This is a genomic window from Listeria sp. MAN/IMW/UF464, assembly GCF_058683955.1.
Map to the genome: position 1 here is coordinate 1,094,716 of NZ_JBZWZP010000001.1, position 230,686 is coordinate 1,325,401.

The 230,686-nt window shown below is 37.3% G+C and carries 235 protein-coding genes, 4 pseudogenes and 1 CRISPR repeat array (2 of these 240 running past the window's edge); of the genes and pseudogenes, 59 read left to right on the forward strand and 180 right to left on the reverse strand.

Annotation, left to right across the window (positions count from 1 at the left end; genetic code table 11):
- From AC4PG0_RS05570 to AC4PG0_RS05600, 7 genes are all read right to left on the reverse strand, one after another.
- Positions 1-905 carry the start of a LapB repeat-containing protein gene (locus AC4PG0_RS05570; RefSeq protein WP_492167360.1) on the reverse strand. It extends 1,090 nt beyond the left edge of the window, so the window shows 905 of its 1,995 coding nt (coding positions 1-905); its start codon is at positions 903-905; its stop codon lies off the left edge, out of view.
- A 28-nt stretch (positions 906-933) separates the two neighbouring features.
- Complete coding sequence (locus tag AC4PG0_RS05575; protein WP_003770684.1) at positions 934-1,581, reverse strand: Crp/Fnr family transcriptional regulator; 648 nt, start codon at positions 1,579-1,581, stop codon at positions 934-936.
- A 345-nt stretch (positions 1,582-1,926) separates the two neighbouring features.
- A complete protein-coding gene (locus AC4PG0_RS05580) occupies positions 1,927-2,958 on the reverse strand; it encodes a WxLIP family cell surface protein (RefSeq protein WP_033533354.1) in 1,032 nt (343 codons plus the stop codon).
- A 79-nt stretch (positions 2,959-3,037) separates the two neighbouring features.
- A complete protein-coding gene (locus AC4PG0_RS05585) occupies positions 3,038-3,880 on the reverse strand; it encodes a WxL domain-containing protein (RefSeq protein ID WP_010990483.1) in 843 nt (280 codons plus the stop codon).
- A gap of 45 nt (positions 3,881-3,925) precedes the next feature.
- Entirely contained in the window at positions 3,926-4,219 is a 294-nt protein-coding gene (locus AC4PG0_RS05590) for an LPXTG cell wall anchor domain-containing protein (protein WP_003760665.1), read from the reverse strand.
- A 19-nt stretch (positions 4,220-4,238) separates the two neighbouring features.
- Positions 4,239-6,332, reverse strand: a complete 2,094-nt coding sequence (locus AC4PG0_RS05595) for a LapB repeat-containing protein (protein ID WP_492167359.1) — start codon at positions 6,330-6,332, stop codon at positions 4,239-4,241.
- Positions 6,333-6,352: 20 nt separating this feature from the next.
- Positions 6,353-7,018 (reverse strand): cyclic nucleotide-binding domain-containing protein, encoded by a 666-nt coding sequence (locus tag AC4PG0_RS05600; protein ID WP_033533356.1) that lies wholly within the window; start codon positions 7,016-7,018, stop codon positions 6,353-6,355.
- 376 nt (positions 7,019-7,394) lie between these two features.
- Between AC4PG0_RS05600 and AC4PG0_RS05605 the strand changes: the two genes are divergently transcribed.
- The 7 genes from AC4PG0_RS05605 to AC4PG0_RS05635 all read left to right on the forward strand — a co-directional run bounded on the left by AC4PG0_RS05605 (position 7,395) and on the right by AC4PG0_RS05635 (position 13,242).
- The gene (locus tag AC4PG0_RS05605; protein WP_003760660.1) at positions 7,395-8,342 is read left to right on the forward strand and encodes a sugar-binding transcriptional regulator; all 948 of its coding nucleotides are present in this window, start codon (positions 7,395-7,397) and stop codon (positions 8,340-8,342) included.
- A gap of 258 nt (positions 8,343-8,600) precedes the next feature.
- A complete protein-coding gene (locus AC4PG0_RS05610) occupies positions 8,601-9,851 on the forward strand; it encodes an NAD(P)H-dependent oxidoreductase (RefSeq protein ID WP_010990480.1) in 1,251 nt (416 codons plus the stop codon).
- 54 nt (positions 9,852-9,905) lie between these two features.
- Positions 9,906-10,286 carry a transcriptional regulator GutM gene (locus tag AC4PG0_RS05615; RefSeq protein WP_010990479.1) on the forward strand — a complete coding sequence of 127 codons (381 nt, stop codon included), beginning with the start codon at positions 9,906-9,908 and terminating at the stop codon, positions 10,284-10,286.
- 24 nt (positions 10,287-10,310) lie between these two features.
- On the forward strand, positions 10,311-10,832 hold the full coding sequence (gene srlA / locus AC4PG0_RS05620) for a PTS glucitol/sorbitol transporter subunit IIC (RefSeq protein WP_003760655.1): 522 nt from the start codon (positions 10,311-10,313) through the stop codon (positions 10,830-10,832).
- A gap of 21 nt (positions 10,833-10,853) precedes the next feature.
- Positions 10,854-11,840 (forward strand): PTS glucitol/sorbitol transporter subunit IIB, encoded by a 987-nt coding sequence (gene srlE / locus AC4PG0_RS05625; RefSeq protein WP_003765622.1) that lies wholly within the window; start codon positions 10,854-10,856, stop codon positions 11,838-11,840.
- A 19-nt stretch (positions 11,841-11,859) separates the two neighbouring features.
- The gene (locus AC4PG0_RS05630; RefSeq protein WP_033533358.1) at positions 11,860-12,210 is read left to right on the forward strand and encodes a PTS glucitol/sorbitol transporter subunit IIA; all 351 of its coding nucleotides are present in this window, start codon (positions 11,860-11,862) and stop codon (positions 12,208-12,210) included.
- 111 nt (positions 12,211-12,321) lie between these two features.
- A complete protein-coding gene (locus AC4PG0_RS05635) occupies positions 12,322-13,242 on the forward strand; it encodes an ABC transporter substrate-binding protein (protein ID WP_003760649.1) in 921 nt (306 codons plus the stop codon).
- Positions 13,243-13,278: 36 nt separating this feature from the next.
- Here AC4PG0_RS05635 and AC4PG0_RS05640 read toward each other — a convergent pair whose 3' ends face one another.
- The gene (locus AC4PG0_RS05640) at positions 13,279-14,475 is read right to left on the reverse strand and encodes a serine hydrolase domain-containing protein (protein ID WP_003770665.1); all 1,197 of its coding nucleotides are present in this window, start codon (positions 14,473-14,475) and stop codon (positions 13,279-13,281) included.
- A 237-nt stretch (positions 14,476-14,712) separates the two neighbouring features.
- On the opposite strand from AC4PG0_RS05640, the gene AC4PG0_RS05645 reads away from it, so the two are divergent.
- Positions 14,713-15,729 (forward strand): tagatose-bisphosphate aldolase, encoded by a 1,017-nt coding sequence (locus tag AC4PG0_RS05645; protein ID WP_003765614.1) that lies wholly within the window; start codon positions 14,713-14,715, stop codon positions 15,727-15,729.
- A 53-nt stretch (positions 15,730-15,782) separates the two neighbouring features.
- Here AC4PG0_RS05645 and AC4PG0_RS05650 read toward each other — a convergent pair whose 3' ends face one another.
- The 3 genes from AC4PG0_RS05650 to AC4PG0_RS05660 form a co-directional block, all read right to left on the reverse strand.
- On the reverse strand, positions 15,783-16,964 hold the full coding sequence (locus tag AC4PG0_RS05650) for a M20 family metallopeptidase (RefSeq protein ID WP_147732720.1): 1,182 nt from the start codon (positions 16,962-16,964) through the stop codon (positions 15,783-15,785).
- On the reverse strand, positions 16,957-18,201 hold the full coding sequence (locus AC4PG0_RS05655; RefSeq protein WP_492167358.1) for a Zn-dependent hydrolase: 1,245 nt from the start codon (positions 18,199-18,201) through the stop codon (positions 16,957-16,959). Before AC4PG0_RS05655 ends, AC4PG0_RS05650 begins: the two co-directional genes overlap by 8 nt.
- Before the next feature lie 103 nt (positions 18,202-18,304).
- On the reverse strand, positions 18,305-19,627 hold the full coding sequence (locus AC4PG0_RS05660) for a 6-phospho-beta-glucosidase (RefSeq protein ID WP_003721330.1): 1,323 nt from the start codon (positions 19,625-19,627) through the stop codon (positions 18,305-18,307).
- A 171-nt stretch (positions 19,628-19,798) separates the two neighbouring features.
- Between AC4PG0_RS05660 and AC4PG0_RS05665 the strand changes: the two genes are divergently transcribed.
- Positions 19,799-20,767, forward strand: coding sequence for a LacI family DNA-binding transcriptional regulator (locus AC4PG0_RS05665; protein WP_070753580.1), 969 nt, complete (start codon positions 19,799-19,801; stop codon positions 20,765-20,767).
- 38 nt (positions 20,768-20,805) lie between these two features.
- Here AC4PG0_RS05665 and AC4PG0_RS05670 read toward each other — a convergent pair whose 3' ends face one another.
- From AC4PG0_RS05670 to wsfD, 8 genes are all read right to left on the reverse strand, one after another.
- On the reverse strand, positions 20,806-22,161 hold the full coding sequence (locus AC4PG0_RS05670) for a PFL family protein (protein WP_010990473.1): 1,356 nt from the start codon (positions 22,159-22,161) through the stop codon (positions 20,806-20,808).
- A gap of 18 nt (positions 22,162-22,179) precedes the next feature.
- Positions 22,180-22,449, reverse strand: a complete 270-nt coding sequence (locus AC4PG0_RS05675; RefSeq protein ID WP_003760632.1) for an ACT domain-containing protein — start codon at positions 22,447-22,449, stop codon at positions 22,180-22,182.
- Positions 22,450-22,526: 77 nt separating this feature from the next.
- Positions 22,527-23,357, reverse strand: a complete 831-nt coding sequence (locus tag AC4PG0_RS05680) for a class I SAM-dependent methyltransferase (protein ID WP_492167357.1) — start codon at positions 23,355-23,357, stop codon at positions 22,527-22,529.
- Positions 23,358-23,416: 59 nt separating this feature from the next.
- On the reverse strand, positions 23,417-24,271 hold the full coding sequence (locus AC4PG0_RS05685) for a diguanylate cyclase domain-containing protein (RefSeq protein WP_003770648.1): 855 nt from the start codon (positions 24,269-24,271) through the stop codon (positions 23,417-23,419).
- Positions 24,272-24,284: 13 nt separating this feature from the next.
- A complete protein-coding gene (locus AC4PG0_RS05690; protein ID WP_492167356.1) occupies positions 24,285-26,336 on the reverse strand; it encodes a cellulose biosynthesis cyclic di-GMP-binding regulatory protein BcsB in 2,052 nt (683 codons plus the stop codon).
- Positions 26,337-26,351: 15 nt separating this feature from the next.
- Positions 26,352-27,602 (reverse strand): glycosyltransferase family 2 protein, encoded by a 1,251-nt coding sequence (locus AC4PG0_RS05695; RefSeq protein ID WP_003765592.1) that lies wholly within the window; start codon positions 27,600-27,602, stop codon positions 26,352-26,354.
- A gap of 10 nt (positions 27,603-27,612) precedes the next feature.
- Complete coding sequence (locus tag AC4PG0_RS05700; protein WP_492167355.1) at positions 27,613-29,112, reverse strand: DUF2334 domain-containing protein; 1,500 nt, start codon at positions 29,110-29,112, stop codon at positions 27,613-27,615.
- Entirely contained in the window at positions 29,105-30,580 is a 1,476-nt protein-coding gene (gene wsfD, locus AC4PG0_RS05705; protein ID WP_409353698.1) for a glycan biosynthesis hexose transferase WsfD, read from the reverse strand. The genes AC4PG0_RS05700 and wsfD overlap by 8 nt, the downstream gene beginning before the upstream one ends.
- Positions 30,581-30,818: 238 nt before the next feature.
- Here wsfD and AC4PG0_RS05710 point away from each other — a divergent pair, with 238 nt between their 5' ends.
- Together AC4PG0_RS05710 and AC4PG0_RS05715 are read left to right on the forward strand one after the other, a co-directional pair.
- Complete coding sequence (locus tag AC4PG0_RS05710; protein WP_492167354.1) at positions 30,819-31,559, forward strand: MerR family transcriptional regulator; 741 nt, start codon at positions 30,819-30,821, stop codon at positions 31,557-31,559.
- 152 nt (positions 31,560-31,711) lie between these two features.
- A complete protein-coding gene (locus tag AC4PG0_RS05715; protein WP_003760615.1) occupies positions 31,712-33,373 on the forward strand; it encodes a SulP family inorganic anion transporter in 1,662 nt (553 codons plus the stop codon).
- Positions 33,374-33,418: 45 nt separating this feature from the next.
- Here AC4PG0_RS05715 and AC4PG0_RS05720 read toward each other — a convergent pair whose 3' ends face one another.
- Together AC4PG0_RS05720 and AC4PG0_RS05725 are read right to left on the reverse strand one after the other, a co-directional pair.
- Complete coding sequence (locus AC4PG0_RS05720; protein WP_033837896.1) at positions 33,419-33,862, reverse strand: DUF2798 domain-containing protein; 444 nt, start codon at positions 33,860-33,862, stop codon at positions 33,419-33,421.
- 106 nt (positions 33,863-33,968) lie between these two features.
- On the reverse strand, positions 33,969-34,721 hold the full coding sequence (locus tag AC4PG0_RS05725; protein ID WP_003760613.1) for a MurR/RpiR family transcriptional regulator: 753 nt from the start codon (positions 34,719-34,721) through the stop codon (positions 33,969-33,971).
- A 202-nt stretch (positions 34,722-34,923) separates the two neighbouring features.
- On the opposite strand from AC4PG0_RS05725, the gene AC4PG0_RS05730 reads away from it, so the two are divergent.
- On the forward strand, positions 34,924-36,240 hold the full coding sequence (locus AC4PG0_RS05730; RefSeq protein WP_003726689.1) for a 6-phospho-beta-glucosidase: 1,317 nt from the start codon (positions 34,924-34,926) through the stop codon (positions 36,238-36,240).
- A 31-nt stretch (positions 36,241-36,271) separates the two neighbouring features.
- Here the strand turns inward: AC4PG0_RS05730 and AC4PG0_RS05735 are convergent, their stop codons facing one another.
- A complete protein-coding gene (locus tag AC4PG0_RS05735; RefSeq protein ID WP_492167353.1) occupies positions 36,272-37,276 on the reverse strand; it encodes an ROK family protein in 1,005 nt (334 codons plus the stop codon).
- A gap of 130 nt (positions 37,277-37,406) precedes the next feature.
- Positions 37,407-38,822, reverse strand: coding sequence for a DHA2 family efflux MFS transporter permease subunit (locus AC4PG0_RS05740; protein WP_492167352.1), 1,416 nt, complete (start codon positions 38,820-38,822; stop codon positions 37,407-37,409).
- 145 nt (positions 38,823-38,967) lie between these two features.
- On the opposite strand from AC4PG0_RS05740, the gene AC4PG0_RS05745 reads away from it, so the two are divergent.
- The 3 genes from AC4PG0_RS05745 (at position 38,968) to AC4PG0_RS05755 (ending at position 42,088) form a co-directional block, all read left to right on the forward strand.
- Entirely contained in the window at positions 38,968-39,336 is a 369-nt protein-coding gene (locus AC4PG0_RS05745) for a DUF1304 domain-containing protein (RefSeq protein ID WP_010990458.1), read from the forward strand.
- A 422-nt stretch (positions 39,337-39,758) separates the two neighbouring features.
- Positions 39,759-40,571: a histidine phosphatase family protein gene (locus AC4PG0_RS05750; protein WP_003760599.1), complete on the forward strand. Its 813-nt coding sequence runs from the start codon at positions 39,759-39,761 to the stop codon at positions 40,569-40,571.
- Between the two features lie 89 nt (positions 40,572-40,660).
- Positions 40,661-42,088, forward strand: a complete 1,428-nt coding sequence (locus tag AC4PG0_RS05755) for a CapA family protein (RefSeq protein WP_492167351.1) — start codon at positions 40,661-40,663, stop codon at positions 42,086-42,088.
- Between the two features lie 49 nt (positions 42,089-42,137).
- On the opposite strand, the gene AC4PG0_RS05760 is transcribed toward AC4PG0_RS05755, so the two are convergent.
- Both AC4PG0_RS05760 and AC4PG0_RS05765 read right to left on the reverse strand, forming a co-directional pair.
- The gene (locus AC4PG0_RS05760; RefSeq protein WP_003760597.1) at positions 42,138-42,569 is read right to left on the reverse strand and encodes a universal stress protein; all 432 of its coding nucleotides are present in this window, start codon (positions 42,567-42,569) and stop codon (positions 42,138-42,140) included.
- A gap of 75 nt (positions 42,570-42,644) precedes the next feature.
- Positions 42,645-44,480, reverse strand: coding sequence for a LapB repeat-containing protein (locus AC4PG0_RS05765; protein WP_492167350.1), 1,836 nt, complete (start codon positions 44,478-44,480; stop codon positions 42,645-42,647).
- 391 nt (positions 44,481-44,871) lie between these two features.
- Here AC4PG0_RS05765 and AC4PG0_RS05770 point away from each other — a divergent pair, with 391 nt between their 5' ends.
- On the forward strand, positions 44,872-45,330 hold the full coding sequence (locus AC4PG0_RS05770; RefSeq protein ID WP_003760595.1) for a MarR family transcriptional regulator: 459 nt from the start codon (positions 44,872-44,874) through the stop codon (positions 45,328-45,330).
- Between the two features lie 5 nt (positions 45,331-45,335).
- Positions 45,336-45,695 (forward strand): Lin0512 family protein, encoded by a 360-nt coding sequence (locus tag AC4PG0_RS05775; protein ID WP_033533369.1) that lies wholly within the window; start codon positions 45,336-45,338, stop codon positions 45,693-45,695.
- 18 nt (positions 45,696-45,713) lie between these two features.
- Here AC4PG0_RS05775 and AC4PG0_RS05780 read toward each other — a convergent pair whose 3' ends face one another.
- The 20 genes from AC4PG0_RS05780 to AC4PG0_RS05875 all read right to left on the reverse strand — a co-directional run bounded on the left by AC4PG0_RS05780 (position 45,714) and on the right by AC4PG0_RS05875 (position 63,890).
- Complete coding sequence (locus AC4PG0_RS05780; protein WP_033533370.1) at positions 45,714-46,397, reverse strand: type 1 glutamine amidotransferase; 684 nt, start codon at positions 46,395-46,397, stop codon at positions 45,714-45,716.
- 78 nt (positions 46,398-46,475) lie between these two features.
- Positions 46,476-47,063: a hypothetical protein gene (locus AC4PG0_RS05785; RefSeq protein WP_185324978.1), complete on the reverse strand. Its 588-nt coding sequence runs from the start codon at positions 47,061-47,063 to the stop codon at positions 46,476-46,478.
- 188 nt (positions 47,064-47,251) lie between these two features.
- Positions 47,252-47,732: a CRISPR direct-repeat array (repeat unit 29 nt; unit sequence ATTTACATTTCACAATAAGTAACTAAAAC).
- 236 nt (positions 47,733-47,968) lie between these two features.
- Positions 47,969-48,904 (reverse strand): ribose-phosphate diphosphokinase, encoded by a 936-nt coding sequence (locus AC4PG0_RS05790; protein ID WP_003760587.1) that lies wholly within the window; start codon positions 48,902-48,904, stop codon positions 47,969-47,971.
- A 139-nt stretch (positions 48,905-49,043) separates the two neighbouring features.
- The gene (locus tag AC4PG0_RS05795) at positions 49,044-50,315 is read right to left on the reverse strand and encodes a PTS galactitol transporter subunit IIC (RefSeq protein ID WP_003765524.1); all 1,272 of its coding nucleotides are present in this window, start codon (positions 50,313-50,315) and stop codon (positions 49,044-49,046) included.
- Positions 50,316-50,329: 14 nt separating this feature from the next.
- A complete protein-coding gene (locus tag AC4PG0_RS05800; protein WP_003721293.1) occupies positions 50,330-50,623 on the reverse strand; it encodes a PTS sugar transporter subunit IIB in 294 nt (97 codons plus the stop codon).
- Between the two features lie 12 nt (positions 50,624-50,635).
- Positions 50,636-51,685, reverse strand: coding sequence for a galactitol-1-phosphate 5-dehydrogenase (locus AC4PG0_RS05805; RefSeq protein WP_153648353.1), 1,050 nt, complete (start codon positions 51,683-51,685; stop codon positions 50,636-50,638).
- The gene (gene rpe / locus AC4PG0_RS05810; RefSeq protein ID WP_185330596.1) at positions 51,682-52,332 is read right to left on the reverse strand and encodes a ribulose-phosphate 3-epimerase; all 651 of its coding nucleotides are present in this window, start codon (positions 52,330-52,332) and stop codon (positions 51,682-51,684) included. Before rpe ends, AC4PG0_RS05805 begins: the two co-directional genes overlap by 4 nt.
- A 10-nt stretch (positions 52,333-52,342) precedes the next feature.
- Entirely contained in the window at positions 52,343-52,741 is a 399-nt protein-coding gene (locus tag AC4PG0_RS05815) for a hypothetical protein (RefSeq protein WP_003725715.1), read from the reverse strand.
- Between the two features lie 16 nt (positions 52,742-52,757).
- Positions 52,758-53,225, reverse strand: coding sequence for a PTS sugar transporter subunit IIA (locus AC4PG0_RS05820; protein WP_010990452.1), 468 nt, complete (start codon positions 53,223-53,225; stop codon positions 52,758-52,760).
- A gap of 27 nt (positions 53,226-53,252) precedes the next feature.
- Complete coding sequence (locus AC4PG0_RS05825) at positions 53,253-53,855, reverse strand: KpsF/GutQ family sugar-phosphate isomerase (protein ID WP_003760572.1); 603 nt, start codon at positions 53,853-53,855, stop codon at positions 53,253-53,255.
- A gap of 3 nt (positions 53,856-53,858) precedes the next feature.
- A complete protein-coding gene (locus tag AC4PG0_RS05830) occupies positions 53,859-55,919 on the reverse strand; it encodes a BglG family transcription antiterminator (protein ID WP_149050704.1) in 2,061 nt (686 codons plus the stop codon).
- Between the two features lie 108 nt (positions 55,920-56,027).
- Positions 56,028-56,678: a transaldolase family protein gene (locus AC4PG0_RS05835; protein ID WP_492167349.1), complete on the reverse strand. Its 651-nt coding sequence runs from the start codon at positions 56,676-56,678 to the stop codon at positions 56,028-56,030.
- 6 nt (positions 56,679-56,684) lie between these two features.
- A complete protein-coding gene (locus AC4PG0_RS05840; protein ID WP_492167348.1) occupies positions 56,685-57,353 on the reverse strand; it encodes a ribulose-phosphate 3-epimerase in 669 nt (222 codons plus the stop codon).
- Positions 57,350-57,799 (reverse strand): ribose 5-phosphate isomerase B, encoded by a 450-nt coding sequence (rpiB, locus tag AC4PG0_RS05845; RefSeq protein WP_492167347.1) that lies wholly within the window; start codon positions 57,797-57,799, stop codon positions 57,350-57,352. The genes AC4PG0_RS05840 and rpiB (AC4PG0_RS05845) overlap by 4 nt, the downstream gene beginning before the upstream one ends.
- Positions 57,800-57,962: 163 nt before the next feature.
- Complete coding sequence (locus AC4PG0_RS05850) at positions 57,963-58,187, reverse strand: DUF896 domain-containing protein (RefSeq protein WP_003721282.1); 225 nt, start codon at positions 58,185-58,187, stop codon at positions 57,963-57,965.
- 74 nt (positions 58,188-58,261) lie between these two features.
- A complete protein-coding gene (locus AC4PG0_RS05855; RefSeq protein ID WP_187984000.1) occupies positions 58,262-59,221 on the reverse strand; it encodes a DMT family transporter in 960 nt (319 codons plus the stop codon).
- Positions 59,222-59,406: 185 nt separating this feature from the next.
- Complete coding sequence (locus AC4PG0_RS05860; RefSeq protein ID WP_008946924.1) at positions 59,407-60,000, reverse strand: SGNH/GDSL hydrolase family protein; 594 nt, start codon at positions 59,998-60,000, stop codon at positions 59,407-59,409.
- A 96-nt stretch (positions 60,001-60,096) separates the two neighbouring features.
- Positions 60,097-60,855 (reverse strand): type I 3-dehydroquinate dehydratase, encoded by a 759-nt coding sequence (aroD, locus tag AC4PG0_RS05865; protein ID WP_185539319.1) that lies wholly within the window; start codon positions 60,853-60,855, stop codon positions 60,097-60,099.
- A 65-nt stretch (positions 60,856-60,920) separates the two neighbouring features.
- Entirely contained in the window at positions 60,921-61,796 is an 876-nt protein-coding gene (locus AC4PG0_RS05870; protein WP_003770572.1) for a shikimate dehydrogenase, read from the reverse strand.
- Positions 61,797-61,895: 99 nt separating this feature from the next.
- Complete coding sequence (locus AC4PG0_RS05875) at positions 61,896-63,890, reverse strand: NAD(P)/FAD-dependent oxidoreductase (protein WP_270908020.1); 1,995 nt, start codon at positions 63,888-63,890, stop codon at positions 61,896-61,898.
- A 197-nt stretch (positions 63,891-64,087) separates the two neighbouring features.
- Between AC4PG0_RS05875 and AC4PG0_RS05880 the strand changes: the two genes are divergently transcribed.
- Positions 64,088-64,981, forward strand: a complete 894-nt coding sequence (locus tag AC4PG0_RS05880) for a LysR family transcriptional regulator (protein ID WP_492167346.1) — start codon at positions 64,088-64,090, stop codon at positions 64,979-64,981.
- A gap of 37 nt (positions 64,982-65,018) precedes the next feature.
- Here AC4PG0_RS05880 and AC4PG0_RS05885 read toward each other — a convergent pair whose 3' ends face one another.
- From AC4PG0_RS05885 to AC4PG0_RS05925, 9 genes are all read right to left on the reverse strand, one after another.
- On the reverse strand, positions 65,019-65,747 hold the full coding sequence (locus AC4PG0_RS05885; protein WP_492167345.1) for an NUDIX domain-containing protein: 729 nt from the start codon (positions 65,745-65,747) through the stop codon (positions 65,019-65,021).
- Between the two features lie 91 nt (positions 65,748-65,838).
- Complete coding sequence (gene rpmF / locus AC4PG0_RS05890) at positions 65,839-66,009, reverse strand: 50S ribosomal protein L32 (protein ID WP_003718584.1); 171 nt, start codon at positions 66,007-66,009, stop codon at positions 65,839-65,841.
- Between the two features lie 64 nt (positions 66,010-66,073).
- Positions 66,074-66,649 carry a nitroreductase family protein gene (locus AC4PG0_RS05895; RefSeq protein WP_003770564.1) on the reverse strand — a complete coding sequence of 192 codons (576 nt, stop codon included), beginning with the start codon at positions 66,647-66,649 and terminating at the stop codon, positions 66,074-66,076.
- A gap of 168 nt (positions 66,650-66,817) precedes the next feature.
- Positions 66,818-67,183 carry a heme oxygenase IsdG gene (gene isdG, locus AC4PG0_RS05900; RefSeq protein ID WP_003721271.1) on the reverse strand — a complete coding sequence of 122 codons (366 nt, stop codon included), beginning with the start codon at positions 67,181-67,183 and terminating at the stop codon, positions 66,818-66,820.
- A gap of 85 nt (positions 67,184-67,268) precedes the next feature.
- Positions 67,269-67,814 carry a VanZ family protein gene (locus AC4PG0_RS05905; protein WP_010990443.1) on the reverse strand — a complete coding sequence of 182 codons (546 nt, stop codon included), beginning with the start codon at positions 67,812-67,814 and terminating at the stop codon, positions 67,269-67,271.
- 80 nt (positions 67,815-67,894) lie between these two features.
- Entirely contained in the window at positions 67,895-68,374 is a 480-nt protein-coding gene (locus AC4PG0_RS05910; RefSeq protein ID WP_492167344.1) for a GyrI-like domain-containing protein, read from the reverse strand.
- Between the two features lie 89 nt (positions 68,375-68,463).
- The gene (rlmN, locus tag AC4PG0_RS05915) at positions 68,464-69,567 is read right to left on the reverse strand and encodes a dual-specificity RNA methyltransferase RlmN (protein ID WP_003725208.1); all 1,104 of its coding nucleotides are present in this window, start codon (positions 69,565-69,567) and stop codon (positions 68,464-68,466) included.
- Between the two features lie 150 nt (positions 69,568-69,717).
- Positions 69,718-71,418 carry an oleate hydratase gene (locus AC4PG0_RS05920; RefSeq protein WP_492167343.1) on the reverse strand — a complete coding sequence of 567 codons (1,701 nt, stop codon included), beginning with the start codon at positions 71,416-71,418 and terminating at the stop codon, positions 69,718-69,720.
- Positions 71,419-71,527: 109 nt separating this feature from the next.
- On the reverse strand, positions 71,528-72,088 hold the full coding sequence (locus AC4PG0_RS05925) for a TetR/AcrR family transcriptional regulator (protein ID WP_003735640.1): 561 nt from the start codon (positions 72,086-72,088) through the stop codon (positions 71,528-71,530).
- A gap of 120 nt (positions 72,089-72,208) precedes the next feature.
- Between AC4PG0_RS05925 and AC4PG0_RS05930 the strand changes: the two genes are divergently transcribed.
- On the forward strand, positions 72,209-73,186 hold the full coding sequence (locus tag AC4PG0_RS05930) for an HD domain-containing protein (RefSeq protein ID WP_492167505.1): 978 nt from the start codon (positions 72,209-72,211) through the stop codon (positions 73,184-73,186).
- Positions 73,187-73,221: 35 nt separating this feature from the next.
- Here the strand turns inward: AC4PG0_RS05930 and AC4PG0_RS05935 are convergent, their stop codons facing one another.
- From AC4PG0_RS05935 to AC4PG0_RS05955, 5 genes are all read right to left on the reverse strand, one after another.
- Entirely contained in the window at positions 73,222-73,557 is a 336-nt protein-coding gene (locus AC4PG0_RS05935; RefSeq protein ID WP_492167504.1) for a DUF3139 domain-containing protein, read from the reverse strand.
- A gap of 532 nt (positions 73,558-74,089) precedes the next feature.
- Positions 74,090-75,640, reverse strand: coding sequence for a hydantoinase/oxoprolinase N-terminal domain-containing protein (locus AC4PG0_RS05940; RefSeq protein ID WP_185590266.1), 1,551 nt, complete (start codon positions 75,638-75,640; stop codon positions 74,090-74,092).
- Positions 75,633-76,733 (reverse strand): S-methyl thiohydantoin desulfurase family protein, encoded by a 1,101-nt coding sequence (locus AC4PG0_RS05945; RefSeq protein WP_003728991.1) that lies wholly within the window; start codon positions 76,731-76,733, stop codon positions 75,633-75,635. The genes AC4PG0_RS05940 and AC4PG0_RS05945 overlap by 8 nt, the downstream gene beginning before the upstream one ends.
- Positions 76,734-78,017 (reverse strand): cytosine permease, encoded by a 1,284-nt coding sequence (locus AC4PG0_RS05950; protein ID WP_003770537.1) that lies wholly within the window; start codon positions 78,015-78,017, stop codon positions 76,734-76,736. It lies immediately after the preceding gene.
- 132 nt (positions 78,018-78,149) lie between these two features.
- Entirely contained in the window at positions 78,150-79,745 is a 1,596-nt protein-coding gene (locus tag AC4PG0_RS05955; protein WP_033837874.1) for a PucR family transcriptional regulator, read from the reverse strand.
- A gap of 155 nt (positions 79,746-79,900) precedes the next feature.
- Between AC4PG0_RS05955 and AC4PG0_RS05960 the strand changes: the two genes are divergently transcribed.
- The 5 genes from AC4PG0_RS05960 (at position 79,901) to AC4PG0_RS05980 (ending at position 85,751) form a co-directional block, all read left to right on the forward strand.
- Entirely contained in the window at positions 79,901-80,848 is a 948-nt protein-coding gene (locus AC4PG0_RS05960) for an AAA family ATPase (protein WP_003760516.1), read from the forward strand.
- A 4-nt stretch (positions 80,849-80,852) separates the two neighbouring features.
- Positions 80,853-82,001 (forward strand): DUF58 domain-containing protein, encoded by a 1,149-nt coding sequence (locus AC4PG0_RS05965; RefSeq protein WP_194316637.1) that lies wholly within the window; start codon positions 80,853-80,855, stop codon positions 81,999-82,001.
- Positions 81,998-84,163 (forward strand): transglutaminase TgpA family protein, encoded by a 2,166-nt coding sequence (locus AC4PG0_RS05970; protein WP_492167342.1) that lies wholly within the window; start codon positions 81,998-82,000, stop codon positions 84,161-84,163. The genes AC4PG0_RS05965 and AC4PG0_RS05970 overlap by 4 nt, the downstream gene beginning before the upstream one ends.
- Positions 84,164-84,301: 138 nt before the next feature.
- Positions 84,302-85,066, forward strand: coding sequence for a DUF4866 family protein (locus tag AC4PG0_RS05975; protein WP_070753632.1), 765 nt, complete (start codon positions 84,302-84,304; stop codon positions 85,064-85,066).
- Between the two features lie 19 nt (positions 85,067-85,085).
- Entirely contained in the window at positions 85,086-85,751 is a 666-nt protein-coding gene (locus AC4PG0_RS05980; RefSeq protein WP_492167341.1) for a YoaK family protein, read from the forward strand.
- A 43-nt stretch (positions 85,752-85,794) separates the two neighbouring features.
- On the opposite strand, the gene AC4PG0_RS05985 is transcribed toward AC4PG0_RS05980, so the two are convergent.
- Both AC4PG0_RS05985 and AC4PG0_RS05990 read right to left on the reverse strand, forming a co-directional pair.
- Positions 85,795-86,520: a DUF2238 domain-containing protein gene (locus AC4PG0_RS05985; protein ID WP_003760505.1), complete on the reverse strand. Its 726-nt coding sequence runs from the start codon at positions 86,518-86,520 to the stop codon at positions 85,795-85,797.
- A 179-nt stretch (positions 86,521-86,699) separates the two neighbouring features.
- Positions 86,700-87,338, reverse strand: a complete 639-nt coding sequence (locus tag AC4PG0_RS05990; RefSeq protein ID WP_492167340.1) for a type 1 glutamine amidotransferase family protein — start codon at positions 87,336-87,338, stop codon at positions 86,700-86,702.
- Positions 87,339-87,476: 138 nt separating this feature from the next.
- Here AC4PG0_RS05990 and AC4PG0_RS05995 point away from each other — a divergent pair, with 138 nt between their 5' ends.
- Positions 87,477-88,409 (forward strand): helix-turn-helix transcriptional regulator, encoded by a 933-nt coding sequence (locus AC4PG0_RS05995; RefSeq protein ID WP_492167339.1) that lies wholly within the window; start codon positions 87,477-87,479, stop codon positions 88,407-88,409.
- A gap of 59 nt (positions 88,410-88,468) precedes the next feature.
- On the opposite strand, the gene AC4PG0_RS06000 is transcribed toward AC4PG0_RS05995, so the two are convergent.
- On the reverse strand, positions 88,469-89,398 hold the full coding sequence (locus tag AC4PG0_RS06000) for an LCP family protein (protein ID WP_003770521.1): 930 nt from the start codon (positions 89,396-89,398) through the stop codon (positions 88,469-88,471).
- A gap of 138 nt (positions 89,399-89,536) precedes the next feature.
- Positions 89,537-89,839, reverse strand: a complete 303-nt coding sequence (locus AC4PG0_RS06005) for a hypothetical protein (RefSeq protein WP_003760499.1) — start codon at positions 89,837-89,839, stop codon at positions 89,537-89,539.
- Between the two features lie 170 nt (positions 89,840-90,009).
- Between AC4PG0_RS06005 and pbp4 the strand changes: the two genes are divergently transcribed.
- Both pbp4 and AC4PG0_RS06015 read left to right on the forward strand, forming a co-directional pair.
- The gene (gene pbp4, locus AC4PG0_RS06010) at positions 90,010-92,046 is read left to right on the forward strand and encodes a penicillin-binding protein PBP4(5) (protein ID WP_070752571.1); all 2,037 of its coding nucleotides are present in this window, start codon (positions 90,010-90,012) and stop codon (positions 92,044-92,046) included.
- Between the two features lie 126 nt (positions 92,047-92,172).
- Positions 92,173-93,456 (forward strand): condensation domain-containing protein, encoded by a 1,284-nt coding sequence (locus AC4PG0_RS06015; RefSeq protein ID WP_492167338.1) that lies wholly within the window; start codon positions 92,173-92,175, stop codon positions 93,454-93,456.
- 34 nt (positions 93,457-93,490) lie between these two features.
- On the opposite strand, the gene AC4PG0_RS06020 is transcribed toward AC4PG0_RS06015, so the two are convergent.
- Positions 93,491-94,336, reverse strand: a complete 846-nt coding sequence (locus AC4PG0_RS06020) for an SDR family oxidoreductase (protein WP_003770512.1) — start codon at positions 94,334-94,336, stop codon at positions 93,491-93,493.
- A gap of 115 nt (positions 94,337-94,451) precedes the next feature.
- Between AC4PG0_RS06020 and AC4PG0_RS06025 the strand changes: the two genes are divergently transcribed.
- Positions 94,452-94,919 (forward strand): Rrf2 family transcriptional regulator, encoded by a 468-nt coding sequence (locus AC4PG0_RS06025; RefSeq protein ID WP_045553153.1) that lies wholly within the window; start codon positions 94,452-94,454, stop codon positions 94,917-94,919.
- Positions 94,920-95,093: 174 nt separating this feature from the next.
- On the opposite strand, the pseudogene AC4PG0_RS06030 reads toward AC4PG0_RS06025, so the two are convergent.
- The 37 genes and pseudogenes from AC4PG0_RS06030 to AC4PG0_RS06210 form a co-directional block, all read right to left on the reverse strand.
- A pseudogene (locus tag AC4PG0_RS06030) lies at positions 95,094-96,527 on the reverse strand (LapB repeat-containing protein); the annotation flags it as partial.
- Positions 96,528-96,740: 213 nt separating this feature from the next.
- Positions 96,741-97,478, reverse strand: a complete 738-nt coding sequence (locus AC4PG0_RS06035; protein ID WP_492167337.1) for a HEAT repeat domain-containing protein — start codon at positions 97,476-97,478, stop codon at positions 96,741-96,743.
- Entirely contained in the window at positions 97,463-98,050 is a 588-nt protein-coding gene (locus AC4PG0_RS06040) for a hypothetical protein (RefSeq protein WP_492167336.1), read from the reverse strand. The genes AC4PG0_RS06035 and AC4PG0_RS06040 overlap by 16 nt, the downstream gene beginning before the upstream one ends.
- Positions 98,051-98,547: 497 nt before the next feature.
- Positions 98,548-99,213, reverse strand: a complete 666-nt coding sequence (locus AC4PG0_RS06045; RefSeq protein ID WP_492167335.1) for a hypothetical protein — start codon at positions 99,211-99,213, stop codon at positions 98,548-98,550.
- 154 nt (positions 99,214-99,367) lie between these two features.
- Complete coding sequence (locus AC4PG0_RS06050) at positions 99,368-100,159, reverse strand: hypothetical protein (protein ID WP_492167334.1); 792 nt, start codon at positions 100,157-100,159, stop codon at positions 99,368-99,370.
- Between the two features lie 118 nt (positions 100,160-100,277).
- Complete coding sequence (locus AC4PG0_RS06055) at positions 100,278-100,577, reverse strand: hypothetical protein (protein ID WP_232357690.1); 300 nt, start codon at positions 100,575-100,577, stop codon at positions 100,278-100,280.
- A gap of 126 nt (positions 100,578-100,703) precedes the next feature.
- The gene (locus tag AC4PG0_RS06060) at positions 100,704-101,198 is read right to left on the reverse strand and encodes a hypothetical protein (RefSeq protein WP_194316613.1); all 495 of its coding nucleotides are present in this window, start codon (positions 101,196-101,198) and stop codon (positions 100,704-100,706) included.
- Between the two features lie 812 nt (positions 101,199-102,010).
- The gene (locus AC4PG0_RS06065; RefSeq protein WP_045553157.1) at positions 102,011-102,799 is read right to left on the reverse strand and encodes a hypothetical protein; all 789 of its coding nucleotides are present in this window, start codon (positions 102,797-102,799) and stop codon (positions 102,011-102,013) included.
- Between the two features lie 156 nt (positions 102,800-102,955).
- Positions 102,956-103,534: a hypothetical protein gene (locus tag AC4PG0_RS06070; RefSeq protein WP_492167333.1), complete on the reverse strand. Its 579-nt coding sequence runs from the start codon at positions 103,532-103,534 to the stop codon at positions 102,956-102,958.
- Between the two features lie 84 nt (positions 103,535-103,618).
- Positions 103,619-104,737, reverse strand: coding sequence for a hypothetical protein (locus AC4PG0_RS06075; protein ID WP_492167332.1), 1,119 nt, complete (start codon positions 104,735-104,737; stop codon positions 103,619-103,621).
- A 547-nt stretch (positions 104,738-105,284) separates the two neighbouring features.
- Entirely contained in the window at positions 105,285-105,830 is a 546-nt protein-coding gene (locus AC4PG0_RS06080; protein ID WP_045553160.1) for a hypothetical protein, read from the reverse strand.
- A 282-nt stretch (positions 105,831-106,112) separates the two neighbouring features.
- On the reverse strand, positions 106,113-106,382 hold the full coding sequence (locus AC4PG0_RS06085) for a hypothetical protein (protein WP_045553162.1): 270 nt from the start codon (positions 106,380-106,382) through the stop codon (positions 106,113-106,115).
- Between the two features lie 184 nt (positions 106,383-106,566).
- Positions 106,567-107,265: a hypothetical protein gene (locus tag AC4PG0_RS06090; RefSeq protein ID WP_492167331.1), complete on the reverse strand. Its 699-nt coding sequence runs from the start codon at positions 107,263-107,265 to the stop codon at positions 106,567-106,569.
- Positions 107,266-107,423: 158 nt separating this feature from the next.
- Positions 107,424-108,038 carry a hypothetical protein gene (locus AC4PG0_RS06095; RefSeq protein ID WP_492167330.1) on the reverse strand — a complete coding sequence of 205 codons (615 nt, stop codon included), beginning with the start codon at positions 108,036-108,038 and terminating at the stop codon, positions 107,424-107,426.
- A gap of 71 nt (positions 108,039-108,109) precedes the next feature.
- The gene (locus AC4PG0_RS06100) at positions 108,110-108,523 is read right to left on the reverse strand and encodes a hypothetical protein (RefSeq protein WP_492167329.1); all 414 of its coding nucleotides are present in this window, start codon (positions 108,521-108,523) and stop codon (positions 108,110-108,112) included.
- A 108-nt stretch (positions 108,524-108,631) separates the two neighbouring features.
- Positions 108,632-109,336, reverse strand: a complete 705-nt coding sequence (locus AC4PG0_RS06105; RefSeq protein ID WP_492167328.1) for a HEAT repeat domain-containing protein — start codon at positions 109,334-109,336, stop codon at positions 108,632-108,634.
- Positions 109,337-109,354: 18 nt separating this feature from the next.
- Entirely contained in the window at positions 109,355-109,762 is a 408-nt protein-coding gene (locus AC4PG0_RS06110) for a YxiG family protein (RefSeq protein WP_235022186.1), read from the reverse strand.
- A 66-nt stretch (positions 109,763-109,828) separates the two neighbouring features.
- Complete coding sequence (locus tag AC4PG0_RS06115) at positions 109,829-110,185, reverse strand: hypothetical protein (RefSeq protein WP_492167327.1); 357 nt, start codon at positions 110,183-110,185, stop codon at positions 109,829-109,831.
- A 39-nt stretch (positions 110,186-110,224) separates the two neighbouring features.
- Entirely contained in the window at positions 110,225-110,581 is a 357-nt protein-coding gene (locus AC4PG0_RS06120) for a hypothetical protein (RefSeq protein WP_203574323.1), read from the reverse strand.
- 53 nt (positions 110,582-110,634) lie between these two features.
- Entirely contained in the window at positions 110,635-111,243 is a 609-nt protein-coding gene (locus AC4PG0_RS06125; RefSeq protein ID WP_203574322.1) for a hypothetical protein, read from the reverse strand.
- Positions 111,244-111,259: 16 nt separating this feature from the next.
- Positions 111,260-111,706, reverse strand: coding sequence for a hypothetical protein (locus tag AC4PG0_RS06130; RefSeq protein WP_492167980.1), 447 nt, complete (start codon positions 111,704-111,706; stop codon positions 111,260-111,262).
- 26 nt (positions 111,707-111,732) lie between these two features.
- Positions 111,733-112,323 (reverse strand): Imm64 family immunity protein, encoded by a 591-nt coding sequence (locus AC4PG0_RS06135; RefSeq protein ID WP_492167840.1) that lies wholly within the window; start codon positions 112,321-112,323, stop codon positions 111,733-111,735.
- Between the two features lie 162 nt (positions 112,324-112,485).
- Entirely contained in the window at positions 112,486-112,920 is a 435-nt protein-coding gene (locus tag AC4PG0_RS06140) for a hypothetical protein (RefSeq protein ID WP_492167839.1), read from the reverse strand.
- Positions 112,921-113,595: 675 nt separating this feature from the next.
- Positions 113,596-114,312 carry a hypothetical protein gene (locus AC4PG0_RS06145; protein WP_492167838.1) on the reverse strand — a complete coding sequence of 239 codons (717 nt, stop codon included), beginning with the start codon at positions 114,310-114,312 and terminating at the stop codon, positions 113,596-113,598.
- Positions 114,313-114,386: 74 nt separating this feature from the next.
- Entirely contained in the window at positions 114,387-114,941 is a 555-nt protein-coding gene (locus tag AC4PG0_RS06150; RefSeq protein WP_492167837.1) for a hypothetical protein, read from the reverse strand.
- A 96-nt stretch (positions 114,942-115,037) separates the two neighbouring features.
- Positions 115,038-115,724: a hypothetical protein gene (locus AC4PG0_RS06155; RefSeq protein ID WP_492167836.1), complete on the reverse strand. Its 687-nt coding sequence runs from the start codon at positions 115,722-115,724 to the stop codon at positions 115,038-115,040.
- A gap of 97 nt (positions 115,725-115,821) precedes the next feature.
- Positions 115,822-116,274 (reverse strand): hypothetical protein, encoded by a 453-nt coding sequence (locus tag AC4PG0_RS06160; RefSeq protein WP_233465120.1) that lies wholly within the window; start codon positions 116,272-116,274, stop codon positions 115,822-115,824.
- 58 nt (positions 116,275-116,332) lie between these two features.
- Positions 116,333-116,441, reverse strand: a pseudogene (locus AC4PG0_RS06165) (RHS repeat domain-containing protein); the annotation flags it as partial.
- Between the two features lie 39 nt (positions 116,442-116,480).
- Complete coding sequence (locus tag AC4PG0_RS06170; RefSeq protein WP_233422184.1) at positions 116,481-117,059, reverse strand: hypothetical protein; 579 nt, start codon at positions 117,057-117,059, stop codon at positions 116,481-116,483.
- A gap of 129 nt (positions 117,060-117,188) precedes the next feature.
- Positions 117,189-117,878 (reverse strand): HEAT repeat domain-containing protein, encoded by a 690-nt coding sequence (locus AC4PG0_RS06175; protein WP_003770435.1) that lies wholly within the window; start codon positions 117,876-117,878, stop codon positions 117,189-117,191.
- 624 nt (positions 117,879-118,502) lie between these two features.
- Complete coding sequence (locus AC4PG0_RS06180; protein WP_159105969.1) at positions 118,503-118,640, reverse strand: hypothetical protein; 138 nt, start codon at positions 118,638-118,640, stop codon at positions 118,503-118,505.
- Between the two features lie 240 nt (positions 118,641-118,880).
- The gene (locus AC4PG0_RS06185) at positions 118,881-119,237 is read right to left on the reverse strand and encodes a hypothetical protein (RefSeq protein WP_033533423.1); all 357 of its coding nucleotides are present in this window, start codon (positions 119,235-119,237) and stop codon (positions 118,881-118,883) included.
- Positions 119,238-119,335: 98 nt separating this feature from the next.
- Complete coding sequence (locus tag AC4PG0_RS06190) at positions 119,336-119,776, reverse strand: hypothetical protein (protein ID WP_033533424.1); 441 nt, start codon at positions 119,774-119,776, stop codon at positions 119,336-119,338.
- An 18-nt stretch (positions 119,777-119,794) separates the two neighbouring features.
- The gene (locus tag AC4PG0_RS06195; RefSeq protein WP_492167835.1) at positions 119,795-126,412 is read right to left on the reverse strand and encodes a DNRLRE domain-containing protein; all 6,618 of its coding nucleotides are present in this window, start codon (positions 126,410-126,412) and stop codon (positions 119,795-119,797) included.
- Positions 126,413-126,649: 237 nt separating this feature from the next.
- Entirely contained in the window at positions 126,650-126,790 is a 141-nt protein-coding gene (locus tag AC4PG0_RS06200; RefSeq protein WP_492167834.1) for a hypothetical protein, read from the reverse strand.
- 187 nt (positions 126,791-126,977) lie between these two features.
- Positions 126,978-127,724 (reverse strand): SDR family oxidoreductase, encoded by a 747-nt coding sequence (locus AC4PG0_RS06205; protein WP_492167833.1) that lies wholly within the window; start codon positions 127,722-127,724, stop codon positions 126,978-126,980.
- A 13-nt stretch (positions 127,725-127,737) separates the two neighbouring features.
- Entirely contained in the window at positions 127,738-128,307 is a 570-nt protein-coding gene (locus AC4PG0_RS06210) for a DapH/DapD/GlmU-related protein (RefSeq protein ID WP_003770421.1), read from the reverse strand.
- A gap of 117 nt (positions 128,308-128,424) precedes the next feature.
- Between AC4PG0_RS06210 and AC4PG0_RS06215 the strand changes: the two genes are divergently transcribed.
- On the forward strand, positions 128,425-129,300 hold the full coding sequence (locus AC4PG0_RS06215; protein WP_492167832.1) for a LysR family transcriptional regulator: 876 nt from the start codon (positions 128,425-128,427) through the stop codon (positions 129,298-129,300).
- A 169-nt stretch (positions 129,301-129,469) separates the two neighbouring features.
- Positions 129,470-129,574: a type I toxin-antitoxin system Fst family toxin gene (locus AC4PG0_RS06220; RefSeq protein WP_109909189.1), complete on the forward strand. Its 105-nt coding sequence runs from the start codon at positions 129,470-129,472 to the stop codon at positions 129,572-129,574.
- Positions 129,575-129,713: 139 nt separating this feature from the next.
- On the opposite strand, the gene AC4PG0_RS06225 is transcribed toward AC4PG0_RS06220, so the two are convergent.
- From AC4PG0_RS06225 to AC4PG0_RS06250, 6 genes are all read right to left on the reverse strand, one after another.
- Positions 129,714-130,229 (reverse strand): hypothetical protein, encoded by a 516-nt coding sequence (locus AC4PG0_RS06225; protein WP_077916473.1) that lies wholly within the window; start codon positions 130,227-130,229, stop codon positions 129,714-129,716.
- Positions 130,230-130,365: 136 nt separating this feature from the next.
- Positions 130,366-132,948 (reverse strand): alpha-mannosidase, encoded by a 2,583-nt coding sequence (locus AC4PG0_RS06230; protein WP_492167831.1) that lies wholly within the window; start codon positions 132,946-132,948, stop codon positions 130,366-130,368.
- A gap of 15 nt (positions 132,949-132,963) precedes the next feature.
- Positions 132,964-134,070: a PTS fructose transporter subunit IIC gene (locus AC4PG0_RS06235; RefSeq protein WP_070752622.1), complete on the reverse strand. Its 1,107-nt coding sequence runs from the start codon at positions 134,068-134,070 to the stop codon at positions 132,964-132,966.
- A 12-nt stretch (positions 134,071-134,082) separates the two neighbouring features.
- On the reverse strand, positions 134,083-134,403 hold the full coding sequence (locus AC4PG0_RS06240; protein ID WP_003722977.1) for a PTS fructose transporter subunit IIB: 321 nt from the start codon (positions 134,401-134,403) through the stop codon (positions 134,083-134,085).
- Positions 134,400-134,864 carry a PTS sugar transporter subunit IIA gene (locus tag AC4PG0_RS06245; protein ID WP_012581954.1) on the reverse strand — a complete coding sequence of 155 codons (465 nt, stop codon included), beginning with the start codon at positions 134,862-134,864 and terminating at the stop codon, positions 134,400-134,402. Before AC4PG0_RS06245 ends, AC4PG0_RS06240 begins: the two co-directional genes overlap by 4 nt.
- Positions 134,864-136,825 carry a BglG family transcription antiterminator gene (locus AC4PG0_RS06250; RefSeq protein ID WP_492167830.1) on the reverse strand — a complete coding sequence of 654 codons (1,962 nt, stop codon included), beginning with the start codon at positions 136,823-136,825 and terminating at the stop codon, positions 134,864-134,866. Before AC4PG0_RS06250 ends, AC4PG0_RS06245 begins: the two co-directional genes overlap by 1 nt.
- Positions 136,826-136,985: 160 nt before the next feature.
- Between AC4PG0_RS06250 and AC4PG0_RS06255 the strand changes: the two genes are divergently transcribed.
- The 4 genes from AC4PG0_RS06255 (at position 136,986) to AC4PG0_RS06270 (ending at position 140,252) form a co-directional block, all read left to right on the forward strand.
- On the forward strand, positions 136,986-137,843 hold the full coding sequence (locus AC4PG0_RS06255; protein WP_207578582.1) for a GRP family sugar transporter: 858 nt from the start codon (positions 136,986-136,988) through the stop codon (positions 137,841-137,843).
- A gap of 179 nt (positions 137,844-138,022) precedes the next feature.
- Complete coding sequence (locus AC4PG0_RS06260; protein WP_185325005.1) at positions 138,023-138,571, forward strand: sigma-70 family RNA polymerase sigma factor; 549 nt, start codon at positions 138,023-138,025, stop codon at positions 138,569-138,571.
- Positions 138,572-138,573: 2 nt separating this feature from the next.
- Positions 138,574-139,005, forward strand: coding sequence for a PadR family transcriptional regulator (locus tag AC4PG0_RS06265; RefSeq protein WP_033533432.1), 432 nt, complete (start codon positions 138,574-138,576; stop codon positions 139,003-139,005).
- Complete coding sequence (locus AC4PG0_RS06270) at positions 139,002-140,252, forward strand: FtsW/RodA/SpoVE family cell cycle protein (protein ID WP_492167829.1); 1,251 nt, start codon at positions 139,002-139,004, stop codon at positions 140,250-140,252. Before AC4PG0_RS06265 ends, AC4PG0_RS06270 begins: the two co-directional genes overlap by 4 nt.
- A 65-nt stretch (positions 140,253-140,317) precedes the next feature.
- On the opposite strand, the gene AC4PG0_RS06275 is transcribed toward AC4PG0_RS06270, so the two are convergent.
- Entirely contained in the window at positions 140,318-141,130 is an 813-nt protein-coding gene (locus AC4PG0_RS06275; protein WP_492167828.1) for a Cof-type HAD-IIB family hydrolase, read from the reverse strand.
- Between the two features lie 225 nt (positions 141,131-141,355).
- Here AC4PG0_RS06275 and AC4PG0_RS06280 point away from each other — a divergent pair, with 225 nt between their 5' ends.
- Entirely contained in the window at positions 141,356-141,655 is a 300-nt protein-coding gene (locus tag AC4PG0_RS06280; protein ID WP_003729029.1) for a hypothetical protein, read from the forward strand.
- A gap of 52 nt (positions 141,656-141,707) precedes the next feature.
- Here the strand turns inward: AC4PG0_RS06280 and AC4PG0_RS06285 are convergent, their stop codons facing one another.
- The 5 genes from AC4PG0_RS06285 to AC4PG0_RS06305 all read right to left on the reverse strand — a co-directional run bounded on the left by AC4PG0_RS06285 (position 141,708) and on the right by AC4PG0_RS06305 (position 145,171).
- Positions 141,708-142,118, reverse strand: coding sequence for a 2'-O-methyl transferase (locus tag AC4PG0_RS06285; protein ID WP_185322323.1), 411 nt, complete (start codon positions 142,116-142,118; stop codon positions 141,708-141,710).
- A 1-nt stretch (position 142,119) separates the two neighbouring features.
- Positions 142,120-142,323 (reverse strand): helix-turn-helix transcriptional regulator, encoded by a 204-nt coding sequence (locus tag AC4PG0_RS06290; RefSeq protein WP_003760414.1) that lies wholly within the window; start codon positions 142,321-142,323, stop codon positions 142,120-142,122.
- A gap of 126 nt (positions 142,324-142,449) precedes the next feature.
- Positions 142,450-143,850, reverse strand: coding sequence for a polysaccharide deacetylase family protein (locus AC4PG0_RS06295; protein WP_010990409.1), 1,401 nt, complete (start codon positions 143,848-143,850; stop codon positions 142,450-142,452).
- Positions 143,851-144,143: 293 nt separating this feature from the next.
- Entirely contained in the window at positions 144,144-144,953 is an 810-nt protein-coding gene (locus tag AC4PG0_RS06300; protein ID WP_003765320.1) for a ZIP family metal transporter, read from the reverse strand.
- A gap of 26 nt (positions 144,954-144,979) precedes the next feature.
- Positions 144,980-145,171, reverse strand: coding sequence for a hypothetical protein (locus AC4PG0_RS06305; protein WP_003770394.1), 192 nt, complete (start codon positions 145,169-145,171; stop codon positions 144,980-144,982).
- Positions 145,172-145,603: 432 nt separating this feature from the next.
- Between AC4PG0_RS06305 and AC4PG0_RS06310 the strand changes: the two genes are divergently transcribed.
- Complete coding sequence (locus AC4PG0_RS06310) at positions 145,604-146,479, forward strand: hypothetical protein (RefSeq protein WP_492167827.1); 876 nt, start codon at positions 145,604-145,606, stop codon at positions 146,477-146,479.
- Between the two features lie 200 nt (positions 146,480-146,679).
- On the forward strand, positions 146,680-149,280 hold the full coding sequence (gene ppsA, locus AC4PG0_RS06315; protein ID WP_003770388.1) for a phosphoenolpyruvate synthase: 2,601 nt from the start codon (positions 146,680-146,682) through the stop codon (positions 149,278-149,280).
- 40 nt (positions 149,281-149,320) lie between these two features.
- Here the strand turns inward: ppsA and AC4PG0_RS06320 are convergent, their stop codons facing one another.
- The 18 genes from AC4PG0_RS06320 to AC4PG0_RS06405 all read right to left on the reverse strand — a co-directional run bounded on the left by AC4PG0_RS06320 (position 149,321) and on the right by AC4PG0_RS06405 (position 164,573).
- Positions 149,321-149,743, reverse strand: a complete 423-nt coding sequence (locus AC4PG0_RS06320) for a NusG domain II-containing protein (RefSeq protein ID WP_003760402.1) — start codon at positions 149,741-149,743, stop codon at positions 149,321-149,323.
- Between the two features lie 12 nt (positions 149,744-149,755).
- Entirely contained in the window at positions 149,756-150,148 is a 393-nt protein-coding gene (locus AC4PG0_RS06325) for a DUF1149 family protein (RefSeq protein WP_003770385.1), read from the reverse strand.
- A 68-nt stretch (positions 150,149-150,216) separates the two neighbouring features.
- Positions 150,217-150,597, reverse strand: coding sequence for a VOC family protein (locus tag AC4PG0_RS06330; protein WP_033533438.1), 381 nt, complete (start codon positions 150,595-150,597; stop codon positions 150,217-150,219).
- 15 nt (positions 150,598-150,612) lie between these two features.
- On the reverse strand, positions 150,613-151,620 hold the full coding sequence (locus AC4PG0_RS06335) for an inorganic phosphate transporter (RefSeq protein WP_003770381.1): 1,008 nt from the start codon (positions 151,618-151,620) through the stop codon (positions 150,613-150,615).
- A 107-nt stretch (positions 151,621-151,727) separates the two neighbouring features.
- On the reverse strand, positions 151,728-152,126 hold the full coding sequence (locus tag AC4PG0_RS06340) for a hypothetical protein (protein WP_003770379.1): 399 nt from the start codon (positions 152,124-152,126) through the stop codon (positions 151,728-151,730).
- A complete protein-coding gene (locus AC4PG0_RS06345) occupies positions 152,117-152,533 on the reverse strand; it encodes a DUF4064 domain-containing protein (RefSeq protein ID WP_033838212.1) in 417 nt (138 codons plus the stop codon). Before AC4PG0_RS06345 ends, AC4PG0_RS06340 begins: the two co-directional genes overlap by 10 nt.
- Positions 152,534-152,665: 132 nt before the next feature.
- Positions 152,666-154,600, reverse strand: a complete 1,935-nt coding sequence (locus AC4PG0_RS06350) for a BglG family transcription antiterminator (RefSeq protein WP_194321478.1) — start codon at positions 154,598-154,600, stop codon at positions 152,666-152,668.
- Between the two features lie 32 nt (positions 154,601-154,632).
- Positions 154,633-157,260, reverse strand: coding sequence for a mannosylglycerate hydrolase (mngB, locus tag AC4PG0_RS06355; RefSeq protein WP_492167826.1), 2,628 nt, complete (start codon positions 157,258-157,260; stop codon positions 154,633-154,635).
- A 21-nt stretch (positions 157,261-157,281) separates the two neighbouring features.
- Positions 157,282-158,394: a PTS fructose transporter subunit IIC gene (locus AC4PG0_RS06360; protein WP_003723113.1), complete on the reverse strand. Its 1,113-nt coding sequence runs from the start codon at positions 158,392-158,394 to the stop codon at positions 157,282-157,284.
- A gap of 3 nt (positions 158,395-158,397) precedes the next feature.
- Positions 158,398-158,730, reverse strand: a complete 333-nt coding sequence (locus tag AC4PG0_RS06365; RefSeq protein WP_003729043.1) for a PTS fructose transporter subunit IIB — start codon at positions 158,728-158,730, stop codon at positions 158,398-158,400.
- Positions 158,727-159,185: a PTS sugar transporter subunit IIA gene (locus AC4PG0_RS06370; RefSeq protein WP_045553202.1), complete on the reverse strand. Its 459-nt coding sequence runs from the start codon at positions 159,183-159,185 to the stop codon at positions 158,727-158,729. Before AC4PG0_RS06370 ends, AC4PG0_RS06365 begins: the two co-directional genes overlap by 4 nt.
- 169 nt (positions 159,186-159,354) lie before the next feature.
- A complete protein-coding gene (locus tag AC4PG0_RS06375) occupies positions 159,355-159,837 on the reverse strand; it encodes an SRPBCC family protein (protein ID WP_492167825.1) in 483 nt (160 codons plus the stop codon).
- 71 nt (positions 159,838-159,908) lie between these two features.
- The gene (locus AC4PG0_RS06380) at positions 159,909-160,052 is read right to left on the reverse strand and encodes a BH0509 family protein (protein WP_003760374.1); all 144 of its coding nucleotides are present in this window, start codon (positions 160,050-160,052) and stop codon (positions 159,909-159,911) included.
- Between the two features lie 17 nt (positions 160,053-160,069).
- Positions 160,070-161,236, reverse strand: a complete 1,167-nt coding sequence (locus AC4PG0_RS06385; RefSeq protein ID WP_492167845.1) for an ABC transporter permease — start codon at positions 161,234-161,236, stop codon at positions 160,070-160,072.
- On the reverse strand, positions 161,233-161,907 hold the full coding sequence (locus AC4PG0_RS06390; protein ID WP_033533442.1) for an ABC transporter ATP-binding protein: 675 nt from the start codon (positions 161,905-161,907) through the stop codon (positions 161,233-161,235). The genes AC4PG0_RS06385 and AC4PG0_RS06390 overlap by 4 nt, the downstream gene beginning before the upstream one ends.
- 17 nt (positions 161,908-161,924) lie before the next feature.
- The gene (locus AC4PG0_RS06395) at positions 161,925-162,524 is read right to left on the reverse strand and encodes an efflux RND transporter periplasmic adaptor subunit (protein WP_033837854.1); all 600 of its coding nucleotides are present in this window, start codon (positions 162,522-162,524) and stop codon (positions 161,925-161,927) included.
- Positions 162,525-162,568: 44 nt separating this feature from the next.
- Positions 162,569-163,219, reverse strand: coding sequence for a GntR family transcriptional regulator (locus tag AC4PG0_RS06400; RefSeq protein ID WP_003760365.1), 651 nt, complete (start codon positions 163,217-163,219; stop codon positions 162,569-162,571).
- A gap of 121 nt (positions 163,220-163,340) precedes the next feature.
- Positions 163,341-164,573 carry an LPXTG cell wall anchor domain-containing protein gene (locus tag AC4PG0_RS06405; RefSeq protein WP_492167824.1) on the reverse strand — a complete coding sequence of 411 codons (1,233 nt, stop codon included), beginning with the start codon at positions 164,571-164,573 and terminating at the stop codon, positions 163,341-163,343.
- A 944-nt stretch (positions 164,574-165,517) separates the two neighbouring features.
- Here AC4PG0_RS06405 and proC point away from each other — a divergent pair.
- Positions 165,518-166,318 (forward strand): pyrroline-5-carboxylate reductase, encoded by an 801-nt coding sequence (gene proC / locus AC4PG0_RS06410; protein WP_492167823.1) that lies wholly within the window; start codon positions 165,518-165,520, stop codon positions 166,316-166,318.
- Between the two features lie 3 nt (positions 166,319-166,321).
- Here proC and AC4PG0_RS06415 read toward each other — a convergent pair whose 3' ends face one another.
- From AC4PG0_RS06415 to AC4PG0_RS06440, 6 genes are all read right to left on the reverse strand, one after another.
- Positions 166,322-166,747 carry a GNAT family N-acetyltransferase gene (locus tag AC4PG0_RS06415; RefSeq protein WP_003770355.1) on the reverse strand — a complete coding sequence of 142 codons (426 nt, stop codon included), beginning with the start codon at positions 166,745-166,747 and terminating at the stop codon, positions 166,322-166,324.
- Between the two features lie 61 nt (positions 166,748-166,808).
- Complete coding sequence (locus tag AC4PG0_RS06420; protein ID WP_010990392.1) at positions 166,809-167,492, reverse strand: NlpC/P60 family protein; 684 nt, start codon at positions 167,490-167,492, stop codon at positions 166,809-166,811.
- Between the two features lie 145 nt (positions 167,493-167,637).
- Positions 167,638-168,090: a hypothetical protein gene (locus tag AC4PG0_RS06425; protein ID WP_045554322.1), complete on the reverse strand. Its 453-nt coding sequence runs from the start codon at positions 168,088-168,090 to the stop codon at positions 167,638-167,640.
- Positions 168,091-168,124: 34 nt separating this feature from the next.
- Complete coding sequence (gene floA / locus AC4PG0_RS06430) at positions 168,125-169,069, reverse strand: flotillin-like protein FloA (RefSeq protein WP_003723104.1); 945 nt, start codon at positions 169,067-169,069, stop codon at positions 168,125-168,127.
- Complete coding sequence (locus AC4PG0_RS06435; RefSeq protein ID WP_003738085.1) at positions 169,066-169,365, reverse strand: NfeD family protein; 300 nt, start codon at positions 169,363-169,365, stop codon at positions 169,066-169,068. Before AC4PG0_RS06435 ends, floA begins: the two co-directional genes overlap by 4 nt.
- Positions 169,366-169,529: 164 nt before the next feature.
- Positions 169,530-170,195 (reverse strand): uracil-DNA glycosylase, encoded by a 666-nt coding sequence (locus tag AC4PG0_RS06440; RefSeq protein WP_010990390.1) that lies wholly within the window; start codon positions 170,193-170,195, stop codon positions 169,530-169,532.
- Between the two features lie 129 nt (positions 170,196-170,324).
- Between AC4PG0_RS06440 and AC4PG0_RS06445 the strand changes: the two genes are divergently transcribed.
- Positions 170,325-171,440, forward strand: coding sequence for a low temperature requirement protein A (locus AC4PG0_RS06445; RefSeq protein WP_194320079.1), 1,116 nt, complete (start codon positions 170,325-170,327; stop codon positions 171,438-171,440).
- A gap of 24 nt (positions 171,441-171,464) precedes the next feature.
- Here the strand turns inward: AC4PG0_RS06445 and AC4PG0_RS06450 are convergent, their stop codons facing one another.
- The 6 genes from AC4PG0_RS06450 to iolA all read right to left on the reverse strand — a co-directional run bounded on the left by AC4PG0_RS06450 (position 171,465) and on the right by iolA (position 177,650).
- Positions 171,465-171,833: a hypothetical protein gene (locus tag AC4PG0_RS06450; protein WP_270907976.1), complete on the reverse strand. Its 369-nt coding sequence runs from the start codon at positions 171,831-171,833 to the stop codon at positions 171,465-171,467.
- A gap of 91 nt (positions 171,834-171,924) precedes the next feature.
- Positions 171,925-172,296: an iron chaperone gene (locus AC4PG0_RS06455; protein WP_112120182.1), complete on the reverse strand. Its 372-nt coding sequence runs from the start codon at positions 172,294-172,296 to the stop codon at positions 171,925-171,927.
- Positions 172,297-172,427: 131 nt separating this feature from the next.
- On the reverse strand, positions 172,428-174,344 hold the full coding sequence (iolD, locus tag AC4PG0_RS06460) for a 3D-(3,5/4)-trihydroxycyclohexane-1,2-dione acylhydrolase (decyclizing) (RefSeq protein ID WP_492167822.1): 1,917 nt from the start codon (positions 174,342-174,344) through the stop codon (positions 172,428-172,430).
- An 11-nt stretch (positions 174,345-174,355) separates the two neighbouring features.
- Positions 174,356-175,333, reverse strand: coding sequence for a 5-dehydro-2-deoxygluconokinase (iolC, locus tag AC4PG0_RS06465; protein WP_194320081.1), 978 nt, complete (start codon positions 175,331-175,333; stop codon positions 174,356-174,358).
- 16 nt (positions 175,334-175,349) lie between these two features.
- Positions 175,350-176,171 (reverse strand): 5-deoxy-glucuronate isomerase, encoded by an 822-nt coding sequence (gene iolB, locus AC4PG0_RS06470; RefSeq protein WP_203575726.1) that lies wholly within the window; start codon positions 176,169-176,171, stop codon positions 175,350-175,352.
- 12 nt (positions 176,172-176,183) lie between these two features.
- On the reverse strand, positions 176,184-177,650 hold the full coding sequence (gene iolA / locus AC4PG0_RS06475; protein WP_280377613.1) for a methylmalonate-semialdehyde dehydrogenase: 1,467 nt from the start codon (positions 177,648-177,650) through the stop codon (positions 176,184-176,186).
- 196 nt (positions 177,651-177,846) lie between these two features.
- Between iolA and AC4PG0_RS06480 the strand changes: the two genes are divergently transcribed.
- Positions 177,847-178,608 (forward strand): DeoR/GlpR family DNA-binding transcription regulator, encoded by a 762-nt coding sequence (locus AC4PG0_RS06480; protein WP_033533453.1) that lies wholly within the window; start codon positions 177,847-177,849, stop codon positions 178,606-178,608.
- Positions 178,609-178,680: 72 nt separating this feature from the next.
- Here AC4PG0_RS06480 and AC4PG0_RS06485 read toward each other — a convergent pair whose 3' ends face one another.
- From AC4PG0_RS06485 to AC4PG0_RS06510, 6 genes and pseudogenes are all read right to left on the reverse strand, one after another.
- Positions 178,681-179,067 carry a hypothetical protein gene (locus AC4PG0_RS06485; RefSeq protein WP_033533454.1) on the reverse strand — a complete coding sequence of 129 codons (387 nt, stop codon included), beginning with the start codon at positions 179,065-179,067 and terminating at the stop codon, positions 178,681-178,683.
- Between the two features lie 226 nt (positions 179,068-179,293).
- Complete coding sequence (locus AC4PG0_RS06490; protein WP_492167821.1) at positions 179,294-179,929, reverse strand: hypothetical protein; 636 nt, start codon at positions 179,927-179,929, stop codon at positions 179,294-179,296.
- 438 nt (positions 179,930-180,367) lie between these two features.
- Positions 180,368-181,456: pseudogene (locus AC4PG0_RS06495) on the reverse strand (T7SS effector LXG polymorphic toxin); the annotation flags it as partial.
- Positions 181,453-181,821: a ribonuclease P gene (locus AC4PG0_RS06500; RefSeq protein ID WP_492167820.1), complete on the reverse strand. Its 369-nt coding sequence runs from the start codon at positions 181,819-181,821 to the stop codon at positions 181,453-181,455. The pseudogene AC4PG0_RS06495 and the gene AC4PG0_RS06500, both read right to left, overlap by 4 nt.
- Positions 181,822-182,106, reverse strand: a complete 285-nt coding sequence (locus AC4PG0_RS06505) for a DUF3130 domain-containing protein (protein WP_033533457.1) — start codon at positions 182,104-182,106, stop codon at positions 181,822-181,824.
- 191 nt (positions 182,107-182,297) lie between these two features.
- Complete coding sequence (locus AC4PG0_RS06510; RefSeq protein WP_003760332.1) at positions 182,298-182,717, reverse strand: effector binding domain-containing protein; 420 nt, start codon at positions 182,715-182,717, stop codon at positions 182,298-182,300.
- 100 nt (positions 182,718-182,817) lie between these two features.
- Between AC4PG0_RS06510 and AC4PG0_RS06515 the strand changes: the two genes are divergently transcribed.
- The gene (locus AC4PG0_RS06515; RefSeq protein ID WP_492167819.1) at positions 182,818-183,738 is read left to right on the forward strand and encodes a helix-turn-helix transcriptional regulator; all 921 of its coding nucleotides are present in this window, start codon (positions 182,818-182,820) and stop codon (positions 183,736-183,738) included.
- Positions 183,739-183,776: 38 nt separating this feature from the next.
- Here AC4PG0_RS06515 and AC4PG0_RS06520 read toward each other — a convergent pair whose 3' ends face one another.
- From AC4PG0_RS06520 to AC4PG0_RS06535, 4 genes are all read right to left on the reverse strand, one after another.
- Complete coding sequence (locus tag AC4PG0_RS06520) at positions 183,777-183,971, reverse strand: hypothetical protein (RefSeq protein ID WP_070250160.1); 195 nt, start codon at positions 183,969-183,971, stop codon at positions 183,777-183,779.
- Positions 183,972-184,057: 86 nt separating this feature from the next.
- Positions 184,058-184,360, reverse strand: coding sequence for a PTS sugar transporter subunit IIB (locus AC4PG0_RS06525; protein WP_003760328.1), 303 nt, complete (start codon positions 184,358-184,360; stop codon positions 184,058-184,060).
- Positions 184,361-184,377: 17 nt separating this feature from the next.
- Entirely contained in the window at positions 184,378-185,712 is a 1,335-nt protein-coding gene (locus AC4PG0_RS06530) for a PTS sugar transporter subunit IIC (RefSeq protein ID WP_003760326.1), read from the reverse strand.
- Positions 185,705-187,147 (reverse strand): glycoside hydrolase family 1 protein, encoded by a 1,443-nt coding sequence (locus AC4PG0_RS06535; RefSeq protein ID WP_003770325.1) that lies wholly within the window; start codon positions 187,145-187,147, stop codon positions 185,705-185,707. Before AC4PG0_RS06535 ends, AC4PG0_RS06530 begins: the two co-directional genes overlap by 8 nt.
- 156 nt (positions 187,148-187,303) lie before the next feature.
- Here AC4PG0_RS06535 and AC4PG0_RS06540 point away from each other — a divergent pair, with 156 nt between their 5' ends.
- Positions 187,304-188,017, forward strand: a complete 714-nt coding sequence (locus AC4PG0_RS06540; RefSeq protein ID WP_010990376.1) for a GntR family transcriptional regulator — start codon at positions 187,304-187,306, stop codon at positions 188,015-188,017.
- A 40-nt stretch (positions 188,018-188,057) separates the two neighbouring features.
- On the opposite strand, the gene AC4PG0_RS06545 is transcribed toward AC4PG0_RS06540, so the two are convergent.
- From AC4PG0_RS06545 to AC4PG0_RS06575, 7 genes are all read right to left on the reverse strand, one after another.
- Entirely contained in the window at positions 188,058-188,393 is a 336-nt protein-coding gene (locus AC4PG0_RS06545) for a zinc ribbon domain-containing protein YjdM (protein ID WP_003760313.1), read from the reverse strand.
- A gap of 36 nt (positions 188,394-188,429) precedes the next feature.
- Positions 188,430-189,149: a YebC/PmpR family DNA-binding transcriptional regulator gene (locus AC4PG0_RS06550; RefSeq protein ID WP_270907971.1), complete on the reverse strand. Its 720-nt coding sequence runs from the start codon at positions 189,147-189,149 to the stop codon at positions 188,430-188,432.
- 96 nt (positions 189,150-189,245) lie between these two features.
- Complete coding sequence (locus AC4PG0_RS06555; protein WP_267650582.1) at positions 189,246-189,755, reverse strand: NUDIX hydrolase; 510 nt, start codon at positions 189,753-189,755, stop codon at positions 189,246-189,248.
- Between the two features lie 72 nt (positions 189,756-189,827).
- On the reverse strand, positions 189,828-191,093 hold the full coding sequence (gene efeB / locus AC4PG0_RS06560) for an iron uptake transporter deferrochelatase/peroxidase subunit (RefSeq protein WP_492167818.1): 1,266 nt from the start codon (positions 191,091-191,093) through the stop codon (positions 189,828-189,830).
- Between the two features lie 17 nt (positions 191,094-191,110).
- Positions 191,111-192,271 carry an iron uptake system protein EfeO gene (gene efeO / locus AC4PG0_RS06565; protein WP_194317756.1) on the reverse strand — a complete coding sequence of 387 codons (1,161 nt, stop codon included), beginning with the start codon at positions 192,269-192,271 and terminating at the stop codon, positions 191,111-191,113.
- The gene (locus AC4PG0_RS06570) at positions 192,268-193,752 is read right to left on the reverse strand and encodes an FTR1 family iron permease (RefSeq protein ID WP_492167817.1); all 1,485 of its coding nucleotides are present in this window, start codon (positions 193,750-193,752) and stop codon (positions 192,268-192,270) included. Before AC4PG0_RS06570 ends, efeO begins: the two co-directional genes overlap by 4 nt.
- Positions 193,753-193,880: 128 nt before the next feature.
- Positions 193,881-194,828: a helix-turn-helix transcriptional regulator gene (locus tag AC4PG0_RS06575; protein WP_280377700.1), complete on the reverse strand. Its 948-nt coding sequence runs from the start codon at positions 194,826-194,828 to the stop codon at positions 193,881-193,883.
- Positions 194,829-194,926: 98 nt separating this feature from the next.
- Between AC4PG0_RS06575 and AC4PG0_RS06580 the strand changes: the two genes are divergently transcribed.
- The 3 genes from AC4PG0_RS06580 (at position 194,927) to tatC (ending at position 196,549) form a co-directional block, all read left to right on the forward strand.
- Positions 194,927-195,556, forward strand: coding sequence for a peptidase E (locus tag AC4PG0_RS06580; RefSeq protein WP_492167816.1), 630 nt, complete (start codon positions 194,927-194,929; stop codon positions 195,554-195,556).
- A 73-nt stretch (positions 195,557-195,629) separates the two neighbouring features.
- Positions 195,630-195,809, forward strand: a complete 180-nt coding sequence (gene tatA / locus AC4PG0_RS06585; protein WP_003760298.1) for a Sec-independent protein translocase subunit TatA — start codon at positions 195,630-195,632, stop codon at positions 195,807-195,809.
- The gene (gene tatC, locus AC4PG0_RS06590) at positions 195,806-196,549 is read left to right on the forward strand and encodes a twin-arginine translocase subunit TatC (protein WP_492167815.1); all 744 of its coding nucleotides are present in this window, start codon (positions 195,806-195,808) and stop codon (positions 196,547-196,549) included. Before tatA ends, tatC begins: the two co-directional genes overlap by 4 nt.
- Positions 196,550-196,580: 31 nt before the next feature.
- Here tatC and AC4PG0_RS06595 read toward each other — a convergent pair whose 3' ends face one another.
- The 6 genes from AC4PG0_RS06595 to AC4PG0_RS06620 form a co-directional block, all read right to left on the reverse strand.
- A complete protein-coding gene (locus AC4PG0_RS06595; RefSeq protein WP_003724291.1) occupies positions 196,581-197,351 on the reverse strand; it encodes a DeoR/GlpR family DNA-binding transcription regulator in 771 nt (256 codons plus the stop codon).
- A 56-nt stretch (positions 197,352-197,407) separates the two neighbouring features.
- Entirely contained in the window at positions 197,408-198,268 is an 861-nt protein-coding gene (locus AC4PG0_RS06600) for a ketose-bisphosphate aldolase (protein WP_003770309.1), read from the reverse strand.
- Positions 198,268-199,662, reverse strand: coding sequence for a PTS fructose transporter subunit IIC (locus AC4PG0_RS06605; protein WP_492167814.1), 1,395 nt, complete (start codon positions 199,660-199,662; stop codon positions 198,268-198,270). Before AC4PG0_RS06605 ends, AC4PG0_RS06600 begins: the two co-directional genes overlap by 1 nt.
- 13 nt (positions 199,663-199,675) lie before the next feature.
- A complete protein-coding gene (locus AC4PG0_RS06610; RefSeq protein WP_185330510.1) occupies positions 199,676-200,122 on the reverse strand; it encodes a PTS sugar transporter subunit IIA in 447 nt (148 codons plus the stop codon).
- 194 nt (positions 200,123-200,316) lie between these two features.
- Positions 200,317-201,333, reverse strand: a complete 1,017-nt coding sequence (locus AC4PG0_RS06615) for an oxidoreductase (protein WP_010990364.1) — start codon at positions 201,331-201,333, stop codon at positions 200,317-200,319.
- A gap of 172 nt (positions 201,334-201,505) precedes the next feature.
- Positions 201,506-203,026 carry a flavocytochrome c gene (locus tag AC4PG0_RS06620; protein ID WP_010990363.1) on the reverse strand — a complete coding sequence of 507 codons (1,521 nt, stop codon included), beginning with the start codon at positions 203,024-203,026 and terminating at the stop codon, positions 201,506-201,508.
- A 238-nt stretch (positions 203,027-203,264) separates the two neighbouring features.
- On the opposite strand from AC4PG0_RS06620, the gene AC4PG0_RS06625 reads away from it, so the two are divergent.
- A complete protein-coding gene (locus AC4PG0_RS06625) occupies positions 203,265-204,791 on the forward strand; it encodes a class I adenylate-forming enzyme family protein (RefSeq protein WP_267667319.1) in 1,527 nt (508 codons plus the stop codon).
- 41 nt (positions 204,792-204,832) lie between these two features.
- On the opposite strand, the gene AC4PG0_RS06630 is transcribed toward AC4PG0_RS06625, so the two are convergent.
- From AC4PG0_RS06630 to AC4PG0_RS06640, 3 genes are all read right to left on the reverse strand, one after another.
- Positions 204,833-206,803 carry an InlB B-repeat-containing protein gene (locus tag AC4PG0_RS06630; protein WP_492167813.1) on the reverse strand — a complete coding sequence of 657 codons (1,971 nt, stop codon included), beginning with the start codon at positions 206,801-206,803 and terminating at the stop codon, positions 204,833-204,835.
- Positions 206,804-206,900: 97 nt separating this feature from the next.
- Positions 206,901-207,311 (reverse strand): GNAT family N-acetyltransferase, encoded by a 411-nt coding sequence (locus tag AC4PG0_RS06635; protein ID WP_492167812.1) that lies wholly within the window; start codon positions 207,309-207,311, stop codon positions 206,901-206,903.
- A gap of 66 nt (positions 207,312-207,377) precedes the next feature.
- Positions 207,378-208,142 (reverse strand): DeoR/GlpR family DNA-binding transcription regulator, encoded by a 765-nt coding sequence (locus AC4PG0_RS06640; RefSeq protein ID WP_160466790.1) that lies wholly within the window; start codon positions 208,140-208,142, stop codon positions 207,378-207,380.
- A 182-nt stretch (positions 208,143-208,324) separates the two neighbouring features.
- Between AC4PG0_RS06640 and dhaM2 the strand changes: the two genes are divergently transcribed.
- The 11 genes from dhaM2 (at position 208,325) to AC4PG0_RS06695 (ending at position 216,374) form a co-directional block, all read left to right on the forward strand.
- Positions 208,325-208,702: a dihydroxyacetone kinase phosphoryl donor subunit DhaM2 gene (dhaM2, locus tag AC4PG0_RS06645; protein WP_003770298.1), complete on the forward strand. Its 378-nt coding sequence runs from the start codon at positions 208,325-208,327 to the stop codon at positions 208,700-208,702.
- 84 nt (positions 208,703-208,786) lie between these two features.
- Complete coding sequence (locus tag AC4PG0_RS06650) at positions 208,787-209,218, forward strand: Lin0368 family putative glycerol transporter subunit (protein ID WP_003760281.1); 432 nt, start codon at positions 208,787-208,789, stop codon at positions 209,216-209,218.
- A 15-nt stretch (positions 209,219-209,233) separates the two neighbouring features.
- Positions 209,234-209,575, forward strand: a complete 342-nt coding sequence (locus AC4PG0_RS06655) for a Lin0368 family putative glycerol transporter subunit (RefSeq protein ID WP_003729093.1) — start codon at positions 209,234-209,236, stop codon at positions 209,573-209,575.
- Between the two features lie 21 nt (positions 209,576-209,596).
- Entirely contained in the window at positions 209,597-210,592 is a 996-nt protein-coding gene (gene dhaK2, locus AC4PG0_RS06660) for a dihydroxyacetone kinase subunit DhaK2 (RefSeq protein WP_003770294.1), read from the forward strand.
- Between the two features lie 21 nt (positions 210,593-210,613).
- Positions 210,614-211,264 (forward strand): dihydroxyacetone kinase ADP-binding subunit DhaL2, encoded by a 651-nt coding sequence (gene dhaL2, locus AC4PG0_RS06665; RefSeq protein ID WP_003770292.1) that lies wholly within the window; start codon positions 210,614-210,616, stop codon positions 211,262-211,264.
- A gap of 3 nt (positions 211,265-211,267) precedes the next feature.
- Positions 211,268-212,032, forward strand: a complete 765-nt coding sequence (locus AC4PG0_RS06670; protein ID WP_003770290.1) for a triose-phosphate isomerase — start codon at positions 211,268-211,270, stop codon at positions 212,030-212,032.
- Positions 212,033-212,038: 6 nt separating this feature from the next.
- Positions 212,039-212,485: a ribose 5-phosphate isomerase B gene (gene rpiB, locus AC4PG0_RS06675; RefSeq protein ID WP_003723196.1), complete on the forward strand. Its 447-nt coding sequence runs from the start codon at positions 212,039-212,041 to the stop codon at positions 212,483-212,485.
- A 24-nt stretch (positions 212,486-212,509) separates the two neighbouring features.
- Positions 212,510-213,274 carry an SDR family oxidoreductase gene (locus tag AC4PG0_RS06680; protein WP_203573543.1) on the forward strand — a complete coding sequence of 255 codons (765 nt, stop codon included), beginning with the start codon at positions 212,510-212,512 and terminating at the stop codon, positions 213,272-213,274.
- Positions 213,275-213,320: 46 nt separating this feature from the next.
- The gene (gene fsa, locus AC4PG0_RS06685) at positions 213,321-213,977 is read left to right on the forward strand and encodes a fructose-6-phosphate aldolase (RefSeq protein WP_003723193.1); all 657 of its coding nucleotides are present in this window, start codon (positions 213,321-213,323) and stop codon (positions 213,975-213,977) included.
- A 1-nt stretch (position 213,978) separates the two neighbouring features.
- A complete protein-coding gene (gene tkt, locus AC4PG0_RS06690) occupies positions 213,979-215,976 on the forward strand; it encodes a transketolase (RefSeq protein WP_003770288.1) in 1,998 nt (665 codons plus the stop codon).
- Positions 215,977-216,041: 65 nt separating this feature from the next.
- Positions 216,042-216,374, forward strand: coding sequence for a bacteriocin immunity protein (locus AC4PG0_RS06695; protein ID WP_003770286.1), 333 nt, complete (start codon positions 216,042-216,044; stop codon positions 216,372-216,374).
- A gap of 79 nt (positions 216,375-216,453) precedes the next feature.
- Here AC4PG0_RS06695 and AC4PG0_RS06700 read toward each other — a convergent pair whose 3' ends face one another.
- The 4 genes and pseudogenes from AC4PG0_RS06700 to AC4PG0_RS06715 form a co-directional block, all read right to left on the reverse strand.
- A complete protein-coding gene (locus tag AC4PG0_RS06700) occupies positions 216,454-216,825 on the reverse strand; it encodes an inorganic diphosphatase (RefSeq protein ID WP_492167811.1) in 372 nt (123 codons plus the stop codon).
- A 121-nt stretch (positions 216,826-216,946) separates the two neighbouring features.
- Positions 216,947-217,483, reverse strand: a pseudogene (locus AC4PG0_RS06705) (T7SS effector LXG polymorphic toxin); the annotation flags it as partial.
- Positions 217,480-217,848, reverse strand: coding sequence for a hypothetical protein (locus tag AC4PG0_RS06710; RefSeq protein ID WP_033533471.1), 369 nt, complete (start codon positions 217,846-217,848; stop codon positions 217,480-217,482). The gene AC4PG0_RS06710 and the pseudogene AC4PG0_RS06705, both read right to left, overlap by 4 nt.
- Positions 217,849-218,133 (reverse strand): DUF3130 domain-containing protein, encoded by a 285-nt coding sequence (locus AC4PG0_RS06715; protein WP_033533472.1) that lies wholly within the window; start codon positions 218,131-218,133, stop codon positions 217,849-217,851.
- Positions 218,134-218,816: 683 nt separating this feature from the next.
- On the opposite strand from AC4PG0_RS06715, the gene AC4PG0_RS06720 reads away from it, so the two are divergent.
- A complete protein-coding gene (locus AC4PG0_RS06720; RefSeq protein ID WP_492167810.1) occupies positions 218,817-220,634 on the forward strand; it encodes a LapB repeat-containing protein in 1,818 nt (605 codons plus the stop codon).
- Positions 220,635-220,817: 183 nt separating this feature from the next.
- Here AC4PG0_RS06720 and AC4PG0_RS06725 read toward each other — a convergent pair whose 3' ends face one another.
- From AC4PG0_RS06725 to AC4PG0_RS06745, 5 genes are all read right to left on the reverse strand, one after another.
- Positions 220,818-221,498 (reverse strand): hypothetical protein, encoded by a 681-nt coding sequence (locus AC4PG0_RS06725; protein ID WP_003760263.1) that lies wholly within the window; start codon positions 221,496-221,498, stop codon positions 220,818-220,820.
- Between the two features lie 137 nt (positions 221,499-221,635).
- Entirely contained in the window at positions 221,636-225,682 is a 4,047-nt protein-coding gene (locus AC4PG0_RS06730; RefSeq protein ID WP_492167844.1) for a MucBP domain-containing protein, read from the reverse strand.
- 215 nt (positions 225,683-225,897) lie between these two features.
- On the reverse strand, positions 225,898-226,737 hold the full coding sequence (locus AC4PG0_RS06735; protein WP_492167809.1) for a helix-turn-helix domain-containing protein: 840 nt from the start codon (positions 226,735-226,737) through the stop codon (positions 225,898-225,900).
- A gap of 163 nt (positions 226,738-226,900) precedes the next feature.
- On the reverse strand, positions 226,901-227,803 hold the full coding sequence (locus AC4PG0_RS06740) for an XRE/MutR family transcriptional regulator (protein ID WP_492167808.1): 903 nt from the start codon (positions 227,801-227,803) through the stop codon (positions 226,901-226,903).
- A 266-nt stretch (positions 227,804-228,069) separates the two neighbouring features.
- Positions 228,070-228,528: a superoxide dismutase gene (locus tag AC4PG0_RS06745; RefSeq protein ID WP_072218764.1), complete on the reverse strand. Its 459-nt coding sequence runs from the start codon at positions 228,526-228,528 to the stop codon at positions 228,070-228,072.
- Positions 228,529-228,685: 157 nt separating this feature from the next.
- On the opposite strand from AC4PG0_RS06745, the gene AC4PG0_RS06750 reads away from it, so the two are divergent.
- The gene (locus AC4PG0_RS06750; RefSeq protein ID WP_270907958.1) at positions 228,686-229,459 is read left to right on the forward strand and encodes an endonuclease/exonuclease/phosphatase family protein; all 774 of its coding nucleotides are present in this window, start codon (positions 228,686-228,688) and stop codon (positions 229,457-229,459) included.
- A gap of 33 nt (positions 229,460-229,492) precedes the next feature.
- On the opposite strand, the gene AC4PG0_RS06755 is transcribed toward AC4PG0_RS06750, so the two are convergent.
- The gene (locus AC4PG0_RS06755) at positions 229,493-229,885 is read right to left on the reverse strand and encodes a PH domain-containing protein (protein WP_010990350.1); all 393 of its coding nucleotides are present in this window, start codon (positions 229,883-229,885) and stop codon (positions 229,493-229,495) included.
- Positions 229,886-230,051: 166 nt separating this feature from the next.
- Positions 230,052-230,686, reverse strand: the 3' portion of a protein-coding gene (locus AC4PG0_RS06760) for a GAP family protein (protein WP_010990349.1). Its footprint extends 25 nt past the window's final position; 635 of the gene's 660 nt are visible here — the last part of the coding sequence; its start codon lies beyond the right edge, outside the window — the gene reads right to left on this strand; its stop codon occupies positions 230,052-230,054.

Consider the following 230,686-nt stretch of genomic DNA (forward strand, 5'->3'; position numbering starts at 1 on the left):
TCTTTCGACCAAGTAATAGTTGAAGTTGAAGTGTCAAATGTTGCAGCTGGAGAATATGAACGGCTCCTATAAATAGGATCTCCTATAATATTCATACTAATTAATGAAAAAGGCTTTTTGCTAGAAACGGTTAATTTAGGAAGCACAATCTCTTGTGAGTGTAAACCTACACTTCTAAGTTTTGGTTTTGAATCATCAGCAATGTTTTTTAAGCTAGACAGGTCGATAATTTGGTTGCCCGTGAGAGCGATGTGCTCTATTAAAGGCATTTTTATTTTTGGTAATACAGATGGATCTGTTATTTTACTATGCTCCAACACAAGATTAACCAAGCGTGGAAATCCATTAGGTGATTTCAAAAACGGAGACAAATCTGTTATTTCATTCTTTTGAAAAAGGATAGTTTCCAGCTCAGTAAGATATTGGATTCCTTCAATTGATTTAATTAAGGGCTTATCGTAAACACCCCAGTTTACGGACCACAAACTTGTAATTGATTTCAACTCTGCTTCTGTTACAATAGAATCCACACTCCTTTTATTATTGTATGTTGATAAATTTTCAGCTATTGCATTAGCCATCCCCGGGTCTTTAAAAATATCCGAAATTTTGCTATTAGGCGGAATCGGGGGAAGGGTATTTTTTAGGTTTTTAAGTGGGGTCTGCGCTTTTTTATTTGTTTGACTTTCTTTGGTTTTATTTTCGGTTTCTGAATTATTGTTTGCTTGTTTTTTTTCAGGGGTTAAGATTGTTTTATTTAAGTTGTCGTTCGTTTTTGTTAATTCTGGCGTTTCAGTAGTTTTCGGTGCTAGTGCTTCTCTTGTTTCTTCCGCGAATGAATACACAGGAGAACAAAGCGCTAATAATAATATAAAAAGCAACAGTGGCTTCCAGTTCAGTTTCATCTTCTGTCTCCTTCTCGTTAGTTAGATTTCATAATAATTCGGCCATAATTCCATCTTGCACGATGAATGTCTTCCGGTTCCTTTTCAAAATATTCTTCTCTAGTAAAGACACTCTTTGCCGGTAAAATGCGGCTTTCGATAAAGTACTATATTCAATTAAGGCTTTTAAGGTTATTTCGGACGGTAAGGTAATATTTCCTTGTGCATCCTTGCTTCCGATAAGTTCACCCAAGTATTTTATTGCATAGTAAAGCTTATCCTTGTGCGCCTTATTGTTTAGTAAAGATCTATAAAATAAGTGGCGTTCAAATCTTTTTAAAAAGAAATACTGAAAACCAAAATTTTCCGGAAATAACGTGAGCGCATATTCAACATCTTGCTTCTTATATTCATAAATCTCACAAGTTTCTGATAATACAATGTGCTCTGTAGTTGGGGGAGATTCTTCCAAAATACAATATCTAAGAAAAATTCCAGGTTCAAAAATAGATAGTAATTTCTGAGGTGATTCCCGAGTATAGCTACTGATATATCCCTCAATTAGTAAAATAACACTATCTAGTTTAGAAGACTCGCTTGTAATCTTTTCGCCGTGTTTGAATTTACGTTTTCTGTGTTTTATCCCATGCTTTTGCATCATGTTGATAAATTCTTTGTATGTAAATAATTCCTCCACTAAAAAAATTCACTCCTCTGTATTTATATAATTTATTTAGCGACACATGTTAGTCTTGGCGAGAACTAAACTTATATTACCATGCACAAACTGAATTATTTTCTCTATAGAGAAGGAATTTAGCACTTTTTTTGTTTTTTCTTTTTAAAAATTTTTTTAATCCTCCTGAAATTCATACAAAAGACGTTCGTTAATTTGTCACAACTAGTTAAAAGTCCCCTTGATTCATTCTCACATTAGACACTTGATTTTTTCATAAAAACACAGCGATATTTCAATCCAAATTACAAGCACAAAAAAAGCTTGAAAACAAGTGAGTTCCTCGTTTTCAAGCTTTTTATACATTTATTCTTCATCATCTTTTTTCTTTGCAGTACGTCTTCCAATTAAATAAGTGACAGTAATCAGAATTAGTAAGAGTAGAATTCCACCTGTGATGTACAACCAAGTGTAATCTTTCTCCAGTCCTAAAGCTTTGTCATTTGCTTTTTTAGCTTCATCTGATGAGATTGTAAAATCCTTCGTCCATTCCCATTTATCGTCTTTATTTTTGGCGACTAAATGAAGTTTATACTTTCCTGGTTTTAACTCTTGGTTTTCCCAGTCCACACTGTAATTAAAATTGGAATTTGGTGCCATTGATAAGTCCGTTCGTTTTGCTTCATGTAGCACTTTTTCGCTGCCTTGTTTATATATTTTGGCATCCACGGCCAGTCCACCAACTAAGGTCGCTTTTGTATTTTGCAAGTTTATTTCGACTACATTTCGGTAGTTCCTACTTCCTGCTTTAATTTGATTTAATGCTAGTTCCGGCTTAACTATAGTGGTTTTTTCGGTTAACTTTACACCAATTACATAAGCATATTCATTTTTAATTTGAACTTCTTTTTCTTGCTTTGTTTCTTTCTCTGTTTTTTCTTTAGTCTTTTCTTTAAAATGTAACCCGCCTAAAATAATTCCATCATAGCTTTCTTCAGGCATTTGGATATTTACCGACCAGATTTTAGTTTCATTAGGTTCAAGTGTAATCTCGGAGTCACTTACTTCTGTTATATCAGCAAATGGATATTTGAGCGTTTCATCCGGTTTTGTTTTTGGTATCGAGTAATCGACGTACCCCATCTCATTGGTAATAGCTGTGTTGGCGACGCAATTAATAGTCATTTGTTCTTTACTTTGATTGGTAATTTCGACATCTAATTTTTGCTTCTGCTTAGGTTCCATTTGTAAATCAAAATATGTCACGCTAGATGCCTGATTAGCTGGAAGAATTGCTTTTACGGAAAAACTATTACCTTCTGCTGCCTCGGCGTGTTGATTTGGCAAACAAATAATAGCAAATGTACAGGCAAAGATGATAGCGAATATTTTTTTCAAGTCTCTCTTTCCTCCTAATTACTCAATTTAAAAAGAGAAAACAACATCGAAAAATGCAGTTTTCTCTTTTTGAAAAATGTTAGACTGCTGGTGTATCGCTTAAAGTCCAAGTTAATGTACTTTGATAAGTGCCTTCTGCTACAGCCACGTTTTTAGGAATAGATAATTTCGGCTTAGATGTTTCTGTTGCAGATACTTCTGCTGAACCAAAGCTATCTGTCCAAGTTCCCATACCTTCATCATCACTGAAGTCTGTTGGTGTAGTAGCTTGCAAATCTTTAGCTGCCATTACAGGAACTGCTGCTCCGCCAGTCATAGAAATTGCTACGTTATCATATCCAGTTGGTGCTTTTGCGGTAGAATCTTTTGATTTAACTGTAGATTTTGGAATAGTTAACTCAGCACCAGCGATTTTTTTTGCAGGTGTAGAAGAATCTTTGAACTCACTACCTGTTACAGAAAGAGTCCAACCATTATTCGAACCACGTAAATCACTAACCTGAGCGAAAGGAGTTACATCTTTAGTTACAGAAACTTCTCCTGGTAAATCTTGCTTACCATTTCCGTTAGTATCTTCATACGTAGTAATTTTTCCATCTTTAGCATGGGCATTTATTGCACCTTTAGATAATTCGGATGAGTCAAGTGTACCAAAGTCCCAATTAGATACTGCTAAAATCCATAGACCATCACTACCTACTGGTGGATCAGTTGGATTTGGAACAACTGGATCTGGGTCAGTTGGATCTGGATCTACTGGAACTGGATCTGGAGTTGCGCTTTTATCAAATTTTACAATCCCTTTTGAATCTTGTGTTACGGAAGTTGCTGCTGAAGCAAAATCCCCAGAAAGTACTGGTGCTACAATAAGTCCTAGTGCTAATAAACTTGCTGTTGTTACTTTTACTGTTCTACTTGTCATTATTATTCTCCTCTTTCTGTTATCCTTTTTTGTCGTGCTAAGCAATTAAATCTCTTCCCTCACCCCCTTAAAGTGTTTTTTACTTACAAATAAAATGAGGCTAATTCCGGCAATAATAAGTGGTAAATCGCCCGACTCCCCAGTTTTCGGAAGCTTTCTGGGGAACTTTGTAGGATACGTGCCTGTTCTATCATCTGTCCCACTTTTGGCCTTACGAGGGTCTTTCTTAATTACAACGCTTGCTTTACTAGTCGCTGTATCCGCCGTCTTTGCTTCTACATAAAATGGTGCTGCGAATAAGAATAAACAACAAAATATAATGAATCCTATTTTTTTCAAATCGAATAGCTCCTTTTAGTTAAGGCCTAGGCGCATCTTCTAGAGTCCACGTTACCTTAGATTCATAAGCATCCCCCACTAAAGCATCGTTAGGCTGGATTTCTATTGATAAACTATCCTCTAAGTCGAAAATAGTAGAGACAAAGCCTGTTTCTGTAGGAGTTGCTTGTTTTTGTTCAATAGGCTGATTTGCATTATTTAAGTAAACTGGGCTGCTACCTGATGATTTACTTTGATACTTTAGCGAACTTTGAATGATGTCACCGCTGCTATTTGTAAATGTTGTCATTGCTCCAGTTAGCGTCCAGCCTTGCTTTGATCTCCTTCTATCTGTCACCTTTAAATCTACTTTTCCGTCAGCCCCATAACATTTCAGGGTTTGTTTTCTATTTAATATCGGCACCGATTCTGAATTTTCATCTATACCCATCCGAAAATCATTAGGAATTTGGAGCTCCATACTTTCTCTGACGTGAACAACTACGGTTACAGGAATAGCTGTTTGAGAAGCTGGTGGATTTCCGGGAGACGACAGCGTTACAACATAATCACCAGCTTTCGTTAGGTCTACTACTGACTCAAAATCATCCACTAGCGAACCAACACCAGTCAAAGTCGCATTCACGTCTAATCTAAATTGATTAGCATCAATAGCTTCACCAACTAAATAGGTATATTCTTCATCCGCAGTTATGATAGGTGGCTTTGGTTGAAATATAACATCCACATTTACCGACTCACCTCCATCTATATTAGAAGCTTCGATTGTCACTACATATTTAGTGGGATCTGGCGAACTCGGTATTTTGTCTTTAAAATTAGTTGTGATTTTTGATGGTTGGTCTGTTACGATTTTTGCATCTTTTAACAATTGTTCCTCTGTGAGTGGCGTGTCAATATCATAAATAAGTTGTTTTTCATATGATGTAATTTTTGGAGCCACTATATATACTAATGGTTGAAAAAATGTACCATCAAAGATTACCTTGCCAATATCATCCTTAACCGGAGTAGTTTCATCCCATCCATATTTAACGCCTTCTTGAAATCCACCTTCTTTTAAAAATATTTCTGGTTTCTTTTCTATGACATTTTGCTTCCAAGTAATCATGGAAGTTGTATTATCAATTGTCGCAATTGGATCGAACACAGTTATAGGAATTGATTTGTTCACACCTTTAGCCTCTGCTGCCTTTAAAGTAAAATCATATTTTGCTGAAAGATCCATTGGTTCTAAATAAACTTGTTGATAAGTACACACAATTTCGACTAGTTTTGGCATAGAATTATTTTTAAAACTCGATAAATCAGAAATACTATTGCTATTAAGAAGAAGAAACCTCATACTAGCACTAGCATATTTAGCTAAGGGCTCGACATTTGAAATATTGTTAGACGCAAGTATTATTTCCTCCAGCACAGGAAAATTGTTCGGCAGATTAGCAAATGGAGATAAATCACTAATCTTATTCTGAGATAAGTTTAGGAATGCTAACTTTGGTGCATTTATTTTTAAGATCGGTGAAATATCCGTAATTCCTCCTCTTAAAATAGTTATCTCCTGCAAATTAGGATATCCATTTGGTGCTTTTAATAAAGCTGATAGACCTTGCAAATCATCATCTGACCTTAAACTTATTCTATTTAGATTAGTCATATACTGTATACCTTCCAGATTTTTTATAATTACTGTGGATAAATCAGTAAAAGAAGATAGATTATCTAAATCCTTTTGTGTAATAACATCAGTCACAACCCAATCATTTTTATAGCGGATTTGATTATTTAAGTTTGTAACTACCGATTCTGCCATTACCGGATCCGGAAATAAATCTGCTATCGTACTATTCTCGGGTATTGATGAAGGGTTAGCTTTCAGTTTGCTAGGTTCGGTCGACGGTTTTTTTGTTTCAATCTCTTCTGTTTTCGAGGGTTCAGGTTCGGTTTCCGTTTCTTTTTTTTCTGGAGTTTCCTTTATAGCTTCCTCTACTACCGGCTCCACTGGTTGTTCTAGCGATGTGCTTTGTTCCGTCTCTATAGCTTTCGAGTAAACAGGACCGAGAAGCGCCAAAATCAAAACAAAGACCAGAACTATCTTCCAATTTATTTTCATTGTTTTTTAAGCTCTCCTTTTTAAATACTAGTTAGCTGTTTTTCATAGTGTTTTACTACTTTCTTCGGGACTAAGAAAGTTTTTTTATGTGGCTTTAAAATTTCTTCTTCTATTAGACGGATACGCTGTCTATAAAAAGCCGCTTTTGATAAGGTGCTGTATTCAATTAAGATTTTGATTGTAATTTCTGGTGGTAAGACAATATTGCCTTTTTCATCCTTTTCACCAATAAGTTTTCCTAAATACTTAATCGTATAATATAATTTTTCTTGGTGATCTTTGGCATTAAGTAAAGCCTTATAGTATAAATGACGTCCAATCTTTTTTAAAAAGAAATATTGAAAGCCAAAATTTTCTGGAAAGAGCGATAAAGCATATTCGATGTCTTCTTTTTCATACTCATACACGATGCACTCTTCTGAAAGTGCAATATTCGTTACAAGCGGTGGCAAATCTTCCAAAATCGAATAACTTAGAAATACGCCTGGCTCAAAAACAGATAATAATTTTTCAGGCGATTCGCATGTGTAACTGCTTATATAGCCTTTTATTAATAAAATGACACTATTCGGACTTGAAGAATTGGTCATTACATTTTCATTTCGTTTTAATTTACGTTTTTTGTGTTTAATACCGTATTTTTGCATCATTTTGGTAAATTCTTTGTATGTAAATAATTCTTCCACTCAAATCCACTCCTCTTCTAAGATGAACTGTTTAATTAGCATATTGTTGGGCTTCTTAAGAACTAAATTTATACTACCACGCATCAGATATTGCTGTTTCTCTATGGAGAATAAATTATTTGCTTTCCTTTCAAAAATTATTAAAAACGCTTGCAAAATTCCTCGTAAAACTCAAATGAAAATTGTTTGTTATTTTGTCACAAATTAGCAAAAAGCATTTTAAACCATTAAAAAAATTCATTTTCCCTTTACTAAAGTACCATATTTCCCAACGATATCTTTCCAGACGGACAATTCTATGATACTATTAGCATAAAAACATTTGTGACTACAGATAACTTTTGTTCCATTATTATGTAGAATGGAGGTAACAAAGATGAAATGGGAAGAAAAAAGAGATATGGTGAAAATCGCTACATGGTACTATCATTATGGTTGGACTCAAGCGCAGATCGCCAAAAAAATCGGGATTTCAAGATCAATTATTTCTAAAACTTTGCAACGCGCAAAAGACTTAGGTATTGTAGAAATTTTCATTAAAGACGAAACATATTATACGGTAGATTTAGAACAAAAATTAGAAGAAAAGTTTGGTTTAGAAGAAGCGATTGTCGTTGCCACACACGATATGTCCGAAGAAGAAGCCCTTAATTTTCTAGCCAAAGAAGCAGCATATACGCTTAGTAAAAGAATTGCCAAAGTAAATACGCTTGGGATTTCATGGGGGAAAACAATTCGTAAATTTGCCAATGAATTCCCGTATATCCCTCATAAAGACTTAACTATTATTCCGTTAATCGGCGGTATGGGATCAAGCGATATTGACCTCCATTCCAACCAAATTTGCTACGATTTAAAGAAAAAAATGCAGTGTCATAGTAAATATTTGTATGCACCTGCCCTTGTAGAAGATACGGAAATGAAAGCCGACCTCTCTAAAAACAAATACATTAATGAAGTCCTTGAAGAAGGTAAAACTGTTGATATGGCTATTGTTGGAGTATCAAGCCCTTACAATCAAAGTACAATGGAAGAAATTGGTTATATTACCCCCGAAGATATTGAAGAACTTCGATACAAAGATGTTGTCGGCGATATTAATTCACGGTTTTTCACGGCAAATGGCGAAGAAGCAAATACACAGATAAATACACATGTCATCGGGCTCAGTTTAGAAGAACTCAAAAAAATCCCAACAGTCGTAGCTTTAGCAAATGGACTACAAAAAAAAGACGCACTTGTTTCAGCACTTAATGCCGGATTGATAGATGTGATTGTGATTACTGATAGAATGGCTGAATACATCCTACAAAAAAACGATTAACAAATATTCCACCACAAAAAAACATAAAACCCCAAAAGCACTCTCCACCAATGGATTGGGCTTTTTTTATTTCTTTAGAATAAAAAACATTTAATATTTCATTGACGAAAAAAAGTTAAAATGTTATATTTGATTTGTGAAATATGACATTTGTCACTAGTGGTGACAAATGTTACACGATTCGTTTATTAAGATAAAATAGCTTTATCCGGAGTTTTATTTTTAATAAATGAAAACGATTACTAGGAGGAACTTGAAATGACTTTATATAGACAGTTACTTGCCCGTGAGAAAGAAAATAACCCTATTCGCGTCGGCGTTATTGGCGCAGGTCAAATGGGATTCGGTATGATTTCGCAAATTGCCGCTATTCCTGGAATGAGTGTAGTTGGTATAAGTGACATTCATGTGGACGCCGCAAAAAAAGCCGCAGATGCATACAACGCCACAGCAACAAAAAAAGAAAAAATTCTATTATCAAATGACTTTAAAGAAATTATTCATTCTGATCTTGTAGAGGTGATTGTCGATGCCACTGGCGTTCCAGAAGTCGGTGCAAAAATTTCCCTAGAAACTTTACTTGCAAAAAAACAACTTGTTTTACTAAATGTAGAAATTGACATTACTATCGGACCATTAATGAAAAAATTATATGATAGCGCTGGCCTCGTTTATACCGGATCTGATGGAGACGAACCCGCTGCGATAACTGAACTTTACGAATTTTCCAAATCAATGGGTATGGAAGTACTTGTTGCCGGTAAAGGAAAAAACAACAAACTAAAAATTAGCGCTAATCCAGATAGTTGCCAAGTGGAAGCAGACGGAAAAAATATGGCTTCTCACATGCTAGCAGCTTTCCAAGATGGAACGAAAACAATGGCAGAAATGAACTTACTTTCAAACGCTATTGGATATGTTCCCGATGTCGTTGGAATGCATGGTATCTCGGGTGACGTAGATTCCGTCATTAAAGACCTCGATTTAAAAGAGCAAGGCGGTATTTTAAACCAATTTGGTGTCGTAGAATATGTAGATGGCTTGGCGCCAGGTGTTTTCGTAATTGTTAAAGGCCAAAATGAAGGTGTTAGTCATGAACTTAGCTACTTAATGAAAAAAGGTGAACGCGATCATCACATTCTTTATCGCCCTTATCATTTAGCGAGCCTAGAAACTCCACTAACTATTGCGAAAGCTGTTCTGAATCACGATCACGCTATTGTTCCTATGGGAGCTCCCGTTTCCGAAACAGTTGCAGTTGCTAAAAAAGATATAGCTGCTGGAGAAAGATTAGATGGGATTGGCGGTTTCTGTGTCCGCGGTGTGCTCGAAACTCACGTAGATATGGCGGCAGAAGGTCATATTCCAATCGGGCTAATTAGCGGTGAAGTAGTTGCACGCAGAAACATTAAAGCTGGCACATTTATTACCGACGAAGATGTTTCACTCGACGAATCAACTACTGTTTGGAAACTTAGAAAACTACAAGACGAAACATTTAGCAATTAAAGGTAACATGGTGGGAAGCTAGCCCTTCCCACCTATTATAAGGAGGAAAAGTGAATGAAAATTGTCCTTATTGCTTCCGTTATTTTCATCGCTCAGACATTTCTTGCTTTTTTTCAAGTGAGGTATTACCAACATCACATGAATAAAGTTGCGAGTAAATACGCCGGGAAAATCGGTTACCATCTTTATTCTGAAATGGAGCGATTAAAGTTTCGAACAAGTGCTGTAGCCATCTTAGTTGTAAATGAAGAGCATATTGTTCATGAATGCCAAATTTTAACAGGAAAAACGATTTTTGCGAAGTTTAAAACATTTACTGACTATCACCAGAAAGAATTATCCGAAATACTACAAGAATTACATGAAAAGAAAAAGCATTCCATACAAGAAAAAGCCATTATCAAAACTGCCAACAGTTGTATGAAAGCGCTTTAATTAATTAAAAAGGAGTGTTTCCTAGTGAATTATATTGAATGGTTTGGAACCAACTTTATCGGTCTTTTTGAGGCTGGTGGAAAACAGTTCGTGAGCTTTATGACGGGAATTGTCCCGCTTTTAATTGTCCTTTTAACCTTTACGTACTCGATTATTGCATTTATCGGGGAAGAACGAGTCAATCGTGCAATTCAATTTTCAGCTAAAAACATGATTTTACGTTATTCACTTATGCCGATTTTATCTGTCTTAATGCTAACAAATCCAATGGCGTACACATTTGGACGATTCGTTAAAGAACATCAAAAACCTGCTTTTTATGATTCGGTTGTTTCATTTTTACATCCAGTCACAGGGTTGTTCCCTTATGCGAATGCTGGAGAATTATTTGTTTATTTAGGAATTGCTAATGGGGTTGTCGAAGCTGGTTATAGTATGTCTAGTCTTGCAGTTCGTTACTTCTTAGCAGGTATTGTTATCATTTTAATGCGCGGTGTGATTACGGAAACCATTACAAAATTCTTAATGCGAAAAGAAAAAGTCTGAAATAGATAGGAGGCAAATAAAATGTATCAATCAATTCATGTGAATAAAGGCCAAGGCGGTTGGGGAACTGGGCTAGACCTTACTCCAAGCGAACCAAGAACAAAAGTTGTTTCTATTACTGGCGGCGGTATCCACCCCGTAGCTTTGAAAATTGCTGAATTATCCGGTGCAGAAGCCGTCGATGGTTTTAAAAACTCCATTCCCGAAGAAGAAATGATGTGTGTTGTCATTGACTGCGGTGGTACGGCTCGAATTGGCGTCTATCCAATGAAACGTATTCCAACTGTTGATATTCTCCCTTCTTCTCCATCAGGTCCACTAGCAAAACATATTACAGAAGATATTTTTGTTTCGGGAGTGAAGCCAGAAGATATTATGGTTACTTCATCAGAAGCAGATCCCGGAAAACCTTTTGACAGAGAAAAATTTAAAGAAGATTATGCCAAGATTAAAGAAGATCAACAAGAAGCGAGTGATTTAAAAGAAGGCTATCTTGTGAAATTTTCTCGCGGTATTGGTAAGGCAATGGGCGTGTTCTATCAAGCTGGTCGTGATTCCGTTGATATGCTCATTAAAAATATTATTCCTTTTATGGCTTTTATTAGTATGATTATCGGTATTATTAACTACACTGGGATTGGAAAATTAATTGCTAATACACTCTCCCCGCTCGCTGGTTCCATTTGGGGAATGCTTTTAATTGCTTTTATTTGTAGTCTACCTTTCCTATCACCGATTCTTGGTCCTGGCGCAGTTATCGCTCAAGTTATCGGTGTCTTAATTGGCTCACAAATTGCGATTGGCGCCATCCCGGTAACTTACGCCTTACCTGCTTTATTCGCTATTAACGCACAAGCCGGATGTGACTTTATTCCAGTCGGGCTATCTCTTGCAGAAGCTAAACCAAAAACGGTTCAATTCGGTGTTCCGGCCATTTTGTATAGCCGTATGATTACAGGTGTCCTTGCTGTTGTTATCGCTTGGGTATTCAGTATCGGCATGTATTAATTTTTAGGAGGAAATTGCTATGACTAAAAGTAAAATCATTGAAATCGGGCCACTTGTCCCAGCTTTTGAAGAAGAAAAGATCGTCATTTTATTTGGACCAACAGCCACCAATGAATTACGAGAAATCTCCGTTATTCATGAGTTCGAAGCAGCACCCACAAATGCCCTCGCTAAAGGGAATACACTACAAATTGGAGATCAAGTCTATATAATAGAAGAAGTCGGCACAGAAGCAAATAAAAATCTAGAAGAACTTGGACACATTTCTGTTTATTTCCGCTCTGGTCAAAATGAAGTATTACCTGGCGCAATCGTTGTCTCCCCAGAAGTATTTCCTACCCTGGCAATAGGCGACACGATCCAATTTTAAAAAATAAAAATAATTTGTGTTATGTTTCACCTTGTCAATCCTCCCTCTTTTCGATATAATTACTTTTGTAACGATAATGAAAATCATTTTCAATTAGGGAGGAAATGCACAATGTACCAAAAGCATAAATGGGCTGCTATTTTAATGACTGTACTTTTAGCAGTAGTACTAACCGCTTGTGGCAACTCTTCGGATAAAGATTCAAGCAAAGAAAAAGAAGCTGCGACAAAAACAGTAACTGATACAATGGATCGTAAAGTGGAAGTACCAACAACACCAAAAAGAATTGTAGCACTTCAAAACGTAAGTGAAATGGAAATTCTAGGCGTAAAACCTGTTGGTACAACTGATTATTACATCACTACATATCCCAAAGCAACTAAAGGGACAGAAAGTGTTGGTAATGATAAACCAAGTATTGAGAAAATCGCTAATTTAAAACCAGATTTAATTATTATTAGTGATTATCAAAAAGACCTTTTAGAGAATTTAGAAAAAGTTGCGCCAGTTTACATCTCACATTTCGGTGATACTCCTGACAAACAACTTTCTAATATCGCAAATCTCTTAAATAAAAAATCAGAAAAAGAAAAATGGGACAAAGATTACGCTCAAAGTTCTAAAGAAGCTAAGGCAACGTTAAAAGATGCTGGCGTGGAGAACGAAAAAGCTGCTGTGATTCAATTCTACGGCAAAGAAATTTATGTTCATGATGCGAAAGTATTTGACGGCTTATTCTCTGGAGCTGGTTTTACTCCAACTGATGGTGCTAAAGCAAACAAAGAAACAAAAGCAATTTCAAGTGAAGCTATTCCTGAATATGCAGCCGGAGCGGATCGTTTATTTATCTTAATGCCTACTGATGGTAATGAAGATTCTGTTAACGAAATGCTTAACGGGGTCTGGAAAGATATTCCCGCTGTGAAGAAAAACCAAGTATATAAAGTAGATAACACCAAATGGAGTGACTACAGTGCCGCTGCTCAACTTTATCAAATGGAAGATGCGGTAAAACAAATTACTGGTAAATAAATAAAAACTCGATTCTGTTAACAGAATCGAGTTTCTTTATTTGTTTAATAAACTATAAATATGATTGTTCACTTTTCCAAAAGAAGCAATCTTGTTTTGGACATTAGAGAATAAAATCACATAGGTTCTGCCAGTGTGGCTCATGCTATTAGAAACATCCCAACCAGTTACAACCCCGTGGCTATTATAACTCCCAGGATCTACATAAAAGCCCATTCCATAATTAGATTTACTACCCGGTGTGAACATTTTTTTTAAGCTTGCTTCCGAGATTAATTTTTTATCCATTAATGCTTTATCAAATAAATACATATCCGTAGTAGACATACTAATATCCCCTGATCCATATAATTTGGTTAAGTCTACTAATTTCGGATTTTGATAGACTCCATCGTCGTCTATTCTATAACCTGTTGATACATTTTTTCCCCCATCAACATCTTTTTGAAAGTATCCAGTATGTTTCATTCCTGCTGGTTCAAATATATTTTCTTGCAAATATACTGCGAGTGGTTTGCCGCTAACTTTTTCTACGATATATGCCGCTACACTGTAATTTGCATCCATATAATCCCATTTCCCAGGTTGTGATTTAATTCCCCGCTTCTCAATAGCTGCAATCAATTGTTCCGGTGTGACATTCCCAGATACTTGCGGACGTCCGACAATCCCAGAAGTATGATTCAAAAAGTTTTTAATTAAGATTTTATTACCATTAGGAAAATTAGGTAAATACTTCGATACGGGATCGTTTGTATTTATTTTACCTTTTTCTTCTAATTGTAATAAAGCTGCTGCTATTATCGCCTTTTGAGAAGAACCGATATAATATAATGTATCCGGTGTATTTACTTCTTTTGTATCTCGATTAGCATACAAATACCCTTTTTGTAGGACGATTTGGCCGTCCCGTATAACTAGGGCTGAGCCGCTAAATCCGATTTCTTGTAAATAAGCATCAATTTCTTTGTTATTTACTATCGTTTCTTTTGGCTTTTCTTCAACTTTTTCCGGCTCTTTTGGCTTTTCAGCTTTTTTGGTAGTCGGTTTTTCCTTTGGCTTAGTGGCTGTAGTTGCTTTTTTCTTTGTTGGTGCGGATACTGTTTGCTGTTCTTTACTTTTAAATTCATAGATCATCCAGCTAGTGGCCATAAAAAAAAGTATAAGTACAGTACTCAACACGATAAATACGTTCTTGCGTCTTTTATGTTTTAGTCTTTCGCGTCGATTCATTTCATCACTCCTGGTCTAGTCTAATCGCTAACTGACTTTCCCAAAAGAGAATGTATTAAAAGAAATTATCCCAAATTTCTAATAATACCTAACACTCCACATATATCGTAATTTATTATCCAGGATAAATCAATACGGAAATATACCTATGTTTTAAAAAAAGTTATAAGTGGTATACTAATGATGGACAAATTGATAAAAGCAACGACAAATTGCTATAAAGGAGACTAGATAAAAATGGTACAAATAACAAAAGGTAAATTTGATGGTTTACAAAGACTCTCCAACGATAAAGGCGTCATTGCAGCACTTGCCATTGACCAACGTGGTTCACTGAAAAAAATGATTCAACAAGCAAAAGGAACAGAAAACAAAAAAGATGTGGAAGACTTCAAACAACTTGTTTCTGAAGAACTTACACCTTATGCTTCTGCAATTTTGCTTGATTTAGAATATGGTACTCCAGCAATCAAAGCTCGTCACGAAGGTAGCGGACTTTTAACTTCTTATGAAAAAACAGGTTATGACGCAACTACTCCTGGTAAACTTCCTGATTTAATTGAAGATTTATCGGCACTTCGTATTAAAGAAAACGGCGGAGATGCTGTTAAAATTCTTGTTTATTATGATCCAGATGAACCTGCTGAAATCAATGAAATTAAATATGCCTTTTTAGAAAGAATTGGTGCAGAATGTCGCGCAGTTGATATTCCATTTTTCTTAGAACCAATTACTTACGATGCAAAAGTTACTGATTCTGGTTCTTTAGAGTATGCGAAATTAAAACCAGCGAAAGTAAAAGCATCTATTAAAGAATTCTCTAAACCTCGTTACGGTGTAGATGTACTTAAACTAGAGGTTCCAGTAAACTTCAAATATGTGGAAGGTTTTGCTGAAGGTGAAGTAGCTTATACGCAAGATGAAGCAGCTCGTCATTTTGAAGAATGCTCTGACTTAAGCCCACTTCCATTTATTTATCTAAGTGCTGGTGTAACTTCTGATATGTTCCATAAAACAATCCAATTTGCTAATCAACATAACGTACAATATAGTGGTGTACTTTGTGGTCGTGCAACTTGGGCTGATGGTATCGAAGTTTATGGTAAACAAGGCGATGATGCTTTACGCGAATGGCTTCGTACTCAAGGGAAAGAAAATATTACTTCTCTTGATAAATTACTTGATGAAGGTGCCGTTCCTTGGTGGACAAAATACGGTTCTTTTGAAGACGTACATGTTGTAGAAAAACAATAGTCGATATATAAACAGCCTCAAGCGAGTGAAGTCGCTTGAGGCTGTTTTTTTGTTTAAATCTCATCTTGGTTTAAATAATTATAGGCGAACTGGGCGTATAGCTCTGCGCCGTTTTTCATGACACTTTCATCAATATTAAAACGTCCATGATGGTGGGCCCATTCGGTATCTTTTTCGGGATTTCCGGAGCCAACCAACGCAAAACTCCCGGGAGCTTCGTCTTGAAAATAGCTGAAGTCTTCGCCGCCGGTTGTTGGGCGTTCAAAGTAAAGCATTTCTTCACCGAATGATTCAATGATTGTTTTTTGGACGAGTAATGCGCTTTTTTCATCATTAATAACTGGTTGTGTGCCTTGTTTATAAATCATTTCAGCTGTGCCGCCGTAGATAGCGGCTGTTTGCTTCGCGTAGTGTTCAATTGTTTTTGCCACTTTGGCGCGGGTTGTGTTGTTAAAGCAACGTAGCGTCCCTTCTAATCGGGCATTTTCAGCGATAACGTTATAGCGTGTGCCGACTTCCATTTTTCCAATTGTTACGACGACCGGATCAAGCGGGTCTGTTTCACGGGCTACAATTGCTTGAAGGTTCATGACAAACGAAGAAGCAATCACCGCAGCATCGATTGTATCATGTGGCATTGCTCCGTGACCGCCTTGACCTTTGAAATCAATTTGGATGATGTCCGCAGAAGCAAATGTCGAGCCAACTACGCAAGATATTTTATTGCTTGGGGTTTGGGACCAGATATGGATACCAAAGACGTGATCCACGCCCTCCATCGCTCCTTGGGCAATCATTTCTTTCGCGCCTTCAGCAATTTCTTCTGATGGTTGAAAAATGAAGCGGACTGTTCCGCGTAGCTCACTTTTAATTTCCACGAGTGCTTTTGCTGCGGTTAATAGCATGGCTGTGTGGGCATCGTGACCGCATGCGTGCATTTTGCCGTCTTCTGTAGATTTATAAGAAAGATCTTGGTTTAATTCTTGGACTGGTAGTGCATCCATATCCGCTCGTAAAGCAATCGTTTTGCCTACTTTATCGCCTTTTAAATCTGCAATTAGTCCGGTGGGATTGGTACGTCGGTAAGGGATTCCGAGCTGATCTAGTTGTTTTGCAACTTGATCGGTTGTTCGAAATTCCTGCCATTGCAGTTCTGGATGCATGTGCAAATCGCGGCGGAAGGCTATCATATTTTCTTCATTATTTAAGACTATTTGTTTTATTTTATTATTCATGTTCGCTTTCCCCCGTCCATTTTTTAACTGTTTCAAGTACGACTTCGATGCCTTTTTGGAGCTTGTCGTAATCGGTCCATTCTTCTGGTGCATGGCTTATACCTTTGTGGCTTGGTACAAAAATAAGTCCTACTTCGGTTAAACTTGCGAAAATCATTGCATCGTGTCCTGCGCCGCTAACCATTGTTCGATATTTAAGACCAAGTTTATCGGCGCTTTCGGTCAATGCTTGATGAATTTCTGTTGATAAATATGTTGGTTTTTCATAGAGCATATCTTCTATTTCACACGTAATACCGTTTTTTTCGAAAGCTTGAATAACTTTTTTTGTTTTTTCTAATGTATTTTGGACGTGGATTTCGTCTTTTGCTCGAATATCTACTGTGAAAACGACTTTGTTTGGTATTACATTGGCGCCGTTCGGGTAGACATTAAGTTTGCCAATTGTTAAGACAGTTCCGCCGCCTTCTTGGATAGCTAGTTCAGGAAGCTTATTAAGAATTTGGACAGCTGCACTTAGAGCATCTTTTCGTTCTAGCATTGGGGTTGTTCCGGCGTGACCTGCTTGACCATTTACGGTAACTTTTATTTCTGTTAAACCAACGACCGTGTCAACGAGCGCAACATCTTCATTCGTATTTTCTAAGACTGGGCCTTGTTCGATGTGTAGTTCAATGAAAGCTTTGACGGAATCTTTGGACCGAATGGCTGTATGTACTTGATTTGCGTCAAATCCTAGGTTTGCCATAGCTTCTGCGGCAGTAACACCATTTATATCTTTCATTTCATGTAGCATTTCTTTTGTAACTTTTCCTGTAATTGTTCGGGAGGCAAGTAGTCCCGCTCCGAAACGAGATCCCTCTTCTTCCACCATTGCGATGATTTCAAGTGGAAAATGGGGTTTTATTTGCTGTTCATGAAAAACGCTAGCTACTTCAAGCCCAGTTATAACACCTGCTGGACCGTCAAAAGCACCACCATTTGGCACAGAGTCAAAATGAGAACCGACGATTACTGCTGGTAAGTCTGGATTGTCGCCTTCTAGTCGTCCGTAGATATTTCCAATCGCATCTTCTGAGACAGTAAGGCCTACTTTAGCCATTTCTTCTTTTAAATAATTACGCGCGCCGTGGTCTTCTTTGCTATATGTAAGCCGAGTTGTCCCCTGACCCGGAGTTGCTGTAAATCTATCTAAATTTTCTATGTGTTTTTTGATTCTTTCAAGATTTGTTTGCATGAAGCATACCTCCTTTTTTCTATTTTACAGGAAACTTGAAAAAATGCTCGCTAAAACAACTCACAAAAAAAGTGATCCCTAGAAAATAGGGATCACTTGCAAATTATTTAGCGAATTGTGGTAAGAACTCTTTGTGCGCTTCTAGCATTTCATCTAGAATTGTTTTTGCTAAGTCGCCGCTAGGAACAAGTGGGTTAGAAGTAAAAGCTTGAAGTGCAGTTGCGTAATCGCCTGTTACTGCTGCTTCAATTGTTAATTCTTCCATTGATTTCATTACTTGTAGCAAGCCGCGTTGTGCTGGTGGGAATTTACCGAAGTTGATTGGTTCCGCACCGTGCGCGCGAATAACACTTGTGATTTCTACTGCGCTATCATAAGGAACATCATCAATTGCGCCATTATTACGAGTAGATACTACCATTACAGTACCTTTGTTGTTGTAAATGGAGTTGATGATTTCACATGCTGCATCACTGTAGTGTGCGCCTCCGCGTTTGGATAATTCTTCTGGTTTGTAATCAAGATTTGGATCTTTATATAATTCGAATAAGCTGTCTTCTAATTTTTTCACGACTTCTCCGCGAGTACCTTCGTTTTTGAAAGATGCCAGTTCTTCTTCAAGCATTGCATCAGTCATGTAGTAGTAACGGTGGTACGGACAAGGAAGCATTTTTAGATGTTTAACTTGCTCATATAAGAAGCGCATGTTTTTAATGTTTTCAACAACTTTTCCAGGATTCGCATCTGGCGCGTAAAGACCATCAATCACTTTTTCTGTTAATTCTGTACCGTCTTTGTCAAATACGCGGTGCCAGTGCAAGTGGTTGATTCCTGCAAATTTGAAGAATAAATCTTCTTCTGGTTTTTCTAAAACGTCTGAAGCGCTTTTCACTGCTCCGATTGGCACGTTACAAAGACCGATAACTTTATCCCAGTTTCCGTAACGAAGAACTGCTTCTGTTACCATTCCTGCTGGGTTAGTGAAGTTGATTAACCAAGCATCTGGGCATAGTTCGCGCATATCTTCGACGATACCAAGAATAACAGGAATCGTACGGAATGCTTTGAACATCCCACCTGCTCCGTTTGTTTCTTGACCAATGATCCCGTGGCTAAGTGGAATTCTTTCATCTTTAATACGAGCGTCTAATAAACCAACGCGGAATTGTGTTGTAACAAAATCAGCATCTTTTAAAGCCTCACGACGGTCGAGTGTTAAATGTACTTCGCAGTCAATGTTTGCTGCTTTGACCATACGTTTTGCCATATTACCAACGATTTCTAATTTTTCACGACCAGCTTCAATATCTACTAGCCAAAGTTCTCTGATTGGAAGTTCATGATAGCGTTTAATAAATCCTTCAACAAGTTCTGGTGTGTAACTGGAACCCCCACCAATTGTAACGATTTTTACACCTTTTTTCATAATATACTTACCTCCTAGAATTTTAAAGCGTTTTCTTTTCTTCTCATTCATCATAATTCATGTAATGCATTACAGGTCAAGCACTTATTTTAAATTTATCTAAACTGGCTATTTGGCGGGCTTTTTTGGTATACTAAATACAGAGCTACGAGAAATCGAGGTGTTTTGCAATTGGCAAATATACAAGAAATCGCGAAACTAGCGGGTGTTTCATCAGCAACAGTTTCCCGAGTAATTAATAATCGCGACTATGTGAGTGAAGAAACAAGAAAACGCGTCCAGGCAATTATTGACAAGTTAGATTACGTTCCAAATATTAACGCTGTATCACTGAAAAAAGGCGCAACTAAGTTAATTGGTATGGTCATTCCTAGTTTTACAGATTCACTGAATGTATTTTTAAAAAGTTTTACGATGATGGCTCAGGAGCATGGTTATAACGTTACTTTGTTTATGACGCGGATTGATCCGGATAAAGAACTGGAAGCTTTAGAAATGCTACGGCAAAAACAAATCGATGCACTCGTTCTTGTGATTCGATCAAATGATTGGAAAACAATTGAGCATTATACCAAATACGGCCCGATTGTTACTTGGCAACGTGTTGAAAGTGAAAAAATCCCTTCTGTATTTATGAATCAATATGATGGATATACGCTTGCACTAGAACATTTATATGCAAAAGGTTACCGAAAATTTGTGAATGTTTACGGGAATACGACCGGACTCAATACGCAAAGTCGCATGCTTGCTTTTAAAGACTTTTGTGCGCGTTATGAACTTGATCCGCATGAATTTAGACAGTTTTACGGGCAGGGTAGTCGGCAAGACGGGGAAAAGATTGCGCATTGGTGGAGTGAGACTGAGCATAAACCAGATGCATTTTTGACGCCAAATGATTATTTTGCGGCGGGGTTACTTACGGAAGCTAGACGGCTTGGTTACAGTGTCCCGGAAGATTTTGCGATTTGTGGGTTTGATAATATGGAAGTGGCGCATTTGCTTGATATTACAACGATTCATTATCCTGTAAATTTACAAGCTGAAAATGCTTTTACGCTCATTATGAATCAATTATTTGGAAGCAACTTGCCGCTGCTTGATTTAGATTTCCATTTGGTAGAGAGAAAAACGACATAAAAAAGGTTTCCTCGTAAATTTGCGAGGAAACCTTTTTGTTAATTTTTAAATGAATGAATTGGTGCTGGGATGCGACCACCGCGCGCAATAAAACTAGCGGAAGATTTACCGTTTACTGGCATTACTGGCGCCGTTCCAAGTAAACCACCGAATTCGACCATATCGCCCACTTTGGTGCCGCTCGCCGGAATTACTCGGACAGCGGTTGTTTTATTGTTAATCACGCCGATTGCAGCTTCATCAGCAATCATCGCAGCTAATGTTTCGGCGGTTGTGTCACCTGGTACGGCGATCATATCAAGTCCAACTGAGCAAATTGCCGTCATCGCTTCTAGTTTTTCAAGATTAAGTGCGCCTTGTTGTACGGCTTCAATCATCCCCGCATCCTCAGAAACCGGAATAAATGCACCTGATAATCCGCCAACGTGACCGCAAGCCATGACGCCGCCTTTTTTCACCGCATCATTTAATAGTGCTAAAGCAGCCGTTGTACCGTGCGTTCCGACCATCTCTAGTCCCATCTCTTCTAAAATATGTGCGACTGAATCTCCAATCGCTGGTGTTGGTGCTAAAGATAAATCAACAATTCCAAAAGGAACACCGAGTTTTTCAGAAGCGACTTGACCAACGAGTTGACCCATTCTAGTAATTTTGAAAGCTGTTTGTTTCACTGTTTCGGCAACAATATCAAATGGTTCGCCTTTTACTTTTTCGATAGCGCGTTTCACAACACCTGGACCACTGACGCCGACATTGATAACACAGTCAGCTTCTCCAACTCCGTGAAATGCTCCTGCCATAAAAGGATTATCCTCGACTGCATTGGCGAATACAACGAGTTTCGCACAACCGAGTCCTTGAGTGTCTGCTGTTAAATCAGCTGTTTCTTTAATTACCTCACCCATTTGACGAACCGCATCCATGTTGATTCCTGTTCTAGTCGAGCCGACGTTAACGGAAGAGCAAACTCGTTCTGTTTGAGCTAAAGCTTGCGGAATGGAGCGAATGAGAATCTCGTCACCTTTTGTGTAACCTTTTTGGACAAGAGCGGAATAACCACCGATAAAATTCACGCCAACTTCTTTTGCGGCCGCATCGAGTGTTTTAGCAAATTCTACGTAGTCAGTGTCAGCGCTTGAGCCAGCTATAATCGCAATTGGCGTGACAGAAATCCGTTTATTTATAATCGGAATACCAAACTCGGATTCAATCGCTTCACCAACAGCCACTAGATTGCGCGCTTTTGTCACGATTTTTTGGTAGATTTTCTTTCTAGCTACTTCACCGTCGCCGTCCATACAATCTAGCAAAGAAATCCCCATGGTAATTGTTCGGATGTCTAGCTTCTCTTCTTCAATCATACGTATTGTTTCTAAAATTTGGTTTGTTTCCATACTAGAATCGCCTCCATCCTAAAGTTTATGCATTGCGTTGAAAATTTCTTCACGTTGAATATGTATTTTTACTTGGAGTTCTTCACCTTTTCCAGTTAATTCTGTTTTTACTTCATCAAATTCTTTCGTAATCTGGCTAATATCGCACATCATCATCATCGTAAAATATCCATCCATAATCGTTTGTGATACGTCGACAATATTGATGTTAAGTTCTGCCAATTTATTACTAACTCCAGCGACAATTCCCACATTATCTTTTCCAATTACAGTAAGTACAGCTCTCACATTCAACACTCCTTTAGTTCGTTAATACGTTCCATTATAGCATAAAAAATCTAAATCTTGTGAAAAAGAAAGCAAAATTACTCCGCATGCCAAAAAGTGCAATACGACGCCATTGGCAAACTATTTTCTAGTGTAATTAAATTGCTTTGGCTCAGTAAAAATGCTTTGAACTTTTCTGGTAAACCTATATCTGCAGCTAATTCTTTCGTTATAAAGTCTTTCACATAACTGATTTCCCAGCGACTATCTTGCATTTTTTCTGAGAAAATACTTGTTTCCGCGCCTATCTTCCAATGTTGGGCTTGAATAATTTCTTGCATGTCTACTGGCGTGATAAAAGTTCGGATATTCGACTGGGTTTCTTGTTTGAACGCCTCGTAGGAAGCTTGTGTCAGTACAGCTAACATGTGAGATGTTTGTTTCACATCTGTAATTCTCGTATCCCATTCCGCGTAACAAACCCGTTTCGCCCACTTGCTAAGTAAAATGAGCATTTCGACTAGCTCTTCTTTAGAACTGAAATACCAAGAAGCATGTGATAACACCGCCACATCAAAAGCTTTATCGGAAAAAGTAATATCGCCATTTAAAATATCTGTTCCTAGCTTAAAATCAATTTGAGCACCTAGTTTAGATTTTTTCAAGTGAGCCGTTGCATCGCCAATCGTAAACGGTGCTCCGTACGTGCTCGGGGCAATGTCAACTGCTTGAACAAAGCCATCTGCGCCAACTGCACTCGCAAGCACTGCCGTCGTATCGCCTTGCCCACAGCCAACTTCAAGGACACGTTCTCCTTTTTTAATTTGCCAAAAGTCGACCAACTTCATACGATGCTCCGTTTGCGTCCGCTGAATTTCTTTGTCATTTTGATTTAATAACATACATGCGACTATTTCTTCTAAGTTCATCAAGCGCCTCCTATCAAAAAAGTAAAGTTACCTCCTATTATAGAAGGTAACTCTCTATTTTACACGTCATATTCTAATTCTTTTGTCGCTAAATCAATAAAATCGAGTGGTGTCTTCACTTTTTCGCTGTCAAATTGGCTTGTTCCAATTCGAAGTTCTAGCTTCACTCGGTACTTCGCGGCAAATTCTTCGGTGTTGGCCTCAGCTATGCGACTTTTAATTCGGTCAGCAACTAACTTCCCGCCTGGCTCATCTGTTAAAAGCAAGAGCCCCCAAGTCGCATCGTCCTTATCTAGCAAATAAAGAACATCACTCGTACGGATACAAGTCTCTAAAACTGCCGAAATATCTTGCAGTGCCAGGCGCATTTCATCTTCGCTTTGGAATCGTTTCAACTCGCGCCAGTGACGAACTTTGATAACCATCAGTGATAAAGGTAAATCATAACGACGCGAAATGCTGGAAAAAATGCGCTCATCATTTTGGAAAGAAACGATATTTTTAAGTAAAGTTTCTTGATCGATGGTTCCTAAATATAAGTTTTGCTGTTTGATTTTCGTATTTTCTTCTTGCAGTCTGGAAGTATTTCTTGTAAACATCGCACTCGCTACCGTAAAAAGTGGCGTAATAATAAGCCAGTAGTAGCTGCCGATTCCATATGCCATTTGATTTGCAACAATTTCATAAATAATGTAAGTCGCATAAATGAAAATATAGAGGACATTTAAAATCAAACCAAGCGTTAAATTCGTAAAATAGGTGATAATCACAAGTAAAAAAGTGATATTTAATAAAATAATGTTTCGCAAATATTCATCTGGCGTATTAATCATAAAGCCAATCGTGATGAAACAAAGCAAGATGAAAAATAAAAAGCCAATATCTGCAAATAAGTTATTCGTTATTTTTTTCATGTTTATTTCTCCCTCACTTCCGGCTCCGGCGATATTTACGCAAGATTAGTAGGACAGCGACAACTAGGATAACGATTGTAAGAAGCGCGAAGGCCCCAAACACGGTTACTTCTTTGTTATTACTAATTTTTGTCCCAAAACTTTCTTCTTTTGCATCTGCTGCTTTTTTGAACCTATAAGAGTGGATCGTGTTGTCATTATCAACAATCGCTCCGTCTCCGTAGATTTTAGCTAAATTAGCTTTTGTGGCGATTAAATCAGAACCAAGCTCTGTTTGTTTAGCACCCGGACCAGTAACTGCGAGAACGGGTACGCCACCTGAAGTAATCAATTGTACACTACCGAGTTGTTTACCGTAATTTTTTTCAATCGAGATTTTTTCGTTGGAAAGGAAATAACTACCTGATTTGTTGTACTGGAAATATAAGTCATCATTGGCATTTTTTATGACTGGATTGTTATTCATTGTGCCCACTGCGATAACGTTCGAGCCTTCTTTTGGCTTTTTCCAGTTTGTCGCATGTACGGCAGTTAGATTGCCTCTATTTCCGTCATGGAAGCGACCCAATAGATTGAAAATATTTGCTAACGAATCCGTATCTTCTGTCGTTAATTCGTCCGGAACAACGACAACTGCATTGTTAAAATCTCCACCAGCAACGAATGGGTATGGATATTGTTCAAATAACAAGTCTGTTTCTTCGCTTGTATTCAGGTTAATGGTAGATTCTGGTGTGATATATGCCCATGGAATTTCGGAATCTGCAATAAAACCACAATAATTATTTGTTAAAACTAAATCAAAGGCAACTGTCACAGAAAAATCACCTTTAACATTTAAATCGCTTGGAATTTGGAACGTTACTTTATCACTATTTGCTTTTTTGGCGGATAGTTTTTGGCTACCGATTGGCTTTCCATTGACTAGAACTGTTACTAAGGAATGCTCAAAATCTAAGTTTTGGGCGTATCTGAAATCAAGCGATACCTCTGTTCCTGTTGAGGCGCTTCGGTTTGCAGGCATACTGATGAAATAATCTTGCGTGATGTGACCAATTCCTTTTAGTTTATCGCCAATTGTTGTGAGTTTGGTATTTTTATCGATATTGTTGGCTGGTGTGTCAATTTGTTCATCCGTTGTTAGCCATTTAGTATTTGCTCCGAGTTGACTTAAGTAATTTTGGTTGGCAATTAATTTTCCTGCTTTTTTAAGGGCATCATTTGATTTAGAGGTAATCACGAGTGTGTTTGTGTTTCCTACTTTCACAACTTGGAAAAGTGCTTGCTTTTCTAGTTTTTGATCGTCTTTAATTTGTGCTTTTATGTCATTTGGTAAATTGTCATAGCTGGAAAAAAGGACGATATAGTTTTTGCCATCGCGCGTTTTGGCATCTTCGTACTGACCAAAAGTGATATTTTTATCTTCTAACGTATTCGCTGCTGAAAATCCAGAAAGGCCTTCAAGCGCTGCGCCAAGTTCTGCGTCGCCGGCTTTTTTGAGGACAGCTACCGCGCCTTGCCCACTTTTCACAGTATCAATTCCAGTGAAGCGTTCGCCAAAATCAGCGACCGTATTTTGGAAAGCCTTATCGGAATAAGAAACGTTTACCGCACTGGTTTTGTCGAATTGTAGCCAATTGGCAGGAGTATCATCAATTGTACAACGACCATCTGGTAAATCGGTGTAGACAAAACTTTCAATGGATAGAACGTTCACACCTTTTTTTAGTTTATCTTTTGGAATTTCAACTTCGATTTGTTTCGTTCCTTTGTCGGTTTTATCAGGTTTAAATGAGTAAAAGGCAACATCGTTAATTTTTAAAGTCATTGTTGAAACTTCTCTTTCACTCAGCTGGGTAATCGTGTATACAAGTTTCACGTTTGCGTTTGACACGTCCCAATAATTCTCCACAGTGAAGTTTTGTTTCGTTGTCGTGAATTTCCCTTGAGCGGTTTTATCTGTTCCAAAAACCGTTTGATAATTTTTATCTGCTGCGAAAACGTCTGGCCTATACAGAAATAGTACGGCGAAAACAAGCAGCCCCATAACAGCTAATTTTTTCATTAGGCACTCTCCTTTTTAGAAACGCTCGGTTTTATACCATTTGGTTTCTCTCTTTAGTACAGTATCTTTTAAGAAAATAAAGAACCCATATGCGGCGACCACCATCCAAAGTTGGCAATAAGTCACATACATTAACATAATAAATAATAGATTTGAAAAACTAATTTCCCCTTTTTCAGTGGTGAGCGTAATAAAAGTACCAGCGACAAAAAGTAAAATAGCAAGCAACCAAAGCGCCCCGCTAAGGCCAGCAAGCGTCGTATGTACAAGTCCAAGCGCATATAATACAAGTAAAACATCACTAACAATCAAGGAAGTTAATAATAAAAAGTAAATGGATAAAAAGTACAAAATATCAAATCGAACGCGTCTACCTTCTCGTTTGAAAAGGAGCGGAACATTTTTTAAAATCACATAAATATTACCTTTCGCCCATCTTGAGCGCTGTTTAAACCAGACCGGCAATGTTTGTGGTTCTTGCTCCCAAGTAACTGCCTTCGCTTGAAATTTGATGCGGTATCCCATCATATAAATCCGAAAACTAATCTCGGTATCCTCAGCGACAGCTTTCACATCCCAACCACCAATTTCTTCTAGGAGCGATCTTCTCACAATAAAATTGGTACCGGGAATGGTGCACAGTTTGAATAGCGCCCATCGACCAGCCTGAGCCATCCACTGAAAGCTTAATGTTTCGATATTGATAAATCGCGTTAACCAGCTCGCGTTTCGATTCCGCGTTCTGAATTTACCAATGACCGCACCGAGTTTTGCATCGTTGGTAATCTCGCCAACAAGAATTCGTAGCGCTTGTCGTTCTGGTGTATTATCGGCATCATAAATTGCCACCAGTTCGCCGCGACTTTCCGCAAATCCGATATTGAGCGCGTTCGATTTTCCTTTTCCGCCCGTTACGTTATCGGTATTAATTATTTTTAACTGACGGGTTGGATTTTTTGCTTGAATAGCTGCTAGAAGTTCTGCGCTATTATCAGACGAATTATCATTAATGACAATAATTTCGTAACGATCGACCGGATAATCAAAAGCCAGTAGCGATTCTACGGTCTTCACGATTACTTTTCCTTCATTATGGGCCGGCACCATGACAGAAACAAATGGTACTTCCGCTGGTATTTCAGGCACCTTACGCGCTTCGTTTTTCAAATAATAGATATATCCCGCAACGATTAATACAATATTAATTAGTAAAAGTCCCCAGATACAAACCACCGCGAATAATGCTAAATAATCTGCAACAACCATTTATTTCACCTCATTTCATATATTTTTTCATATAAAGCCGGTATCCAAAGATGAATAAAACACCAATAATTCCAAGAGAAAGTACAATAATTATCGTGAAAAATGTATTTTGATAGCCGAAAAATCCTTCTAAACTACCAGCTTGTTTTTTAGTTTTATCTTTATTTGTTTTAATATAATTTAAATCACCATCTAGTGTTACGGACTGATTATTGATATAAAGCGAGCCAGCATTTGATTCGATTGTGTCTTTATTTGTTTTTACTTGATGATCTTTATACCGGAAGTCACTTATGTTTTCATTTGCTAGATTGTTCGCAGCAGCCTTTAACTCCTTCTCATTCTGGAAAAATGAATAAGTCACTGCTATATCAACAGGAAAGTTTTTTCCGCTTGTCGTCGTTTCGTAAAAATCATTTGCTACACTGTATGGTGATTTTTCAAAAGCACTACCGTTGTTCTTTTTCGTTGTATGAATAATTTTTTGGTTTGGTAGTAAAATTCCTGTGTTAAATGGTTCAAAGCCCTCAGTACCGTATACTTTATCAAAATTCCAATATAGCTCTGCTGTCACACCAAGCGCCGCTATATCATGATTCGCAAAAAAATGTAACGATTTTTGGATAATGTTTTCAAGTTCTCCCGGCGGACTATCACCGTATGTAACGACTGGAACATCCATCATAATAGTGCCATTTTTTGCTTGTACATATCGTAAAATTTCAGCATAATTTTTTGCTGCTTGAAAATCTTGATTATAGAAAACCGGCCCAGCACTTATAATAAAAGGAATTCCTTTTTCATAAAATGTGTCTGCCGTTTTTTTAAGTAAATCAAAATCAACAAACGGGTTTACATCCGTTATAAGTGCATATTGATTCGTCGTAGTTTTAATTTCAAATACTGCTTTAAGTAAGTCCATCAACGCAAATTCACTCGTATTATTTGCTTGAAATATTGGCGTATATGCATAGTTTCCAGCCCGAATACCGTATGCTGCTTTGCCATTTTCCGCAGCATCCATTTCGCCTAACGCTTCTCCTTTATAGGAAGTAATTAAATTCGTTTCGCTCACTAACTGAGGTTTTCCCGCTAGTCCTGCCTCGGTTTTAATAGTGATGGAAGTATCTGTAATCGCTTTTGTTTGCAACTGCAATTTATTCGCTAAGAAAGTTGGTGGATTTGCACCTATATATGCGATTTTCGCCTTACTTTCAGCTAATTTCTCGGTCCATTTATCCGTTAATTGGTCCTTTTTATTTTGCAGTACGATAATTTCGCTCGCTTGACTTAGATCCGGATTCTCTTCCCAAGCGTAAATCGTCACCCGTTTTCCCAAACTATTTAACATTCGAAGTAGCGAGTCCATATTCCCTTCGTTATCCGTCCCTTTTGCCAAACTATCATAAAAAACGACCACATCACTATCTGCTTTTGCTGTTTGAGGATGGGCAGTTACTACGAGGGCGACGCAGGCAAAGAGAATACTTATAATGATTTTTTTACGCATTCCGCTCACCTCGTTTCTTCAAATAAAATTCGAGTAATGAAGCTGCGCCAATCAACATCGTTAAGTCAAAACAAACATTAAACAGGAAATTATGCTTCGTTAAATCCGCTTCTCCGTCACCGACAATTGTTACTAAAATCACTGCAAATCCTGAACCAATCAGTAAAACGACTAAATCAAACAGTAGCGTTCCCCGAATGTTCTTCTCGCGGAAATGTTTAAACGCACTCACACCATATCCAATCAGAAAAACAAGCGCCCATAAAATCAAAAACGTGAATTTCTCTGGAGCAAATTTTTCTTTCACATCACTGTAGACCGAGAAAAAATGCGTTTTCTCTTTAAATTTATAACCTGTCGCCTTTTCAAAATTGCCCATTTCAAATGGTCGAATCGAAAAACTATTTTGCGCAGATAAATCAAGCATTTTCCCAAATTGTTTCGGATTTTCCAAATAATAACTTAAAACCGTGACAAAATTATAATTCGGATAAAATTCCTGTTCCATTAATTTCGAATCTAAATCAATCATTTTATATTTTTGATAAAAGTTGGTTCCTTTAAGCAAAGCGAATTCAGAGTTCATTCCCATTTCCTCAAGTGATTTCTCCGGATTTTCCGAATCAAGCAACACACCGCGAGTCATTGTTTGATACTGATTTATCGTGACAAACTCTCCTGGAATGAATGCGTACATCACTACACCACTCATGAAAATAACAAAAAAAGTAGCCGCAGCCGAAATCCGAAACGCGCGATTTTTCCGGATGAAAAACACGAGTATACCGCAAACTGCAATCACAACCGCAATTGGCGCATTTTGCTGTTTTGCCGTAATTAAAATAAGGGACGCTACAAAAATCAAGCCTAACATCGCATAATCATTATATTTATGGTTATATAAAAGTAAAAATCCCGCTGAAATATACAGCATCATAATCAAAATAAGTCCTTCACTAAAAAACGAATTAAAATAAGCTGTATAAGCGGTATCTGCGAAAATAAATACAGTTAGTGCAGCAATAACATAACCAGGCCAACCTTTCATTTTTGCCGTTAAACCAGCCACTAATAAGTAAATCGCTGGCAAAAGAAGCACTAATTGCAAAGCACCTAAAAAACGTACATCAAAAACAGTTGTTGACCAAAAAATTTTATTTAAAAGAAGCGCAATTTGAATAAAAATACTTTGCGAAGAGTAAATCGCAACTTGATTTTCATTAAAATACTGATAAATCCCGAACTCCTTCACAAAATGTCCAAATTGTAACGCGTCATAATTAGCATTATTTACAAATAAACCATTGCTTGAAAATATTCTAAAAAAGTCTCCATTATCAGCCATACCAATAAATGGCGGCACAAAAAGCGCAATAATAGTTATAATAAAAACGCAAATAACCGCAAATATTTGCGGTGTTAGATGATGCCATAGCCACGTACTAATGGATTTTATTTTCCCCGTCATGATGCTATCCCCTTTTTATTCTCGCTAATTCCATTCACAAATTAGACACATTTACACTCCATTATACGAGAATGTCATAAGTTTTTCCATGGTTTTATTTATTTTATTACAATTAACGCGAACAACTTATTTACTAGCAACACTTTTCCACTAAAAGAGTTATAATAAACAAAAAAAACTTTCTTGACTACTACGTCGCGTCATACTTTATAGTTAAAATCAGAAGGAGGAATCATTCATGCAAACAAAAGAATTAGCTGAACTCACTGGTGTAAGTGTGCGCACGCTTCATCACTACGATAAAATCGGCCTACTCGTCCCGCAAAAAGACGACTGGAACGGCTATCGTATTTATTCAGAAAAAGATGTCGACAAATTACAACAAATTCTTTTCTTTAAAGAACTCGATTTCCCTTTGAAAAAAATAAAGCAAATTCTTGATGATCCTAGTTTTGATAAAGAAGTCGCTTTATCCTTGCAACGCCATTTATTAATAGAGAAAAAAACACGAATTGAAGCGATGCTCGAAACCCTTGACCAAACCATCAAGAACGAAAAAGGAGAAATAATTATGACGAATGAAGAAAAATTTACTGGCTTCGATTTTTCAACTAATCCATATGAAGAAGAAGCACGAAAACTTTGGGGAGATAAAGTTGTAAATCAAGCAAATGAAAAAATCACTAATATGAATGAAAAAGAACAAATGGCTATAAAAGAAAGTTTTGATGCAGAATTTCGCCAATTGGCCGCTGTTAGAAAATCCGCCCCAGAATCAAATGAAGCCCAACAAGCAGTCCACCTGTTTTTCCAATATTTAAATGATACTCACGGGAATTTATACTCGCTCGAAGCATTTGCAGGACTCGGAGAAATGTACGTGGCAGATGAACGTTTCACTAAAAATATCGACCAGTTTGGCGATGGCCTTTCTGCTTTTCTGAAAGAAGCTATGGCGATTTATGCCAAAAACAATTAAAAAAACCGCGATTTTCTTTTAAAGGAAATCGCGGTTTTTTTAAAATTAATACACCAAAATAGGGTTGGTACAACTTATAATAGGGTAAATAGTATAAAATTTAAATAATATTGTAGAAGAAGAAAATTACTATGTCTTTGAGGGAGGAACTTATGTTTAAACACATCTTGCTTTCATTAAATGGGTATAAAGCATCCTATTTACGGAATGATGTTATTTCAGGTGTTGGGGTTGCTGCACTGACAATTCCGGTTGCAATGGGATACGCGCAAGTAGCTGGACTTCCACCCATCTATGGTTTATATGCATCATTTTTACCGGTTATTGCTTATGTTATTTTTGCCAGTTCGCCGCAATTGATTTTTGGGATTGATGCGACAGCTAGCGCCATTACTGGGTCCATTATCTTAGGAACAGCTGGACTTGCAGCAGGATCCAAAGAAGCCATCGCGCTCGCCCCGATTCTAGCATTCTTTTGTGCAGTCTTTTTAGTACTTTTCTCCGTCTTAAAATTAGGTCGTTTCGCAAAATACATATCAGCTCCAGTTCTAAGTGGATTCATTTCAGGACTTAGTGTTTCCATTATTATGGGGCAAATTCCAAAAATAATGGGACTTAAAGAAAGCGGAGATAGTTTCTTTTCTAGTTTAGGTATTATTTTCGGTCAATTTTTCCAGTCTAATTGGATTTCATTTGCAATGGGTATCGTTACAATCATCATTGTCATAACTTGTAAAAAAGTAATTCCAAAAATCCCGATGTCACTTGTTGTCTTAGTACTAGGAACAATGGCAGCTTATTTCTTCAAACTCGACCAATATAATGTAGATATTGTTGGTAAAATCCCGGTTGGTTTCCCTTCCCTTGCCCTTCCTGATTTTGGAGCAAGTTCATGGGCACTTGCGATTGGTGGCGGTTTAGTTTGTGCTATCGCTACCTTTGCCGGTTCACTATTACCAAGTGAAAGTTTTGCAATGAGAAACAAATATACGATTGATGATAATCGTGAGTTATTTGCTTACGGTATTTCTAATTTCGTCGCTGCGTTTTCTGGTTGTTCCCCAGCGAGTGCCAGCGTATCAAGAACAGCTGCAAACGAACAATTTCGTGGTAAAACACAAATGGTTTCTATCGTTGCCGCAACCATTATCGCACTGATTGTTGCCTTCTTAAGTGGCTTACTTTACTATATGCCACAACCAGTTCTTTCAGGTATCGTATTCGCTGCACTTGTGGGCATTATTGATGTGGATGTTTTAAAAGGTTTATTCAGAGTTTCTCGTCGTGAAGCAACCGTTTGGATTGTTGCCGCTCTCGGAACACTTTTAGTAGGTGTAATTTTCGGGGTACTACTTGGAATTTTCTTATCGTTCATCAACGTAGTCAGTCGCTCAATGAAATCACCAATTGCAATTCTTGGTGTTATTGACGGACGCCATGGTTACTTTGACTTAAAACGTAAACCAGAAGCCAAACCTATTCCAAATGTAGTTATTTATCGTTATAGCGCTTCCCTTTTCTTTGGGAACTTTAATAAATTCGCAGATGGCTTAAAAGAAGCTGTCCAAGATGATACAAAACTAGTCATTTTTGAAGCGAGTGCGATTATTAATATCGATACAACCGCTACCGAATCTATGAAAGACTTACTCAAATGGCTGGATGATAAAGGTATCGAGTATTACTTCGCTGACCTCATTGACCATTTAAAAACAAGCTTTAGAAAACATGATCTTGGCTACATTATCGATAACGGCTACACGAAGAAAACCGTGGAAGACGCGCTCGATGCTTATTATGCCGAACATAAATAAAAAAACGCTTAGCCGGGCCTAAACTCGACTAAGCGTTTTTCATTTTTACAAAAGGGCAAAAATCCGCGGACTAATTAATCTGACAAACGGAGAAACGACAACGATTTGCAAAAATAAAGCAACAAAATAATTGCGTAAAATAAGAATACCTAGATGACTCCATTCGCCTTGGTTCACAATCAGGCTAAGCGTCGACATAAGCACACACATAAACGTAACCATTAACAATTGCATCATGATGATCTTTTTAAATTTCGAAGCATCCTCACTTACCAAAAGGGCGTGCAGACGAGACGCGATTTTTCCTACTACAAAAAAGTCTAATAAAAATCCAATAAAAAGAAACGGAACAAACGCTTTTAGAATAATCATAAAAGAATCCGCGCCAATACCATTTTCAAGAAAGATATTATAAGAGCTCATGCATAAAATCATTAAAGAACACATAATAAGTGTAAAAACGACCTTCTCTTTCATATTACTGTACATAATTTCACCTCCAAAGAACTATCGTAGCAAAATAAAAAATTCTTCGTAAGTGACAATTTTGTTACAAAAAAAGTTTTGCTCGGAAATCCAAGCAAAACTTAGCTTTTTACATTTTTTCTTTGTCAATTTGGGTTCTTATTTCCCGGGCAATATTTTCAATTGTATAGAGCGCCGGTAGTTGGGACGTGATATTTGCTTCCTGATACATTTCCTTATTAATATAATAAGCGATGTTCGCATCAGATAGCCTCGCGATGGTCGATTTCGCGCTATTTGTAATCGAAATCACTTTACAATTTTGCGCCTTCAACTGGTGAATATATCTGATGATGTCTTCATTTTCCCCTTCCACCGAAATCGCAATCATGCAGATTTTATCGGATAATTTGCTCGATAAATGGTAAAACGGGTGGTTAAGCGGATCTTCAATATGTAGCGCCAACGTGAATAATGACGAAAAATAAATCGCGCCATATTCAGCGATTACGCCCGATGAACCCACCCCAGCAAATAGAACCAGTTCACGGTCGCGGAGAATTTCCACTGCGTTTTGAATTTGCGCTTTAAACTCAGGTTGCGCCGTCCGTTTCAGAAAATCAATATAAGTCGTTTCATCCGCCATATCGATTTGCGCCAACTTCTGCTCTTCCAAATAAAGCTGTAATTTCACGCGAAACTCCGAAAAACCATTACAACCAAATTTCCGGCAAAAACGCAGAATCGTCGTCGTACTCACGTGCGCTTCCGTCGCCAAATCGCGAATTCGCATATAAACAACTTTCTCTAAATTTGCCACTATATAATTATAAATATCTAATTCTGTATCATTTAATTCCAAATTTTTATCCAAAAAAAGCATTTCCGCACCTCTTTTCGCTTTATTTTACCATGTAACACCTCGTTACTCAAATGTGACAAGTTCCTACTTAGAAAATCCTTACCTAAAGCTCGTCAAATACTAGCTATTTTTTCATAATATTCCTATACTATAACTGTGAGAAGAAAAGGCAACTAACAATTAAGTAAGCCTTTTCAAAAAAATATCCTTGGAGGTATAAATAATGACTAAAGGTATTAAAATCGCGACTATTGGTGGCGGATCAAGTTATACACCCGAACTAATCGAAGGATTTATTAAACGTCAAGACGAATTACCAGTTCGTGAACTATGGTTAGTAGACGTAGAAGCTGGCCGTGAAAAATTAGAAATCGTTGGTAATTTAGCAAAACGTATGGTAGAAAAAGCTGGCGTTGACATGGAAGTACATTTAACATTAGACCGTGAAGAAGCTTTAAAAGACGCAGATTTCGTAACAACACAATTACGTGTAGGTTTACTAGACGCACGTGTGAAAGATGAGCGCATCCCGAATTCATATGGCGTTGTTGGTCAAGAAACAAACGGACCAGGTGGCATGTTCAAAGGACTTCGCACAATCCCAGTTATTTTAGATATTTGTAAAGACATGGAACGCCTTTGCCCAGATGCTTGGTTAATCAACTTTGCTAACCCAGCTGGAATGGTAACAGAAGCAGTTCTTCGTTATAGTAACCAAAAGAAAGTTGTCGGCTTATGTAACGGTCCTATCGGCATCGAACGTAACATCGCTGAAACTCTTGGCGTAGACGTTTCTGAAATTTACGTAGAATTCGTTGGTCTAAACCACATGGTATTCGCGAAAACTGTTTACCATAATGGCAAAGACGTAACAAAAGATGTTGTTTTCAAAATGACAGAAGATGAAGCTGGCTCAAGCCTTAAAAATATCAATGCAACTGGTTGGGACAAAACGTTCTTACGTACACTTAATATGATTCCAATCGACTACTTGCGCTACTACTGGCAAACAAAACAACAACTGGAAGACCAAGCTCGCGCATACGCAGAACATGGTACTCGTGCAGAAGTTGTTAAAAAAGTAGAAGCGGAACTTTTCGAGCTTTACAAACAAGAAGAACTTGCTGAAAAACCAAAACAATTAGAACAACGCGGCGGCGCTTACTACAGTGAAGCAGCATGTAACCTAATTAACTCTATCTATAACGACAAACGCGATATTCAAATCGTAAATACTCGTAACAATGGTGCTATCCTTGATATTGACCCTGATTCCGCAGTAGAAACAAACTGTGTTATCACTCGCCAAGGCCCAATTCCACTAGCAAGCGGACGCCTTCCAATCGCTATCAACGGCATCATCCAAGAAATCAAAACTTTCGAGCGCCTAACAGCCGAAGCAGCAGTTACTGGTGATTACGACAAAGCGCTCCTTGCAATGACAATCAACCCACTAACTCCAAGCGAATCTGTAGCCCGCGAAATGCTGGACGAACTTTTAGAAGCGCATAAAGAGTATTTACCGAATTTCTTTAAATAAGTAAAAAAGAGCCTGTCAAAGGGCTCTTTTTTTATATCCGCCAATCCGTCATATTATTCTCCAAATAATCAATCCCAAACGCCAAAAGCCCAATCCGGTAATCCGTCGTAAACTTACGCGACAACACAATTTTCGGCAAAGTCGCATACGGATAAACTTGCTTCAACTCTTCCGTCAGTTTCTCGGTAAAATCCTTCTGCCCAAAATAAAAATTTGTATAGAGCACAATCGTTTCCGGATCGTAAAAACTCATCGTGAGGAGCACCATTTTACGAATATGCGCTTTAATTTCATCGACCGAAAAGTCAAAATTATCCCAGTCCACCTGTAACGGCATATGCTTAATCTCCCCAGCGAGCCCATTCTGCCCTTTCAAAATCTCGCCGTTCATCAAAAGCCCCGCACCAGGTGGAAAACGCTCCGGATAATAAAGTCCAACGATATTCTCCTCTTTCACCGGCCGATTTTTATACCCTAAAATCGCCGCATTTGTATCCGTTTCAACCAACACTGGCAAATTCACTTCCGCTTCCAAAGTCTCCCGCAATTGCACATTTAAAAGTAGCGGAAAATCCATCGCGCGCAGCTTACCACCAATTTCAATCCCTGGCACCCCAATTACAACGCAAGAAATCTTCGGAAAAGCACAAACAAGGTCTTTCGTATTCCGTTTCAGCGCAGTAATGTCCAGATCCTCTCCAGACATATCCTCCACAAACTCCGGCTCACCAAGCAAATTATAGACCGAAAAAGAATAAGTAATTTTCTTCCACTTTTCTTGCAAACTAATAACTAACACCTGCTGAAAATTAGGATTAATTTTATACGAAACAGCTCTTCTTCCGCCAGTCGCAACTGAATTATCTTGTTCTAAAATCTCATCATTTTCCACTAAATCACGAATCAGCTTGTTCACTGTAACTACACTAAGCCCAGTCACTTCGGCGATTTCCGCTTTTGTCATTGCTCCTTGCTGGCGTAAAATTGACTTGATATTTTTCTTATTCAGCTCTTTTAAATCACGAGGAAGTGCCATTATCAATCGCTCCATTCGTAAAGTTATTAAACAAACTTTATAAACTATATTTAATATTATTTTAACCACTCAGAACCCATTTGTCAAAACAAAAAAGAACCCCTCATTACGAGAAGTTCTCTTCACTTTATTATTTAGCTTTTCGAATAAAGAGCGAACACAGCAGACCAATACAAGCCATAATCAGTCCAAAAACAAAAGCATTTTGAATTCCGGCTGTCAGTGAAGCGACCATTTGTTCAGGTCCCATCCCTTGCGCCGTTTCCATATACGCTTTTTGTCCAGCAGACATGATTGTAATCGCAACAGCTGTCCCGATTGCGCCGGAAACTTGTTGTAATGTGTTCATAATCGCTGTGCCATCAGGATATAATTTTGGCGGCAATTGGTTTAATCCGTTTGTTTGTGCTGGCATCATGACCATTGAAATCCCAATCATTAACACTGAATGAAGCACGATGATAGTTAATGCAGATGTTCCAACTTCTATTCTCGTTAAGAAAAATAGTGCAATAACCGCTACGATAAACCCTGGGATAACAAGTGCGCGTGGACCGTATGCATCGAACAAACGCCCAGTAAATGGTGACATTAAACCATTCAGCACCCCACCCGGAAGTAAAACTAGTCCCGCTGAAAACGCCGCGAGTGCTAAACTATTTTGCAAGTATAGCGGTAGTAAAATCATCGTCGAAAGAATCATAATAAAGCTGATAAATACTAAAATAAGTCCTAATGTGAACATTGGGTATTTAAATACTTTCAAGTCCATCAAAGGTTTTTCCATTGTTAGTTGGCGCCAAACAAAGAGTCCAAGCGCAATTCCACCAACGATAATTGAAACTAATACCGTCGCGCTTCCCCAACCATTTTCTCCCGCACTACTAAAGGCAAATACGACTCCACCAAAACCTAGCGTCGAAAGAATAATCGATAAAATATCAATTTTCGGCTTCGTAACAACCGAAACATTTTGCATAAATTTCATTCCGAATAATAACGCAATAATAAGGAATGGCAAGGAAATCCAGAAAATCCAGTTCCAAGTCAAGTTTTCTAAAATAAGTCCTGAGATTGTCGGACCAACTGCTGGTGCAAACATAATTACCAGCCCGATCATACCCATTGCCGAGCCACGTTTATGCTCTGGGAAAATCAGTAAAATCGTGTTAAACATTAACGGTAGTAATAGCGCCGTACCTACTGCTTGCACTACGCGTCCAATCATTAACATCGCAAACGTTGGCGAAAGCGCCGCGATGAGCGTACCTGCAATCGAAAAACTCACTGCTGTAAAAAATAATCCTCGTGTTGTAAACCATTGTAAAAGCAATCCCGAAATCGGCACTAATATTCCAAGCGTTAGCAAATAACCTGTCGTAAGCCACTGCACTGTCGCTGAACTAATATCAAACACCTGTATCAAATCACTAAGCGCCATATTAAGAGCAGTTTCACTGAATAGTCCAATAAAACCAGCCATCAAAAATGAGGCAATAATTGGTATTGGGCGAATCTTCTGCCCACCTGTTGCTTCTTGCTGCATATAATTTCCCCCTTCTCAGACCAAAAATAAGTAGTCTACGTTTGATATTACGGAGATTTTGCCAATAAGTCAACGTTTCAAGCTTTATTTTTACGAAAAATTTACAAGCTATGCTATACTTCGGAGTAGAAAAGAGGGATTATTTATGGCCATTTTAGCATTTATTTTAACCTTCATCGTAATGATCGAGCATATTTATATAATGATTTTAGAAATGTTTTTCGCCAATACCAACCTCGCAGCCAAGACGTTTGGTGTCGAGAAGGAACTACTTGCGAATAAGAAAGTACAGACACTATTTGCGAATCAAGGGCTTTATAATGGCTTTCTTGCAGCAGGGCTTGTGTGGGGATTGTTTTTCGCGGGAGCAGGATTTGCGGAAACTGTGCAGATTTTCTTTTTGAGTTGTGTCGTTGTGGCGGCGCTGTTTGGCGGGGCGACTTCTTCTAAGGGAATTTTGGTGAAGCAGGGCTTGCCGGCGGTTTTGGCGTTGGTTGTGGTTTTGTTGGTTTAGAAGAGTTTTGAAAAGACTGGGATTTGTATCCTGGTCTTTTTTTATGTCTCATGATAGTTAATTCTTAAATACCTTTAGCAAATAAACACAACGCAAACTGTACTAAATAAAGCATCAAAAGTAATACTTCAGACATCTTTAAAATGTAAAATACAGTAAATTTTCCAACTAATTAACACGTTAAACCACTAGCATTTAAGCCACTTTATCCACTAAAGATTCATTTATTTTTTAAAATTTACTAAAAACAGACTTGTAAACGCTTTCCGTTCATGCTAAAATCGAGCTATAAATAAATATCCTTATTCAGGAATGTTACCAACTTGGGCATAACCTAGATAAATGGAGAATTGGCTTTTTGGGCTATTTTTCGATTTATCTAGGTTTTTATTTTGCTAAATACTAACAAAAAGGAGAATAAGATGAAGAAAAATATTTTGAAATTAATGATGGTGTTTTGTGCATTACTACTAATTGCGGGTTGTGGAAATAACTCAAACGCAGACAAAGCATCCAAAGAAACTAAAAAAGATGGTACTGTGACTTTTTATGTTGTACGTCACGGTAAAACAATGTTAAATACAACTGACCGTGTACAAGGTTGGTCAGATGCAGTTCTTACTCCAGCTGGGGAAGACGTTGTAAAAAGTGCTGGTAAAGGCTTGAAAGACGTTGACTTCTCTGCTGCATATAGTAGTGATAGCGGTCGTGCCATCCAAACTGCAAACTTAATTTTGAAAGAAAGTGCTAAATCTGCGGATAAAAAAGTAGAAACAGATGAACGTTTCCGCGAATTTAATTTTGGTTCTTATGAAGGCGATTTAAATGAAAATATGTGGACTGATATTGCGAAAAGCCAAGGTAAAACTTTAGAAGAATGGCAAAAAGCTGGTATCTCTCCAAAAGGATTTGCGGATAGTGTAGCTGCTCTTGATAAAACTCGCGTAAAAGAAGGCGAAAACTGGCCTGCAGAAGATTACGCAACTATCCAAGCTCGTCTAAAAGATGGTTTAACAGAAGTTGCTAAGAAAGAAAGCAAAAATGGAGACAGCAATGTATTACTAGTTTCCCACGGCTTAAGTATTGGTGCGCTTCTTGATACAATTGAACCTGGATATAAACTTCCACCAGCTGGAATTAAAAATGCAAGTGTTACAAAAATCACTTACAAAGATGGTAAATTCACTATTGGCGATGTAAATGATTTAAGCTATGTAGAAAAAGGTTCTAAATAAAAATCACCGTAAAAGCCCAAATTATTTTGGGCTTTTACTTTAAACAAAATCATGTACTCAGCGAAAATGAAACCATGGAGGGCATCTAGTTGAAGACACTTACTTTTATTATCATTGGTTTTGCATTTATCTTGATAGCAGGAGTTTTTTGGATTACTCATTCCACCCACAAACCCGAACAAAATAATACCCAAACCACCACTCAAAAAAAAATAAGCCCTGCTAATCTCAAAACAATCTCAGCAAAAACGAAGAAAACCTTAAGTTCCCTAGCAAATTCAGGAGCCGACAAAGCTTCCCTTTCTGAGTTGAATCAATTAATTAAAGAGCTGAACAACTATTCTACCGAAAAAAATGAATCTAGTGACTATATCAAAAACTTGCAAGCATGCTTAGAAGCCGTAAAATCATATAGCACTGGGAAAGCTGATGAAAAAGCGCTTGGAAAAGTATATCCTAACTTTCTTTTAAGCGAACAAAAATTAACTGAAATAGAAAAAACAAGCCAATATGATTGGTTTTATGCTGCAGCAGCGGCTAACGAGCAAGGATTAAAAGAAAACGGCGTCGTTACGTTAACAATGGTTGGTGATAATTCATTTGGCACCTATCCAGAAACACCAGAAAACCTAAAATTTGATAATGTATTCAAAAAAAATAACGGTACTGATACGTATGTATTTAAAAATTGTCTTCCCTGGTTTAAATCTGATGACTTTACAGTAATTAATGCCGAAAGTGCTTTTACAAATGCTACGAAAGCTGAAAATAAAAAGTGGCGCATTAAAAGCGATCCAGCCCATGTAGCCTTTTTACCAGCGAGTGGCGTGGACGCAGCGAATCTTGCAAATAATCATACTAAAGACTACTTTCAAGTTGGCTATGATGATACTTTAAAAGCTTTCAAAGATAATAATATTCCTGTTTTTAATTCCGATGCACCGCTTGAAACAACGATTAAAGGAATGAAAACTGTGATGCTTGGCTACGATTGTCGAATGAGTCAGCAGTCTCCAGCCTATCTTGAAAGAATTGTAAAAGACGTTAAAAAATATAAAAAAGAAGATACGCTCGTTATCGTTAATATGCACTGGGGTGTCGAATATCGTGAAACTCCAACAAACTACCAAACTCAATTTGGACATGCTATTTTAGATGCTGGTGCTGATATAATTATGGGAGCTCATCCCCACCGCCTGGAAAGTGTCGAAAAATATAAAGATAAATATATTGTATACAGTATGGGCGATTTTGCTTTTGGCGCGGACCCAACTCTCCTTTCAAGGATGACCTCGATGTTCCAATTGCGTTTTACAAAAGAAGCTAATAAAATTGTTTTAAAAAATATTTCCATTGTTCCTACTTACGAAAATTCCGATGGTAGCACAACAGAAAACAACTATCAGCCTCTTCCAGTATTTGGTGAAGATGCTAAGAAAATAGTTAATGAACTAACTCGTATCAGTAAACCCGTTCCAGGTGGAGTAACGGAATATACGTACTTTGATCCGTTTTGATAAAACAAAAAGAGTAGATACCTTCTAGATGAAAGTATCTACTCTTTTCTTATCTTGCTATTAAAGTGTCACAAATCGCATGGGCCATAATATAAGAAGATACGCTACCAAGCACAAGTTTTTCAACCCGGTTCATTCCGGTAGCTCCACAAATAATTAAATCTGCTTGAAATTCTGCGGGAATATCAGTCGATAGTAAGATTTTAGGATTTCCTTTAGCTACAAAAGTTTCTACTTTCGCCACTCCAGCTCTCCTTGCAATGTCGGCATATTCATTTACGCTCGTTTTTAGTTCTAATTCCGCTTTTTCTTCTAAACTTCCATCATAAGAAACATTTGGAGAAAAAGCTCGTAAATCAACAATACTTGCAATACCAAGAACACCATCTAATTTCAGAGCTAATTCTAATCCTTTTTCAAAGGCTAACTTCGCTGGTTCCGAGCCATCTACAGCTACAAGAATACGATGATATTTTTCCATAATCATAACCTCCTACAACTTTTCTTATAGTATTCAATACCCTATAAAAATAATTTTAGGCTTCTTTTCAGATGTTTAAGATTTGCGTTTTCTGAAAAGAATGAGAGCCGTCAAACTAAGCATTGCTCCTGCTGAAACTAACGGAAGAGTGCCGAATCCAGCATCTCCGGTTTTTGGAAGTGCTTTAGTTTTTGGCTGGTTTGTTTTTGTTCTTACATTTTCATTAGTTGTTAATGTAGTATTATTTGCTTTTTCTTGCACAGTAACTTGTTCTTCTGTGTTTTCACTTTGTATGTCTGGGTTTTTTGTAGGTTCTGAAGGTGATTTTTCATTTTGCGTTGAGGGTTTTTCTTCGGGTGTAGGGGTCTTTTCTTCAGGTGTAGGTGGTGTTGGGTCAACTGTTTCGCCGTCCGCATCAGTGACTGTCACAATAACTGTTACAGGATCTGCTTTTTGGCCGCGCTCATTTTCAGCATTTAATGTTACGGTGTATTTTCCTGGTGTGGTTAAATCTACTACTTTATTAAAATCGCTTGTAAGTGTCGCGTTTCCTGTTACAGCTGAATGAATCTCGGTTAAAAATTCGTCGACTGATTTAGTTGTTGCTTTGTTATAAGAAATGGTAGGATCTGCTGTGATAACAGGTTTTTCATGTACAGTTACTTTTACTGTCACAGGGGTTGCTTTGAGCCCTGCTGCATTTTCTGCGTTTAATGTGACCGTGTATTCGCCCGGTACATCTAGTTTTACGACTTGGTTAAAGTCACTTTGGACAAGAGTGCCATCGTCCGTTTTAGCATGAACATCTTTTAAAAATTGCTCTTCGGTTATTGCATCGTATTGGTTATAGTCAAAACTTTCATCGGCTGTTAAATCTAAAGTGTGGCTAATATCAAAATACTGATCGTATGTTCCGCTGGAGATTGTATATGAAGTCATGCTTGGTGGTGTCGGATAGCTGCCAGTTGGAAAGTCATAGCGTGCATTATATTCAATTTCGTCAAGGTTATCAAATTCTTCTTTCGTTACGCCACTTACTGTAATGCCATCATCTGTAATTGTAAGACGTGAACTTGGAAGTGCCACATCGTTAAAACCTAAATACGTGTTACTTGCAGAGGTTGACTTAGAAAAAGGAGCAACTGTCCCATCAAAGCTAGTTAATGGCTTTGGCATCATCGAAAATGGTAAATATAACGTTTGGTTTGCTTCGTTAAAATCAAGTTTGCCTGATTTAAGCGTAATGCGCGGATTTGTCCGCCCGGTATTTTGTCCAAATGCTGCTAAAGCTTTTAAGTTACCATTTTTAAAACTCTCAAAATTATTTAAAGGTCGAAAATCATCAATTCCATCAAATTGCACAAAAAGCGTTGTTAATGCTGGCAAAGAGGCTAATGCAGAAATATCCGTGATTTTCATTGAATTTTGTGCGTACAGATAGGTTAGTTTCGGTAATTTATTAAAATTATTAAAAACATTATGTGTTACTTCACTGCCACTAATACTTAAGCTCTGTAAATTAACTAACCCGTTTAAATCTACAAAAAAGCTATCTTTCACATTGTCACCACTAACCGTTATGTAAGTCAAAGATGTTTGGTTTTTAATTGGCTCTAGGGTTTGAATGTTTGTATTGTTAAGTGTCAGTGTTGTAAGATTTTCCGCTTCTTCTATACCGGTAAGATCAGTATAATTACTTCCAGAAAGAGTAACGGTTTTGATTGTTGCTAGTTGGCTTTTAGTGATTGGAGCATTCGTCGTTTGTTTGAGTAATCCATTCAGATATGCTCTTAAGTTTGTATCAGGAATATTAACGACATCTGATGTTTCATCTGCATGAACTGCCGTTGTAGGATAGATCATTATAAACATACAAATAGTTACGAGAAACAATTTTAGAACTTTTTTCATTTATAATCTCCTTAATGGTTGATTTCTTTCCAAAGTATAACGTCATAAAAATTAACTCTCAATACGTTTTCGTAAAATATTTCACGTTTGATTTGCTTTAATATTCATATTATTCAGTTTATAATATTGACAAATCGCTTTAAATCAATAAAGAAAGCGTTTTATTTCCCAAAAATAAAAAGATTGAAAATTCTATTAACGTAACATTTTGTACACAAATATAGGTTTACAAATACTAATATTAAACTTTCTGTTTCCAATTTATTTAAAAATTTATCAAATTCAGCTTAAAAAACAAGCTTTTTTATTGGAAAAAAGTAGTGCGCTTACCATCATTCCTTCGCCCTATTTATGCTATACTGTTGATATTGACAGAAAAAGGGGTATATTTATGAACAATGAGCAAAACATGAATCAACAAATCGCTTTATTTTACTTCGGCTATAAAGCATTTACAGAGACCGCTGATTTAATTATTGCCAAACATTCACTAAAAAGATTACATCATCGCATTTTGTTCTTTACTGCACGGATGCCTGGACTTACGATTAACGAACTTTTAACCTTTTTAGAAATATCGAAACAAGCCTTACACCAGCCACTTGCAGAGTTAAAAGATCGCGAACTTCTTACAATTGAACAAGGCACTCGCGACAAACGCCAACGCTGTATTTTTTTGACCACAGCTGGTAAAGAATTAGAAAATGAACTCGGCGCTGCACAGCGAAAACAGATGGCAGAAATATTCGCTAATTCCTCTGATACTGATGGCTTACATTTTACCGAAGTGATGGAAGGCTACGCAAAAAATCGACCTGGTGCAACTTTAATAAAAGACTTTAAGGAGTGACAATGATGGAACAAATTTTATTCATTCAAACTGGCTTTGGTGTAGATGTACACGGCCAAAATATAACTAAAGCGGCTGAACGCGCTGTAAGAAATGCGATTTTCACTAATTCGATGCCCGGGATTCAGGGACTCCTTCCAGAGGGCGATTTACAAAACATGGTAGTGAATATCAAACTAGCTTTACCATGCGATGCCGATAAATTAGACGAAGATACTATTCGCTCAATTATCCCTTATGGTACGGTAACAATCGAAAAAATGGCTGGCGGCATGATGACAACAAGCGGCATTTTCTTGGAAGATAAAGAAGACAAGAACGATTTAATGTATATTGTCAACGCTTCTGTTGAAACTGGATATTAAGAAAAAACCATCTGATTTTTAGTCAGATGGTTTTACTTTTATTAAATAGTCCAAAATAGCTTCTAACATTTGCTTATTATCCCGAGGAACACTTTTAGCTCGCATTAATTCGATGCTTTGAACGTATTTACCTGGTGTGATAAATTCCTCATCAATTTGCAAAATAGTCTCTATTCCAGCCTTTTCCATTTCAAAATGAAATTGTAAACCGATAATATTTTCTCCGTATATAAAGCCTTGGTTTAAGCAGCCTTCGCTAGCAAACAAACGAGTAGCACCATCCGGCAACGAAAATGTATCTTGATGCCAATGAAATACGTCGAGCGATTCAGGAAAAAACGCTAATTTTTCCGATGTTCGCTTAATAGGAAACCAGCCGACTTCCTTTTCTTTATTTACCGTAATCTCACTACCAAAAGTCGCTGCAATTTGCTGAGCACCAAGACATACGCCAAATACCGGTTTATTTTGCTCACTTAATCGTCTTATCAAGGCCCTCTCTTCCACTAACCAGGGAAATTCAGCTGTATCATTTATCCCCATCGGTCCTCCAAGCACAATTAAAAAATCCGAATCTTTTGGAACATGTTCATTTTCTTCAAATAACGTATGTATCTTTAACTGATGCTGATTTTCTCTCGCCCAATTCGCTATAAGTCCAGGTCCTTCGTGCGGCACATGTTGCAATACATCAATAATCAATTTATCAGCTCCCGTCATTTTTTTCTATTATGACGGAATTTTAAGTTTTCCGCAACTAGGCTAAACCATTTGCCTTTTTTACTTTGAATCTTGATATTTTTCGAAAACTTGTTGTTTGATTGCTTGGTAATTCTTTACTTCATCCTTACTTTCGGAAATAAAATCGTATTTTTGAACTTCGCCAAGTTTGTCAAAATCTGCCAGAACGCCTTGTTTTTCTTGGAGTTTTTCACTGAATTTACCGTAACCCAGGCTGACTATAGAACTTACTTTATCGTCGCTCTCGTTTAGAAACAAGGTATATTCTTCATTTTTTTCAAGTGCAATATAGTTTTCAACCGCGACATATTTATCATCACTTAAATACCACGGTTCCGAAATATCTACTTTTTCGCCTTTTTTAAAATTACCTTTGTAGTTTTTTAAAATCTCTACTTCACTAATCGTACTTCCATTTTTACCGATGTCTTTATTCTGTAGAAATTTCACTTTAACAATAGAATCACTGTTGGCTGCTAGTTCATCCAAATTTGCTGGAATAGTGTAGTCCGCCCGTATAGAAATCGTCTTCGAAATGGCAGTTTCTTTCGTTACTTCTTCGTTTTGTGATGAACACCCATATAATAAAACTGCGAGTAGCATAAGTGGCATTAGAACTTTTTTCATGTTGATGTCCTCCAGATTATGTTTGAGTTTTTGAGAGAGCTGGTAAATGTCAATGGTTGTTAAAGGCATTTTTTTAAGGGATGTAAATTAAAACTGTAATTTTTAAATGTGAGCAAAGATTATAAATTGAGCTTTTATTTCATAGTGAATAACTAAAACTAAACCAACGAATGTCGAAAAGGTCTATAATTTACATTTCACAATAAGTAACTAAAACTAATTCTGTCGTATTCCGTTTGTGGCATTGCTATTTTATTTACAATTCACAATAAGTAACTAAAACAAACAACAGGCACAAATGTGTATCAAGACCACTTGGTATTTACATTTCACAATAAGTAACTAAAACTGAAGCAACATCAAACATTGGTCTTAAATCAACCTAATTTACATTTCACAATAAGTAACTAAAACAAGTGAGTTATTATGATCAGATTTTAAAATCTCCATTTACATTTCACATTAAATAACTAAAACCGAAAAATACGATTAAAAAACATCAAGATTGGAGATTTACATTTCAAATTAAGTAACTAAAACGGCGATAGCTCCTTAGATTTGATTTTATATAGCTTATTTACATTTCACAATAAGTAACTAAAACGAATGGAACAATTAGACGATGGGATAAATCTACGCCATTTACATTTCACAATAAGCAACTAAAACCCGTGCGCTTTTCTTCTTACTCCCATCTTACCTCAAAAGGCTGTTTCTGTCGACTTGTTCCAAATCAGATAAAATCTACTTTTGCCAGCATACTTTTTCAAAGCAAATATCTCCAAACTCCGCTTCCTCCAAGCATTCACAAATTCCTGTCGGTCTCCGGTGTTTTTCACGCTACTTAACGTTGACAGATAACAAAAAAACAGCAACTCTACTAGTTGCTGTTTTCTGCTTATATCTTAAAATAACGGATGCAATGAACGGTTTTCTTGGACGCCTTCGATTGCGCGACCTAAGATTCGTCCGATGGAGATGGTTGTTAGTTTGTCGAATTGCTTTTCTTCTGGAAGGTCGATAGAGTCGGATGTAATGACTTCTTTGATTCTTGAGTTTTGCAAACGTTCAGTCGCGTCTCCAGCCATGACTGAATGGGTTGCGCACGCGATTACTTCTACTGCCCCTTTTTCAAGTAAAATGTCAGCTGAAGTTGTGGCACGTACACCGGTATCGATAATATCATCGACAACGATTGCGACTTTGCCTTTCACGTCGCCGATAACGCTCATAATCTCATCTTCGTGCGGTCTTGGTTTACGATTTAAAATGGCGATTGGCGCGTTTAATCGATCAGCAATTCTACGTGCACGAACAACACCACTATGATCTGGTGCGACTACAACGACGTCCTCTTCACCGTATTTTTCAATCAAATAATCACCGATAAGTGGAACTGCTGAAAGATGATCGATTGGAATATTGAAAAAGCCTTGAATTTGAGCTGCATGCAAATCAACAGTAATTAAACGATTTGCTCCCGCACGTTGGATTAAGTTTGCCATTAATTTGGCAGTAATAGGTTCTCTTGAGCGTGCTTTTCTGTCCTGACGAGCATAGCCATAATAAGGCATAATTATATTAATTGAGTGCACGGAAGCGCGTTTTAAGGCATCTACCATGATTAAAAGTTCCATTAAGCGTTCATTTACGTTTGCATTCATTGATTGAACAACATACGCGTTAGTTCCGCGGATACTTTCCTCAATATTAATTTTCACTTCTCCATCACTGAACTTCTGGAGCTCCACCTCACATAAAGGTATATCTAGATAATCTGCAATTTTTGTCGCAAGTGGTCTCTCACTCGTCACAGAAAAAAGTTTCATTTTGCCTGTCATTGCTATCTCCTTCCACCGTACTAATTTCTTCTCCTTATTATTATATAGAACTGTCTGAGGGTTGTCTACTAGCTAAAAATTCTTCCCGGAAATAAAACAAGCATTAGCGCGAACTAATGCTTGTTTCACTATATTGCAATTAAAGAATGCCGCCGAACCAATGAAGTCCGTAATATACAATCCAAGTATACCACTGAGTCCCTACAGCTAGAGAGGTTACTTCTACAGCATCTTTTGGTATATTATAACCGATTTGACCAGCAAGTTCCGTCATCAGTGGTGCCGCTGCGCCTGATAGGTAGAGGGTAATAATGACGATAACGATACCTGTGAAAATCCCTCTAAACAAATTACCTTTTGAAGGAACAATGGCAAAAATCATATAGAATGGTAATGCCGTTAAATCAGCTAAAGGTAATACTTTATTGCCTGGTAAAATGAACGCTAAGATTAAAGTAATTGGAATCATTAACAGTCCAAGTGAAAGTACAAATGGGTGTCCAATCCCAACCGCTGAATCTAGTCCGATGAATAGTTCGCGACCTGGGAAACGTTTTTCCATGAATTCATGGGCAGCTTCTGAAATAACTGTAAGACCGTCCATTAAAAGCGAAACCATCCGCGGAATAAGTACTAAACTAGCTGCAATTGTTACTCCAGTTTGCAATACTTGGCTTAGTGGCATTTGCGCAATTGCTGCAAGTCCACCACCGATAATTAAGCCCATCAGCATCGGTTCGCCGAAAATACCTAAACGGGTTTGAACTTTCTCTGTGGACCAATTGATTTTCCTAACGCCAGGAATTTTTCCAAGTAACCAGTTCATCGGATAACCAACAAGAGCCCACCCAGAAGTTTGAATTTGTGGTAAGGAAATTCCATCCAAACCTAATACATCCTCCACATCTTTTTGCGTCCAGTCAGCGATTTTGAAAATAATTGCCATATTAATAATCGAACTAAGAATCGCAATAATCATACTACCAGTCGTTAAGTAAAGTGCACTCGCGATAAAAAGCGGCTGCCAGTAGTTCCAAATATCCACATCCATTGTTTTCGTCCATTTAAAGGCAATCATTAAAATATTAGTTGCAATAATTGCTACAAAAACAAATGGCACTACTTCAGTCCCCCATGCGAGTGACGAGCCAACTCCCCAACCAATATCCGTCGCTGTTAATTTAAAATTATAGTTCTCTACCAGTGCTTTTGTAACTGGTGTAATGGTCGTTAACATAAGTGAAGTGATAACGCCTAGTCCAACAAATCCAACGCCAACTGTTAGCCCTGCTTTAAAAGCTACACTAATTTTTTTGCGGAAAATCACACCTAGAATGGTAATGATAATTGGCATCATAACTGTTACACCAAGCCCGATAATATATTTAAAGAAATCTAGAATAATATCCATTTTGTGCCCTCCCTTTAATCTTGAAGTATCGCGAGTATTTCATCGATTGTTTCTTGTTTTTTAAGGCCAGTTAAAAATGATCTTCCAATGACAACTGGTACATCACCAACATCACCTGTAACTGTTGTTGAACTAACAATAATGTCTGGCTTAGATGTGCTTACTTTTGACGCTACTTCTTGAACCGTGCACTGACTAATTTCATATGGAATGCGCTTTTCATCTAATACCGCACGCACTTTTTTGGAAATAACTGTGGAAGTCGCAATTCCTGTCCCACAACATACATAAATTCTCTTCTTTTTCATCTTAAAATCCCCCTATCTTTCTGGGAAAAATAGTACTTTCCCGAAAAATTCATTTCTTTCATAGATTCGCTCAAAAACTTCTGGTCCTTCTGCAAGTGAAAGACGATGTGTAATCATTGGCTCAATGTTGATTTGTTTGTTAGCTAGGAAGTGAATGGTTGTTTGCCACTCTTTTCCTGGAAATGGTGCGGAAATTGCGTTCCATGAACCCCAAACAGTAAGCTCACTCCGCACAATTTTTTCAAAATAGAAACGTTCGATTGTTACATCGGCATATGGAATTCCTAGGAACACGACGCCTCCACCTTTTTTCGCATAGGCAAAAACTTGAGCGGATGTAATAGGTGATCCCGCGGCTTCTACAACTAAATCAGCATTTAGACCATCTGTATGTGCTGCGACTACTTCTAATGGATCTTCTTTTAATGAATTAATAACTACGTCTGCTCCCACTTCTTTCGCAAGAGCTAACTTTTTATCGTCTACATCAATCGCAATAACTCTTCTTGCGCCAAAAACTTTTGCCCATTGAATTGCTAGCAAACCGATATTGCCGCTTCCGACAACGACGACATCATCGCCTGCTTGTAATTTCGTATGATAAAATCCATGAACGACCACTGCAGAAGGCTCGACAAGTGCAGCCGCTTCATAATCTAATTCGTCTGGTATTTTTACTACATTTTCTGCTGGAAGTTTGATATACTCAGCATAGGCTCCGGGATGTCTTGCTCCGATTACTGTTAGCTTCCGACAGCGGGCGAATTCGCCTTTTTTACAGTATTCACACTCTCCGCAATAGAGTGCTGGGCATCCGGCAGCCCTATCACCAATTTCAATATCAGTTACCGCACTACCAACCTCAATCACTTCTCCTGAAAATTCGTGTCCCCACACCATTCCCGGTACATACGGACCAAGTTTACTGTATCTCGAAATATCTGATCCGCAAATTCCAACCGTTTTTACTTTCAAAATAACATCATCAGGTTGTTCGATTGTTGGCATATCTGCTTCTTCATAACGCAAATCTCTTTTCCCATATAATTTTAAAGCTTTCATTCTGTTAAAACTCCCTTCGATAACTTTTCCAAATTCGCTTCGATATCGCCTTCAAATAAATAAGATCCTACAACGATTAAATCTGCGCCTGCAAGTGTACATTCTTTCGCAAGTTCGTCATTTACTCCGCCATCTACTTCAATTTGAATAGGACGATTTCCAATATACGCTTTGGTTTTTCTGATTTTTTCTAAACTTGATTGGAAGAATTTTTGACCACCTAAGCCTGGATTTACAGTCATAAGCAAAATACAGTCAATATCATCTAACACGTATTCTAGAGTGCTTGGTGGTGTACCTGGATTTAACACAACTCCAGCGCGAACTCCGTAACTTTTAATTAGTTGAATTGTACGATGTAAATGGGTTGTCGCTTCTTGGTGGACTGTAATCATATGGGCACCAGCTTCCACTAATCTTGGAATATAACGATCTGGTTCATACACCATCATATGCACATCAAATTGAAGTTTTGTGCCTTTTTTCATCATTTTGATTTGATCAGGACCAAAAGCAATATTCGGAACGAACGAGCCATCCATCATATCTACATGTAATAAATCGATGCCATTTTTCTCTAAGACTTGTAACTGTTCATTAATTCTGCCGATGTCTGCTCCAAAAACAGACGGAACTATTTTTGCCACTATTATCACCTCAAGATTGAATTTCTATGATTTTTTGTAACTTTTCTTTGTCACTTAGTTTTAATTTTTGCTGACTAAAATGGAGTAATTTAGTTGATTCTGGTGCATTTCGGGCTGATTTTACCCAAAATTCATTTCGACTTGGCACGAGAATGTACCACGGTAGAGCTTTTTTCTCTGTTTGCCACGCTGCATATAATTCGTCCAGCTCCCACGTTTTCATTTCTGCTAACTGATTCATTTTTTTCGGTAAGTAGTATGCGAGTGTCCACTTGGCGTATAAAATGGTGGTGGCGTAAATCATTACTACGAACATGAAAATTAACATATTATCTTCAATTAAGTTAACGACAAATCTACCTGGACTTCCTATTAGCCAGTCTACAAAACTTGCAAAAAAACTCCCCATTTATTCCCGACCTCCCTTAATTATTCTTAGAAAAATGTTCTATTGCGGAAAGAACATCTCCCGTCTCTTGCGCTTTAAGTAAGGTCGTCATCACCTCCTCGTCTTGAATAAGTTGAATAAGTGTTTGCAGCATATCTAGTTGTTCGTCAGCACTCCTCAGCGCCATCATAAAGACGATTCTCACATCGATTGCTTCGTTATCAGAGGCCATTTCAATAAAAGAAACTGGTTCCTTAAGTATCCGCACAGCAATTACTGGACGAATGACGTGTTCGCTATCTGTATGTGGAATGGCGACTCCAGCATGAGCGGTTAGTAATCCCGTTGGAAAAACTTTTTCCCGTTTAATTACGGCGTCTTTGAAACTTGGCTTTACAGCGCCTACTTCACACAACTGTTCAGCCATTTCCGTAAGTAATTTTTCTTTATTTTGTTCGTTTGAAAAGCGAACCATTTCTTCTTTAAAATATTCTAATACATCCAAATTGCATCCCTCCGACTGGCTGCTTGTTTATTTATTTAATAATTTGTTTCCAACGGCACCACCAGGATGGATGACGGAAAACTGCTCTTTTGTGTAATTCATATAGGTCATTAAGCAAACAATTATTGCATCAAAGCTTGCAATAACAGCCATTGTACTTGCCGTTGCTAACATATTAAAAGGATCTGGTTCTTTCTTTACACTTACTGGGAAAAAGATATCTGCTTCGTTGGCGATAACAGATTCTGGGTTTTCTGTTACACCAATCAATGTACTCCCTTTTGTTTTACAAGCAGGAATTAAATTAAGTAATTCGCCTGTATTCCCACCTTTTGAAATGAGAATCAATATATCTTCTTTTTGAAGTACACCAAGAGTTCCATGCACAGCATCTGATGGGGTTAAAAAGACTGCTGGACGTTCGATACAGTTGAAAGAGTGTACTAATTTTTTCGCAGCGACGCCGGATGTTCCACAACCAGCTACGACAATTTTTCCTGTGCACTCGGCGATTGTTTCAACCGTTTTAACGAGAGCCTCTTCACTCGTTACTTCCGGCAAACGAGAAATTGCATTTGCTTCTTCTTGCCATGTTTGGTGAATATTATCTAAAATAGCTTGTTTATCCAAAATTTATTCATCCTCTCTAATTACTAATTGGTTGATTGTTTGCATGATTTTTTCTTTCGTTACATTTTCGAGCAAATCATCTAAAATTTGGTGATTCTCTGCTAAATGAACGATTTGGTAAAGAGCTTCAATGTGTTGCTCTTTATCCACGGGCGCGATGACTATTACGAAATGAACTTGTTCTGTTTCTGAAAAATATACACCATTTTTCACGACTAAAAGAGACATAGCGAGTCGATTTACCCCTGCATTAGGCATTGCGTGTGGAATGGCAATATCTTCACCGATAATAATGTACGGATCGTGGAATTTATGGTTATCAATCATGGTCTTTACATAGTTCGCTGTAATTGCTTGTTGCAGTAACAGCGGCTGACTCGCTAGACGAATCGATTCTTGATAGTTTTTAACATCCTCACAAATCATGATGTTATCTTCGGTGATTAAATCATGTAAATAGACTTTTTTCACACGTTTATTTTCATTTGTAGCTGTATTCGCTGACAAAATATCAATGATTCCATCTCGTATTGCATTCGGATCATTTATATCGGCGTTACGTTCTACGACTTCCATGATTTTATCAATGTTTGTGAGCTGGTTTCCCATCCCGAAAAGATTTTGCAGCACTTGTTGCCTTAGTTGTGTTTTTTCAATATCGTTCATAAATGGTTGAACAACAAAGACATTTTCGCCATCTTTTAACGGAATAGATGAAAAAACAATATCAACTTCTGCTTTGAAAAAGGCGTATTCACGAACAGATATAGTTGGATAAAAATGAATTTCCGGGAATAGTTTTACTAAAATATTTTCCATAATTTTTGAAAAAGTAACCCCGCTCGGGCAAAGAACAATCGCGCGTTTTTGTTTATGATAAATATCATTTTGCGGAATCATATCGCTGCCAATGAATAACGAAATGAAGAATATTTCACCTGCCGGAATTTCGCGACCAATAAATTTCGCAAGTGGGTCAAAAGCTTCTTTAACAATAAAGTTAAGCGCCTCGAATTCTTGATTGAATTTTTCATAAAGTGTATCTTCTAAGTTCATTTGGTATTTAATCCGGTAATAGGCTGGTTTTAGATGTAAGAGTAATTTTTCAATTAAGATATGTTTGTTTTTAAGTGAAACAAGTGCTTTTTTCTCGAATAGGTCTAAGCATGTGAGGACAACTTTTTCCAAGTCTTCTGTTAATTTTTCAGTTAAAATTTCGCCGGAAAAAATGTTTGTTGTAAGAAGTTGTAATGTGATGAAAAGTCGCTCTTGTTCTGGAACTGGGCCAGTTTTTTCGAGCAAAATATCGGTAATGTGGTATTCTCTCGTGTCTGAAAGTGATTTTTCGTCAATATGAAATGCAGTATCGATTAAACGCCGGTCTCTGATTCTTAAGAACATCACGGATAGCAAATAGGGTAGTAATTCGATTTGTTCATAGGTGAATTTTATTTGCATCATCGCTTCTGCTTCTTCGAGTGTGCGGCGAATTTCCATAAGTTGGACTTTTTCAATTCCTGAATACGATAGGAAATAGTGTTCTCCTCGAAACATCTCTTTAACGCTACTAACAACTTGTGTCAGAACCTTGCGCAGTTCCCACTCACTGCCTGCCAACTGATAACCCGATGCTCTGCTATAAGTGACCGTTGTTTCTTTAGGAAGTAATTTTTGCGCTACTTTTAAATCACGAAGAATGGTGTTTTTGCTTACTTGAATCTTCGTTGTAAAATGGGCGAGGGATAGTTCTTCTTTTGCTGTTAAAAGCATCAGCAAAATTAAATTGGCACGTTCATTTTCGGAAGGTAAGTATTCTACGCTTGGATCTCGAGTTTCTTTCTCAGAAAATAGCGCTGTAAGCTCTGGTTCTAATATAAATCTGCCGTTTTTGGAACGCTTTACTTCTGGATAATTTTTCCACTTGAGCCATTCGTTTACTTTCTGAAAACTATAGCTGATTTGGTAACGCGATAATTTATACTTTACTTCGAGTTGTTTATTTGTAATGTTCGGATTTTTTATGACTTCTTGAAATAGTGTTTTACTTCTGTTATCCAGATACATGCGTCTCCCCCCTTTGATAGCCTAATTATAGCATAGGGTTTGGCGCTTAAGAATGCGCTTTCATCACAAGTTTTCTCCACACACTTCCACAACATGAGAAGGAGATTGTTAATTTTCGTACAATGTAGCATCTTTATTAAAGACACGAATTGCTTCTAATGCTAACACTTTGTTGGTCATTTGCGAATAAATTTCATAAGGAATGGTTACAGTATCTGCGCCACTTTCATAAGCTTGCATTACTTGCCCGCTATGTTTAAAGCTCGCTGCCATAATTTGTGTTTTAAGTGCCTTTGTATCAAAAAAGTGACGCATTCCAGCAATTTCTTTAAAAGGATCGATGTTCGCTGCGCTCATCCTATTCACATATGGGGCAACAAAATCTGCACCAGCCAAGGCAGCCGCGATTGCTTGATCAGCCGAATAAATAGCAGTTCCTAAGATTTGAATGGTTTTATCCTCTTTTTTGAGTGTATCGATCACGTTAATACCAGCCTCATGTGCCGGAATCTTAATAGCTATTTGTTCTTTTCCAAACGTAGCTAGTAACATGCGCGCATCTGCCAAAATTTCCTCATAGCTAAAACCAACTGTCTGTACAAAAACTTGTTTATCCGTAAGTTCTAAAATACGATTAATCGCTGTTTGTCGATTGCATTTTTCTTTTACTAAAATGGTTGGGTTCGTAGTAATTCCTTTAAAAATGGAGCTGGTTTGAATTTTTTTCACGTCTTCTAAATTAGCTGAATCTAAATGCATTTTCCCTCACCTTTCTTGGATAATTTCTCTGAATGGCGCCAGTTTTTCTGTATAACTACCTGCCTTGTCGTTAAATAATGCGGCTGTTCCAACGACATAGACATCTGCGCCAATTGGTTCAAGCAACCGGACTGTTTCTTCAAAAATGTTGCCATCTACTTCAATTAATGGTTTATTGGTGTGGCTTTCAAGCTCTTTTTGAAGTTTTTTGATTTTTTCTAGTACATGATGCTGGAATTTTTGCCCGGCGAATCCTGGGTTAACGGTCATCATTAAAACCATATCGACTTTCTCTAAAAATGGATAAATCTGTTCAATTTCTGTATCCGGGCTGATTGCGATGGACGGTTTGATTCCTAGCTCCCGAATGTGGTTTATAGTCGCATCGACATCAGGTGAAGCTTCTACGTGGAAGGACATATAAGCTGGCTTTATCGCCGCATACAAATCCACAAATTTATCAGGATTCACTGTAGCTAAATGAATATCAAGCAACATATCTGTATTGTTTTTTATATCTTGAAGGACATAGGCGCCCATCGCTGCATTTTTTACAAACACACCATCCATCACATCACAATGGAGCATCTTTACGTTTGCTTGTTCGAGGGCGCGGAGTTCGTCAGCGAGATGAAGCGAGTCTGCGCACATAATGGAAGCCGCAATCATTTTCATTCAACTCCCTCCTGTTCCTCAAGCTCTGCCAATTTTTCAAGCCTTGATAAATGTCTACCACCTTCAAATTCCGCCGCAAGCCACGTATCAAGTATGAGTAACGCCAGACTATCGCCAAGAACACGTTCACCAAGACAAAGAACATTACTGTTATTATGTCGCCTAGTCATCATCGCTGAAAAAGTGTCTGAAACGACAGCAGCACGCACGCCTTTTATTTTGTTGGCTGCGATCGACATCCCAATTCCTGTTCCGCAACAGAGTACACCTAAACTATTTTCGGTTGCAACGAAGTGCCCTACTTTAGCGGCGTACTCTGGAAAATCCACGCTTTCGACTGAATAACAACCAAAATCTTTCACCTTGTAGCCGCTTTCAATTAAATGTGCACGAATTTTTTCTTTTAACTGAAATCCGCCATGATCAGCTGCAATTGCAATTTCCATGTTATCCTCTCCTTTCTCATTTTGATTGTAGCACCAGTACTTCCGAAAATGTTAAACTGTTCGTCACCATTTTTCTCTACTCGACTCCGCAAGATGGTAAATTAGCTCTGTCAACAAAAAAAGGCTGAAAAAGCAATGAGCTCTTTCAACCTTTTGATTTATATCAGCCTCTTAATTCGGCTTGGATTTCTTTTAGTTTTTTAGGAGTTACATCGTCTCCAAGTGGATCAATGATTGTTACGTGATGCAAATTATCTTGAACAGTTCCTCTAATTTTCTTCAAATATTCTTGACGAAGGGCAGCTTGTCTTTCTTTTTCAAAAGCAGTTAATCCTTCACTTTTTTGTTTTGCAGCAAGTTCATTAATATTTTTTAATAACAATTTCATGCTATCCCTCCTATCATTATCGAGTTACTTTTAATAAGTAACTAACCAAATTATAATATAAAGGTCAATAAAAGTCAAACTTCTTTTTCGAGCAGTTTTTCAGGATCGCGTACTTTTGTTTTTTTGCGTTCATAAATAAGATCCATTAATGCGCCGGAACCAAGCAGGACGCCAATAATGATAAAAACGAATCCAACTAGTTGTGGGATTTTAATAGCTTCTCCAAGGAAAAGTAATGCGCCAATAAGCGAAAATAATGGATTAAAATTCATAAAAATAGCCGAGCGTGACGGACCAATTTTCCCAACCGCATAATTATAAACGAAATTACCAAAGGCCGTTGCGACCACAGCTGAAACGACAAACAAGAGCCATAGCTTCCACGAATGAACGGCCACTAATTCTGACACGCCCCCCGGCTCCATGAAGCGACTTAAAACAAACAACATAACCGAACCAAGAAATAACATATATCCCGTCATCAGACCCGTATCCATTGATCCAGCGAGCTTTTTAATAATAATAAAACTAAATGCTTGGGAAGCCATCGCGATAAAGATGTCGATATCTCCAAGTGAAATCCCGCTAATTCCCGTCCCATTAGAAAGAACAACCAAACTCACGCCAAAAATCCCTGCTAAAAAGCCGAGCGCACGCCATGCTCCAATTCGTTCATGGAGAAAAACCACAGAAAAAATCGCTACCACAATCGGCGCAGAACCAAGAATAAGTCCTGCATTCGTCCCAGTCGTTAGCTTCAACCCGTTCGACAAGAAAAAATGATGAATAACAATATTAAAAATACTCGCGAGAAAAATTAAACCAAATTCCCGTTTTGTAGGCAGACGTAATTTTTTTGTGATAAATAAAATAATAATAACGGTTATAGCTGCGGTGAAAATCCGAAAAGATGTCATCGTAACAGTCGGAAAATAGCTAACTAACACTTTCGTCATCGTGACATTAAACCCCCAACTCGCCATCACTGCAATTAATAAAAAATAAAGTCCTATTGGTGCTTTCTCCTTCTGCAAAACAAACACTCCTTTTTTATAGAAAAATGCCCCTTAAATTACTTTAAGGGGCATTTCATAGCGTCATCTTCCGCAGCCTTCCACAAAGCTATAACGCGGAAAATGGGGCAGTGATACTTAAGTCACTGCTTGTAGGCTCATCGCATAGACCCAACTATAGCATGGATAATTTTTTCTGTAAAGCGTTATTTTGTAAACTCTAGCCAAGTAGAAGCAATTGCTTCATGTCCTGCTTTGGTCGGGTGCACGCCGTCCTCAGCTAAAAAGGTCGGCCCATGTTTGATAGCGAGCGCATTCATTAGCCCATCAAGCGGAATAAGCGTCGCACCAAATTCTGCCGCAAGTTCGCGTACAGCTCCAATTTTCGGATCTAAATCGCCGCGCCACTCTTTCCGGTCTTCCGGATATGGTAATACAAACGGCTCCATCAAAATCAGTTCCGCATTTGTCTCCGTTTTAATTCGGTTCAAAATCACGCGATACACTTCTTTAAACGCCGTCACAGAAGTATCTTCCCATCTGCTAAAACTAAACCACGTATCATTTATCCCAATCATAATCGTAACTACATCTGGTTGAAGTGAAATCGCATCCGCCTCAATACGACGATGCAAATCCGCCACCCGGTTCGCACTAACGCCACGATTTATAACCGTTACATCTTCTTTCTCAAGCTGTTCTGCAATCATTTTCACATAACCATGTCCTAATTCGCGGTCATTTTCAAAATCGCGCCCTGCATCTGTCACACTATCACCTAAAAAAAGTAACTTCTTCATTTAGTTCCGTCTCCTTTAAAATTCCTGATGCCTTATTATAACAAAAAAACCTTAAACTTAGACAATTAATCTAAATTTAAGGTTTTTCGAACTTCATTAAAATTGTTTATGCAGTAAATCAAGGACATGACGTAACTCATTAACATCAATTTGACCAGGAGCGGATGCTTTTTTCGCAGCACCAAATGTCATTGCGGAGCCAAATACTTCGCCAGCAAGACGACTGATGACACCAGTTCCCGCCATCGACATCGTAATGATTGGTTGATTAGCTTTTTCAGATACGGTATTCGTTGCATCTAATAAAGTTAGTACGTCTCCAGCAGATTTTGGCATAACAGCGATTTTCGGAAGGTCCGCGCCGAGTGCTTCCATGCGAGTTAAGCGAGAAACAATTTCTTCCTTCGCAGGTGTTTTATCAAAATCATGGTTCGACATCACTACTTTTACATTGTTTTTGTGGGCTGTTTCAATTAAACGTAAAACATCCACTTCTTCATTGAAAAGTTCCACGTCAACTAAATCAATTTTGCCAGTGCCAGCTAGTGTTTCATTTAATTCAAAATAAAATTCATCACTAACAGCTAACTCGCCGCCTTCTTTTGCACTGCGGAAAGTGAATAAAATCGGTGTTTCTGGCAAAATTGCGCGAATCTCATCTAGCGCAGCTTCCACTTTAACTAAATCTTTTACGTCTTCATAAAAGTCAACGCGCCATTCGACAACGTCCAAATCGATTGTTTTTAACATTTCTGCTTCTTCTTTAAGAGCAGCAACCGTTTTACCGACCATTGGTACACAAATTTTTGGCGCACCTTCACCAAACGTAACATTCTTTACGACTACTTTATTCATGTATAATTCTCCTCATTCGATATTATGTCTTAAGATTAGCGATAACCTTGTTCTTTTGCAAGTTTTTAAAATAGGATTTCTTTAATGTAATCAACTGGCATTTCTTTGTGTGTCCAAATTTCGAAAGCTTTCGCACCTTGCCAAAGCATCATGCCTAGACCATTAAGTGTTTGACAGCCTTGTTCTTCAGCGATTTCCAGCAATCTTGTTTTAGTTGGTTTGTAAACAACATCCGAAACGATTAATTCTGGACGAAGCATATCTGCACTTGGTAGAAGTGTTTCACCTTCGAAAGGTTTCATCCCAACGCCAGTCGCATTCGTGAAAATCACACTTTCTGCGATTTCTTTACGTAGTTGTTCATGATCTTCCATATCAAATAATTGTGCTTTACAATTTGTTTTTGTATTGATTTTTTCTACTGTTTTTTCAGCATTGGCATAAAAATCGTCTTTTCTGTTGAAAATCGAGATTTCTTTCACGCCATCAAGAGCTGCTTGGATGCAGATAGCTGTTGCGGCACCACCAGCACCACAAATTGTCATTTTTTTACCGATAATGTCATGACCGGCTTCTTTTAACGCACGCATATAGCCAGTGCCGTCCGTGATGTGTCCAGTTAACACGCCGTCATCATTAACAACTGTGTTTACTGCCCCTACAAGTTCAGCCGCTGGAGAAAGTTTATCTAAGTATTTATGGATATTTGTTTTATTTGGCATAGAAACATTCCAGCCGCGTAAGTTCATTGCGCGAAACCCTTGTACAACATCTTTCAGTTCTTTGTCTCCAACTTCAAAAGCAAGGTATACATAATCAAGCCCTAGTTTTGCAAAAGCTTCATTGTGCATTGTTGGTGATAAACTGTGTCTGATTGGAGTGGCGATTAACCCGATTAATTCTGTGTGTCCTGTAATTCTTTCCGTGATTTTGTTTGTCATAATAACATCGTTCCTTTCCAAATTAAGGTTTATTTGTGAAAATGTGAACTTATATAAAGAGCGAATGTGGCAAGACGGACCCCGCCTTGCCAGTTCGGATTACAAAGAGCCTATTTTTTCTAATGTAGTTAAAATATTTCTTCCTTCGCGAACGCCTTCCAAGATTTTTCTTGTTGCAGCGCTATCGCCAATATTTACGATTTCAATTTGCTTTTCTTTTCCGTAAGCCGCAAGTTCTTCCATAAGCGGGCGTTCTGGTCGCATTCCTAGGCAGACAAAGCCGTAATCAAATGGAATCTCGGCGTCTACTCCGTCATGCTTCACTTTGAAATGATCGGCTGCTACTTCTGTTAATGCCGTTTCTGTTTGCACATCGACGTGGTTTTTCTCAATAATATCCATCATCGAAAGTCGTGTAATCATATCCAAGTCTTTTCCAAGGATTGGCATCATTTCTACAATTGTAACATCCGAACCACGTTCTGAGAAGTACTCGACCACATCAAGACCAACTGCACCACCGCCGATAACTGCGACTTTCTTGTTACTAAATTCGGTAAAGTCATCGATATTCGAAATAAGTCCGAAAATCGAATGAACCTTACTGCCTTCTTTGTCAATCACGTCGAGCAAACCTTTAATTGGTGGAAGTAATGGTTTGGATCCTGTGGCATTTACAACCACATCAGGATTAAATGTATCAATAAGCGCAGTATCAGCTTTAGTGCCTGTAATAACTTTTAAATTGGTTAATTTTTCTGCTCGGTTCGCTAAATAATTAGGGAAATCGGCAATTCTACTTTTATCTGGAAGGTTGGCAATAGCTCGCGCCAAGCCACCAGTTTGTTCATTCGCTTCAATTAGCGTTGTGTTACAGCCAACTTCGGCCGCCGTACAAGCTGCTTCAAGTCCTGCTGTTCCGCCGCCAATTACGACAACATTGGTAGGACGAGTTACTTTTGTTTCTTTGTATTTATCTTCATGAATAATATCTGGATTTACGGTACAACGGATTGGCTTCGACTTCGAAATCCGATGATCCGCGCAACCGATATTACAAGAAATACATTTTCGAAGCATGTCTTCTTGACCAGTTGCCACTTTGTTCACCCAGTTAGGCTCAGCGATTAAGCCACGTCCCATTGCAAGCAAGTCCGCGTATCCCTCTGACAAAATTTTCTCTGCCGCTTTTGGACTACGAATGTTACCAGAAGTAATCGTTGGTTTGTTAAATTTATCTTTCACCGCTTTTGCAAGGTAGCTTCTCCAGCCATCTTCCAAGTTCATTTGGTCAATTTGCAAGTATAAGTTATCGTTAATTGCCGCTGATACGTTCAAAATATCCGCTTCTTCTTGGCAATAATCTAACAGCTCCAAAATATCTTCTAAATGGTTGCCGCCTTCCGTAAATTCATCTGCACTAAAACGCAGCACGATAGGGAAAAACGGACCAACTTCCGCGCGAACTTTTTCCAAGATTAATTTGACGATACGGGCGCGATTTTCAGGCGAGCCACCAAATTCATCTGTACGTTTGTTATAAAGTGGTGATAAGAATTGGCATAGTAAGTACGAGTGTCCGCCGTGGATTTCGACTGCATCGAAGCCGGCTTGTTGGGCGCGTCTTGCAGCATCACCATATTTATTTACGATTTCATAAATTTCTTCTACTGTAAGCGGGCGTGGCACAGTTCCGCCTTTTTTAGATGGAATATCAGATGCGGAAACTGGTTGAAGTCCGTTTAAACGAGCTGGATAAGCTGATGCCCCAGCATGGTTAATTTGGATGGATACACAAGTTCCGTGTTTATGAAGACGTTCTGTTAATTTGTAAAATCCAGGAATGTATTGGTCATTATCAATTCTAAGTTGCGTTGTTCCATTTGTACCATAAGGGAAATCTACACAAGCGTTTTCAATAGTGATTAGACCTGTTCCACCTTTTGCGCGTTGTTCGTAATAATTCATATGTTCTTCTAAAAATTCGCCATTTATTCCAGCTAGGTTTGTCCCCATTGGTGGCATTATCACACGGTTTTTAATGGTCATTCGTTTTACAGTTAATGGTTCAAAAATACTCGGATAATCTGTCATAATAAGCCTCCTGCGACTATAATCTCAGCAAATGATTTGTTACATTATTCACGTTCAATAATGCACAATCTTATTTCTCTTTCATTATAAGTCAGGAATAATTATTAATCTAATGTATATTTTTCGATTTATTCATAGATTTTTTCTATATAATCGCTTACAATAGAGTTATCAAGGCATTTCAAGGAGGTAGTTTCATGAATTTGCGTCAATTATACTATTTTAAAAAGCTGGCTGAAAAAGAGCATTACACTATTGCAGCTGCCGAATTATCCATTACCCAGCCTAGCTTAAGCCATTCTATCGCAGAACTTGAGCGCGAACTTGGTGTCTACTTATTTGAAAAACAAGGCCGCAATATTCGTTTAACTAAATACGGTCGCTTTTATTTAACTTATGTGGAAAAATCCCTCGCCGAACTAGAAAAAGGCGAAAAACTTTTACACGAATTAACGAGCCCATCGCACGGAAATATTGATTTAGGCTTTATCTACACAATGGGCGCACACACAGTTCCAGAACTTGTCCAAAATTTCACCAAAACTGAAAATCACAAAGATATCACTTTTTCCTTTTACCAAGGCGCGACAAAATCAATTATTCCTGATTTAAAAAATGAAAAATTTGACCTAGCAATCTGTTCCTACGTCGAAAATGAACCCGATATTGAATTTTTGCCATTAACGAAACAAGAACTGGTGATTGTGGTTGCTGAAAACCATCCACTCGCCAAATATGATTCAATCGATTTAAAAGATACCGCAGATTATTCGTATATCTTCTTTTCTGACACAAGTGGCCTCAGACCTCTCATCGATTCTCTTTTTACTGAAATAAATATTCAACCTAAAATCGGCTGTTATGTAGAGGAAGATAACGCAATGGTTGGCCTTGTGAGTGTTGATTACGGTATTTCTATCATGCCAAAAATCTCCTCTCTCGCGCATTATAACGTCAAAGTACTCTCTATCAATGAGCCAAAACATGAGCGTTTCATTTACTTAGCAAGCTTGAAAAATCACTACATTTCACCCGCATCCAAAGCTTTTAAAGATTTCGCATTACGCTACGGCGAAAAACATTTCCTATAAAAGAAGGAGCCAACCAAATCGGTGGCTCCTTTTCTATTTAAAAATAAATACTTCCCGCTTCAGCATCTGCGTTAAATCTGTACAGATCGCCCACTTTTTCTAAATACGGTAGATACTCGATATTCTCCATAAACTCTACCTCATCCGGTAAAATTCCCGGCTTCGTGCAGCCATCCAACGTTTGGTAAAGTAGCTCTGCTGAAAAAGTTTCCGGCAAGAAATCGCGAATCGCCGTTGTCAGTAAAAATTCTTCTGTAATTGCGCTGAATGCTTTTTTGAGCATGTCTAAATGGTCAAAAGCAAGTGGCAATTCGAGCGCTTCTGTCATTGGAAAAAGCCCGATTTCGGCTGCATCATCGCCAGCCGCTCGTTTTTCCAAAGCTTCCGGTGGCACAATTGCGTAAAATGCCCGTGAAATAATCCAACCACGCGGATCACGACCAGGCTTATCAAAGACACCAAACGGAATCAACGGAATATCTGTCAAACTTGTTTCTTCTTCTAGTTCACGCTCGGCAGCTTGGTCCGCAGATTCATTTTCATCCACAAATCCGCCCGGAACCGCCCATTTTCCGCCTTCCATATTTGGTTTTCCTTCCGCGTTTGTAAAGCTTCGTTTAATTAATAAAATATGTAATGTTGGTTTCCCGTTCAACTCTTTTACTGTAGTTAAAATCATATCGCTCGTATAGCCATCTGGTGTACGAAACTCTTTTGCATTATAATTTTTCAGCGCATCTTCTTTGTTCACAAATTCTTCTGTCATGTCAAAATCAGACTCCTTTTTGTGTATTTAGCTCTTTCCATTATAGTATCACAAAAAAAAGAATTTGTTCCAATCACTGGAACAAATCCTCTTATTTTTCGATAATTGTGCGACCTTTATAAGTGCCGTCTGGTGAGATGCGGTGTGACATACGGTATTCGCCTGTTTCACTATCGCGACTCAAACCTGGTGCTGTTAAGCCTTTATGCGTACGGCGCTTGTTTTTCTTCGCTTTGGACGTACGTCTAGCTGGAACTGCCATCTTGCTCGCCTCCTTATTTCTTACACTTGTACCATTGTAACGCTAATCACACGAAACATCAATCTTACAAATCCGCTAAATCCTTCACCCATTCATTCAAAGGACGGCGCGGTTTTGCTTCAGGAACTTCGGCTAAACTAGTTAAATGCAAAGTTCCGACAATTTTTTGCTCAGAAGGAATACCTAAATCTTCCGCAAACTTCGCATCAAAAATAAATCTATTCGACCGCCAAATCATCCCAATTCCCGCTTCCCAGCCAAGTAATTGAATGTTTTGGATAAATGCACTAGTTGCCCCGATTGATTCGAAATCCTTTTTCCCGTGACCAATAATATTCGTCGTCACAATGAGTAAGTAAGGCGGCGTAATAATTTTCTTCGCATAGCCTGCTTTTAAATCCGCAACCTCTGCTTCAGAAAAACTAACCCCTTGTTCGCGCTCATTAAATTCGATGATTTTCTCGATGTAACGTTCTTTTTCAGCAAGTGTATGCAATACGTATACATTCCACGGCTCTACTTTGCTATGAAAAGGCGCATAGGCAGCTTGCTCTAAAATAGTGTTCACAGTTTCTCTTGAAATTGGCGCATCGTTCGCTTTTTTAATGCTGCGACGTTCCATAATTGTTTTTTCAATCATGTTTAATTCCCCCTTAAATGATAAACGTTATCATTTAGAGAATTATAGCATGATTGGATTGTGGGTTGCTAGTAAAGGGGCTTTTGGAAAGAAAAGCACTGTATTTATTTTCTCATCTGAAAACAAAAAACAAGCCATCTACCTCGAAACGGCTTGTTCACTCACTTCTTATTTTTCAACAATCACAGGGTTTTGCACATGAACCACTTCAAAACGAGCGATTGCATTTCCTACGATGCCTTTGCGGTCTTCTCTTTGTTCTCTAGTGTCTTTTGTTCTGCCGTGTGCTTTTTTGAAGGAATCGCTTTTCACCCAATTGCGTTGGGCTTCTTCGCTTTCCCATTTGCTTGTTACGACTACTTCTTCATAGTCTTTGTCTTCTGGTTTGCTGTGCCATAGTTCAAAGCCTAGGAAACCTTCTACTTCTGCGATATCTTTTGTTGGATGTCCGTCGCCATTTGCGCCTGTGAACTGACGGATAACGTGCTCTGCTGCGCCTTTTTCTACCTTAATCGTATTAGTTACAATAATCATTCTTAAATCCCCCTTGGATAATTGTATTGTATGTATAATAGGCTAGTTCCTTCCATTATATTGATAATGATTCTCAATGTCAATTTTAGGAAACAGGTTTAGGGCGGTTATTATCCGATTTAAATGATGAAAAAATGAGCCAAGCGAGTACATACCCTGAAACGTTTAAAATAACATCATCTATATCAGTAATATTATTCGGATATTGTGTGATTAAATTTAAGATTCCTTGACTAATTTCGATAATTAAAGAAATTCCCAAAGCTAAAACTATATTTTTTAAAACAGAAATATTTTTAAACCGATTAATATAAATAGCAAATGGAACAAGTAGGACTACATTACCTAAAAACTGGATCATTAGGTGTAGATTTGGGATGTTTTTAAGATAAAATAGTATGGTTTGGAAGGGAATTATTTGTAAGTAAGCCTCTAATGGATAGGTTTCTCCGGCAGCTGTTAGATTAAACGGCAATAAAACTACTTCTGTTAAAATAGCCAAGTACGCTACAAACATGTAGGTACCCAAAGTAGATTTTGAAATATTGAATTTTTTAAAGCCTAAGTATACTAGTTCAAAAACAACTACAAATAAGATAGTCATTGGGATTGAGAGTGGAATTGTTGTCATTAAATCACCTCTGTTTATCATGATGTAAAAATAGCACAAAGAACAAATTTGAGTATCCACAAATTTGTTCTTGTTAATGATTATTCTTTTTCAACCACCGGAATCCAAACTTCGGAATAATAATCAACAGCAGTTGTGTCGCCTTCTGTGTAGACTTCTAGTTCTGGAGCATTTCCGTGGTTGTAGTTACTTGTGTGGAACCATTCGCCGTAAATGTATTCCCACACTTTTTGAATGGAGCTTGGTAATGGGCCGACTGATTTGAAGATGGCCCATTTGCTTGCTGGGATGGTTAGTTTTTCCATGTCTTCTGGCGGAGTGAGTTCGGATTCAATCGCGATATAATAGTCCATTTTGTCGCCGTTCATTTGGCAAACGCCTAAAATACCGTCAATTGTTGCGAATTCAGCTAATTCGTTGATTCGTTCAGCATCGCCATTTGCGTTTGCTTCTTGCCAAAATTGGCTGATTTTTTCTTTTTGCGCATCATTTTCAACCGAAAAAATTCGTTTTTTTCCGACAGCTGTAAAAGCATTTCGTTCGACAATTTCTACTTCCATGATTTTTGTCCTCCTTCAATTGCTTTCGGTACCTTAAGTATAAACAAAAACTATCCAATCTCCAAATGGAAACCAGATAGTTTGAATTATTATTCTTCCGCTGCTGCTTGTTTTTGTTTCATCCGTTCGCGCACGCCAACTCGTTTGATTTGCTTACTACGAAGTTGCCCACACGCGGCATCAATATCCGTCCCGTGTTCGCGGCGAATAACGCAATTAATGCCATTTTTCTTCAGTGTATCATAGAAAGCAAGTACGTCTTCTTTTGTACTACGTTCATAATCGATATGCTCGTCCACCGGGTTGTAGGGAATTAAATTAACATAAGCTAAATGACGATGTTCGCCGAGAAGTGCCGCAAGTTCGAGCGCTTCTTTTTTGTGGTCATTTACACCTTTTAGCATAATATATTCAAAAGTGATTCGGCGGTTAGTTTTGTTCACGTAATAATGGATTGCTTCCATCAATTTCTCGATCGAATAGGTTTTGTTAATACGCATAATGCTCGTCCGCAGTTCATTGTTTGGCGCATGAAGGGAAATCGCTAAGTTGACTTGGAAATCTTCATTCGCGAAATCAATAATGCGCGGTGCGAGACCACTTGTTGAAACAGTGATATGGCGCGCGCCGATTGCTAGACCTTTGTCATGATTAATCACACGCAAGAAATCCATCACATTATCGTAATTATCAAACGGCTCCCCGATTCCCATTACAACTACGTGACTCACGCGCTCTTCCAAATTACGTCCATCCAGATAATGCTGTACATTCATAATTTGTTCCACGATTTCACCAGCAGTTAAGTCGCGACTTTTTTTCAAAAGCCCACTCGCACAAAAAGTACAGCCGATATTACAGCCAACTTGGGTCGTTACACAAACCGACAAGCCATATTCTTGCTTCATCATTACGGTTTCAATTAAGTTCCCGTCACTCAGCTTAAATAAATATTTCGTCGTGCCGTCTGTAGATTCTTGTACTACTTGTTCTTCTAAAGTGTTCATTACAAAATTCGCTGTTAAAAGTTCAATTGTTTCTTTTGGAACGTTACTCATTTCTTCAAAAGTTTTGACACGTTTTCTATAAAGCCAGTCCCACACTTGTGTCGCGCGGAATTTCTTTTGACCGTGTGCCTCTAGCCATTCTGTTAATTTTGTCCATGTTAATCCGTAAATGGAGCTCTTTTCCATTGTTCAGCCTCTTTTCAGGTCTTGTTTTCGTCTATAAAGATTATAGCTGTTTTATGGTTCACAAGCAATGCTATTTCGTAAATATCAGTCGTTTGTCCTGTCTCGCACAAAAAAAGTAGCTATTCTGTAACAAATAGCTACTTTTCAACTTTATCTAAACATGGTTTGGGTTGCTTTCGCTAGCACTTTTGGATCACGATTGTGTGGTGTTACTGGGCAGATTTTTTTGTCAATATCAAGCAACGTGTACACGGCGATTCTAGCAGCGCGAACGGAATATTCTTCGGTGAAAACCATATCTTTTGGAATTTCCACAAATTGGCTAATCATCGCAAAGTTTGTACTACCTTCTGGAACAACGGCCGGACGATCACTCATTGCCCGTGGTTCAAATTGCGCATCTATATATGGCATGTAGCACGGAATTACATTGATAATATCCGCTTTAATTTCTTCAAAATCGTCTTGCCAGTTCAAATGACACATTAATTCATATAAAATTTCTTCCCCAGTACATTCTTTCATTGGTTTTTTCACGAAATCCCCCACGCGGTCTGGATATAATCCGTAACCCCAGAAAATCGTAGTGTTTGCATCTTGCGCTTTAAAATGAGGTTGTGCGGCAACAACGGTACTCATTAACCAATTAGAATCTTTGAAAGTCATGAGCGCACCACTTCCTGGAATGTTCCCTGTGAAGCGTTCAATGCGTTTTAATAATTTATCGCCATGACAAGTGACGGTAAAACTTTGCCAGTTTGTTTCTTCTTCATGACCGAAGAATGGCTCTGGATTGCCTAAATTTGGTTTCTTTTGAGCGACTTTGTACCAAAGCTCCCCAGAAATTGGTTTTTCTTCAGGTTTTGGCGCTGGTGTATTCATATCACCAAGAGTCGCGCTATCTGTCATACAAGCATTCGTCATAATCACATCATCGTCCGGTCCAAGTTCGATAGTGGATCCATCCGATAAATGAAGTGCTGTCGCTGTAATTCCAGGAGCATCTTTAAAATCAATATCTTCTACCGTTTGATTAATCGTAAAATCAACATGGTGTTTATCTAAAAATGTTTTTAACGGTAAAATCAAGCTTTCGTATTGGTTTAGAGGCGTTCTCGTTACACCTTCTAGCGTATCAATACGACTAAATTCTAACATCATCCGATTCATATAACGTCTAAATTCAAACAAACTGCTCCATTTTTGGAAAGCAAAAGTGGTTTGCCACATATACCAAAAATTCGTTTCGAAAAAGTGTTCGTCAAACCAATCACGTATCGTTAAATTATCGAGTTTTTCTTCCGGAGTAGCGAGCAGTTTCGTCATCGACATCCGGTCATTATTATTAAATCCCATCGAATGCGCATCGAGGATATTGCGATCTTTATCAACTAATCTCGCTTGCGCATGGGTTGGATGTAAATGGTCAAAATTCAAAATCTCTTCAGTCACACTAAAGTTCGGCATATCAAGCGACGGAATACTACTAAATAAATCCCAGAAATTTTCATAAGTTTCTTCATTCAGCATCCGACCACCGCGACAAACAAAGCCATGTTCCACACTTCCGGCTCCATCATTACTTCCGCCTAAAATATGCATACCTTCAATAATATGAATATTTTTCCCATCAAAATTGGCATCACGAATTAAATAAACAGCCCCCGCCAAACTAGCAATCCCGCCACCGACGAAATACACTTGTTTGTCGCCGTAATAGCGCGCTTTAATTGTTTCATCCACTGCCCGTTCTTTTTCAGCGGCCTTTTGTTCAGAAATTTTCTTTGCGGCAATACCTGTTCCAATTGCAGCCCCAGTTAGAGCAACTAGCGTACGTTTTTTATTTTTCATCACTATCTCCTCCAATTTCTTGATACAGATAGTATACCTCGCCTTGTTTGCTTTTAATCTGGGCAAAAGAACGCTTATGTCTGGTTTTTAGACAAATTCGCCATATTGTCTAGTTTTCGCGGTACATGCTATTTGCCAAAAATTCCGTATCCTTTGCAAGTCGAAATAGCTGGTTCGCAATCGTTTCCGGAGCCTCTTTAAAACCGCGCGTAATCCATTTAATCAGTACTCCTGAGCATCCGTAAGAAAAGAATTCCGCATAAAATACCCGATCTGCCTCGTTCACGGCTCCATTCGTATCAATTTTCTCAAATAAATCCATAAACAGCGAATTCGTTAATTTAGAAAAGCAAAAAGAAAGGATACTCGCATCCGCCGAAACCGTGTTTTTATAGAAATCAGCATTTTCTTTAATCGATTCCAGCATTTTCAGCACATGCTTATCCCAATTTTCAAGCGTAATCCCGTCTGCCAAACAATGGAAAAAGTCATTTTCATACGTCCAAGTAAGCAAATCGTATTTATCTGTAAAATGATAGTAAAAAGTTTGCCGATTGAGCCCACAAATATTCGTAATATCCGCAATACTAATCTTTTCAAACCGCTTATGCTGACAAAGCTCCATCAGCCCACCAGCAATCGCTTTTTTAGTAATGAGTGATTCCGCCATGGCATCCGCCCCGTTTCGTTTGTTTGGGTTAATTGTATCTCAGGTGGGGTTGGAATTGCTAGGGAAAACATGGAAAACATTTGTTCGCTAATATATAATTGAAAAAAAGAGGTGAATATGATGAAAATGACAGACCCACTCTACGGAACATTTGAAATAGAACCTGTTTTGGCTGAACTAATCCAAAGTCCATTGGTTTCTAGGCTAGCACATGTGCATCAAGGTGGCTCGAGTTATTTAGTAAATCCGCTTTGGGACCTTAGCCGGCTTGATCATTCGATTGGTGTGATGCTATTTATTAGGAAATTCGGTGGTTCTTTGGAGGAGCAAATTGCTGGATTATTGCACGACGTATCGCACACTGCTTTTTCGCATGTGGTGGATTATGCGCTTGATTTTAAAGAAGAAGATTATCATGAGCAGATATTTGAGGATTTTGTAAAAACTTCGACGATTCCCGCCATTTTAGAGAAGTATGGTTATTCTTTTGAAGGGATTTTTGATGATATTTCGAAGTGGAAGATTTTGGAGCAAGAAGCCCCGGAGCTTTGTGCTGACCGGATTGATTACACGCTTCAAGATTTGTATCGCCATGGGAAAATTAGTTTGGCTGAGGTGGAAGAATTTTTGCAGGCTTTAGTAATGATTGATGGGCGACTTTATTTGGCAAATATCGCTCTTGCAGAATGGTTTGTTGAGCAATATTATTCGGAAGTAATTGATTATTTTTATGATCCGCTGAATGTTTATAGTTATGAGATTGTGGCTGAAGCAATGCGCATTGCGTTTCAGCAGGAGACGATTACAACCGCGGATCTTCGGTTGACTGATGCTGAATTGTTAGCTAAATTGAATGCGAATTCAGATGCTCGGGAGAAAATTCAGTTGCTCGCGAGTCCCCATTTGGAAGAAAATGAGGCGGACTTTACTTATCATCATAAGAAGAAAATGCGTTTGATTAATCCGTCTGTTTTGGTGGATGGGCGGCTTATTCCGGCTGATGAGCTTTCGGAAAAAGTATGTGAAATGAATCGAGAGGCGAAGATGAAGAGTGAACGTGGAGCTTACATCAAAGTGATACAAAAAAGTAAGCAGTAGTAGTGCTGCTTACTTGATATGCTTGTGTTTTTGTTTTAATTATTTTGTTCTTGTAGTGGTGGATGCTTCATTTGATTGTCCTCTTGACTTGAGCCATCTTTAAAAGCACTGACATAAATATGGTAAGGTAAGTCTATCCTTTCATCATAACTATATTCATACTTTAGTTTTGAATCATCTTTAAAAACTATTTTTGTAAGATAACCGCCCATTTTCCAATCTTTCTTTATCACCCTAGTTTCAATTTGATTGGATTTGATTTTTTGTTCTGCTAGATAATTATCCACTGCTTTATTCGCCGTATGTTTGGGAATTGCAAACCAATAAACGTATCCAATAACACTAAGTAGGAATATGATACCTATCGTTATCCACCATTTTTTTTACTTTTTCATTTAGTTACACTTCCTAAGACATGAGATTTATTTAAAGTATTTCACTTGTTGGGGCATATATGCTTTTGAAAAATAGTTTGGTAAATCGTACACAGTAACTAAGGATGGAAATACTTGCACAACAGGCCTATTTCCTGCACCAAAATAGTTTTTCCTACTAAAACCATAGCATAGAAAATGAATGCATAACCAAAAATGTAATGAAATGTCCGATTCTTGTCATGAACGACCTATTTTAGGCTAAAATCAATACATTAAGAATTGATTTATTTGAATACATGTTCAAAATAACACAAATTGTGTCAATATACATAATTTTTTACATTGAAAAATAAAATAAGTCATTAAATCGTTCAAATAAATAATCTATTTCAAACAGAACTAAAATCCCATGTGTATAAAATACATGTTTATACACATGGGATTACATTAAAAAACAGACTGGAAATAAAGTAATTTCTCACTTTATCTCCAGCCTGAAATGAGCAATACTCACTATTTCCTTCCCCTAAACCAAATTCCCCACAACTTTCACGCGCAATCTGGTCGCATTGCCCGGATGATACGCCAATGGGATTTCTTCCACTTCCACCACTTCAATCGAGTCAGTCACTGCGCCGGCAAGGGTTGCTTGTTCTCTTGCTTTTTGCTCGGCATCTTTGAGCGCTTCTTCCCGCTCGATTTGAGAATAGATGTAAATTTGTTCATATTGTCCGCTAATTTGGGAAATGGATGCGCCGATTGCGTTGGCGACTGGGCCGTTTTTGTCGCGGAAAATTTGTGCGACACCAGAGATTTCGTCTGGAATAATAACGCTACCACCGCCAACAAGAACTAGGCTTACACTCCCTGAACTTGTTTTCATTTTATCAATCGCATCTTCAGTCATGTCAGCGATTTTTTTATAGGCTTTTTCGGCAAAATCGGTCGGGATATGTGCGACTAATTCAGGGTTACCGATTTCAGCCATTCCTAGACGAACCGCGATGTCGGTAGTGGTCATCGTTTTACCGCCAAAAACTAGTGCTTCTTCGGAAATACGGTAGCCAACGCTATCTGGTCCGATTGTTATATCGCCATCTTTTTCGCGAACGATACTTCCTCCACCAAGCCCGATGGAAATAATATCTGGCATTCTAAAGTTCGTACGCACTCCGCCAACATCAACCGCAAGCGAGGATTCCCTAGGGAAACCATCCGTCAGCACTCCAATATCAGAAGTCGTGCCACCAACATCGAGAACCATCGCGTCTTTAAGTCCCGCCAAGTAGGATGCGCCGCGGATACTGTTCGTTGGTCCACAGGCAATCGTCAAAATCGGGAATTGTCTTGCATAGTTTAGCGACATTAAAGTTCCGTCGTTTTGACAAAGATAGATTTCAGCGTGCTCAATTCCTTCTTGTTCTAATGCTTTTTCAAAACCATCACTCGTTGCCGCGATAACTTTGAAAAGGGCTGCGTTTAAAATCGTCGCGTTTTCGCGTTCAATCAGTCCAACAGAACCTACGGAAGAGGAAATCGAAACTGGAATATCTGCGCCTAGTTCTTCTTCAATTATTTTTTGAACAGCTAATTCCTGATCGTTTTTCAAGGAAGAAAAGACGCCAACAACTGCGACGGATTCCACTTCACCTTTCCAACTAGCTAAGGTTTCACGGATTTCTGCTTCGTTGATTTCTGATAACACCTGACCATCGTATTCGTAGCCGCCACCAGTTAATTTATATTTTCCAGATAAAAAGCCAACCATATCTTCCGGCCAAGCTGTATATGGTAAAACGGATGCTGTTGCAGGATAGCCTAAACGAAGAACGCCAACTTTTGCTAATTTTTTACGTTCCACAATCGCGTTCGTACACTGCGTTGTTCCTAGCATGGCGTGCGTTACTTTCGAGCGATCAATGCCCGTTTCGCTCAATACGCGATGAAGTGACTCAGTAATTCCTGTTTCAATATCTTCACTCGTTGGCATTTTTACACTATGAATAAGTTTTTGATTTTCATCTAAAATAACGGCATCGGTGTTTGTACCGCCAACGTCAATTCCAATTTTATACATGACGGCGTTCCTCCTTTTTTACAAGTTCTTCTAGTGGTTCAAAATCAACATCGTAGCCGAAATAGCGCGGTCCAACTGTTTCGATACCTTTGTCCGTTCTCCAAGCATCATCAGCTGGCAGTGCCATCACGCGGACACGTTTTCCGTATTTGAGCGCTTCCGTCGTTACCGGCATCAGCGTTTCAAGGTCTACCATGCAAATTAAATCTGGTGTAATTGCTATCGGTTCGCCGTTTTTCTCCGCGACAAGATTTTCGTTTTGGAAATGAACAATGACTTCGCTATCAGTGTCTTTGTTTAATCCGTCAATTTTCACGCGACCAAAGTTGAAGCCTGCGCGCGTTTCCCGAACAACATCGGTAATTTTCCCTTCGAATAAATGATAACCGTGCGTTACATCTAATAGTTTTTGTAGTTTTTCTGCTTCGTCCATCGAAGTTTCGCGAATTACTTTACCAATTTCTTCAGATAGCGTCACGATATTTTTAATACTGCTTTGCTTGATTTGCGCGCCATTACACGGGTACAGGCTCACAAGAGAACTCGCGCCCATTTCGACCGTTGTCACACGTGCAAGTCGTTCGGTCCATTTATTATCAATCGTTTCCATGATGCCAATATTGCCTTTTTCATCGGTGATAGCCATTGGTGTTGCGGAAATCCCGTCTAGATGGAACGTCACCATTTGTAGTTCTGGAAAAGCCCGGCCCATGCCGTCACAGTCTACCATTGGCAAACCTAGTTGAGCTGCCACAACGATTGGAATCATTGAGTTTACTCCACCAGCTTCCATTGGGAATGTTCCTTTTACTTCTTTGCCTACATATCTACCTAATTTTTCAAATACACGAACGAACTCGTCGCCTTTAGGAAATTTTTCAATGAGTACAGACGGCGCCCCCATCATCGCAGCTGGAATGAAATAATCATCGTCTGCAATTTCTTCTGGAGATAAAAGTTTAATTGGTCCATGTTTTTTAATTGCAGTTAATGCCATCATCTTGCCAATATATGGATCTCCGCCGCCACCAGTGCCAAGAAACGCGGCACCAATCGCGATATTTTCAATAGCTTGTTCATCTAAATAACGCATTTATTTTCCCTCCAAGTTTTCTACATTGTTCGTTTTCCCGCTCAGCACTTTTGCCCCAACTAAGTAAACAGCTAGTGACAAGATAATGCCGATAAGTGGTTGGTTTGGTAATTGTGGTAGCGTCGGGAAAAATGTCAAAATAACTGGAATTCCCGCGATTACTGCACCAACTAACCAAGAACTTACGCCAAGCCAGTTTACGCCTGATACTGGTGCCCATTTGGATTTATCACCTTTTTGAACAATCCAGTAAGATGCAATCATAACTCCTGCAACGGGTGGTACCATTGCAGAAAGTACGGACATAATTGGAACAAAGTGGTTCAAGATTCCGATAACTGCTAGAATAGTTCCCAGTCCACCAGCAATCGCAACTGCTACTTTATGATATTTTTCTGAGATATTAAATACATTGATGATTGCAATCCCGCCTGAGAAAGCATTTACTGCATTGGTAGTCCAAGCGGCAAGGATCAAGCCGATAATTCCAAGAACTGGTAACCCTAGATTAGTAAATACGACAGAAATATCTGCTGTACCTGCTGTTAAAGCAAGAACCGCGCCTACCGCAATCATTAGGACACCTGATGGCAAAATCCCAACAATAGCTGCTTTTACAACGTCTTTACGTGATTTTGTATACTGCGAATAATCCCCCGCAATAACTGCCCCTAAAGCAAACGAGCCAATTGTAATAGCAAGACCCGTCATAAACGACATACTACTTGCTGGTTTGTAATTTTCCACAACCGCAATTCCGCCATTGTTTAAAGAAACTATTAACCCATAAATACATACGAAAAGTAAAATCGGAACTGCAACATAATTTAAAATACTCAAAATTCGAATACCATAAATAGCTGAAAGTAACATGATAACTCCCCAAATCAAGGAAGAAATCGGAACCGGAAGATTAATACCATAAATTCCTAAAAACTGTGAAAATGCGGCCCCACAAACATTGGCTTGAATTCCAAACCAACCAAGACAAGCAATCGCCAGTAGAATTGAAATAATTTTCTTAGATCCTTGTTCCCCAAAAACCTGTGAGGCTACGCTAACTGCTGGAATCCCTAAGTCACTACTTTGCATTCCTTGATATATCATAAATAAGACAATAACGCCGTATCCTAAAAGTGCTATTAAAATGGCTTCCCATAAAGGCATGCCTGAAATAAGTGTTCCTCCTACAAGAAGACTCGGAACGCATATCATTGCGCCGGTCCATACAAATGCCAAACTCTGCCAGGATTGTGTTTGCTCTACTGTTTTCTTCTCTGTCATTTTGTTTCGCCCCTTTTCTTGAAATAGTTGTATTAATGACTAATTATATAAGAACTAGCTGGCATTTGTATTTATCAGAATTGAAAAAAAACAGCGCAATCTTTGTCATTTTGGACAAAAACCGCGCTGTTTTCATTTATTATTGTTTGTTTCGCCAAGTAAACGCCGAATTGCTACTGCTAAATAAAGGTTATAAGACTCGGGAATTTTCGTTGCTGGATATTGCAATAACTCATTTATCCGCTGAATTCGGTATTTAATCGTATTTTTGTGGAGAAATAGTATGTCTGCTGCTTGGTTATAATTCGATTCCCCTTCTAGTAAAAATACCGAAAGCGTCTCAATCAACTCAGCATTGTCTTCCAAAGGTTTTAAAGGTTTCATTTGTTCCGCAATTGCGAGTTCCCCTCGACCGACTATTTCGACGCATTTCGCTGCAAAATCGAATTCTTGGAGCGAATATATCGACTTATTAGCATAAATTGCATTCGCTGCATTTTTATATTCATTTACTAGTGAATAAGCGTTTTGGACATCTGATGTTTGTTCCATACCTTGGCAGACGGTGATTTTTAAAGCTATCCCGATTTCCTTCATCATTTCAGCAAATGCTTGAGCCGTATGCGTCCGGTCTCGTTGCGCAACGGAATTATCTAGAAGGACGACGATATTATCTTCAAATAAATCAATCAGCGAAACATTGAAATGACTAGAAACATAGCTTTTCAGTTCCTTTAATACGAGTTCGTTGTCACGAACAGCTTCAGGTTTTACAAGCCACATCCATTTAATAGAAGAAACATCAACATTTAGAATTTTTCCAAGTCGGCGCATCTTGACACTTTCATCATTCAAAATAGCCTTCATTAGTTCGGTTGTACTAATTTCGACATAATTTTTGCCCCATAAATTCATAAATACTTGGACAACCTCGCTAATTTGCATAGCTACGTCGATAGTTAATGCTCCTTTTTCTTTCATCATAAATAAGTGCATTGCCTGCATACCATCTTGAAAAATCGGTCTTTTAGCTGTATAAAAATCTCGTTCGTCTAGGGTCAGCTGGACAAGTTCGTGCTCGTTTATATGTTTTGATGCTTCAATTACTCTTTCAAAATCCCAGTGACGGGTCCGTGGCCAAGTGATGGAATTAATGACTTGGAAGGAATTGTCCGTTAAAACAAGCGAGACATGCGTTCTATCAGACAGGATTTTCAGTGTCGTATCAATGTTTCGTTGCGGTGGTCTTACGCTTGAAATTTGTTCTAGTGACTCGGTTACAAAATTAGTGTCTGTCATTTCCTGTTTCACAATGGCCTCAACTACTTCATAGATAACTTCACTATACCTAAGCGACATCTCATTTTCTGGCATAACAATAATGGTAAAATCGAGTTCATTTGCAAAATCCACTAGCTTTTGGTCAATTTTCGGGACAAATATTCCAACATAGTAAAGTATTAAAGCAACTTCTCCGACCTTATGTAATCGTTCAATCGTGCGACACTGCGCCTCGACGTCATCCCGAATATTCACAAAAGCCGATACAACTATTTCACTGCCATAAAATTCATCATTATCAAATAAATCATCTTCTAAAAGAGCTACCTCTGTATATTCTAAAACAGAAATAGACGAAACAAGCTTAGATAATCCTGATTTCCCAGATACTACTTTCGCTTCTTTTAAAGATGGTAGTTTCATTAAATCTGCTAATTTTACGCTCAAAGTTCGCCACCTCCAGTTATTCTAAGTGTAAACAATCTCCTTAGAAAAGTCCATGCCACCTTAAATCTTTTACATTCCAGGTTGATTATAGTAGCATTAAACCATGAATAAACATATTCTGACTAAAAACACATGAAAAGAAACGGAGGCAAATTATGTCTACAGAGCCATCCATTAAAATAAATGAGATTATTAATGAAGTTGAAAAAGTTATCGTCGGTAAACGACATGTTGTTAAATTAAGCTTAACTGCCCTACTTGCGGGAGGTCATGTATTACTAGAAGATGTTCCTGGTGTTGGTAAAACAATGATGGTCCGTACATTAGCAAAAACAATTGGGGTTTCCTTTAAACGAATTCAATTTACACCAGATTTATTACCGGCAGATGTAACTGGAGTTTCGATTTTCAACCCAGAAACACGTGAATTTGAGTTCCGTCCAGGTCCAGTCATGGGTAATATTGTGCTGGCCGATGAAATTAACCGAACAGCACCGCGCACTCAAGCAGCTTTACTTGAAGGTATGGCGGAAAGCAGCGTGACAGTTGACGGTATTACGCGCAAACTTGCTGACCCTTTTTTCGTTATGGCGACACAAAATCCGATTGAGTATGAAGGCACTTATGCACTGCCAGAAGCCCAATTAGACCGTTTTTTACTTAAAATCAACATTGGTTATCCGACTGTGGAAGAAGAAATGCAACTACTTACTTTAAAACAATACCAAGACCCACTTGATCAAACGAAACAAGTAGTAACCTTAGAAGAATTAGTAACGCTAAAAAATAAAGCAAAACAAGTCTTTATTGATGATGTTTTAAAAAATTATATTATTCGCTTAGTAGATGCGAGCCGTAAACATCCGTCTGTTGCGCTAGGGATTAGTCCACGTGGCTCGCTCGCATTTATGCAAGCAGCTCAAGCTTTTGCACTTATTGAAGGCAGAGACTACGTTATTCCTGATGACATTCAGTATTTAGCGCCTTATATTTTCACCCACCGTCTCATTTTGAAGTCTGAAGCTTATTATAATGAAGAAACAGCCGAATCCATTATTGCTTCCATTCTGAAAAACACGTCAGTCCCGGTAGAGAAGAGGTAACAAGATGTTAAAAAAACGTCTCTTATTAGCATCTCGGTGGATTATTATGCTAATTATTTACGCTGGACTTTGGGCTTATACGTTATTTCAAGGTGATACAGCTAGCTGGTTTTTAACCTACTTTTTCAGTTTTATCTTGTTATTTTTGTTTTTATCCTCGATTTATCCACTAAAAGCGTGGAAAGTGAATCGGAGTTTTGTTAAAAATACCTATCATGATGGCGATTTAATTGATATGCAAGTATCATTCACTCGAAAATCGCGTTATCCGGTGGGTTATTTGCTATTCCAACAAAAAATACCCGCTAGTTTTGGCAATGTGAGCGCCCGCCAACAAGTGGTTTATCCGCTTTTTAAAAAGCATTTCACGGTCACATTGGCTGGATTTGTAGGTGTTCGTGGGATTCATTCATTTCCACCTGTTGATGTAGAAACTAGCGATGCTTTTGGCTTATTAGAGCGTTCGCGCCAACTATCTTCCGAAAAAACGCTCACTATTTATCCAACCTATTTTCCGGACGTACTAGAAAAAATCAGTGAATCTTCTCCAGAAAATGAACGCAATGCCGCTTACTGGACGCTTAAGAAAAACAGCAATTTGCACAGTTTGCGCGAATTTTCTTCTGGTGACCGGATTTCCCTTATTGACTGGAAATCTTCTGCTAAAAGCAACCAACTAATGACTCGAGAATTTGAAAATAGTGCGACATCGCGTTTGTCGGTTATTTTTTACGGAGCGAGCCATCCGAATTTTGAATTATCACTTCGGGCGGCCTACTCGTTTATTCGCAAAATCTCCGAAGATAATGGAGAAATTCGAGTTACACTTTTAGGCGATCAAATAAGTAAATTCGCTCCTTCAAAAGGCACAAATCGACTTCAAGACATTTCGACAGCATTTGCTGAAATTGCGCCTGTCGATAGTTTGTCGCTCCAAGAATCACTTGATAGCAATCTACATGCTGGAGAAAAAATTCTTCTTTTCACACCATGTATAGATACGATGTTAATGCAAAAAGTAATACGGTTAACGGATAATAAGCAATTACAGATTATTACTTTTCAATCAGAACATGCTAAAGCTATTGATATTCCAGCGATTTACCTTGAGCCCGCTAGCCTCGAAAGCAGATGGGAGCGTGAAAATCGATGAAAAGATATTTATCTCTCGTATTGCTATTTATCTTATCTGTTTTGCTAATTTCAGAGTGGATTTACCCATTTTCTGAGCTAACAGAACTATCTACTCCAAATTGGATTATTTTATTTATAACTATTTCACTCGGTAGTTTTTTCCTTCGTTTGAAATATTATTGGACGATTCCCCTTCATTTAATCATGATTTTCGTGGTTTCGGGAATTTATTATGCTAAAGATAGTATTTTTTCCATGAATTGGTTTAGTTCTTTTTTCCAAATCACATTTAATGGTTTTAGAGATATGGTTCAATTCCGTTCATCGGATATTGCCATGAACTTTATTTTAATCGTCTTTTTAATTGCTTTGTGGCTGCTTAGCTATATTACAACTTATAGTATTTTGCGAAAACAACGGATTATGAGTGTGTTAGTTTTAACGGTCAGTTATTTGGCAGTTATTAATACTTTTACAGATTATAATAGTAATTGGGCAATTGTTCGAACTGTTTTAGAAGGATTTTTATTGCTACATCTTGCGCTTTCGAGCCGAATTGCGTCTCCAAATCGAATTAGCGCGGATTCACTCAAACGAAATGGCCTATTTTATCATGTCTTTGTAGTCCTATTGCTTGCAGTATTTGTTTTTAGTTCGCTAATACTACCTAAAAAAGCGCCCATTTTCCCTGATCCAGTACCGACGATTAAAAATGCGCTTGGAATCAATACTACTCGCACAGTCGGTTACAGCGAAGACGATACAACGCTTGGTGGCGCACTCCAAAAAGATAATGCTACCGTATTTACCGCTCGTACGGAAAAAGGGCACTATTGGCGCGTTGAGTCTAAACGTGTTTATACTGGAACTGGTTGGGCAAACGAAAAATCAGCAGACATAACGTCTTTCTCTTCTGGTGATGACTTCCCTATCCAACTTACAGAACAAACAACTGGAGATACCAAAACAGCCGAAATCAGTTTTGCTTCTTCAAGTGATTACATTCCATATCCATATGGAACCCAAACAGTTAATAGTGCGGTTGATTCATTTAGCGCCAATTTAACGACTGAAAAAATTAATCCTGTAGATACAATCAAAAATTACACGGTTCAAATGAAATCACCTGTTTACGACATCGAAAAAATGCAAAAAGCTGATTTCAGCACTTTATCCAGCGCATTTGTTTCAAAATATACGCAAATGCCAAAAGAACTGCCTGACCGAGTTACAAAACTCGCCAATAAAGTAACTAAAGATGCTGATTCAATTTACGATAAAGCAAAGGCCATCGAAAGCTACTTAAGCGCTTCTGGCACATTTACTTATAGTACTGAGGATGCGAAAGAAACGCCAAATGGTGCTGATTATGTCGACCAATTTTTATTTGAAACCCAAATTGGCTATTGCGATAATTTTTCTACTTCCATGGTGGTAATGCTTCGTTCGCTTGGTATCCCAGCAAGATGGGCGAAAGGGTATACTCCAGGTGAAGGCGAGAAAAAAGGAAACGACTCTAAATCAACGTATACCATTACAAATAACGATGCACATTCTTGGCCAGAAGTGTTTTTCCCTGGTACTGGATGGGTTCCATTTGAGCCAACAGCTACCTTTACAAATCCGGAAGACTTCCAAGAGCCAACTACCGAAACTGCCAATAAACCAGAAACACCAAATGACAGCACGAGTACTCCAGAAACACCAGCTAAACCAGATAAAACACCTGAGCAAGAAGCCGGAAGTAGCTCTACTGGGGAAACGCCAAAACAAGAACAACCAAAAACCGACTCAACTTCAAGCTTCAAACTACCTTCATGGTTCTGGTGGATTCCTACTGGCTTAGTTGCTGTTTTACTTGTTCTCGTCGTTCTATTTAGACGCAGAATTCGTAGTTACTTATTACTTCGATCACTATCAAAAGCACCTGAATTCAGTAAAACATATCATAAATTAATGAAATCTCTTGCAGTTTATGGTTATGTTCGCGAGCCAAGTGAAACGTTACGCCACTTTGCAATACGTGTTGATAATGAGCTGAAAACCGCCGACTTTACCGAGCTAACAAAAATTTATGAGGCTCAGGTTTATAGTAATAATGACGCGGAAAAAGGAATGAAGCCAAATGAAATCGAGCTTACTGAGAGAATTATTGCGCTTTTAAACAAACACGATAAATAATGAAACGAGCCCATGAATTATTATGGGCTTGTTTCTATGAATTTTTTATTATTTCTTGGTAAATATGAGATAATATATTCGAATTGCTTTTAAATTAGTTGATTTGGTGTACTATAAAAAACAAAGGAGAGCAAAAAAATGACAACTATTTTTCCTAAAGAAGAAAATACAACTAAATTATTTGCGCAGATTTTAGCTAATCCAACAGCGTGTAGACGTTTTAAAGATGTATTTCTAGATAATTTAGAGAGCTACCAAGAAACGCGTGGTTTTGAAAAAGAGGATTCGCTTTTTGCTAAAATTATTTTATCCGCCTACCAACAAAGTGATGTAAGTGCGCTATTGTTAGGTATTTGCGGAAGGACTTTATTCGAACTTCTTAGACAGGCTTTTCTAATTCCTAAAAAGCTGACTGGAAAAACCAGCCATTCTCCTTTGTTTTTAACAGATCAACAAGGCACTTTGACCGCGAGTAAGGAAGAAGTTTCTAACCGCGAATTCGAAAAGTTTCAAGAAATTTTTCATTCGGAGCTTTCTAGTTCGGAAACTGCAATTTATTTAGTAGACGATGAGGATATTGTTCATTCCTATGAGCCTGATTTTACTATATCGACCAAAACAATAAATAAGAAACGTGGGATACTTGTTTTATATTCTCTTCCTAGCACGCTTAAGCTTGGAATGACAGAAGCTCAAGTTTATGCTGATATTTGGGAAACGTTCTTAAAAATTCAAGAAATCATTCCATCAAGCAGGATTTTTTACGGACAAGAAACTGCGGATAATGCAGATGAACTTGGCGTATTCCTGCCAATTCACCATTTTGAAAAGAAAATGTTGCAAAATATCGAGCAAGTAAATCACTTAATTAGTACGATTCGCGCGCAATTGCTTAATAAATAAGAAAAAAGGATGAAAAGTTATGGTACGCTCAAGGCAAATTTCAGAATCAATAGGGCTAGGACTCTTGTTAGCTCTAGCAGGCGGATTTATGGATGCTTACTCTTATATTGAAAGAGGACAAGTATTCGCAAATGCACAGACAGGGAATATACTTTTATTCGGAATTAATCTTTCAGAGGGGCACTGGGCTATCGCAATTCAGTATTTTTGGCCGGTTGTCTCTTTTACGGTCGGGATTGCTTTATCAGAAGTAATTCATCGACGTGATATTAGACGTTTACACTGGAGACAGCTTTCCGTAATGATAGAGGTTGTTATTTTAGTCGCTGTTGCGTTTATTCCACTTGATCATAATCTAATTGCCAATTCGCTCATATCTTTTGTTTGTGGTATTCAAGTAGAAAGTTTCCGAAAAATGCATGGTAGAGGGATTGCGACGACGATGTGTATAGGAAATTTGCGGAGCGCTACGCAAAATTTATGCGATTATTTCGAGTACAAGGAAAAACAATATCTGCGTAACAGCTTGCTATATTTTACCGTTATTCTTAGTTTTATCATTGGTGCTGTCGTAGGGAATTTCTTTATTCAGCTTTTCGCACAATATGCTATTCTCGTTTGTGCATTTATACAGTTTATTGCCTTTATGATGATGTTTATTGATAGAGAAAGTAAAATAATATAAAAAAACTGCCAACAAAATGATTTCTCACTTTGCTGGCAGTTTTTTATTTCGCGTCTTCTTCTACTTTTTTAAATTCGAAGTTCTTCATCCATTTTTTATTTTTACGAATGGAGAAATAACCGACAACCGAGATGACAAATGCGCCGAGGAAATCTACGAACAGATCGCCCATTGTGTCTGCAACTGCTGCATGACCTTGTAGCATTGTACCATCTTCTAGCATCGTTTTTTGCATGTTCATTCCAAAGCTATCTGCTGCAAATTCATAGAACTCCCAGAAAACGCCTAAAAATACAGCAAAACTACAAGCAAATAATGCCACAAAAACCGGGCTCATAGAAAGCGTAATCCGTTCATCGTTATTCAGTAAACTTACAATCGAAAAGCCAAGCCCACCAAGCATAGCCCCACTAAATGTATGTAAAATCGTATCCCAGTTAGGAATCAAATAATAGAAACTACGAACTTCTCCAAGATAAATCGCGCAATATAAGAAAACGATGAATACAATATACATCGCATTCGGAATGACGAATTTCATTTTTTTACTAATAATTGATGGTAGAAATAGAACTACCACGCCAAGAACACACTGCATAAGCATAAGTGAGTAATCGCCTTTTGTTTGCTGTCCTTCTGGTACATTGCCAGATGGTGCTGTAATTAAGTTAACTATTGCATAAACCATAGAAATCACGAGCGTTATTAATACAAAAATTGCAAGAATCTGTGCCCAGTTCCATTTCCGTTTTTTCGTTTTGTCTTTCATGAAGCGCCTCACCCCTTTTTAAAATATGTATTCATTATAAGCTATGTGAAGCGAAAAAAGAAATTTAAAACCAGCCTGTCAATTCTCTGCCTGTACTTTGTGACAATTTTTCATCTAAAGTTAGCCAAACAGCAAGCGACCAATCTGCTTTAATATTGTAGATTAGCCGCTCCACTTAATTAGTGATCATTGTTACCTGGCAAACTTTCCATGAGCGCATAGAAGTGTTTGGGGTCACCAGTATTGAAATAGGCATACCAAGACTCAAGTGTGTTTGACTCAAAAACGTCCAAATGCGCAATAATTTGCTTAGCCCATAACAAGGCTCCAGCAGAACTCGCTGTAATCAGATTGTTATCCCCTACAGAAAGCTCATTTATATACGAACTTTCCCCTTTATAACTAGAAGAGAACATTTCTAAAAATCCTGCTCCATTACTTGTATGTGGACGATTATCCAATAATCCATGATTCGCAAGTGCAACTGTAGCTCCACAAATTGCAGCTACCGTAGCATTTAAAGCGAGAAGCTCACTTGCTTTTTTGATAATTGCTTTATGCTCTAGCTTGTTCCATGTGTCAGCTCCTGGCAATAACAATACACTTGTTTCACTCATAACAATGTCATCAATTACACAATCAGGCACTATCGTCATCCCACCCATTGTTTTAATAGGCTCTTTCGAATAACTAACTGTTTTGAGCGATACGCGATTTGCGTCTTTTTTAAAAAAACGACGAGAATTGAGCTCCGAATTTACATAGCCTATCTCCCAATCTGCTAGAGTATCAAGAACGTAAACATAAATTGTAAACATATATTTCCTCCATTTTCTATTAATTTTTTATATCAATGATTACTATGTTAATCTCCTTTCCTTACTTTTCAGTATAGCTCCCGATTGTTGACACCATTATGGCAACAATATATAGTAATTTTGAAAGGTGGCTATTATATGAAAGTTGATAGGCTTATGAGCATTGTTTTAATTCTCCTTGATAAAGAACGTATTAGCGCACAAGAGTTAGCTGATAGATTTGAAGTTTCACTTCGTACAATTTATCGTGACATAGACGCGATTGACTTGGCTGGTGTACCTATTCGTTCAACTCCGGGCGTAGGTGGCGGGTTTGAAATTATGCCTGACTACAAGATGGATAGCAAGGTTTTTTCAACAGCAGACCTTTCCGCTATTCTTATGGGCCTTTCAAGTCTTTCTAACATGGTATGCGGAGATGAACTGATAAATGCTCTTGCAAAAATAAAAAGTTTTATCCCAGCTGATCGAGCAAAAGAAATCGAGCTAAAAGCGAACCAAATTTATATAGATTTAAGCCAGTGGACGGGAAATAACAACATACAACCACATGTAGAAATTATCAAAGTGGCTTTGCAGGAAAACAAGTTACTAACCTTTGAATATATAGCTCACCAAGGAAATAAGACCGTAAGAATAGTTGAACCATATCAGCTTGTAATGAAAAGCAGCCACTGGTATTTGTATGGGTATTGCCAAAATAGGAATGATTTTCGTTTATTCAGGTTATCTCGTATGTCTGGTCTGCAAATACTTGAGGACACTTTTACACTGCGAGATTTTCAAAAGCCACAGTTAGAAATGGAAGATATTGTAGCAATTATGCAGATAGAAATTAAAATTCGTATTCATCAATCCATTATCGATAGAGTGCTTGATTATTGCTCTTATGAAAATTTTTATCCCGATGGTGAGGAGCATTACATTGTCAGTTTTCCTTTTATAGAAAACGAGTATCACTATGATATTCTCTTGAGTTTTGGCGATAAATGCGAATGTTTAGAGCCATTACATGTTCGTGAAAAAATGAAGCGTAGAATTTATGATATAGTCTCAATCTACGAAAGTTAATGCTTATTTTCATCTAAAAAAAACACGGAAATCCGAAGAATGGATTTCCGTGTTTTGCTTTATTTAAGAAAATCTTGTAATGCTTTCGCGTTGGCAGCCATATCGTCTAAACGAAGAACTGCTCCTGCACCGTCAATTCTTTCATTGTGCCATTTTCCTTCTACAGGAATCGCGAATTTTTCCATTGTTTCTGTTTTTCCTAGTAGGAAATCTGCGCCAATTGACATTAATGTGCCAGTCGGGATATTGGTAGAAGAATAACCTTGTAATTTTCCGATGACATCTGGAATTTTAGTAACATCTCCAACATCAATAGCTTGTTCTTTCAGCGCTTCTAAAACCTGCTGTTGACGGCGAATTCGACCGAAGTCTCCTTCAGCATCTTTACGGAAACGAGCATATTGTAATAATGTTTTACCATCCATTACTTGTTCGCCTTTTTTAATGTTTGCATCAATATTTTTCGACATATCTTTTTCTGCATTGATCTTGATGCCTTCTGGTGCTACTGTATCAACAATCTTAGGGAAACCTTCGAAATTTGCTACTACATAATACTGCACATCTACACCAAAATTTTCTTTAATCGTTTGGCGGACCAGTTCTGGACCACCGTATGAATATGCTGCGTTGATTTTATTTTTGCCATGACCTGGAATATCTACATAAGTATCACGCATGATTGATACTAGTTTTGGCGTATTTGTTTTCGTATTATAATGAGCAATCATCAAGCTGTCTGAACGCCCTTGGTCTTCACCACGAGAGTCACTACCGATAAGTAAAACATTAATCTCATCGCCAACTGCTTTTGCACCGTTAAATTTGTATTCTTTTAATTTACTATCATTTTGCGCTTCTTTTAAGCTCGATTGATATTGAAAATAACCTATAACTGCAACTACACCAACTAAAATTAATAGGGCTACAAGAATCGTACCAAAAATTCTACCTTTACGTGCCTTTCTTTTTTGTGCATGTCTTGCCATTTTTCACACCTCATTTATTGTAACTTACCTCCATATTACAATAAAATGACAAAAAAAGAGAGCGATAATTCCATAAGATTTTTTAAAGATTGGAATAAGCCCTCTAAAAACATGATTTTAGAGGGCTTCTAGCTTATTCTAAAGTGTGCTGTCACTATTAGTACTATCACTTGTGCCAGAATCCGAACTATCGTCTGAAGGCGCCTGACCTGGCTCACCAGATGGCGGCGTTCCACTCGGCGCACCATTTCCTCCAGGGCCTTGCATCGTTCCATTATTATTTTCCGGGGTATTTTGACTAACTGAATACAGCTGATAACTTAAAACACTAATAATTATGACAGAAAGAATACTAACAATAATCGTGCTCCACTTCCATTTATTGTGGATGCCTTTCCCACGAATAATGACTTTCTTTTCTGGTTGTTCCATCTCTTCCATCCAACATCATCCTTTCGTTACCACTACTTTACCAAGCAAATAAGAACAAATTATGACATGAATTAGAAAAAAATATGTCGGGCAAATCTAAAGTTTTCTTTAATTTTTTCAACTTTTTTAGAAGTGTTTGGTATAATTAATTGAATAAAACATGAATTAAGGGGTGTATTATGGCTAATTTAAATGGGAAAAAAGGTAACAACAAGAAAGCAATTATCATTGGAAGTATTGTTGCTGTTGTCGTCCTCGCAGGTATTGCCATTTATTTTTTCATCCAAAATCAACATAAAGATGAAAAAAACGCTTTAGCAGCCGCAGAAACTTTTACATCAAATATCGCTAAAGAAAAGTACGATAAACTAGGAAATAGCGTTTCAAGTGAATCTCTGAAAAAAGTAGAGTTCACAAAGAAAGAAATGGAAGAAAAGTATCAAGCCGTTTACGATGGAATTGGTGCAAAAGATATTAAAGTCAAAAATTTAAAGTCAGTCTATGATGACAAAGAAAACAAATTCAACTTAACATATGAACTAGAAATGCGGACAAGCCTTGGAAAACTCGCTACGCAAAAATACAAAACGACTATTTCCAAGCAAGATGACGACTGGAAAATCGACTGGAAACCGGCACTCATTTTCCCAGGGATGGTGAAAACAGATAAAGTTCGAATGACAGAAGATGATGCAGAACGTGGTCAAATCGTTGACAGAAATGGAAAACCGCTTGCAACTACAGGACAATTTGCCGAAGCTGGAGTTGTTCCTTCAAAGCTTGGTGAAGGCGATGAAAAAGTTAAAAACATAACTGATATTAGCAAAAAGCTAGATGTTTCGACAGATTATATTAACAAGCAACTCGAGCAAAAATGGGTTCAAGCAGATAGTTTTGTGCCACTAGTTACTTTAAATAAAGATAAACTTCCCGAAGCAACAGGTCTTACTTACGCTCAAAAAGAAATGCGGACGTATCCATTAAATGAAGCAACCTCGCATTTGATTGGCTATGTCGGTGAAGTTAGTGCTGAAGACATTGAAAAAAATCCAAAACTCAGCGTTGGCGATGTCATTGGAAAAAGTGGCTTAGAACGTTACTATGACAAACAATTGCGCGGTAAAAATGGTGGCGCAATTAAAATCATCAATGATCAAACCAAACAAGAAGACACTTTACAAAAAATCGATAAAAAAGACGGCGAAGAAATTAAACTAACTATTGATGCTGATGTTCAGAAGAAAGCATTTGATAGTCTTGGCTCTGAAACTGGCGCCGTGACAATGATTAACCCAACAAACGGCGAACTATTAGCATTAGTGAGCACACCTTCTTATGATGCAAATCAAATGGTGCTAGGAATTACTTCCGAAGATTACGCAAAATATAATGACGATAAACGCCTTCCTTTCTTAGCAAGATACGCGAATCGATACGCACCGGGATCTACTTTTAAAACGATTACTGCAACGATTGGGCTGGATACTGGAATTACCAAACCCGACAAAGTCCGTGAAATTTCTGGATTACAGTGGCAAAAAGATGCTTCATGGGGCAAATACTTTGTTACTCGTGTCCATGATGTTCCAAAAGTAAATATGACGGACGCACTTGTGCACTCTGATAACATTTATTTCGCCCAAGAAGGACTTGAAATCGGTAAAGATAAACTAACAGCTGGCTTGAAAAAATTCGATTTTGATAAAGAATATAACTTACCTTTCACAATGAAACCAGCACAAATTTCAAATGATGGACTGAACTCGGAAATTTTACTAGCTGACACATCTTACGGACAAGGCGAATTACTGATGTCGCCAATTCAACAAGCGATTGCTTACTCGGCCATTGCCAACGACGGAAAAATGCCTTATCCAAAACTAGATACAAAAGAAAAAGCTGGCAAGGAAACACAAGCAACCGAAGCCGCATCTGCTAACCAAGTCAAAGCAGCTTTAGTCAAAACTGTTTCTGACCCAGCCGGCACAGCGCACGCCCTACAAATTCAAGGTCACAATATCGCAGCCAAAACCGGTACAGCCGAACTAAAAGAAAAACAAGGCGAAGATGGCCTTGAAAATGGCTTTGTTTATGCCTTCGATGCCGACAATCCCAATTATCTCATGGTAGGAATGATTGAAAACGTCAAAGGTCGCGGCGGTAGCGGACTTGTAATCGATAAGCTAAAACCAGTAATAGAAAGTATGTATAAATAAAAAAAGAGCCATTCTGTTCGCGAACAGAATGGCTCTTTTTTACTGGAGTTACTTGGTTTAGTTTCGCAAACCGGCTTTCAGGGAAACTACTAACAACTATTTAAACCGAAGAAAGAAGGAAATCCCATGGTAAAAATCACGAGTTATCCCGCTGAACCTTCTGATATTAAGCATTATATTTCTGGAGAAAAAATGAAAAATGACCATCATTTGCATACTGTGCTTACATTTGATAGTCATTTAAATATAGACGTTCTAAAAAAAGCAGTTATACAGTCTACTAAAAAACTTCCACTACTTCTTTGCCATTTTAAAGAAACGAAAAATGGTGCTTTTTGGCAAGAAAGTGTTTTTTCTGCGGAGGATTTGGTTTTCCTTATTAAAACCACCGAACCCGAAGCTGAAGTAAATCGGGCGCTAGTGAGGAAATTATCTACAGAAAACGGTCCACAAATTCGCTTAACTGTCGTCCGTACCGAATCAGCTGATAAACTTGTTATTATTTTGAACCACATGTTGGCTGATGGTGCTGGTTTTAAAGAATATCTCTATTTGTTAAGTGAACTTTATTCGAAACTATTGGAAAACCCAAACTACCAAGCTAATTTGAGTTTAGGCTCGCGAAATTTAAAACAAGTTTTCGATCAATTTTCACGCAAAGAAATAAAAACCATTTTTACTGAAAAAACAAATCGAAAAACTGTCTACAACCCACCATTTCCACTCAAAGGTGACCCGAAAAATCCGAAAATCATTTGGACAAAGCTACCAAAAGAGGTTTTTGACGGAATCGTTCATTATGCGAAAGAAAACGAGGCAACTGTAAATGATGTCTTTTTTGCCGCAATGGTGCGAATAGTTCAGCAGACGACGCACCAAAATGAATTATCGATTGATTGTCCAGTAGATCTTCGTAAATATTTGCCAGGTAAAACTAGCCAAGGAATTACCAACTTAACAGCTAATATTACCTGCCAAATTAACGCAAATGACGACTTAACTTCATTCGAGAGCACCCTCCAAGCCGTCAAAAATTCACTTAATCCACAAAAAAACAGCCTAGCTCCTTTACGGATATATTATTTACTAGAACTGATTTTCAAGAAAAAAAGCTATTCTTTTGCGAAAAAAGCTTCTGAAAAAATGTATTCTATTCCAAAAACGAGTTTTACAAACATCGGTATTATTGATGAAGAGAAGCTTATTTTTGAAGGCAGTACTTTAACGGATTGTTTTATTTGTGGCTCTTTAAAATATGCTCCGTTTTTCCAAGTCGCTGCTACTACTTTCCGCGGTGAATTGACGCTTAGTACTAACTTACACGGCACCACACGAGATCATGATTGGCAGAAGCATTTTTTAGATCAATTAGCTCGTGAATTTACGTTGCTTGCACATGATGAACTATAAAAAAACGTCTATCGCGAAGATAGACGTTTTTATTTTATTGCAGTAATTCCCGAAGCGCATCCACACGGTTCGTTAATGGTTTTCCTAATGCTTTTTCGAAATCTCTAGAAGTAACATCTAGTTGATTATTTTTTATATCATGTTGGAAAGATAAGAACATTTCTGCAACTGGTTGTGGCATACCAACATTGACCAGGTTTTCGACAAATCCTTTATCATCAGAAGAAATGACTTCGAAATCTTTTCCAGTAGCTTCTTTTAATGCTTCTGTAAGTTCTGCGTATGTCATTACTGGGCCAGATAATTCTAAGATTTCAGGGAAACGAGCTCCTGCCACCGCTTTAGCAGCAACTTCTGCGTATTCTCGTTTCAATGCCCAGCCAGTTTTTCCATTTCCAGCTGCATAAACAAATTTTCCACCATTCAAAGCGCCACCAATCATTGGCATTTCATTTTCGAAGTACCAGTTATTGCGCAAGAATGTATGTTCAATTCCGGATTTTTCAATTACTTTTTCTGTAAAAATATGGTCTGCCGCTAGAGCACTTGTGGAATTATCTGCGTCTGCGAAACTTGTGTAAGCAATGTAAGAAACGCCTGCTTCTTTTGCAGCATTCACCACATTTTCGTGCTCTACTTGCCGATTCCCTGGAGCACCTGAGACAAACAAGACACGATCGATTCCTGCAAATGCTTGTTTCATTGACTCTGCATCACTATAATCACCAATTCGGATATTAAATCCCGCTGCTTTCAAATCCGCACCTTTTTCTTCACTACGAACTAAAGCATAAATATCTGTCATTGGAACCAATTCTTTCAAATAATTTAAGGCATAACCACCCAGTCCACCTGTTGCACCAGTTACTAAATAAGTCATTTAAACCACTCCTTCAAAATTTTAATTATTTAAGCTGTACATTTATAATTTACACCTTTATAATAAACATTATGATAAGATAAGTCAAGAAGAAAAATTGAAAGGATTGAATAAAATGAAATACTCCATCCAATTTAGTGATGCTATCCACATTTTGGCTTATATAGAGATTTTCAAAAACACGAATTTATTATCGAGTGAAATTATCGCTAGTAGTGTTAAAACAAATCCTGCCAATATTAGAAGAATTATGAGCAATTTAAAAAAAGCAAACCTTATTACAACACAAACTGGTAAAGCGAATCCGATTCTCACCAAGCCACCCGAGGAAATATCGCTGCTAGATGTTTATAAAAGTATTGAAGGCAACACAAATTTAATCCATGTCGATCCAAAAACCAACCCAGATTGCATCGTCGGAGCCAATATCCAACAAGTACTTTCAAGTAAATATGAACTTCTCCAACAAAAAATAGAACTTGAAATGGATGAAATTAAGCTGGATAGTATCGTCCATGATATATCTGTACTGGAAATGAAAGATCGACCGCAGAATAGTGAGTTTATTACTAAATATTTGTAAAAAAGAACGGACTCAATTTAGTGCGCCTCCTAAAGTTAGACCAAAAAATCTAACTCTTGAGGCGTATTTTTATTGGTTATATAGAATGCAAGCCGAATAAAAAACCGACCAGATTCCTCTGGACGGTTTTAGGTCTAACTTTTGAGTCTTACAACATTCTTCAAATATTATGAATCACTTTGTTTTTACTTTTGTTTTTCTTCTTAAGAACAACCATCCTCCAACAAGTAGCGACATAACACCAAAGACAATTAACTCTGTATTTAAAGTATCTCCTGTTTTTGGGATATTTTTTGTTGGTTTGTTATTATTATCATTCTTACTTGGTATTGCTATAAACGATGCATCAGTATTTTTGACTGTTAATAGAATCGTTTTCTCAGCAACGCCTCCAGATGAATTTGTCGCTGTTACAGTTACTTTATACTGCCCTGCTTTGTCCCAATCAACAATTTTACTTAGATTAGTAGTTACTTTTACTGTTCCATAACTATTTGTAACTTTAGTACCAATATCTTGTAGAAATTGCTTATCAGAAACTGTTTTTCCTGTTGGATAACTAATTTCTAGTTTGTCGATTGTTAGCTCAGGACTACTTGTATCTACAATCTGCACTGTGCTTTTTGATTTACTAGCTTCATTTCCAAGTGCATCTGTAACTGTAAAGTAGATAGGATAAGTTCCTACTTTATTAAGATTGACTTCACTACTGTCTACTTTAATATTTTTTGTTACATCACCATCAACAATATCAGTCGCTTTTACTCCAAAGAAAGTTATCCAATTCGGTTCTTTGCTTTGTACTTCTAATTTGTTTGTTGATTTAGTCATTTTTATGCTTGGTCCTGTTGTATCTTTAATTGTTAAAGTAACAGTTGTTTCAGCTGTGTTGCCTGAATCATCTTTTGTTGTTACTTTAATAGAATACTCACCTAAAACATTGCCTTTAATTGTTTGTTCTGGTGTATAAGTTACTTTTAATTTATTGCCTGAAAGATAATCTTTGGCTTCAATATTAAATATAGATTCTAATGATGGTAACTCGTTTACTGCTTCGATTGTTTTATTATCAGCATTATTGAAAGTTGGTGCGATCTTATTAAAGATACTTACTGACACTTTTACAGGTTCTGCAGTATTACCATATTCATCTTTCGCATTTAAAGTAACTGTATATGTTCCTACTTTATTAAAATCTACTTTTTCTGCAAAATCACTAGTAATTTTAACATCACCATCTAATTCATCCGTTACTTCCCCGTGGATATCGCTTAAAAAGGTAGCTTCTGTTACTTCGGTTTTTCCTTGGTAGCTTATTTTTGGACCTGCAGTAATGACTGGTTTATCCTTGCTTACTTGAACTGTTATTTCTTTTGTTGTTTGATTGCCTTTAGTATCTGTAGCACTGATGGTTACTTCATACTTACCAGGCTTATTCAAATTCACTTTTTCTGCAAAATTAGAAGTAATAATTAAATTAGTTGTATCATCATTGTTATCTGTCACATCTAAACGAGCATCTTGGAAGAATTCTGCTTCTGTTTTTGTTGTATTAACGTGGTAAGACACATTATCTGCTTTAATCACTGGTCCCATGGTATCTACTACCATGTCTGCATTAACATTAAAGTACGTTAATAGAAAACCATCCATCGGCACGTAATCTTCATAAATATATTGCGCGACAATTAATTTCTCACCGTGCGTTAACGGTTGGCCATCCTCACCTTTCTTTAAAAAACTTTGAGCTAATTCTGTGAATTCTTCGTATGTCATTTGTATAAACTCCTTTTTGAATTATGATTAAACTTGGCATAAAGTTTACTCTCTTTTAAGTTTCTCCAAAACAATTTCTGCTGCATCTTTCACTGATATTGGAATATCCCGCTCTAAAAGGTTCTTGGTACTAGATTTTATCATTTCTTTATTAGCTTGATTGATACAGTCTTCTAGCACTCTCAGGCTCCTTATTATCGTCAAATGGTAGCTATCATCTAGTAGGGCAATAATATTGGAAAGCATTGCTTCATCACCCAGAAAATGCAAGGCTGAGTATATTCCTACTTTTGCAAAAGAGTCCGTTTCTTTATCTAACTGTTTTTCCAGCATTTTCTTCGCTTCGTCAGTTCCTACAAAACCGATTGATTCAGCCGCAAAGCAACGTACATTAGGGTTGTTATCGCCCAACGCCTTCTTTAAATACGGGAGACTTTCAACTTTAGCCAAATTCCCTAAAATCTCTATGGAGCACATTTGAACTAAATCATCGTCGTCCGTTGTCCCTATGAGGGCTGCTTGAAAAACTGCTTCACTATCAAAATAATATAAATACTCATAGGCAAATATTCGAGCATTCTCATCGCTATTATTTATGCTAGCTAGTAAGATGTTCTCCAATTCTAGTGGGGCCTCTTCAAGATTTAACTCACTTATCAAATTTTCTGCCTTCTCATAATCAAAAGGTTTTTGCTGGATAATAGTTTTAATTTCATTGAGAATTTTTTTCGTTTTTTTAGCATATACTCCCACCTCCAAATGGAAACTCATCGTTGCTTCCATCTGCGTACAATCTTCTTCAGAAAACTTTCTTTTTCAAACTCTTCATCCGCTCTGCAATTTATAATATGTTTAAAATATCTCGAAAACTCCGAGTCATAGCTAAAATTATCTTCCCCGTACTGAATAAGTTGCTCTCTGTTCGCTCTTTTCCATTTCAAATAATCTTTTTCAGGTATACCAAAAGAAGTCAAAAAGACGTCATCCGGGTTATTTATTGCTACATTACGAAGCATTTCCTGCCCTTTCTCCTCAAGTTCCAAATAATTATCATTTTCTTCAAAATAGATTGGATTAATTAGCATGCAATAACCTATTATCCAGCCGACCTCTGTTATATTTCCCAGCTCATTAATGCCGAAATCATACATATATTTCAACTTATCGCCTTCTGTCTCATCATCTTCCACTTCATACATATCAACCAACATATCCCATCTAATATAAAACGCCCGTACAAAATAACGAATATTTCGCTTATCAGACATCCAGCTATTATAGCTATAATCTAATACCTCTTGAACATTTTCTTCTATCTCCAGTTGGTCTAGTTCTTCCCATTCTAGGCTTATCATAAGATCCTCTCGTTTCTATGAGTAATTGTTATGGAATATACAAAAAATCTTTTATTAATGTAAATACAAAAATTAGTAAACATAAAAAATATAGTGAGCATAACGTATACAAAGTCTTTTTATTTTCATATAGTTTAAAATATAAAAAAGCAATGACGATTAGCAATGTTATTGTAAAAACCGCTATCACACTTAATAAAAATTCTAGCATGTCCGCTCCCCCTCATTCACACTGTAAAGAAAACAAACGTAGACAAGATAATACCACCTACTACAGTAAATAAGTAAGGCATAAACCTTATTAATTTGTTTTTCTTCCCTCTATATTTATCGAAAAATATAAAACATAAGGTAGTTATAGCTAAAAATTCAAGCGAAATGATAGTTTTTAAAATCGTCAACATATAAAGTACCTCCTTGTTACTTTTCTAGAAGAATTTGAATTTTTGGAGATTCAGCAAACAATCCATCTGTTTAATTTAATCAATCCGCTCTTTTCAAATTATATCAACCTTGTATAATATATCTTTTCTTTCCTTATGAGCTAGAACTAAACGATCATTGTCTATCCATTTTAAATTTCCTAGGTGTGCGGAAAATACAAATGGATTAGGTAAATCACTGAGAATAAATTCTTTTCTTATGATTTTCTGTTCTTTGTTAAAAATAACGATATATATGTCAGCTTTGTATAAGCCGTGCTCAATATAAATTTGTGCTTTTTGTTTTCTATTTGGACTGGATTTTGGTTTTTTATAGTAGTAATTATTTTGATAGTCTAATTCTTTTACCTTTTCGTATGCCTCAATAAATCTAGCCTTATCTAATCCCAAATCACGACACGCTTCTATAGCACCTATGTGAAGCAGTTCTAAAATGACCTTTTTCTTTTCTGAGTCATTTTCATCATTAAACTTATTTAAATCAAACAACTTATTTTCAAAATAAACTCTATAAATGGCATCGAGGTGATGAGATTTATCCACTTTTTTTCCCATTGGTATACAATTAATATCAATACAAGAAGTCTCTTTTGTCACCATTGGTTTAAATGCACCTGAATACATTTCTGAAATACAGTGACTTTGACTGTCAAATGACATAATTGGATTCTTTTCTTCATCATAATCAAATCCTATAGAAAAATAGTTTAATTTTTTCATATTTCATCTCCGAGTTTAAGTTTTATGCCAAGGTACTAGAAAACAAAAGATATAGCGAACAAATATCCATTATTATTTAAAAAATTTGTGTTTTCTTGACGCCCCTTTATTTGCTTAAAGACCTTTGCTTAGTAGCGTTAAAACAGCTATTCCTTTATAATTTAGAAAGTTGCACAATGTTGAATTCATTTTCACTTTCTAAAACCAATTCACTATATCCGATACTTATGGAGGATACTTCATCATACACTTTTTTATCTATAATGATTTCTTCTGTAATTTCCATACTTTCATTCACCTGATATATACGGTTCCGGTACCAAGCGTAAAAGTTATCACGCACACTCAACAATCCGCTCACAGTATAGTCTAATACGACTTTATTTTGAACTTTTTTCGAGGATAAATCATAGTCTAAAGTAAAGTCATCACCATTTTCTTCATAACACAGTATCCGTATAGTTTTATTATTACAGCTAATCGATTGTACATCAATAAGCGTTTCTAAAATGGTGTCATCCAAGAGTCCAGTAATTTCTCCTGTAAATATATCTATTTTAATAAGCCCTAGTTCTGCTATGGGTAAATTCTCCTCGCCCCCAAACATACCTTCTTCTGAGTAAATAATATAAGCTTCATCATTCACTAGGATAAAATCGAGTGCACCTTCACCTAATTTGTATTTAAACGTCTCCCTTGTCATACATGAGATAATTAAATAACTGTGCACCTCATCATTGCACAAAATACAAATCTTCTCATCAGACAATATGACTTTGTTAATTCTGAACAAACGATTGGATATTATTTCATCGTTTATTTCACATAAAATTTCTTCCCCAGAAAAAAGTTTCAAACAGTTTTTTTCTATTTGGAAATTAAGTACTTCTCCTCCAGTTTCTTTAAAAGCATAAATAGATTGTGCTTGTTTTTTTATTTTTAGCATTGATTATAGTCCCTCCTTAGACCTCGATTTTCATAATCGAAATACACTATTAGGTCTTTTAATATGTAGCTTTTCTTATTTTCATGCCCTTCTAACCTTTGTTGTAATATCAAATTAGCTAGATTGTTTGCCTATACCAGTCCTTTAAATACGCGTCAGGGAACTTAACTTTCTCAAAATCCAAACTCCGTAGTGTATCGATGTCATACGAATTAACTAGATATAAATCCCATTGTGCTGATATATCTTCTAGTAACTCTCTTTCTTCTAATGATAGATTATCGTTTATTGACTGCTGATTCTCATCAACATATAGTATTTTTTCCGACCTTTCAACCAGTTCTTTACTTGTAATTACATCAGTAAGCGCCTCATTGAGATTCAGTTTTATTACATCCATAATGCTACTCTTATCCAAATTACATCCTCCTACCATTTATGAGAATATTTCCCGTTATTAAATCTATAGTGAAGGACTAGAATATCTTTTTTTATCCAGCATATTGTGGACATTCTGGCTCCTGATTTGGCTAATTTCTTAAAATCAGCATTTTTGTTCATTACTTAAGATTATAACTGAGCTTCCATCATAATCCGACATAATCAAAAACTCATTTTTTTCAAGATGCAACTCAATTTTTCCTACTACCTTATTTCTTTTAAAAATAGTATCTTTTTGTGAATAGTGCAAAATATGGTCTATTTTATATCCAGAAATAATGTGCACAAGAAAGTTTGAATTGGCTAAAAGTCTGAAAATAAATAGAACTTCATCGAGATGCCCGCTATCTAATTGGATGTCCTTAATTAATAACAGCTTCGTTCTTTCATATAAAATCTCGATTGTTTCACTACTTGGAAATTTCTCAGTTAAATCTTCTTTGTCAAAAATGCCTAACTCTAAAAGCAAATGCATTGGTTGACTTTTATTTATAATAGTTGTTTTTAATGCATCATCTGACATTTCATCATTGTAAGTAATTATTATTTGTTCCTGATTTGTTAGCGTAAAAATGGTTTTTTCTATGATTTTTGACACCTCTCTCCTATTTCCATTTGCTATTCTTTTTATGCCAAGAACTTTACTCCTTGAGTGATAATCTAAAGAAAATAATCTTCCCAAGCCTGTTTCTTAAATTTTTCCATAATTGAGATTTAGAATATACCTACATATACAGCAATATAGACATACATTAAAAACGAAAAAGTACAAAGTATAAAAGAAAATATGCCTTTATGTTTCATGCTTTCACCATTTTTTTTGATTAAATATAATACTGAAATTATTACTAAATTAATTAAAACCGCAATAGAAACAATCACAATGATGCCCCCTTAATACAATAGATATGAAGCAAATATTGTTATAATAAAAATACTTATTATATATGCTTTTATAAATTTTGATGTCCTTTTGCCATTATCAACTATCTCGCTAAAAATAAAAATAATCCATAAAGTTTCCATTCCTAAAAACACTGTAACAATAATGTATGTTACACTATTTGAAAAAAAGAAATTAATTATAATAGAAATAAAAATTACTAGTATCATCGCAAATATAAAGCTTTTTTGTTTGAACCAAGTCAATGTAAATTCAACTCCAATAATCGAGAATTTTAATACCTTCTAATAGCGTTGGAATTTCGAAACAATCTTGCTTTTAATGAATTTTTTCGCTTTCTTGATTAATTCTGTCCTCTTAGCAGGTACACTTTATTTTTAATTTTTTCGAATTCAAGTTAAGTATTTCTTTTATTATTTAATCATATGCTCCCGTAAAGTTTATTCTTTTGTTATGTATTATTTACATCTCTTACTTTTAAAATAAGCCCTCCCTATAGACTTTCTTCAAAGTTTAGAAAGCTGTACAATGCTGAATTCATTTTCACTTTCTAAAACCACTTCACTATATCCAGTACATATTGAGAATGCCTCATCGTATACTTTTTTATCTATAATGATTTCTTCCGTAATTTCCATACTTTCATTCACTTGATATATACGGTTCCGATACCAAGCGTAAAAGTTATCTCCCACACTCAACAATCCGCTCACAGTATAATCCAATACGACTTTATTCCGAACTTTTTTAGATGTTAAATCATAGTCTAAAGTGAAATCATTACCGTCATCTCCATAACACAATATTCTTATCCTTTTACTATTACAGCTAATCGATTGTACATCAATGAGTGTTTCTAAAACGTTGTCATCCAAGAGCCCAGTAATTTCTCCTGTAAATATATCTATTTTAATAAGCCCTAGTTCTGCTATGGGTAAATTCTCCTCGCCCCCAAACATACCTTCTTCTGAGTAAATAACATAAGCTTTATCGTTTATAATGAGAAAATCTTCCACCCCTTCTCCTAATATATATTTAAAAATTTTTCCCATACATGAGATGAATAAATAATCGCAAGCCTCTTCATGACAAAAAATACAAATCTTCTCATCAGACAATATGACTTTGTTAATTCTGAAATACCGATCAGAAATTATTTCATCGCTTATTTCACATAAAATTTCTTCCCCAGAAAAAAGTTTCAAACTATCTTCTTCTATTCGAAAATCAAGCACTTCTCCCCCAGTTTCTTTAAAAGCGTATATAGATTGCGCTTGTTTTTTTATTTTCAGCATCGATCATAGTCCCTCCTTAGACCTCAAATTTCATAATTGAAATATACTATTATGTCTTTTAATATGTAACTTTTCTTATTTTCATGCACTCCCCTAAAAGATTCCTATCACTCTCTAAATGATACTATTTTAGCCGCATCCTTATCTTAAATTATGCTAAAAGTAATTCTCCAGAAAAACATCTACAAATTTTTCATTGTAATTTTTCATCAAATTTTTTGTGCTTTTATCTATTTTTTCAATTGGAACCATTAAATACTCTTCTAAGAATTTCTCTTTGGTGTATGGTGCTTTTGAAAAGTCGTTTAGAGAAATGTCACAACTATATACAGCTAAAATAGCTAAATGCTCTTCTAAATCAAAATAACTTATCCAATCCCCACTTATATCAAACATGCAACCTTGCTCTAAAAAAATAGTTAGCTTATTGTCGTCCCATAGTTGTCGAAAGTTTATTTTGTTTATCCTCGCATTGATGTCCATATATTCGTTAGCGTAAATGTTATTATATTTGGGAAGCCATAGCACCTTATCACCATTAGTTTTTTTAGTACAATCAAGTAAATGCTGTACGTTTTCATCTAAGAAATCCCATAAATCAAAGACATAAACTTCATTTGGTTCAAGAAATATTTGATCTGGTACTTCAGCCTCTACATGAAACTTGTGCTGAATATTATTATAAAAATTTTTCAATTCTGCTACGTTAGATTTCTTAAACATTTGATTTTCCACTAGATCCCCCCCTTTGGCATAAGTAAGCTATCGTTTACTGTTCTAATACTAAAAAATGCTTGTTATTTTTCATCTTACTCATCCCTATTTATAATTAGCTATCAGTTCTGCTAGAAATTTCTCCTTATCTTTTAGCCATGGACACCATTCTTCTCCTGGATTCGCCGCGAACAACTCTACTTCTTTCCAATTTTCAAGCGGATTTTTGATGGAAAGAGATTTTTTAATTGCCAAAATACTAATTTCACTCTCTCTATCACCAAAAATAAAACAGTCGGAATTAAAGTACCAGTATAAATAATCAAAAGCCGTAAAATTCATTTTTTCTGTCTCGCCACACCATAAAATTTCACCATATTCCTTTTCCGTTATACCTGTACTTAATTCAGCATATGGAACATCTATTTGTTTTATCTTTTTAAAAATAAATTTTCTTATAGTTTCATAATAATAATGTGGCGTAAACAACCTGACACTTTCTTGCTTAAGCAGTTGTCCAATTTTATTTAAGTCGTTTATGAAGTCATCCTCATAACAATGAAAGAAATCGGTAAAATAAAAATCATATAACTCCGGCTTTTTAAAAATTTGCTTTGGTAATACCGCCTTATAGTCAACTAAGTACCCAATCTCATTTCTCAAATTTTCATTATGATCCTCAATCAATCGAGATTTTGCTCCTGTTCCTTGTACAGTATCCAGTAATTCTGTATTAGTAATTTGTTGAAAAAGCCGCACCAAATCTATCCCTTTTGAAAATATACCTATCGCTCTAACATCAAGTATAGGGGCGATAATAGCCATGCCATCTTCTAATTCGATTTGTTTCCTACAATCTAATTCTATTTTTTGTTTAAATAAAAATAGCCTATTCAGATATGGACTATAATATCCTTCTATAAACAAACGGAACATTTCTTGTTTAAGTTGTTGCGATTCACCCTGCAAGATAACCTTTTTATATCCACCTATTTCGTCTCCTTGCAATTCTGTATATGAAGAATCTTCATCATTCAAAAAATAAGCAGAAATCATATATTCGCCAAAAGCATCGCAAATATCTTCTACATCTTGCTCTAACGGTTTTTCCGGGTCTTTAAAATAATAAATATATATTTGGTCCGCTCCGTCAATTCCTATATCACTTCCATACTCGAGTGCATCTTCGGCTCTGACAATCTCTATTTGTTCTCTATTTAACATATGGTTCACCTTCTTTTTTTAGATAGACAATCAGCTAAAACGTTCAATATTGATCACTGTTTTTTATAAAAGTAAATCGCCTATCCGTATTGTAAAAAACACGCCCAAAGCAAACACTAACCAAAACAAAACTTTGCTCTTTTTTTGCTCTAAATTAAGACAAGTTACCAAACAAATAATTACTAGAAATATATACATTGTTAATAGCAATTGAATAATCTCCTCTCTAAGTTGTAACTAGTTTTTATTTGTTCTTGATTTTCTAGTGTGGAAATGCTTTTTTCTAAAATGTAGACTACCTTTTTCTCTTAGCTGAAATACGATTTTAAATTTTTTTCAACTTTAGGTTATTATCCAGAACATAATAAGTCCTATTGAAGATAAAACTATGCTAAGCCATGCCCAAATATATGCAATTACTTTATTGCTTACTTTTCCTGCAATATAAAAACATATACCGAATATTAACATGCTTAATATAAGACAACTTAAACCAATTAGAATATTCATTTCCTAGCTCCCCGCTGAATTCGTTGTGCTATATCATCTAAGAAAAATTTCTATAATTCTTTATTAATCCATTACTGAATCTCTTTTTAATTATTTCGACAGAGCAATACTCCTCAACCTCATACCAACTAACATCCACATCGAGCTTTTTATCAATGGCTAATACGGCTATTTCTAAATATCCATTAGCTAAAATAAAAATTTGCTCAGATGGAAAATACATAAAAAAATGAATGAGCACGTTTTTTTCCATTATATTATCAATATCTAAATCATTAATAATATCACTGTCGCTCTGAGAAAAGTCTATTTTCCGTCTTAACTCTAAGCTTATTTTCCACTTCTGCAAAAATTTCTTTTCTTCCAAAATTTCACTGATATAGGCTTCCTTATCATGCGTCTTTTCAACAAGCTGTTTTATCATCTTGATAAAATCCTCATCGTCTATAGAGATAGCCTCTGGTTCTTCAAAATAGTAGTTGTATTTATTTGGTTCGAAAAATATTTGTTTTGGTAGTGTTTTTTCAACATGAATGAGTTTGTTTATTCTTTCTTCAATCTCAAAACCGGATAAATTATACATAAAATCATTCATTCCCTTATTTTAAATTTTGCAATATGCCTATGATTATTAGATTTCGATCAAAAAAGCTATCAATAATTTACTAATTAAATAATCCCTTAATAGCATAGTACTCATATAATCCAAAAATCATAAAAACAATCAAAAAAACGGTCATTATATATGTATTTCTATATTTTTTAGGGGTATTATCTGAAAACACTTGGAAATAGATTAAAATTATTAGATTTGTTATTAACAGAAAGATTAATAAATCAGGCATATTTAAGTTCTCCTTAGACTTTAATATAAAAAAAATGAACTTATAATAACTATTACAAACATACTTATACAAATAGTTTGAAGATAACCTTGAATTTTTTTATTTTTATTCATTTTTTCAATTAAATCAAATAACATATATATATTTGCAAGCAGAATGAAACCTACACTAACCTCGATGATAGATTGAGCCCCTGGTAACTCCCATAAATAATACACAATTACCGTTACTACTAGCAAAAAGCATAAACTTAACTTAAAATATTTCCAAGATTTATTTTTTTTATTCACCTTATCTCCCTCCTACTTGTAATTCCTGCTATCACATACGATCTGCTCCAGTAATGCCAGAGTCTTCTTGATAGGAGAATAAATATTCGTCTTTTGGGATGCATGATTGGTTCTCGTCTAACATTATTTTTTCCTTATAAAGGATTATTTATTTTTAATGCTATTTCTTTCCGATAGACTTTCTTCAAAGTTTAGAAAGCTGGACAATGTTGAATTCATTTTCACTTTCTAAAACCACTTCACTATATCCGGTGCTTAGTGAGGATGCCTCATCATATACTTTTTTATCTATAATGATTTCTTTCATAATTTCCATACTTTCATCTACTTTATAAATATGATTCTGGTATCTAGCGTAAAAGTTATCTCCCATGCTCAACAACCCGTCCACAGTATAATTTATTACGACTTTATTCTGAATTTTTTTCGAGGTTAAATCATAGTCTAAAGTGAAGTCATCATCATTTTCTTCATAACACAGTATCCGTATAATTTTATTATTACAGCTCATTGTATGTACATCAATGAGTGTTTCTAAAATGCTGTCATCTAAGAGCCCTGTAATTTCTCCTGTAAATATATCTATTTTAATAAGCCCTAATTGTGCTATGGGTAAATTCTCCTCACTCCCAAACTTACCTTCTTCTGAGTAAATAACATAAGCTACATCATTTAAGATGAGAAAATCCGCCACACCTTCTCCCAATGGATATTTAAAATGCTTCCCTATACATGAGATTAATAAATAATCGTAAACACCATCATGACAAAAAATACAAACTTTCTCATCAGATAATTTAACTTTTTTAATTTTGAAATACCGTTTGGAAATTATTTCATCGTTTATTTTACATAAAACTTCTTCCCCAGAAAAAAGTTTCAAACAGTCTTTTTATATTTGGAAATTAAGTACTTCTCCCCCAGTTTCTTTAAAAGCGTATATAGATTGCGCTTGTTTTTTTATTTTTAGCATAGTGTCTACCTCCTTCGTAAATGGGACTTGATTTACAACTTGGATGGGTCCCTCTTGGATTACTGGCTTTATTCATGCCTTTCTTTCTTTTTCAGTTTTGAAAATAGCTTTTCTAAAATGCCTTTCTTTCGCATTTTTTCACCAAAATCCATTGTAACCATTTCCTTAAAATAATCTGAGAAAAGGGAATCATAATTAAAGTTTGCTTGCAAGTAATTTGTCAGTTGTTCTCTGTTTTCACTTTCCCATTTCACAAGTTCTTTTCCGTTCTTTCCTCCAGAAGCATAATAAAAATCTTTTAAAAATACATCTTCTGGATTAGCTAATGAAACTTCGTGGAGATACTTCTCTCCTTTTAACTGGACATCATCGTAACCCTCTTCTCCCATAAAACACTCTGGATTAAGTGAAAGGCAATAGCCCATAATCCATTTTACTTCTGGAATATCAAGTAGTTCCTGCTCCCCATAACTATACATATATCTTAATTTTTCATCTTGTTCTTCATAACTCTCAATATCAAAGTTATCAATTTGTAAGTACCATTTCAGGAAAAATGCTCTTACAAAGAAGCGAATATTCTTCGGATCTGAAATCCAAGCATCATAGCTGAGTTTCAAAATTTGTTCAAGCTTTTCATCTACTTCTAACCGATCTAATTCTTCCCACTCTAAATTTATCATGACTCTCACTCCCGTTAAATACACATTCCTCTTCTCATTAAAACTATCTCCATTTTGGCGAATTTTATATATTAGAGTCCTAATATAATTACAATAACGTCTAACTCAATCGCTTTTACTAGCCAAGCCTCTAACCTCTGAATCAAGCTGATTAATGAATTTATTATTTGTATTTTTTTAATGTATTTATCTTCTTTAAAACTATTTTTTGTAATCTTATCTGCAATTCCTTCAAGGTCTATATTTTTTAGACTATTTATTAAATTATCTACTTCCACAAAACTAAAATAATTCTCCCCAAACATACTGAAATCCGCTTTACTCTTTTCAAAAACACCAAGTAAATATTCAAAAATATCGCTATCAATATAATACGAATCTTCATTCCAAAATTCTTTTTCGGCGGAACTGTATTTAAATTCTACATACATCGTTCCTTCTAATTGATTTTTTCTTAAAAACAAGTCATTATCTATGTTTTTCATAATTAAATTCCCGCCTTTAGGATCATTTTATCATTTGAAAACACTTTCCTCATCCCATTAAAATCTGGTCTATTCAATAGCATTACTCCTTTTAGCATATAAAATCTCTCAACTAAAATACGCTTTCAAGTTATCTTCTAAGTCCGTTTTAAAACCATTTTCAATCTTTTCTTTCAACTTTTCTTGAAATGCCATGAATATTAAAGAACGGTTCCCTTCATTCAACACGGCTATCAAATTATTCATAGCTCTATAACTAGCCGTCACATTGCTAGAATATAGGAGTTCAACAAGTTGATTCAAAGCGGAAATTTCATCAGATTCATTAGATAACATATAAATTCCGTATCTCTTCCCTACTTTTGCTAAATCATCTACTTCTACTTTGTTAACTTGAACAATATCCATTAATTGTTTCTTACAATTCATATCTCCCAAAGCTTCTGCTGCTGTACAGCGAACTCCAGCATCTATGTGTCGAAGCAAATTCTTGATATAAGGAACAGCTTCCAAATACTCATACTCCGCTAGTAATTCTATGCAACTCATCACAACAATGTCTTCATCATTTAAATGTTCTATCGCTTTTTGAGCTATTTCTGTATCTTTAATTTCACACTTTGCTAAACCTTCAAAAGCAATACAACGAATCAGTGGGCTTTCATCATTCATATACGATTTAAATAATTTTTCTAGTTGACCATTTGTTGGATATTCTTTCAATTCTTCTAAAATATTGCTCAATTCATCAACATCAGAAACACTATGAACTTTTCCAATCAAGTGGTGATAATTCATATCATTATGAACCATTTTATCCTCCTACGATATTCATTCATCTAAATTAAAGACCACATCGTTTAATTTAATTTTTTTACATTCTATAACATAGCTTATTTCATCTAACTCAAGAATTAGATTTCCTTCAGCAATAAAATCCGCTCGATCCTCTCCTATTTTAAAAGGAGGCTTCACTACTTCAAGCGTCTCTAGCAGTAATAACGAACTTTCATCAGTGTCTAAATCAAATCTACTTTCTCCATAATTATGTTGAAAATAATAAGCCGTTACCCCTTCTATTTTTAATACTAGCGGGTGAATATCTTCATCATTTTCAGCAAATATAAATTCCAAACTTGCCTCACGTAAATTCACATGCGTTTCATGAAGCCTTTTTTCAGGGTATTTATACAACTCAGTTATTATCGCTTGATTTAAAATATTCATTTTCTTTTTCAATGACGTGTTTATCTCCTTAATAATTTTTCTTTTTTATTAATTTTTTCTATCTTTGGAAAATAATTTTCAATAAATAAAACTTGCTATAACATAATAAATATATATTCCTAAAGCGACTATAGCTAATGTTGCTGATAGGATAGATAAAATTGTAGACTTTCCTTTACGTTTACTCCATAACACTAATATAAGCTCGATGCACAAAATAATTATTTGCACTACCAAAATCACATAAATATATGATTTCAGGGTTTCACTACTGCTTATGAAAATACCTGTTCCAACTATCATAATCCCCGCAAAAAGTATGCTTGCACCTACGATTTCCAAGATACCTTTAGTTTTTTCTGAGAGAAGCAGCGGAATGAAACAAATTGCAAATGTAATAAAATTTATTGATACATCGATAATAAATTCAATCATAATCGTTTCCTAATTCCCTCCTTTTATAGCGACAGTTTTTCAGTAAAAAACAAAAGTCAAAACCACATAAGTTATATAAGTAAATAAATTAAATATCGTTAGAATTAATACACATACACCTATAAAAACTTCCGATTTTCCGAATTTACTTAAATAATTCATGAATACATTTGCGAAAAGTATCACTATTTCAATTACTAATATAATGTACATATATGTGTGCAGTTCCTCTACACCAGAAAGAATTAACCCCGTTCCGACTATCGCCAATCCAGCTATTGATAAACTGCCAATCACTTTTCCCATTAATTGCTCCTCTTTTTTAATTGCATTTCCACCAACTAAGAAGCATACAAAAGCTATAATATTAATTAAAATATTTAAAATAAAATCCATTTTTCATTCAACTTTCTATATTGTTATCGCGATTCTTTATTAACTTTTTAGTCTTAAATGCTCACTGAATAGTAGTTTTTTAAATATGCTTCTTTAAAATCTGCTGCTTCTGATTCATCTGCTGCATCTTTTTTAATAAAATAATCTACCACTTCATCTTTAGAAAGCCGAATCTCACTATTCATTTGCTCTATTTTTTTAGAAAATCCAATGATGACTAAATGAGAACTACGATCAAATTTTATTAATATACTCCCATCTAGCAGGAATATAGTAGGGCTAATATCAACTAAATTAATGGGATTTCTTGATCCTTTTGTGAGGATGTTCTCGCTGAATACCCCATCCCATTCATTTATACTTTTTATTTTTAGTTTTCCAAGTAATAGCCAACTTGTTAAAAACATTCCAAAAACATCTGAGTGAAAATATATATCTTTTTCTTTATCTAACAAAAGTACGGATAAAATTCGATTGCCTTCTTCCGTATTTTCAAAAGCATCTAATGGAAAATATAAATAGTTATATTCTTTGTCAGGTACACAATACGGGAAGTCTAGCTCTGGAAATGTTAGATTTCTATAGGCTTTATGTATCTTATTTCGAAATTTAGCAATCCCTTTAACTTCAAAGTAATCAATAAATTGTTTTTGATTTCCCACTTTATCCCTCCTGAATCTATATCAGCTCTAAATTCGATTTTTCCATTGAATACGCCATTAACTCACTTGAATCTGATAAAACGACTAATAATGGGAAAACGGATAACAATTTGGCTCGTATATTTTCTATCCTTGGTATTTCGCTAAGCTCTAATTTATCTATCTGCTCAGAGATGTCGCAATCTTTTTCTACTAAAAAATACTGGTCATAGCTAGATCCCTCTTTAAATCGTTCTTCATCCTCTTTATAAAAATGAATATATGTCTTTTTAAATCTAGTTTGTTTCACAAGGACTGATTTATCAGCAGCTGCCTCAAAATTACTGGAAATATGAAATTGATATATATCAAATTGAAGAATTAGCCGCTTCATTATTTTTTCAATATCTTCATGAATTTCTTCTAAATATTTACCTTGATTATCATAAGCACCAGCAGTAGTTATACCTTTTAAATGAATCATTTATCTCTGTTTCTCCAATTCTTTTTTTAGTTTGTTCGATGGGATGGTGTATTCTTAATAACATAATGCTTTTTCTTCCTCTCACTTATACCGTCAATTTCCCAAGTATTTAGATACACATGAAAGTCATCATTCTTTGGGAGAATTAATGTTGCATACGGGCTTTCAAGAGGTTCTATATTCCTAGGATTATGGAACATATCCACTTCTGCTTCTGTGTCAATAAAACTAAAATAATAAGGATAATATGAATAAATAGTTATTAAAATATTGATTAATTTATTTTCCAAACTTTTTGGTGAAAACATCTCGGGCAAATAATCATAAGATAGATCAAATAAAACTCCTTGATAGTTATGTTCCTCATAGAAACGTACAACAAATTCCCAATCATCTCTTATCTGCTTGCAATTAATATGAGTCACTTTTGAAAAACTATTATCTTTTTTCACTTCTTCCAAATTTTTAGTGCTAGATAAGTCACTTTCCGGACTGTAACAAACTACATTTTCAATTTCCACATTTGCTGTACTACTTATCAAATCAATATAATTTTTGACTAGGTTTTTATATAAACTTTGTTTATATACACATCCTGAAGATATGAAACTAGACATTCACACACCTCCTAAAAATTTTTTTCTCCTTCATTCTGAATTTCACAGCTCTGACACACTTGCTAGGATAAGCCCCAGTAGGTCTTCTAACTCTGAAATTTTATATATAAATGACTTTGACTTATATTAACTTGGCAATTATTTACCTCACATCGTCTACTGCTATAAAGCTAATTCATCAACTAAAAATTTCAAATCTTTTGCATAGAAATTAATTACTTCGCCTTCTAGAATCTGGTAAGTCATGATTGTATTTTGCACTAAAAAATATTCAATGTTTTCGCGTCTATTAAGGTCTGATATTCCGCTAAGTAATGCCTTTATATCTACTCCTTTAGTTACAATTATAAATTTGTTATATACCATCACTTCAGGGTTCTCTCTCATCGGCTCTGTCTTAAAAATGTTTAGAAAACGCTTAGGCTTTAATGGAAATGTTAGATCACTTCGCTTCTTTCTATCTACTGTATATTCATATATGTCATATTTATCAAATAGCGTATTTACCACCGTTCTTATTTCGGGCATGATACTAAAATACTCTTGTTCTTTTTCATCATACGACTCCATGGTAGTCATACCTATACTGTATATCATGTTGTCACTCCTCACGTTTTTTCAGTGCATTTTGCAATAGTCTTTCTAAAATTTTTTATTCCTTGCATGGGTTAGAAAAGAATATAGAACCTATAAACAAACAATATTACATATGTAAGAAAACAGACAAACACCGTTACCAATGTTATAACAAACTGTACTTTAAAAGCTTTTTCTTTAAGTTTAAAGCTAAGTATAAAAATAATTTGTTCTTAACTTCTATAGCGACTTTCATTCCTTAAATGCCCAACCGAGGGACTAGCATTATACAATAAACTATAAGGGCTAGCAGGAAAATAATGATAGCTATATTGCTAAGGACGGTTTTATTGTTTTTCTTACGTCTCGTTTCATAGCCAATAATTAATATAAGTAGAAAAACAAAATATATTATTATCACAAGTAGCATATTATCCCCTAACCTTCTTAAAAGTAGATAGTTATTCCCGTAACCACAAATAAAGTTAACAATATTAATACTTGCATACACCTAGAAAAGAAGTTGTCTTTCTTAAAATCTATAATAACTATACACATTATAATTATGCTGATGAATTCCAAATCCATTATTAATTTCAAAACTGAATCCATTTCAATCTCCTAATTTGGTTATTTTCTTCTTTTTATTTTTGATGAATACCCATTTAAAATTAGTATAGATTTCTTTTCGAATTCTTAATCATACTTCACCTGACTCAAGCCCTCTTCCACTATTTCAATAAGTTTCTTTCCTGTAAACGTCTCCACCATATACCACTCAATTCCATGTTGACCAATTGTTCCATATGGATTATTAATGTTTACGGCTTCTTTGTAATCAATTCGCATATAATTTCCATTGTTTGGATGCCCTACACTTTTAAAATAGTGCCGTTCATTAGGGCGTAAGATTCCTCCGTTATCTACTTTAAGATATTCTAATTTAGCGAAATCCACTTGCCAATCAAAGGTTAAATTGGTTACTTTCTTCCACTCTTTGCGAATAATCCCTGAGTAACCTGAATCGGCAAACATAAAGATATTTTCTCTAGTTAATTTAGCTATTATTTTTTCAAGCTTCTCCGGTAATTTACTGAAATAATTAAAGAGCCCAAATACGGAGAAATCATCTTCCTCTTTATCATCTTCCAATTTTAGTATAGCTACATAGCCATATACGTTTACTTCTTCTAAATAAATTTCGTACACATCTCCCACCTGCATTTTCGGTCGGGTTGCTTTTTTTGTGCGAATGGAAACATTGGAAAGCATTTTCTCATCCCATCTGCGTTTATCTAGATTTAAGGCTTGTGTAATTCGCTCTTGAATGATGGAGATTTTTTCAGCATCATCTAAATTGGAAATATCCTTTAGTAGTATCTCATGCAGTTTGATAAGTTCTTTATTCATCATGATTTAACCTCCACAGTGGTTCTCTTACTTTTAGAATAAGCCCTCCCTGTATAAATGGAGGGCTTATTCTTAGTTTATTTTTTTAGTTTGTTCATCAAATCTTGTTCTACACTGCCGCCGAAACGCAGGGCTAGAATATCTTCTTTTTTTATCCAACAAGTTCCATCTAATCGACCTTCGTCATCCACTAAAGTAATTTCTAATCCTTCATATTCGTTTTCAGTGATCATTCCAATTGCTGGCGTCTCGTCGCCTATGATGTCAATAAAGATTATCTCTTTACTTTGGTATACATAATCAGCGGCAATTTCGAAAAGAGAATGCTTTTTGTTTGGTGCTTTCTCAAATAATCCTGAGCTGATTGGTTGATTAAGATGTTTTGCGAGTAGTTCAGCTGTTTTTAAATGTGCTGTGTCAATTTCTATTCGGTACACTAATTCTAACGGAAGAACAACATGTCCCTCTTCGTAACCGTCCGAACGTCGCGAGCGAAACATAACATCACTCGCTGTAACTGCTTCAATGTAGCCCGCCTCGAAATATTCGTCTTCGCGTGATGCGTAGATGGCTACTAGTTTATTTGCTTCTTGGCATTTTAGTAATCTTTCGTACATGAATTTTGTGGACATTTTTGGTTCCTCCTGAGCTAATTTGTTTTTTACTTTTAATGAACACTCATTTAAAACTAGTATTTATTCCTTTACGAGCTCTTAATCATACTTCACCTAACTCAAGCCCTCTTCCTCCATCTCCATAAGTTTCTTCCCTCTAAACGCACCTACCAAATATCCCTCAATCCAATGTTGACCAAATATTCCATATGGATTATTTATATTTACGGCTTCTTTGTAATCAATTCGCATATAATTTCCATTATTTGGATGCCCTACACTTTTAAAATAGTGCCGTTCATTAGGGCGTAAGATTCCTCCGTTTTCTACTTTAAGATATTCTAATTTAGCAAAATCCACTTGCCAATCAAAGGTTAAATTGGTTACTTTCTTCCACTCTTTGCGAATAATCCCTGAGTAACCTGAATCGGCAAACATAAAAATATTTTCTCTAGTTAGTTTAGCCATTAGTTTTTCAAGCTTCTCCGGTAACTTACTGAAATAATTAAAGAGCCCAAATACGGAGAAATCATCTTCCAATTTTAGTATAGCTACATAGCCATATACGTTTACTTCTTCTAAATAAATTTCGTACACATCTCCCTCTTGCATTTTTGGGCGGGTTGCTTTTTTTGTTCGAATAGAAACATTAGAAAGCATTTTTTCATTCCATCTACGTTTATCTAGATTTAAAGCTTGTGTAATTCGTTCTTGAATGATGGAGATTTTTTCAGCATCATCTAAATTGGAAATATCCTTCAGTAGGATCTCATGTAGTTTGATAAGTTCTTGATTCATCATGATTTAACCTCCGCAGTGGCTATTTTGCTTCTTGGCATTTTAGTGATCTTTTATGCATTATTTTTGTGAACATTTTCTGTAACACACCAACTTATGTTTAGTAGAATGATTCTAAAAAAGCTATTGCTTCACTCCCCTTGCCAAATAATGCTACTGCTGTCACATCGAAAACGGGTACGATGATAATTTGGTTATATTTCATTTGGATTTTTTTAGATATGTTCTGGTTTTCTTCACTAGGTTTTAAAAGAAATAAACGGTTTAGCTGTGTTGAACTTGAACTATATAAAAACAGCTGAATCAACCATTTCTTCATATTGAAACTAGTATTTTTTAAATCCAAACGAAAAAATCCATCTTCTAAATTTTCTAAATCTGGTCTATCATCTACTTCAAAATCATCAAGCAAATAAATTGTACGCATTTGATTTCCGAATTCTTTACAAATACTATCTATTTCGTTTTCTTCATCAAACTCATAAATATATATTGCATCACAACCTACAATTCCTATCTCAGTTGAAAACTCTTTTATATAATCTTCATCCATTTTTTTGAGCTTCATCGTCCCTATCACTTCCTTTTTTCCATATTTACAAGCATACTCATTCATCGCTTGGGTCTGAATCGTATGCTGTAAATACGCCTTTCTCTAGTCCATATACGCGCCATCAAGTAATATTGTTCGATTTCCTTGTCATACGTGTATCCCGCGTGAACATTTTTGGTTCTTCCTTAGGGTTGTTTCATAATCACTTAATTTTTAGCAAAAAACACTTTATTAAATTCTTTTAAAAAATTCAAATTATCTTTTTCAAGCCAAACGGACCATTCTTGAAAATGTTTGGTAAATTCCTCTTTAGTCATACTTTCTAAATGGGAAAATGTATTTTGTTCTGGAAAATCTTCCTCCAGAGCTAAAATAACGAAATTAAATTCATTAACAAAATATAGTCCCCAATTACTTGCATTAGAAAACAAACAAGCTTCATTGAAGGTTAAATAGAAGGTGTTCTTTTTATCCTCAGATTCGTTTTCTAAAATATCCATTTGCTCTATAATCTGTTTAGGATTAAGCGAAGTAGGAATCTCGGCTATAGTATAGTTTGAATTTTTTTCAGTTGCGCTGGTAAATAACAAGTTTTTCACTTTGTTATTAGATGAAATTTGTAAAATCCATTCCCAACCTGTTTCTTCGTAAAAATAATCCATATCATAAACGAAAAAATTATGGAACTTAGTATTAAAAATATTTTCAGGTAGGGAATTATCTGAATTAAATACCTTAGCAAATTCTTTATTAAAGTTAGCATAGGTCTTCTTTTTCAGTGTCATTTTTTCCAATTAATTATCCCCTTTTCTTGAGTCAGGATTTTCCGAAAATTATCTAGTTGTTTTTCATTTAGTACTTTTCCATCTTTAAAGCCAAGAACTTCATCCTATTTCGTGTTATCAAATTAATTCTCACCAATATTTCAATGACCGAATTGCGTTTTTTAGTGTAGTTATATTTTCTTCATCTGATTCAATTTGCAGGCGAGCATAAAAAGCATTAATTATTTGCTCTCTTTTGAGATGGTTTTTTAGATCTGCTAAATTATTAATCGTTACATATCGTGCTACTTCATCGGATGAATTTAGTAATTGGATTAGTTTTTGTTCATAACAATCCTTTTCAGCTTCCGTCTCACTTAATAAAACCAAGGTGGAGTAACATCCAGATTTCACCACGTCACTGGTTTCATTTTCTAAATGTTTTTCTACATCCTCTATTACGTCATAAGCCCCCAAATCACCAAGATTTAAAATTGCAAAATACCGAACCCAACGATCAGCGTCATTTAAATGTGCTAAAAGAATAAGCTCTGCTTGCTTCATCCTGTGATAACCCATATACTCGAAACACTTTGTTTTAACCTCATTTGTATCAGTCATATGAGCCATTACTAATTTCTTGATGCGATTATGAGAGTTAGTTAGTAAAGCGTCTATCGCAGCAGCTCGAATTTTCTCAGAACTTGATTCTGATAGACTGACTAGCGCATTTTCGACTGTTTTTCCTTTTGCGTATTTGCCTAGTTTTGGTATAATTTTTAGCATTTGAGTTTCATTTGGAGTATTTTTTAATGTTTGGAGTAATTGTTTCGCATCCAATGGGTTTCTCCTTCGTTATGTTTTAGTAGTTCATTTGAAATTATTTCTATTGCTGTGGTGTCTAAAACTGGTGGAATCACTATCATTTCAGCCTCTATTTCTATATGTTTTCTAGGCTTTAATTCCTTTTTTCTTTATATAAAAATAGTTTACTTTCATCTGAGGTAGTGTCTCCTTCTAAAAATAAATAGAAATTATATACTCACAAAAAATAACACATATATCTTGTAGTTCTTGCTCTGAAATATGTTCTGGACTTTTGAAAAAATAAATATAATTTTGTTCTGCTTCAGTTATGCTAGAGTCATCTTAATAGGAGGGTAAATATTCGTCTCATGTAATGCATGAGTGATTTTTGTCTAACATTATTTTCTTCATACCTATAAATCAATAATCCTGATTAGCTTTTTAAAGAATAAGCCCTCCCTGTATAAGTGAAAGGCTTATTCTCAATTTTTTAGTTTGTTCATCAAATCTTGTTCTATGCTAGCACCGAAACCAATAGAGAAGATATTTGTTTTTTTATCCAGCGTTTTCCGTCTAATTGACCTTCATATTCGTTTGGCAATGAGCCTAACCACTTGTAGTATTTCGTTTCAAATGATGTCCATACCGACCAGCTCTTCATTTTTGAATACACAATCTGATACGATTTCGAATAGAAATTTTTGCTTGGTTGAGATGTTTAACGAGCAGTTCTGCGATGTTCAAATAGGTTGTATCAATTTCTATTCGATACACTGTTCCTAATGAAAAAAACATCCCCTCCCTCTTAACCATCAGAACGCCTTACGCTAAACATGATGTCGTTCGTGGTAATAGCTTCAATGTAACCAGCAAAAAAATCGTCTTTGCGTGATGAACAAGTGGCTACTTATTTAGTTGCTTCTTGACATTTTGAAGCAGTATTTCACAAAAACATTTTGCATCCAAGTTTATTTTTCATTAACCGCTATGACATAATAATTACTTGATTTTAGAATTCCACCTATAAGCCCTTATTCAATAAATAAAGCTCGCTACGACGTAATAAATATATACCCCCAACGCACCTATAGCTAATGTTGCTGATAGGATAGATAAAATTGTAGACTTTCCTTTACTTTTACTCCATAACACAAATATAAGGTCGATGCACAAAATAATTATTTGCACTACCAAAATCACATAAATATATGATTTCAGGGTATAACTATTGCTTATATAAATACCCGTTCCAACTATTATAAGCCCCGCAAAAAATATGCTTCCACCTATTTTTTCCAAGATACCTTTAGTTTTTTCTGAAAGATAAAAAGGTATGACACAAATTGCAAATGTAATAAAATTTATTAATATATGGATAATAAACTCAACCATGATTGTCTCCTATACTATAATATTCATAATGATTATCTCTCTCCTATACATAGTCCATCAAGATTAATTTTAGATTCGATAAACTAAAACCATTAACATTAGACTTCAAGCGCTAATTCTTCAATTAAAAATTTCAAATCTTTTGCATAGAAATTGATTACTTCGCCTTCTAGAATCTGGTAAGTCATAATTGTATTTTGCACTAAAAAATATTCAATGTTTTCACGTCTATTAAGGTCTGACACTCCGCTGAGTAATGTCTTTATATCTACTCCTTTAGTTACAATTATAAATTTGTTATATTCCATTATTCCAGGGTTTTCCCTCAGCGGCTCTGCCTTAAAAATATTTAGAAAACGCTTTGGCTTTAATGGGAATGCTAGATCACTTCGCTTCTTTCTATCTACTGTATATTCATATATATCATATTTATCAAATAGTGGATTTACCACCGTTCTTATTTCAGACATAATACTAAAATACTCTTGTTCTTTTTCATCATATGAATCCATGGTAGTCATACCTATACTGTATATCATTGTATCACTCCTAAACGATTATTTTTTTACGGTTTTTCGTTTGGCAACTCCTCCACGTTGCCATTTTCCATTGTACCTGGAATACTTGTTCCTTTGAATGTGCCAGCCATGTTCATTATGAGGTGTATGGAGTTCCACACTCCTATAAATTCTTCTACCAGTTTTTCTTTTCTTAGAATAAATTATTCCCCAGTATCCCTTATCGGTAGTACCTTCCCCTTTTATTTTTCCAACTTTATGAATTTTATATGGAACTTTTCCCCAAGCTTTTTTAGCAGTCTTACCTACCCATTTAGCACCTTTTTTAGCAGTTTTCCCTACCCATTTGGCGCCCTTTTTAGCAGTTTTCCCTACCCATTTAGCACCTTTTTTACCATATTTTGCAATAGGCTTTCTAAACTTATAAATAAACTTACCGGCAGTCATAGCAGCTGGAATGAGCCATGCCCAATTCCCATCCGGGTCAACCATCATCACTGGATTATTATTCGCATAATTATACCCATTCATCGTCTGCGGGTCGTCTTCATCGCCTGGGTCTGGATCGTAAGCGGTAAACACACCTTGCTCTGGTTCGTAGTAACGCGCCATCAAGTAATATTGTTCGATTTCCTTGTCATACGTATATCCCGCATATGCATAAGGATTGGCTTTGGCTTCTTTTGTAGAGGCAGTGTTTTTCAGCACATTTCCCCAAGCATCATACGCATATTCTGCGACAATTTTACCTGCTTCATCTGTGAGCGCAATTACGTCGCCATGCGCATTATAGTGATAATAGAGGGTTTTGCCATTCATCTTCATCGCTAAACGAACATTATCATCCGAATAAACATACTGACGAACTACTTTTCCATCACCATCAGTCTCATACAGAACATCAATACTGTCGCCATCATAATGATAATTCGTCGTCACTCCATCGACCGTTTTCGACAAGCGGCGGTTATCATCATCGTACGTATAACTCGTAAACGGCTCGCTCTCACCTTTTTTCGTGATGCTGCTTAAACGGTCCCCGGTATCCCATGTATACGTGTACTTGCCATCGCTTGTACGGTTACCATTGGCGTCATACGTCAGCGCTTCTCCGTTCCACGAAACCAGTTGATTACCATCATTATAACTTGCGGCAATTGTTTTTGTCTCGCTTCCGCTGATTGCTACTTGTGTGCGGTTTCCGAAGCCATCGTATGTGTATGCTTTTACGGTGCCGTCTGGTAGTGTTTCTTTGGTTAGTTGGTTGACTGCATCGTATTCGTAGGTTGTTTTTCCGTCTTGTTTGTTGTCGATGCTTGTGCGATTGCTTGCTGCGTCATAGGTGTAGTTTTCGTCTAAAATTTGGGTGCCGCTTGCACTACTAATAGCTGCGTTGGTGACTTTTTGGGTGCTATCGTAGGTGTAGTTGGCTGCGGTGCCGTTTCCTGCTGTGTAGACGTTGATGTTTCCAAATTCGTCAAACTCGAAATAGGCGTTTTTGCTTCCATCGTTTACGCGGGTATTTCGGTCTAAGTCGTTGTATGTGTAGCTTGTTTTTGCTGTGTAGTCGCCGTGGTTAATGGCTACTTCGCCGACTTTGTCTGTTTTTCCTTTGTTGTCTTTTGTTGGTTTGTCTTTGTAAGTGTAGCTTACGTCGCCACCTCGTTCGGCTACTTTGGTGATTCGGTTGGCATCGTCGTAGGTTTTGTCGGTTACGATGCTGTTAATTTCGTCGGTTACTTTTGTTTGGTTGCCGTTTGGATCGTATTGGAATTTAAATGCTAGTTTATCATTCCATTTGATCCCGTCCATACGGTCAGCGGAATCGTATGTGCTTTCGGTTACGCGACCATTTGGCATGATTGCTTTTGTTTCATTACCTGCTGCATCGTATTCGTACTTGATTGTGCGATTAAGTGCGTCGGTAAATGCGGTGATTTTGTTATCTACGTCATATTCATAGATATTTTTTTGCGTTTTGCCAGATGCAGTGACATTTTTTTCGGTGGTGTTGCCATTGTCGTCGTACTTATAGGATACGGATGTGCCGTTCGCTAGTTTGGTGTCTATAAGTGCGTTGTCTGCATCATAAGTTAAAGTTTTTTTGTTGCCTTTTTCGTCTGTTTCGGATGTTTTATTGCCGTAAATATCGTAAGTGAAGCTGATTTTGCGGCCTTCTTCGTCATAGCTGGCTGTTACATAGTTGCCGGAAGCGTCATATTCATTTTTTGTTAATACTTCGCCTTCTATGACACGTACATCGTCAAACCAAGCTTTTCCAGTTAAACCATTGCGGAATATGGTGTAAACTTTAATCATTTTGACTGGTTTGGTCGGTTTAACAACTACAGCACTTCGGTTCCAGTCGTTCGTTCCGAGTGGGAATTGACCTTGTACAGAAGAAGTTGTGCCATCTTGATAATATATTGTTCCCCATATCGAATAATCGTTCGACATCGTTGCAACAGAACCGTTTGCTTTAGCGTCTTCTGATTTGGATAGTGCGGAAATGGTTAATGCTTTGGCTTCTTTTTGATTTACCTGTACATCTTGAACAATATGCGTGTGGGCTTCACTTGTCGCTTTTCGCTCGAAGTAAACGGCGCTATCACCGCTGTGGCTTTCATTATCGACTACTTTTGCTTGCGTCAGCGCGGTATTACCTGTACGCATCCATCCAGTCGGAAGTGTTCCATTATGATTCTCAAAGCTGTTATTGACTACCGGGTTGTAACTGGAAGCAACACTGCCTTTTTCAAATTGAACATTGTCGTACCAAATCGTTCCTTTTCCTTTATGTGGAGCTGGTTGTTCGTTGTCCAAATAAAGCAAGACTTGGCGTGTGTTTTTAGATGTTTTAAAGGTTAGTTGGCGTTTTACCCAGTCGCCGTTCTTTTTGATCGATGTGGCGCGGTTGGATTGCCATACGCCGGCATCGGTAACGTCTTTTGCATTCGCATCTTGTAAACGGCCAATGAGAAGTGCGTCGGCGTTTGTCATTCCGGATGTTTTAATCCAGGCGCTAAATGTATACGTGGTTTCTGGTTCTACATCGACGCGTTGGGTAACGGATGAATAGCCTTTTACGGTAGAATTTGCTTCACTCGTTAGTTTAACGGAACCACTACCGCCAAGTGCTCCTGGCGCTGACTGTGTGTTATCGAATGTCATGCTTCCTTTTGCATCAGATTGAATCAGTGTCCAGTTGGAAACTCCTGCTCCTTTTTCAAAGCCGCTGTTTTGAAGTAAGTTACCGCCGGAAGAAAGTTCGCCACTACCGCGAATTGGGTTTCCATAGGCATCATACTGTGTTACAGAGGATACTTGGGATTCTGTCGCAAGTGTTTCTGATACCGCATCTGCTCCGTCATAGGTAACGGTTGTTTTGCGTCCCTCTGTATCGGTTGAGCTCGTTACATCGTTATTATCATTGTAAGTATATGATTCTGTTCCGTAAGCATCTGTCGCTTTCGTAATATTACCATCTGCATCGTAAGCGTACGTTTCTTCTTGCCCCTTAGGATTCACTTCTTTTACTAGGTTATTTGATTCATACGTGTAGGTCGTTGTGAGTTTGAGACCATCTGCATCTACAATTTCTTTCTTTGGATTTCCAGCATCATTGTAGGAATAAATGGTTTTCTTCTTTTTCTCGTTTGTTAAAGTTGTTTGTTGTTCTGCTTTGTCATAAGAAAGTGTTGTTTTTTTGCCGACTGGATCGGTTATTTCTGTTAATTTTTCTTCTTCATAGGCAAAAGTTGTTTCGTATGGTTTTTCTTCTGTATGTTTTGGATCGTAAATTGAGGTTAATAAGCCGTCTGTGTAGCCGTAACGATATATTTTCCCGCGGGCAGTGGATGAACTGATTAGCTCTTGTTTGTCATTATATGTGTAGCTGATTTTACGGTCTTCTGGTCCGACAAGTTCTTTTACTAGCTCGCCTTCATACGTGAGAGTAACGGTACGTCCGGAAGCGTCGCGCAAGCTTGTGAGTTTGCCGTCAGTATATTCGTATGTTAATTCGTTACCTTTTGTGTCTTTTTCGGATTTTAATCGTCCATCAACTAAAAAGCGTGTTTCTGACTTATCTTCTTCTATTTTCAAATAGCCATCTGCATTTTTAGTAATCTCGGAGTAAATGCCTGGTGGTGCCTCGTATTTATCGCCTTTTTTAGTGAAACGATGGATTTTCTTGTCCGATTCCACCCAAACGATATTACCGTTTTCTTCTTCTACGAGTTTTTCTTCGAGCGTACTTGTCCAGCCTTTACCGAAAATGCCAGTTGCATCATCTTGACTATTAAATGTACGGTCGACATTAATGCTTGGACCGCGCCCTTCTAAGTTGAAATCTGTTTCATGGAATAAAAAGTTTCCGTTTGTAGCGTTCACTTCGCCGCCACGAACTGGCACACTTGTCCAGTAATCAACCATTCCTAGTTGTTTATTGAGTGCCTCTGGAATAGATGGTGTGGCTGGTTCTGATTGCACGCTTGTTGTGTTATTTCCTGCTTTTTGATAAGCGATAACGCGGAACCAGTAGTTTGTGCGCTCTTTATAATTTCCGCCAGAATTGGTATACACTGGGGAAGGGTCTTTTGCGAGTTCTGCGCCTTTTCCGTCATGGTGTAGAGCGTATTTCCCTTCAGCAATTTCTTCTTTGGTTGGCCAAATACCTTTGTTTTGTGTCGTCCACTTTGTTTCTGCGCCGACATCGTATTCTTCGTAGGCTTTCCCATTGAAGACGAGTACTTTGTAGCCATCCGCCATTGGGCTCTTTTCCCAGTTAAGTTCCACGTATCCTGTTTCTTTATGCGCTAAGTTTGAATATGCTTTCGCAGCAGGAGGTTGTGGTTTTTCGATTGGCATATAGGCGAAAACGAGATCAGATGTAGGGCTTTCTCCGCCTGGATAAACTGCTTGAACCCTAACTAGATAACGCGTTAAATTACGCAGGCCAAAAGTACTTCCGGCTTGAAAGGCATTTTCATATTGTGCCCGTGGATCAAGAGCGAACTCAGCGCCTTTGCCATCATGGTGGAATTCAAAATCACCATTAGCAATTTCAGCCGCTGTTGGGAAGATTTTCTTGCCTTTCGTACTCCATGTAGTAGCTGAACTTCCTGTATTAAAGTATTCATAGTTATATCCATTAGAAATAACAATATTATAACTAGTCGCACCGGGAACCGCTTTCCACGATAAATCCATGTATCCTGTTCCAGTTCCAACACCGTCTGAGGCCGTTTTTACAGTGGGTTTTTCTGGTTGTGCGTACGTATAATTTACTTCCAAATAAGGATAATTTTTATTATTTTCACTTGCTACTAATTTTTTCCAATAGTTTTGTTCGCTATTAGTTGCTAAGCGGAAACCGTTGTTCACTCGAGCACCAGTTGCCCACGCTTGAACCGTTTTAGTAACGTCTAAATTCGCCCACTCACCTCGACCAACATTGACACTGCCAATCCGTGTCGATGCAGGAGCTGTATTCCAAGTCACTTGCCACGGAGACCATTTTGCATTTGCCTCGTAATACCAAAGATCATTTTTAACCGTTGGGGACATATGCCAAATGTTATAGACTTTCAATGTTGCTTTAGAAATAGTCGCTTTGTTTAAAGTAGATGTGTCCATTTTTAAAAAAGCGGCATTATTTCCTGTTGAATTGTCCCATTTACCGAGTTTTAAAGTATAAGCATTTTGACCAGAATCCCATAGTTTACTTCCGATGTTTGTTTCGGATGGTTTAGCCGAATTAATATTGGCATTATAAACTTCATCTAACCGAACGGATGGATCAATATAGACAGGGTACTCGCGAGCGGCATCATTTAGCCATTCTGTATCTACTTTTAATTGTAGTTCATACACTGTTTTGGTCAGTTGTTTCACTTCAAAAGAAACATTCTCGGATAATGCTGCTTCCCCGGTTTCAGCGCCGACATTGGAATCTGTCATAACTGGTTTCGGAAGCGTATACATTGTTTCGCCAGATTTATTTTTGAATAGCACATCGCCATTCTCTGCTAGTTCTAAGTCTAGTTTTGTTTCAATTTGATAAACATACGTATCTACTTGATTTGGTTCATGTAGTACTAAGTCTTCTTTAACTGATTGTGGAAAAGTTAAATGACGTAGATCTGTTTTAGGAAATACGTTTTCATAAGTAACTTCATTTTCTTTGTAGGTCGCTGGTTGGTCTGTTGCAGCTTCTTCATCCTCGCCTGTACGTGCTCCTTTTAGGCGAAAAGTAACTTCTGCGCCAGCTTTTGTTAGTTTCTGATATGCCCCGTCTTCCATTTTTTCTAAGAAGCCTAATTCTAATGGGGTTTGTTTTGGAACAATCATGTCAGAATCTGCTTCTTTCTCCACATTCGCATCAATGCGCTTCATATCCCCGTCAACTTCCATATTGATAGGATCCGCAAAGATTTGTTTTGTAAAGCTCCCGTCGTGGTTATCAAAAACCACTTCATTTTCTGTTCGTTCTTCTTTAACTTCTGTTGGTGCTTGTTCTCCCGCTTTCTTTTCTGGTACTTCTACCCCAGTTGACGTCTCCTCCGCCATTGGTGCATAACCAGGTATTAGTGAAAGGAATAGCATAATAGCTATCAGACTCACTAAGATTTTTTTTGCTTTTGCATGGATTTTCATGTATCAAGCTCTCCCTTTTTTAATGTAATTCATTCGATGTATTACCCTTTATTTCTTTTTCTTTCTTTTTCTCCCCGCTAACAACCTCACTGCCCTCTCTTTCTAAAAAAGGACCAGTTTTAATTGAGATAAAACTGGTCCTTTTCCTAATATTACAAAATTATTATAGCATGGATTTTTTGCTTTTGGTAAATAAAATTGTAATTTTTTTACTTTTTATTTGAATTATTAATTTTATTAATTATAATTAGCGTTTAATAGTAAAGAAGTAATAAATTTCAGTCGCGCTGTATCAATACAAATATCAATAATATGGTTGCATTCTATAAAGCATTTCCCGTCAGATTGAAATTCTTCTGGTGCAACGGTATTAATCATTACTAAATTCGCTTCAATCGTTTCTATTGCCCCGAAAGGCACTTTTGGTTTAGTTGTTCTAATTGTTTACGGTTCATTGGTGCGTCTCCTTTTTAAGCGCTTTCAATTTAAGATACCATGTTTAATCCTCTCCTGCAATACCAAAAAAGCCTTGAACGAATAATCAATCAGTTCAAGGCTTTTCTATTTACCATGGCTGGGTCGTTGGTCCGACTGTGAATTCGTTTACGTTGATGTCTTCGGGTTGGTCAATGGCATAGGCGACGATGCTGGCGATTCGGTCTGGTGTGACGCCATATTGTTTGTAGAGGTTCGTCATTCCTTGTTCGGTTTCTTTATCCGTGATTGTTTCTAGTAATTCCGTATTGATAGCTGCTGGATAAATGGTCGCTGTGCGGATATTGGTGCCTTCTTGGGCTGACTCCATTCGTAAAACTTCCATTAAATCGCGGACTGCCCATTTAGTCGCGCCATAAACCGCACCGCCGGGATATGCTTTTAAACCTGCAACAGATGAAGTGGCAATGATATGACCTGATTTTTGGGCGATAAAAGAAGGCAAAACTGCCGCAATTCCATTCAGTACGCCTTTAATATTAATATCAACCATTTGCTCCCATTCGTCTTCTTTTAAAGCAGATAATGGCGAATTCGGCATGATTCCCGCATTTAAAAAGATTGCATCTACTTTTCCGTATGTTTCAATCGCTAATTCTACTAATTTCTTATTATCTTCGCGTTTTGTCACATCCGTTTTGGCAAAAATTGCTTCGCCTGAACTCGCTTTAATGGTTTGAACAATTTTTTCCAGCTTTTCCACGCGACGAGCAGCAAGAACTAATTTCGCCCCTTTTTCGGCTAAAAGTATGGCTGTTGCTTCACCAATTCCGGATGATGCTCCGGTTATAATAATTACTTTATTTTTGATTGTCATTTGCTATCTCTCCCTATTCCTCGATAATTTTACGGATTTGTTTGGCTGGGCTTCCGGCGACGATGACGTTTGCTGGGACGTCTTTTGTGACGGTAGCATCCGCAGCAACGATGGCATTTTCGCCGATTGTTACACCTGACAATATCGTTGCGTTTGCACCAATCCAGGCGTTTTTCTTCACACAAATCGGTGCTACCCGCAGTCCACGTCTCTTTTTAGGGCTGACTAAATGGTTGACGGTCACAAGTCTTGCTCCCGGACCAATTAAGACATTATCTTCAATCGTAATCCCACCCAAATCTACGAAAGTTACATTTAAATTGATAAAGATATTTTTACCAAAAGTAATATGTTTCCCAAAGTCGCTATAAAAAGGAAGTGAGACATCGACTGACGGATCGACTGGTTTTCCGGTGATGTCACTGAGATATTTGGTCACTTCTTTTTTTGAGTGGTACTTGGTGTTTAGTTCGATGATAAGTTGTTCATTGTTTTGCTTTACTTTGTGAATTTCGTCTAACAAATCCGACCCTTGGAGAATTTCTTGGTCGACTAGCCTTTTCTGTAAATCTTGTTCTATCATGCGCTTTCCCCCTCGAAAATCTTTTACTATTTAATTATAGCGAGAGAAGTTATAATTGAATAATACTTATAAAGCATATCCAACTATTCTTTTTAGTTATAGGAAAGGGTGATTTTAATGGAGCTCCGTGTGTTGAATTATTTTTTAACTGTTGCGCGTGAAAAAACGATTAGTAGAGCGGCGGAAGTACTTCATCTTTCTCAGCCAACGCTTTCTAAACAATTGAAGGAACTTGAGGAAGAGTTAGGCGTAACGCTGTTTATTCGCGGAAATCGTTCTATTACCTTAACAGAAGATGGGGTTTACTTGGCAAATCGCGCAAAGGAAATTTTATCTTTAGTCGAATTAACAACTTCGAACTTGCTACAAAATGAAACAATTAGTGGGAAAATAACGATTGGTGCTGGGGAAACGAGAGGTTTTGAGTTTATTGGTAGTGTCATTCATCAGCTAAGAGAAATACATCCTGAGATTACGTTTCAACTACATAGTGGTAATGCCGACGATGTTTTAGAAAAAATCGAGCATGGGCTGCTGGATTTTGGGTTGGTCATTAATCCTGTTGAAATGCAAGCATACGAATATTTGCAGCTTTCTTTAGAAGATAGATGGGGAATTTTAGTAAATACTGCCCATCCTTTAGCACAAAAAGAAGTTATAACTCCGGGTGATATTCAAGAAAATCCAATAATGGTTTCGAATCAATCTTTCGTGGATAATCAACTAGCAAGTTGGTTAGGGGAACATTTTGAACAATTGAATGTGATTGGTAGCTATAATTTGCTTTATAATGCCTCGCTTTTGGCTAAAGAAAATATTGCCAGTATTCTTTGTATCGATGGCATTATCAACACGGACAATACAAATTTGAAATTCATTCCTTTTTCGCCGCCCCTAACTGCTGGAATAAGCATTGTTTGGAAAAAGAATCCCACTTTTTCGAGCGCAGCGAAGGAATTTTTGCGGTTGATAGAAAAAGAAATTACAAAATAAGTAAAAAAACCAGCAATGAAACTAATATTAGTTTCATTGCTGATTTTTATGGATTTATTTTTATTCTTTAAAACATCTCTTTAAATTATGTGAGCATGCTATAATAATTAAGTCGTCTACCTTCAGACGAACAATAGGAACATTGTTCTTTTGAAGGGAGGTGCATTAAATGATTCTATTTTTTTCCAGTCTTATCGCTCCGATTTTTGTAGGAATTACTTTAGCTACCTACAAATATTGGTTAGAACATCGTAGTGATAAAAAACATAAGTAGACGGCAACCGTTCTAACCACAAGAAAACCCCCGAGGTCTTTAGCCGGACTCGGGGGTTTTTGTGCATTAAATGATTCATTTTCCAACTTTATTATAACACTTATTAGGAAAAACACAACTCATGGAGACCTAAAAGCTTTTAACAGCGCTCTTCCATAAATTGCAATTTCAACGTATCGACACAAACATCTAGAATCGATTCATATTCAATAAAACATTGCCCATCAGGTGAAAAGTCATCAGACAAAAGAACGTTCATTGATAGCAACTCATCATCAAGCACATCAATCTCGCCAATGATTAGTTCATCCCAAACTGTTGTTAACTCCACTATTTTCTTATTTTCTTTCGCCCACTGAAGAAAATTATATATGGTATCTCCTTTGCTACTTAATTCCGGCATTTGTATTTGTGGTGATTTTACGTTTTTATAGGGCTCCAAATATTTGGTATCTTTTTGAACTTTAAAAATGTTTTCATTTGCGATAATAGCAAAACCATCAAACTGACCACTTCTATGATAATTTTCTATTATAATGTACTTTTCAAAAATTGCTTTTATGTATCCCATATAAAATTCATTAGTTTCTTCCCTATCTTCATACACTTCATAGATACAATCCCGATTCAATTTCTCTAATTGTTGTCGATTCATTTCTCTATCTCCTTTTTTGAAAATGATTCTTCCAGTTAAAGCGTTTTCAATCCAAAGATACCATGTTTAATAACTCATTGCAATCCAACATAAATAAAAACTTGCTCAAAGTCGATACTTTGAGCAAGTTTTCTTTCTATATATCTAATCGCAACGTAACAGCCCCGTATGCTGGAATCGTGTTATTGTCATTTGCGACAACTTCTTCGATAGCATTCACATACTCAAATGACACATCCGGTAATACCAACTTTTGTGGTGTGTTAGTTGGGTTTTCCAGGCGGATGATGTATTTATCTGCTGTGTAGTAGGACGGGTGGCACGTTGAAACTAAGTATTCTTTCGGTAAATTCAACATACCTAATGTTTGTTTTGCGCCTAATTTTCGTTCTGTTTTTTGAATTTTGTTATCCAAGCGATGTAAAAAGTGATTGAACGGTTGGCGTTGATAAGATACGTTTGCTTGGTTGAACGCTTTTGTTCGTTCAGCGGTTTTATGTTCATCGAAAGCTCCGTCGCCAAGATAGATGGCTAGTGTGAATTCATGTTTACCAAGTAACTGCGCACCTTCTGTTTCGATGAGCACGTGACCTTTTTTCGTTGTGTCGCCTGATGCTCGGCCTGGACGGTAAGCTAAGTCAGGTTTTCCGAGTTGTCCGGTTGTTGCGAGTAATGTCAGCGCTAAATGTTGATCCAATTGCTGGTATTCTTTAACGCCCTGTGTGAAAATGGTACAACTTTCTGCTTCATTTGTTAGCGTCACGCTTTGTTCCAGTGGTTCGATGTCGATTGGCATTTCGCTATATGTTTCTTGCCAATTCGCTGGTACAACTGGTTTTCTCTCGATATATCCGAATGGAAGTGAGGCGATATTGTAGTCTGTTTTCACACCTGTGTTTACTTTTAAGCGTAGACGGTGATTTTTAATTTGGTTATCTACTTCAACTTTAACATCCAGCAGTTCGCTACCTTTTTTCACCTCTAAAATGAGTTTGATTTGCAGGTCGCCGTGCCCTTCTTTCGTCAAACGATCAAGCGGGAAATCGCTTTTTCCTGTTAAAATTAAACGTTCGACTTCACTCGATTTCTCTGTATTTGCTGTGGAAAAAGTGAACAGCTCTGCAACATCCCCAGCTAGTGGTGAATAATCATACGTATCACCTGCATTCACGTCATCCTCTAGCGTAATGAAAGAAGTCAGGCGTTCGCCGTTTGGTTTTTCAAGAACAATTTCGCCATTTTCAAAAGTGATTTTGTAGAAATCATTCGTGATTGCCACATCATTGGAAGCAATCATCGAATCCAGTTCGCGGTCATTCTCCTCAAAAGCAATCACGCGGTAACCAAGGCCTGGAAGCTCCACTTTGATGCGCACTTGAAGCACATAGTAGCCAGGTTCTTCAATAAACCGGTTTCCGGCTGGCGTTTCTTCTAGCACATTTTCGCGCGATGGAATGAACTCTTCTTGGACAATCGTTGCGTCCGGAAACGCTGGGAAATGGATGTTTTTATGCTCAGTTACTACTTGTATTTCTTTATATCCGTCAAAATCATGTAAATCCGTATTAAAAATGATAATTTCGTTCGCGGCAAGTGACAAATCATCAGCAATTTTTTTCACAATCGTGTTTTCAATACTATCGCATAGTTCGTCAGCTTCTTTCATCCGGTGCAAAATATCTTCGGCAACTGGATCAGAAACGCAGCCCGCCAAGCTATCGTGCGCTTGACCTTCTAAAAGTTTCTTCCACGTATGCATTAGTAACCGTTCACTAATAAAAATTCCGGATGCTTTAGCAATAACAAGAAGCGGCTCAATACGTGTTAGCAGTTTTTGCTCAAGTGACGCGCTTTTCAGCTTAATATTCATTCGGCTGGAGCCAATAGTTTTATGCACTCGCGCAAGAACCGGACTCCTAAATTCGCCGCGATATTCTTCTAAATCAGGCAGCTCTCTAACATATTGAATAAAATCTTGATAGGTGCTAAGTTGATAATCATGGCGCCCCATTTTGTTGATTTCCATCAATTTTTCGGCAAAATTGCTAATAATATTCAGCTGATCATTCCCAGATGGAATTAAAACTTCGGTTGTTTTACTGTACTTTTCAATGAAATCAATTGCCGGGTCAAGGCGTCCATCCACATATGCCGAGGTTGGCTCAAGGAGCATCCCTGTGCCGTAACCTTGTGGCATATTAATCGCATAAATCGAAGCTTCTTCGCCAAGTCCTTGCCATTTAAAATACGGAGATGCAACATGTTCACCAAGATGAATTCCGCGCCAGAAAATCACATTATCAAAGCCAGCATGTTCAAGTAAAGTTGGCATTTGGGCATTAAAACCAAATGTATCTGGCAAATAACCGATTTTCATATAGTCGCCGTATTTTTTACTATCAAAAATCCCAATCATCGCATTGCGCAAAATCGACTCGCCATGCGCAAAAAAGGCATCTGTTTGTGTAAACCACGGTCCAATGAAAAGTTGTTTATCCGCAATTAATTGTTTAATATCCGCTAATTTTTCTGGGTACAGTGCGACATAATCATCTAAAATCGACAACTGCCCATCAAGTACAAAGTTTGCTTCTGGGTGCTTTTTCAATTCGTCAATTACTTCTGTAAAAAGTTGTTCACTTAGAACCAGTGCATCGGCCGAGGTGAAATACCACTCTCGGTCCCAATGCGTATGGTTCACAATATGTGCTTTAACCATAGTTACCTCCGTTTTTTAAGCTTCCCATTCTGCTTCGTCAATTTCGTCATCGTAGCTTGAACCAGCCATTTCTTCACCAGCACTTGATTTACGTAAAGCGACTGACATACCCGCAACGATTAACGTTCCAACTGCAATCGCTAAAATATAAACTGGCCAATTTTCAACTGTGAACCAGCCATAAAAACCACTGATTGGCGCTTGGTTAATTGCGCCAAGACCTACAGCTAGCGCACCGCCGACAGCAGAACCAAGCACTGTAGCCGGAATAACTTTCAGTGGAGATTCTACCGCGAAAGGAATTGCCCCTTCACTAATCCCAACAAGTCCCATGATAAGAGAAGATTTTCCAGCTTCACGCATTTCTGCATTGTATTTACGTTTTGCAATTAATGTAGCTAAACCAAGTCCAAGTGGCGGGATGATGATTGCTACTTGTGCTGCTGTATTTGGTGCATAAATTCCACTTGTTAAAAGAGCCATCGCCGTTGTTACAGCTGCTTTGTTAACTGGTCCGCCTAAGTCAAAACCAACCATCGCACCAATAATAGCCGCCATTAGAATTTGATTCGATCCAGACATACCATTTAGCCAATTTTCAAGGGCTGTATTTAAGTCAGCAAAAGGAATACCAACCACATAATTAATAATAAGAACGGTAATAAGTGTGCCAAAAACTGGTACTAAAAATACTGGTACAATCGAAGCCGCCGCTTTTGGCAGTTTCACGTATTTTTTAATCAATAGACATGTGTAACCAGCGATTAAACCAGCTGCCAGTGCCCCAAGGAAACCAGCGCCAATATCACGTGCCAGTAAACCACCAACAAGACCAGGTGCCAGCGCTAATTTGTCCGAAATGGAATACCCGATAAATGCTGCAATAACCGGGAACATCATTCCTAGCGCCAAGCCACCAAAACCATCTAAACTATGCAGTAGTGAAATTAAACTATTCGCACTGTCTGCGTATTTCGCGTCCCAAATATCTGTAATTCCGAAAAACGAACCACCAACCCGCGCAATTGCCATAATTACGGCACCTGCAATAACGAGCGGAATCATATATGAAATACCTGTTAAAACGTGTTTTTTCAGTTCACTCCCAATTTTTCTGAACATGGTAGATCCTCCTTATTTTTCGTCAATTAACGCAAGTGCTGCGTTGATTACTTTTTCTGCATCTTTAATCGGTGCGCTTACTGGAACTTCCAGCACGACTTTACCGTCAAAACGTTCTTTGTTACGCACTTTTGTATCCACTGCGAAAATAACTACTTCGCCAATATTTACATCTTTTTCGGTTAATTCATTTTCAATTCCTGTTGCGCCTTGTGTTTCTACTTTGATAAGATTGCCCATTTTTTTCGCGCCTTTTTTAAGTGCTTGTGCTGCCATATATGTGTGCGCCACTCCTGTCGCACATGCGGTTACTGCGATAATTTTACGTTTCATATCTCTACTACGCCTCCATTTAAAATTCGAATAACTTCTTCTTCGTCTCTTGTATTTTTTAAATTTTCGACAATATCATCGTCCATTAGTTTCGTTGCAATTTCTGCAAGGATTTTTAAGTGACCGTCTGTTTTGTCAGAATCAGTAATCGCCAGTAAGAAAATCATGTTTACCGGTTCGTCATCCAGCGATTCCCACTCAATCATTTCTTTCGTTCTTGCAAAAACGATGGCCGATTTTGTGACACTTTCACTTTTTCCGTGTGGGATAGCAATGTTATTACCTATTCCAGTAGTTGAATGTGCTTCACGATCCAAAACTGCTCGGACATAAGTCGCTTTATCCGCTAAAATACCACGTTCATCTAGCAGTTCTGCCATTTCTTCAATTGCTGCTTCTTTGGTTGCCGCTTCTAAATCAAAAACGACTAATTCTTTAGTTAAAATATCTTTTACTTCCATTACATCCCATCCTTTAACAAATGCTCATAAATTTCTGCGGCACTTTTTAGTTGCGTCAGCTTTTCTAGCCATTTTTTATTATCAATATATTTATAAAACTGTTCGTACATTGCGTCTAAATTAATGCCATTTTTTTCTGTCAAAGCGATAAAAAAGATTTTATCCACATCGACTAAGCCCCATTTCACCGGCTGTTTAAGTGTTGCGATAGCAATGCATGATTCATTTATAAGTGCAGGTTCTGCGTGCGGAGTCGCCATTTCTTCAAAAGAAGTAAACGATAATGCTTCTCTTTTCAGCGCACTTTCCACGATACCAGGCTTAGCAATACTCTTTTCCACCAATTTGCCGCCAATTTCCGCAATCGCTTCTTCCATCGTTGCAACATCTAACTTCGCAAAAATGGTTTTCGGTCTAATTAAATCAACAAATGGTTGGCTGCGTTTCTTTTTCTTGCGTCGCGTTCGTTCGATTTGGCTTTCAACTTGTTGTAAATCCGCTTTACTCATCATCGGACTGACAACGATGCTCGGAATATCCTCTAGTTCGAGATAAATCGTGCTAATCACTAAATCTACATCGACTTCGGTTTCCATTAACGCCTGAACAGATAATATTTTTTCAATCGTAATCATTGGAAAATATTTTTTAATTCTAGCTGCGAGTAATCTAGATGAACCAAGACCTGTACTGCATACAAGCACCACGCGAATTTGGTCGGGGAAAGAGCGACTTCTTTCTTTGTATGCTTCAAAATGTAGCGCAATATACGCCGTCTCATCTTCGTTCACTTGCACATCGTACTTTTGTTCAAATTTTGCTTTAAAGTAAAGCGCTTCTTCAAACGCTTGGGGAAAGTTTTGCTTAATTTTGCTGAGATACGGATTTTTAAAATGCATACCAAGTTTTAAGCGGTTAATGGCGGATTTCATATGCGTCGTCAGGTCTTCCAGCAAGCCTTTATCGTAATTACCTTCTGCTAAACACGCACTAACAAATTCAGCGACATCGTCTTCTTGCGGTCGGGTATTGACGAGCAGTTCATCATGTTGCTGATTATAGGCAGCTGTTAAATGTAACTGAATATAGCCAACTTCGAATGCTGGAATTTTAATAGCCAGACGTTCTTCCAACATACCAACTAAGATTTCCGTATTGTTTCGCTGTGACTCAAACGCATCTTTCATCGGATCGCTCTCAACATTTTCCACGTACTCGCCTTCGCGAATTCGCTCTACCGCAATCGCAAGGTGAATAACAATCGACTGAAATGCATAATCTGTAAAGGCAAAATCATGAAGCTCACTGAATTCTTGAACAATCGCAATGATTTCTTTCAAGCCTTCTTCTGGAAAAATCCCAGTGACATCTGCTTGAATCGTGTCAAAAGCTTGGAGCACCTTTTCACCTTCTTGTTTTAAATACCAGTTGTTACCCCAAAAATTAGTAATAAATTTGGAGGTTAGGGCGCGTTTTTCGCGTTCGCTAATTAGAAGTTTCATGCCCTTACTCGGTTTCTTATACAAGGTGATACCTTCTTTTTCCAACATTTTCGTGACTTCCATCATGTTTTTCTCAATCGTGCTCCGGCTAATGTATAGTTCGTCTGCAAGTTGATGAATCGTGATATAGTCGTCAGCTTTAAGCAATTTACTAAAAATGTAGATAACCCGCTCTTCTTTAGTTGACGGAATTTGGCTGATCTGATTGTCGAGGAATCGGCTAACCTCGGCAAAAGCTTTATTATCGCCCTCAATATAAACGCCAATTTTTGGTTTACGGACAACAGTCATATCAAAATCCTTTAGAAAAATATCGATTTCCTTCAGTGAGTTTGATACTGTTTTTTCTGAAAGTCCGAGATGATTCGCGATAGTTCCAACACGTGTTTGACCTGTCTTCATTAGAAACTGAATGATATTTTTTTCGCGATTTGCAATCATTTTCGTTACCGCTTTCATTTTTAATTTTCCTTTCCCTACGCTTATTCTATTACAAAGACTCATCCCCAGAAAACTACGAAAATTACCGCATTGAATACCGTAATTTTGGGATATTGCTGTTCATTTTGGAGAATGGTAGATTTAAATAGCACCACTAACCTAGAAAGGAAGCTTATTTATGTCTATTTATCTTATTGCGTTACTCCCTGTTCTTGGGTGGGGATTTATGCCGATAATTGCGAACTTACGAAAAAGCACCCCCGAGGAACAACTACTGGGGACTTCGATTAGCGCGCTATTATTTGCTTTCATTTTGTTCTGGATTTTATCACCAGAAATAACAGTTCTTTCTTTTATAGTGAGTTTTGTTTCGGGTATCTTTTGGAGTTTTGGGCAATTACTGCAGTTTAAAGGAATTGCAGCTTCTAGTGTCGCGAAGGCAATGCCGATTTCAAATGGTACACAACTCGTTGGCGCAACGCTTTTTGCAGTTCTTGTTTTCCAGGAATGGCAAACGGTTACGGCTGTTATCATCGGAGTTGTTGCAGTAATTTTAATCTTGATTGGGGTGGTAATGACCGGGTTTCAAAAACGCGGGAATCATATCACGGAGTCGGTTTCATTTCATGTCTACGGTATCGTTATTCTATCTTCGTTCTTTTTAACGCTTTACGTAGTAACAAACCAGCTTTTTGATGTCACTGGCTTTTCTATCATTTTACCACAAGCAATCGGTATGCTGACATGCGCCATTGGTATTAACTTAGCGAAAAAGACTGCTATTTCCCGAAAAAATGTTACATTCAACTTAATGACCGGATTCTCGTGGTCAATCGCCAATCTAGGTATGTTCTTAGCGACTGCTGTACTCGGTGTCGCAACGAGCTTCTCGATATCACAAGCTTGCGTTATCGTCGCAACAATTGGCGGTATCCTCATTTTCAAACAGAAAAAAAGCCCGCTGGAATGGACTTTTATCCTTTCTGGCATACTGTTAATTATGGTGGGTGTTGTATTCCTTAGTTTATTGAAATAGAAAAAGCCAAAGACTGTAGAGCAATCATTTTATCTACAGTCTTTTTTTTATTGCGTATTTTCAACAGATAGTTAATACTTTATAAGATGACTATCGCTATTTTAGGGATATAAATAAAATTTTTCCAAACCTAAATGATACTTGCTTCGTCTAATATTGCAGAAGAAGGTGAAACTTAAATGACTGAACTTGAAGAAATAGGAATTAATATTAATAGCATAGAAAATACCGAACAAATAATCAGCCAGTTAATGGATAACTACAGCGATGATGTACTGCATCTAGTTTTTTCTTATGTAAAGAATCGAACGACAGCGGAAGATTTAACGCAAGAGATCTTTATTAAATGCTACGAAAAGCTAGGTCAGTTTAATAACAAGTCATCCATAAAAACGTGGCTATATCGAATTGCTATTAATCATTGCAAAGATTACTTGGGTAGTTGGCATTATCGCAAACTAAATTTCAGCGAAAAAATTTGGGACTATCTCCCGTCCAAGTCAAAACACGTTGAGGAAGAAATTATCGCAAAAGATGTAGCAAGCAGCTTAATGAGCGCGGTTATGGATTTACCCGTAAAATACAGGGAAGTTGTTTTCTTACATTACTACGAAGAACTCTCTTTAGCGAATATCAGCAAAATTACTGGTGTAAATAGCAATACATTGAAAACCAGGTTAAAACACGCCAGAGAATTATTAAAAACCAAGATGAAAAAGGAGGTATAATCATGGATGATCCATTCTATAATTTAAAGGATTCTATAAAAAAAGATTTTGAGGGTTTTTCTTTTTCCGAGGAGAGAAAAACTGCAGTAAAAGAAACAATCCGGAAGAAGCAATCTCACCTAGAACTTCACTACTGGAAAGAAGAAACGCTTAAAAACATTTTAGATTCACTGCACGATGAAGCAAAGCATGGCTATGAGATTTCCACCCAACTATTTCAAAAAAATGAACTTAGCTTCAAAAACAATGAAGGTCAGCTGTATACCCTTTTACATCTACTTGAAAATAAGAAAATCCTCTCATCAAAATGGATAGAAGATAAGAAATATTATTCCCTAACTGCGAAAGGGAAAAAATTTGTAGCTACTTTTGAACGAAGAGGCTCTAAGCAACATGGCTCACTGAAAAATTTAATAGAGGAGGCTTCTTTATGAGTTCTGCTAAATTTGAGGAATATTTAGGTAAAGTAATAGCTAAAGTAAAATCCAAGCAAGCTCACAGTATGATTAAAAAAGAGCTTAGTAATCACTTAGAAGAGCTAAGTCACTCCTTTCAAAAGAGAGGATTATCTATAGAGGATGCGAATAAGAAAGCCATTCAGGAAATGGGAGATCCCTCGACTGTTGGCAAAAACATGAATCAGCTTCATAAACCAAGAATGGATTGGCTCCTTATTGCGTTATTTATCCTACTTGCCGGTATTGGTTTTCTTCCACTGATGAGTGATGTAGTATCACCTAATTCTTTCTTTATAAAAAAACAAATCGTCTGGCTCGCCCTTGCGATTCTTGCTCTGATTGGATTTCTTTTCTTTGATTATAGGAAACTGAAAGATTTATGGATGTATTTTTACGCGGCTGCCTTAATCCTGTTTTTCACATCTTTTTTTGTTGGTACTACGCTTACTGGAGGAGGAATATGGCTTTCTTTCGGGGGTATTATGATTAATGGTCCAGCTATATGCTTATATTTATTCTTAATAGCGTGGGCTGGTATTTTCACCAAAGTTACTGACTTTAAAGGTTGGAAAAAACTAGTAGGTCTACTAATCCTATTTTGGCTCCCAGTTATTTTCTACATTATGCTCAGCCAATTTGTATTTAGTATTATATACTTTTTGTGTGTATTAGTGATGTATATTTTTTATTATCGTCGTAACCAATTTGCCATTAAAGTAGTGCTTGGTAATTTGCTTGTAGGTGTTATTTTCATTAGTACGATGATTCTTAAATTCTCTAGTAGTTATCTCTCTGATAATCTCATATCTGTGAAAGCTATCCTTTCGCAGGCTGGTTGGTTCGGCAAGGGACTTCATAACAATCTGACAATCCCTGAAGCACACACAGATTTTGTCTTTCCATTCCTTGTCTACTCTTTTGGCTGGGTATTCGGAATTTTCCTTTGTCTATTACTGCTTGTATTTATATTGCGAATTTCATTAAACGCTTTTAAAACAAAGGATTTATTCGGCAGATTATTAACAATCGGAGGAGCTGTATTATTTACCGTTCCAGCTTTTTGGAATATTCTTATGGGGCTTGGAATAGTTCCAATCATGGTAGTCCCCCTGCCGTTTATCAGTTACGGGGGAAGCATGTTACTAGTTTACGCTGCACTACTCGGCCTTATTCTGAACGTTTATCGCAGAAAAGATATTGTAGAATCTACACTGGTAAATTGATTTGGTATATAACCGTTAAGCAACATCGGCACATTTACCACTCCCCCAAAAAGCCAAAGACCACCTCATGGTCTTTGGCTTTTTTCCATATAATCTTCTATAACTTGTAACACGCCCGCTTCCTTATTAGAAGGAGCCACATGATTTGCAGTTGCAAGAACTTCCGGGCTACTTTCTTGCATCGCGTAACTATGCGACGTTAATTGCAACATTTCGATATCATTATTCGCATCGCCAAAAGCGAGTAAATCATCTGACGCCACTTGCCATTCATTCAATAGTTGCTGAATCGCGCTCCCTTTCGTCACACCCGGAATAATAATATCAATACTCCCATGCCCGCTCGACACAGCGCGAATTTCCCCAGCAAACGTTTGGTTCAAATCTTCCACAATTTGCCCAGTCTTAGCCACTTCCACATCAAGCGCGAACTTAATAAACGTATCATCCGGAAGCACATCGAACGAATCCACCTCTTGCAACTCAAAATAATACTTTTTCGCAAATACTTTAAAATCCGGATCGGCCGCTTTTAACAAATACGCACTTTTCACCCCACAAAGTATCACTTGCAAATCCTGATATTCTTGAATCAACGTCCGCAAAATCTTTTGAACCAATCTTTCATCAAAACGATTCACACTAAGTAATTCCCCTTGATGAAAAATAACCGCCCCATTTTCAGCCACATAAAAAAGCTCCTCATCCTTTCCAGGAAAAAATGATTTTATCTGATAATATTGATTACCGCTCGCAACAATAAATTTAATCTCACGCTTCACTAATTCTGCATAAATCTTCTCAAATCTAGCGCGATCATATTCACCATTTCCATCTAAAAAAGTCCCGTCCATATCTACAGAAATCGCTCTACTCATCCGTTTTAGCTCCTTTTAAAGTTGATTTTATTCCATTATAACAGAATTGCTTTTTTGCTTATAAAATATGTTATAATCGGAAATTCCGAAGTATCCGTTTCATATTTGTTTTCGCACTTGGTATAATAAGTTTTTTCGCTCCACAAAAAAGTCAGCGAAAAATTTCGTTGACTTCGCTTTACTATTTTGTTATTCTGGCACTAACAACAAGAAAGGAGCATAATTATGAGAAGCCTTGATGCAGTAGAAATACTCAGACGTGGCGAAACCATTGAGCGTTATAAAGAAGGCGGAAATTCGATGTTGCCTTTGATTAAATCGATGCAACCTGTTCGTTTAGAACCGATTGGCACGAGAGAACTCAAAGTAAATGACATTGTATTTTGCAAAGTTCGCGGCAGCTTTTTTACACATAAAATCAGTAAAATCCGCGGCAAACAATATCAAATTTCTAATAATCACAAACACGTGAATGGTTGGATTACACGTAATAGTATTTATGGCATTGTCACCAAAATTTGGTAAATGCTAGGCAACATGCAACGAAAAAGTTGGATGTTTTTTATTTTGCCTACAATCATACTTTTTTTCGGATAATTTCCAGCGCAATCATATATGCAAAACAGAAGATAAGAAAAATGATTGTCAAACTCGAAATGGAGATTTGTTCAATCCCATATAAATTAAGAACAATCAACACAATTGGTATCGTCAAAGCTAAAACGATAAGCGCATAATAAGAAAACGTTTTGCGATTGTTGACATATCTTTCATCTTTTTCTAGTTTATCTTTCTCATATTCTCGCTTTGATTTATTTTCAAATAAGAACATAGAAGTTAGTGTCCCAATTAAAGCCGCAATAATCATAACAATTGGCGTAACGATATCTCCAAATATTTCTTCCCCTTTAATAATTCCTAGGAGGGGAAACATATATATAATTGTTGCAACTACCGTAATACCTCGATTAATAATGTATCGTTTCATACTAATCCTCCTCTAGTTGAAAAATCTCTTCAATTGTTAAATGAAAATACCTCGCCATCTTCAAACTCAGCTCTAAACTAGGATTATACTTCCCTTTTTCAATGGCATGGATTGTTTGTCGCGAAACTTCTAATGCAAGAGCTAACTCATTTTGGCCAATAGCTCTTTCTTCTCGCAACTGCCTCACTTTATTACTAACTTTCAAATAACCACCACCATGTAAAGATATGTTTACACTTAGTATAAAATAAAAATCCTCTTACGTAAAGAAAACTTAACATGAAATATAAAAAAATAGCTAAAATGATTACTCATCTTAGCTACTCTTCTTTTACTTCACCATTCTCGACTCTGTTTTATCGAAATATTGCTTACCAATCTGCAATTTCTCTCCATAAAGTTCGTTAATAGTTACAAATTCGAAACCTTGACTTTTCAGTTGTTTCAACGTTTCATCTAAGCTCGCAGCAGTTGTTTTATGAATATCATGCATTAGCACAATCGCTCCGTCCGTTGCACCAGCAAGGACTCTTTGAGTAACTACTTTTGCGTTTTTATTTTTCCAATCTTCTGTATCAACAGACCACTGAATAATCGGAAGTCCAATTTCATCAGCAACCTTTTTGTTTACTGCGCCATAAGGAGGACGCATTGTCGTTGGAAAATAACCTGTTTGATCAAAAACAACTTTTTGTGTTTGTAGAATCTGGTTGTAAACTTCTTGTTCCGATAGTTTAGTTAACTGTGGATGGTCCCATGAGTGACTACCAACTTGGTGCCCTTCATCTAATTCACGTTTTACTAAACCTGGATTTTGCACAACACTAGAGCCAAGTACAAAGAATGTCGCTTTTACATCATAGCGTTTCAATGTATCTAGTACGCCTGGTGTTACTGAAGCGCTTGGACCATCATCAAAAGTAAGTGCAATACGTTTGTTTGTTTTTGCTTTTGGTATTTCTGGGACTTTTACGCTGCTTGGTAAGTAACGTTTATTCACAGAACTAGCAATGTCAGCAAGTTTTAGATTTACTTTTTTCGGTCCAGAAATCCCTGGTGCTTCAACTGGTACAATTAGTTCCGAGTTAGTAAGTTCAAAATCAGTTTGATCCCATTTCACTAAGCTCTTTATTCCTCCGAGTTTCCCAACATCTTTTAAAGGAATGTCCCCTGTTTTAATAAGTTCTTGCTCTGCTGCAGTCTTTAAATTTAATTTTGTTTCGTCATTTTTTATTAACACATCCCCAAGTGTTAACAGAGCGCCTGTTTTGGCGTCAGTGACAATGTTTTTGCAAATATCTTTTTTGTCCTTAAGTACAAATTTAGTTTTACCTTCTTTTACGTACTCAGATTGGACAGCTTTGTAAGATACTACTTGCTCGGCCATTTTCTGCTTTTGATAAGTGTAAAAAATAATCCCTTGCTTATCTTTATCTCTGTTTAATTTCTTTATTTCTGCAGATTTAGCCTTTTCAATTTCTTTCTGGATAATTTCGTTGTCTTGTTTCGTGGAAGTTTTAGGAATATAAGAAATAATTTCTACTCCGTCCTCTTTCTTATCCAAGCGGCGAAAATTACCTCCATCTTGGTCTTTCATTAGTCTATCCATCTGCATTATTACTTTGTTGCGCGACTTTGAAAATTGGTATTTTTGGAACCCTATGACACCAACAAAAACCACGGCAATAATGAGAATCGTAACTAGTGAAACTTTAATCCACCTTATTTTCACATTATGCACCTCACCTTTAGAAAAACCTTCCCCAGTTTTTCGTATAAAACAATTATACATGAAAAAAAACAAGTTTCTAGTTTTTGTACTAAAATAGGAAAATAGAACCAACAGAATCGTAACATTTGTTACAAAAAAGACACGGATAAAGTGGGAGCTTTTTTCCGTGTCCAATTTATAGTTACAGGATTACCCCTGAGAACTAGCATATTGTGAAATATTTCACTATTTATTCTACCGTAAAAAAACGTATTTCGCAAATATTAAATAACGTTTCTACGGCAGGTTATTATTTATCCTAAAGCTACGTCTAAAACCATCATAACTGCAAAACCAGCCATAGTTGCAGCCGTTGCTAAATCGGCTGAACCTTCCACTTGAGATTCAGGTATTAGCTCTTCCACAATCACGAAAATCATCGCTCCAGCGGCAAATGCAAGCGCAAATGGCAGGATAGGTGTAACAAAAACAACTAAAACAGCACCGATAACGGCAAAAATCGGCTCAACTACTGCAGATAACTGTCCGTACCAAAAGCTCTTCCCTCTTGATAAACCTTCCCCGCGTAATGGAATCGAAACAGCTGCTCCCTCTGGAAAATTTTGAATACCGATTCCAAGTGCTAATACAATAGCAGTAATAAGCGTTTCCGTATCACCGGTTATGACAGCCCCAAAAGCCACACCAACAGCCGCGCCTTCTGGAATATTATGAATCGTAATCGAAAGCACTAACAAAATACTTTTTCGAAGTGATGTTTTAGGTCCTTCTTTTGCTTGTTCAGGAAATCCAAAATGCAAGTGAGGAATAATGCGATCAATGACTCGTAAAAATATGCCCCCGAGTAAAAAACCGACTAAAGCTGGCACAAAAGAAAATTTCCCTAAATCCTTGCTCATTTCGATTGCAGGTGCAAGAAGTGACCAAAAACTAGCTGCGAGCATAACACCAGCAGCAAAACCGAGCATTACATTGCCCCATTTTTTATTTAAATTTTTAAAGAAAAACACGAGTGAAGCTCCCGCTGCTGTACAAGCCCAGGTGAAGATTCCTGCTAGTAATGCTAAAAGTACCGGGTTTAGCGTCGATAAGTAACTTAACAATTCACTTTCTCCCTTTTCTATCTATATTATTTACCAGACCAACCTTGTTTAAATCCTCGAGTAAAGGCACGAGACTTGTTTACCCCAGTTTTTACAGCCCAAATCGAACCATAAATAGAAACTTTAGCTACAGTTCCTGCAATTTCTCCAGTTTTACGTGCAACTTTTTCTGTTTTAGCGCCAATTTCTGCGCCGATTTCTTCTATTGGTTTCGTCATCTATAAGCACCTCCAAAACGCTTGTCTTTCCTTCATCATAAAGCAATCATCTGTATTATTCAAGAGGGTTCTTTTTTGCCATTTTTTGTAGTATACTCCTGTTGAAAGCTTAAAAAAGGAGGATGATTGCTATTAAAAACAACTTAAAAGAACTTGGCAAACTTGCCTTTTATCTGATTCCAATTAGCTTATTACTAGCATTTATCGGTCCTGTTTTGGTTTTTTTAAATTTCAACAGCACCTTTTTTTCTAATATAATATGGATGAAATCTGTGACAATTTTTATGATTTTGATGCTTTTTATTGGAATTTTATGCAATGCCTTAGCAGAACGTACAAAAAAATAGTTTTTTTACTTAAACCCTCTTGTGCACAACCTCACATTATGCCTATAATAAATCGTTAGACAAAAAAAGGGAGAGGGAGTTTTTTATGACGGGATTTGGGACAATACTGTTTCTAGTAGGTATTGGTGTGTTGATTTATGGGCTTATAAGTTTTAGAAAGAAAAAATGGCCACGTAGAAAAACGCAAATTGTAATTATTAGTTCGATTTTAGCTATTTTTATTGGCGCTGCTATTGTGCCGAGTGAGAAAGAGGAAGCATCCACAGAGAAACCTAAGCAAGAAGAAAAAACAAAGAAAGTTACAGTTGAACCACTTTTAAAAGCAGAAAAGACCTTTAAAACAACGGATGACGGAGCTATTGTTGTCGAAGGAAAAACAAACCCTGGCGCTGAAGTAACGCTAGATTTTATTGATAATCCAGATGCAACTGCAACCGCAGACGAGGACGGAAAATTCAGCCTTCGTGTAAATGAACTTGACCGGGCCCAAGATGCTGTTCTTTCTATTACTATTGATGGAAAAACGAAAGAACAAACACTATCATTAGAAATGAGCCCCGGTTACACGAAAAAGCTTGCTGATAAAGCTGAAGCCGAGCGTGTTGCTGCTGAAAAAGCTGAGGCAGAGCGAGTAGAACGTGAACGAGTTGCCGCAGAAGAAAAACGAATTGCAGATGAAAAAGCTGCCGCTGAAAAAAGAACTGCCGATGCAAAAGCCGCTGCCGAAAAAGCTGCCGCCGAAAAGAAAGCTGCTGAGGCAAAACGAGCTGAAGCAAAACGCTCTGCTCCGAAACCAGATACAAGTAATAAACAAGGCGAAATGGTTTATATCACTGCAACTGGCAAAAAATACCATTACGACCAAAACTGTCGTGGTTTAAACAACTCAAACGGCGAAACAGCTGTAACCATTGCAGAAGCTAAATCTAGAAACTTATCACTATGTAAATTCGAGCAATAAAAATAAAAGCAAAATTTCTTATTACGAGAAATTTTGCTTTTTATATTGGTTTTTAATTGAAAAATAGCTGGATTCATGGTAAATTTATAAAGATATAATCGCTTAAACAGACTTATGTAAAGCAATCCCTACTTTAATTATATAACATTGCCGCTTTACAGTCAAGAATTTATTTTTGCGAAAATTTGGGAGGGAACGAAATGACGTCATACGTATTGAAATTTCAGGAAACCAACAAATCAAATGAAGCCTTAGTTGGTGGCAAAGGAATGAATTTAAGCGAGTGCGCAAAGATTCAAGGCGTGCGCGTACCAGCCGGTTTTTCCGTTACGACCGAAGCATACAAAGAAACCGTAGCAGAAAATCATGAATTCAAACAACTCCTGGAACAACTCACACTCCAAGAAAACGAAAACACAGCAACCATCCGTGAAATTAGCGCAAAGATTCGCACACTCATTCAAAATATCCCGATTGCTCCAGAAATCAGCGTTGAAATTGATGCTGCTATTATGAACATCGATGCGAGCGCGGCATTTGCTGTCCGCTCTAGCGCTACCGCCGAAGACCTCCCTCATACTTCCTTTGCTGGGCAACATGATACTTATTTAAATATTATTGGTAGAGATGAAATACTGCGCCATATTAGTAAATGCTGGGCTTCTTTATTTACCGAGCGTGCTATTATTTACCGAAACGAAAACCATTTTGAACATAGCAAGGTGCATTTGGCTGTAGTTGTTCAACAAATGATTTTCCCTGAAGCTTCTGGCATCCTATTCACCGCAGATCCAATCACGTCTAATCGAAAATCGCTAGCTATTGATGCAAGTTTCGGCTTAGGTGAGGCTCTAGTTTCCGGTTTAGTGTCAGCAGATTCCTATACCGTCCAAGAAAATACTATTACAAATAAAATCATTGCCACTAAAAAAATCGCCATATATGGGTTAAAAGAAGGGGGAACAGAAACAAAGCAACTGGAGCCATCCAAGCAAACAGCACAAACATTAACCGATGAACAAATTTTAACCTTAGCTAAACTTGGCAGAACCGTAGAAACTCATTTTAATAAACCACAAGATATTGAATGGTGTTTGGCTGAGGGGCGATTTTATATTGTTCAAAGTCGTCCGATTACTACGCTTTATCCAGTTCCTGAGGTGGACGAGCCAGGAAATCGGGTCTATATATCTGTGGCTCATCAACAAATGATGACTGATGCAATGAAGCCACTTGGTCTTTCCTTTTATTTAATGACAACCCCTGCTTCGATGTATCCAGCTGGTGGAAGATTATTCGTGGATATTACCCAAAGCCTATCCTCCCCCACTTCAAGAGATATGATGGTAAATACACTTGGCGCGTCTGACCCATTAATTAAAGATGCTCTTTTGACAGTTATTAATAAAAAAGATTTCTTGCCACCATTACCTGTGGAAAACACACCCAATCATGCGACCGCACCAGGCAAACCACCCGTACGAAATATTCCTGATCCCGCTGTCGTTTTTGAATTAGTAAAAAATAGTGAAGCATCCATTAACCAACTTAATGAGACGATTAAAACGAAATCAGGTTCCGCCTTATTTGATTTCATTGTAGAGGACCTTCTGGAGCTTAAAAGCGTTTTATTTAACCAGACAAGCATTGATGCAATTATGGCTGGTATGGACGCGTCTGCATGGTTAAACGAGCATATTAGCAAATGGCTTGGTGAAAAAAACGTAGCAGATACACTTTCTGAATCCGCACCCAATAATATTACTTCACAGATGGGCTTAGAATTGTTAGATGTAGCCGATGCTATTCGACCGTATCCTGCTGTTAGAAGCTATTTAGAACAAACTAAAAATCCAGATTTCTTAGCTGATTTAGCTCATTTAGAAGGTGGTAATGAAGCAAAACATGCAATAGAAGCCTATTTAGAAAAATACGGAATGCGCTGTGCCGGCGAAATCGACTTAACAAAAATGCGCTGGATTGAAAACCCGCTAGCGCTCGTTCCATTAATTTTGAGTAATATTAAAAATTTCGAACCAAATGCAAGTAAACACAAGTTCGAACAAGGCAAAAAAGAAGCGCGCGAAAAAGAACAAACCCTTTTAAAACAGTTAGAAGAGCTTCCAGACGGGGCTGAAAAAGCGGCCGAAACAAAAAAGAAAATCGATACTTTACGTAATTTCATCGGCTATCGCGAGTATCCAAAATACGGAATGATTAATCGTTACTTTATTTATAAGCGCGCGTTACTCCGAGCTGGCGAAGAGCTTGTGAGAAGTGGAGTTATCTCAGAAAAAGAAGATATTTATTTCCTTTATTTTGATGAATTACGCAAAGTTGTACGTACAAATAAAGCTGATTACCAACTGATTAATACTAGAAAAAGCGATTTTGCTTCTTATGAAAAATTGACGCCACCGCGGATTCTTACATCGGACGGCGAAATGATTAGCGGGCAATATCACCGCGAAAACCTTCCGGAGAGCGCGATTCTCGGTCTGCCTGTTTCATCGGGTGTGGTTGAAGGTCGGGCACGCGTTATTTTGAATATGGAAAAAGCTGATTTAGAAGATGGCGATATTTTAGTTACAGCTTTTACCGACCCAAGCTGGACTCCGGCGTTTGTTTCAATTAAAGGGCTTATCACCGAAGTTGGCGGACTGATGACGCACGGAGCAGTAATTGCTCGGGAATATGGCCTCCCTGCTGTTGTTGGTGTCGAAAATGCCACTAAAATTATACAGGATGGCGCACGTATTCGAATAAATGGAACAGAAGGATATATCGAACTCCTTGATTAAATAAAAAACAGCAAGCCCCAAATACTGGGCTTGCTGTTTTTTAATTTGGCACAATTAAATCTGTATCAGGATCTTTGCTATCTTTCTGTGTTGATTTTATTTCCACGAATACTTTATGGGGTAAACAAACAATGGTATCACCAGCTTTAGATTTCCAGCCCATTTTCACACCAACTTGGTCAGGGCTGTTGTCTTCTTTGATGCGAATTCGCTCGCCGTCTACTTCCATCAAATTATATTGTGCGCCTTTTCCTTTAATCGTAAATTGCTCATTTCCTTTATGACCTGTTAGCGGAATTTCCCGAATCACTTTGCCATTTTGTGAAATGATTGCTACGACTTCATCGCCGGTATTTTTAGCCTCAGCAACGGAAAATAACAATAGTGGTAAAAACGAACCCAAAATCAGTGCAACGATAATTACAAAATCAAATGGGCGTACCATTTTCATATATTGGCGCATTTCTTCTCCTATCTAGCCGTTATGATTAGCATTAAAATCTAAACTAACCCCTGGCTCATCAAATGCAATTTCGGTCACATCGTAAGTAAGACGTTTAATATAATCAATTAGTGGATTTGATAAACCTTCCACATCTTTTGCTTCTAAGTCAGAAAATTGACCAAAAAAGTCTTTTAACTGGATAATACGGCTAATTCGACCGTCAATCCGGAAATTTTCAAGAACTAGTAAAAACGGAATCGTGATTTTAAAAATCTTACCTTTAGCCATTAATTCTACGTTTCCATCAACTGGTTCTACTTCATGGACTTCTAATTCAATTTTGTTTTCGACCGGTTGATTTTCTTCCATCGTTGTTTCAAAGTTGTATTTCTCTACGACAATTTTATTAGTTACAATATCCATAAATTCACCTCATCAATAATATGTATAACTGTATACTACACGATAAATAAGTTAGTGACAAATAGGTACTAACAAGTGATTTCTATTCGATTGCCTTCTGGATCAAGAACTACACTTTCATAGTAGCCGTCTCCAGTTGTTCTCGCCTCACCAGCGACACTAAAACCCGCTTGTCTTATTTTTTCTGTTAGTTCATCCACGGCTTCTTTTGAGTCTGTCGCAACTGCAATATGTGCCCAGCCTAGACTTTCGCCGGTGTTTTTTCCAGCAACATCGATGCGGCTCATAATTTCCAGCCTTGCCCCACTTTTAAAAGAGAGAAAATAGGATTTGAAGCCTTTTGTTTTATTTTCGTATAACTCATTGGCTGTTGCACCAAAATAAGTCACATAAAATTGTTTCATTTTTTCTAAATCTTTTGTCCATAAAGCTACATGTTCTATTTTCATTTAAATTCCTCCTAATTATAAGAAAATGGCTGCTGATATCCAGTATACCACTGCCGCTAAGAGTCCAGCTAATGGTAATGTGATGAACCAGGTGACCACCATATTTTTACCTGTACGCCAGTTTACTTCTTTTTTATGATTAGCTGTTCCAACACCCATAATTGAGCTATCGATTACTTGCGTTGTGCTCACTGGTAAATGGATTAAAGTAGCTGACATGATTACCGAAAGCGAACTTAAATCCGAAGCTACTCCTGTTACTGGTGTAATTTTCATAATCTTTGTTCCAACTGTTTTGATAATCCGGTAACCACCGACAGATGAACCGATCGCCATGGAAGCCGCACAACTAACTTGAACCCAAAACGGAATTCCAGCTGATTCTTTTAAAAGTCCACTTGCAACTAAAGCTAGCGTGATAATCCCCATTGTTTTTTGGGCATCATTCGTACCGTGAGAATATGCTTGAACGGCAGCAGTTCCAATTTGAATAAAACGAAAACGCCGATTCATTTTACCAAGTTTTTTATCATGAAAAAGGGTTTTAAAGAGCGAATATATTAAATAGCCGACTGTAAAACCAATGATTGGCGAAATTATTAACGCGATAATAATCGTGGTAAATCCAGACCAATTAAGCACGCTAAAACTACTAGCAGAAGCAATAGAAGCACCTGCTATCGCACCAATAAGAGCGTGCGAGGAACTACTCGGCATCCCAACAAGCCAAGTCATCAAATTCCAAATCACCGCAGCAATTAAACCACATAAAACCACAAATTCTCCGTTATTTAATGAAAAAGGATCCACTATACTCTTTGTAAGCGACTCGGCTACTCCTGTAAAAGAAATCGCTCCTAAAAAGTTCATCACAGCAGCAATCCCAATCGCCACACGTGGTTTTAACGCTCTAGTGGAAATACTCGTAGCAACGGCATTGGCAATATCGTGAAACCCATTTATAAAATCAAACGCTAACCCCATTATAACGATAATAACCGTTATTAAAATAACCGTATCCATTCAACAGTTCCCCTTGTCGAGATTCACTTTTTTATAGTCTATACCCCTTTTATGTAAATATAAAAAGAATCTGCTCCATATTTGGTAGCAGATTCTTACAGATGTTATTAAAATTCTTGCCAGTTGTCCATATCATATTGATATTCATTGTCATAATCGTAGTTATAATCGTTCATCATATTATGCATTCCGCCATCGTTTGCTACGAAAAATAGCAAGAAAATGCAGGCAATAATGACGATAAAGGTATTTACTACCGCTACACCAATCCCACTAATAAGTAGACCTAAGTTTTTTCTCATTACCTCGCCTTTTGTACGAACGATAAGATAAATAACTAGAATAATAATTACATTGATGAAAATCATTAATAGGCACCACAGAATCGCATTCATACCGCGTTGTTCTGCATCTTTATAAATCCAAATAGCTAATAGCACTTTTGCTGCGAGTCCTAGAAACATAGCAAAAATCAAAAATATTGGAAAGAAGACTGCTATTCCCATTTTATCCCCTCATTTTCTCTAAAATTTGTTTTGTATTCCTTTTTTGTAAGAGTTAAAATTCCTGCGATTAAAAATAGAATACCTTGTATTGAAAAAACTTGCAATCCTCCTAAAACGATAAAACAAACAGCAATTGTTTTTACTTTAGAGCTGTTATTTTTAATTTTAAAAGCTCCAATAAATCCAAAAACAGCTGATGCTACTGTAAAAATCACCGCAATAATAGAAAAGAAAGTAAATATCCAAGACATAATCATTTCTTCAGAACCACCATAAGTCATTGGTGAACCCGATAAAACAATTGCGCTAAATCCAAAAATTAACGCATATAATGCTGCTGCAAAAAAAGTGATGATACTAAAAGAAGCGCCTATTATAAGCAAAATAAATTCTGTTTGTCTATTCATTAAATCCTCCATCTGTATAATTATCCTCCTTACTAGTGTACCATGAAATCGCCTTTGACCAAATGGTAAAATCAAAAAGTTCACTAAAACTTCATCAAAAAAGCTACTTCCTTGATAAAAAGGAGGTAGCTTTTACTTTTTCTTTAAAATATCGTTCGCTAAACTAGTAAAATCCGTAAAATCTTTTAAAGCCGCAAGTTTTTCACCGTACTCTTCGCGAACTAATTCCACAAGTAATTCATAAATATTGATTGCTTCTTCGTAATCATTTTTACTAATACATAATAAAAAGACAGCGTGAACAGATTGTTTTTGATCCCATTTAATCGGATTATCTAAAATTCTGATGACGATTTTCGTTTCTTTAGCCATTAAACCTAGAGGATGCGGGATGGCGATTCCAGTTCCGAGTACCGTTGAACCGAGCCGTTCCCTTTCAATTACAGAATTCAAAAACTCGTCGCCAACAATATTTTTGTTTTTTAGTGACTCAACCATCTCTTCCAAAATCGCTGTCTTATTAGTAAGCGTACTTCTCGCAAAAAATGCAGCGTCAAAAAAGGAAGATAAGAAGCCTCGATTAGGGTCAGTCTGCTCCTCGATAATCGCTCCAAGCATTTTTAATTCTTCGTTCGTCGGGATATTGCTAATTTTAATAACTGGTTTATTTTTTTCTGGAATTCTGACGGTGGAAAGAATAATATCTTCTTCAATATGAATAAAACGATTATATTCTTGAATGGAAACAACTTTAGTAATGTCTAAATTACTTACGGCTGATTTTACTTTCGCTTCGACAATTCGTGCAGTTCCAAATCCCGAACCACACACAATGAGCGCTGATTTATGGCGATAATAGGATATTTGATAGTTTCGTTCCAATGATGCCCCGATATGAAGCGCCAAATAAGCTAATTCATTTTGATTAATATCGTATGGATAATCTTTTTTTAGTGATTCTACTGCATCTAGCGTGATTTCGTAAGCCAGTGGGTAGTATCGTTTAATATGCTCGGTCATTGGATTTTTTACAGTCATATGATATTTCACGCGATATAGCATGGAATGAATGTGTGCGATCAAATCTTTTTTTAACTGTAAATCATCTTGCAAACGATAAAAATATTGCGATTCAATCCGATTTAACATCCCTTCAATATAGGCATAATCATCGAATTCGCTAATTTCTTTATCTTCCACATTCAAAATCCGTTTACTAGCAATTTGGAGAAGTAAATAGTTTTTGTCCCCTTCTGAGATTTCAATTTCAAAAAGAGAAGCTAGAATGCCAGCTAAATTATTTGCGATTGTGATTTCTTCTTCGCTAACATCTGTTAATTCAAATTGTTCTAAAGAATGCCCTAGTTCAATTCGCTCTACTAAAATCATCATATGTAAGAGCAAATTTTGAAGTGCTTCATCTGTAAAACGAATGTTGTTTGCAAAAAAATAATCCGTCACGGCTGACATTAACTTTTGCAACTTTTCTTTTTGTTTATGCCACTCAAAAAATGTTTCTAAGTAGGACTCTGGGGCTTTTTTCGAGGCAATCAGAGCCGTTAGTGTGTAGCGCATTTTTTCTTCTTCTCCAACAATTTTCACGCCACTTCCTGGTTTTGAGACGAGCGTTAAATCATAAGATGCGATAACTGTTCGGACTTGTTTCATGTCATTAGAGATCGTCGCACGACTAGCAAAAAGGGTGTCTGCCAAATCTTCTAATTTAATATAATCAGCGCTAGAAAGTAGTAAGAATATCTCGTATTTCACGCGTTCTTCCGGGTTATCCAAGTCAAAATAATCCGCATTTTTTGGTTTATTTTTGTCGGCCTGAAATGCTTCAAAGGCAGTGGGATCAAGGATTTCTATTTTATATCCCGCGCCCCTAGTTAAGGTAATGGTTGCTCCGTTTGTTTCGAGGAATTCGGTTAATTTGGCTATGTCCGTCCGGATTGTTCGTTCTGAAATATGTAAATCTTGGCTGAGTTTCTGAGCTGACAGGTGGCTACCCGCATCAAGGAGCATGCCATATAGTGTTTCTAAACGTTTATAAGCGAAATATCCCATCATAAGCAGCTCCTTTTTGAGGTAGTTAAACTTTACTTTTCAAATAAATATGTTTGCACTTTAGCGTGTGTTAAGGTTGTTATTGTTTCAGCTTCATTGCTTTCATCCAAGTGACGTTCTTTGCCTTGGAAAATTTCTGGGATGGCAATTTCTTTTTGTAAATAAGGGTTGAAAAAGCGGGTAATGAAGGCATCACTATCCTCGGCTTTTTTCACTGCACTAATAATCGCCCCATCTATCACTGGGAGTCCCAAGCTATACGTGCTGTCTAATGTTTTTTCTTCGTCGCGATATACGTAAATCAACCGACCATTAAGAAAATCAGACATTTGGTAAACTGGTGGATTTGATAAGTATTCTTTTGCTTTTTTCGCAATGTTTGCTTCGTCAAAAGAACTTTCAAATAAGGTTAGCGCAAATGTGGCGTTTATTTCGCCGAGTAATTGAGCATCAGGTGTTTCAACGATTGATTCACCGGAAGCACGACCAGGACGGTACAGTAAATCCGTTTTACCCATATGACTAAATGTGCGGAATAATGTTAGCGAAATCGTATCATAATTTTCACCAATGATTTCATATTCGCGCACGCCTTCTGTCATTACGGCAACACCGTGCGATTCATCATGTAAACTTACGAAGCTTTGCATTGCTTCAATCGAAATGGGTGCTTCTTGCCATTCTTCCGCTTCCCATACGTCCATTTCTGGCAGTCGTACAGGACGGTTGATTGGGGCGAATAATTGGTCAGCTGTGGAAAATTTGCTAGCTATTTCAGTTGCGAAAGTGACGCATAAACGATGGCTCAGTACTTGGTTGATAACTTGCACATCAAAGCGAATAAGCTCTTCGCTTTTTCGTAAAGAAATTAACGTTTTGATTGTCATTTCTTTTGTTTTTTCACCATTTGCACGTTCTTCTAGATTATACGGTACATTTAACTTGAAGGAAATAGTTAAAGTTTGGTTAATGCCCGATACACTTGCCTCTACGCTATCTATTATCGCTTCTTTAGATGAAATTAATAGATCTTTACGCGGCGGTGAATAATTGTAGGAATCTCCGTCATCACCATTTTCCACAAAAATCATTTGGTCTGTGTAGGTTCTTCCGGATTTCTTATCATAGATTGTTAATGAATTATTATCTGCTAACTGAATTTTGTAAAACTCATTTTCGATTTTTGTTTCAGCAGATTGTTTTGGTTGTTGTTCAGCTACTTCTTTTTCTAAATTAAAGTAGATTGTGTCATATCCAAGCGCTGGAATGCTGTTCACATCGACTAGCATCGTTGCTAAAAAGACTTTTTCTGGTAAATAAACTGGTTTGCTTGGGTTCAGATAAATATGTTGATTTAAGACATATTCCGTTAAGTCCTTTTTCTCTAGAATGGTGTATTCAAGCGTGTTTCCTCGCGTATCTTCTATGGTGAAATTGTCTTCTGGGATATACGCGGTCATTTTAATCACGCCGCTTTTTTCGTATGGCAGTGGGTTGAAAACGGTAAATTGGAATGGTTGTTTTTGTGCGATTTTTTCGCTAATTAGACGCATGTTTAAATCGAGTAAATTGGTTGCTAAATCCGAAGCCAATTTATAGCGATGTTTGACGTCGCGGTTAGTCGTGTCACTGTTACAGCCGCCAATGCTATCGTGCGCAGCATTTTCAAACATCAGTTTCCAAATTTCCGCGAGCTCATTGTGTGGATAGTGATTTCCAAGTGAGTAGCTTATCGACAGAACCGGCTCTAGCACATTGCTTAAAAAGTTTTCGATTTCATTATTTGCTTGTTTTAAATCTGCCCGAGTGGAGAAAATCGATTTGTGCAGACGGCTATGTTTACCTTCTGTTAATTCCCCAGCAATGACTGGCAAATCAGTTACATCTTTTTCTAAATCAGCAAAAAATGTTTCTGGAGAAGCGATTTGGTATTCACGCGAATGATCTAATTCATTAAATTTCGCAACTAATTCTGGTAAGTTTTTTCTGACTGGCGCTTGGTCTAAGCCGTTCGGGAAGTATACGTTTGGCGTGGATGCTTTTTCTTCTAAAGCGCCAATTTGCTCATCCAAATACGTTTTTAGTTCCGCTTCATTTTCCGGAATGTTCGCTCCGTAGTAGTAGCCGAATGGGATTTGTTCTGCTAGCATTTCTGTTCCATCATCACCGCGCCAGATAAATTCGGTTTGTTTCAAGCGATTATCGGCAACCCCGCGCCAAAATAGAAACTTGGAAATCCCAAATTCTTTATAAATTTGCGGCATATTTCCACCTTGTCCGAATGCATCGGGGACATAGCCGACAGCCATACTATGTCCCATTTCGCGAGCGATTCTCGTTCCATAGAGCAAGTTTCTAACGATTGATTCTTGTGAAATGACTAATTGGTCCGTTTGTGTATACCAAGGCCCTGTAATAAGCCGTTTTTCAGCAATAAGTTTTTCTAATCTTGTTTTATCTTCGGGGCAGTAGCGTAAATAATCTTCTATTAAAGAACTTTGGGCATCCATTAAGTAAAAATGGTAATCGTCTTTCGCTTCTAAAGTTTCAATCACTTCTTTTAAATGCTTCACTAAATAGATTGTCGAACGGCTTGAAGTGAAATACCATTCTCTATCCCAGTGCGAATGCGGAATTACATGTACTTTCGTTTTAGCCATTTTAATTAAATCCTCCAACTATTATTTAATCTCTATTTCATCAAAACTAATATCAATATCATCTACAGCATCATCTGCAGCAGCTGTTTCTTCTTCGGTGAAATTCACGAATAAGTTAGCGCAGATTCCGATGATAAATGCACCAACCAAGCCACCAACTAAGTAAGCCCAGCCGTTACCAATGGTGAAGAAACCATACATTCCACCAATCGGCGGCATTTTCACATAAGCGCCAAGTCCCATTGTTACTGCACTACCAATCGCACAGGCAATTACATTTAGCGGAATTAATTTACCAGGGCTACGTAGTGTAAATGGAATCGCACCTTCTGTAACGCCAATCAGTCCCATAATTAGTGCACCATTTCCAGCTTCTTTGAATGTAGTAGAATAATTCTTTTTGCGTAAAAGTGTAGCAATTCCGTAGCCAAGTGGCGGAATACAAATTGCGACATTAATCATGATCGAAGGTAGGTAAATGCCACTCATAAATAGCGCATTCCCAGCCATCCAAGCAGCTTTGTTTACCGGTCCACCAAGGTCAAAACCAATCATAGCTCCTAAAATAAGTGCGAGAATAATGACGTTTGTATCGTTTTTACACATTTCAGTTACCCAATCAAGTAACGTTTGGTTTAACCAACCAAGTGGTCCGCCGAGAATCAGTGACATCAGTATCCCCGTGGCACCAACTGTGATAAGTGGCAAAATAATTAGTGGTAAAGAACTAGCAGCAGGTCCAGTGATTCGGACATGTTTTTTCACCCAGTTTGTTAACCAACCTGCGAAGAAACCAGCAACAACGGCACCTAAGAAACCAGCATTTGTACTAGTAGCAAGGACTCCGCCGACAAAACCAGCAGCAAGAGCCGGTTTCCCAGCGATAGAATAAGCAATATATCCCGCAAGTACTAAGTTAAGTAAGCCAATTGCCGCCCAACCTACATTTTGGAATAAGTAAACGTAATGATAAAATCCGCTTGCATCTGCGTAGGCATCTAGATTTGTAACCCCGCCGATAATCCCAATCAATTTTGCAACAGCTACAACAAGTGACCCTGCGATAATGACTGGTAGCGCGTAGGATATACCCGACATTAAGTGGTCTTTTGCTTCGTTTAATTTCCCTTTCATGACTTAGTTAGCCTCCTTTTGTTTACGTGCTTCAATTGCTGCAACTACTTTACTTAACACCGCTTCCCCGTTCGCAACACATTGACCAATTTTTACACGAACGACTGGTTTTCCTTTGAAACGATCTTCCCCGTCGATAACTTTATCTGCTGCGATGATAACTACATCTGCTGCGCTCACTTCGGCTGGCGTGATTTCATCAATTGTCCCCATTGCACCTTGTTGCTCAATTTTGACATCGTGACCCAATTTCACTCCGGCTTTTTCTAGTGCTTTGGCTGCCATTGGTGTATGTGCAAGCCCTGCAATACATGACGTAACTCCTACAACTTTCATATCAATTCTCCTTCCAAATTATCTTTCAAGTAATCCATCAGCTCATGTTCCGTTTGAATCGTTAAAATTTGTTCTTGAAACGCTTCTTCTAGTAAATTCACAGCCACACTTGATAAAATTTTCAAATGTTGCTGACTTGCCTCGCTTGCTGGAACTAATATCGCAAAAATGGCTTGTGCCTTAAAACCTTCTTTTGACTCCCAATCAATCGGTTCAACGAGACGAATGAAAAGCAGTTTTGCTTCTGATATTGCCTCTGTTTTCGCATGTGGAATGGCGATTAATTGTTGTACTGCTGTCGCGTATTCTTTTTCGCGCGCCCATAAGTCACGTTCTACCTGAGCTGAATTTGTTGTGATACCGATTTCTTCTGCCTTGTCTGCAATAAAAGCTAGCACTTCTTCTTTTGTGCTTAGATGCTGATTTAAAAATAATTGTTCTTCCGATACTATCATTTCGTCACCCCGTATTTTTTCAATGCCTTGCTTACAATTACATTCTAATGAAATCGATTACTTTTTTGAACATAAGGAATTTCCAGTTAAAGTGGAAAAAGATTAATTGAAACAGAAAAAAGCCATAAACAAAGCAATTTCAGCTTCATTTATGGCTTTTCTAAAGGATTTATTTTTCAGTATTCAATGCTTTTTGGTATTTGGCAAATAGGGTTTCAAATGTGGCTTTGTTAAAATCGTACGTCTTTTTCTCCGCGCTTGCTTGTAATTTTTTCAGGCAAACATGCCAACCAGACACATCTCTTGGACTGTGCTCTGTGATTGCGGTCAGTTGTTCTGTAAAAACTAACTTTGTTTTGTTTCCCGCAATTTCATTTAGTTCAAACGCTACTTCATCTTGATCCCACTGAAAGGCGATTTTTCGGTTAGGTTCAAATGCACGAATTGGCATGGTTATTTTTTCTTCAGGAGTCATGATGAAAAGAAGATGTCCATTTGCGCCAAGCTCGCCTATTTCAAGCTCATTAAACCACTTTGCTAGCCCTTCGTTGGTCGTTAATAAGGAAAATACATCTGCTACTTCCTCATTTATTTCTAATCCAAATTCAACGAGCGTCGTACCATCATCACGTTTCCTAATCGATTCGTACATCTAAATCCCTCCTACTAATTTGCCTTTATTTTCGCATAGTTTTATTATTCTCGCAAAAAGCAGGATTTTCTTTATTGCTCTACTACAACTCTTTCATAAAATTCTTCCAAGTCAGCGTAACTAAGTTCTCTCAGTCTTTGTCGTTCTACATTGGTTACTAGACTAACAATTTCTACTAAAACCCATGTATCATCGACTTGTTGTTCTTTCTCCATAAAAACGCCCCCTATAGTTAATCTGCTCGTAACGCATCTATCGGCATTTTTTTCGAAGCTTTCTGCGCTGGCACTACACCAAACACAATTCCAATAAACATCGAAAATCCAACTGCTAAAAGAATCGTCGTAGCAGAAACATGCATGTCAAAACTAGATGCGGCTGTAACTATTTGCGCGGAAAAAATTCCGAGTAAAATACCGATACCTCCGCCTAACAAACTAAGCACTATAGCTTCAATCAAAAATTGCCTTAAAATATCCCCACTACCTGCACCGATTGCTTTTCTAATACCAATTTCTCGCGTTCGTTCTGAAACCGAGACGAGCATAATATTCATGATTCCAATCCCGCCAACGAGCAAAGAAATCCCAGCAATCGCCCCTAAACCAATGGTAAGCGTGCTAGTAATACTGTCAAATGTATCAAGTGCCTGTTGCTGATTGACAACCGTATACGCCTCTTTATTATTTGGAAAAAGTTGGCTTAGTTGCTGTTTTGTCCGCTTCACTACGTCTGGCACTTGTTCCGTATTTTTTGTTTGAATATAGTATAAATCTACAGAATCCGTTTTAAAAAGTCGTTCTGCGGATGTGACCGGAATAAAAAGTTTCTTGTCCGCTGATCCGAATAAGCTCTCGCCTTTTTCTTTTAAAACGCCAATAACTAAATATCTAGCGCCGGCAATTTGGATATGTTTTCCTACTGGATTTTGATTTTTAAAATACGTTTTAGCAATTTCTGAACCGATGACAGTCACTTTTTGGGCAAATCGAACATCTACATTAGAACAAAATCGACCTGATGTAAGTTCTAAGTTTTTCATAGTCGCATAATCTTCATTTACTCCAGTTACTTGGCTACTCGCTGTCTTTACATTCGTTCTTACTTCTTTGGTCTTCATTACTTCCGGCGAACCAATTTCTTCCTCATTCAAAAGGCCATTCGCTTCTTTATAGGTGAATTTCTCGTTTGGATTATCGGAATAAAAGCTAACAGATACCAGATTACTCCCCATATCTCCTAATTGGCTAGAAACATTTTTTGAAATCGCCTCGCCAATTGAAACAAGTAATATAACAGAAAAAACACCAATAATAATTCCAAGCATTGTTAAAAATGTTCGAAATTTGGCGGATAGTAGTTGTTTTAGAGCTAATTTAATGCTTTGAAAAATATTCATAATTTGTTCCATTCACAGAGTTTGCCGTCTTTAATTTCTATTATTCGCTCTGCTTGTTGGGCGATTTCTTGATCGTGTGTAATCATAATTAATGTATTTCCTTCTCGGTGAATTTCTTTAAGCAACGACATTACTTCTTCTCCGGTTTTAGAATCAAGCGCGCCTGTTGGTTCATCTGCTAGTATTATTTCCGGACTTCCTGCTATGGCTCGTGCTATCGCGATACGTTGCTGCTGACCTCCTGAAAGCTGGGCAGGTAGATGTTTCTTTTTATCTAATAATCCAACTCGTTCTAAACTTTTTAATACGACTCTTTTTCGAACAGCTTTACCTACACCTCGATATACAAGCGGCAATTCTACATTTTCAAAAGCAGTGAGTCGGGGCATTAAATTAAATTGCTGGAAAATAAAACCGATTTTCCGATTTCTAATTTTAGAAATCTTTCGGTCTGATACGCGCATTAAATTCCTTTTATTGAGATAGTACTCACCAACTGTCGCCTTATCAAGAATTCCAAGTATATTCATTAAGGTAGATTTTCCAGAACCAGATGGGCCGATAATGGCTAAAAATTCACCTTCACTGATTTGAAGCGATATGTCGTCTAATGCTTTTATTGTGTTTTCTCCCATTTGGTAGGATTTTGAGATGTTAAATAGTTGAATCATGTCGCACTCTCCTCCATTTAAGGAATAATCACAGGTTGTCCTTCTGTAAGTCCTTTTACTACTTGGATAGATTTTGTATTATGTTTTCCTGTTTCAATCCAGATTTTCTTTTTTTGCTTATTTTCATCAACAATATAAACATAATTTTTGTCTTGTTTATCTGTGTGAACTGCTTCTATCGGGATTGTCAGAATCATTTTTTCTAGTGCCACGAGCACGTCAGCACTTACTGACATATTTTCTTTTAAATTATCATCATTTTCCAAATCAATCGTAACTTTATACGATGTTACGGAGCCGTTTATGATGCCTTTTTCATCTATATCAGAAACTTTGCCTTTGTAAATCTTATTATCTACGGCTTCAACGTGGACATTTGCTGCTTGTTTTTCTTTTATTTGATTGATTTCTAGCTCGTCCACCATAATTTGTACTGCAAAATCTTTATAATCTGGCCATTCATTTACTGTTTTTACGATATGACCTTCTGCGGAAACATAGACGCTTAAGTCTGTTTTATTCGCTTCGACTGTTTTGTAATTAATTACTTGTGGTGTTTTTTTCTCATTTTCTTTTATAAAATAATAGCCTACTGATATAGCAACGATAATCAGCATGATAATCATCCAGCTTATTTTTTTCAATAGTTATAAACCTCTCTTTAAAAAGCAATTAAAATCATTGCGTTCATTATGTGTTGAAAACATTTTTTTAATTGTTCGTAATTCCATGATTTTAAAATTTCAATCATGTGCGCTAATTCTTCCGCAATTCGATCACTCGCAGAAACAATAATAAGTCTTACTTCTTTGGTTGCGTTGTCATTTATTTCATTCCATAAATCTTGAATTACTCTATTAAAGTAATCATTGTTCAACTTACCGATAAACGTGCTAATAAAATCTTCAAAAGCACCCCGCATTAACTCATATTCTCTATTTTTTTCATATTGAATTACTTTTTCTGCTATTTCTATGATGTCATCTACAACAATATAATCTTCCCGTAAAGCTAATTTTTCCGTGCTTTCATACACTAAAAGTTCGACCAATTTCATTCTTGAAAAAAACTCAGTAATTGTTACCTCTGTATTTTGGACGAAGGCACCACGATTATACTGATGAACTAAAAAACCAGAATGGCAAAGATTAATAATCGCCCTTCTAATTGGTGTTCTGCTCATGTTTAATTCTTGGGATAACTTCGCTTCAACTACTCTGTACCCGGTAGGATACTCCCCTGTTGTAATTTTGTTCTTAATGTACTCAAAAGCAACATTCTCCAATCGATCACTTTTAGCAATTTTTGGCATAAATGACTCCCCTCTCTGTGTAAAGCTCTTTAAAAATAGCCCTTGATTGCCATTTTATCATCTAGTTAATGAAAAGAGTATCTGATTTCAGACCTAGCATACTCTTTTCATCAATGATAAATTATCTATTTGCTTTTTTGCGATAAGAGCTGATGCCAATGGTAGTTAAGCCTAGTCCTGCTAAGACTACCCATATCATCGAGCTATCACCAGTTTTTGGAATTTTGTTCACATTTACTTTAGTCGTTGTTGGATCAACTGAAGCTCTTTCAAATTCTACAGGAGTTTTTGTTACTTCTGGATTGGATGGATCAGCTGGATTTGTCGGATCGCTTGGATTAACAATTAATTTTCCATCTTGAGTAACAGTCACTTTGATTGTAAGAGAGGCTGATAGATTACCGGAATCTGTAACTGTATAAGTTACTTGGTAAACGCCTTTTTCCGCATTGTTCACGGTGTCTTTTGTTACTTTAATTTTCGCTGTTAAGTCGCCGTCTTCTTTATCCGTTGCCGTAACTCCTTTTAACGAATTAAATAGGTCACCAACTTTGATTGTTTGATCTTTTGCATCAATAACTGGAGCTGTGTTTGTTTTTGTTTCTACTGGAGTAACGGTTACTTTGATGCTTTTTGTCGTTGTGAGTTTGCTTGAGTTTGTCACACTATAGTCAACGTCGTATTCGCCACTTTTTGTTGTATCAACAGTGTTTTTAGTTACTTTGATGTCTTTAGTAAGATCGCCATCTTTTTTATCTGTTGCGGTTACTTCATTTAATGCGTCAAAAGTTTCATTTTGTTCGATTGTTTTATCTTCTGCATTAATAACTGGAGCTTCTGGTTGTTCTACGGGTGTTTCATTTGTTACTGATACGTTTTTCCAAATTATTGTTGCATCTGGAGTCGTTGGGATGACAGATCCTGCTCCTAAATAAGTACCAATATCTGCTTTTGTATCTTCTTTTACTGTAAATTCAAATGTATGTGTAAATACTTTATTTCCGTCATTTGCTACATCGACTACGTTATTTTGTGTAGTAGTCACATTGTTACTATCAAGTTCTACGCCAGACGAATTTGGTATAAATAGTCCTGCTTTTGCTGATTGACCTGTAACAGTATTAGTCGCTTGCATGTCAACATTTGCTTCATAAGCTACTGTATATTTATAACTTTTACCTTTTTCAAGTTGCACATCTTCATATCCAACAAAGTAAAAACCATTTCGTACATCTTTATATGTCAAATTGTTCTCGGAAGTACTAGCCGCATCTGCAACCATACTCGGAATAAAGTTAAAGACAACCATTGATAGAAGTGCAACTGTTGTGATTAACGCGATTATTTTTTTCATGGATTAAAAATCCTCCTCATTTACATCTTTAATTACAAAATAGGGTTAAGTCAGCCTTAACCCTATATTTCAACTTATTCTAATGAGCAATCAACCAAAGATTCCTTTGATTAAGTTGTTTAGTAATCCTGTGATTTCTGGGAAATTGAATGCTCCTGAAAGGTTAGTTAATAATTGTAAAAAGAAATTCATTTTTTAGTGGCCTCCTCTGCTGTTTTATTTTTGTGAAAATCAACCAAAGATTGCTTTCATTAAGTTGTTTAATAATCCTGTGATTTCCGGGAAGTTAAGCGCTCCTGAGAAATTACCTAATAATTGTAGAAAGAAATTCAACTTTAGTTACCTCCTCTCTTGTTTTATTTTTTTGAAATCAACCAAAAATAACTTTAATTAAGTTGTTTAGGATTTCTGTTACGTCTGGGAAATTTAAAGCGCCAGAAAAGTTGCCTAATAATTGTAGAAAGAAATTCAATGTTTTCACCTCGCAGTATTATGTAGTTGGAACTGTTATCCAATGTTAATTATAGCTGATAAAAACGCCATTTATAGCGCTTTCAAACCTTAAAAACATTGAGCAATATATAGTATCCTAAGCTAATTTTTACTGTTGCTCAGAATCACTTATTTGGGGACAATTATCACAATAATGTTTATTTTTAGTTGTCAAGCGAGTCGCTTTTGACACATTTTCGCTACATTTTATTATTCATACGAGCCAAAGTTTAGTTGCGCTATAAATTTCATGAGTGGCTTTACAAGTTTAGTTCAAAATCAGACTTTTTTTCACAAAAAATACAATCCCAAACTCAAAAAACCTTAGAATAAATCCTAAGATTGTTTTAGATCTAATTTGTTTGTTGCTTTTTTCCATTTCTGAAAGGCTGGACAAAGCCACATAACGTGAGATAATAGAAAAAAAGATTTTGTTAGGAGCGAGAATTAGTATGAAAAAAATCGGTTTTATAGGTGCGGGAAATATGGGTGCAGCAATGATTCGTGGTTTAGCAAAAGCTAACTTGGGGAAAGAAGAAGACATTCTTGTGTGTGGTAGAGATATGGAAAAATTAAAACCACTTAAAACGGAATTTAACGGAATTCAATTAACAACGGATATCGCTCAACTTGCAGAACAAGCAGATATTATCATTTTATCCGTTAAGCCTTATACTATTCCTGAGATTTTAACAGCAGTAAAAGATAAGATAATACCTGAAAAAATCGTTATTTCTGTAGCAGCAGGGGTCACAATTAAAGACTTAGAAGAATTAACGTCAACAGAAACTAAAATTGTTCGCGTTATGCCAAATACCCCGGCGCTTGTCGGCGAAGCAATGTCATCCATTTCGCCTAATAGCAATGTAACTGCGGAAGAAACAGCGCATATTTCTACTATTTTTTCTAGTTTTGGAAAAGCCGAAGTAGTTGCTGAGAACTTGATGGATGCCGTAGTGGGCGTCAGTGGTTCGTCCCCAGCATATGTGTATATGTTTATCGAGGCGCTTGCTGATGGAGCTGTTTTGAACGGTATGCCGCGAGATAAAGCTTATAAATTCGCAGCTCAAGCCGTTCTTGGTGCCGCAAAAATGGTATTAGAAACTGGCGAACATCCTGGAAAACTAAAAGACATGGTCACCTCTCCTGGTGGAACAACAATCGAAGCAGTCAAGTCACTGGAAGATACAGGTTTCCGTTCCTCTGTCATTAGTGCCGTTCAAGCCGCTGCTAACAAAAACAGTTCCATGTAGACTTTATAGATATTTGACGAAAAAGTATTTTTCCTCACCTTTTAATGGAAAATCTGTGATACGGCCAAGCTCTATGAAACCACATTTTTTATAAAATTCCGGAGCTTGGTAACTGAATGTTGTTAGAGAGATATGGTGGCAATGATGTTCTCTACCATATCTTTCTATTTGTTCTATTAATGCTGTCCCTACCCCTGTTCCTTGCATTTTTTGATCTACTGAAAGCAGTGACACATGGAGTTCACCGTAACTCGTTTTAGCTGTTACGCCACCGACTACTTCTCCTTCATGATTTATCGCCGCAAATCCAATAAAAGCAGGTTCACTTTTAGGTATCGAATAGCCCATTCTTTCTTTATGATTCATCAGACCTTCGATTACTTTAGGTTCCAACTCTTCTAAAGGTATTTCTTTTATACTAAACTCCACTTATGATTCCTCCTTATTAATTACACAAAAAAGCATCACCTGAAAGTGACGCTTTGTAAAATTATTTTAAATTTGCTACACGACCGTAACCAGCAATGTATTTTTTCCAGTAGCCAGATTTGATAGTGTCGTATTTCACGCCGTTATTTTGTGCGTTAAGCATTTTTCCATTTCCTACATAAATCCCAACATGGGCAATCCCTTTGCCGTAATTAAAGAAAATTAAATCGCCGTTTTTTAGTTCGCTTGCTTTAATTTTTTTGGCGGAAGCATATTGTTGTTTAGCTGTACGAGGAATAGATTTTTTTATTCCTTTTGAATATACATATTGCGTATATCCAGAGCAATCAAAGCAGCTTGGGCCAGTTGCGCCGATTTTATAACGCTTACCAAGGTGTTTTCTTGCTTCATTATTTAATGCGGCAAAACTTTGTGTTGTTGCAACAGGTGCTTTGTATGTAGTTAAACATTTACCTGAAACATATCCTACTTTACCGTTGTATGTTGTTTTGTACCAATTATTTTTTGTTTTGGCTGTAAAAGTAACCGTAGTACCCTTTTTGTAAAAACCGATGACTTTGCCGCTTGTATTGTCTGCTGTGCGAACATTTACATCAGCTGTTGTCGTCATCTTGTAAGTAGTTGCTGCTGATGCGCTATTTGTTGGTAAAAATAGTACTGAAAAAGAAATCATTAAAGCTATTAACGCAAAAAAAATCTTTCTTCTCGCTGCTATTATTTTCAATCCACGCACCCCTTTTTTATATACCCACAGCATATCAGGTGAATGTTACAGTTGTAATACAGCTATTTTAAAACTTAACTTTATTATGTAACAGTTTGGACACAGCAAAAAAATAAGCCCAAGAAACGAGTTCTTGAGCTTATTTCTATAGATGGTTTTTTCGTAAAGAGACTGGTTTATCAAGGATTTCTTTGGTAATTATTGCTTCCTGTAATCTACCCCGTAATTTTCGAGCTTTTTTAGGGCGATGCGTGGAAGTTTTCATTATCTTTTTCCCTTTGGCCACGTCGGATTCCCGGCGGATTTCTCTTAACATTTTCTCTTGTGCGGCTTTTTGTTCCGCGATAACTTTATCTTGTTCTTTATTTTGTGTAAAAGTTCCTTGTGATACTTTTCGTTTTTGTGGTTTTTTAGTGGTTTGGTTATGATGTTGCGGTTTGTAGTTCGCACGCGACATTTGGCTTAGCTTGGATGGTTCTTTTTTTTCGCTGTCAGCTGCCTTGCCCGATTTACTAAGGAGATTTACAATAACGCCAATCACCCCAAGGATAACTAAAACACCTTCCCAGCCACTATTTAGAAAATCATTTAAATCCAATGAAAACACCTTCTTTCTTGCAAAAGATCAAGGTTTATTTTTCGTCTTCGTGTGCAATCGATTCGCGCATTGCTGTATCTGATTGTACATTTTCCATTTTGTAGTAATCCATTACGCCTAAGTTGCCTTCTTCTAAAGCGCGAGAAAGAGCACGTGGTACTTCTGCTTCTGCGGCTACTACGGCAGCTCTGTTTTCTTGTTCTAGGGCAATCGCTTCAGCTTTACGTTTCGATGCAGCTGCTTGAGCAACTTCCATGTCCGCGTTGGCTTTTTCGATGTCTAGTTTTGCTTTAATATTGTCACCGATACGCATTTCAGCGATATCAATGGATAAAATAGTGTAAGCAGTTCCGTCTCCAAGTCCTTGTTCTTGGACTTTTTTCGAAATGCTGTTTGGATTTTCAAGTACGTCTGTATGTTCTCTCGTTTCACCGACTGTAGATACTACGGCTTCACCGACACGCGCGATAACTGTATCTTCACCCGCACCACCGACGATACGTTCAATATTAGATTGTACGGTAATTTGTGTAATAACTTTTACTTCTACCCCATTTTGCGCCACACCAGTAAATTCAGGTGTACGGATAACTTTTGGTGTTACAGAAGTTTGTACTGCTTCAAGTACGTCACGTCCAGCAAGGTCAATGGCTGCTGCACGGCTAAAATCTAATTCAATATTTGCGCGGTGTGCGGCGATTAACGCATCAACTGTGTTATCCACGTCCCCACCTGCTAAATAGTGACTTTCAAGTTGGTTTACTTCTAAATCAAGTCCTGCTTTTACTGCTTTAATTAACGGTTTTACAACGCGAGAAGGTACAACCCGACGTAATCTCATCCCGATTAATGTTCCTAGTCCTACTGGTACACGTGCGGATAATGCACTAATCCATAACCCCACTGGTACTAAAGTAAAAAAGACGATTAAAAAGATGATAATCAATACTGCGATAATAATTGGTCCAATCATTGTCATTTTTCTCCCTCCTGTATATCTTCATTAACTAGTACGTATCCGAAATCGATACCTACTGCAATTATTGGTTTTCCAACTTCCAAATAACCTGTTTTCAAGCGAGCTTCATAGACTTCTCCGTCTATTCTGACACTGCCAATCGGTTTAAGTGTCGTTTGTGCTACACCTTTTTTGCCCACTACTTTGTCTCGTAGCGCTTTCATTCTTTCTATTTCTTTGTCTTCTAAAACCCCCCGATGCACGAGTCCCCATGATTCTCCATAAACAAAGTCATCTTCTGTAAAATTATGCTTCAAACCAGTCACCTTCTTTAGGAACTTTTTTAAGTTTTAACTATCTCCTGTAATAACCATAACACGAAAGAAACTTTATGTAAAAAACTTTTAGCAATTATTCTGTAAATTTTTTCACTTTTAAAGAAAAATTTATAATAGGAAGAAAAAACGACAAAATGTTGCTATTATTTACTATTTAAATCCCAATCAATTGGCGTTCTATTATTCTCTTTTAAGAACTCATTGGTTTTGGAAAATGGTTTACTTCCGAAAAAGCCACGACTTGCGGCAAGGGGTGATGGATGTACTCCTTTAATCAGTAAATGTTTTGGGTTAGTGATGCCACTTGCAGCTTTTATGGCGTGATTCCCCCATAAAATAAAGACGAGCGGCTTATCGTAATTATTTAATTCTTCTAAAACGTGGTCGGTAAATGTCGCCCAACCTAATTTTTTGTGGCTTCCGGCTTTCCCTTCCTCCACACTCCAGCTTGTGTTCATTAGTAAAACTCCCTGTTCCGCCCATTTAGCAAGATAACCGTGATTAGCTGGATCAATATCCAAGTCGCTTTTTAGTTCCTTGTAAATATTTCGAAGGCTTGGCGGGATTCGAACGTCTTTTTGCACAGAAAAACTTAAGCCATGTGCCTGACCTGGGCCATGATAAGGGTCTTGACCAAGGATGACAACTTTGACTTTATCATAAGGGCATAAGCGGAAACACGAAAACATATCTTCCTCTGATGGATAAACATTTCCTTCTTCTCTCGCTTCACTCACAGCTTTCATCAATTCTATAAAATAAGGCTGTTTGGCTTCTTGCTCTAAAAATTCATCCCAAGTTTTCACCATTTTGCTCTCTCCCGTCCTAGTAATTTGTCCCTCCATTATACTTTTCTCGGCAAGCCACTGTCAAAAGTAAATAAGAATAGCTTTCCGCGTGGTATAATTTTAAAAAAGAGCATTTAATGGGGTGAAATAATGACTGAAAGAAAAGTTTCTTGGCTAGAATTATTTTTTGATTTAATATTTGTTACCGCGGTTGCTTCCACGACCCATCTTTTACTTAGTGTTGATAATCATCCCGATAAAACAGCTGTTTATTTTGGCGAATATTTACTGATGGTAACGCCGATGTTTTGGGCGTGGGTGGGGCAGACGATGTTTTTCAACCGTTTTGGTGAAAAGATAAAATTACCTGAACTTTATATGTTGCCGCAAATGTTTTTCTTGATTTTGATGACGGCGAGCTTTGATTTAACTTTTTCAAATACGTACTATACTTTTTTAATTGGTTATTTAGGCATTCGATTTATTACGGTTATTCAGTATTTTGTTATGAGTAGACAGCTAGTTGGAAACGCGCGCAAGGTGGCGATTATACTCGGAAGTGTGTTTCTGCTTGGGGTTTTCACGACAGCTACTTCGGTTTTCTTTGATGGCTTTATTCGTTATTTAGTAATGTATCTAGGTATCGCAGTTGATATTATTTTACCGTTATTCTTAGCAAAAACATTACGGAAAGTTCCCGTTGATTTCCCGCATTTGGCAGAGCGATTTGGTTTGTTCGTTATTATTACATTTGGTGAGAGTATCGTCGCGATTACTACCATTTTGGTGGGGCATACGCTTGATTTATATACTATCAGCTATACTTTTCTTGGCTTTTTAATTATCAGCACACTCTTCGTCTCTTACTTTCATAGCTTTGAAAAAATAATCGATCATCATAAAGAAACCCATGGGCAGTACTTAATTTATGGACATTTCTTTATTATTATTTCCATTATGCTACTTGCGGCGAATTTGCATTTATTGTTTGAGGATCATTTAGAAAAAAATGTGTTGCTTTTGATGTTGTTTGGCTCTGTAGCACTATTTTTCATCTCAAAACAATTCGTTTTTATAACCCACAAAAAGGTGGAAGTGAGCTTTTCTTTTTGGAAAGACGCGTTGTTATTATTGCTTCTCGTTGGGTTGTTTTTCCTCAATCTTTATACAGATTTACCGTTATTTGTTAGTTTTGTAAGTATTTGGATTTGTGCATTGATTGATCTTGGGTTGCAGTTTCGGACTTCGCGACCTGCACGGATATAAAATAAAAAAAGGTGGGCATTTCGCTCACCTTTCTTCGTTCACATCTCGATGTCTTGTATAATCCGTAAAAATAAACAGGCCCATTAAGAAGCTTATTAAACATACGATTGGACGGAAATAGAATCCCGAATAACTCGGGGTGAAAATCAGTCCAAAAATCAGTCCAAATAGCCATAAAATTAGTGCCATAAATATTAGAAAATCATTTCGATAAGCACAAATAATGAGGATTCCTGCTAAAATCATCGCAAGTGACATTAGATAGCCTGATGACGCCGCAAGATCTTCCGGTATCATAAACAAGTTATTTTTTTTGCTGTCAGGACTTAGTAGTTCAGCAAGAGCACCAATAAAGCCTGCTTGGATTGACATAATTCCACAAAAAATACGCATTTTACACCACTCTTTTTAAAATACATTTTAGCTTATTTATTATGTCATAAAAAATCCGGATTTGCTACGCGACAAAGTAACTATAATTTACTTATACGCGCCAAAAACTACTATAGTTAGCTTTATCTTGAATATTAAACTCGATTATTTTTGCTAGTAAATCAAAATCTACTGGTTTCTTCCATAAAATCCGGAAAATCCCTTTCGTATGACTATAACCAGCTTCTTTCAGTTCCGTTTCAAAACGATCAATTCCAGCTACTTCTGGGGAAACACTCATATGCTGTTTTGCAATTGAGAATCCAATGATGAAGGTACCATTATTGGTGAACATTGGTGTATTCCATTTGATTTCTGGCTTTAGATTTGGAAAAGTTTCCGCCACCCAGGTTAAAACTTCTTGTGTTCGTGCGCGGTGTTCCGGGTTTTCAATCTCAGCTAGATATTCTGCAAAAGCTTCCATATTATTTCCTCCTAAAAAACATAATCTTACAGTTACTCTTATTATAAAGAAAAACTGCTGTGATGCAAGGCGCGGCTATTAGATACGGCAAACAAAAACAAGCCTCTGAGTCAGGCTTGTTTTTGTTTAGCTTAATATAGTCGGGCTTTTTTCAGGTTTGTTTGTTTCGCTTCGTATGCTCGGGTGATGCTCTCTTTATTTGAAACTTCGGAAACGCCTACATTCCACCAGTTAAGATAACCTTCTGACATGGTTTTAGGCAACACTTTCATTTCGATTAAAGTTGTTTTGGTTTGTTTTTTGGCGTCTTCTAACGCGTTGACTAAGTCTTCTTTTGTGTTAGCTTTATATACTTTTGCGCCGTATCCTTCTGCAATTTTGGCGTAATCGACTTGCATGATTTGGTTGTTATTATCACGGAATTCACAGAAGAAACTGTCACTCCCATTTGCCATTTGAAGATTGTTGATACAGCCAAATCCGGAATTATCGAAGAGCATAATGTTAATTTTTTTGCCGTATTGTAAGGAAGTCAGTAGTTCAGAGTGGGACATGCAGAAACTGCCATCGCCGACGATAGAGTATACTTCTTGGTTATCGCTTGCGGCCATTTTTGCACCAAGAGCACCATTTATTTCGTAGCCCATGCAAGAGTAGCCATATTCTAGGTGATACGTGTTTGGCACGGCTGGATTCCAGAGTCGTTGCAGGTCGCCCGGAAGTGAACCAGCTGAACACACTACGATGCTATCTGGCGCCACGGTATCATTAATTGTAATCAATGCTTCGGTTTGTGTGAATTCCGTCTGTAAGCTATCGGCATATTCGTTTAAAGTTGTTTGATCAAATTGATTTTTGATTTCTGGAGCGAAATTATCACGATTGAATTTTGTATGTTGTAGACGTGTTCGTTCTTTTAGCCATTCTTTTTTATACGTCGAAATCTTGTCACCAAATTGGGTTTTGTATCCTTTTAAAAGTGGCGTGAGTTCGATTAGGGTTGCTTTGGCATCACCGACCACTTGGAAGGCATCTAGTTTATATGTTTGCATACGGCTGACGTTGATATTGATAAATTTAGTCGCTGGGTTAAAGGCTGTCTTGGAGCTCGTTGTGAAATCGGTATAGCGTGTGCCAATTCCAATCACTAAATCGGCCTCGTGGATTATTTTATTTGCAGCCAGTGTACCGAGGATGCCTGTGCCGCCTAGGTTGTTTTTGAAGCTAAACTCCACGGTGGATTTCCCAGCATGCGTTTCGACGAGCGGAATGTCGTTTTGTTCGGAGAGGGCGATTAATTCATTGCGGGCATCTGAATAGCGGGCGCCACCTCCAACGATGATAACCGGGGTCTGGCTAGCTTTGATAAGTTTCGCCGCCTCGGTTAGTTCGCGTTTTGTCGGAATTTGCCGATTAAGATAGTGGATTCTTTTTTGGAAAAATGCTACTGGGTAATCGAATGCTTCTCCTTCTGTGTCTTGCGCAATACAGATTGTTGCTGGGCCGGCACTTACTGGGTTGGTCATGACTTCAAAGGCGCGAATCAGTGCGCTCATTAGTTGCTCTGGTCGCTGCACGCGGTCAAAATATCTTGAAACTGCTTGGAAGCCATCGTTGGTTGTGATTGCCGTGCTCGACTCATGCTCTAGTTGTTGCAAAACTGGGTCGGGCTGTCTGGTTGCGAATGTGTCGGCTGGCAAGAATAATACTGGTAAATTGTTCGCAAATGCGGTGCCAGCTGCTGTAATTAGGTTAGCAGATCCTGGTCCAGCTGACGTGGAACATGCGTAGATGCGCTTACGATTTTTTTGTTTTGCATAGGCGATTGCCGCGTGCGCCATGCCCTGCTCATTTTTTCCTTGGTAGACTTTTAAATGACCTGGATTTTCTTCCAAAGCCTGTCCAATCCCAACCACATTCCCGTGCCCAAACAATGTGAAAATCCCGTCCACAAACGGCGCAGATTCACCGTCCACCTCAATATACTGTTGATTTAAAAATTTCACCAAAGCTTGCGCGGTAGTTAGTCGAATTGTTTTTTCCGTCATCAAAATCCCTCCTAATTCGCGTTCGCAATAAGCGCTTTAATTTCATCGGCTGTTGGCATCGCATCGGAAGAACTATGTTTACTCACAACAATCGAAGCCGCCGCACTTCCGAATTTAAGTGCTGTTTCGATATTTTCGCCGCTAAACAGGCCATATAAGAATGCAGATGCATAGGAATCTCCTGCGCCAAATGTTTTGAGGACTTTAGTTTTATAGGCTTGTGCTCGGAATGTTTCGCCTGCTTTTGTATACGCAAAAGACCCTTCTACACCGTGCTTAATCACGATAATTTCTGCTTTATGTTTGAAAAGATTGTCTATTGTCATTTCATTGTTACCACCAATTTGATTTTCCATCATATCAAATTCGTCACGCGTACCGATTATCACATCCGCTTGTTCCGCGACAAGTGAATAATAAACCGCTGTTTCTTCCGTATTTTTCCAAGTATACGGGCGATAATCCAGTTCAAAAGCGACTATTACATCGTTTTTCTGAGCTAGGTGGACTGCTTTTAAAACGGCTTCCCGTGATGGACTTTGCGCTAAAGCTGTACCTGAAATGAGGAGCACCCGTGTTTCTTTTATGTAGTCTTCCGAAATCTCTTCCGGCGTCAAATATAAATCCGCTACATTTTCACGATACATTAAAATACTACATTCTTCCGGGCTCTTAATTTCCGTAAACGCCAAACCAACTTTGCGCCCAGCTGTATCTTTCACCATTCCAGCCGTGTTTATATTCAAATCGCGCATATATTTTTCAATAAACCTACCATGTTGATCATCTGAAATTTTGCCGATAAAGCCTACTTTTAAGCCGAGTTTTGCGGTTCCTATCGCAATATTCGCCGGGGAACCACCCACATATTTAGAAAAAGTCATCGTTTCTTCCATTGGACGATTGTATTCGACTGCGTTCAAATCAATGCAAGCGCGTCCTACTGTGATTAAATCAAATTTTCGTTCGCTATGTTTGTTTAGATTCATGCCCCAAATCCTCCTCTTAGTCTCGCTCTAAAATCCATTCATGGTCCGGATCGTTGTGAAATTTCCAAACCCGTTTCGGCCCAGCCATTACGTTTAAATAGTAAGAATCATATCCGTCCGGAACCCCCACTGGATGATAGCCCTCTGGAACAATAACCGCATTTTGGTGCTCTACAGCCATTGTTTCATCAAGCACACGATCATCCGTATAGACACGTTGAAAAATAAAACCTTGCTCCGGATTAATTTCATGATAATAACTTTCTTCCAAAAGCGACTCCGCTGGCGGATTATCGCGGTCATGTTTATGCGGCGGATAACTCGAAAAATTTCCGCCATCCGTATACACTTCCACAACCAACAAACTACTCGCAACCTCGCTCACATCCGGCAAAATATTATGTACCAGTCGTTTATTTTGATATTTACCACGCTGCTCAATTGAATTATCACTTGCTTTAATTAGCGTCGTTGGCAAATCTCGGTCAGCCGGCGAATAACAAAGGGCAACACGAGCCTTTCCCGATTCTGCTTTCACTTGAAACGCCCGTCCCCCAGAGATAAACACGCTATCAGTCGGAATTTTTTCGAAAACGTTCGCCCTTGTCCCAATTTCTGTAAAAACATGCGCGGCCTCACTAACCGTAATTTTCCCAGTAAGCGCGACAATGCAGCACTCCAAATCAGTAAGAGCCTCCTGATAAACGGCGCCTTTTTCCAGTTCAATTAAGCGAAACCCAACGTAACTAAGCGGAGAATTATCCTTGTTAATATCCTGCACAAGCGTAACGCCAGGCGCTATTCTTTCATTTAACGGTTTTCGTAACAGTTTGCCCATTTTTGCGCCCTCCTATTCTTCGTAACCTTTTAATGAATATCTCGCAGTGACAACTTTCTTATGCGTGTAAAAATCCACGCTGTCTTTACCGTTAGCATGAAGCGTTCCATAAAAGGAAGATTTCCAACCAGAAAACGGGAAAAACGCCATCGGAGCAGGTACACCCAAATTCACACCAAGCATTCCAGCATCAATTTTTTCTCTAAAGTAACGGATTGCCTTGGCATTATTAGTGAAAATACAAGCACCGTTCGCAAATTCAGATTGATTCGCAACCCGAACAGCTTCTTGGAGATTTTTCACACGAATCACAGATAAAACTGGCGCGAAAATCTCATCTTTCCAAATTGTCATATCCGTCGTAACATCTTCCAAAATCGTCGGTCCCACAAAATGCCCTTCAGAAAGCCCTGTTTCACGACCATCTACCGTTAATTTCGCCCCTTCTTCCACGCCTTTTTCAATATAAGCAATTGTGCGTTTTTGATTTTCTTCGCGAATTACTGGACCGAGGAAAACGCCATCGTCTAACCCGTTTCCGATTTTCACATTCTGCGCCGCTGTTCGAAGTGCCGCTAAAAACTCGTCCGCGATTCCTTCTTCAACTGTAACAACCGCACACGCCATGCACCGTTCGCCAGCCGATCCGAATGCCGCTGAAATAACATTCGTCACGGTATCTTCTAAATCCGCATCATTAAGTACAATCGTATGGTTTTTCGCGCCTGTCAAAGCTTGCACACGTTTCAAGTTCGCGCTTCCTGTTTTGTAGACATACTCCCCAACCGGCTTAGAACCTACAAAAGAAACCGCTTTAATTGTTTCGTTTTCTAAAATACCATTTACCACATCATGCGCGCCGTATACCACATTGAACACACCTTTTGGAAGACCAGCTTCGGAAAATAATTCAACCAATTTCTCCATTAAAAGCGGTGTTCGCTCAGAAGGTTTTAAAATAAACGAGTTACCGAGCGCGATAGCCATTGGGAACATCCAACAAGGAACCATCATCGGAAAGTTAAATGGTGCAATTCCGCCAACAACTCCGACCGGATAGCGATAATTTGCCGCCTCCACATCTGTTGCAATCGAAGCAAGCGAATCACCCATCATGAGTGTTGGTGCTCCCGCCGCGAACTCAACATTTTCAATACCACGTTGCACTTCGCCGCGTGCTTCGGATAAATTTTTACCATTTTCGAGTGTAATCAGTCTTGCTAGTTCTTCTTTATGTTGAATGAGTAACTGTTGGAAACTAAATAGAACCCGTGCACGTCTTGGCACAGCAACCTGGCTCCATTTTTCAAAAGCTTGTTCGGCAATGTTAGCGGCCTGGTCTAATTCCGCGCGCGTCGATATTGGCACTTGGCACAGCACTTCGCCCGTCGCTGGATTGATGACATCTTCGTATTTGTCCGCCTTACTCTCGACCCATTCACCATTAATATAATTCTTTAATTTCCGTACATCTGCCATAAATTATCCCTCCACTTAAAATTACTCATAAGTTAACCATCAATCGATTATAACCCCATCTTAAGCCAATAAAATTAGAGAGTCAATTTAATTTTTGTCACTAACTTCACCATAAAAAATCATAGTTGATTACCTTTTGGGCATGTGTTATAAATAGGGTAGAAAACAATATTTTTTGCCAAAGGATGAATTTCAAATGAAAGTACAACGCATTCAAGCGATAGAGAATTTAATTCACGAAAAAGGCAGCGCTAGCCTCGATGATTTATGCGAACAATTCAACGTTTCTAAAAATACTATTCGTCGCGATATTGCCAAACTTCTCCAAAAAAACACCATCAAAAAAGTCTATGGTGGTGTCGTTTCTATTTATAATAATCCCGAAGAAATTCGGCCGTTCGAAAATCGTGATACAGAAAATCATGCTGAAAAACAGCTTATCGGAAAAGCAGCGGCTGATTTTATTGAAGAAAATGATTTGATTTTTATTGATTCCGGAACAACGACTAGCTGTCTCGGTGCGGCTCTACCAACGGATAAAGAGATTACTATTATTACGAACAGCCTAGATGTGATTAATTTTGCGAGTGAAATGGATAATGTGAAATTGATTGTGATTGGCTCGACATTTAAATCGAGTACTAAATCCTTTGTCGGCGTGGAGAACTGGGGATTTTTTGAGAAATATAATATTACAAAAGCTTTCATGGCCGCGACTGCGCTTTCGACTACGCATGGGGTGATGAACTCGGATATTTTGGAGTATGAGATTAAGCGCCATATGATGGAAAAAGCTACGGAGAAATTTTTGCTGGTGGACCATACAAAGGTGGATAAATCGGCGTTGCTTACGTACGGGGAGCTGGCGGAATTTGATTGGTTGGTTACGTCGAAGGACATGGCTGGTGGGTGTTTGGGGTATTGTGCGGATGTTGGGGTTTTGGTGAGGTTGGTTTAGTTTATGTGATGAAGGAAGCCCCATTTGATGGAATGGGGCTTCTTTTTATATTCACAAACTCTGAACTTTATTTTAATAATTTTTCCAAAAAAACGAATTTTCTATGACACTTACTTCTTCTACAATGATTCCCTTACAAATAATATTCATTGTCATAATTGACGCATCAAAAGAACATTCAATAAAGTCTTCGTTTTCCGCATATCTATTTAACGAAATGTCTTGAGCATAATAGCCTGATTTCGGCCCTGTATTTCTAACTTTGAAATCTCCACGCCATTTTGCATCGGTCTCATAGGAAACTTTATAGCAGGAAGTAAATGATAGCTTCCAACAAATCTCCTCATCTTTTTCTATATAAATATATACTTCATCACCAAAATATTTACTTTGAATGTCTAATACTAGTAAATCCCAGTAATTTATTTCATCAATTTTCTTTTGAAGTTCATTGATCATAAAAATCACTCCTATCTTTTATTTATCATTCCATCTACTTACTAAATAATGGATAAGGAGGTTAATATTCTTAATAATGGCTTAGTTTTAAAATACTCAGAAATTAATCTGCTATAATTTCGAACTTGAGCATCTTTTGGACCATTTATAGAACGATATAAATCTCAGTTATCATCAAAAGATTCACTGCTAATATACGCTAGTTTAACAACTTGAATTCTTGCATTTAATTTATATAATAATGTGTATCAATTTTTAAATAAGCGTTATTATCTATAATTACTATGCCCTTCCACTCATACATTCCTGCATCTCCATCAATATAAATCGTGATAACTTCATAATTACTGTCTATTGGATGTACTGATAAATCTGGTTTATTAATAATGTTTTTTAGACAAGATATATCATACTCATCGTCAGAAAAGAATAAAATATTATTAATAATATTTTCCTGCATTTCCATTTCATTGATATAGTTTTTATGCTGCGGATTTGATACGAACCACATATTTAAAAGATCTTCCTTATTTATCTGCGGTATACTAGAAATCAGTTTTTCATCTACATAAATACAGTCAATAAATTCATCAAATTCTTGTTTATTAAAAATAATAGGTTCATATTTGTATTCAGCTTTTAAAAATTCCACTTTCTTAGGGACGGCTAAAATAAAATCACCACATTTTTTCAATATCGAATAGAAATGTTTATTTGTTCCGTAATTTAACCTTAAACAAAGTTCAGACTCTACTTGGCCTACAATCCCTAAAGATGAACCATTATGAATGACGGTTCCATCTTTATAAATCTCGCACCAGTCTTTATATTCACCTAGAATTTTATATTTATATTTTCCCATATTATTTCTCCTTTATTTTAAGTTAGGTATGCTATCAAAAACAGGTAATTCATTTACCTGCGAAAACCTTGTCCAGTCAGATTCTGGCACAAATGTTCGGTGAATAATTGAATCTCCTTTTGTTGTAATATGGTACACTCCCCTTTCACCATTCACAAACCCTTTTGCTAAATGTTCTATTCTGCCATCCATTCTAGTAATTACAGGATTTGACAATATATCACTATCCAAATTTTTAGGAAAATCATGATACAAAGGATCTAACTCTGCTTTTTCTAACACACTCTTACTATAGCTATACTTTTTAGTTCCATTATTTTTCGTAATTTCTTTCTCTCTCTTTAAATACTCACTAAAATTAGAAGCTTCTCTTGCTTTTTTACTTGCTTCAATATTTTTCAGGATTTGGTCTTTATTAAAATTGCTTACTTTTAAGTCATTTTGTTTTTTCGGGATGACTGCTTTATTCCTCGCCGCCGCAATCCCAAAGCCTAATCCTAGTGCCATATCAGTTAGTCCAGCGTCATCCATCGCATCCTTCACGCTAGCTACGTAGGCGGATGACCTTAGTGTTGCCCCGGAAAACCCAGTTACTTTTTGACCATTTAAGTAGTTGACGCCCTCTTTCCATGCGTCATTTACTTTGCGTTCGAGCTCTTCACCGGAAAGGCTTGTGTACAGAATAGGGTCTAACTTGGCTCCGTTTTCCTCTAGAAAAGCTTGGAGTTCTTTGTTACTGGCGCGTTTGCCATCTCGTTCCAATAGCCACATCGTGATGGTTTCGCCTTTGTCATTCACATACGTATAGGCGAATAAATGATAGTCTTCGAATGCTTCTGGGAAGGGATCTTTGGCGTTTTCTTTGCGTGCTTTATCCAGTGCTTTTCTCATCAAGCTAATGGATGAATAGACGCTTTGGGACACAGTGTAGGTGCCTGTTTTCTCATGGAAGGCCACATTTTGTTTCAACTCTTGCACCGCTCGTCCTGTGGAGTGAATGAGTTCGGTTAACGCGTTAAAAAACTGGGCGTGGCTTTGTTCAAAGGCGATGTACCTTTCTAGTATATCTTCTTTTTGGATGGCTTGCAGTAATTGGGTGTGAGTGCTTCTTGCTTGAACTACGTAGACTTGTTGCATATCCGGCTTCGTATTCGGCGCGGTGAGTTGGCGATGTATGTCTTCTTCCTTTCGCTGCAAATGCGCCACTTTCGCCATTGCTTCTTGAAGGATTTCCGCATCGATTCGGGCGGAAGGCGAGCTATCAACTTGGCTGCCAAACTCGCGTATGTATTGTGCTAAACGTTCTTCACTTTCTTCTAAAGCTTCTAAAATACTTTGTGCAATAGAGGGATAACTGGAAGCAAAGTAGCTTTGGGAAGCTGATACCGCTTGCCCTTTTAAACTTTTATCTTGCGCATACTTGCTCGATGCTTGTTGAATTCCGCGTATCATTTTCTTCGCCTCAGTGTTACTGCTTCGTAATCCTTGAAGAAAGCCATTGAGTTCTGCAATATCAATTCGACTCATTGGCTCCACTCCTTTCGCAAGGAGGTTTGTTTGGTTTCTAAATCATACATTTCCGCTCTAGTCGTCTGCACTTCTTCTTCCAAATGAACGCGTTTTTCCAATAAATCTTTTCGCCATGCCACCACTTCTTCATGTTGTTGTTCTTCCAGATAGCGATGGAAACCATTCGCTTCCTCCCCTTGCCAACCACCCCGCAAAAAGTCCAGCAATCCTTGTTTCTCACATTCTAATTGATGGCTATCTTCTTCTAACCATTCTTGTTCCGCTTGTTTGCGCTTAGTCTGCCTCAAATTATCTTGCAAAACATCCTGCGCTTTTTTCACTTGTTGTAGCTGCTGTTCCAACTGGCTGTGCGCGCTGTCCATCTATCGCACCTCCAGCTGATTTATTTTCTGTCCCATCACTTGATCTTGTTTCGCGTATGCCATACCCATTTTCTTTAATCTGCCGGCATCTTGCTTGGTCACGGCTTGGAAATCTTCTACCACATCGACTAAATCAATCAATGCAGACCGTAATTGATTGATAGAATTCGCTCGTGAGTATGCCATATTCCCACCTTTTAACGGCAAATAGCTTCCCGCGCTTTTGCTGTCTAAGTTCGAGGCATGTTGTTGGAACGTCGCTTCGTTGACTTTTATCTCTCTCATCTTGGTGATTCCTCTCTATGTCTAGTTTTCCACTCCTCTATTATAGCATCGTAACTACTTCCCTTTTGTGAGCGTTTTGTGAACCTCTGTGTAATAACATACTCAAATACAGAACTTATTAGGGCATTTTTGATTTTTTTACTTATACAAATAAAAAAAGACCCCTTTCATCCGAAAGAGATCTCCTCAACTTACTTACTAACAACCGGAATATAAAGCGTAAAATCCGCTTCTCTAAGATCTTCCAAATTAAACGATCCTGCAATACCAACCGTGTCGCTTTGGCTCACTTCGCCGTATGCTGCGCCGATGAAGGCGTCTAGAGCTGGGCGGTCTGTTTCGCTTGTTACGAATTTTGCGTATTTGCCTGCTGGGATGTCGAAGGTTGTGTCGCCGTTTTCGCCGTTCGCGCTTGCCACGATGTAATATTGTAAGCCGTCAAGACTTGCGTTAATGCCAACGTAGTCTTTTTCGTTTTTTGCAAATTTTGTGTAGGCTGATTCTTTGATTTCGCTCATTGGGCCAAAGCCTTTTTGTGGATCAAATTCAGGGATTTCTACTTTGTTTCCAGTAAATGTTTCTTTTTTCAATTCAACAATTTCAAATGCCATAATATTTCCCTCCAAAAAGTTACTTAACTTTGATATGATGTAACTATAACACGCGAATGATGACAACAATCTGTCATCATTTCGAAAAAAGGAGAAAAAAATGAAAATCGAGCGACTCATCGGAATTATCATGCTGCTCCTCCAACGTGAGTTAGTCAGTGCTTCTGAAATGGCTACGATGTTTGAGGTCTCTAAACGTACTATTTTTCGCGATATTGACACGCTCTCGATGGCGAACATCCCGATTTACACGATTACCGGAACGAAAGGTGGTATTGGAATTATGCCCACCTACAAAGTCGATAAAAAGCTTCTGACAGCAGATGATTTAACAGCTATTATCGCCAGCTTAGATGGTATGGAACAATTACTTTCTTCCGCAGAAACTAAAAAAACGCTCCAAAAAATGAAAAACATGCTCGACCATTCCAGCGAACCACCCAAAAGTTCGATTTCGCTTGATTTCTCCAATTTATCCATGAAAAAAGAGTTAAATGCAAAAGTCGAAAGTTTATATTTAGCGATTAAAAAACATCAACTAGTGGAACTCAGCTATATTGATCGAACCGGCAATCAAACCGTTCGTAAAACTGAGCCATATCACCTCCTGTTTAGGAATCGTTCTTGGTATTTGCAAGGTTACAGCTTGGAACGTAGCGATTTTCGGACGTTTAAAATGTCGCGTATTGTTGAACTGAAAACGCTGGAAGACACTTTTGAAGCACGGCCTTTTGTTGTAAAACCATTCGGCATGACCGGTGATAGACCCACGTTCTTGATGCATGAAGTCACTTTAATTGTAGATAAAATAGCTCGTGAACAAATCGTTGAACGCTTTGATCCAGTTGCAATTTCACAGCAAGATGAAGAGCATTTTTTAGTAAAAGTGACACTTCCCGATCATGAGGCTGGGTACCGCTTTTTGCTCCAACTTGGAACGCATGTAACCATTCAAAACCGTGATGACTTTTACGATAATTTTGTTGATTATTTAGCAGAAATTCAAGGAAAATATATCTAAAAATGGCTCTGCTAATTGTTTAGCAGAGCCATTTGATGTTAATTTTTATATTTATAATCCAAATCTTGATAGGCTGTTTGGTACGGTCCACCATCAGCTACTTCTGAATGATAAAGTGCTTTTAAAGCGAAAGTTTTTTCTAAGTCCATTTCTTTCATTAGCTTTTGAAGGCGTTCTTGCAAGTCTACGCTATCTTTTACAAGCTCTTTCATTTGTGATTTTACATATTTCATAGTAATTCCGCTCCTTTTCACACATTATAACACTTTCTTCCCCGATAAAAAAGGAGTGCGACTATAAGCCACACTCCCTTACTTTTTTAACCGATTAATTCGATTGCTCTCTCAAGCACTGCTGCTCCGTTTACACGGCCATAGTCTAACATATTAATTACTTCGACCGGAATTTTACCTTCCACTACTTTTTCTGTATTTCCTTTTAAATAACCAACTTGTGGTCCAAGCAAAATGACATCTGCTTTTTCCCAGTTTTCGTGTAGTTCAGCGTCGGATACAGCCCAGATATTTGCTTCAATACCTTGCTCCGCGCCTGCTGCTTTCATTTTTTCTACTAAGAAACTTGTGGACATACCAGCATTACATACTAATAAAATGTTTTTCATTGGTTAGACTTCCTTTCTTATTTTGCCTCTGTTTTTTGAGCTGTAGCAAAAGCAACTTTTTCATCCATACGTAGGAATGGTAGATAGATAAAGACTGTTATAACAATGATAATTACTTGTAGAACGGACGCGCGCCAGTCCCCACCAGTTGCTAAGAAACCTGAAATAATCGGCGGTGTCGTCCACGGGGTTTGTACTACTACATGATTAATCCAACCTGCTGCCGTCGCAAAATACGCAGTTGTTAAAGAGAAAATCGGCGCTAATACGAACGGGATAATTAGTAATGGGTTGAAGACAATCGGTAAACCAAAGATAATTGGTTCACTAATATTAAATAGCGACGGTGCTGCTGATAGCTTGGAAATATCTTTATAGTCTTTTCGTTTTCCAAAGATGAAAATGGCAATTAGTAGGCCAATCGTGTTTCCTGAGCCACCCATAACCGCAAATGTATCTTTGAAAGCCATGTTAATAATATGCGGAATTTCTTGATGATTAGCATAAGCCACCATGTTTTCTTGCATATTTTGTAGTAAAAATGGATCTAGTAACGGACCGGAAATAACTGCTTGGTGAATCCCTAAGCCGAAGAATAAATTGGCGATGGATGTAATTAGCAAGAATCCTGGAAGACTTGTCGTCACATAGCTAAGTGGCTTCGTGATAATCGTTGTAACAAGCGTGTTAAAGTCCATGCTGAAAATTTGATTAACTGCAAATGACACAACTGAGAAAATAATAACCGTAATCATAATTGGAATTAACACGTTAAATGATTTAATAACTGCTGGTGGAATATTTCCTGTTAAATTGATTTGCATACGTTTGTTTTTCGATAATTTAATGAATAAATCGGTTGCAATTAAGCCAACGATAATACCGACGAACATGCCTGACGCACCAGTATAACTAACTGGAATAACGTTTGGTACTTCGATTGATTTTGATGCGCCTTCTGGAAGGAACGTCATCGCAATCGGTGTTACGACGATAAATGAAGATAAGGCAACAAGAATTGGAGCAATGACGTTTTTATAGCCACGATTCAAACATAAATGATATGAAATCGCCACAGTGACTAAAAGCGTAATGACACTCAAGGTACCATTTCCGATTGAAATACCAATCTCTTGCCATGTTTTAAGTGTATCTGGGTTAACAATTTTGCCCATAAAGCCAGTCGGTTCTAAAATAACATAGTTAATCAGCGTGACAAAACCAGCTAAAATCATGAACGGCATAATACTCGCAAAAGCATCACGCAATGAACGCAAATGAATCTGACCACCAAGACGTTGTGCTACATTAATAAAACCATTAACAATCGACTTCTTTTTCGTTTCAGCCATTAGTTGTTTCCTCCCTTTTCGTCCCAACTAGTTTGCTTGTTTCATATTCAAAACCGTTCATATCGCTCATTTTTTTATAAAATTCGCCACTTTTCTTCATTGTGCGTTTGCCAGTTTCGACATCAAGTGAAACGAGTCCGTAACGGTTTTTATATGCGTTAATCCACGACCAACAATCAATGAATGTCCACAGATGATACCCTTTAATATCACAACCCTCTGCAATCGCTTGATGTACATACGCCAAATGATCTTTGACGAATTGGATACGGTAATCATCTTGAATTTGTCCTTCTTCATTTAAGAAACGCTCTTCATTTGCCACTCCCATACCATTTTCAGAAATAAATGATTCGATATTGCCGTAATTATCGCGAATATCAATACATAAATCATAAATTCCACGTTCATAAATTTCCCAACCGCGGTAAATATTCATTCGTTTACCTGGCATATTATGCGGTTCAAAAAACCAATCTGGTAAAAACGGACTTTTTTCATTAATAGCCGTTAAACGGGCTTTCACGCGTCTTGGTTCATAGTAATTTAGGCCAAGAATTTGCGCCGTATTTTCTTTAATAATCGTCAAATCTTCTTCCGTATATTCCGGCATTTGATCGTATTCGCGCATGATTTCTACTAATTTTTCTGGGAAAGTTCCTTTAACCATCGGATCCAAGAAACTTCTCGTATAAAAAGCATCACAGATTTCTGCAGCTTCTAAATCGTATTCGTTTTGGCTACGCGGATAAGTCGGGCTAAGGTTTAAAATAACGCCGATTTTGGATGACAAATTTAATTTTTTGAAAGCTTTAATAGCTAAAGCATGTGCCAAAATCGTGTTAAAACCAGCTTGTGCGCCGCGTTTGAAGTCGATTTGATTCGGATAATGGAAATCTTCTAAATAACCGCCAAGTATCGGTCCAAGTGGTTCGTTAAACGTAAACCAGTGATAAACTAAATCGCCAAATTCTTTAAAACAAGTATCCGCAAAGTGAACATAGGCATCAACAACTTCCCTTGATTCCCAGCCCCCAGCGTCTTGAAGTGCAACGGGCATATCGAAATGATATAAATTCGCAAATGGTTTGATACCGTTTTCATTCATTTCAGTAAGTAAATCACGATAAAACGCAATAGCTTTCTGGTTCACTTCACCAACACCATCATTTGGAAACATTCGCGCCCATGAAATCGAAATCCGGAACGAATTATGTCCTGTTTTCTTCATCCACTGTACGTCTTCTTTATACCGATTAAAATGATCTGTTGTAATTTCTGAACCTACACCTTCGTAAAAGCGATTCGGTTCTGTTTCAAACCAATGCTCCCAAACAGTTTTTGCCTTACCAGTGTCGCCGCGACCTTCTGCTTGTTCCGCAGACCACGCAGAGCCCCACCAAAAATCTTTTGGAAACGTTAATAATTCTTTCATTTTTTATGGCCTCCCTTTTGTCAAAATAAATATAGCATACATTTATTTAAAAAACAATACTTTTATTAAAAGATATATACTTTTCTTCATAGGGATACCTTTTTGTAAAAGTATATGGTATACTATGCTTATTACATCAGTAAAGGAGCCAATAAAATGTCGGGAATGGCTAAATACATGGAAATATACATAGATATCCGTGATAAAATCAATCAAAATAAATACGAAATTAACGAGAAATTGCCTGATGGGGATAGTATGGCTCGCACGTATGATTGCAGCAAGCTCACTGTCAAAAAAGCACTGGATATGCTTGTACAAGAAGGCATGATTATTAGACGCCGCGGTGCTGGTACTTTCGTGAAATCTCATTCTACTAACGGCGGTGAATTCGCGCTAGGGCCAATGTCTGGACTTGTAAATACATTTGGAAAAGACAACATTAAATCGAAAGTCATTTTATTTTCCATTGAAAAACCATCGAAAGAAGTCGCAGAAAAATTAGAGATGCAGGATGACTATATTTACCGAATCATCCGGATGAGAGAAGTTGGTCATAAAGCCTATTCGATTGAACATACTTATATGCCACTTGCGATTATTCCAGGACTTGAGCCGCACCATTTAGAAGATTCGATTTATAATTATATTCGTGATGATTTAAAACTCAAGATGCAGAGTGCCCATGTTTGGGTGCGCGGGGATAAATCAAATCAAGAGGATAGTAAGCTCCTCGATTTAGAAGAACCTACTTTTATGATGGAAATTGAGAAATTAGCGCATTTGGAAGATGGCCGAGTGTTTGAATATTCGATTACGCGCCATACGTATGAATCGTTTGTGTTTGAAACGGTTTTTGTGCAGAATTAATAAAAACAGCGACTCTCTGAATTAGAGAATCGCTGTTTTTTTATATCTTCTTAACAAATTCTGATTTTAATTTCATTGGGCCGAAGCCGTCGATTTTGCAATCAATGTCGTGGTCGCCATCTACTAGGCGGATATTTTTTACTTTTGTCCCCATTTTGATTGGGTTTGATGCGCCTTTTACTTTAAGATCTTTGATGACTGTGACAGAATCGCCATCTGTTAGTACGTTGCCGTTTGAGTCTTTGAACACTTTTTCTTCGGTAGCTTCTTCTGCTACGGCGCTCCACTCATGTCCGCATTCCGGGCAAATTAATAGACCGCGATCTTCGTAGGCATATTCTGAGTTACATTCTGGGCAATTTGGTAATTTTGACATTTTATCAATTCCTCCGATTGTTGTAATAGTTGGCTGTTAATCTTCTAATTCGACGTTATGATATACTTTTTGCACGTCTTCTAGGTCTTCTAAAGCATCAATTAGTTTCTCGAATTTTTCTAAATCCTCACCTGATAATTGAATATCGTTTTGAGGAATCATTTCGATTTCTGCTACTGTAAATTCTTCAATTCCAGCCGCTTTCAAACCTTCTTGTACTTTGTGGAAATCTTCTGGTTCTGCATAAATAATCGCTTGGTCATCTTCGTCTAAAATGTCACGAACATCAATATCCGCTTCCATTAAAAGTTCCAATAGCTCATCTGCGTCTTTTCCTTCGACACCAAAAATAGCTGTATTATCAAACATATACGCAACAGAGCCACTAACGCCCATGTTTCCGCCGTTTTTGCTATAAGCTGCGCGAACATCGGATGCTGTACGATTCACATTATTTGTCAGTGCGTCAACGATAATCATCGAGCCGTTTGGACCAAAGCCTTCATAGCGCAGTTCTGAATACGTTTCATCACCAGTGCCTTTCGCTTTTTCGATTGCACGGTCAATAATATGTTTTGGCACATTGTATGTTTTTGCACGTTCAATAACAAAACGTAATTTTTGGTTGGAATGTGGATCTGGGTCGCCTGATTTAGCCGCTACATATATTTCAATTCCAAATTTCGCATAGATACGACTATTTGTTTTATCTTTTGACGCTTTTTTCTCTTTAATATTTGCCCATTTACGGCCCATATTACCACTCGCTTTCTAATTGGAGTTTTTCTCATGTCTCTGTACTATTATAAGTGTAGGAAACGAATTTGTTAAGTGGAAATTTAGCTATATTCGTTAAAAGTGAATAGTTGTGGCGTTTTTAAGTTCAAAAAGTTGATTTAAAAAGAAATAAGGAATGAATTCGCCCGAACTTCTTAATGCTTCTAACTCTTCTTTGGTGACAAAACGGACATCTGCTACTTCTTCTGTTTGTAATGTTAAATCGCTTAGTTCAACGTCTTTCGTAATAAACCAATAATCATCAAATCCTGCCTCAAAATGGTAACTGAATTTGGCACGGGTGTTACTTAAATCAATTGTCATGCCTAGTTCTTCTTTCACTTCTCGTTCAGCAGCTTGTCGACTTGTTTCGCCTTTTAGTGCAGATCCGGCCGCAGAAAGATCCCAATAATTCGGCCAACCTTCTTTATCTTTTTGACGCTTTTGGATTAAAAGTTGCCCTTTTTCGTTAAAAATACATACGTGAACAACCAAATGAAGCTCTCCGGGTGCTAGTTTTTCACCGCGGATATGTGTTTTCCCTGTTAGTTCACGTTCCACATTTAATAAATCCCATTCCTCCAATAAAATCGGCTCCTTCTAATCACTGACTTACCTTCATTATACAAAAAAAGTCTAAGGCTCGCGAACCTTAGACTACAGTAGTTTTTCTCCAAAAATTTCTCCCGGAGCAAGTCCGCCTTGGCAAGCAAACATCGCGCTTCCAATTGGGACAGTATATTCGTTTAATTTATCCATTTTTCCCATGATACTTAGCATTGGCAGAAATTGTTTGGACGGATTTTGGGTGAAGCAGATAAATAGTAATCCAGCATCAATCGTTCCCGTGCTTTTATCAATACCGTTTGTGTACGAATACGCGCGACGGTGCATTTGTTGCTTCGTGTCTTTGGCTAGGCGCACGTGAGAATCAGCCGGCAGTTTGCTTGGATCGACTTTATCGTGTTCATGTTTTTTATGATACGGTGCACCAGATGCTTTTTTCCGACCGAATGTGTCTTCTTGGTCAAGCAAGGATGAACGATCCCAGATTTCGATGAGCATTTGGATTTTGCGGTAGCCAAGATAGCTGCCGTTTCGCATCCATTCTGGTTCATCATTTTCTGCCCAAACGACGTCTTTGTAGCCTTTGTTTGAGTCATGGTCAACGTTTGCTGTTCCATCTTTAAAGCCAAATAGATTGCGTGGCGTCTCGTTTTTTGGCGCACTCAAGAAACCTTCTTCAATCCAGCGAACTACAGCAACACCGCTCGCTAAACGAATAAAATTACGAATTCCGTGGAAAGCGACTTGCTGATCATCAGCGCACACTTGGATACAAAGATCACCATCAGAATAAGCTTCATCCAAACTATCATGCGCCATATGTGGAATTTTTTCTAGATACTTCGGCTTTTTCGCCCTTACACCAAATCGATCTTTGCCATCTTTTTCAAAAAAAGTCGGACCATAACCTAGTGTCACTGTGAAGTTAGAAATTCCTAACCCATCAGCTTCCCCGGTATCGTTCGGCGGTAACATGTCATTATCCACATCGCGCAGAACCCCGCCACTTGCCGTTAAATCCGCAAATTTTGTCCATTTTCCAAATAAATCTTTCAAAATTTGACGTGAATCGGTTTGAATATCAAAACTGGCGATGTAACAATAGGTTTGTTGCGCAGTGATAATTCCCGCTTGATTTGTCGCATAAAATGGCACACCTGTTTCTGCTTTTTCTTTCGGAGTGAGCGCCTTATCCACATGATCCACCACATTTAAAATCGTGCCCAGACCAGTTGCCCCAACGGCAATACCGGTCCCAGCTACAGCAGAAAGTTTTAGCATTTCACGCCGAGTCATTCCTTTGTTTTCCTTGGCTTCTATCTTTTCCGTCTGATTATCGCTCTTCTTATCTGTCATCGTTTTCCTTTCTATGCTTAGAAAATTTTACCTGTTTGTGCCATTAATTCGGAAAGATGGCTCAATTGGTCACTGATTTCACGAATTTGGTCTTTCGTAAGCGTTGTATAGAGTACGAATGAATCACCATTTTTGTAGTTCGCTAATGTGTCTTCCATTTTGTTGAAAGCAGCATCAATTTGGTCAGCTAAGTCTTTATCTTGAGCATTTAAAGCTGGAATAATCGCTTGGTAGACTACTTTTGAACCTTCCACATTCGCATTTAAATCGTCTAAATCCGTGTGAGAGTACGCTTCTTCTTCCCCAGTAATCTTCGTTGTTGCGGCTTCATTCAGTAATTCCATCGCACCTGCGACCATTGGTTTTGGCTCTAATTTCAAGTTTTTCACTTCCGCTTGAAGCGCCTTTGCATCTGTTAAAAGTTTATCCGCGTAAACATCCATGCCTTCAAGTGATTTCTTTTCCCAAAGCGCGCGTTCAATAACGTGAAAACCAGTCCAGTCTGCTTCATTTTCCACATCGTTAATACGTGCATCGATTTTTGGATCTAGGTCGCCAAAGCTTTCTGCAATTGGTTCAATGCGTTCATAATTCAAGCGTGGCGAAACATAGGTAGCTTTTGCTTTTTCAATATCACCAGATTTCACAGCATTCGTGAAGATTTCAGTTTGTGCAACGAATTCATCTACTTGATCTGTTACGTATTTATAATAATTATCTACCGCTTTATCAAGCACTTCGGAAGTTTTTGCTTTTGTTTCTTTGGCTTTTGCAAGTGTATCTAGCGACGCGTCAAGTCCAGTCGCATTGTCATTTAATTTATCAAAATTCGGGCTATCATTTTTTGATTCATAGAAAATTGGTGTTTCATATTTTTCGACATCTGTATATTGTAATGGATACAAGTCACGGACGTTGTTTTCAAATTCTAACCAATGTTTATGTAGTTCAGCTGCACTAGATTGAAGCGCGCTCTTGTCTGTGTCCGCAATGGCTTTTTTCACGTCATCCAAGTTTGATTTCATTTCTTTTACTTCTTTTTTGACCGCATTTGCTTGTTTACTTTCTTTTGTTGTTTCCTTTTTTGTTTCTGCCTTATCTTCTGTACCTGTTCCACCGCAACCAACAACCAATACTGCTGTTAAAATAGTCAACATAACAATAATCCATTTTTTCATGATTTTCCCCCTTGTGCGAATTCCTTTTTAGAATCCGCTCTTTTTTTAATTTGTTGTTTTATTAAAATAATTAATCCAAAAATAACGAGTAATACTTGTGGTAAAAAGCTATACCAAGATGGGTAAATACTTAGCGCTGGAATAGATGGCAAGTAATCTTCTACTGATGTTGGAATGACTCCAGCAAGTTGCAAACTGTGAATTCCTGACCCCATAAATTTAAAGCATAAGTAAAACACAATCGCGCTAGAAATCATAAAGAATGGCTTCACAGGGATATGTACGCTATATCGCAACATCACAAAAGCAATAATAAGCAACACACCAAGTCCCGCCAAAATTCCCATTAACAGCTCAAAATTCGACGTCCGCCCAACCATGCCAATTAGAAAAACAACCGTTTCTAAACCTTCCCGCAAAATCGCTAAAAATGCTAAAAATGCAAAGGAAATCATTTTTCCATTGGAGAGTGCTTGATTACTTTTTCCTTCCATGTAGTTATTCCAACGAGTAATATCTGAATTTCGATGTAACCAGTAGCTGACATAGAGCATCATAATACTCGCAATCAGCCCAGCCCAACCATTAATTAAATTATTATTATCTCCAAAGGCAAGCGCTGATAGCCAAAACGCCACGACCATGCCAAGCGCCAAACTAACCACCAAACCAGCTGCAGTCCCGCCGATAATCCATCTTTTCGCCGCGCGTGTCTTCGTTCTTTTTGTATAAGTAAGAAGTGTCGCGATAATCAACAGTGCTTCAAGTCCTTCTCGAAATGGGATTAGCGCAGCATCGAACCAAGTGTAAGTCACATCTGCAAAAGGTTTTAACTCCTCCGTCATCCCATCTAGAACATCTGCTGTTTTGGCTTGTTTAGTAGGATCATTAATATACGCATCAAGCAACATTAAATCGCGCTCGGTATTATCGTAAGCTGCTTGCGATTGACTGACCACATCACCTTCCACCGCAAGCCACTCTGTTTTTAAGTCTTGAATTTGGGTTGATGCTTTTGCCCATTCTTTCTCATCTATCAGCTTCTTTGTCGCAGTCAGTTTTGCAATATAGCTTGATAGAGTAATGTTTGTATTGCCTTCGTTATCCGTATATGTACCCTCTTGATAGGTCTTGAGCAAATTATGAAGTGAAGTGATCCCATCCATCGCTTGCTGTTTATCACTATTTAAAATTCCAAGCGATATTTCCGCAATTTGCCGATCTATCTGGCCGGCCAAGTCATATGATTTTTCTTTAACAACTTGTTTATTTTCTGACCACCATAATTTATCTTCTTGAAAAGCTTCCTTCGCTTTAGGATAATCAAGGGCTTCCACTGCCGTTTCAGTTTGCTCTAATGCTTTGACCGGTTTATCAATATTCGGCTTTTCTGCAGCAAAGGTTTCACTAAAATTGATAGTCAAAACCACTGCTAAAACGCTTAATAGCAACATAAATCGGCCTAGAAGCTTTTGCCCCATACACAAACCACCTCTCTTTCTAATTGAAAATGATTATCATTATCATATTCTCCATGTTCAAAAAAGTCAATAAATTTTTTCATGTTTTCATCCAAATAAAAAAACTCCGATAATGAAATCGAAGTTTTTTATAACGATAATTTTAAAAAGTGATTTTGCAAGGAACCAAGCTCATTTAGTAGCATTTCGCGTAATGAATCTGGCTGAATGGCTATTATTTTATCGCCATAACCTAGTAAATAATTAATAATAAATCGTTCTTCTCCTTTATTATAATAGCCACGAATAAAATTTTTCCCTTGCTCTTGTCGAAGCTTCATTGATGGATAATTTTCTTTAAAAAATAAATCAACACCATTTGAAGCAATTTCCACTTCAAAATTAGTTGCATCTTCTTTCTTATAAAAATTTTCGGCTGCTCTTTTAAAATCCACTAATTTTTTGGCTTCAAAAGCATCACTTTCTTTTAGCCCAACAATTCTATCACAGCGAAATACCTGCATCCGTTTATCCTTAAAGTTGTAGCTCGTCACATACCATTGCCCGTACTCCGAAGATATATTATAAAATTGAACAATATACGTTTTTTCAGTCCCATTTTTATCATAATTAATCTGACACACTTTCTCTTCCATCGTAAATTGCAAAATAATATCTAGAAATTCACATTGATTATTATGCTTTATATAGCCGAGACTAAATACTTCTTCTGTTTTTCGAAGCATTTCGATTTTTTCAGCTGAAAGACAATGTTCAAATTTCGTTTTTAATTTTTCCACACTTAAATGAAAAGGTGTCGTTTCATAAGCCTTTAACGTAAGCATCGAAAAATAAAGCGCAAATACCTCATCGATATTAAAGACAATCGGTGAAAGTAGCCTGTTACGAAGCACCTGATAATGACCATTTCGTCCCCGTTCCGAATATATCGGCATACCTATTTCTTCCAAAGACTTTATATCTCGAATGGCAGTACTACGAGAAACGCCATATTTTGCCATTATCTCGCTTAATTGAAACGTATTTTTATCATTTAAAAACAACATCATATCATTTAGTCGTTCTGATTTATTCATCGCCATCTCTTTTCTTTTTTCAATATTAAAAGGTGTCACTATTTGATACCTTTTAATATTATACTATAACTAGAAACCAAACCAAAGGAGCTAGAATGATGAAAAACTTATTTTTAACCTCGTCTTTTAAAGATGTTGTGCCATTATTTACTGAATTTGAAAGCAATCTCCAAGGAAAAACCGTTACTTTTATCCCGACCGCTAGCACAGTCGAAGAAGTAGTTTTTTATGTAGAAGCTGGTAAGAAAGCACTGGAGAAGTTGGGGTTATTCGTCGTAGAACTCGATGTTGCTACAGAAAGTTTAGACCACATTGCTGCGACACTCAGAAAAAATGATTTTATTTATGTTACTGGAGGCAATACCTTCTTTTTGTTACAGGAATTAAAGCGAACTGGGGCAGATAAACTAATTTTAGAAGAAATTGCTGCTGGAAAATTATACATCGGTGAATCAGCCGGAGCAGTTATCACCTCACCTAATATTGCGTACATTCAATCGATGGACAGCCCCAAAAAAGCCGAACAATTAACAAACTACGATGCCTTAAACTTAGTCGATTTCTGCACACTCCCGCACTACAACAACATTCCGTTTAAAAAAATAACGCAAAAAATAGTTGCTGACTATACTAAAAGTTTAAAAATATATCCGATTAGCAATCATGAAGCTATTCTCGTTCGCGATGAAGAAGTAATCACTAAACTTGCTAACGGAAAAACAGATTGACATCCAGTAGGTTTCGATTTAGAATTAGTTGATAATGATTATCATTTTCAACTAATGAATGGAGGAAATCGAAATGATCGGACCAGGAAGTATCGCTTTAATTGTCGGAGCTGCCCTTGTGATTTTCGGACCAAAAAAACTGCCAGAGCTTGGTAGAGCTGCTGGAGACACTCTTCGCGAATTCAAAAATGCGACAAAAGGCATGATGGATGATTCAAAAGAAGAAACTAAAAAAGAAGATTCACGCCCGTGACTGAAGTTTCCATGAGCCTCACTGGACACCTGAAAGAATTGCGAACCAGATTATTAATCATACTTCTATCCTTTTTTCTCGCTTTCTTTGTGGGGCTTTTCGTTTCCAAGCCGTTAATTTTATTTCTCCAAAAAGATGACTTACCAAAAGAAGTTATTCTACACGTTTTTAAAGTGACAGATGCTTTTCAAATCTATATTGAAATGGCATTTATTATCGGGCTTATTTTAGTATTTCCGGTTATTTTATATCAATTATGGGCCTTCGTAAAACCCGGCTTACATGCATCCGAACAACGAATTACCCTGCGCTATATTCCGATTACTTTTTTACTTTTTTTATGTGGTGTCGTTTTTTCTTATGTAATTACTTTTCCATTTATTTTAAAATTTATGTTCCAATTCGCGGCCGAACTTGGCGTTGAAACGACGATTGGCCTCGCAACTTATTTTCAATTTTTACTACAAATTGTGCTTTCATTCGGTGTATTATTTGAACTTCCGATGGTAATTATGCTGTTAACGAGGTTGTCACTGATAACACCAAATGGAATGCGGCGCTCACGGAAATATGCTTACTTCTGCTTATTGATTATCGCTGCATTCATCGCCCCACCAGAAATCTTATCGCATTTGATGATTACTATTCCGCTCATTGGGCTGTATGAAATTAGCATTGTTGTGTCTGGCTTTACTGTGCGGCGAATGGATAAGGAAATGAAAACGAAAAAAATGCCTTGAAATCGGATGTGGATTTCAAGGCATTTTTCAATTAATACAAACAAGTAATTTGATGGGTTTTGAACTGTTCCTCTACATCTGGGTCCAGTTTGAAGTCCGTAATTAAATAGTCAATATCATGACATGCTAAACTTTGGTGCATAAATTTGTGTCCTACTTTTTCTTCTGTAACAAGTAAAACGAGCGAACTTGACTGGCGCCTGAAAGCTTGTTTGATGAGCGCTTCACCTTCATGTGTTTCTGTTGCGCCTTTGTCATAGTCGATCCCGCGGCATGAAACAAAAGCAATATCTGCATTATAAGTTAGGGCATCATTGTATGCTTTTGCGCCGTTCACCGTATATCGCTTCGTTAAAATCGAGCCTCCTAAAATACTAACTCTTGCATTTGTAAATTCTGATAGCATGGAAGCCGTCATGACGCCATTAGTAATAATTTGCAGGCCATCAAATTTACTTAAAACGTCGATTAAATGCAGTGAGGTTGAGCTCGAGTCTAAGAAAATCACCATATCATCGCGAATCAGTGATTTTGCAATATCGGCAATTCTTATTTTACTCGTTTCATTACTTCGCTCGTTCATTTTCATTAAATAAGGCAAATCGATTTTTTTATTATCGATAATCATTGCGCCGCCTCTTGTTCGTCTCACAAGTCCTTCTTTTTCCAATTCTACTAAATCCCGTTTAACAGTGGCTTCGCTGTAGTTGACAAGCTCCACTAAATCAATAATCCGCATAAATTGTTCCACTTTTAGCCGGTTAACGATTTTTAGTTGCCGTTCCTTCGCTGTGCTTAACATGTTCCTCCACTCCTTAAAGGGCAAAAGCACTATAACTAGCGCTTCTACCCTTCTTATTAGTATTTATCTGCTTGACCAGTAGTATTTAAAATGTGTAATTTATGTCTTACAACTTCTTTTACTTTTTCATTAGCTGATGGATACACTTGATTTGGTTCATACATCGCAGGATTATCTACTAAAACTCGGCGAACTTCTTCAAAAAACACGCTTTTCAGATCTGAACTAAGATTTACTTTCCTAACGCCGTATTGTACTGATTCACTGACTTCTTTATCTGGATTTCCTGAACCACCATGAAGTACAAACGGAATATCCAAGCGTTTATTTAATTCTTTTAAAAGAGGCATATTCAGTTCTGGTTTTTTATCTTTAGGGTATAAACCATGCGCCGTTCCAATCGCTACGGCCAACGTATCAATGCCAGTTCTCTGTACGAAATCTTCTGCTTGGTCAGGGTCAGTATATATGATGGTATCCGCCCCGCCTTCTGCTGAACCATTGTTCCCGATTGTTCCAAGTTCCGCTTCAACAGAAACACCGACTTTATGCGCAAGTTCAACCACTTGTTTTGTCAAAGCGACATTCTCTTCATAACTGGCTCTTGAAGCGTCAATCATGACGGAAGTATAGCCATTTCTAATAGCCCGCATCACATCTTTAATTGTTCCACCGTGATCCATATGAATAACGACCGGCACCTTACTTCTATGCGCGTATTCTCTTACTGTTGCAACAAAGTTATTACCGAGATATTCTATTTCATCTGGATGAATTTCTAAAATTACAGGAGCATTATTTGCCTCCACTTCTTCCATTATCGCCTTTAACATATCAAAACTACAGATATTAAATGCTGGTACTGCAAATTGATGTTCTTTTCCTACTGCTAAAAGATCTTTCATTGTATATAACATTATATCATCTCCTCTTTATTTTTTCGCTTGTTTAATGGGGTTTTTAATAGTCCGACAGAAATTGCTGTCACGACTGTACCTGCTGCAATTGCTAGTAAGTAGATAAATAGATGGTTAATAACGTTTGGAATGAACATTACCCAAATTCCACCGTGAGGCGCCATCGAAGTAACACCTGCTCCCATCGAGATTGCAGCCGCTGTTGCAGAACCTAACATCAAACTCGGGATAACCCGAAGCGGATCAGCAACCGCGAAAGGAATTGCTCCTTCAGTAATATAGGATGCACCTAACACCCAACAAGAATTCCCCGCTGTTTTTTCTTCTTTTGTAAATTTGTTTTTAAATAATAATGTTGCGAGTGCTAATCCAAGTGGTGGAACCATTCCGGCAGCCATACAAGCCGCAATCGGCGCCGTTACACCTGCTGACATTAACCCAATTGAAAAGGTTGAAATAGATTTATTGATTGGACCTCCCATATCTGCTGCCATCATCACACCAATGAGTAGACCAAACACAACGCCGGATGTCTCACCAAGTCCATTTAACCAACTCGTGAGCGCATTTAAAACCCAAGCGATTGGTGTATCAATAATAAATACCATGGCCAAACCAACAATCGTAATCCCTAAAAGTGGTACAACAATCAACTGATAAATCGAAGCAAGTGATTTAGTGACATTGACTTTATTAGCAAAGAAATGCGCCACGTAACCAGCCAAAATACCACCAATCATACCGCCTAGAAATCCTGATCCACCAACAGTCGCCAGTGTCCCTGCGACAAGCCCAGGCGCAAATCCTGCTCGACCAGCAACAGAAACCGCTATCCCTGCTGCAAGTGCTGGAACCATTAAACCAAACGCAGTATCCCCACCAATTTTAGAAAATGCAGCTGCAAGTGCGTTATACGAATCAGAGTCAGGGTTTGAGGCATCAATCCCAAAAGCAAAACTAATGGCAATTAAAATCCCGCCAGCTATAACAAATGGCAACATATAGTTAACACCATTCATAAAGTGATTGTATAAACTTGCTTTTGAAGGTTGTTCAGAGCTTACATCCGAACTTTTCACCTCCAAATTGATTAACCCTTTGCCTGAAATAGTTTCTTCAATAACCACATCAGCCTCTTTAATCGCTCTGGAAGTGGATACTTTTTTAACTTTCTTTCCAGCGAACCTTGATGTATCTATTTCTTTATCCACTGCTAAAATGACATAATCAGCAGTCGCGATGTCTTCTTTTGTTAAAACATTTTCTACTTTTGCTCCTTGTGTCTCGATTTTCACTTCGTAACCAAGCGCTTCTGCCGTTATAGTTAATTTCTCGGCAGACATATACGTATGAGCAATACCAGTGGGACAAGCAGTAACACCAACTATTTTCATGTGAAACGCCTCCTTAGTTCGATAAAATTGTTATAATTTCAGTTTCGTTTTTTGAATTTTTTAATTTTTCGCGAAATTCCTCGTTCATTAACTTCCTTGATAGTTCACTTAATATTTGCAAATGGACGTCTGTGGCTTTTTTCGGAACGCCAATAAGAAAACTACATTCAATCGGTGAATCATCTAATCCAAAATAATCAGTTATAATGCCAGAATGAACAAAAACAATCAATGGTTCTTTTACATATTTACTTTTTGCATGAGGGATGCCAAAACCATCTTCAATTCCAGTGGAAGTTTCTTCTTCTCGTTTATATAAGTCACGTATAAATTTTTTTGGATTTGTTATAGACCCTTCTTCACCTAGTACTTCTGCTGCTTTTTCAAATAATAATTGTTTTGTTTGAATACGATTATCAAAAATAATTCGGTCTTCATTAATTAAATTCGATATATTCATAATCCACATCCTCTCTCAACAAAGTAAGCGCTTCACTTGTTTGATTACACTATATCATGCTGAACGACTTCATTCAATATTATGGGTGTATTATGCAAAAAGTTCATTTTTACGGTTGTTTTGACGGTTTATTTGAACGAAATCAATCATTTTTATCTAAAAAAATGCCGCAAGATTCCTCTCGCGGACATTTTTTATTTACAAGCTTCGACGCCTTTTTCCAAAATCTCCATTTGTAGTAAGGTTTCTTCGTCAGTTACTTGTTTAGGTTTTCCATTAATAATCGCTTCGTATAAATCATCATAAACGCGACCATAATCGCCAACTTCGGAAATAACTTTTTCCTCGTGCCAAACTCCTGCTTCATCGACATACGTTAGGGTGCCGTAGTGTTCTGGTAAGTCAATCCCGAAATCCGGATTACTTGGCATATAAAAGAGTTTTAAATGTTCTTCTTGGCGGTCTTTTGTTTCCTTTGTAAACATGCCTTTTTTGCCGTATAGGACAAAGCTTGGACGGGCTTTTATGCGGAAGTAGCTTGATTTTACAGAAACTTTTGTTACGCCATAATATAAATCAAGGTCGAAATAATCGTTCATTCGTCCTTCGCCGAGCAGTTGGCGCACATCGTAGTGAATGTCGTCTGGTTTTCCGAAATAAGATAAAACTTGATCAATCGTGTGGCAGCCGTGACCATAAAGATAGCTATCGTAGAATTTAAATTCATGGACGGATTCTGGGATTTCTGGACGGAAATAGTCATAATGCATTTCCACTTCCAATAAATCGCCTAATTTTCCGCTTTCAATCACTTTTTGTGCTGTGAGGAAATCAGAATCGAAACGACGATTTTGGTAGCATTGTACTAGTAAACCGCGTTCTTTAGCTAGTTCGAATATTTCTTTAGCTTCGTCGTAAGTCATCATAAATGGTTTTTCGACAAGTACGTTTTTGCCATTTTCCAAGACCATTTTTGCATATTCAAAATGAGAGCTTTGTGTAGTTGAAATGGTAATTAGCTTTATTTCAGGGTCTTTTAATAGCTCATCTAAATCTGTTGTATAATGTACCCCTTCGATTTTGTCCCATGTGGCTGTTTTGGGATTTCGATTATAAATTGTCTTCACTTCAATATTATCGCGCTCTAAAATAAACGGTAAATGGTATCTATTCGTGCTTTTCCCATTTCCGATAAAACCCATTTTCAACATATTATTTCCTCCTTATTAAAAACTAATGATTTAAAATTAGTATTAGCTCCTATCCATAGTACTACACTAACGCTTTACTTAGCCAATAAAAAAACTTGCTAAAACGTCTATTTTAAGCGTCTTAGCAAGTTTTTATTTTTAAGTAATCACATAACTATTGGTTAAGAAATTTTTACTTCGCTTTTACAAATTCTGCTGATTTATCGCCAGCTTGACGTCCAAAAATAATGATTTCAGCGACAGAGTTCCCACCGATACGGTTTTCCCCGTGTAAGCCACCAGTTACTTCGCCTGCAGCAAATAGTCCTGTGATTGGTTTACCGTCTTTATCTAAAACTTCTGTATTTGTATTGATTTTTACGCCACCCATTGTGTAATGAATTCCTGGGCCGATTTTGATTGCGTAGTATGGAGCTTTGGATAAATCATTATCCATTGCGGTTGTTCTACCAAATGCTTCGTCTTTTTTGTTTTTAACGCTTGCATTCCAAGTGTCTAATGTTTTCGTTAGTTCTTCTTTTGGAACATTGATTTTGCTAGCTAATTCATCAATTGTTTTACCTTCTTCAACAAAGCCCATTTCTTCGTATTGCGCGATAGCTTTTACGCGATCTTTTACGCCTGAATCGAATATTAGGTATGCGGATTTTTCTGGTAATTTATTGATGGAAGCAGTTACGTTATCACGTGTATCTAGTTCGTTTCCAAAACGTTTACCTTCTTGAGAAACTAAAATCGCACCTTCACCGCGGACAGCTTCACCGATAAGGTAAGACTTATCTTGTTGAACTGTTGGGTGAACTTGGATTTGGTCCATATCTACTGTTGTCCCGCCAAGTTTTTCAATCATTTTAATACCGTCGCCAGTACTTCCTTCTTGGTTCGTTGTTACGTATCCTTTTAAGTCTGGACGTTCTTTTTCAATCATATCTTTATTAGCGCCGTAACCACCAGTTGTTACAACTACTGCGTTCGAGCTAATTGTTTTTTCGTCTTTATTGTTTAATTTTACTTTAACACCAGTTACTTTTCCGTCTTTTTGTGTAATTTCTTTTACATCTGCATTAACGAAGACTGGAATTTTTTGTTCTTGTACATTTTTTAGTAAACCGTCTACTAAGTATTTACCAACTGCTGAGCCATCTTCAGGACGGTGGGTACGTTTTTCGCTCATTCCGCCTGTGATAGTTAAGTTGTTTAATTTAATATCCATAGAGTCTAACCAATCAATTGCACTAGCGGAGTTATCTACGAAGAAACGAAGCATTGCTTTATCGTTTGTTCCGTGACCGCCTTTTAATGTTTCTTCATAAAACTTGTCATTGCTATCATTAATTCCTTGTTCTTTTTGGAATTTAGTTTCAGATGCATTCATACCAGAAGAGGCTTTCATTGTGTTTCCGCCTGCAAGTGGCATTTTTTCAAGAATTACTGGGTTCATCCCTTTAGATTTTGCTTCTAGTGCTGCTGACATTCCCGCGCCACCTGCACCAACGATAACAATATCGTATTTATCTTTTAATTCAGATGGGTCTGTATAACTTGTTTTTGACGCCCCTGATGTTACTTCTGTTTTTTCTTTTTCTTTCGTTTTCGCCGAGTCACTTTTACTTGTGTTGTTACTGCCACAACCTGCGATGATTAATGCAAGTGATAGTAGCATGATGAGAGTTGTAGCTATCCTTTTTTTCATTTTTTGTACCTCCACTTTTTTTAAAAATTTTCCTTCTGCCAAACAGTTTGTGATTATATTAACATATTATATCATTAATTGAGATTTCTTTATAGGGTATCTGTAGGATTTCTTGAATTAAGAAAACAAGCAATTTACAGATTTTTTTAAAATGACGAAAATGTTTTTAGTAACCACTCCTCATTATTTCGACAAAGTGATATAATAACAACATCAAATATTAAAGGAGCATCGCCATATGACGATAAAAAAGTATGAACCGCTTAATCTCTATACCAACTTCAAAAAATCTGCTGAACGCTATCCAGAAATGCCAATCCATTTTGATGAAGAACTTGTTACTTTTCCTGAATTAGGTCTTCACACCACTTACAAAAAATGCGAAGAAGCTATCATCCAAAAAGCAGCTCATCTACATAGATTCGGTGTGCGTAAAGAAGAAAAAGTAATCGTTTATAAATCTGCCAAATTTGATTCTTATATTTTAGCAGTTGCGATTTCTTATATTGGTGCTGTGCCAATTATGGTTTCGCCTCATCTTCCAGCATCCACTATTGATATTTTTGTTAATCGCCTTGATCAACCCTGGTTGCTTTTTGATTCTGAGACTTCTGAGAAAAGCCATCAGTTAAACAATTTGCCGGACTCAAGATTGATCAATGCTGAACAATTGTTCAAAGCGCCATTAGACGGCTATACTTGTGAGCAAGAGGAATTACCAAAAGATATGATTGCTTATATGACTCACACTTCTGGAACAACTGGTGTGCCAAAATTAATCGCTCACTCTGCGAATTCGATGGGTTGGAGAACGAAATACCAACGACGTATTCTTAATTTCATCAAACCAAGAGGGCTTGTAGCTTTCCATATCTCACCAGTACATTCTCGTTTTAACATTGGTGTTTCGTCCTTGATGTCGCTTGGTTTCCCACTTCTGCCAATTGCCAACCCGTCTAAAGCAAATGTCGAAAAAGTGCTACGCGAATACAAACCGTATGTACTCGAAACGCATCCAAATCATTTTGTTCAATGGGCATCGCTTGCTCGTGAAAAACCAGATGTTTTCCAAAGCATTAAATTTTATCATTCTACATTTGATGCGATTAACAAAGAAACAATGGCGGTTTTCCTTCGTACTTCTGAATATAAAAAACCAATTTTCTTACAAATTTATGGGCAAAGTGAATGTGGTCCAATGATTTTACGTGGCCATACACTGCAATCCATCGAAACGTTAAATGCGCGTGATATGGGAATTGGTGTACCAGGTTTAACCGAGGTTCGGATTGTGGACCAAGACGGTAATCCAGTTGCACCCGGAGTTAGCGGTAATATCCAAATGCTGTCTAAAGGTCGCGCCCTTACTTATTACAAAGAAGAAGCTCGTTTTGAAGAAAATGTGTATGGACCTTGGTGGGACAGCGGTGACTACGGTATGAAAGATGAGCAAGGCCGCTTATTCTTGCAAGATCGTCAAGTTGATTTAGTCGAAACGATCGATAGCACACTTGCGATTGAAGATAAACTGCTTGATACGCTTACTTTCCTCGATGAAGTCGTTATTATCCGTGGTGAAAACGGCAGCCCGCAACCAATTATCGCTGTTCATGATGATAAAGAAATGAACTGGGATGCATGGTGGGACGCAGTTTCTGATCTACCACATATGAATGAGCCAATTGTGATGAAATATGATGAGATTCCGCGCACTGCAACAATGAAAGTACAACGTTTGCAGATGGAACGAGAATTGAAAAAATAAGTTTCAAAAAAAGCAGCTGCGTCATGCAGCTGCTTTTTCATTTATTTTCTTCTAAGTGTAAAGAGTGCTAAACCCGTAAGAAATGTCCCAATAAAAATTGGAAAAAGTACACGATGATCTCCTGTTGCTGGTAGTACGATGTGGTTTATAGTATCCGTATTAGTAGTTCCATCTGTACTATTTTCAGAGTTGCCTCCGCCTTCATCGGTTCCTCCACCGTCCCCACCAGAAGCTGCATCTTTACTAAACTGGGCATACAAGATTATGTCTTTCGCTGGCATTTGATTGTTTGCGAAATCCCATTTTGTTCCGCCAGATTTGGCATCATACCAACCTTTAAATGTATAACCATCCTTAGTTGGTGCTGGTGGCTCTTCTAGTAAACCTTGATAATCTACCGTTTGAGTAGAAATAACGCCATCTACATCAAAAGTTGCGGTATAACTATTAATACTAAACTGGGCATACAAGGTTATATCTTTCGCTGGCATTTGATTGTTTGTGAAGTCCCATTTTGTTCCACCAGTTTTGGCATCATACCAACCTTTAAATGTATAACCATCCTTAGTTGGTGCTGGTGGCTCTTCTAGTAAACCTTGATAGTCTACCGTTTGAGTAGAAGTGACGCCATCTGCATCAAAAGTCGCGGTATAACTATTAATACTAAACTGGGCATACAAGGTTATATCATTTGCTGGCATCGTATCGGCTGTAAAGTCCCATTTTGTTCCACCTGTTTCAGCATCATACCACCCGTTAAATGTATAACCCTCTTTGACTGGGGTTGGTGGTTCTTGTAAAAGTGTCCCTGTTTCGACATTTTCCGTTGTTTCTTGCCCGTCAATATTGAAAGTCGCTTTAAAATATTGCACTAATGGTTGTTCTACAGTCCCACTGAAATTACCAGTTGCATTCCCAACCGTATCACGTTCAATAAAAGTATAGCTGACTTTTGGAATATAAGTAGGTAAATTCCACGTAACTGATCCATTCGCATACACACCGCTATCGCTAATCGTATCTGGATCAATCGTTTGTTCCGCAATGTTTTTTATTAAATTAGGAATAGTTATGGTGCTTTCGAAACTTATTGGTTCGTTTACGATTAATTGATTGGTCATTTGAATAATTGTTAGCTTTGTTAAACTGTTTAAAGGTCTAATATTACTAATTTTATTTTGACTTATATCGAGCCAATCTAAATTTATTAAACTCGAAAGACCAGTTACATCACTAATTTGATTGTTTGATAAGTATAATGTTTGTACATTGGTTAAGCCGGCGAGTGGAGTAGTATCCACAATTTGGTTCGTTGATAAATCAAGCAAGAACAGATTTTTTAAAGTACTCAGCCCCTGAAGATTGTTAATTTGGTTTCCATTTGCATATAGAACGCCTAAATTGCTTAGCGTTTGTAGCTCATCTAGGTTTGTAAGCTTATTATTACTAACATTTAAGGAGCGGAGTTGTTGTAAATTATTTACTCCACTAAGGTTCTCCAACTGATTATTATATAAGCCTAAACCCTTTAGATTTGTTAAACCGCTCAGTGGCGTGATGTCAGTGATTTGCGCGTCGTTAATATCTAGAGCTTGTAAGTTTTTTAAGTTACTAAGTGCGCTAATGTCGCTAATCGGATTTCCACTTAACTGAAGCATGGTCAAATTAGTTAATCCCTTCAGTGGCGAAATATCGCTTACTTGATTACTTGATAAAATTAAAGTTCCTAAATTGGTCAAGTAGTTCATGCCTTCTATGGAGCTGATTCCTTTAGATGTAAGGGTTAATGAATTAATAGTATCTAAATCTGTTTGTGTGACAACCTCTGCTGTACTAGACTTTCCGAGTGCAGTTTGAATTTCTTTCGCTAAAGCATCATCTGGAAAAATCTGGTTGATTGCAGCTGGCGGTGCAGCGGCTGCGTATGCGTCTATTTTTATAAATACATTCGTTCCAATAACAATCGACAACGCCAAAACAACGTACAAAAACAGTCTCCCTTTAGATTTCATCTTGCTCCCCCTGACAAAAAAGTTTAATAGTATCTAGTTCCCATTTTCTTATCAGCAGAAACATAAAAAACAGCTCGAGGACACCCTCAAGCTGTTTTCATTTCATTTGGTAAATCATTCCGATTGAAGCTGGTGCTGACTCCCGAAAGCCAAATTGTTTGTATAAACGATCTGCTGGTACATCGGCAAGTAATGTAACACAAGCAGTTTTATCTAAATTCGAATCAATGTAATTTTTAATATGGGTCATAATTAGTTTTCCATAACCCTTACCTTGAAATTCTGGAAGTACTGCTATATCAGAAACGATAAACATAATTCCATCACCAATGAGCCGTCCCATTCCAATAAGTACATCGTCTCTTTTCGAACGTAACCCCACAAAATACACACTCTTCAACAGAGCCTGACGTGATACTTCAATAGATCGAAAACTAAGACCAGCATCCACTCGAAGTTTAACAAATTCCTCCGCATTTGGTAAATCAGTTGTAATAATATAATCCATTTTCAATCTCCTATCAAAAAAAATCTCTTTGAACCAATTGTCGCCCAAAGAGTTTCAATTTCTATTTTATTCCGCAATTTTGACAGGAAGTTCCGCATCTTGGAATTTTTTATATAATGCTTTATTTATCTTGTTATCTGTAATTAGTAAATCGATGTTTTCTGCTGCTGTAATGCTTGCGGTGGAGATTACTCCCATTTTTGTATGATCTAGAAGCGCAACCAGTTTATTGGTTCTTTTTGCAAGAAGTCGTTTTAGTTCGGTTTCATAAATGTTGAAATCGGTTAAGCCTTCCTCCATTGTAAAACCTTTAGCTGACATAAAACATAAATCAGCGTGGATATTTTCAATTAAATTTGCGCCAAGAATACCTTCCAACGTGAAAGAATTCGTTGTTACAATCCCGCCTGTTAAAATGACGCTAATATTCGGGTTGTCTTTTAGTTCGATCGCCGTATAAAGACCGCTTGTAATCACAGTCAGTCTTGAAAAACCATGTAATTCTTTTGCTAGTGCAAGCGCCGTTGAACTGGCGTCAAGGATAATCGTTTGGTTGTTTTTTACTAAAGTCGCCGCTTCTTTCGCAATCGCTTCTTTTTCTTCGATGTTGCGAATAATTCGGTCATTAAAATTAGTAAATTTCTCTTCACTTTTTAAAAGCACCGCACCCCCGTGTACTTTTTTTATCATCCCGCTTTCTTCTAACGCAGATAAATCATTTCGGATGGTGCTAATCGAGACATCCAAGATACGACTTAATTCTGGTACAGTTATTTTGTTATTTTGGTCTAGTAGATGAATAATTTTGTTTTGTCTTTCAAATGGAAACATCTGCTCGCCCTCCTTTTACCTATCAATGATTTCTTTATGTATATACATATTACCCAAAAAAATAACAAAACACAAATATATTTTATAAAACACAACAAAAGATAACACTTTACAATAAAAAACAAGTATGTTAGGATTTAAATAGCAACTAAACACAATTAAAAACAGAAAGGAGCAACCAAATGATAAGTATTGTTTTAGTATCTCACAGTCAAAAAATCACAGAAGGCCTCCAGGAAATGATTGTTGAAATGGTTGGAGATACAGTACATATTATTTCTTCTGGCGGAACTGGCGATGGGCGCCTTGGCACAAATGCACTCATGATAGCCGATAATATCGCGACTTGCACTAATTCTGAACATATTTATATTTTTTGCGATATTGGAAGCGCTATCTTAAGTGCCGAAACAGCACTTGAATTATTAGATACTGAACTTCTAGAAAAAACAACGATAATTGATGCCCCATTAGTTGAAGGCGCATTTACTGCTGCTGTTCAATCTCTCGTTAATCCATCCAAAGAAGCTATCCTACAAGAACTCACAAATGTGCATTAAAAAAGTAATAAAACGCAATTTTGTAACTGGGAACAATGTAAATTAATTTTTACATGACAATACTATTTTCGAAAGGAGTTTATTATGAAATTCTTTAGAGGAATGATTGGTTTTTGTATCGCAGGTATGATTGTTATGAGTGTTTGGACTCCACTTGCCGAGAATTATGGTATTTTTGGAGGTTATCTGGCAGCGTTCATTATTATTGGGCCAATGTGGTTTATGAATCACCATGTTGGTTTAATCGAAAATGATGAAGATGCAGCGTTCGTTGATATGGCTGTCGGAATTGGGATTTGCGGAATTATGCGTGATGTCTTTATGCGTGGTGGTGGCGAGTTAGTAAGTTCGCTTCCAACGATTGGTCTTGTTGCGATTGGAGCCGTTTTAGCTGGAATCGTAGCAGCAGCAATTGAAAAAGATATGGCAAGAAAACATGAAGCAAAACAAGAAAAAACAGAACCTGGCATGAATATTAAAGAAGAAGAGCGTTTAAACGAAAATCAATTAGTCTAAAAAGGAGTGTAAATAATGAGCATTGGTATTGCATTAGCAACGATTGCAGGTGGCTTTTTATTCCCTTTTGCTATTCGAATGATGTGGGGAAAAATGGTTGATGAATGGGGTGCTATCGGAGGTTGGATGGCAGCAGCATTTATCGTTGGTACAGTTTGGACAATTAATCATGGTATTCCAAAATCAATGATCTATCAATCTGGAACAGTTTGGGTAGATATGGCGGTTGCAGCTGGTATTGGTGTATTCACAGCTTCCCTTTTAACAGGCGGTAAATTTTCTAAATCGGTAGTCAATTTGGCAGCGGCTGTTGTTGGCGGCGTGCTTGGCGGATTTTTACTATCACTATTCTTATAAAAATATGAAGGAGGAAGAAAAATGAGACGTTTAGTGAATGATGGGTATGAAGCAGTAGAAGAAATGTTAGCTGGTTATGTTGCGGCACAAGGGAAATACGTAGATTTTGCAGAAAATGATAAGCGAGTAATCGTAAGCAAACAAATGAGCGAAGAACCTCGTGTGCGGATTATCGTTGGTGGCGGTTCTGGTCATGAACCACTTTTCCTTGGTTATGTTGGGAAAGATTTCGCGGATGCGGCGGTAGTCGGTAATATTAATACATCCCCTTCTCCAGAACCTTGTTATAACGCGGTAAAAGCCGTTGATAGCGGTAAAGGTTGTTTATATATGTACGGAAATTATGCTGGCGATGTGATGAACTTTGATATGGGCGCTGAAATGGCTGCGGATGACGGTATTCGCGTTGAAACAGTGCTTGTAACAGATGATATTTACTCTGCTGAAAATGTAGAAGATCGTCGTGGTGTGGCTGGTGACTTAATTGTATTTAAAGCAGCGGCATCTGCAGCAGCAAAAGGACTTGACCTAGATGCGGTGAAACAAGCCGCTGAAAAAGCTAATGCAAATACATTCTCGATGGGTGTTGCGCTTTCTTCTTCTACCCTTCCTGTAACTGGTAAAGCTATTTTCGAAATGAAAGAAGGCGAAATGGAAGTTGGTATGGGGATTCATGGTGAACCAGGAATCAAACGTACTTCCATCGAACCAGCTGATAAAGTAGTCGATCAAATTATGGGCTATCTTATAGAAGAAATGAAATTAACTGCTGGCGAAGAAGTACATGTACTTATCAATGGACTTGGCGGTTTACCAGTGATGGACCAATACATTTGTTATCGCCGCGTGGATGAAATTTTGAAAGAAAAAGGCGTACACATTCATAGCCCACTTGTTGGGAACTACGCGACTTCGATGGATATGATTGGTATGTCGATTACACTGGTTCGTTTAGACGATGAACTGAAAGATCTTTTAGATACACCGTGCGACACACCATATTTCAAAGTGGACTAAATTACTACTGGAGGAATAAAAATGAGCGAATTAGTTATGGATAGCGCTTTTTTCGGCCACGTTTTACAGGACATGGGAGCGCTAATTGAAAAAGAACGTGATTACTTAACCGGACTGGACTCGGATATTGGAGACGGCGATCACGGAATCAATCTCAGCATTGGCTTTCGTGAAGTGAATAAACAATTAGACGAATTACTCACTGTTTCTCCCGATATTGCAACCTTACTTAAAAAATCCGGAATGATTCTCCTTGGAAAAGTTGGCGGCGCATCTGGCCCGCTTTATGGCAGTTTCTTTATGAAATGTGGCGCTGATGTTCCTGGGAAAACGGAGGTTAACTTCGACGAGCTTTGCGGCATGATTATAAATGGGGCCGCTGCGGTTCAACATCGCGGAAAAGCCGAACTTGGTGATAAAACGATGATGGATGCCTTCTTGCCTGGCGTGGAAGTTCTTCAAAATCGAGATACAAATGCAGATCCAATCGAAACTTTTTCCGCATTTGTAGATGCTATGCATGCTGGCGCTCAGTCCACTATCCCACTTATTGCTAAGAAAGGTCGCGCACTAAGACTTGGCGAACGAGCAATCGGCCATCTTGATCCTGGCTCTGAATCGTCTTGGATGTTAATGAATGTCATTTTAGAAAATTTAAAAAAGGCGGTCTGATTTATGCGTAAACCCTTAGTTGGAATTAATATGAAAAACTATATTAACACTCGGGCTCAGACATCTGAATGGTTAGAAGCGACTATCCCTCTTCTTGAAAATTTTTCTGATGTGGATACGTTTATCTTTCCTTCTATGGGCACACTCGAAACGACCGCCAACCTTTTAGCGGGGACATCATTTGGCTTTGGTCCACAAAATATGGCGCCGGAGAAATCCGGCCCGCTAACTGGTGAATTTTCGGTGGAATCTATCATTGATCTAAACGCGAACTATGTCGAAATTGGTCACGCAGAACGCAAAAACCTTTTTCACGAGAAAACTAGTGAGATAGCGAAGAAAATTAAACTTGCGCTGGACGAAGAAATCACTCCGGTTGTCTGTGTGGGTGAAGAAATCCGTGCGAATGATACAAATGAATTAAAACATGCGCTAAAAAAACAAATCAAAGCGCTGTTTCAGACAATTAATTTAGCACAGTGGGAAAATGTTGTTCTGGCTTATGAACCGGAATGGGCAATTGGAAAGGCGTCTTCAGCTGAGACAAACTACATCGAAAGCGCTCATCAAGCTTTGCGCGAAATTATTCGCGAACTAGGCGGCGATGAAACGCTCGTAAGAATTATTTACGGTGGCTCGGTCAGCAAAGAAAATGCCGCAGAAATTGTCCGTCAAAAAAATGTCGATGGTTTATTCGTCGGAAGATTTGGCCATAAACCGCAAAATTTTGCCGACATTGTTTCTATTGTTAGCAAAGCGAAAGGATGAGTTAGTATGAAAATCGCAATTGGTTGTGACGAAATGGGTTACGAATTAAAACAAACCCTGATCGCACGTTTAAAGGAGAAAAATATCGAGTTCACTGATTTCGGCAGTTTTGAAGATGAAAAAGTACTTTATCCAAGCATTGCCGAAAAAGTAGCGCTAGAAGTAAAAAATAACGATTTCGACCGGGGGATTCTCATTTGCGGTACAGGTATTGGAATGGCCATTACAGCAAACAAAATTCACGGCATTCGCGCAGCACAAATTCATGATTCGTATTCAGCAGAACGTGCAAGAAAAAGTAACGACGCACATATTATGACCATGGGAGCTCTAGTAATAGGGCCATCCCTTGCCGTATCTCTACTTGATACATGGCTGGATAGCGACTTTTCGGGCGGACGCTCCCAAGCAAAAGTAGATTTAATGGAAGAAATCGACCAAAAAAATAGATAAAAAATTTATTGGAGGTAATGAAAAATGACTTTTAAAGGTTTTGATAAAGATTTTAACATTACAGACAAAGTAGCCGTGGTAACTGGGGCAGCAAGCGGGATTGGTAAAGCAATGGCAGAACTTTTTTCCGAAAAAGGAGCTTATGTTGTCTTGCTTGATATTAAAGAAGATGTAAAAGATGTCGCAGCGCAAATTAACCCTTCAAGAACGCTCGCACTTCAAGTCGACATTACTAAGAAAGAAAACATCGAAAAAGTCGTTGCCGAAATTAAAAAAGTCTATCCAAAAATCGATATTTTAGCCAATTCAGCTGGTGTCGCACTTCTCGAAAAAGCAGAAGAATTACCAGAAGAATACTGGGATAAAACAATGGAACTGAACTTAAAAGGTTCGTTCCTAATGGCGCAAATTATCGGTCGCGAAATGATTGCAACTGGTGGCGGTAAAATCGTTAATATGGCTTCTCAAGCTTCTGTCATCGCACTTGATAAACACGTTGCCTACTGTGCTAGTAAAGCTGCGATTGTTTCAATGACTCAAGTGCTAGCAATGGAATGGGCGCCTTACAACATTAATGTTAATGCGATTTCCCCAACCGTTATCTTGACGGAACTTGGCAAAAAAGCTTGGGCAGGTCAAGTTGGCGAAGATATGAAAAAATTAATTCCAGCCGGTAGATTTGGTTATCCAGAAGAAGTTGCCGCATGTGCCCTCTTTTTAGTAAGTGACGCAGCGAGCCTTATTACTGGTGAAAACCTTATTATCGACGGCGGTTATACGATTAAATAAAGTATTCAGCTTTAAAGTTCAGCTGAGAGAATGGAGCGAGTAAATAATGAAATTTTTCTTGGACACAGCAAGCGTATCGGAAATAAAACGAATTAGCGAACTAGGTTTAGTGGACGGTGTGACAACCAACCCAACCATCATCGCTAAAGAAGGTCGACCATTTGAAGAAGTAATTAAAGAAATTTGTTCTATCGTAGACGGCCCAGTTAGCGCAGAAGTTATCGGCCTCGAAGCAGACAAAATGGTAGAAGAAGCTCGAATTCTAGCAAAATGGGCGCCAAATGTAGTAGTAAAAATTCCTATGACGGAAGAAGGTTTAAAAGCAGTCCATACCCTCACAGCTGAAGGCATTAAAACAAATGTTACGCTTATTTTCACTGTTTCCCAAGGATTAATGGCTGCAAAAGCTGGCGCGACTTATATTAGCCCGTTCTTAGGAAGACTAGATGATATTGGTACAGACGGAATGATTTTAATTAAAAACTTGAAAAAAGTGCTTGATAATTATGGTCTAAAAGCAGAAATCATTTCCGCAAGCATCCGCCATATCGGGCATTTAGAAGAAGCTGCTGAAGCCGGAGCACATATCGCGACTATCCCAGGAAGCCTTTTCCCGAAACTTTGGTCTCATCCTTTGACTGATAAAGGTATTGAAGGATTTTTAAAAGATTGGGAAGCGTTTAGTCAGAAAGAAGGCAATTAATATGAGCAGAATTGATGAACAAATGGTTAACTCGATTCGCGTATTATCAATGGATATGATTGAAAAAGCGAACTCCGGACATCCCGGTTTGCCGATGGGAGCCGCACCAATGGCTTTCTCGCTTTGGAAAAATCATTTAAAATTCAACCCAGAACATCCAACTTGGTTTAACCGCGATCGCTTCGTTTTGTCAGCTGGTCACGGTTCGGCAATGCTTTATAGTTTGCTACATCTATTTGGTTATGATTTACCAATGAGCGAGCTGAAAAACTTCCGCCAAACTGGCAGTAAAACGCCCGGTCATCCTGAATTTGGTCATACGGTTGGTGTCGATGCAACTACCGGTCCGCTTGGTCAAGGTTTCGCGATGGGAGTTGGGATGGCAATGGCCGAGGCTCACCTTGGCGCCAAATTTAACCAACCTGAATTCCCGGTTGTTGATCATAATACCTATGTGCTATGCGGTGACGGCTGCTTGATGGAAGGTATTTCCTACGAAGCCGCGTCCCTTGCCGGCCATTTAAAACTGGGAAAATTAGTTGTTTTATATGATTCAAACGATATTTCACTTGATGGTGATTTGAATGAGTCATTTTCTGAAGACATCGAGCTTAGATTCCGAGCTGCTGGCTGGCAAACGCTACGTGTGGACGACGGGAATGACTTAGATGCGCTTGATGCAGCAATTCATCTTGCAAAAACCGAAAAATCCCGCCCTACTTTAATCGAAGTGAAGACAGTCATCGGTTACGGTAGCCCCGGAAAAGCCGGAAAATCAGCGGCACACGGCTCCCCACTTGGTGAAAAAGAACTCAAGCTAGCAAAAGAAGCTTACGACTGGCAAATGCCACCTTTTGAATTACCAAAAACTGTCGAAAATCAGAAAGAATTTTATCATTCTAAAGGTCGCGCGAGTGAAAGCAGCTGGCTCCGGACATTCAATGCTTACAAACAAAAATATCCAGCACTCGCAGAAAGTTTGCAACAATTAATGGATGATAATTTGAATCCAGATTGGGATGCAGAATTACCTGTCTTTGATGAAAATAATGATAAACCAGTTGCAACCCGTGAAGTATCAGGGATTGTCCTTCAAGAATTGGAGAAAAAACTACCTAACTTATTTGGTGGTGCGGCTGATTTAGCTTCCTCCAACAAAACCCATTTAAAAGCTAGCGAACGATTTGCTCCAGGTAACTATGCGGCCAAGAATATTTCGTTCGGCGTCCGCGAATTTGCGATGGGAGCAGCAGTCAACGGCATGACGCTTCACGGCGGAGTTCAAGCATTCGGCGCGACCTTCTTCGTATTCTCGGATTATCTACGTTCCGCGATTCGTTCAGCAGCCTTAATGGGCATTCCATCCACCTTCATTATGACCCATGATTCCATCGCAGTCGGTGAAGATGGTCCAACGCACGAACCAATCGAGCATCTCGCTTCCTTCCGCGCCATGCCGGGACTTCACGTCATCCGACCAGCTGACGGCAACGAAACCGTTGAAGCATATCGCTTTGCCTTTACTCAAAAAGAACAACCAACCATGCTCGTTCTTAGCCGCCAAAACCTGCCAATTTTACCAAACAGCGCAGCAAAAGCGAAAACCGGTCTAGCAAAAGGTGCTTACATCTTAGCCGATTCCCCGCTTGATAAACTAGATATTATCTTACTCGCTTCTGGATCCGAAGTACACCTAATGACAGCTGTCAGAGATAATCTTGCTAAAAAAGGCTTCGGCGCACGCGTAGTCAGCATGCCAAGCTTTGATTTATTCGACAAACAAAGCCCCGAATATAAAGAGTCCATTTTACCAAAAGCAGTGAAAAAACGCTTCGCCGCTGAAATGGGCGCCTCATACGGCTGGCACAAATACCTCGGTGATGCAGGCGAAATCCTCGCGATTGATTCGTTTGGGATGTCTGGCCCGGGAGACGAGCTGGCAGAACGATTTGGCTTTACTGTAGAGAACTTGACGGAACTTGCATTGAAGCAGTTGTAGGTGGATTCAATTATCAAAAAGGAGTATTCTATAGTAAGATACTTTATTAAAAGAGGTGCGTTTTAATGAAAAAGAATACTCCAGAGGCACTTATAGATTTATTCGAGGAATTGAAGAATTTATTTGAGGCGGATACTTCTTTAAATAACCAAAATTCGTCCCGGCTACAAGAAATTTTGACTACAGCTATCACCCGAGCCCAAAAAGCCTCTCAAACAGTCGAATTAGAAGCTCGTTCTGTCTATCAAAATATCCATACCTTATGCTTCGTCGAAAAAATCCATTTAAATCCTGAGGAAGCAAACGTATTAAAAGAGATAGAGAAAATCGCTCTTTCAAAAGGCTTTTGGGGCGGAATGAACACTTTAAATGTGACCAATCAATTTCCAAGCAATTAAAATGAACTGTAAAAAACAGGAATCCTCTACATCCAAATAGAGAATTCCTGTTTTTATTTGTCTAGCTTGTAAAAGCACCCTAAATCAATTTAATTTCCGAATCGAAATATTGCTCGATAAAATGGACTTTCTCTCTAATTTCCTCTATGGTGAAATTCTCATTTTGCGGTGCGACAACCCATTTATCTTCCACATCATCATTCCGAGTAATCACCGCAATTAAATCTCCTTGAAACGTTTCAATCAGCTCAGAAATCTCTCTCGATAAAATATAAACATCCTGTTCTTCCCCGTCACCACCAATGATACCTTCCACAAACCCATAATTCAGCGGATAGACATTGCCGAATTTGTCAGTATAACCTATAGGGCGATCTATGGTTACTTTTAGAGTTTGTTTTTTTGTTTTAGAAAGTTGAGTTTTATGGGTTAATTGTTTACGTGAAACCATATGATTTTCTCCTTTCTATGTTTTTTATTTCAAAATTCGAATGAAGTACCTTTGTATATGCCTTCTTTTCCCAGTTCCAAACGATTTAGTTTTTTTATGAAAAACTTTAACTAACAATCTATGCTCGAATGAGTTCGGCTAATGCATTAAAAAACGGGCCATGACTTTGTTCAAAAGCCAAATATTTTTCTAGGATATTCTCTTATTCGATGGCTTTCAGTAATTGCGTATGCACACTTCTTGATTTTATTGCATAGACTTGTTGCATATCTGGCTTCGTGTTCGGTGCCGTCAATTGCCGGTGTAAATCTTCTTCTTTTCGCTGCAACTGGCTAACCTTGGCCATCGCTTCTTGTAAGATTTCTGCATCAATTCTAGCGGAAGGTGAGCTATCCACTTGGCTCCCGAACACGCGAATATATTGCGCGAGCCGCTCCTCACTTTCATCCAGTGCCTCAATGATGCTTTGGCAAATACTTGTATAGATACTCTTAAAATACCGTTTGGAGGTAGTAACTGCTTCCCCTTTTAAACTATTGTCTTGGGCATAATCCATCGCTGCATCTTTAATCTGATTAATCATCGTTTTAGCTTCCGCGTTACTCTTTCGTAAGCCGTAGAGAAAATCATTCAATTCCGCAATATCTATCCGGCTCACTTACTCCACTCCTTTTGCAAGGTGGCTTGTTTTGTTCCTAGTGCGTGGAGCCTGTTCTTATTTTCTTGTAGTTCCTTGTCTAAATCGGTTCTTTTATCTTGGAGATCCTTCTTCCAAGCCACGGACTCTTCGTGTTGTTGCTCTTCTAAATACCGATGAAAACCACTGGCTTCTTCGCCTTGCCAGCCACTGCGTAAAAAGTCTAATAACACCAGTTTTTCTTGTGTTAATTGGTCGCTGTCCTCTTCTAGCCAATCTTGTTCATTTTGTTTTCTTCTCGTTTGGTCAACATCTGTTTCTGCCGTTATTTTCGCTTTTTTAATTTGTTGGAGTTGTTGTTCAAGCTGACTATGTGCGCTACCCATTTAACGCACCTCCAACTGATTGATTTTTTGTCCCATCAATTGGTCTTGTTTAGCATAAGCAATACCCATTTTCTTAAGCCGGCTCGCATCTTTTTTGGTCACATGTTGGAAATCTTCCACGACATCCACCAACTCAATCAAAGCCGAGCGCAATTGATCAATCGAATTGGCTCTCGAATATGCCATGTTCCCGTTTTTTAGTGGCAAGTATCTTCCCGAATTTTTACTTACCAATTTGCTTGCATGTTGCTGGAAGGCCCTTTCGTTGACTTTTATTTCTCTCATCTGTACGCTTCCTCTCTATGTATATCCTTCCCCCTCATTATATCACCGGTAGCGCACTTCTTTTGTGAGCGTTCTGTGAAACAATTCATTGGAAAATAGCTCTAAATCAGCTTTTCAAGTGAAAAATTTAACATTCTACCATCTAACTTATTCAAATCAATCTTAGAATCGACTTCATGAGCACAAACTATATCTCTTTTATTATCAATTAAGACACTTGCATATTTTTTACTGGTGCGGATTGACTAGAATAAATATTTTATGAACACTTAAAATCTGGCTTAGATAATTTACGGATTTAATAATTTAGCAGATTTCAGAATAAAATCAATCTCACAACAAATTTATACTATTATTATGACTTATTCATTTAGAAATAAGCGAAATTCTTCTCTATCATTAGTAAAACCGCGCTCCACAGAGACAAATCCTCCGACTAGTTTTTTACCTCAAAAAACGATTAAAACAAAGACATAGAACCATTCATCCACGAATCCATCACATTAAGTATTGTTCAAAAATCAGAATCCAACCTAATTTGTAACAATTTCGACACTATTTGTCCGGTATTTTGTATTTTTTTGAGATTTCTATATAAAATCTAATCTTCCCATGCTAATATACTTCTTGATTAATATAACTGAACGGGCTAAAGACAATAGCAGCTGAAGGAGTAACTAAATATGAAACTGTCCAAAATTTTTACAATAATTGCATTAAGTGCCACCGTAACAAGCAGCCTTCCGATACCAATAGTACACGCAGAGAGCACAACCGTAAATGAAACTAAAAGTGAGAGCCAATCGCTTGCAACAGACTTAAAAGAAAAAACAACAGCTAACAACTTAAAAAACCAAATTGTCCAAGCTGGAACTAAAACCTATAATGATTACTTTCCAGATAATAATTTGGCTAAAGCGGTAGCAGAAAAAATGAACAAAAACGTTGATGAATCTGTAACTGTGGAGGAATTAGCTAAAATAACTGAATTAGATGCACGGAGCCAAGGTATAGAAGATATTACTGGAATCGAATATTTGACTGGACTAGAGATACTTAATCTTGATGATAATCAACTAAAAAGTATAGATGTCAGTAAAAATCTTTCTCTAGAAGAATTGACTTGTGATAACAATGAATTAACACAACTAGATGTTAGCCAAAATACAGCTTTAGAGTATTTATATTGCCCTAGAAACCAGTTAACAAAGCTAGATGTTAGTAATAACTCAGCTTTACGTTATTTGGCTTGTGATGTCAATCAGTTAACCAATTTAGATGTTAGTAGAAATCCAGCTTTAACAAATCTTGGTTGTACTAAAAATCAACTTACAGATTTAGATGTTAGCAAAAATCCGAATTTAAACACTTTGGTTTGTTCTGATAACCAGTTAGCCAATTTAGACGTTAGCCAAAACCAAGCTCTAGAGTATTTGACTTGTGATAACAATAAGTTGAAGAATATAGATATTGATCAAAATCTAGCTTTAATAGAGTTATCTTGTGAAAACAATCAACTAACGAATTTAGATACTACCCAAAATCTAGCTTTAGAGATTTTATATTGCGATGACAATCAACTAACGAATTTAGATGTTAGAAAAAACATAAATTTATTACTTTTATCTTGTAATAATAATCAACTAACGAATCTAGTTGTTGGAGAGACAGTATTGGATGTAAGATGTAATAATAACCAGTTAAAAGATATTAGTTCTTTACCAGATTATCTTACTGCTGAGAATGGCGGGTACCAAGCAATGGATCAAACATTAGTAAACCCAACCCAAACGACACAAAATAATACACTTGTATACGCTGTTCCTACAGACCTGTTAGATAAGGATGGTAATATTGTTTCCATCATCAAACCAGAAAACGGCGGAGTTTATGATGCAGCTACTAGAACTATTACGTGGGAAAATTTACCAGATAACGGTGAAGTAAGTTACACATTCGAAAGCAATGACTATGGTGTGTTTTCTGGAAGAGTTACTGTGCCATATACTGGCAAAGAAACTATCAGTATTTCTAGTGATGACGAGATCAGTTACAAAGAAGGCATTACAAAAACAGAAACAGTCTTTCTGGAAGATATTCATGCAAGCGTAACTCCCGCAACAGATACCATCACTAGCAATTTTGCTGACGTAGTAGACTTCCAAACACCCGGTAAATACGTTGTTACTCTAAGCGTGGCAGGATCAGATGTTACGAAAGACGTCATTGTATATGTGACAGCAGAACCAAGTACAGATAATCCTGTCGCTCCTACTCCACCAAAAGATAAAGATGATAACAACGAGCAAAGTCCCGGAAACGATAAAGATGGTGCAGCTGTTAACAGTGGGAAAAGTACAGACAAGCAACCTGTGAAAGTAGTCGAAAAGCAGTTGCCAAAAACAGGTGATATTACTAGCTTAAGTTTGTCATTAGCTGGAATTGTTTGTTTAAGCTTCGGTATTCTATTTTTCATCAAACGAAAGAAAAAAACAGTCTAATAGTGATTAAAAACCTTATCATTCGCGATAAGGTTTTTTCTATATCTATTTTTCAGGTTGATAACGTAGATTACTTATTGGCAAAAAATGTACAATCAAAAAGCTGTAGTAAAAAAGATTTCTCCCTTTTTCTACAGCTTAACATTATTAATTAATAGTAAACTCTCGGGTCCACTTCATCCACTACGCATTCTCAAATTGTACGTGGACCTTTTTATGCATCAAAGACTTCGTAATAAAATCCGCTTCTTTCACTTCGACTACGAATTTCAATTTTTTATGTGTTGCCCAGTATTCCCAAAAATCGATGAACATGTGCAAATCGATAATATTTTCTTCCATTCGTGCTTGTTGGCTCATCGTGTATTTTATTTCATGTAGACACGGGGTAAAAGCAAGGGTTTGTTCCACTGAGCAGCCTTCGATATGTTTAGAAATAATGAATTTCCATTTTTTTAGCATTCTTAGTTTCCCTATAAAAAACGCTTCTTGCTCTTGGACGGAAAAATGTTTTTTAATTTCTGGTGTGTCTTCACCGATAAATTCAATCGTTATCCGTTTACTAAAATCTTTTAAATGCTCTAAAAAGAGAATGGTTTCGCGGAAATGTAATTGGGATAATGTTAGTTTGATAATAAAATGTTGATTCCAAAGTTCTTTCACGATTTTTTGGACTTCTTTTTCAAACCATAACATAAATCTTGAATATTCCATCGTGCTTTCTAAACAAATTTGATATGGGAAAACTTCCCCAATTAATAGATTTTTGCGTTTTTTTAAGACTTTTATTTCTTTCTTTTGCACTTGCCTACTCGTTGCATCGTAATGATTTTGTAAATGGATTTGATACTTTTTCTCTAACAAAGAATCGCCTCTTCCTTTGTGAAATTCTTTACAATAAAAATCATACATCTTTTCCAAAATGGGTATTTCTAATGTCGTATATATTAGTTAAAACACCACCACAACAATCTGCGGCGGTGTTTTAATCTACGTTATGCTTATCTTAATTTTTTACTTCCGACTGCCAAAAATACGCCTAAAATTAAAACGAGTCCTATAAGTCTTAGTAGGTTTAATAGTCCAGCATCGTCATCCCCTGTTTTAGGAAGAGTTTGCTTAACTACTTTAGTCTTAATTACTTTACTTGCAGGTGTTTTTATTGTAAGAATAGTTGGTTTCGCTGGAGTAATAGGTTTGATAATAGCATCTTTTTTATACACATAATTGACTGTTACATCACTTGTTCCAAAAGCACCTATTTGGTTTGTTGGTGCAGCTACTAGGCTATACCCTGGAATCAAGCGAGCTTTCGTTGTATACGCGTCATGAATGTGATAAGTTTTTGCATCAACTGTTGGTAATGCTATTTCGTTGCCTTGTTGATCTTTAAAAGTAGAAGTAAGTTGATAATCATTTGCTTTATACACATAATTCACTTGGATATCACTTGCATTAAAAGTACCCGTTTCGTTCGTTGGTGTTTTTTCTAAAGTGTAACCCGGAATCACGGCTGCTTTCGATGTGTAAGTGTCATGAATATGATATTTTTGAGCGTCTACTTCTGCTGCTTTTAATTCGTTTCCTTGAGCATCTTTAAATGTCGCAGTTAGCGTGTAATCATTCGTTTGGTACACGTAATTCACAGTTACATTGTTCGCTCCAAAAGCACCTTGGTCATTCTTAGGTGTTGCAACTAATGTATATCCAGGAATTACTGCTGCAGTTGTTTTGTATGTGTCTTGGATATGATAAGTTTTCGCGTCTACTTTAGGTGCTTGTAGTTCTTTGCCGTTTGCGTCTTTGTAGGTCGTTGTTAACGTATAATCATTTGCTTTATATACGTAATTAACTGTTTCATCACTTGCGCCAAATACACCTTTTTCATTGGCTGGTGTAGTTGTTAATGTGTAACCTGGGATGTTTAGCGCTGTTGCAGTGTATGGGTCGTTAATATTGTATATTTTTGTATCAATGGCTAGTGGTTTTAAATCTTTACCTTGTGTGTCTTTATATGTTGTGATTAATGCATAACCATTCGCTTTATATACATAATTAACTGTTACATTACTAGCACCAAACGTTCCTTTTTTGTTCGATGGTGTTGCCACTAATGTATAGCCTGGAATTGTTACGCCACTAGTCGCATAGCCATCCTTAATAATAAATCCTTTTTTCACGATAGCTGGTTTTAGTTCTGTTCCTTGTACATTTTTGAAAGTGGAAGTTAAGGTATATTCATTCGCTTTGTAAACATAATTGACTGTCACATTGCTCGTATTAAATGTACCTGTTTGATTTGCTGGTACTGCCACTAGTGTGTAGCCAGGAATGGTTGCTGCGCTAGTAGAATAGTTATCTTTTGTATGGTAAGTTTTGCTGTCTACAACTGGCGCTTTTAATTCTTTGCCGTTTGCATCTTTGTAGGTCGAAGTTAATGTGTAATCATCTGCTTTGTAGACATAGTTGACTGTTACATTCGCCGCGCCAAATGTACCGGATTGATTCGCTGGTGCTGCGACTAATGTGTAACCTGGAATAGTAGCTCCTGTCGTAGTATAAGTGTCGTTAATGTGATATTTTTGACTGTCTATGACTGGCGTTTTTAATTCCTTACCTTGTGCATCTTTATACGTCGAAGTTAGTGTGTAGTCATTGGCTTTGTAGACATAATTCACGGTTACATCACTCGCGCCAAATGTACCTGTTTGATTCGTTGGAGCCGCGACTAATGTATAACCTGGAATAGCAATATCACTCGTCGTGTAACCATCCTGAATATGGTACGTTTTTGTATCTACTTTTGGTAAAGCTAAATCGTTCCCTTGTTGATCTTTGTACGTCGAAGTTAGTTTATAAGCAACTGCTTGGTATACATAGTTCACTTGGATATCCGTGCTACCAAAAGTACCTGATTGGTTCGCTGGTGTTGCGACTAATGTATAGCCAGGAATGACAGCTGCAGTTGTAGCATAGTTATCTTGAATATGATACGTTTTGCTATCTACAACGGGGGCTTTTAACTCAGTTCCTTGCGCATCTTTATATGTCGAAGTTAATTTTAAGTCTGTTAATTTATACACATAATTAACCGTAACATCGCTCGTATGGAAGGTTCCTGTTTCGTTCGCAGGTGTCGCTACTAGCGTATAACCTGGAATGGTTGCTGCACTTGTAGAATAGGTGTCTTGAATATGATACTTTTTACTATCTACAACAGGTGGTTTTAATTCTTTACCTTGTGCATCTTTGTAAGTCGAAGTTAATGTATAATCTTCTGCTTTATAAACATAATCAACCGTAATATCGCTTGTTCCAAAATTACCTTGGTTGTTTGCAGGGGTCGTCACTAATGTGTAACCCGGGATCGTTTTGGCAGTTGTTGTATAGGGATCGTTCACGTGATAGGTTTTAGCATCGACATCATCTGGTGCGATTGTCTTCCCTTGTTGATCTTTAAATGTAGAAGTTAATTGATAGCCATTTGCTTGATATACGTAATTAACAGTGATGTTTGACGAACCAAATGTCCCAGTAGCGTTTGTTGGCGTTGCTACTAACGTATAACCTGGGAAAACTGCGGCTGTTGTTGTATACGTGTCTTGATAATGATACGTTGTCGCATCTACCACTGGTGCTTTTAGTTCTTGACCATTCGTATCTTTGTAAGTGGAAGTAAGTGTATAATCGTCTTTTTTGTATACATAATTAACCGTGACATTCCCAGCTCCAAAAGTTCCGTTCTGATTAGCAGGTGTGGAAACTAAAGAATAGCCGGGAATGGTTGCTGCTGTTGTAGTATAGTTGTCTTGGATATGGTAATCTTTTGTATCCACAACTGGCGCTTTCAGTTCTTGACCTTGGGCATCTTTGAAAGTAGATGTTAGTTTATAATCATTTGCGCTGTATACATAGTTGACTGTAGCCGGGTTCATGGTGAATGTACCATTTTGATTGGCTGGTGTTGCAACTAAAGTGTAGCCTGGGAAAGTTTTTTGTGTCGTTGTATAAGGGTCCCCATCTTTACCATTTAAAATGACAGGTGGCGCAAGTTCTTGTCCTTTTGTATCTTCATGTTTCACGGTAATAGGTCCGCCGTTTAGCGCAGTGATGTTTACTGTAACTTGTGTTCTGGCAAATTTGTTCGATTGCGTGGAAAACTTGCTCTTGATGAAGATGGTCGCTTGACCCGGTGCTGCTGTCACGCCATTGTGGATTAGTGAACTTGAACCATCATCATAATACTCGAATTCGTGTTGCGCGAGTAAAGTTCGTCCAGATGTTAGTGCGAGTTTCGTTTTGTCTGGTGTTAATTGATTAAAATCAGTTCCAACAGGTACATCAATGGTATATCCAGGTGTTGTAGTTAGTTGGTCTTGTTTTTGATAGTTGTTATCGTAAAATTCTAATAGGTTATTCCCATTATTAAACTGGCTTATATAGTTGGCAGGAATATTGGTTACAATCTGGTTCCCTGCAGCCATTAAGTCTAAGTCTCCCCCAGTAGCATTTGTCCAGTTCGTAGTGAAAATTGCGTCTGGAACCTTCACTAAATGGTTATTTAATATCCCTAAGAATTTCAAATGACTCGCCATATTTGTTATTGTGGCAGGGATTTCTTCTATCGTTCCCCCAGAAACTTGTAATTCTTCTAACTTAGGTAGTTGGAAAACAATCGTTGGAAAGGTGCTTAAATTATTATCATTCAGAACTAAGATTTTTAACTCCTTTAAATTCCCCACTGAGTTAGATACGGAAGATAATGTTCCATTTTTAACTTCTAACGTAGTTAAATGAGTTAACATATCGATATTTGTCGGAATATCACTTGCCCCTGTTACTCGCAAGGCGGTTATAGCTTCTAAATCTGTCTGTGTAATATTCGCTCTCGTCTTACCTGTTTCTTTTTCAATCTCTTTTATAAACGGTTCATTACTATTCATGGTTTGTTCTAACCATGTAGGTGTGCTTGCAGAAACAGCCGTAAAACTAACTGTATTGATAATAACTACAAGCGCAATTAATGCAATAAATATTTTCTTTAAAATAACAATCTTCCTCCTTTTAACGCTAAATTTGCAGTGTCAGTTGGCATTTAGTTCCTTTGCCAAAGCCCCTCCCTTCACTGTCAATGTGGCTTTAAGCCGTACTTCAGTCTATATAATACTATGCGGAGTCTTAAAATTTTCTAATGTCGCATATATACTACTCGAAAAAAGAAAGCTAAAAAGATTGGTTCTTTTTAGCTTTCTTTAAATTATTTTTATATCGTTGCTTTTAAACTAAATTGTCGATACATCGCTTCATACTTTAACGCTTTATTCTCATAACCTAACACCCGTAAAATAGCTATCGCCTGCTTGATTTCTTCGCCTTCTCCCCGCTCAATAATTCCATGATAATACATGCAGAGAATTTTAAAATAAGCACCCTCACAATCATCACAAATCTTTTTTAAACTTCTTATCATCAGCTCCATATGCTCGATTTCATTTCTCTCTATAAAATCATCTATAATACTAGCAAGCGCTGTTTGTAAAATCCTTCTTCCTCGTTCAAAATGACGATACCTGTCCAGCGTGTTTAATAATTTATAATAAAATGGCACCCGACTTTTCAAAGACAAGTACGGCAACATTCGAGTAAATAAGAATATATCCTCTAACGTCCAAAAAACTGCTTCAATCAGGTAGTTCTCCAAAATCCGAACCACTTTTTTATCCATAAATTGTTTGCCTTTTATATGGTCTAATTCAAGTTTTATCGCCGCGCTTTTTACTTGATTGATTTTTCCTTCTTCCGATGATATTTTTTGATAAAGTAATTCCCAAATAGCAATTTCATCAGTTTTACACGCCCGCTCGTAGGCTTCCCAAAAGTCCTCTTTCTCAGGCAACTCCTCTTGATGATACATGAAGAAAAACTCTTCCATACTTACCATTAGTTTTGTTACTATTTTCTCTAGTAAAATGCTCGATATTGCATGGGTTCCCTTTTCAAATTCAATTGCATAAGATTTACTAATAACCCCTGTGTACACTTCTTTTTGGGAGATTTTTTTAGACTGCCTTATTTGCCGAATCAGCTCACCATAACTTATCATCCGAAGACCTCCTCTTAGCTCAATTCTTGCCTTTATTTTACATTCCTTTGTTTTCTCTCTGTAAATAGTGCTATATATAGTACATAAAACCTCTTTACCACAAACAAAAAAACACTAAAACGACTCCATTTTAGTGTTTTTTAAATAGAAAATCTTAGGGTAGCTAATCTTCTACTTTAATATTTTCTTTTTCTAAAAATTGTTTTAATACCACACTATACAAATCTGCTATTGCTTCATAGTGCAGTTCTTTCCATGTTTGAATGGCTCTTTTGGCCTGGTGATAGCCCTTTTCCACTTCGCCTTCTTTCATCCAAATAGCCCCTTGATAATAATTGGCTACTATTCGATAAAAAGCACTGTTAAAGCTACCACTTGTTTCAGATGCTTCTTTTAATTTTTCGAGCACTAGATTCGCATAATTGATTTTATTCTGTATGATGAGTTCGTCTGTTAGATTAGCAAATAGATGGCAAAATAGCAGTCTTCCTCTATCATAGTACCTATACTTTTCATACGATTTCAACATAATTTGATAAAAGTGAATTTGTACTTCTTCCTCAAAAAAAGATATGCCGTTGGAAAAAATACGAACCTCTTCTAAAGTCCACGTCTGCATTTTCCAAAGATAGTCATGGATAATTTTTTTATATTCATCAGAAATATTCGATTCATCAAACACATTCGTACGCAAATAATGATTAATAGTTTGAATTCTCGTATGAAGTATCGCTTTTCTAACTTCTGTCTGCTCCGTTCGCTCTAAAGTTATTTTATCTAGCAACGCCTGCATCCCTACAACATCATTTTTACCTGATAGCTCGACGAAATCAATCCAAAAACTATCATCCTCTGTCGAAGAAAAGTCTCTGTAAATAAAAAAGAATTCATCTAAAGGAACCATGATCCGCTTTAAAATCTCTTCAAACAAACTCAAAGTAATCTCGTGTTTTCCTTTTTCAAATCCGATTGCATAAGACCTAGATATAATTCCTGTGTATACCTCTTTTTGAGTCAAACCTTTAGATAGCCGTATTTCCCGAATCAATTCGCCATATGAACCCATATGATATCCCCCTAATTAAGTTCTTCCATTTCAAAAAGTCGGAATGCAGTATCTATGTCTATGCTTTAATTTCTCTACTCCAAACAATTTAGGAATCATTGTTCTTAAAATATATACCCTAAACACTAGTAGTTTAATTCTTTTAAAGGCGAAAAGCTACTTACAATATCGTCATCTTCCTTTTTTAAGTATTAATAGCACAAAAAAAGAATGTCATTTTTCACATTCTCTTTAAAAATATCGTTCTAAATCATTCGTTAATCTTTTTATTTTACTTCATACTTAGCGCGTTTTAATAACTCTACTTTTTTAGTTTCAGGGTTATTTTCCTGATATTGAACAGCCGTTAATTCATGAAATCCTTTTTTTAATTCTGTTTTACTTAATTGAATTTGAAAAGAGAGCTCGCCGCCTTGTTCCATTTGTACGATGTAGCCGTCAATGTAAATATAGGTCAAACTCGCCGTACTTAATTCTTTCATATGCACTTCCAATTTTTCTACAGATTCCCCCGCTTTATAAATACAAGGAGAATCATCTTGACTTGAAATTTCATCTGCTGCAATGAGCTCTAGCCATCCCTTTTTAGTATCTTTTGAAGAGAAAATCTGCTTTTCCCTTTTAGCCGAGACATTATGAGCGTCTCCTTTCTCCCTATCTTCGCAAGCTGATAATGCCACTAATACTATCAATAATAATATGAGCAACCAACTACCTTTTCGCAACATAGTGACACTCCCTTTTCATAACAATACAATGACTTTTATTTTTTTGAAAAAATGTCGAATATATACTACATAAAACCTCAAATAAGTGAAACGCTTTCATAAATATGCTAAACTCTCTTTGTAAAACTTTTAAATAAAAAAAGGATGTGGAATCATGTTCAGTGTAACTACTTTTAACATTCGTTTTGATGACACTTCCGAGCAGAAAAAGAGCTGGGAATTGCGTAAAACACTAACAAAATCATTACTTGATAAATATCAATGGGATTTCATGGGGGTGGAGGAACCTCTTCTGCCACAAATGCGCGACATGAAAGAAATGCTAGATTGGGATTATTTCGGGGTAGGACGAGATGATGGTTTTGAAAAAGGAGAATTTACGGCTGTTTTTTATAATTCTGCTCGTTTTAGTTTACTGCAAGAAGGGCATTTTTGGCTTTCAGAAACGCCAGATGTCCCTTCTATTCACTCAACAGCGATGTTTCCACGAATTTGCGTTTGGGGAAAACTAGAGGATTCGACTGATGGAAGACAGTTCTATATCTTCAATACGCATTTGGATCACGTCTCGGAGGAAGCTCGTCTATTTGCAAGCCAACTTTTACTGCAAAAAGCCGGTCTGATTGCAGAGAATTTACCAGTGATTTTACTAGGAGATTTCAATACAGAACCAGAAACACCAACGTATAACTTCATAACCAAAAAATATCAGGATGCTCAGTTGATTTCTCAGACTCCTATAAAAGGCCCAATTGGTAGCTTTCATGACTTCCAACCACTCCGACCTGAAAACGAATTAGAAAAAATTGATTACATCTTCGTGTCTAAAGAGTTCCGCGTACACTCTTACAAAACTATCACGGATCAAGTAGATGGCTGTTCTGCTTCTGACCATTTCCCTGTGACTGCAACACTAGAATGGGCATAAAAAAGAGAAGACGAATATCGTCTTCTCTTTCACTTATAACATTTCTTTAATCATTTTATAAAGCGCAAATCCCATTTCTGTATCATTTTTATGCACTTTTAAGGCGATTGGCGCGGAAAAAGAGGTGTTTTGTGTCACGACCGTATTGCCGTCAACACCAATTTTCAAGTCAAAGTCACGGTCTAAAGTTCCCGCAGTCTCGATCGAAACATACTTTAATGCCTTCTTCGGGAAAAACTTGAATTCTACTTTCTTACCAGTTATCCCTTGAGCATCCACATTAAAAATCCCTTTTGAAGTAATAATAACTTCATCTCTTATAAATTTAAAAATTTGAATAATCTTTTCATCATCTTCTAAAAATCGTTCTATGCCATAAGATGATTCGGTAACAATTGCTGCTTTTCCCATTAGTTTGTCAAACATGAAACCCATCCTTTTTGTTGTATGTATTCTTATTCAATTTTAAATGAACAAGTGAAGCCATATTAGCATAAAACGTTTTCATAGTATGTAGACATTATGTGAACAGTCTGCATTTTTAAATAAAAAAAAGCTACTAATCCTTGAGAACAAGTAGCCCTTTTATCATTTAAAATGCCTTACTAATAACACTTAGACCGATAAACAAGAACAGTACAGCCATGATCACGGAATTGTTTTGGATAAGCCATTTACGCGTACTATCTAATGCGTTGTTAAGTCGATTCCCAGCCAGTAAGAAAGCAATCGTTGGGATGTAAATCGAACAACAAGCGATAATTCCAAAAATAATAGTTGCCGTTGTTTCCTGCCCGCCAGTTAAATTCAGCGCCCCAACACTAACACCCGCAGTCAGAGAAAGCAACATATTCTTAGGATTCACCGCAGATAATAAGAAAGCAAAAATCATCGCGCCAACTGGTTTAATATTGCTCATTTTTTCAAACCATTTTGGTGTTGCAGCTTTCTCCCCGTTTTTCGGACGTTTCGTAAAATCATGCGCACCGAGCAAAATAAGTAAAACCCCTAACACAATAAGTACCACTTTGACCAAGGTTGACTGATCTCCGGACGAACTAACCGCCGAACTCATTAAAAATAACCCAATAAAGAAAATAGCAATATTCCCAACAATCCAACCAACCGTATAAAAAATACTGTTAATCCGTGCCTTGTTGCTCAGTAAAATCAAAATAAGCCCAACAATTGGAAATGGACTAATTAAAATACCTACTGCCGGTGACA

Bases quoted from the DNA above. Each gene is read 5' to 3' on its own strand.
- AC4PG0_RS05585 (WP_010990483.1), bottom strand. From the start codon at position 3,880: ATGACAAGTAGAACAGTAAAAGTAACAACAGCAAGTTTATTAGCACTA.
- AC4PG0_RS05595 (WP_492167359.1), bottom strand. From the start codon at position 6,332: ATGAAAATAAATTGGAAGATAGTTCTGGTCTTTGTTTTGATTTTGGCG.
- AC4PG0_RS05605 (WP_003760660.1), top strand. From the start codon at position 7,395: ATGAAATGGGAAGAAAAAAGAGATATGGTGAAAATCGCTACATGGTAC.
- AC4PG0_RS05610 (WP_010990480.1), top strand. From the start codon at position 8,601: ATGACTTTATATAGACAGTTACTTGCCCGTGAGAAAGAAAATAACCCT.
- AC4PG0_RS05615 (WP_010990479.1), top strand. From the start codon at position 9,906: ATGAAAATTGTCCTTATTGCTTCCGTTATTTTCATCGCTCAGACATTT.
- srlE (WP_003765622.1), top strand. From the start codon at position 10,854: ATGTATCAATCAATTCATGTGAATAAAGGCCAAGGCGGTTGGGGAACT.
- AC4PG0_RS05630 (WP_033533358.1), top strand. From the start codon at position 11,860: ATGACTAAAAGTAAAATCATTGAAATCGGGCCACTTGTCCCAGCTTTT.
- AC4PG0_RS05635 (WP_003760649.1), top strand. From the start codon at position 12,322: ATGTACCAAAAGCATAAATGGGCTGCTATTTTAATGACTGTACTTTTA.
- AC4PG0_RS05640 (WP_003770665.1), bottom strand. From the start codon at position 14,475: ATGAATCGACGCGAAAGACTAAAACATAAAAGACGCAAGAACGTATTT.
- AC4PG0_RS05645 (WP_003765614.1), top strand. From the start codon at position 14,713: ATGGTACAAATAACAAAAGGTAAATTTGATGGTTTACAAAGACTCTCC.
- AC4PG0_RS05650 (WP_147732720.1), bottom strand. From the start codon at position 16,964: ATGAATAATAAAATAAAACAAATAGTCTTAAATAATGAAGAAAATATG.
- AC4PG0_RS05655 (WP_492167358.1), bottom strand. From the start codon at position 18,201: ATGCAAACAAATCTTGAAAGAATCAAAAAACACATAGAAAATTTAGAT.
- AC4PG0_RS05660 (WP_003721330.1), bottom strand. From the start codon at position 19,627: ATGAAAAAAGGTGTAAAAATCGTTACAATTGGTGGGGGTTCCAGTTAC.
- AC4PG0_RS05670 (WP_010990473.1), bottom strand. From the start codon at position 22,161: ATGGAAACAAACCAAATTTTAGAAACAATACGTATGATTGAAGAAGAG.
- AC4PG0_RS05680 (WP_492167357.1), bottom strand. From the start codon at position 23,357: ATGAACTTAGAAGAAATAGTCGCATGTATGTTATTAAATCAAAATGAC.
- AC4PG0_RS05685 (WP_003770648.1), bottom strand. From the start codon at position 24,271: ATGAAAAAAATAACGAATAACTTATTTGCAGATATTGGCTTTTTATTT.
- AC4PG0_RS05690 (WP_492167356.1), bottom strand. From the start codon at position 26,336: ATGAAAAAATTAGCTGTTATGGGGCTGCTTGTTTTCGCCGTACTATTT.
- AC4PG0_RS05695 (WP_003765592.1), bottom strand. From the start codon at position 27,602: ATGGTTGTTGCAGATTATTTAGCATTATTCGCGGTGGTTTGTATCTGG.
- AC4PG0_RS05700 (WP_492167355.1), bottom strand. From the start codon at position 29,112: ATGCGTAAAAAAATCATTATAAGTATTCTCTTTGCCTGCGTCGCCCTC.
- wsfD (WP_409353698.1), bottom strand. From the start codon at position 30,580: ATGACGGGGAAAATAAAATCCATTAGTACGTGGCTATGGCATCATCTA.
- AC4PG0_RS05710 (WP_492167354.1), top strand. From the start codon at position 30,819: ATGCAAACAAAAGAATTAGCTGAACTCACTGGTGTAAGTGTGCGCACG.
- AC4PG0_RS05715 (WP_003760615.1), top strand. From the start codon at position 31,712: ATGTTTAAACACATCTTGCTTTCATTAAATGGGTATAAAGCATCCTAT.
- AC4PG0_RS05720 (WP_033837896.1), bottom strand. From the start codon at position 33,862: ATGTACAGTAATATGAAAGAGAAGGTCGTTTTTACACTTATTATGTGT.
- AC4PG0_RS05725 (WP_003760613.1), bottom strand. From the start codon at position 34,721: ATGCTTTTTTTGGATAAAAATTTGGAATTAAATGATACAGAATTAGAT.
- AC4PG0_RS05730 (WP_003726689.1), top strand. From the start codon at position 34,924: ATGACTAAAGGTATTAAAATCGCGACTATTGGTGGCGGATCAAGTTAT.
- AC4PG0_RS05735 (WP_492167353.1), bottom strand. From the start codon at position 37,276: ATGGCACTTCCTCGTGATTTAAAAGAGCTGAATAAGAAAAATATCAAG.
- AC4PG0_RS05740 (WP_492167352.1), bottom strand. From the start codon at position 38,822: ATGCAGCAAGAAGCAACAGGTGGGCAGAAGATTCGCCCAATACCAATT.
- AC4PG0_RS05745 (WP_010990458.1), top strand. From the start codon at position 38,968: ATGGCCATTTTAGCATTTATTTTAACCTTCATCGTAATGATCGAGCAT.
- AC4PG0_RS05750 (WP_003760599.1), top strand. From the start codon at position 39,759: ATGAAGAAAAATATTTTGAAATTAATGATGGTGTTTTGTGCATTACTA.
- AC4PG0_RS05760 (WP_003760597.1), bottom strand. From the start codon at position 42,569: ATGGAAAAATATCATCGTATTCTTGTAGCTGTAGATGGCTCGGAACCA.
- AC4PG0_RS05765 (WP_492167350.1), bottom strand. From the start codon at position 44,480: ATGAAAAAAGTTCTAAAATTGTTTCTCGTAACTATTTGTATGTTTATA.
- AC4PG0_RS05770 (WP_003760595.1), top strand. From the start codon at position 44,872: ATGAACAATGAGCAAAACATGAATCAACAAATCGCTTTATTTTACTTC.
- AC4PG0_RS05775 (WP_033533369.1), top strand. From the start codon at position 45,336: ATGGAACAAATTTTATTCATTCAAACTGGCTTTGGTGTAGATGTACAC.
- AC4PG0_RS05785 (WP_185324978.1), bottom strand. From the start codon at position 47,063: ATGAAAAAAGTTCTAATGCCACTTATGCTACTCGCAGTTTTATTATAT.
- AC4PG0_RS05790 (WP_003760587.1), bottom strand. From the start codon at position 48,904: ATGACAGGCAAAATGAAACTTTTTTCTGTGACGAGTGAGAGACCACTT.
- AC4PG0_RS05795 (WP_003765524.1), bottom strand. From the start codon at position 50,315: ATGGATATTATTCTAGATTTCTTTAAATATATTATCGGGCTTGGTGTA.
- AC4PG0_RS05800 (WP_003721293.1), bottom strand. From the start codon at position 50,623: ATGAAAAAGAAGAGAATTTATGTATGTTGTGGGACAGGAATTGCGACT.
- AC4PG0_RS05805 (WP_153648353.1), bottom strand. From the start codon at position 51,685: ATGAAAGCTTTAAAATTATATGGGAAAAGAGATTTGCGTTATGAAGAA.
- AC4PG0_RS05815 (WP_003725715.1), bottom strand. From the start codon at position 52,741: ATGGGGAGTTTTTTTGCAAGTTTTGTAGACTGGCTAATAGGAAGTCCA.
- AC4PG0_RS05830 (WP_149050704.1), bottom strand. From the start codon at position 55,919: ATGTATCTGGATAACAGAAGTAAAACACTATTTCAAGAAGTCATAAAA.
- AC4PG0_RS05835 (WP_492167349.1), bottom strand. From the start codon at position 56,678: ATGCATTTAGATTCAGCTAATTTAGAAGACGTGAAAAAAATTCAAACC.
- AC4PG0_RS05840 (WP_492167348.1), bottom strand. From the start codon at position 57,353: ATGAAAATGATTGCGGCTTCCATTATGTGCGCAGACTCGCTTCATCTC.
- rpiB (WP_492167347.1), bottom strand. From the start codon at position 57,799: ATGGAAATTGCAATTGCAGCTGATCATGGCGGATTTCAGTTAAAAGAA.
- AC4PG0_RS05850 (WP_003721282.1), bottom strand. From the start codon at position 58,187: ATGAAATTGTTATTAAAAAATATTAATGAACTTGCTGCAAAACAAAAA.
- AC4PG0_RS05860 (WP_008946924.1), bottom strand. From the start codon at position 60,000: ATGAAGAAGTTACTTTTTTTAGGTGATAGTGTGACAGATGCAGGGCGC.
- aroD (WP_185539319.1), bottom strand. From the start codon at position 60,855: ATGAATAAAGTAGTCGTAAAGAATGTTACGTTTGGTGAAGGTGCGCCA.
- AC4PG0_RS05870 (WP_003770572.1), bottom strand. From the start codon at position 61,796: ATGACAAACAAAATCACGGAAAGAATTACAGGACACACAGAATTAATC.
- AC4PG0_RS05875 (WP_270908020.1), bottom strand. From the start codon at position 63,890: ATGACAGATTATCCGAGTATTTTTGAACCATTAACTGTAAAACGAATG.
- AC4PG0_RS05880 (WP_492167346.1), top strand. From the start codon at position 64,088: ATGAATTTGCGTCAATTATACTATTTTAAAAAGCTGGCTGAAAAAGAG.
- AC4PG0_RS05885 (WP_492167345.1), bottom strand. From the start codon at position 65,747: ATGACAGAAGAATTTGTGAACAAAGAAGATGCGCTGAAAAATTATAAT.
- rpmF (WP_003718584.1), bottom strand. From the start codon at position 66,009: ATGGCAGTTCCAGCTAGACGTACGTCCAAAGCGAAGAAAAACAAGCGC.
- AC4PG0_RS05895 (WP_003770564.1), bottom strand. From the start codon at position 66,649: ATGATTGAAAAAACAATTATGGAACGTCGCAGCATTAAAAAAGCGAAC.
- isdG (WP_003721271.1), bottom strand. From the start codon at position 67,183: ATGATTATTGTAACTAATACGATTAAGGTAGAAAAAGGCGCAGCAGAG.
- AC4PG0_RS05905 (WP_010990443.1), bottom strand. From the start codon at position 67,814: ATGACAACAATTCCACTCTCAATCCCAATGACTATCTTATTTGTAGTT.
- AC4PG0_RS05910 (WP_492167344.1), bottom strand. From the start codon at position 68,374: ATGGAAGTAGAAATTGTCGAACGAAATGCTTTTACAGCTGTCGGAAAA.
- rlmN (WP_003725208.1), bottom strand. From the start codon at position 69,567: ATGGAAAAGAGCTCCATTTACGGATTAACATGGACAAAATTAACAGAA.
- AC4PG0_RS05920 (WP_492167343.1), bottom strand. From the start codon at position 71,418: ATGAAAAATAAAAAACGTACGCTAGTTGCTCTAACTGGGGCTGCAATT.
- AC4PG0_RS05925 (WP_003735640.1), bottom strand. From the start codon at position 72,088: ATGGCGGAATCACTCATTACTAAAAAAGCGATTGCTGGTGGGCTGATG.
- AC4PG0_RS05930 (WP_492167505.1), top strand. From the start codon at position 72,209: ATGAAAATGACAGACCCACTCTACGGAACATTTGAAATAGAACCTGTT.
- AC4PG0_RS05940 (WP_185590266.1), bottom strand. From the start codon at position 75,640: ATGTATAAAATTGGAATTGACGTTGGCGGTACAAACACCGATGCCGTT.
- AC4PG0_RS05945 (WP_003728991.1), bottom strand. From the start codon at position 76,733: ATGCGTTATTTAGATGAACAAGCTATTGAAAATATCGCGATTGGTGCC.
- AC4PG0_RS05950 (WP_003770537.1), bottom strand. From the start codon at position 78,017: ATGACAGAGAAGAAAACAGTAGAGCAAACACAATCCTGGCAGAGTTTG.
- AC4PG0_RS05960 (WP_003760516.1), top strand. From the start codon at position 79,901: ATGTCTACAGAGCCATCCATTAAAATAAATGAGATTATTAATGAAGTT.
- AC4PG0_RS05965 (WP_194316637.1), top strand. From the start codon at position 80,853: ATGTTAAAAAAACGTCTCTTATTAGCATCTCGGTGGATTATTATGCTA.
- AC4PG0_RS05970 (WP_492167342.1), top strand. From the start codon at position 81,998: ATGAAAAGATATTTATCTCTCGTATTGCTATTTATCTTATCTGTTTTG.
- AC4PG0_RS05975 (WP_070753632.1), top strand. From the start codon at position 84,302: ATGACAACTATTTTTCCTAAAGAAGAAAATACAACTAAATTATTTGCG.
- AC4PG0_RS05980 (WP_492167341.1), top strand. From the start codon at position 85,086: ATGGTACGCTCAAGGCAAATTTCAGAATCAATAGGGCTAGGACTCTTG.
- AC4PG0_RS05985 (WP_003760505.1), bottom strand. From the start codon at position 86,520: ATGAAAGACAAAACGAAAAAACGGAAATGGAACTGGGCACAGATTCTT.
- AC4PG0_RS05990 (WP_492167340.1), bottom strand. From the start codon at position 87,338: ATGTTTACAATTTATGTTTACGTTCTTGATACTCTAGCAGATTGGGAG.
- AC4PG0_RS05995 (WP_492167339.1), top strand. From the start codon at position 87,477: ATGAAAGTTGATAGGCTTATGAGCATTGTTTTAATTCTCCTTGATAAA.
- AC4PG0_RS06000 (WP_003770521.1), bottom strand. From the start codon at position 89,398: ATGGCAAGACATGCACAAAAAAGAAAGGCACGTAAAGGTAGAATTTTT.
- AC4PG0_RS06005 (WP_003760499.1), bottom strand. From the start codon at position 89,839: ATGGAAGAGATGGAACAACCAGAAAAGAAAGTCATTATTCGTGGGAAA.
- pbp4 (WP_070752571.1), top strand. From the start codon at position 90,010: ATGGCTAATTTAAATGGGAAAAAAGGTAACAACAAGAAAGCAATTATC.
- AC4PG0_RS06015 (WP_492167338.1), top strand. From the start codon at position 92,173: ATGGTAAAAATCACGAGTTATCCCGCTGAACCTTCTGATATTAAGCAT.
- AC4PG0_RS06020 (WP_003770512.1), bottom strand. From the start codon at position 94,336: ATGACTTATTTAGTAACTGGTGCAACAGGTGGACTGGGTGGTTATGCC.
- AC4PG0_RS06025 (WP_045553153.1), top strand. From the start codon at position 94,452: ATGAAATACTCCATCCAATTTAGTGATGCTATCCACATTTTGGCTTAT.
- AC4PG0_RS06035 (WP_492167337.1), bottom strand. From the start codon at position 97,478: ATGGAAGCAACGATGAGTTTCCATTTGGAGGTGGGAGTATATGCTAAA.
- AC4PG0_RS06040 (WP_492167336.1), bottom strand. From the start codon at position 98,050: ATGATAAGCCTAGAATGGGAAGAACTAGACCAACTGGAGATAGAAGAA.
- AC4PG0_RS06045 (WP_492167335.1), bottom strand. From the start codon at position 99,213: ATGAAAAAATTAAACTATTTTTCTATAGGATTTGATTATGATGAAGAA.
- AC4PG0_RS06050 (WP_492167334.1), bottom strand. From the start codon at position 100,159: ATGCTAAAAATAAAAAAACAAGCACAATCTATTTATGCTTTTAAAGAA.
- AC4PG0_RS06065 (WP_045553157.1), bottom strand. From the start codon at position 102,799: ATGCTGAAAATAAAAAAACAAGCGCAATCTATATACGCTTTTAAAGAA.
- AC4PG0_RS06075 (WP_492167332.1), bottom strand. From the start codon at position 104,737: ATGTTAAATAGAGAACAAATAGAGATTGTCAGAGCCGAAGATGCACTC.
- AC4PG0_RS06080 (WP_045553160.1), bottom strand. From the start codon at position 105,830: ATGTATAATTTATCCGGTTTTGAGATTGAAGAAAGAATAAACAAACTC.
- AC4PG0_RS06095 (WP_492167330.1), bottom strand. From the start codon at position 108,038: ATGATAAATTTAGAGTGGGAAGAATTAGATCGGTTAGAAGTAGATGAA.
- AC4PG0_RS06100 (WP_492167329.1), bottom strand. From the start codon at position 108,523: ATGAAAAACATAGATAATGACTTGTTTTTAAGAAAAAATCAATTAGAA.
- AC4PG0_RS06105 (WP_492167328.1), bottom strand. From the start codon at position 109,336: ATGGTTCATAATGATATGAATTATCACCACTTGATTGGAAAAGTTCAT.
- AC4PG0_RS06115 (WP_492167327.1), bottom strand. From the start codon at position 110,185: ATGATTGAATTTATTATCGATGTATCAATAAATTTTATTACATTTGCA.
- AC4PG0_RS06120 (WP_203574323.1), bottom strand. From the start codon at position 110,581: ATGGATTTTATTTTAAATATTTTAATTAATATTATAGCTTTTGTATGC.
- AC4PG0_RS06130 (WP_492167980.1), bottom strand. From the start codon at position 111,706: ATGATTCATTTAAAAGGTATAACTACTGCTGGTGCTTATGATAATCAA.
- AC4PG0_RS06135 (WP_492167840.1), bottom strand. From the start codon at position 112,323: ATGTCTAGTTTCATATCTTCAGGATGTGTATATAAACAAAGTTTATAT.
- AC4PG0_RS06140 (WP_492167839.1), bottom strand. From the start codon at position 112,920: ATGATATACAGTATAGGTATGACTACCATGGAGTCGTATGATGAAAAA.
- AC4PG0_RS06145 (WP_492167838.1), bottom strand. From the start codon at position 114,312: ATGATGAATAAAGAACTTATCAAACTGCATGAGATACTACTAAAGGAT.
- AC4PG0_RS06150 (WP_492167837.1), bottom strand. From the start codon at position 114,941: ATGTCCACAAAATTCATGTACGAAAGATTACTAAAATGCCAAGAAGCA.
- AC4PG0_RS06155 (WP_492167836.1), bottom strand. From the start codon at position 115,724: ATGATGAATCAAGAACTTATCAAACTACATGAGATCCTACTGAAGGAT.
- AC4PG0_RS06160 (WP_233465120.1), bottom strand. From the start codon at position 116,274: ATGGATGAAGATTATATAAAAGAGTTTTCAACTGAGATAGGAATTGTA.
- AC4PG0_RS06170 (WP_233422184.1), bottom strand. From the start codon at position 117,059: ATGACACTGAAAAAGAAGACCTATGCTAACTTTAATAAAGAATTTGCT.
- AC4PG0_RS06180 (WP_159105969.1), bottom strand. From the start codon at position 118,640: ATGTTTTTTTCATTAGGAACAGTGTATCGAATAGAAATTGATACAACC.
- AC4PG0_RS06185 (WP_033533423.1), bottom strand. From the start codon at position 119,237: ATGGTTGAGTTTATTATCCATATATTAATAAATTTTATTACATTTGCA.
- AC4PG0_RS06190 (WP_033533424.1), bottom strand. From the start codon at position 119,776: ATGATATACAGTATAGGTATGACTACCATGGATTCATATGATGAAAAA.
- AC4PG0_RS06195 (WP_492167835.1), bottom strand. From the start codon at position 126,412: ATGAAAATCCATGCAAAAGCAAAAAAAATCTTAGTGAGTCTGATAGCT.
- AC4PG0_RS06200 (WP_492167834.1), bottom strand. From the start codon at position 126,790: ATGATTAATACCGTTGCACCAGAAGAATTTCAATCTGACGGGAAATGC.
- AC4PG0_RS06205 (WP_492167833.1), bottom strand. From the start codon at position 127,724: ATGACAATCAAAAATAAAGTAATTATTATAACCGGAGCATCATCCGGA.
- AC4PG0_RS06210 (WP_003770421.1), bottom strand. From the start codon at position 128,307: ATGATAGAACAAGATTTACAGAAAAGGCTAGTCGACCAAGAAATTCTC.
- AC4PG0_RS06215 (WP_492167832.1), top strand. From the start codon at position 128,425: ATGGAGCTCCGTGTGTTGAATTATTTTTTAACTGTTGCGCGTGAAAAA.
- AC4PG0_RS06220 (WP_109909189.1), top strand. From the start codon at position 129,470: ATGATTCTATTTTTTTCCAGTCTTATCGCTCCGATTTTTGTAGGAATT.
- AC4PG0_RS06225 (WP_077916473.1), bottom strand. From the start codon at position 130,229: ATGAATCGACAACAATTAGAGAAATTGAATCGGGATTGTATCTATGAA.
- AC4PG0_RS06230 (WP_492167831.1), bottom strand. From the start codon at position 132,948: ATGGTTAAAGCACATATTGTGAACCATACGCATTGGGACCGAGAGTGG.
- AC4PG0_RS06235 (WP_070752622.1), bottom strand. From the start codon at position 134,070: ATGTTCAGAAAAATTGGGAGTGAACTGAAAAAACACGTTTTAACAGGT.
- AC4PG0_RS06240 (WP_003722977.1), bottom strand. From the start codon at position 134,403: ATGAAACGTAAAATTATCGCAGTAACCGCATGTGCGACAGGAGTGGCG.
- AC4PG0_RS06245 (WP_012581954.1), bottom strand. From the start codon at position 134,864: ATGGAAGTAAAAGATATTTTAACTAAAGAATTAGTCGTTTTTGATTTA.
- AC4PG0_RS06250 (WP_492167830.1), bottom strand. From the start codon at position 136,825: ATGAAAGCGGTAACGAAAATGATTGCAAATCGCGAAAAAAATATCATT.
- AC4PG0_RS06255 (WP_207578582.1), top strand. From the start codon at position 136,986: ATGTCTATTTATCTTATTGCGTTACTCCCTGTTCTTGGGTGGGGATTT.
- AC4PG0_RS06260 (WP_185325005.1), top strand. From the start codon at position 138,023: ATGACTGAACTTGAAGAAATAGGAATTAATATTAATAGCATAGAAAAT.
- AC4PG0_RS06265 (WP_033533432.1), top strand. From the start codon at position 138,574: ATGGATGATCCATTCTATAATTTAAAGGATTCTATAAAAAAAGATTTT.
- AC4PG0_RS06270 (WP_492167829.1), top strand. From the start codon at position 139,002: ATGAGTTCTGCTAAATTTGAGGAATATTTAGGTAAAGTAATAGCTAAA.
- AC4PG0_RS06275 (WP_492167828.1), bottom strand. From the start codon at position 141,130: ATGAGTAGAGCGATTTCTGTAGATATGGACGGGACTTTTTTAGATGGA.
- AC4PG0_RS06280 (WP_003729029.1), top strand. From the start codon at position 141,356: ATGAGAAGCCTTGATGCAGTAGAAATACTCAGACGTGGCGAAACCATT.
- AC4PG0_RS06285 (WP_185322323.1), bottom strand. From the start codon at position 142,118: ATGAAACGATACATTATTAATCGAGGTATTACGGTAGTTGCAACAATT.
- AC4PG0_RS06305 (WP_003770394.1), bottom strand. From the start codon at position 145,171: ATGACGAAACCAATAGAAGAAATCGGCGCAGAAATTGGCGCTAAAACA.
- AC4PG0_RS06310 (WP_492167827.1), top strand. From the start codon at position 145,604: ATGACGGGATTTGGGACAATACTGTTTCTAGTAGGTATTGGTGTGTTG.
- ppsA (WP_003770388.1), top strand. From the start codon at position 146,680: ATGACGTCATACGTATTGAAATTTCAGGAAACCAACAAATCAAATGAA.
- AC4PG0_RS06320 (WP_003760402.1), bottom strand. From the start codon at position 149,743: ATGCGCCAATATATGAAAATGGTACGCCCATTTGATTTTGTAATTATC.
- AC4PG0_RS06325 (WP_003770385.1), bottom strand. From the start codon at position 150,148: ATGGATATTGTAACTAATAAAATTGTCGTAGAGAAATACAACTTTGAA.
- AC4PG0_RS06330 (WP_033533438.1), bottom strand. From the start codon at position 150,597: ATGAAAATAGAACATGTAGCTTTATGGACAAAAGATTTAGAAAAAATG.
- AC4PG0_RS06335 (WP_003770381.1), bottom strand. From the start codon at position 151,620: ATGGATACGGTTATTTTAATAACGGTTATTATCGTTATAATGGGGTTA.
- AC4PG0_RS06340 (WP_003770379.1), bottom strand. From the start codon at position 152,126: ATGGGAATAGCAGTCTTCTTTCCAATATTTTTGATTTTTGCTATGTTT.
- AC4PG0_RS06345 (WP_033838212.1), bottom strand. From the start codon at position 152,533: ATGAATAGACAAACAGAATTTATTTTGCTTATAATAGGCGCTTCTTTT.
- AC4PG0_RS06350 (WP_194321478.1), bottom strand. From the start codon at position 154,600: ATGGGATATTTCGCTTATAAACGTTTAGAAACACTATATGGCATGCTC.
- mngB (WP_492167826.1), bottom strand. From the start codon at position 157,260: ATGGCTAAAACGAAAGTACATGTAATTCCGCATTCGCACTGGGATAGA.
- AC4PG0_RS06360 (WP_003723113.1), bottom strand. From the start codon at position 158,394: ATGAAAGGGAAATTAAACGAAGCAAAAGACCACTTAATGTCGGGTATA.
- AC4PG0_RS06365 (WP_003729043.1), bottom strand. From the start codon at position 158,730: ATGAAAGTTGTAGGAGTTACGTCATGTATTGCAGGGCTTGCACATACA.
- AC4PG0_RS06370 (WP_045553202.1), bottom strand. From the start codon at position 159,185: ATGATAGTATCGGAAGAACAATTATTTTTAAATCAGCATCTAAGCACA.
- AC4PG0_RS06375 (WP_492167825.1), bottom strand. From the start codon at position 159,837: ATGTACGAATCGATTAGGAAACGTGATGATGGTACGACGCTCGTTGAA.
- AC4PG0_RS06380 (WP_003760374.1), bottom strand. From the start codon at position 160,052: ATGGAGAAAGAACAACAAGTCGATGATACATGGGTTTTAGTAGAAATT.
- AC4PG0_RS06385 (WP_492167845.1), bottom strand. From the start codon at position 161,236: ATGAATATTTTTCAAAGCATTAAATTAGCTCTAAAACAACTACTATCC.
- AC4PG0_RS06390 (WP_033533442.1), bottom strand. From the start codon at position 161,907: ATGATTCAACTATTTAACATCTCAAAATCCTACCAAATGGGAGAAAAC.
- AC4PG0_RS06395 (WP_033837854.1), bottom strand. From the start codon at position 162,524: ATGCTGATTATCGTTGCTATATCAGTAGGCTATTATTTTATAAAAGAA.
- AC4PG0_RS06400 (WP_003760365.1), bottom strand. From the start codon at position 163,219: ATGCCAAAAATTGCTAAAAGTGATCGATTGGAGAATGTTGCTTTTGAG.
- AC4PG0_RS06405 (WP_492167824.1), bottom strand. From the start codon at position 164,573: ATGAAAAAAATAATCGCGTTAATCACAACAGTTGCACTTCTATCAATG.
- proC (WP_492167823.1), top strand. From the start codon at position 165,518: ATGAAAAAAATCGGTTTTATAGGTGCGGGAAATATGGGTGCAGCAATG.
- floA (WP_003723104.1), bottom strand. From the start codon at position 169,069: ATGACAATGATTGGACCAATTATTATCGCAGTATTGATTATCATCTTT.
- AC4PG0_RS06440 (WP_010990390.1), bottom strand. From the start codon at position 170,195: ATGGTGAAAACTTGGGATGAATTTTTAGAGCAAGAAGCCAAACAGCCT.
- AC4PG0_RS06445 (WP_194320079.1), top strand. From the start codon at position 170,325: ATGACTGAAAGAAAAGTTTCTTGGCTAGAATTATTTTTTGATTTAATA.
- AC4PG0_RS06450 (WP_270907976.1), bottom strand. From the start codon at position 171,833: ATGCGTATTTTTTGTGGAATTATGTCAATCCAAGCAGGCTTTATTGGT.
- AC4PG0_RS06455 (WP_112120182.1), bottom strand. From the start codon at position 172,296: ATGGAAGCTTTTGCAGAATATCTAGCTGAGATTGAAAACCCGGAACAC.
- iolD (WP_492167822.1), bottom strand. From the start codon at position 174,344: ATGACGGAAAAAACAATTCGACTAACTACCGCGCAAGCTTTGGTGAAA.
- iolC (WP_194320081.1), bottom strand. From the start codon at position 175,333: ATGAATCTAAACAAACATAGCGAACGAAAATTTGATTTAATCACAGTA.
- iolB (WP_203575726.1), bottom strand. From the start codon at position 176,171: ATGGGCAAACTGTTACGAAAACCGTTAAATGAAAGAATAGCGCCTGGC.
- iolA (WP_280377613.1), bottom strand. From the start codon at position 177,650: ATGGCAGATGTACGGAAATTAAAGAATTATATTAATGGTGAATGGGTC.
- AC4PG0_RS06480 (WP_033533453.1), top strand. From the start codon at position 177,847: ATGAAAGTACAACGCATTCAAGCGATAGAGAATTTAATTCACGAAAAA.
- AC4PG0_RS06485 (WP_033533454.1), bottom strand. From the start codon at position 179,067: ATGATCAATGAACTTCAAAAGAAAATTGATGAAATAAATTACTGGGAT.
- AC4PG0_RS06490 (WP_492167821.1), bottom strand. From the start codon at position 179,929: ATGGGAAAATATAAATATAAAATTCTAGGTGAATATAAAGACTGGTGC.
- AC4PG0_RS06500 (WP_492167820.1), bottom strand. From the start codon at position 181,821: ATGGACAGCGCGCACAGCCAGTTGGAACAGCAGCTACAACAAGTGAAA.
- AC4PG0_RS06505 (WP_033533457.1), bottom strand. From the start codon at position 182,106: ATGAGAGAGATAAAAGTCAACGAAGCGACGTTCCAACAACATGCCTCG.
- AC4PG0_RS06510 (WP_003760332.1), bottom strand. From the start codon at position 182,717: ATGGCATTTGAAATTGTTGAATTGAAAAAAGAAACATTTACTGGAAAC.
- AC4PG0_RS06515 (WP_492167819.1), top strand. From the start codon at position 182,818: ATGAAAATCGAGCGACTCATCGGAATTATCATGCTGCTCCTCCAACGT.
- AC4PG0_RS06520 (WP_070250160.1), bottom strand. From the start codon at position 183,971: ATGAAATATGTAAAATCACAAATGAAAGAGCTTGTAAAAGATAGCGTA.
- AC4PG0_RS06525 (WP_003760328.1), bottom strand. From the start codon at position 184,360: ATGAAAAACATTTTATTAGTATGTAATGCTGGTATGTCCACAAGTTTC.
- AC4PG0_RS06530 (WP_003760326.1), bottom strand. From the start codon at position 185,712: ATGGCTGAAACGAAAAAGAAGTCGATTGTTAATGGTTTTATTAATGTA.
- AC4PG0_RS06535 (WP_003770325.1), bottom strand. From the start codon at position 187,147: ATGAAAGAATTATTAACGTTTCCAAAAGATTTTTGGTGGGGCTCTGCG.
- AC4PG0_RS06540 (WP_010990376.1), top strand. From the start codon at position 187,304: ATGTCGGGAATGGCTAAATACATGGAAATATACATAGATATCCGTGAT.
- AC4PG0_RS06545 (WP_003760313.1), bottom strand. From the start codon at position 188,393: ATGTCAAAATTACCAAATTGCCCAGAATGTAACTCAGAATATGCCTAC.
- AC4PG0_RS06550 (WP_270907971.1), bottom strand. From the start codon at position 189,149: ATGGGCCGTAAATGGGCAAATATTAAAGAGAAAAAAGCGTCAAAAGAT.
- efeB (WP_492167818.1), bottom strand. From the start codon at position 191,093: ATGACAGATAAGAAGAGCGATAATCAGACGGAAAAGATAGAAGCCAAG.
- efeO (WP_194317756.1), bottom strand. From the start codon at position 192,271: ATGAAAAAATGGATTATTGTTATGTTGACTATTTTAACAGCAGTATTG.
- AC4PG0_RS06570 (WP_492167817.1), bottom strand. From the start codon at position 193,752: ATGGGGCAAAAGCTTCTAGGCCGATTTATGTTGCTATTAAGCGTTTTA.
- AC4PG0_RS06575 (WP_280377700.1), bottom strand. From the start codon at position 194,828: ATGAATAAATCAGAACGACTAAATGATATGATGTTGTTTTTAAATGAT.
- AC4PG0_RS06580 (WP_492167816.1), top strand. From the start codon at position 194,927: ATGAAAAACTTATTTTTAACCTCGTCTTTTAAAGATGTTGTGCCATTA.
- tatA (WP_003760298.1), top strand. From the start codon at position 195,630: ATGATCGGACCAGGAAGTATCGCTTTAATTGTCGGAGCTGCCCTTGTG.
- AC4PG0_RS06595 (WP_003724291.1), bottom strand. From the start codon at position 197,351: ATGTTAAGCACAGCGAAGGAACGGCAACTAAAAATCGTTAACCGGCTA.
- AC4PG0_RS06600 (WP_003770309.1), bottom strand. From the start codon at position 198,268: ATGTTATATACAATGAAAGATCTTTTAGCAGTAGGAAAAGAACATCAA.
- AC4PG0_RS06605 (WP_492167814.1), bottom strand. From the start codon at position 199,662: ATGAAAATAGTTGGTGTTACTGCTTGTCCCACTGGTATTGCTCATACG.
- AC4PG0_RS06610 (WP_185330510.1), bottom strand. From the start codon at position 200,122: ATGAATATATCGAATTTAATTAATGAAGACCGAATTATTTTTGATAAT.
- AC4PG0_RS06615 (WP_010990364.1), bottom strand. From the start codon at position 201,333: ATGTTGAAAATGGGTTTTATCGGAAATGGGAAAAGCACGAATAGATAC.
- AC4PG0_RS06620 (WP_010990363.1), bottom strand. From the start codon at position 203,026: ATGAAAAAAAGGATAGCTACAACTCTCATCATGCTACTATCACTTGCA.
- AC4PG0_RS06625 (WP_267667319.1), top strand. From the start codon at position 203,265: ATGACGATAAAAAAGTATGAACCGCTTAATCTCTATACCAACTTCAAA.
- AC4PG0_RS06630 (WP_492167813.1), bottom strand. From the start codon at position 206,803: ATGAAATCTAAAGGGAGACTGTTTTTGTACGTTGTTTTGGCGTTGTCG.
- AC4PG0_RS06635 (WP_492167812.1), bottom strand. From the start codon at position 207,311: ATGGATTATATTATTACAACTGATTTACCAAATGCGGAGGAATTTGTT.
- AC4PG0_RS06640 (WP_160466790.1), bottom strand. From the start codon at position 208,142: ATGTTTCCATTTGAAAGACAAAACAAAATTATTCATCTACTAGACCAA.
- dhaM2 (WP_003770298.1), top strand. From the start codon at position 208,325: ATGATAAGTATTGTTTTAGTATCTCACAGTCAAAAAATCACAGAAGGC.
- AC4PG0_RS06650 (WP_003760281.1), top strand. From the start codon at position 208,787: ATGAAATTCTTTAGAGGAATGATTGGTTTTTGTATCGCAGGTATGATT.
- AC4PG0_RS06655 (WP_003729093.1), top strand. From the start codon at position 209,234: ATGAGCATTGGTATTGCATTAGCAACGATTGCAGGTGGCTTTTTATTC.
- dhaK2 (WP_003770294.1), top strand. From the start codon at position 209,597: ATGAGACGTTTAGTGAATGATGGGTATGAAGCAGTAGAAGAAATGTTA.
- dhaL2 (WP_003770292.1), top strand. From the start codon at position 210,614: ATGAGCGAATTAGTTATGGATAGCGCTTTTTTCGGCCACGTTTTACAG.
- AC4PG0_RS06670 (WP_003770290.1), top strand. From the start codon at position 211,268: ATGCGTAAACCCTTAGTTGGAATTAATATGAAAAACTATATTAACACT.
- rpiB (WP_003723196.1), top strand. From the start codon at position 212,039: ATGAAAATCGCAATTGGTTGTGACGAAATGGGTTACGAATTAAAACAA.
- AC4PG0_RS06680 (WP_203573543.1), top strand. From the start codon at position 212,510: ATGACTTTTAAAGGTTTTGATAAAGATTTTAACATTACAGACAAAGTA.
- fsa (WP_003723193.1), top strand. From the start codon at position 213,321: ATGAAATTTTTCTTGGACACAGCAAGCGTATCGGAAATAAAACGAATT.
- tkt (WP_003770288.1), top strand. From the start codon at position 213,979: ATGAGCAGAATTGATGAACAAATGGTTAACTCGATTCGCGTATTATCA.
- AC4PG0_RS06695 (WP_003770286.1), top strand. From the start codon at position 216,042: ATGAAAAAGAATACTCCAGAGGCACTTATAGATTTATTCGAGGAATTG.
- AC4PG0_RS06700 (WP_492167811.1), bottom strand. From the start codon at position 216,825: ATGGTTTCACGTAAACAATTAACCCATAAAACTCAACTTTCTAAAACA.
- AC4PG0_RS06710 (WP_033533471.1), bottom strand. From the start codon at position 217,848: ATGGGTAGCGCACATAGTCAGCTTGAACAACAACTCCAACAAATTAAA.
- AC4PG0_RS06715 (WP_033533472.1), bottom strand. From the start codon at position 218,133: ATGAGAGAAATAAAAGTCAACGAAAGGGCCTTCCAGCAACATGCAAGC.
- AC4PG0_RS06720 (WP_492167810.1), top strand. From the start codon at position 218,817: ATGAAACTGTCCAAAATTTTTACAATAATTGCATTAAGTGCCACCGTA.
- AC4PG0_RS06735 (WP_492167809.1), bottom strand. From the start codon at position 226,737: ATGATAAGTTATGGTGAGCTGATTCGGCAAATAAGGCAGTCTAAAAAA.
- AC4PG0_RS06740 (WP_492167808.1), bottom strand. From the start codon at position 227,803: ATGGGTTCATATGGCGAATTGATTCGGGAAATACGGCTATCTAAAGGT.
- AC4PG0_RS06750 (WP_270907958.1), top strand. From the start codon at position 228,686: ATGTTCAGTGTAACTACTTTTAACATTCGTTTTGATGACACTTCCGAG.
- AC4PG0_RS06755 (WP_010990350.1), bottom strand. From the start codon at position 229,885: ATGTTTGACAAACTAATGGGAAAAGCAGCAATTGTTACCGAATCATCT.